We start from the raw sequence: 226005 nt of genomic DNA, 5'->3' as shown, positions 1-226005 counted from the left end.
CGGCGCATGAACGCGTACACGTTGTGTCCGTCGCCGACGGCGGTGACGGTGACCAGTTCCCAGCCGTAGTTCGACAGGTGCTCGACGGCCTGCATGAGCTGCGGTACGGCGCTACGCATGAAACCGGAGCTGGCCACCAGGGCGAGGTGCCGGTGCGGGTAGGCGCGCAGGTCCACCGCACCCTGCAGGAGCGAGTCGGCCCGGACGACGAGGGTCTGCGCCAGCTGCTGCGGCGACACGAAAGCCATGCCCGGCAGGGTAGGCCGTCCGAGCGAACCGAGCCCGCCACGGACGCCGGGCGGGAACGGTCCGGGCCGTGGCCGCGTCACACCGGCATGACGACTGTTTCCGCCGTACGGGGGGTGGCGGTCCTACCGCTGATCCTGCTGGTGACGGCGTGCGCCCCGCAGGATGACGGGGGCGCCGGCGACCGACCGGCCGCACCCGCGTACCCCGGCGATGCCGTGGTGCTCCGCATCGACCACATCGGTGGCTTCGTGACCCCGGCCGCGCTCGCCACCCGCCTGCCCAGGGTCACCGTGTACGGCGACGGCCGGATGATCACCGAGGGGCCGGTGGCCCTGCGGTACCCCGCACCGGCCCTGCCCAACGTCCAGGTGACGACGCTGGACGCCGGGGCGGTGGCGCGGCTCGTCGAGCGGGCCCGGGCGGCCGGGGTGGGCACCGCCGACGACCTGGGCACCCCGCCGGTCACGGACGTCCCGACGACCCGCTTCGCCCTGCTGGGGGCCACCGGTGTGGAGGAGACCACGGTCGAGGCCCTCGACATGGTCGAGGCGGAAGGCGGGTTGAGCGCCGACCAGCGGGCGGCCCGGGAGAAGCTGCGCGCCTTCGCCCGGTCGCTGACCGACGCGGCGACCGGGGGCGGGTCGGCCACACCGTCGCCGTACCGGCCGACCGCGGTGGCGGCCGTCGCCGAGCCGTGGGTCGCCAACGACGAGGCGGGTGAGCAGGTCGAGGTGGCCTGGCCCGGCCCGGACCTGCCCGGTGCCCCGCTCGGCACGGCCGGTGACCTGAGCTGCGTGACGGTCACCGGTGAGCGGGTGCGGCAGGTCCTCGACGCCGCCGCCACGGCGAACGCGGCGACCCCGTGGGCCTCGGGCGGAAAGCGGTGGACGGTCACCTTCCGGCCGCTGCTGCCCGACGAGGCCGACTGCGGCGATCTGGCCACCGCCCGCTGACCTGACCAGCCCACCCGCCCGGTGACGACCCGCCAATGCGCCGGGCCTGATCGGCCGTTCCGGCCCGGATCGGGCCGGATCGGGCCGGATCGGGCCGGATCGGCGGGCATGATCGCGCTCGAACATGGAAATAGTGGCCTCGATCGCGAAGGAGGCCACTATTTCCCTGTTTCTGCGCGATCAACGCGCGGGGTGTCAGTCGACGTGCGGGCGTCAGTCCACCTGTGGGTGTCAGTCGGCGTGCGGAGCGCGGGTGAGGGCGAGGAAGGAGCGCCAGGCGGTGGGGGTGAAGCGCAGCGTCGGGCCGGACCGGTCCTTGCTGTCCCGCACCAGCACCACCCCGGGCAGATTGTCGGCCACCTCGACACAGTTGCCGTCATTGTCCGAGCGCGTCGACTTACGCCAGAGGGGCACGGCAATGGTCATGGTGTCACCTTCAACTTGTTGATCAAATCGAGCGAGGCCCGCTCGCCGAGCGCCTCACCCAGGAGACGCTCCCACTTCCGCTGGACCAAGCCTATCCACTCCGGATAATCGGCGATCTGTCCTCGCGCCGCGTTGTCTAGACACACCAGACGGTGGTCGCCGGGAAGCTCCGCGATCACGAATCCACCTCCCATCGAAACGTGCGCGCCGACGTCGAGCGGTAGGACGTAAAGCCGAACGTTCGGCAGCTCTGCGACTTCCAGCAGCCGCCCGAGCTGTCGATCCATCACCGCAGGCCCGCCAACCGACCGGCGCAGGGCACTCTCGTCGATGACGAACACGCCCTCCGGGGGGTCGTCGCGCCGGAGCAGTGCCTGCCGGCTCATCCGGAGCATGAGCCGGTGCTCCACCTCCTAGCTCCGGTACAGCCCACCCGTCGAGAAGACGGTGCGCGCATACTCCTCGGTCTGCAGGAGCCCTGGCACCAGGCACGGCTCGAAGTTGCACAGCCGGATCGCCCGCTCCTCGTGCCCGGGCCACGACTCGAACCAGGTGGGTGAGCTGCTGCCCTCAGCAGGTTTGAGGAGGCTGGCGAGGAGGCCGCCGGTGTTCAGGGCCTCGTCGGCGGCGACGGCGAACTCCATGGTCGGCCGGCGGCGACCGGTCTCGATCGCGGCCACCGTGGACGGACTCCACCTGATCAGTGTCGCCAGGCCCTCCTGGGAAACCTCCGCGCCGGCCCGGGCCGCCTTGAGCGCCCGGATCCACATCTCGACCTTCATCCTTACGTCTCCCGTAAGTACGTGACCGCGCTGCGTAGTAAGCCCTGGCATCCTCCCGTGTCCGCGCTGTCGCGTCCAGGGTGGAGACACGCGGCCCGGCCGGTGGAGGCGACTACCCGGCGGCCGGTCCTGCGCGGGTCGCCCCGGCCGATCCCCCCTGGCCGGGGCGACCCCTGACACCGGGAGGAGAGCGGCATGTTCGGATTCCTGCGCGGCCGGCGGGATCGGCGCACTCGGGTGACACCGAGGCACCGGAGAACGGCCGGGCCAACGGCCCGGAGTCGGGCTGGACGGTTCCCGACGGGATCGGTGACCGGACGGTCGGCACCGGCACCGGCACCGGCACCGGCACCGGCGAGCTTTCCGCCGTACCCGGGGACGGTGGCACCGGCGGCCTTCCGGTCGTACCCGGGGATGGCGGGACCGGCGACCGGGGTGCCGGGCGTGGCGACGCCGCGGGCGACACGCCGGCCGAACCAGGCACCGGCGTGGTCGACCGAGCCGACCGTGGCCTTCCCCCGGCCCGGCTGCGCGGGCTGGCTGACCCCGGCACAGACCTGGCGCGCGAACGGGGGCCGCTGGTGATGCCGCCGCTCGTCCGGACCTCGGCCGGACGTGGCACGCGGAGCGGCCGGAGGCTGCCACCACCTCGACGGGTCGCGGCACGGTGAGGCGGAGCCATCTGCCGATGCGGCCGTTGTGGCGGTGCCGGGCCTGTGGGGCCCACTGGCCGTGCCAGCCGGCCCGGCTCGGGCTACTGGTCGAGTACCGGCAGGACCGGGCGGCGCTGCTGGTATACCTGGGCGGGCTGATGGTCGAGGCGGGTGACCAGCTCGCCCGGCTCCACCCGCAGGCACGCCCGGCCGACCTGCACGAACGCTTCCTGGGTTGGGCGCGGGCCCGGGGCGGCACAATGTTTCACGTGAATCATGAACCGGGTGCCGAGATCCACCACACCGACCCGTTCGCCGTGCCGGCCGGGCAGCGTTCGCCGGTACGCCGGCTGCGGGGCCGGCTCGCGGCCCCGGTGACGCTCTGGACGGCCCCCGGTCCGGCGGGGCTGACCGTGTCGTCCACGCTTGTCGCCGAGGGGGAGCCGGACCGGCTGCTCGGCCTGATCGACCCGGAGTCGGACGTGTGGGCGGCGATCGAGGAGGCCGGACGGTTCGCGGTGTCACCGTTGGGGCCACCGCACCGGCAGCTCGCCGACCGGTTCGCCGGCCTCTTCCCCTCCCCGGGCGGACTCTTCGCCACCGGCTCGTGGACCGACACCCCGTACGGCCCGGTGCCGTCCGACGCGGGCGGGTGGGCCGGCTGCCGGCTCGACGCCGCCCGGGAGTACGGCTGGGGCCTGCTGGTCGAGGCCACCATCGAGGCGGTCGACCTGGCCGAGGAGACCATGCCGCTGCTGCACTACCGGGGCCGCTACCACGAGCTGACCTGAGGGGTACGCCGACCGGGTGCGCCGACCACCGGCGGTCGGCGCACCGGGCGACCGCTCACCGGAGTGACCTGGGTCACTCGGCGCAGCGGGCGGACCGTTCGGCGCAGCCGGCGACCACCCTCGATCACAGCCTTCCCGGCCGGGGACCGCGCTCTCTACCGTGCGCGAAACTCCCGACACCTGTGAAGGTGGTGATCCACAAAATGTCCACGGACACGCCCGCGTCCGCCCCGACGGAGTCGGCGGCCGAGCGGTATCTGGCCGTACAACGGTCGGACGAGTTCGCCGGGTTGCGTCGCGCGCTGCGCGGCTTCGTCTTCCCGATGACCGTCGCCTTCTTCCTGTGGTACGCGCTCTACGTGATCCTCTCCGCGTACGCGCGGGGCTTCATGGGTACGAAGCTCTTCGGCAGCAACGTCAACGTGGCCCTCGTCTTCGGCCTGCTCCAGTTCGTCTCGACGTTCCTGATCGCCTGGCTCTACTCCCGGCACGCCGACCGGAAGCTCGACCCGATCGCCGACCGGATCCGCGCCGAGATCGGGGAGGTGAAGCATGAACACGGTCCTCGCGGCTGAGGCGGGTGGCGGCACCGCCCGCAACCTCACCATCACGCTCTTCCTGATCTTCGTGGCGGTGACCCTGGCCATCACCATCTGGGCCAGCCGGCAGACCAAGACCGCCACCGACTTCTACGCCGGCGGGCGCTCCTTCTCCGGCTTCCAGAACGGAATGGCGATCGGTGGCGACTACATGTCGGCCGCCTCGTTCCTCGGCATCGCCGGCATCATCGCCCTCTACGGCTACGACGGCTTCCTCTACTCGATCGGCTTCCTGGTCGCCTGGCTGGTGGCGCTGCTGCTCGTCGCCGAACTGCTGCGCAACTCGGGCCGGTACACGATGGCCGACGTGCTGGCCTTCCGGATGCGCCAGCGTCCGGTCCGCACCGCCGCGGCGGTCTCCACCATCACCGTGTCGATCTTCTACCTGCTGGCCCAGATGGTCGGCGCGGGCGCGCTGGTGGCGCTCCTGCTCGGCATCAAGCCGGGCACCACCTTCCTCGGCATGGACGCCGCGACCGCCAAGGTCGCCACGATCGTCATGGTCGGCGCCCTGATGATCATCTACGTCACGGTCGGCGGGATGAAGGGCACCACCTACGTCCAGATCGTCAAGGCGTTCCTGCTGATGGCCGGCGCGCTGGTGATGACCCTGCTGGTGCTGGCAAAGTACAAGTTCAACCTCTCCTCGCTGCTCGGCGACGCCGCGTCCGCCTCGGGCAAGGGCAGCGCGTTCCTGGAACCCGGGCTCCGGTACGGGGTCGACACACCCGGCGACGCGTTGAAGACCTTCTACAGCAAGATGGACCTGCTCTCGCTCGGCATCGCGCTGGTGCTCGGCACCGCCGGCCTGCCGCACATCCTGATCCGCTTCTACACCGTCCCGACGGCGAAGGCGGCCCGCAAGAGCGTGCTCTGGGCGATCGGCATCATCGGCACGTTCTACCTGCTCACCCTGGCTCTCGGCTTCGGCGCGGCGGCGCTGGTGGGTGGCGAGGCGATCACCGCCCAGGACAAGGCCGGCAACACCGCCGCCCCGCAGCTGGCCGAGGCGCTGGGCATGGACTTCCTCGGCGGGAACCTGGGCGGGGCGACCCTGCTGGCGATCATCGCGGCGGTGGCCTTCGCCACCATCCTGGCGGTGGTGGCCGGGCTGACCCTGGCCTCGTCGTCCAGCCTGGCGCACGACTTCTACGCCAACGTCATCAAGAACGGCAAGGCGTCGGAGCGGCAGGAGGTCACGGTTGCCCGAGTCTCCGCGCTGGTCATCGGCGCGGTCTCGATCGTCCTGTCCATCTTCGCGCAGAGCCTGAACGTGGCCTTCCTGGTGGCGCTGGCCTTCGCGGTCGCCGCGTCGGGCAACCTGCCGGCGATCCTCTACAGCCTGTTCTGGAAGCGGTTCAACACCTCCGGCGCGGTCTGGGCCATCTACGGTGGCCTGCTCTCGGCCGTGTTCCTGGTGTTCTTCTCCCCGGTGGTTTCCGGAGCGCCGACCGCGATGTTCCCGGACCAGGACTGGCAGTGGTTCCCGCTGTCCAACCCGGGCATCCTCTCCATCCCGTTCGGCTTCCTCTGCGGCTGGATCGGCACGGTGATCTCGAAGGAGCACGACGAGGAGAAGTACGCGGAACTGGAGGTGCGCGCGCTCACCGGCGCGGGCGCGCACTGACGGTCCACCACGGGCGGGGTCCCGGCGCGGCACGCGCCGGGACCCCGCCGCATGCCGCGCCCCTCCGGCCGGCACCGCTGAGTAGGCTGGCCGGCATGAACGTAGCCCCGCGCTTCGGAACCGGTCACCGCGTCCTCGTCACCGGTGGCGCCGGGTTCGTGCCGTCCCACCTGGTCGACCGGCTCGTCGAGCGCGGCTGCACGGTGGTGGCGCTGGACAACTTCGTCACCGGGTCCAAGGAGAACGTCGCCCACCTGTTGGACACGCCGACCTTCACCATGGTCGAGGCGGACATCTCCGACGGGCTGCCGGCCCACCCGACGCTGGCGGAGCGGTTCGACGCCATCCTGCACATGGCCTCGCCGGCCAGCCCGACCGACTTCGAGAAGCTGCCGGTGGAGATCCTCCGGGTCGGCTCGGTGGGCACCCTGCACCTGCTGGACCGCGCGCTCGCCGACGGCGCCCGCTTCCTGATGGCCTCCACCTCCGAGGCGTACGGGGACCCGAAGGAGCACCCGCAGCGCGAAACGTACTGGGGCAACGTCAACCCGATCGGGGTGCGGGCCGTCTACGACGAGGCGAAGCGCTTCTCCGAGGCGGCCACCATGGCGTACCACCGGAGCAGGGGGCTGGACGCCGCCATCGTCCGGATCTTCAACACGTACGGCCCGCGGATGCGTCCCGACGACGGCCGGGCCATCCCCACCTTCATCTCGCAGGCGCTGCGCGGTGAGCCGATCACCGTGCACGGCACCGGCAACCAGACCCGGTCGATCTGCTACGTCGACGACCTGGTGCGCGGCATCCTGCTGCTGCTCGACTCGACCGAGACCGGGCCGATCAACTGCGGCACCGAGCACGAGATGAGCATGCGGCAACTCGCCGAGACGATCGTGTCACTCTGCGCGAGCAGCTCTGAGGTGACGTACATCACTCGCAATGCGGACGACCCGGAGATGCGCCGGCCGGATCTCACGCTCGCCCGGGAGCTGCTGGGATACGAACCGACCGTCTCGCCCGAAGAGGGCCTGCGGCGCACCATCGCGTACTTCCGCAGCCGGCTAGGGTAGCGCCTCCGCGCCACGCGGGAGGCGGTCCGGCCTTCGCCTTCGGGCAACCCTCGACCGGGCTACGTACGCTGAAACACATGTCCGCGACATCGTCTGCCGGCGTCCCGCTCCCGCATCTGCACCGGAGCTCCGGACGCGCCCAGGTTCCCGGTCCCGGCCGGGGCGCCACCGGGCGCGCCCGACAGCCCGACGCGCAGTGGTACCCCTCGTACGACGAGGGGCAGCCGCGCTCCGGCGGGCCCGGCAGCCCGGGCGGGCCGGGCCTGCCCCCGGGTCCGGGCGACCCCGGGGGGCGCGGGCCGCGCCCGCGCTGGGGGCGGATCGGCCTGGTCGCCGGCGTGGCGGTGCTGGTGCTGGCGCTGCTGGGCGGCGCGGGCGCCTGGATGTACACCCGCAGCCTGAACAACGACCTGGCCCGGACCGACCCGTTCTCGGAGATCACCGGCGGCCGGCCGGCGAAGGCGGTCAACGGCGCGCTGAACATCCTGCTGGTGGGCTCGGACTCGCGTGACCCGGACGCGCCGGTGGACCAGCAGAGCCAGTGGCGGGCCGACACGATCATCGTCATGCACGTCCCGGCCGACCACAAGTCGGCCTACCTGGTCTCCATCCCGCGCGATTTGTACGTACCGATCCCGGAGAGCGCCGGCGCGGAGTGCGGCTCCGGCCGGCGCGCGAAGATCAACGCGGCCTTCGCGTTCGGCGGCCTGCCGCTGGCGGTACGGACCGTGGAATGCTTCACCGACGTCCGGATCGACCACGTCATGGCGATCGACTTCGGCGGCTTCAAGGAGGTCACCGACGCGCTCGGCGGCGTGGACCTGAAGGTGGAGCGGAGCGTCACCTCGATCCACAAGCCGTACCGGAAGTTCACCAAGGGCACCATGCACATGGACGGCGCGACCGCGCTGGACTGGATCCGGCAGCGCAAGCAGTTCCCGGACGGCGACTTCGCCCGGATGCGCCACCAGCAGGAGTTCCTCCGCGCGCTGATGGACAAGGCGGCGAGTTCGGGCACGCTGACCAGTCCGAAGAAGCTGAACGCGTTCCTCCAGTCGGTCACCGACGCGGTGACGGTGGACAAGGACTTCTCGCTGGCCGACATGGCGTTGCAGTTCCGGAGCCTGCGCGGCGAGAACCTGATCTTCCTGACCAGTCCGAACTCGGGCAGCGACACCATCAACGGCGAATCGGTGGTGGTGTCCGACCGGGAGAAGGCGCTGGCGATGTACAAGGCGATGTCGGCGGACACCATGGCCGACTGGGTCGCCGCCAACAAGGATCCGGACACCAAGGGCAACTGACGCCGCAATCCCCGGCGGCCGGGTCGCACGACCACCGCCGGGGGTCGGTCCGCCGGGCGGGTCGTTGCCGGCACATTTCGACGGACGTCATCAGAGGTACGCTCCGACATGGCTCGATCATCGATGACCAGCCACCGATCAGATGCAATGCCTCATCCGTTCGGATGAACCGTGGTCAGAACTGTCGGGATATCTGAGAATTGAGCAGGTGACGACCTCGCCTTGACAGGGAGCGGTACGTAAAGTGGTTCCGCCCCCCGATCAAGCGAGCTGGAGCACGCATGCCGGTTCAGACCAGCCCCCGCCCCACGTCGCCGGATTCCGACCCCTACCCACGGGCGTCCGCGAGCATCCCGGCCCAGGGGGGTCGGGGCGGGCAGCGCACCGGCGGCGCGAAGAAGCGCTCGAAGCGCAAGGACCCGCTCTGGGCCCGGCTCACCGTGGTCTTCGGCGCGGTGCTGATGATGACCAGCGGCATCGCCATCGTGGGCAGCAAGGCGCTGATCAGCCAGGCGACGGGCAACATCGCCCAGAAGAACCTGCTCGGCGGGGCGGGCAAGAGCGAGGCCGAGGGCGGCGCCGACCTTGAGGGCCCGATCGACATGCTGCTGCTGGGCGTGGACGCCCGCGAGCGCTGGGCGGCCGACGACGTGCGGGCGGACAGCATCATCGTGCTGCACATCCCGTCCAGCCACGACCAGGCGTACATGATCTCGATCCCGCGGGACACCGAGGCGCAGATCCCGGCCTTCAAGAAGAGCGGCTTCCGGGGCGGCACCGACAAGATCAACGCAGCGTTCCAGGCCGGCGCCCGCAACGGCGGCGGCTGGGAGGGCGGCGCCCAGTTGATGGCGCAGACCATCAAGAACATGACCGGGATCAGCTTCGACGGCGCCGCGATCATCAACTTCGGCGGTTTCAAGAACGTCATCGACACCCTGGGCAGCGTCCGGATCTGCGTGAAGCACGAGGTGAAGTCGATCCACACGGTGATGGTCGACGGCAAGCAGATGTGGAAGGCGGACGCCAAGAAGACCGGCCGGCCGATGACGCCGGTGGTCTACAAGAAGGGGTGCCGCCAGATGTCCGGCCTGGAGGCGCTGGACTACTCCCGGCAGCGCTACGGCCTGCCCGGCGGCGACTACGACCGGCAGCAGAACCAGCAGCAGCTGATCAAGGCGATGGCGAAGAAGGCCACCGACAAGGGCATGTTGACCAACCCGATCAAGGTCAACCAGCTGATCCGGGCGGCCGGCAAGGCGTTCGTCCTGGACACCGGCGGGGTGCCGGTCCCCGACTTCGTCTTCACCCTGCGCGGCATCAGCGCCAACGAACTGACCATGCTCCGCACCAACGGCGGCACGTTCCACGGCAACGCCAACAACCGTGAGGCGCTCAGCGAGCAGACGCTGGAGATGTTCAAGGCGGTCAAGAACGACAAGCTGGGCGAATTCGTGTACGCGAACCCGTCCGTGCTCTCCACCCGCAAGTGACCGGGTGACCGGCGGGTAGCTGTCCCGAAACCCGCCCGCCCGGCACCGACCGACCCGTAGCCTGACGTGAGAATGCCTCACGTAACGGCCACGGGGAGGGCGTCACGTCCAGGTCAGCGCGGGCCAACCGGAGACAGGGCGCACCGCCGCCCGGCCCCCGGGCCGCCCGCTGGCCACGCCTGCTGCTCGGCGCCGGCCTCGCGCTGGTGCTGCTGGCCGCACTCGCCGTCGTCGGCATGAAAGCGCTGACCTCCCGGTACGAGCGGACCGTCACCCGCGAGCAACTGCTCGCCCCGGACGCCCGACAGGCGCGCACCGACCTGGACGGAGGGCTGAACTACCTGCTCGTCGGCTCGGACCGGCGGGCCGGCTCGCAGCGCCCGGACCAGCGCTCCGACACCATCCTGATCGTGCACCTGCCACCCGGCATGCGGCAGGCGTACCTCATCTCCGTGCCGCGTGACCTGCTGGTGGCCATCCCGCCCGGCAACGGGTACCCGGGCGGACAGGACAAGATCAACGCCGCGTACGAGCACGGCGGCGGCGGCGAGAGCGGCACCCGGCTCCTCTCCACCACCCTCAGCCGGCTCACCGGAATCCGCTTCGACGGGGCAGCGCTGATCGACTTCTCCGGCTTCAAGCAGGTCATCGACCACCTCGGCGGGATCCGGATGTGCGTACGGACCGAGGTGCGCTCGATCCACACGAACCGGGTCTTCACCCCCGGCTGCCACCAGATGAACGGCGCGCAGGCGCTCGACTACGTCCGCCAGCGCTACGACCTGCCCGGCGGCGACTACGACCGGCAACGGCACCAGCAGCAACTGCTCCGGGCGGTGCTCGACCGGGCCGGCCAGACCGACCTGCGCGGCGACCCGGTCAAACTGGACCGGGTGCTGCGGGCGGTCGGCGGCTCGTTGACCGTGGACACCAACGGGGTCCCCCTGCAGGAGTTGGCCCTCGCCCTGCGGGCGCTGCCGACGGACGCGCTGAGCGGGGTGCAGGTGCCATCGTACCCGCAGACCATCGACCAGGTCTCCTACGTGGTGCTCGACAACGGCGGCGGTGGGCTCTTCGACGCCGTCCGCGCCGAACGGATGCCCGACTGGGCGACCGCCAACCCGCGCTGGGTCACCCGGTTGTGACACAACCACCGGACGGCCCGGTGCCGACCCGGCCGCCGAGGATCTAGGCTTTCACCCGTGTTCGGACCCCAGGTTCCCACCGTGCCCGTGACCGAGATCGACGACCGGACCTACCTGCTCGACGTCCGCGAGGACGACGAGTGGGCCGCGGGCCATGCCCCCGGCGCCCACCACCTGCCGATGACGGAGTTGCCGGCCCGGCTCGCCGAGGTGCCCACCGACCGGGACGTGGCGGTCATCTGCCGCTCCGGCGGGCGCTCCGCCCAGGTCGTCGGCTACCTGCTCAACAACGGGTGGGAGCAGGTGCGCAACGCCGACGGCGGGATGCGCCAGTGGGCCGCCGTCGGCAAGCCGGTGATCGGCGAGGACGGGCAGCCCGGCCAGGTCATCTGAGAGTCGGGGCATGGGCGATCCGCTGGTCTTCGCGCACCGCGGCGCGTCGGCCGACCTCCCGGAACACACCCTCGCGGCGTACCTGCGCGCCCTGGACGAGGGCGCGGACGGACTGGAGTGCGACGTCCGGCTGACCCGCGACGGGCACCTGGTCTGCGTGCACGACCGCCGACTGGACCGGACCAGTAACGGCCACGGGCTGGTCAGCGCCCGTACCCTCGCCGAGCTGGAGGCGCTGGACTTCGGGTCCTGGCACCCGGGCTGCGTACCGGCCGACGGGGACGAGGTGCTGGACGACGCACACACCCGACTGCTCACCCTGGACCGCCTGCTGGCCGCCGTGACGGCCGCCGGCCGGCCGGTCCGGCTGCTGGTGGAGACGAAGCACCCGTCCCGATACGGCGGGGACGTCGAGCGGAAGCTGGTCGCGACGCTGCGCCGGCACGGGCTGGCCGAGCCCCGCCCGGACGACCCGGTCCAGGTCACCGTCATGTCGTTCTCACCGCTGGCCGTACGCCGGATGCGGGAACTCGCCCCGGCGCTGCCCACGGTGCTGCTGCTGGAGGTGCTGCCGCGCTGGCTGCGGCTGGGCCGGCTGCCCTTCGGTGCCCGGATCGCCGGCCCTGGCATCGGGCTGGTCCGGGCCCGCCCGCAACTGGTGCCCGCGCTGCGCGCGGCCGGCAACCAGGTGTACGTCTGGACGGTCAACGAACCGGACGACCTGGAACTGGTCCTCGACGCCGGGGTGGACGGGGTGATCACCGACCGGCCGGCCCGGACGCTGGCCCGGCTGGGCCGGTGAGGGCCACCGAGCGGGGGTGCCCGGACTCCGGTCGGCGGGGCACACTCGGGACATGCCGGAGCGTACCGATCTCGCCGCCCTCATCACCGGCCACAACACGGTCATCGAGATGATCAATTCCGGTGACGCGGGGCTGCCCGTCCTCACCCAACTCCTCCAGGTGGCCCGTCCGGCGCTCGGCGCGGACAGCCTGGCCTTCGTCGAGCTGACCCCGACCGGCGGCCGGGTCATCGCCGCCAGCGGCAGCGCCGAGTGGACCATCGGGCGGCCGCTGCCCGCCACCGACCCGGCCACCGTCTGCCTGCTCGCCGGCCCCCGCGTCCGGCAGGTGCACCTCGACCGCCTCCCCGGCCCGCTCGCCGACGAACTGGCCGCGCGCGGACTGCGCCGGATGATCGCCGCCCGGGCCGAGATCGGCGGCCTGACCGTCGGCAGCCTGCACGCGCTCTACTCCGACATCGAGGGGGCCGAGGACGGCACCGCACACGCCGTGGTCGGCTACCTCGCCTCCTGCATCGCCCACATGTACGGCGACCAGAGCGGCCTGCCGGTGCACGGTGACGGCCCGGTGGTGGCGGCGCTCGCCGACGGACTGGCCGTGGTCGACCGGGACGGCCACGTCCGGCTCTGGAACCCGGCCGCCGCCCAGTTCACCGGGCGCTGCTCCACGGAGGCGCTGAACCGGCCGCTGCCGTTCCCGCTCCCGCCGTCGGGCCAGGTGCTCGACCACCGGATGCCGGACGGGCGTTGGCTGCGGATCACCTCCGGGGAGCTGGCCGGGCCGGGCTTGCTGCGGGTGGTCACCTTCCGCGACATCACCGACCAGCAGCGCCGCGACTCCGACCGCGACCTCTTCGTCGCGGTGACCAGCCACGAGCTGCGCACGCCGGTCACCGTGATCAAGGGGTACGCGGACACCCTCACCGACCACTGGGAGTCGCTGACCGAGGCGGACCGGCGGCAGGCCGCCCGGGTCATCGGGCAGCGCGCCAACGAGCTGACCCGGCTCGTCGACCGGCTGCTCTCCTCGGCCACCGACGTACGCCCCGACGGCGACCCGACCGTCCCGTTCGACCTCCCGGAGGCGCTCCGGGCCGCCGTGCCGGACCTCCCGGCCGACCTGCGCCACCGACTCGTCCTCAACCTGCCCGCCGACCTGCCCAAGGCGCTCGGGGACCGGCACAGCATCGCGACCGTGCTCACCGAGCTGAGCACCAACGCCGGGAAGTACTCGCCGCCGGGCTCGCCGATCGAGCTGACCGCCGGGGCGAACGGGCAGACGGTCTCCTTCCGGGTCAGCGACCGGGGCATCGGCATCCGCCCCGAGCACGTGGAGCGCGCCTTCGACCGGTTCTGGCAGGGGGAGTCCGGCGACCGCCGGGGCTACCCGGGCGCCGGGCTCGGCCTCTATCTCGTCCGTCGGATCGTTGAACAGCAGAATGGATGGGTATCCCTCCGCCCGAGGAACGGTGGCGGTACCGTCGCAGAGGTGCGGCTGCCCCGGGGATGACCTGGGGGCCGGCGGGGCGCGGGCGAGAAGGAGCGAGGGTGTCGGCGCGAACGGTCGAACGATCGTGGTGTGTGGTGGTGCCCCACCACGCCACCGGCGCGCGGCTGGCCCGGCACCGGCTCGCCGACGAACTCGCCGAGGTGGTGTCCCCGGCGCTGCTGGCCGACCTGGTGGCGGTCCTGGCCGAGCTGGTGGGCAACGCGGTCCGGCACGCCGACCCGCTGCCCGGCGGGGTGGTCCGGGTGGCCTGGCGGCTGCGGCCCACACCCACCGGCCCGCGCGTGTCGATCCGGGTGACCGACGGCGGCGCGGCGGCCGGTCCGTTGATGCGGGAGGCCAGCCCGGACGCGGTCGACGGCCGTGGCCTGCACATCGTCTCCGGCCTGTCCACCCGCTGGGGAGTCGACCGGGACGGCCTGGGCCAGAGCGTCTGGGCCGAGTTCGACCCGACCACCTCGTCCCGGCCCGACCTGGTCGCGGCCGGCTGACCGGCGCCAGCGGGCGGGTCCTCCCCACGCCGCCCGGCTCCGGCCTCTAGGCTGTGTCGCCGTGAGTAAGCGTCGAAAGAACCAGCGCGCCGTCGAAGCCGCCCCCCGCCGGGAGAAGGTCCGCGACATCTTCGTGCCCCGCCCGTTCGAGGGGCTGGCGGACGAGCCGGAGTGGATCGCCCTGCGCGAGCTCGTGCCGGCCGCCTCCGCGCCGCTGCGGCTCACCCCCGAACTCGTCGAGGAGTACGGCGACCGCCCGGTCACCCTCGCCACCGTGCTGCCGATGGCCGCCCCGGCCATGACCAAGCCGGACGGGCGGGTCTTCATCGGCCTCCAGCGGCACCAGCAGTCCGGTGACGTCTCCCGGGACCTGGCCGAGGCGCTGCTCTGCGCGCTGCGTACCGAGCCGGGCGGCCAGGTCTCCGTGCCGCCGCTGCCGGGCCCCGGCCCGCGCCTGCAGGACATCCTGGTGGACAGCCCGCTGGAGATCGCCATGCACGACGGCTTCGAGTTCTGGCTCGACCCGGGCGCGGCCGACGACCCGGCGGTGCAGGCGTCCCTGGAGCGGGCCAACGCCGCCGTCTACCCGACCGTGAAGCTCGCCGCCGCCGGGGCCGCCTACTGGTGCCGGGTGCCGGAGAAGGCGCATGTGCGCTGGGTGCTGCCGGAGGACGAGGACACCGCGCTGGACGCCCTCTCCCGCCTCTCCGCCGCCGGCTCGCTGACCCTCGGCGAGCAGACGAAGTTCGCCGGCATGTTCCGGGCGCACGGCCGGCTGGTGCCGGTCTGGGACCTGCCGGAGGACGTCCCGGCCGCCGACTGGGAGGCCCCGGTCGCCGAGTTCGCCAAGCGGTACGCCGAGGCGCTGGAGGAGAAGGAACCGCTGGACGCCGCAGGACGCCGGGCCCGCCAGGGTCTGCTCGGCCGCCAGCTCACCCTGCGCTGACCTTCGCCCGCCCCGCACCACCACGGCCCGCCGGCCCACCCGGCGGGCCGTACCGTTCGCCTCGCCGACGCCCGCCCGGCGGCGCATGGCCGACGCCCGCCCGGCGGCGCATGATCGACACCGTGGCGCCGGAACTGCGGAGTCGCGGTGGGCCGGACAGCACCGTTTCGGCGCCCTGGTGCCGATCATGGGGGCCGTCGCGGCCCGGCGCGGCCGAGCGGAGGCCGTCGCGGCGAGCGTGGTCCTGTCGCGGGCCGGCGGAGCCGGGCGCGGCCGACCGGTCAGCTCCCGGTCGGGTGCAGCGGCTCGCGGACCAGTGGGCACGACATGCAGCGCGGGCCGCCCCGGCCGGAGCCCAGCTCCGAGCCGGCGATCGGGATGACCTCGATGCCGGCCCGTTCGAGCTGTGCGTTGGTCTCCACGTTGCGCTCGTAGCCGACGCAGAGCCGGGGCGCCAGCGCGAGGGTGTTGTTGCCGTCGTCCCACTGTTCCCGCTCGGCGGTGACCGGATCCAGGCCGGTGTCGATCACCCGGAGCTGGTCGAGGTCCATCGCGTCGGCGGCGGCGCGTAGGAACGGCGCGGGACCGTCCACCCGCGGCTCGCCGTCCGGCCCGGCGATGACCGTGTACGCCGACAGCGAGCTGGCGACGTTCGGGTACATCAGCACCGCGTCGACGTCGACCATGGTGCAGACCGTGTCCAGGTGCATGGTGGCCCGCTCCTGGGCGATCGGCACCACCAGGATGGTGTGCGCCAGCCCGGCGGCGAACACCTGCCGGGCCAGCCGCTCGGCACCGGCCGGTGTGGTCCGCTCGCCCACCCCGACGGCGAGCACGCCGGGGGCGAGCAGGAGCACGTCGCCGCCCTCCAGGTGCTCCAGCCCCGGGTGGTAGACGGCCTCGGTGCCGACGAAACGTGGGTGGTACCGGTAGATGGCATCGGTCAGGGTGGTCTCCCGGCGGCGGGCGGGCATGGCGAGGCTGGTGACGCCGACCCGGTCGCCGATCCACAGTGACGAGTCGCGGGTGAACAGCAGGTTGGGCAGCGGGTCGATGACGAAGTCGTGTCGGTCCATCAGCGTCCACACCAGGCCGCCGGGGCGCTCCGGGGTGATCCGTACCTCCTCGTGGGCGAGCCCGGCGATGAGCACGTCGGCCAGGGCGGCCGGATCGAGGTAGGCGAGGTGGTCGGCGACCCGGCGGCGCAGGGTGTCGCCGAGCCGGGGCGAGCGGAGCACCTGCTCGGTGAGTTCGGCGCGCGCCTCGGGCACGGCGAGGGTCTCGGCGAGCAGCGTGGCGAGGTAGAGCACCTCGACCCCGTGTCCGCGCAACGCCGCGGCGAACGCGTCGTGCTCCTCCTGCGCGCGTCCCACCCATGGGATAGCGTCGAAGAGCAACGAGTCGTTGTTGCGAGGGGTGAGCCGGGCGAGTTCGGGCCCCGGTCGGTGCAGCAGCACCGTGCCGAGCCGACCGACCTCGCTGTCCACGTAGTGGGTCACCCTCGCAGCGTAGGACAGGTATGAGCAGTGTTCACGGGAAGAACTGTGGATGAATATGGCATTCATCCGCACTCATTCCGGCGCTCCAACTTGCCGAACCCCCGGGATGGCAACGTAGGGTAGTGAGGACATAACTTCGAGGGACCTTTTGCCGGAGGTCGCGATGACTGTCTTTCCCGCTCGCCGAGCCGTACCCACCCGGGCACTGCCGCCCGTGGCGGTGCCGCACCCCCGGACGGAAGCGCCCTCCGCGCTCCAGCCGGCCCGGCCGGGTCCGTTGGAGTGGGCCCGCCGCCGTCGGGCCGAGCGGGACGCCCGCCGCCTGGAGGCGGCCGGGGCCCGGGCGCTCGGCCAACTCGACCACCTCGGCCCCGCCTGGCACGTCATCGAGTGGCCGCGCACGGACGCCCCCGACGCGTTGCTCGACCGCGGGCAGGAGGACCGGGCCGGTTTCCTCGCCATCGGCCCGAGCGGGCTCTTCGCGGTGAGCATCGCCGACCACGGGCGGGCCCGCGTGCTGGTGGCCGGCGACGTGGTGCAGATCAACGGCAAGCGGCCGCCGTACGTGGCCGAGGCCCGCCGGGACGCCAAGCGGGCGAGCAAAGCGCTCTCTGAAGCCGTCGGCCTGCCGATCCCGGTGACGCCGGTGCTGACCTTCGTCGGCTCCGGCGTCATCAGCGTGTACGGCCTGCCCAAGGACTGCCTCATGGCGACCCATCGGGAGCTGGACCGGCTCCTCGTCGCCGGCGGCAACCGGATCAGCCCGGCGACCGCCGAGAAGCTGTCCCGGATCGCGCAGCAGCCGCAGACCTGGCTCAACGGCACGTACCGTCCGGCCGCCGACTACCGGTGGTACGAGGAGGGCCGAACGGCCGCTGACAAGCCGGCCGCCCGCCGGTAACGTCACCGGCGACGGCACGCGGCCAGGGCCGCCGAGAGGCACCCTCGGACCGCGCCGTCGCCGGCCGTCCGGTCGGTCCGGGCATCCGAACGTCAACGGCGGCCGGTGGCACGAGCGCGGTCGAGCGCCTGTCGAATCGACCGGCTAGCGTGGACGGACCGTCGGTGTACATAGGAGGCGCGGTGGCCCACGTCGAACTCTCGCTCTCGGAAGTGTTCGCACCAACCTCGCGGACACCGCCGGAGCAGGAGTCCGACAACGTCGGCCAGTGGTCCGCCACCGTCTCCCACGCCGACGAGCCCTGCCTGCTGATCGACGCGGAGACCCGGGTGGTGGCCATCTCGGCGTCCGGCTGCCGCCTGCTCTGCCTCGGCGCCCCGGAGGACGTGGTCGGCCTGCCGCTGCTGAAGGGCGGCCTGCGGCTGCTCGACTTCACCGCGGCCCGCGGCGAGCTCACCGAGCAGGAGACCGACAAGATCCCGCCGCTGCTCGCGCTGCACTCCGGCCGGCTCGCCCGGGGTCTGCTGCGGGTGCAGGCCGCCGGCGACGACAACGCGCCGGACGCCACCGTGGACGCCATCTCGACTCCGGTGCTCACCGACGGCGACGTTGCCGGCTCGCTCACCTTCTTCTCCCAGGTCTGAGCCGTCGTGTGGCGGCTGCCGCACGCCGCAGCACCAGGGCCCACCGACGCCGTAAGGTGCCCTCATGCTCGATCTCGCGCTGCTCCCGGGTGAGTACGCGGTGTGCCGGCTGCCGGCCGGGACACCGCTGCCGTCCGGACTGTGGGCCGAGCCGGGGCACGCCGACGTGGTGACCGTGAGTTGGACGGCCGACGGGATCTCGGTGATCTGCCCCGCCGACCGCACGCCCGGACAGGCGGTGGTGGAGACCGAGTGGCGGTGCCTGCGGATCGTCGGGCCGGTGGACGCGCCGGTCACCGGCACCCTGGCCGCCCTGGTGGGCCCGCTCGCCGCGGCCCGGGTCAACGTGGTGGCCTTCTCCACGTACGACACCGACCATGTGCTGGTTCCCGCGGTACGCCTCGGCGAGGCGACCGCCGCGCTGGAACGCGCCGGGCACCGCGTCCTGCGCTGACAGCCTTCCCGCCGCCGCCCGATCCTCCTACCATGGGCGCACCGGCCACCCGGCCGCAACGACCCGTCTCGATGCCGTTGAGGCTCGCCCCCTGAGGACCGGCCGTGCCGCCTGACCCACCGCACCACACCACCTCGCGCCGGCTGGCCGTGGCCGGCACCCTGCTCGCCGTCCTGCCGCTCGCCGGCTGCGGCGCCCCGCCGGCCGGGGGTGCCGCCGTCCCGGCCACCTCGCCGGGCGTCGGCGGGCCACCCACCCTCGGGGCGCTGCCGGGCGGCGTGCCCACGGCGGTTGCGCCGGTCACCGCCGCCCCCGGCTTCCCGCCCGCCGTGACGTCGCCCCCGACCACCCCGCTCACGCCGCCCGGTCCCACTCCGGCGGCGGTCGCCACCGCGTGCGCGGGGCGACCGTCGGCCGACCGCGTGGTGGGGCTGCTGCGCGGTCGGGTGCTGCCGGCCGATGTCCGGGTCCGGGCCACCACCGGTCCGCTCTGCGCCGACGGCTGGCAGTACACCGTGCTCGCCGTGACCGGCCACGAGGAGCTCCAGGTGGTCACCCGGGGCGAGCCGGGCGCGCTGCGCCTGGTCACCGCCGGCACGGACGTCTGCTCGATCGAGGTACGCGCCGCCGCGCCACCCGCCGTCCGGACGTTGGCCTGCGACGCCGGCCCGGGGGTGATGCCGGGTGCGTAGGCTGGGTGACATGCCCGGAACACCGCCGACCCGCTTCGTCTACCTCGGCCCCGAGGGGACCTTCGCCGAGCAGGCGCTGCGCACCGTCCCCGCCGCCGAGCACGGCAGTCGTACGCCGGCACGCAGCGTCGGTGAGGCGCTGGACTGCGTACGGGCGGGCGAGGCGGACGCCGCCCTGGTGCCGCTGGAGAACTCGATCGGCGGCGCGGTGGGGGTGACCCTGGACGAACTCGCCGAGGGGGACCCGTTGGTGATCACCCGCGAGGTGATCCTGCCCGTCGAGTTCGTGCTCGGTGCCCGCCCCGGCATCACCCTGGAGTCGGTGCGCGACGTCGCCGCCCACCCGCAGGCGTCCACCCAGTGCCGGAACTGGCTGCGCGAGCACCTGCCCGACGCCACCGTGGTCGACGTGCTCTCCAACGGCGCGGCGGCGGCCGGCGCGGCGGCCGGCGAGTACGACGCGGCGATCTGCGCGCCGATAGGGGCCGCCCGGCACCGGCTCGCAGTGCTCGCCGACAAGATCGCGGACCACCCGGACGCGGTGACCCGCTTCGCGCTGGTGTCCCGCCCCGGCCCGCCACCGCCCCCGACCGGGGACGACGTCACCTCGCTGGCGGTCTACATCGCCCACGACCGGGTGGGCGCGCTGCTCTCGGTGCTGATGGAGCTGGCCGTACGCGGGGTCAACCTGTCCCGGATCGAGTCCCGCCCCACGGGCGAGGCGCTGGGCCGGTACGTTTTCTTCCTCGACGGCACCGGGCATGTCGCGGACGTCCGGATGGGCGAGGCGTTGCAGGGGCTGCGCCGGGTCTGTGCCGACGTGCGTTTCCTCGGGTCGTACCCCCGGCACCGGTGGGTCGACGGGGCGGGTGAGCGGCCGGTCCCGGCTCCGGCCGGGCTCTCCGACGCCGACTACGCCGACGCGGCGGCCTGGCTGGCCCGACTGCGGCGCGGCGAGCTGACCTGAGCCGGCGGGGCGCCCGGGCCGGGCGCCCCGCCAACGCTCTCAGCTGAGCAGACCGCCGAGCAGACCGCCCTGTTGCTGCTGCTGCTGGGCGCCGCTGCCCATGACCGGCGGCTCCTCCGACGGCTGGACCACCACGAAGCCCTGGCCGGCGAAGCTCATCGTGAACGCCTCACCGGTGCTGCGGCCGAGCAGCGTGCCCAGGCCGAGCTGCTCCGCCCGGTGGTAGCCGGTCTGGAGGTTGGCCGACCAGCAGACCGCGGCCTGCGGGTCGACGTAGGTGGGGGCGTCGACGTTGAGCACCACCGGGGTGCCCTTGGTGGTGATGGCGATCCGGCCGTGACCGGTGAAGACGCAGTTGAACAGGCCGGACGAGGAGGCCATGCCCGCGCCGCCGACCATCTTGATGTCGTACGACAGGGTGGAGTCGAAGGCCAGCACGCTGGAGCCGTTGATGGAGAGGGCGTCGCCCGGCTCCAGGTCGATGATGTGCACGTCCTTGGCCAGCTCGGCGAGAAAGACGTCACCCTGGCCGCTCAGCTTCATCAGCGGCACGCCCTCACCGGTCAGCCGCTGCTTGATGAACTTGCCGATGCCGCCCGAGCCGAGTGCCTGGAACTGCACCTGACCCTGGTACGCCACCATCGATCCGACGCGGGCCATGGCCTCGCCGTTGAGTTCGATCTTCAGCATCTTGGAGTTCTGCAGCCGCATGCCGGGCTGGGCGGACTCCTTCTCGAGGTTCTCCGCGGAGAACAGCGCGCTGCGCATGGTCTTCCTCCTGATTCGGGGTGTGCTCCCCAACCGTAGGCTCCCGCCGCAACGGGCGGCATCCGCCGAGCGGGGCGTCAGCCCCAGCCCAGGGCGTGCAGCCGCTCGTCGTCGATGCCGAAGTGGTGGGCGATCTCGTGGACCACGGTCACCGCCACCTCGTCGACGACGTCGTCCTCGGTGTCGCAGATCCGCAGGATCGGGCGGCGGTAGATGAGGATCCGGTCGGGCAGCACCCCGGCGTAGTCCCAGCCGCGCTCGGTGAGGGCGTGCCCCTCGTAGAGGCCGAGCAGGTCCTCCCCGGGCGGCGGATCGTCCTCGACCAGGATCACCACGTTGCTCATCAGCCCGAGCAGCTCCTCGGGCACCTCGTCGAGTGCCTCGCCGACCAGTTCCTCGAAGCGCTCACGGCTCATCTCCACCGGCACGTCGTCCATTGTCCCCGAACTCGGGCCGGTCGGCCGCGTCAAGATCCGTGCACGGTGCCGGAAAGAGTGCCGACCGACACCGAAGTGCAGTCGGGCGGACGCGCGGACGCCGCCCACCCGGGAAGGGGCGGGCGGCGTCCGGGGTGGGTCAGGAGGCGAGTCGGGCGCTCAGGGTGATCCGGGCGCCCGGGGAGAGCAGCCGCGAGATCGGGCAGTTCTCCTTGGCGACCTCCGCCAGCTTGGTGAACTGCGCCTCGTCCATGCCCGGCACCTGACCGACCGTCTCCAGGTCGATCCGGGTCACGGTCATGCCCGCGTCGGTCTTGTCGAAGTGCACCTTCGCGGTGGTCTCCACCGAGGTGTCGGCGGCGCCCGCGTCGGCGAGCTGCTTGGAGAGGGCCATCGAGAAGCAGCCGGCGTGCGCGGCACCGATCAGCTCCTCGGGGTTGGTCCCCTCGCCCTCCTCGAAGCGGGACTTGAAGGAGTAGTCCCCGGTCAGGCCGCCCTTGCCGGTGCGGACGGTCCCGGAACCCTCGGTGAGGTTGCCCTGCCAACGTGCGGAAGCGGTACGGATAGACATGCTGCGACGCTAACCGAAACCGTTCCGGCCGGCGACCGTCCGTTCCGAGCCCCGGCTCACGCTCCCCGGGCGTCGCGGTCGGGCGTGACATGATGCGGGGCAGGCCCGGGACAGCGGAAGGTTATCCCCATGTCACAGGAACACCCGGTCCCGCGACAGGACGACCGTTCCGACGGGACGACCGTCGTGGAGTGGGGCGCGGCGGAGGACGCCCCGACCCGGCGGTTCGGGGGCGGACTGGCCGGCCTCCGGTCGGACGGCCGGCTGCCCCTGGTGGTGGCCGCCCTCGGCGCGGTGGCGGCGATGGCTTCCCTGCTGGGCGAGTGGCTGGTGCTGACGCTGCCGAACGGCGGGCCGGAGGGCGAGGCCACCATCCAGGTGCCGAACGGGGTGTCCGAGATCGGCGGCTTCGGGGTCGCGTACCTGGTGGGGCTGCTGTTGCTCGCCGTCGCCGTGGCGCTCGCCCTGCGGGGCGGTCCGGCCGTCCGACGGGAGGCCCGGGTGGCCGGCCTGGCCGTGGCCGGCGCACTGCTGGCGCTGCTGACCGCGACCGCCCTGTCGTTGGACGGCTCCGGGCAACGGGCGCTCTTCTACTCCACCGACGACGGTTTCCGGGTGACGTACGGGCGGGGCCTGGTGATGGCGTTCGTCGCGGCGGCGCTGCTCGGGGCGGCGCTCCAGGTCGCCGGCCGGCAGCCGGCCGGGTCCCCCGCGCCGGGCCCCGAAACGGAGGCCGATCCGGTCGACTTCCGCCGGCCGGGGCGCGGGGAGGAGTCCCGACCCCCGGCCCCCGCCGATCTGACGGTTGCTCCGACCGTCCCGTTCGCCCGCCGGGATCCGGAAGCCTGACCGACGTCTGCGGCGCAGCGCCGGGGGTGTGGAGCAGGCCACCGGGCGTTGGCACCCGGTTCGTCGGGAAGTCATGGTTGCGGCCGGTTCCGCGAGGTACGGTTGCTGCCCGCCGTCAACCCCGGTCGAGGCACCGACGACCGAGAACGGCTGGCTGCGACGGCGGCGGGCGAAGGAGGAGCCATGACCCGCCCGGGACTGCCCAAGCTGATCGCCACCGACCTCGACGGGACGCTCGTCCGCAGCGACGACACCGTCTCGGCGTACACGCACGAGGTGCTCGACCGGGTGCGGGCCGCCGGTATCCCGGTGGTCGGCGCCACCGGCCGCGGCCCCCGGCTGAAGGAGCTGACCCGCAACGACATCCGCGCCGCCGACTTCCTGGTGATGGCCGGAGGCGGCTGCGTGGTGGACCAGAGCGATCCGGCCGGCCCGCTGGTGCTCCGGGACGAGCGGCTGTCGGGTGAGGTGCTGGCCATGCTCCTGGCCGACCTGGAGGCGGCGGCGGGCCCGCTCACCGTGATGGTCGAGGCGTCCGACGAGCACGACGCGCCGCTCTGGGGCGACTACCACCCGAGCTGGCCGTACCAGGACCGGTTCGAGGCGCGCAGCCGCGCCGAGTGCCTCTCCGCCGACGTGATCAAGGCGTTCGCGCGTACCGCCGACCACCACGTCGACGAACTGCTGGCCGTGGCGCGCGAGATCATCCCGCCACAGGTCGCCACGCTGACCCAGGCCGGGTTGGGGTTCATCGAGATCTGCCCGCCGGGGGTGGACAAGGCCACCGGCCTGAGCGTGGTCGCCGAGCGGTTGGGCGTGGACCCGGCGGAGGTGCTGGTCTTCGGGGACATGCCGAACGACCTGCCGATGTTCGGCTGGGCCGGGTGGGCCCGGGTGGCGGTGTCGAACGCCCACCCGGAGGTCCGGGCCGCGGCCGACGAGGTGACCTTGCGCAACGACGACGACGGAGTCGCGGTCTACCTGGACCGACTACTGTCCCGATGATGGGAGTCCCACCCCGGCTCGTCGCCACCGACATCGACGGCACCCTGCTCGCCGACGACCGTACGCTCAGCGCCCGAACCGCCGCGGTGCTGGAGCGGATCTCCGCGCGGGGCACGCCGGTCGTGCTGGTCACCGGCCGTCCGATCCGTTGGCTCCAGCTCGTGTACGACCAGCTGCCCGCCCCGCTACCGGCGATCTGCGCCAACGGCGCGGTGGTCTACGACCCGGCCACCGACGAGGTGCTCCGGGCCGACCCGCTCGCCCCGGAACACCTCGCCGAGGTGGCCCGGCGACTGCGCGCGGCGGTGCCCGACGTGAGCTTCGCGGTGGAGATCGTGGACAGCCGGCAGATGCGGCACGAGGCGCACTACCCGCTGCGCTGGGACGCCGACCACGACGCGATCCGGGCCGTCGAGTCGCCGGAGGAGCTGCTCTCGGCCCCGGCGGTGAAGCTGCTGGCCCGCGCCGGCGAGCAGGACCCGGACGCCTTCGTCGAGCTGGTCGCCGGGGCGCTGCAGGGGCTGGCCGAGGCGACCCACTCGTCGTACAGCGGGCTGGTGGAGATCTCCGCCGCCGGGGTGACCAAGGCGGCCGGGCTCGCCTGGTACGCCGAACGGCTCGGCGTGACCGAGCAGGACGTGCTCGCCTTCGGTGACATGCCGAACGACGTGCCGATGCTGACCTGGGCCGGACGGGCGGTGGCGGTGGCCAACGCGCACCCCGCCGTCCTGGCGATCGCCGACGAGGTGACCGGGGCGAACACCGAGGACGGCGTGGCGGCGTACCTGGAGAAGGTCTTCGAGGTGGGCTGACCGGTCAGAGGTACTGGCCGGTGTTGTGCTCCCCGCCCTGCGGCTGGCCCATGCCCGGCATGCCGGGCATCATCCCGGCCGGGCCGCTGGGCAGCGCCTGCCGGCCGGAGCGCATCTGCTCCAGCTGCACCCGGGCCGCCATCTGCTGCGCGACCAGCGCCGCCTGGATGCCGTGGAACAGCCCCTCCAGCCAGCCGACCAGCTGCGCGTGGGCGATCCGCAGCTCGCCCTCACTGGGGGCCTTCTCCTCGGTGAAGGGCAGCGAGATCCGCTCCAGCTCCTCGCGCAACTCGGGGGCGAGGCCCTCCTTGAGCTCGACGATCGACCGCTCGTGGATCTCCCGCAGCCGGTGCCGGCTGGCGTCGTCCAGCGGAGCGGCCTTGACCTCTTCCAGCAGCTGCTTGATCATGCTGCCGATCCGCATCACCTTGGCGGGCTGCTCGACCAGGCGGGCCGGGTCCTCGCCCGCCTGGTCGTCGGTCTGCACGGTGCCGACCGGGCGGCCGTCCGGTCCGATCACCACCACGGTGCCGGAGTGCCCGGTGTCGTCGCGGCCCGGCTCGTCGTTCTGTCCAGCGGAGTGCGCTTCGGTCATGGCACCCATCTTTACCCACCCTCGAGAGCCGCACGCGGTGGGACCGGTCACCGCCGCCGGCCACCGGCGGGGCGCGCTACCGTCGCCGACATGTCCGCCGACCCGCGCGAAGTGCTCACCCGCCCCGCGCCACCGCCCGATGCGACCGTGGCCTACGGGGACCATCCGGACCAGATCGTCGACCTGCGCCACCCGACCGGCGACGGCCCGCTCCGGCCGCTGGTCGCGATCCTGCACGGCGGCTTCTGGCGGGCCGAGTACGACCGCACCCACACCGGCCCGCTGGCCGCGGCGCTGGCCGGGCTCGGCTGGCCGGTGGCCCAGGTCGAGTACCGGCGCACCGGGCAGCCGGGCGGCGGCTGGCCGGGCACCCTCACCGACGTGCTGGCCGGGGTGACGGCGCTGCCCGGGCTGGCGGGGCGGGCGCTGCCCGGCCGGGTGGCCGCCGGGCCGCCGCTGCTGCTCGGCCACTCGGCCGGCGGGCACCTCGCGCTCCACGTCGCGGCGCACGCCCCGGCCGCCGTACGCGGCGTGCTGGCGCTGGCCCCGATCGCCGACCTCGCCGAGGCGTACCGGCTGGACCTGGACGCCGGTGCGGTGGCCGCGCTGCTCGGCGGCGGCCCGAGCGAGCACCCCGACCGTTACGCGGCCGCCGATCCACGGGCACTGGTGCCCCCACCGACACGGACAGTGATTTGCCACGGTGTGCGGGATCGACAGGTGCCGGTGGCGATGAGCCGGGACTACGTCGCCGCCGCGCGGGCGGCGGGCGGTGACGTCATGCTGGTTGAACTGCCGGAATGTGAACACTTCGGCCTCATCGATCCCGATTCGGACGCCTGGCCGCAGGTCAGGGATGCGTTGCAGTCGCTCCAGGAAGATCAAGAGCCATTGACGCAGCGTCGCCGACCAGGTAGAACGCCGGAGGGGCGGTGACGCCCCGCAACGTTCCCGGAAGGATTTTCGGTGTCGCACATGAACCGCAGGCGCGCCCTCCAACTGCTGGCCGCGCTCGGTACCACCGGGCTGGTCGCCGGCTGCGGCACCGACGACGACGGCGGCGAGACGGTAGCGGACGGCTCCCCGATCAAGATCGGCCTCGTCGCGCCCGAGAGCGGCGCGGGCAAGGCCGTCGGCCAGGACATGGTCAACGGCTTCGAGCTCTACCTGGCGATGCACGACCAACGCCTGGGCGGGCACCCGGTGACCCTGGAGAAGCGGGACGAGGGCGACACCGCCAAGACCGGCCAGGCCGCCGTCAACGGCCTGCTCAAACAGGGTGTGCTCGCCCTCACCGGGGTGGCCAACCCGGTGGTGATGTCGGGCATCCGCGACATCGTGGAGAAGGCCCGGGTGCCCCTGATCGGGTCGAACGCCTCACCGGTCAGCCTGCAGAGCGTGGTCTACATCTGGCGCACCTCGTACGTGCTGGACGAGCCGGGCCGGGCGCTCGGCGGTTACCTGAAGGAGCGGATGCCGCCCGGCAGCAGGGTCGTCATCATCGCCCCCGAGGGTGGCGGCAGCCTCGACGTGGTGCAGGGCTTCCGCCAGGCATTCGGCATCGACGACCCGCGCATCGCCGGCGAACCGATCTGGGCCAAGGCCTCCGCCAACCCCGGCGAGAACACCTACGCCGGCGACATCCGCGCGGCACTCGACCGCGACCCCGACGCGCTCTTCTGCCACTTCACCGGCCAGGCCGCGATCCAGTTCATCCGGCAGCTGCGGCGCACCCGGCCGGCCTACACCGGGCCGCTCTACGCGCCCGGCTTCCTGACCGAGGGCAACGTCCTCAACGAGGTACGCGGGGTGCTGCTGGACGACGACGACAACCTGCTGCCCGGGACGATCCAGACCGCGTCGAACTACTCGGCCGACCTGAACAACGCCGCCAACCGGCTCTTCGCCTCGGCGTACCGCAAGACGTACAACGTCTCCCCCAGCACCTACGCGATGGCCTCGTACGACGCCGCGCAGGTGCTCGACAAGGCGATCCGCCTGGCCGGGCCGGACCCGACCCCGCAGCAGGTCAACCTGGCCCTCGGCAAGATCGGCCAGATCGACAGCCCGCGCGGCGTGTGGCAGTTCAACCAGCCACGCACCCCGCAACAGAAGTGGTACCTGCGCACCGTCCAGCTCGACGGACGGCTGCTCTCCAACGTGATGATCAGTGAGGTCGCCACGCTCGGCTGAGCACCCCCGGTACGCCGAAGGGCCGGCCCTGAGGGCCGGCCCTTCGCACGTCGTCGCGGACGGGTCAGTGGCGCAGCTCGGCGATGCAGCACTTCACGCTGCCGCCGCCCTTCTTCAGCTCGGCCAGCTCGACCGGGACCGGGTGGTAGCCGGCCGCCTTCAGCTTGCCGGCCAGCCGGGTGGCCTCGCTGTTGAGCACGACGTTGAGCCCGTCACTGACCAGGTTCAGGCCGAAGGCCAGCGCGTCGGAGTCGTCCGCGACCACCGCGTCCGGGAAGAGCTGGGCGAGCACGCGCTGGCTGGCCGCCGAGAAGGCCCCCGGGTAGTAGACGACGTTGCTGTCGTCGATCGAGGCGAGCGCCACGTCCAGGTGGTAGAAGCGCGGGTCGACCAGGCGCAGCGAGACCACCGGCCGGCCGAGCGCCTCCTGCGCCTCGGCGTGCGCCGGCAGCTCGGTGCGGAAGCCGTGGCCCGCGAGGATCAGGCCACCGTGCGCGTCCGGCAGGTAGGCGAAGTCGCCCTCACCCTCGTTGGTCTCGCTCGGCGCGATGAACCGCCAGCCCTGCGACTCGTAGAAGGCCCGGTGCGCGGCGGCCTCGGCGGTCCGCTGCTCGTGCTTGAACCGGGCGCCGTAGACCGTGCCGTCCACCACGAAGGCGCCGTTGGCCGCGAAGACCATGTCCGGCAACCCCGCCCCGGGGGTGAGCAGGTAGACGTCGTGACCGAGCCCGACCAGGGTCTCCCGCAGGCGGTCCCACTGCTTGACCGCCAGCTCCGCGTCGACGGGCGTCGTGACGTCCATCCACGGGTTGATCGCGTACTCGACGGCGAAGTGCTCGGGCGAGCACATGAGATATGTCCGCTTTCGCGGGACTCGCTGCTGGTTCACGGTGACCAAGGGTAGGTAGCGTAGAACTTTGGTAACAGCCAGAACTCTTGCTTCTTGAGGGCGGAACGTTGCAGATAGATGCGGTCGACCAGCGAATCATTGCGTTGCTCGTGGCAGATGCCCGCGCCTCGTACGCAGACATCGGGACCCGGGTGTCACTCTCCGCTCCGGCGGTGAAGAGACGGGTCGACCGGCTGCGCGCCACCGGGGTGATCCGCGGGTTCACGGCGGTGGTCGACCCGGCCGCCGTGGGGTGGACCACGGAGGCCTTCGTCGAACTCTTCTGCGCCGGCCGGACCACGCCCGCCCAGATCGGGGTGGCCGCCCGACGACACCCCGAGGTGGTCGGGGCGTACACCGTCTCCGGGGAGGCGGACGCCCTCGTGCACCTGCGCGCGGCCGACATCTCCCACCTGGAGGAGGCCCTGGAACGGCTGCGGGCGGAGTCGTTCGTGACCTCCACCCGGAGCACCATCGTGCTCTCCCGGCTCGTCGAGTCCCCCGGCGTCGGCCCGTCCACGACCTGACCCTCGACCCGAGGTCGGCCTCCGGCCGTCGACTGGCGGCCGTGCGGCCGCCGTGCCGTGCCGGCGGGACGGGGGTCAGAGATACATGCCGGTGCGGTGGTCGGACTCCGCCGCCGGGCGGCCCGGCTTGTCACCCTCGCCGAAGAACCGCTTACCGCCGAACTCCCCGTGCAGCCGGTCGTCCAACTCGTCGGCCAGCCCGGTCATCACCTGCACCGCGAGCATCAGGTGGGTGGCCTGGAAGTTCCGGCCGAAGACGGGGATGGACGCCCAGACGGTGTCGTCGGCGCAGTAGAGCCGGCCGATCGGCATCCGGTTGGTCAACTCCGAGAGCTTCACGTAGAGACGCTCGGTCGGCTCGACCTCGGTGAGCACCGGGGAGAAGACGTCGACCAGCGGCGGGTTGTCGCGTACCCGGACGAAGACCATGGCCGACCCGGCGCGGATGTTGATGTCGCCGTCGGAGTCGACCTGGAGCGCGTCGGACTTCGACTTCAGCATGGTCGACACGACCGTGCGGACCCGCTCCTCCAGGGCCAGGACGTCGTTGTCGCCGCCCTGCGCGGTCGCCGCGGCGGCCAGCGCCTCGTCCAGGTCGGCCTCCACGTCCCGGTCGGGGCCGAACTCGCTGCGCGCCGTGCCGAGCGGCTCGACCGGCAGCGACTCCCCCTCCGCGTCGTGCACCAGATAGACCAGGAACGCCGGGTGCGGGGCGCCGTAGACGTCGCGCAGGGTGCGGGAGAGCAGCGCGGCGAGCTTGCTCGCGTCCTCCGTCGAGCCCTCCAGGCCGAAGTCCTCGCCCGAGCCGGCCAGCACGCCGGGCGGCGACCAGCCCAGCGCGATCATGTCCGCCACGGCGGCCCGGTCCAGCCGGTAGCCCTGCGGCAGGGTGGCGTTGCCGACGGCCCGCGCGGCGACCCGGCCCTCGGCCACGTCCACGCTCACCGAGTAGACGGCGTCACCGGTGCCGGAGGCGGTGGGGTCGAGGGTCAGTTCGAGGTGCGCCCCGGCAGGCAGGTCGCGCAGCCGCTCGGCCAGTGCCCGGGCGAACTCCCGCCACGCCTCGGTGACCTTGGCCCGCAGGTCGGCCGTGGTCGGCTCGTCCAGCAGGACCGACTCGTGATGTTCCGGCGATGCGCCGGGCTGACCAGTCGCCGGCTTCGAGGGGTGCTCCGCCGTCATGATCGCCTCCGTCCGTCAAGGTCACCCTACCCACGCCGGCCCGGGGAACGAATCCACCGCGACCGGGATCGGACAACCCGGACGGGCCGGGGCTCACTCGGAGCGTTCGCCGCCCAGCTCGACCGGCCACGTCCCGGCCAGCGCGCTCAGCCGGGCCGCCGCCTCCACCGGGTCCGCGCCGCGCCCGACGACGATCCCGAGCAGGTACGCGCTGACCGGCGCACCCGGCCGCAGCACCTGGTGCGCCACGTCCTTGGCCAGCTCCAGCACCGTCGGCACCGGCACGTCGGCCGGGTCCAGCCCCAGCTCGGCGCAGGCCGCCGTCACCCAGTCGTCCATCACCGTCATCGTGTCCACTCCTCCGCCCGGCGTACGTCCGAGTCAGTGTCGCAGTCGAACCACGGCGGCGGGCCGCTGCCGGACCACGGCAGGTCGCGCACGGTCAGTTCGGCGAGCAGCTCCCGCATCGAGGCCCCGTCGATCGTCCCGCCCCGGCGGGCGGTGAGCCGGTCGAGCGCGGCCCGCAACGGCACCACCCGCCACATCCCGCAGAGCGGCTGCCGCCGCCCCCGGTCGTCGACGAGGCACACCCCGTCGGCGTCCCGGTCCGCGTCCAGCTCGGCGCGGAGGGTGGCGACCGCCTCCCGGGTGAGCAGGGGCAGGTCGGCAGCGAGCAGGGCGACGGTGGGCGTACCGGGGCGCAGCGGGGCGAGACCGGCCGCGGTGGCGGCCACCGGGCCACCGCCGGGCGGCTGCTCCCGGGTCACCAGGACGCCGTCGGGGACCGGGCCGCCCGGCCCGACCAGGACGCGCGGGGCCGCGTCGGCGACCGCCGCCAGCACCCGCTCCCGCATGGGCAGGCCGCCCACCGGTACGCCGGGCTTGTCCCGCCCGCCCATCCGCCGGGCCGCGCCACCCGCGAGCACCACCGCCGCGTACGCCGTCACCCGGCCACCGTATCCGCGCCCCCGACCCGGCCGACCCCCGGACCGCCTCCTGCCGCGTCCACCCGGCCACCCGGCACGAATCGCGGCAGGTGGCGGCACCGGCACACCCGGACCCCACGATCGACGACAACCGGCACGGCCGGATCCGGCGGACGTCGCCGCGCGGGCGGTCGCGGCGGCGGGGCAGGATGGCGGGATGGGACGGGCGACTGACCGGCGGGGTGTGCTCCGGATCGACCTCGACGCGGCGGTCGACGGGCGGGCGGTGCTGCGCCGGCCGGACACGCTGGCGGTGGAGGAGCCGTTGGAGATCCGGGTCGGTCCGGCCGGCCCGGGGCGGCGACGCCCGCTGACGGTGACCATGCGGACCCCCGGGGACGACCTCGACCTGGCGATCGGATTCCTGCTCACCGAAGGGCTGATCCGCTCGGACGAGGACGTGCGCACCGCTCAGCTCTGCGCCGGCGCGGAGACGCCGAACACGTACAACGTGGTGGACGTGGTGCTCGCCCCCGGCGTGCCGGCACCGGTCACCGACCCGACCCGGAACTTCCACACCACCAGTTCCTGTGGGGTCTGCGGCAAGGCCAGCATCGACGCCGTCCGGACCCGGTCCCGCTTCGCCGTCGCGGACGACCCGCTCACCGTGCCCGCCGGGCTCCTGGCCGAACTGCCCGACCGGCTGCGGGCGGCGCAGCGCACCTTCGACCGCACCGGCGGGCTGCACGCGGCCGGCCTGTTCGACCCCGACGGGGGACTCGTGGCGCTGCGCGAGGACGTCGGCCGGCACAACGCCGTGGACAAGGTGGTCGGCTGGGCGGTACGCCAGCGTCGGCTGCCACTGGCCGGACACCTCCTGCTGGTCTCCGGCCGGGCCAGCTTCGAGCTGACCCAGAAGGCGTGGATGGCCGGGCTGCCGCTGCTCGCGGCGGTCTCCGCCCCGAGCACCCTCGCGGCCGACCTGGCCGAGGAGGCGGGGATGACGCTCGTCGGGTTCCTCCGGGGACGGTCGATGAACATCTACACGGGAGCGCACCGGATCAAGCCCTGAAGGCACTTCGACGGCGGAACGGACGACCGCCCGGCCGACGGGCTGGCACCGGCGAAGGGCGTCAGGACCGGCGGCGGCGGGGACGACGGCCCCTGCGGCGGACCACCGTGGACGGCTCCCCCACCGCCGGCCAGCCGTCCAGCTCCGACGGGGGCACGCCACGGCGGAGCAGGTCGTCGAGGAGGTGGGCGAGCGAGTAGTCGGGGTGCACGGCCAGCGCCCGCTCCAGCGCCACCGCCGCCAACGCGCCCTGGCCGGCCCGCCACGCGGCGAAGGCGAGCAGGCTGGCCGGAGCGGCGATCAACTCGTCCTCGGCGCGGCGGAGCACGTCGCTCCAGAGGCTGATGTCCTCGTCCCGCCCGTCGGTGCGCTCCCAGGCGTGGTCGCGTACGGGCAGGTGGGTCAGGAGCAGGCTCAGCCAGGCCACCTCGTCGTCGGTCAGCTGCTCGCCCCGACGGTGCCGGCGCAGGGCGGCCCGTACGGCGTCCACCCCGGCGGCCCGGACCGACCGGCCACCGAGCAGGTCGGCGGCGGGTGCCTGCTCCAGCAGGGTGAGCAGCCGCCCCTCGGCGCGTCTCCCGGCCCGCCGCATCGCCGCCGGATCGTGCCCCTCGCCGGGCGCGACCAGGGCGGTGAGCGCCGCCCGGTCCGGCAGGGCGACCTGGCCGGCGAAGACCGCCGCCGCACTGACCCGGCTGCTGCCCGGGTCGTACGGGGTGCCGTCGGGCGGGCAGCAGTCCACCCCGTCGCAGAGGTACGACCAGTACCGCCCGTCGGTCACCCGCAGCGCCTCCAGCACGGGCAGGCCGGCGACGGCCAGCGCGTCGCGTACCGCGTCGACGGTGGGGGTGACCCGCCCGGGCGGGCCGTACCCGATCACGGTCGCCGCGTCGGCGTCCTGCCGGGCGAGGACGTCGCCGAGGTGCCCGGCGGGCAGCCGGGGGTCGGTGTCCCGGTCGGGCAGGTCGGCACGGGCGGCGAAGACGATCCGCCGACCCCGCATCGCCACCACGACCACGCTGTCGGCGGGATGGAATCCGAGCAGGTACGGCACGGCGGCGACGAGGTCGGCGGGGGAACGGACGGTGAGCCGGGGGCGGTCGATCGCGGTCATGGGGGCAGCGTGCGGCGCGGCGGACCGGCCCCGACAGGCCCTGTGGACGACACGCGGTCCATCCACAGACACGGAGAGTGTTCGGGCAGCTCACGACGTTCCGGCACGTCCCGGAAGGCGACAGCGGACACGCCCGGGCCACCGACCCGGCCGGAAGCGGATACCTTGCGCTGATGGACCTGGCGTACCTGCGGGCGCACCCGGAACACCTGCCCACCTTCCTCACCCACCAACGGATCCGGGAGACGCCGGTCTCCGGCGGGGACATCTGCGCCGCCTCCCGGCTCACCCTGGACGACGGGCACTCCGTCTTCGCCAAGACCTGGCCGGAGCGGGCCGGCCGCCCGGTGCCGGAGGGCTTCTTCGCCGCCGAGGCCGCCGGGCTGCGCTGGCTGCGCGCGACGGGCACGGTGGCCGTGCCGGAGGTGGTGGTGGCGCTGCCCGAGCTGCTGGCGCTGGACTGGGTCGAGCCGGGCGAGCCGTCGCCCGGGGCGGCCGAGCGGTTCGGCCGGGAGCTGGCCGGGATGCACCGGGCCGGCGCGGACGCGTTCGGGGCGGAGTGGACCGGCTTCATCGGCGCGCTGCCGCAGGACAACACCCCCGACGGGGGGCCGTGGTCGGACTGGTTCGCGCGGCGGCGGCTCCTTCCGTACCTGCGCAGGTCGGTGGACGACGGCGCGCTCGGCGCCCCGGAGGCCGCCCTGGTCGAGCAGGTCGTGGCGCGGATCGGGGAGTTCGGCGGCGACGAGCCGCCGGCCCGGGTGCACGGTGACCTGTGGCCGGGCAACGTGCTCTGGGGGGCGGACGACCGGGCCTGGCTGGTCGACCCGGCGGCGCACGGCGGTCACCGGGAGACCGACCTGGCCCAGCTCGCCCTCTTCGGCGGCCCGCCGCACCTGGACCGGGTCATGGCCGCGTACCAGGAGACGTGGCCGCTCACCGACGGCTGGCGGGAACGGGTGCCGCTGCACCAGCTGCACCTGCTGCTGGTGCACACCGCGCTCTTCGGCGCGACGTACCGGGACGCGGTCGTCCGGGCAGCCCGCGCGACGCTGGGTGGGCACGGTCGCGCTACGGTCGACGGGTGACCGCCGCCCCGACGACCGACGGCGTCCTCGTCGACCGGTACGGCCGTGTCGCCCGGGATCTCCGCGTCTCACTCACCGACAAGTGCAACCTGCGCTGCACGTACTGCATGCCGGCCGAGGGCCTGCCCTGGCTGGCCGGGCCGCAACTGCTCGACGACGACGAGATCGTCCGGCTGATCCGGGTGGCCGTGGAGCGGCTCGGCGTGACCGAGGTCCGGTTCACCGGCGGGGAGCCGCTGATCCGGCCGGGTCTGGCCGGCATCGTCGCCGCAGTGGCCGGACTCACACCCCGTCCCCGGATCTCGCTCACCACGAACGGCATCGGCCTGCACCGGCTCGCGCCCGCCCTGCGCGACGCCGGGCTGGACCGGGTGAACGTGTCGCTGGACACCCTCGACCCGGGCCGTTTCCGCACGCTGACCCGGCGGGACCGGCTGGCCGACGTGCTCGCCGGGCTGGCCGGCGCGGCCACGGCCGGGCTCACCCCGGTGAAGGTCAACTCGGTGCTGATGCGGGGCGTCAACTCCGACGAGGCGCCGGCGCTGCTGCGCTTCGCTCTCGACCACGGCTACGAGCTGCGCTTCATCGAGCAGATGCCGCTGGACGCCCAGCACGGTTGGGACCGGGCGACGATGGTCACCGCCGACGAGATCCTGGCCTCGCTGGCCGGCGGGTTCACGCTGACGCCCGACCCGGCCGGGCGGGGCGCCGCCCCGGCCGAGACGTGGCTGGTCGACGGCGGCCCGGCGAAGGTCGGCGTGATCGCGAGCGTGACCCGGCCGTTCTGCGGCGACTGCGACCGCACCCGGCTCACCGCCGACGGCCAGGTGCGCAACTGCCTCTTCGCCACCGAGGAGTCCGACCTGCGCGACGCGCTGCGCACCGGGGCCGACGACGCCGACCTGGCCCGCCGCTGGCAGGCCGCGACGCGGGGCAAGCGCGCGGGTCACGGGATCGACGATCCGACCTTCCTGCAACCGACCCGTCCGATGTCGGCGATCGGAGGCTGAGCCGTGGAGCTGACCATCCGCTACTTCGCCGGCGCGCGGGCCGCCGCCGGGCGTACCGAGGAGACCGCATCCGCGGGCCGCTGCCTGGACGAACTCGTCGGTGAACTGGTGCACCGCCACGGCGACCGGATGGCCGCCGTGCTGGCGGTGGCGAGTTTCCTGGTCGACGGCGTGGCCTGCCATGATCGGCGGGCTCCGCTGCCGGCCGGGGTCACGATCGACGTGCTGCCCCCCTTCGCGGGCGGCTGAGGAAGAGGCTGGCATGTTGGCGACCCTGGCGTTCGTGGCCACCCTGACCCTGATCACCGGGTTGATCCACTTCTACCTCTGGAAGCGGCTGGTCAAGGACACCACCCGGGCCGGCCGCTGGCGCCGCATCGGCAGCGTCGTCGCGCTGGTGCTGGCCCTGCTCGTGCCGGCGACGATGGTGGCCACCCGGGCCGCCGGGGCGTTCTGGCTCGCCTGGCCCGGCTACCTCTGGCTGGCGGTGATGTTCTACCTGCTGGTCGTCCTGGCGGTGCTGGAGGTGCCGATGGCGGTGGCGAAGCTGGTGCTGCGCCGCCGGGCGGTGCTCGCCGAGCCCACCGCCGCCGCGCCGGAGCCCGTCCTCGTGGGGGCCGCCGGCAACGCCGAGCCGCCCGCCGCCGCGGCCGTCGAGCCGGACCACGACCCCTCCCGCCGGTTGCTGCTCTCCCGGGGCGCGGCGATCTTCGCCGGTCTCACCGCCGCGGGCGTCACCGGGTACGGCGTCCGCACCGCGACGGGTCCGCCGCAGCTGGACCGGGTGCAGATCCCGCTGGCCCGGCTCCCGCGGAGCATGGACGGCCTGCGCATCGCCACCGTCTCCGACATCCACATCGGGCCGCTGCGCGGCCGGGAGCACACCGAGCGGATCGTCGCCGCGATCAACCGGCTCGACGCGGACCTCGTCGCGGTCGTCGGTGACCTGGTCGACGGTTCCGTCGCCGAGCTGGGCGGGGCGGCCGCGCCGCTGCGTGACCTCCGTTCCCGGTACGGCAGCTTCTTCGTCACCGGCAACCACGAGTACTACTCGGGGGTGGAGGAGTGGGTCCGGGAGGTGGACCGGCTCGGCCTGCGGGTGTTGCAGAACACCCGGCTGGAAATTCAGGCCCGGGGCGGCGTGCTCGACCTGGCCGGGGTGAACGACGTCACCGCCGCCGGCACCGGCCTGGCCGCCCCGCCGGACTACGCCGCCGCGCTGGCTGACCGGGACCCGACCCGGCCGGTGGTGCTGCTGGCCCACCAGCCGGTGGCCGCGCGGGAGGCGGCGAAGTTCGGCGTCGACCTCCAGCTCTCCGGGCACACGCACGGCGGGCAGATGGTCCCGTTCAACCTGGCCGTGAAGCTCCAGCAGCCGGTGGTCTCCGGTCTGGGCGAGGTGGACGGCACCAAGGTCTACGTCACCAACGGCGCCGGTTTCTGGGGTCCGCCCGTCCGGGTCGGGGCCCCGCCGCAGGTGACCCTCGTCGAGCTGCGCGCCCCATAGCGCGACCAGGGTGCGCAGTCCAGCACCGGATTGCTCAGGTCACGCGTACGCGTGGCGGCGGGCGGGTAGTGGACCGGCCGTGACAGGATGCGGCGTGCCTCCGTTCAGCGCCGCACCCCCCGGTGGCGTCCCGCCGTTCGTCGCGGACCTGCACATCCACTCGAAGTACTCGCGCGCGTGCAGCCGCGACCTCACCCTGCCCAACCTCGGCTGGTGGGCCCGGCGCAAGGGCATCGGTGTGCTCGGCACCGGGGACTTCACCCATCCCGCCTGGTACGACCACCTCCGGGAGTCCCTGCGCCCCGCCGAGCCCGGCCTGTACCGGCTCAGCCCCGAGGTGGAGCGGGACGTGGCTCGCCGACTGCCGCCGAGGCTGGCCGACGAGGCGGAGGCCGACCCGGTCCGGTTCATGCTGAGCGTGGAGATCTCCACGATCTACAAGCGGGACGACCGGACCCGCAAGGTGCACCACCTGATCTACCTGCCGGATCTGGACGCGGTGGCGCGGTTCAACGCGGCGCTGGGGCGGATCGGCAACCTGGGCTCGGACGGCCGGCCGATCCTCGGCCTGGACTCCCGGGACCTGCTGGAGATCACCCTGGAGGCCAGCCCGGACGGCTACCTGGTGCCGGCGCACATCTGGACACCCTGGTTCTCGGCGCTGGGCTCGAAGTCCGGCTTCGACGCGATCGCCGACTGCTACGCCGACCTGGCCGAGCACGTCTTCGCGGTGGAGACCGGCCTCTCCTCCGATCCGGAGATGAACTGGCGGGTCGGCAGCCTGGACCGCTACCGGCTGGTCTCCAACTCGGACGCGCACTCGCCGCCCGCGCTGGCCCGGGAGGCGACCGTCTTCGCGACCGGCCGGGACTACTTCGCCGTGCGGGAGGCGCTGCGCACCGGGGACGGGCTGGCCGGGACGATCGAGTTCTTCCCCGAGGAGGGCAAGTACCACGCGGACGGGCACCGGCTCTGCGGGGTGAACTGGTCGCCGGAACGGACCCGGGAAGCGGGTGGGCGCTGCCCGGAGTGCGGCAAGCCGCTCACCGTCGGGGTGCTGAGCCGGGTCGAGGAGCTGGCCGACCGGCCGGCGGGACACCGCCCGGCGCATGCCCGGGAGGTCACCCACCTGGTGCCGCTGGCCGAGATCCTCGGCGAGATCAACAAGGTGGGTGCCCGGTCGAAGAAGGTCGAGGGGAAGCTCAACGAGCTGGTCGCCGCGCTCGGCCCGGAGCTGGAGATCCTCACCCGTACCCCACTGGACGAGATCGGTCGGGTCGGCGGCGAGCTGCTCGCCGAGGGCGTCGGCCGGCTGCGGCGCGGGGACGTGCGCCGGGTGCCCGGCTACGACGGCGAGTACGGGGTGATCACCCTCTTCGACCCGGCGGAGCTGGGCGGCGCCGGTGCGTCGGCCGCGCAGGAGACGCTTTTCGACGTACCGGTGCCGGCGCAGCGCACTCCCGCGGAGCCGGCGCCCAGGCCGAAGGCGAAGCGCCCGGTGGCGGCGAAGGCCGAGCCGAAGCGGAAGGCCGCGCCGCCCCCACCGCCGCCGATCGCACCGGTGCCCTCCCCGCACGAGCCGTTCGAGCCGATGCTCGCCGGCATGGAGGAGGTCGGCACCGGGCTGCTGGATCGGCTGGACGCCATGCAGCGGGTGGCCGCGTCCGCGCCGGGCGGTCCGCTGCTGATCGTCGCCGGGCCGGGCACCGGCAAGACCCGGACGTTGACGCACCGCATCGCGTACCTCTGCGCGGAGCTGAACGTCTTCCCGGAGCAGTGCCTGGCGATCACCTTCACCCGGCGGGCCGCCGAGGAGCTGCGGCACCGCCTGGACGGGCTGCTCGGGCCGGTGGCCGAGGACGTCACCGTCGGTACGTTCCACTCGCTGGGGTTGACCATCCTGCGGGAGAACGCGCAGGCCGCCGGGCTGCCGGGCGACTTCCGGATCGCCGACGACGCGGAGCGGACGGCGGCCCGCACCGAGGCCGGCGACGACGACGCCCGGTACGCCGCGCTGCTGCGCAAGCAGGATCTGGTCGATCTGGACGAGCTGCTGACCCTGCCGGTCGCGCTGCTGAAGGCCGACAAGAAGCTGGTCCGTGACTACCGCGAGCGCTGGCGGTGGATTTTCGTCGACGAGTACCAGGACGTCGACGCGGTCCAGTACGAGCTGCTGCGACTGCTCAGCCCCGCCGACGGCAACCTCTGCGCGATCGGCGACCCGGACCAGGCGATCTACTCCTTCCGGGGCGCGGACGTCGGCTACTTCCTGCGCTTCTCGCAGGACTTCACGGACGCCCGGCTGGTCCGGCTGAACCGCAACTACCGCTCGTCGGCGCCGATCCTGGCCGCCGCAGTGCAGGCCATCGCGCCGTCGTCGCTGGTCCGGGGCCGCCGGCTGGACCCGGCCCGGCTCGATCCGGAGGCCCCGCTGGTCGGTCGCTACCCCGCGGCCTCCGTCTCCGACGAGGCCGATTTCGTGGTACGCACCGTCGACGAGCTGGTCGGCGGGCTGTCCCACCGGTCGCTGGACTCGGGGCGGATCGACGGCCGGTCGACCACCCTCTCCTTCTCCGACATCGCGGTGCTCTACCGCACCGACTCCCAGGCCGCGCCGATCGTGGACGCCCTCGCCCGGGCCAACATCCCGGTGCAGAAGCGCTCGCACGACCGGCTCCGGGACCGGCCCGGCGTGATGGCGATCGCCCGCGAGCTGCGGCACGCGGACGGTCTCGGCGGCGGCCTGCCCGCCCGGGTACGCCTCGCCGGCCAGGTGCTCGCCGAGCGCTTCGCCACCCCCACCCTGGACGGCTCCGCCGCGGTGCGCCCCGAGGATGTCCGGGTGGCGGTCGACCTGCTCACCCCGCTGGCCCGCCGCTGCGGCGACGACCTGGGGCTGTTCCTGTCCCAGCTCGCCACCGGCGCGGAGGTGGACTCCCTCGACCCGCGCGCCGAGGCGGTCACCCTGCTCACCCTGCACGCGGCGAAGGGGCTGGAGTTCCCGGTCGTCTTCCTGGTCGGCGCGGAGGACGGGCTGCTGCCGCTGCGCTGGCCGGGCACCGAACCGGACGACGACGCGGTCGCCGAGGAACGGCGGCTCTTCTTCGTCGGGCTGACCCGCGCCCAGGACCGGCTCTACGTCAGCCACGCCACCCGGCGGGTGCGGCACGGCGCGGAGCGCGACTGCCGGCCGTCGCCGTTCCTCGACGTGATCGACCCGGGCCTGTTCGAACGCTTCGGCGAGGCGGAACCCCGCCGCCCCAGGGACCGCCAACTCCGCCTCATCTGAGACCGGACTCACGCCCCATGATCGGGTAGCGGAATGTGACACGACACGCCGGCTGGAGTGTCGGGAAACGCTACCCGATCATGTCTGCCGGCCTGCGGCGCTTCAGGCGAGGAGGACGGCGAGCCAGGCTCCGGCGAGGATCGCCGGGCCGAACGGCAGGGGGGTGTCGCGGCGTACCCGGCGGGTGGCCAGCAGGACCAGCACCACGACTCCCTGGAGCAGGTGCGGCAGGAGCAGGCCGAGCCAGAGCGCCGGCCAGCCGAGCCAGCCCAGCGGCAGGCCGAGGGCGGCGGCGAGCTTCACGTCGCCGAAGCCGAGCCGGGACCCGGGCAGGAGGGCCAGCGTCACGTACCCGGCCAGGGCGAGCGCGGCCCCGGCGAGCGCGACCCCCAGCCGGCCCGGCGTACCGGCGACCAGCGCGGCCACGACGAGCCCGGCACCGCCCGCCACGGCGGTCGCGGCCACCAGCGGGTCGGGCAGTCGCAGGCAGCTCAGGTCGACTGCCGCCAGCACCAGCCCACCGGTCGCCACCAGCAGGAACGCCGGCAGGGCCGGGTCGGGGCCGAGCGCCACCGCCAGCCCGCCGAAGACCAGTGCCGCCACGACACTCGCCGGGCCCGTCACGACCGGCGCGTTGACGTCCAGCGGCACCGATGACGCCGGGCCGGCTGCGCCGCTGACCCGCCGGATCGGGGCGGCGCGGGCGGGCCGACCCGATCCGACCCGAGCGTCGGCATCGGCGTGGCCGGGTGCGGGCCCGCCGGGGTCGGCCGGTTCCCGGGCGTCGGCGGCAAACCGCCGGGCGAGCGCGGGCGCGGCCCGGGCGACCAGGGCCCCGACGACCGCGCCGAGCAGCGCGGCGGCGGTCACCAGGCCGACGGACACGGTCGGGACGTTACCGGCGGGCGGGCTCCCCGGCTGCCCCGGCAGCGGCCTCCCCGGCCGGGCGCCGGGGTCGCTCGGTGCTCACCACCAGCGCCACACCCGCCACGATCACCGCCCCGCCGAGCAGCACCTGCGCGGTGACCGGCTCGGCGACCAGCAGCGCGCCGAGCGCCACCGCCACCGCCGGGTTCACGTAGGCGTACGTCGCGACCAGCGAGATCGGCGCGTGGTGCAGCAGCCACACGTACGCGGTGAAGGCGACCAGCGAGCCGGCCACCATCAGGTACGCCAGCGCGGCCCAGGACCGGGTGCTCACCTCGGCGGGGGAGAACCCGCGCAGTTCGTCGCGGGCCAACGCGAGCACGGCCAGCGCGGCGGCCCCGGCGAACATCTCGTACACGGTGGCGACGAAGGGATCGGCGGGCATCCGCAGCCGGCCGGAGACGAACGAGCCGATCGACCAGCAGGTGGCGGCGGCGACCACGGTCAGCGCGCCGGCCAGCGGCACGGAGTCCGCTCCGCCGCTCGGCAGCACCAGCAGCACCAGGCCGAGGAAGCCGAGGGTCACCCCGCCGAAGGTCCAGCCGCGCGGCCGGTCGCCGGTGACCGTCCGCAGCAGCACCACCAGCAGCGGCACGATCGCCACCAGCAGGGCCGCGACGCCGGACGGCACGGCAACCCCGGGCGGGCCGGACTCGGCGAGCACCACCAGTCCGTTGCCGCCGGCCAGCAGCAGCACCCCGACCAGCGCGGCGGAGCCGAGCTGTCGGCGGTCCACCCGCAACGCGCCCGGCCCCCGGCGCAGCCGCAGCACGGCGGCGAGCACCGCTCCCGCCGCGGCGAACCGGAGCGCGGCCGAGGCGAGCGGTGGCAGCGACTCCACGGCGATCCGGATGCCGAGGTAGGTGGAGCCCCACAGCACGTAGACCAGCACCAGCGCGGTCCAGATCAGCGCAGGAGCGGCGGGTGTCGTTCGCGAGGAAGGTGAGCTCATCGGTCGACCACGCTACGGTGGCCAGGGTGTCGGCGTCCCGCAGTGGTGGCCGGGCTCTCAGCAGTGAGTACGCAGGAGGCGTGCATGGCGAACTACGGACCGCCCGACGGCCCGCCGCCGCCGTGGGCCGGGCGGCGCCCCGACGACGCGTACGACGTCGGGCCGGGTCCGCAGCGGCTGCCCGGGTGGGGTGAGCCGCACACCGGCCGGCAGGACCGGCACCCGGGTGGGTACGCCTCCACCGGGCCGCATCCGCCCGCCGTCCCGTACCAGCAGGGTGGGCCGGCCGCGTACCTGGGCGACCCGACGCCGCCCCGTCCGAGGCGCCGGGGTCCGCTGGTCGTGGTGCTGTCCGTGCTGGGGGTCCTCGTCCTCGGCGGGGCCGGCGTGCTGTGGTACCTGTCCGGGCAGGAGAAGACGACGACGCCGGTGGCGGGCAGCGCCGCGCCGGCCGTGACCGTCGATCCCGCCCGCCCCGGCCCGGCCCCCACCACGCCGGCGCCGGCCTCCTCCTCGGACCCCCGGTTCGTCAAGGCGGGGCAGTGTGTCCGCAACGACGGGCCGGCCGGCGGCAGGCCGAGGCTGCTGATCGCCGAGTGCGCCCCGAGCACGTACGAGGTGCTGCGCCGGTTCGACGGCGAGACCAGTGGCGAGCGGGACGCCGAGGCCAAGTGCGGCCAGGTGGCGGGCTACACCGACTGGTTCTTCTACGACAGCGAGCTGGATTCGCTCGACTTCGTACTCTGCCTCCGGAAGCGCTGACCGGCTCCGTAGCCGAATATCGGGCTGTCTAGCGTGGGTGCTAGACAGCCCTAGTTTTGTGTCGAGACCCGGAGACACGCCGATAGGCCCGTCTATCCATCTCTAGGCCGACGGCTAGACGGCCCGATACTGTGCGATACGTGGATCCGGTCCGCAACCCGTACGCTCCGGGCGCCGGCCAGCGCCCGCCCGAACTCGCCGGGCGGGGGCGGGAGCTGGACGTCTTCGACGTCGTGCTGGAGCGCATCGCCCGAGGCCGCCCCGAGCGCAGCCTGATGCTCACCGGACTGCGCGGCGTCGGCAAGACGGTGCTGCTCAACACGCTGCGCTCGCAGGCGATCAACCACCTCTGGGGCACCGGCAAGATCGAGGCCCGGCCCGACCAGTCGCTGCGCCGGCCGATCGCCGCCGCCCTGCACATGGCGGTCCGCGAGCTGGCGCCCCGGCACCGCGCCCCGGAGCGGATCGACGCCTTCCTCGGCGTGCTGAAGGCGTTCGCCCAGCGCAGCGCGCCGACCGGGCGGGCAGCCGCCGCCCCGAAGCTGCGCGACCGCTGGCAGCCCGGCATCGACGTGCCGGCGACCAGCGGCCGGGCCGACTCCGGCGACATCGAGATCGACCTGGTCGAGCTGCTCAGCGACGCGGCCGGGGTCGCCGCCGACGTGGGCACCGGGATCGCCGTCTTCATCGACGAGATGCAGGATCTCGGCGCGGAGGACGTCTCCGCGCTCTGCGCCGCCTGCCACGAACTCTCCCAGCTCGGTGCGCCGCTGATCGTGGTCGGCGCCGGCCTGCCGCACCTGCCGGCCGTGCTCAGCGCGGCCAAGTCGTACTCCGAACGCCTCTACCGCTACCAGCGCATCGACCGGCTCGACCGGCTCGCCGCCGACCAGGCGCTCTGCGCGCCCGCGGAACGGGAGGAGGTCGAGTACGAACAGAAGGCCCTCGACCTGCTCTACGAATCCTCCGGCGGCTATCCGTACTTCGTCCAGGCGTACGGGAAGGCCACCTGGGACCACGCGCCCCGGTCCCCGATCACCGCGGCGGACGTCCGGGTCGCCGCGCCCGAGGCGGAGGCCGAGCTGGCGGTCGGCTTCTTCGGCTCCCGCTTCGAGCGGGCCACCCCGGCCGAGCGCGAGTACATGCGGGCCATGGCGACGTTGTCCCTGGTGGAAGGGGAGACCGACGGCGGCGGTCGCGACGACATGGACGCCGCCGTACCGACCGCCGAGATCGCGCGGGCGCTCGACCGGAAGCCGGCCAGCCTCTCCCCGGCCCGGGACGCGCTGATCAAGAAAGGGCTGATCTACTCCGGTGAGCGGGGCACGGTCGCCTTCACCGTCCCGCACTTCGGCCGCTACCTGCGTACCCAGCCGGCCTGACCGGTCCGGTCAGACCCGCGCCCAGGGGGGCGGGAAGATCACCTCACCCGCCGGCGGTGACGACTGGCCGCTGACGTCCGGCGGCAGCACCAGCGCCTGCCACGGCTCGCCGAGCCCCGACCAGGGGCTGGTCAGCCCCAGCCGGTCCGCCGGGGTGAAGCCGAACCGCCGGTAGTAGGCCGGGTCGCCGAGCACCACGACGAGCCGCTCGCCCAACTCGGTCGCCGCCTCCAGCGCCGCCTGCACCACGGCGACGCCGTGGCCGACCCGCTGCCGGTGCGGGGCCACCCCGACCGGCCCGAGCGCCAGCGCCGGGTACCGGGCGGCGTCGGACTTCACGTGGACCCGGCTCAGCAGGGCACACCCGACCACCTCGCCGCCGTACTCGGCGACCATGGCCAACTCCGGGATCCAGGCGGGACTGCCACGCAGCTCGTCGACCAGCCCCACCTCGCCCGGTGTCGTGCCGTCCGGGCGGGCGAACGCGGCGGCCAGCACGCGACGGACCGGGCCGGTGTCGGCAGGTCCCTCGGGGCGTAACCGCAGGGTCGTCACCCGCGCGACGTTACCCGCCACGACCGGCCCATCAGCGACGGTCGCTCGAATCGGCGTGGCGCGGCGGGCGTGGCCACCGGTCCGGATCGGCCGTTGTCCGGATAACGGCCGCTCCGGCGGGGTATGACTGATCCATGAAACCCGTGCGCTCCCTCGCCCGCGTCATGTTGAGCGGCATCTTCGTGGTCAGCGGCGCCCGCAACCTCCAGCACCCCGAGCGCCTCGTGCCGGCCGCGAAGCCGGTCACCGACCGGATCGCCCCCCTGATCCAGCGGGCCGCCCCGCAGCTCCCCACCGACACCGAGACACTGATCCGTGCCAATGCCGTCGTGCAGCTCGCCGCCGGCCTGATGCTCGCCACCGGGAAGTTCACCCGGCCGGCGGCGCTGGTGCTCGCCGGCACGCTGGTGCCCACCACCGCCGCCGGACATCCGTTCTGGGACAACGACGACCCGGCGGCGCGGACCAGCAACCAGATCCACTTCCTGAAGAATCTCGGCCTCTTCGGCGGGCTGCTGCTCGCCGCCGCCGACACCGGGGGGAAGCCCGGTCTGCGCTGGCGGGCGGGCCACCGCATCGGTCACTCTCGACGCTCGGTCCGGCGTGTGGTCCGCACCGCCCGGCGGGAGGCGCGGATCGCCGCCCTCTCGGCGGCCACCGCCCGGCGACTTCCGGGCTGACCTGCATCAATACGGCCACCACCCCCGCAAGGCCGCGAATCACCTGAACCACCCCACTGGCGTTAACGCGGTGGAAATGTCAAAAACATGTGTGGGATCGGACACGGTCGCATAACGCGGGAGGCATCAACGTGAGGCGCCGTTCTAGGCTCCGTACCGGACCTGGACGGGTAGGACGACCTTGGTACGGGGGTGGCCAAGCCATGCCGACGATCGTCGGTAGAGGGCTGGACCGCCTCGCCCCGGGCCATCGCGCAGCGCGTGGGATCGATCGCAGGACAGTCGTACGGATCGGCATCGTGGCCGCCGTCGCCTATGCCGCATGGCTCGCCATCGGCGCGTTCGGGCGACCGTACAACTTCTTCGACATGAAGATCTACCACGGCGCGGTGGTGTGGTGGGCGAGCGGCCACGAGCTCTACGAGTTCATCGCGCCGACCACCACCCTCGGCTTCACCTACCCGCCCTTCGCCGCACTGGCGATGCTGCCGATGGCGCGTGTGCCCGTCGAGGCCGCCGGCTGGATCAACGCGGCGGGCAGCATCGGCGCCCTGGCCGTGGTGCTGGCCGCGCTGCTGCGCCCGATCGTCGACCGGCTCGGCTGGTCGCTCTGGTTCAACGTCGGGATCGCCACCTCGATGTCCGTCGCCCTCGAACCGGTCCGGGAAACCCTCGGCTACGGCCAGGTCAACGTGCTGCTCTTCGCACTGATCATGGCCGACCTGGTCGGGCTGCGCTGGCGCTCCCGGCGAGGCACCCACGGCCGGCCCACCGACGGCCCTTTCCTGCGCTTCCTCTACAGCGGAGCGTGGGCCGGCATGGGCATCGGCCTGGCCACCGCCGTGAAGCTGACCCCCGCGCTCTTCATCGTCTACCTGCTGGTCACCCGGCAGTGGCGCACCGCGGCCACCGCCGTCGGCACCACCATCGGCGTCACCCTGGCCACCTTCGGCATGGTCGGCACGGAGTCGCGGGCGTACTTCGCCGGAGTGCTCTGGCAGACCGAGCGGGTGGGCGCCGCCGACATGACCCCGAACCAGTCGCTGGCCGGCCTGCTGGCCCGGCTCTACGACTCGATCGAGACGCCCGGACTGCTCTGGCTGGCGTTCTCGGTGCTGGTCCTGGCGCTCGGCCTGTCCCGGGCCGCCACGGCACGCGCCGACGGCGACGAGCTCACCGCGTTCACCCTGGTCGGGATCACCGCCAACGTGATCAGCCCGATCTCCTGGACGCACCACCTGGTCTGGGTCATCCCGGCGATCGTGGTGCTCGCCGACGCCGCGGTACGCCGCCGCGAGGCGAGCCGGGGAATGGCCCTGCGGGCCGCCCAGTCGTCCGGGTACGGAGGACCGCCCGGGGTGACCGGGCTGCGCCCGCCGATCTGGTACCCGACGCTGACCGGCCTGCGGCACGCCGTCGCGGCGGTCGGGCTCTACCTGCTCTTCCTCGTGTCGCCCATCTGGCCGTACGAGCACCAACTCCCCGAGGTCTCGCACTACCAGGACGGCCTCTTCGGCGCGTTGATGGAGAACTCGCTGGCGCTGGCGCTGATCGTGCTGGTCGCCGCGCTGCCCTGGCGTCCCGGTGCCGAGCCGGCCTTCTACACCGACCGGTTGGCCCGCACCGCCCCCGCTGCCGCCCGCCGCTGACCCGTCCGGCCGAAGCCTGGGGTGGGAGCGGTCAGGGGCAGTTGACCCATTCCTCGGCGCCGTCGGCGAAGACCTGACGTTTCCAGATGGGCAGTCGCGCCTTGACCTCGTCGACGAGGCGGGCACAGGCCGCGAAGGCCGCCGCCCGGTGCGCGGTGCTGACCGCCGCGACCAGGGCCGCGTCGCCGATCTCCAGCCGGCCGATGCGGTGCGAGACCGCGACCGCGTACACGTCGGGGTCGGTCGCCACCTCGGCGGCGACCTCACGGAGCACCGCTTCGGCGCTCGGGTGACCCTCGTACTCCAGCAAGGTCACCGGGCGGCCGTGGTCGTGGTCACGGACGACGCCCTGGAAGGAGACCACCGCGCCGGCCCGCCGGTCCGCGACCGCCGCCTCGTGCGCGGCGAGGTCGAGCGGGTGGTCGGTGACGGCGAGGACGGTCACGGACGGATCGGCGGTCACCATGAGCGCTCCCCGGGCAGCAGCGGCAACGGTACGACCGGCACCCGTGCCCCGGCCTCGCCGGTGGTGCCGGGACGGATCACGGCGAAGCCGTCCGCGCCGGCCAGCCCACGCAGCATCGCCGAGCCGACGTGGCGCAGCGGGTGCGCGGTGCCGGCGGCCCGGTCCAGCCGGACCAACGCCAGGTGGGTGTACGCGCCACGGCCGGGCACCGGCTCGGCGAGCGTGGCGTACGGCAGCGCCGGCACCGGCCGGCCGGACAGCCCGGCGAGCAGCGGCGCGACCAGGGACACCAGGGCGACGATCGCGGACTGCGGATTGCCCGGCAGCCCGGCCACGAAGCGGACCCGGCCGTCGGCGCCGGCCAGTCGGGCCAGCAGCATCGGGAAGCCGGGACGGACCGCGACGGTGTTCACCACGTAGTCCGCGCCCAACGCCTCCAGTGCGGGGTGCAGGTGGTCCACCGGGCCGTGCATGGTGCCACCGGTGGTGCAGACCAGGTCGGCGTTGGCCAGCGCGCCGCGCAGGGCGGCCACGTGGGCGGGCAGGGTGTCCGCCACCGGCCCGACCACGTCGGACGGGCGCACCTGGCAGCCGTACCGGCGCAGCCAGGCCGGCACCGCGGGGCCGAGGGCGTCGCGGACCCGACCCGCGCCGGGCGGGCCGGCGGTCAGCAGCTCGTCGCCGAAGACCAGCAGCGCGGCCCGGGGCTGCCGGCGCACCCGCAGCTGGTCGTGGCCGCAGGAGGCGGCGAGGCCGATCAGCGCCGGGTCGACCGGGGTGCCGGCGGGCAGCAGCTCCTCACCGGCGTGCGCCTCCTCGCCCGGCTCCCGCCACTCCGGCTTCGGCCGGGGGGTGCCGGTGACCCGCCCGTCGGAGGTACGGCTCGACTCCTCGATCCGCAGCACGGCGGTCGTACCCTGCGGGACCATCGCCCCGGTGGCGATCTCGACGGTGGTGCCGTCGACGGTCAGCGGCGCCGGGGTGTTGCCGGCCAGCACCCGCCCGATGACGTCCCACGGGCCGGTGCCGCGCACCGCCCAGCCGTCCACGCTGGAGGTGGGGAAGGCGGGCAGGTCGGTCCGGGTGGTCAGCGGCTCGGCGAGGGTGTGCCCGTCGGTGTCGGCGAGTGGCCGGCTCACGGCCGGGAGCGCGGCGGCCAGGCCGACCGCGTACACCCGGGAGCGGGCCTCCTCCCAACCGGCCGGCGGGGGTACGGCGGCCTCTGCCGTCGCGGCGGCGGTTTCCGTGCTCACCGGGCTGGCCTCCGTTCGGTCCGGGGCGCGTGACCTCGCTCCGCGCTCCTCCCGGCGAGCCTATCGCCCGGCACCGGACACCCGCGCCCTCAGTGGTCGCCACCACGGAGCTGGTCCACGGCGTGGCTGAGGATCGGGCCGAGCACCGCGAGGCCGTCCTTCGCGCCGCCGGTCGACCCGGGCAGGTTGACCACCAGCATCCGGCCGGCCACCCCGGCGACCGCCCGGCTCAGGGCCGAGGCGGGGACGCGGTCACGGCTGTACGCCCGGATCGCCTCGGCGATGCCGGGGATCTCGTAGTCGAGCAGCGCCCGGGTCACGTCCGGCGTCCGGTCGGTCGGGGTGATCCCGGTGCCGCCACTGGTCAGCACCACGTCGACCCCGTCCGCCATTGCGGTCCGCAGCGCCTCGCCCACCGGCTCGCCGTCGGGCACCACCACCGGCTCGTCGACGGTGCAGCCCAGCTCCCGCAGGCCCGCCACGAGCAGCGGCCCGCTGGTGTCGGCGTAGACGCCGGCGGCGGCCCGGTTGGAGGCCACCACCACCCGCGCCCGGATCACGGCCGGCCCTCCGGGCGGACCCACTCGCCGGTCTTGCCGCCCTCCTTGCGCAGCACCCGGACCGCGTCCACCGAGGCGGCCGGGTCGACGGCCTTGACCATGTCCACCAGGGCGAGGCCGGCGACCGCCACCGCGGTCAGCGCCTCCATCTCCACCCCGGTGCGGTCGGCCGTACGTGCCGTGGCGGTGATCTCGACGGTGTCGTCGGTGAGTCGCAGGTCGACCGTGACGCCGTGCAGGGCGATCGGGTGGCAGAGCGGGATCAGATCAGGAGTGCGCTTGGCGCCCATGATGCCGGCGAGCCGACCGACCGCCAACGCGTCACCCTTGGGCAGGCCGTCGCGACGGAGCAGGTCGACCACCTCGGCGGTGGTACGCAGCCGGCCTGCGGCGACGGCGAGCCGCCCGGAGACCTGCTTGGCGGAGACGTCGACCATGCGGGCCTCGCCCGCCGCGTCGACATGGGTGAGCTGCGCGGGATCGGTCACGTCCGCGAGCCTATCGGCAGGCGTGGCCGGGGAGGGACGCCACCGGGCACCCCTCCCCGCCGTACCCGCCCGCCGACAGTCGCTGGGGGGACTTCTGACGGGCGGGGGCCTCGCCGGCCTGGTTCTGACCGTGGTCAGAACCTCCCCCGATCGCCGGCCTGCGCCACGCTAACGAGACCGGCGATAAGAAATCGATAGAAGCGGGAACGCCGTCTCATGGTCCGCGTCCGGTCCCGGCGAGCCGGTGAGCCGGCAACGCACCTGTACGCGCCGGCACGGGGGCGCGACTCTTCCGCACAGACTCGCGCTGCCAGGCCCCAATGTGCGAATCTCCCCGAGTGCGACGGCTCCCCACCGCTCAACGCTCACCGTTCGCAGGTTAGCGATCACACAAGATTTCACCCGGAGGCTGCCAGGCGGTCACCAAACGGCACGAGACATTCGAATTCGAGTGCGAGGGCAGCACACGTGGCCGGCCGGGGCATCGGCCGATCCGGGGGTTGGGAGATGGCATCCGCAGCGCCACACTGAACGCGACGCGAACTGTGGTGCACCCCAGGCCACAGCGTTGTGCAGCGAATCGGGTACACCATGAAGGCCAGTGACCGCTCTCCGCACAACCCATATGGACAGAACGTTATGAATCGCCACACTATTGGCTAATGTTGAATATAGTTACATTTATCCGCGCCAAGTAGCTGCTTCCTGACTTAGGCTGCCAATCATCACTCATACGGCTTAGCGCCACCCTTCGGGGCGGTGCCCGGGTGGAGAGAGGCAGCGACATGCGCGGCAACGACTGGAACTGAATTCGACCCTGGGGCGTGGATCCGTCCGGAGGTAGGCTGCTGACGGCAAATGGCGGCCACCGGGAGGGACATGACCCTTTCCCAGCGACGAGACAATGAGACCGATAGGCGGCTGACGCTGCTGGTCGGTCTCGTCGTCGTTGCGGCCACAGTGGTCGTGGCGGTCTCGCTGCGCGAGGCATTCCCCACCCCCCTGCTGACCAGCACCACCGGTGTGTCGACCCTGGTCATGCTCATCTTCACCATCGCGGTCGGCACCCTGTTCAAGGCGCGCATCCGGATCAGATCCACGACACATTCGATCAGTTGGAACGAGACGGCGCTGGTGATCGCCGTGGCGATCGCGCCGACCCCGTGGGCGGTCCTGTGCACGGCAGTCGGGGTTGCCCTGGCATCCCTCCAGCTACCGTCGATCAAGCTGGCCTTCGGCGTCGGGAAGAACGTCCTGATGGCAGCGGTCGCCGGGGTGGTCTTCTCGGTCGTCGGCTGGGATCGCCTGCCCGTCCAGCCGTGGGACATGATCCCGCCCCTGGCCGTCGTCTACCTGGTCGCCGTGGTCATGGACGAGGTACTCGGGATCCCGGTGATCGCCCTCGCCTCCGGAAACCGGATCTCCCACCAGTTCCGCAGCAACCTGGACCTGCGGATCGCCGGTTACGCCGTCCGCTTCGTCGTCGTGGTCTGCACAATGCTCATCCTGCGCGCCGATCCCCGGCTGCTGCTGGCCATGCCGCCCCTGGTGCTCAGCCTGCACCTGGCCTACTCGACCCGGATCCGCACCCGCACCGAGCAGCAGGCCTGGCAGCGGCTCGCCCGCACCACCGACGCGCTCAACGTGGTCGACCTGGGCAAGGTTCTCACCACCGCGGTCACCCAGGCCGCCGAACTGTTCTCCGCCGACGAGGTCGAGATCACGCTGCGCGACGACGGACGCACGGTCCGCGGCGCGGGGAGCACCATCACCTACGACGGGCCGGCCGGCGAGCCCAGCCCGGTCGACGGCGCGGTGGTCACCGCCCGTTTGGAAGGACACGACCGCACCGCCGACGTGGGCACCCTCCGGTTGTGCTTCCGCGGTCCGGTGCAGCTCTCCGAACGGGAGCAGTACACCCTGCGCACCTTCACCTCCGCGCTCTGCACCGCCGTGCGCAACGCCCAGGCGTACGCGGAGCTGGCGCGGGTGGCCGCCGAGCACGAGCACGCCGCCACCCACGACGCGCTGACCGGGCTGGCCAACCGTCGGCACCTGCTGGAGAACGGCACCGAACAGCTCGCCACCCGGCACGCCGTAGGCGTCACCGCCCTGGTGCTGATCGACCTCAACCACTTCAAGGAGGTCAACGACACGCTCGGCCACGCCGCGGGGGACCAGGTCCTCATCCAGGTCGCCGACCGGCTGCGGCGTGCCGCCCGCGACGAGGACCTGGTGGCCCGACTCGGCGGCGACGAGTTCGCGGTGCTGCTGCGTGCCCTGCCCGCCCCCGCGGTGGCCGCGCATCGGGCGGAGGCGCTGATCGGCGTCCTGCACGAGCCGTTCGACGTGGACGGTATGCGGATCAGCGTGGAGGCCAGCGGCGGCATCGCCGTCGCCCCGGCCAGCGGCGGCATGCCCGAGCTGCTGCGCCGCGCCGACGTGGCGATGTACCAGGCGAAGCGGGCCGGGCAGCGGGTCGCCACGTACGCCCCGGGCCGGGACACCGCCGACCTCGGCCGGCTCACCCTCGGCGGGGAACTGCCCAGGGCGGTGGCCGACCACGAGTTCACCGTCAACTTCCAGCCGATCGTGGACCTGGGCACCGGCGAGGTCACCGGAGCGGAGGCCCTGGCCCGCTGGCACCACCCCACCCACGGCATGATCGATCCGCTGCGCTTCCTGGAGGCCGTGGAACGCTCCGGCCTGCTCCCCGCGTTCGCCGAGGCGATCCTCGACCAGGCCCTGCTGGCCGCCGTCAGCTGGCGAACCGCCGGCTTCGACCTGCCGGTCTCGGTCAACGTCTCCCCGCGCAGCCTGCTCGACGCCCGCTTCCCGGGCGCGGTGCTCGCCCGGCTGCGGGCGCACGACCTCCCGCCGGACCGGCTGGTGCTGGAACTGACCGAGACGCTGACCCTCAGCCAGCTCGACGTCGTCGACCGGGTGCTCAGTCGGCTGCGCGACGCCGGCGTCCGGCTCGCCCTGGACGACTTCGGCACCGGCTACTCGTCGCTCTCCCTGCTCTCCCGCATCCCGGTGCACGAGCTGAAGATCGACCGGAGCTTCGTCACCGCCATGGAGGGGTCGGCGGAGGCCGCCGCCGTCATCCGTTCCACCCTCGACCTGGGCCGCAGCCTCGACCTGACCGTGGTCGCCGAAGGCGTGGAGAGCGAACCGCAGCGTCGGGCCCTCTGGGAGTTGGGCTGCGCCGCCGGACAGGGGCACCTCTTCGCCCGGCCACTGCCCGCCGGCACCCTCCTCGCCGCCCTTCAGCGCGGCTCGGGCGGGCGTCCGGGCACCCTCGTCCCGCCGCTGCACGACACCGGCGCGGTCATCCGTCTCGCCCCCGGTCGCCGCCAGCCCCGGCCGAAGGGCGCGACGGGCCTTCCCCATTTGCCGGCCTGACGCCGGCCCGGCCGGGCCCGCACGACCGGTCTGCCACACTTGCCGGCGTGACCGCCCCCGACCGAGCCGTCCGCACCTGGCGGGTGGTGGACTCCGCCGCCGGGGGCCTCGCCCTCGACCTGGGCCTCTACGCTGCCTCCGCCGCCTTCGCCGCGGTCACCGCCGCCACCTCCACCCTGCCGCCGCACCGGGCCTGGGGCAGCATCGCGGCGGTCGGGTACCTGCTCGCCACCCTCCTGGTCGCCGGCCAGTTCCTCGCCCGCCGATCCCGTCCGGCACTGGCCGCGACCCCGGTCCGCTGGGCGGTCACCGGGCTGACCTGGACCACCACCGCCCTGCTGCCGTTGGTGGCGCAGAGCGTGCAACGGGCGTCGGGGCGTACCGACCGGGCGCAGGAGGAGGTGGTGGTGGTCGAGCACGCCGGCATCCGGCTGGCGGAGACCGGCACCCCGTACCTCGGGCACGACGCCATCGCCGCGCTCCCCGCCGACGAGCGGCTGCTCGGCTACACGCCGTACCAGCCGGGGATGGCACTGTTCGGGCTGCCCCGGGCCGCCGTCGACGCCTGGTGGACCGATTCCCGGGTCTGGTTCGCGCTGGCCACCGCGCTGGCGCTGGCCCTGGCCGTGGCCGTCCTGCGCGACACGCGCCGCCCCCCGACCGACCGACCGGCCCCCGCGACGGTGCTGCGGGGCGTACAGGCGGCGACCGTGCTGCCGGTCTGCGCGCTCACCCTCGCCACCGGCGGCGACGACCTGCCCGTACTCGCGCTCTGCCTGCTCGCGCTGGCTCTCGCCGCCGCCGGCCGGGCGGGCGCGGCGGGCGTCGCGGTCGGGCTCGCCGGGGCGCTGAAGCTCTTCGCCTGGCCCGTCGCCCTGGTCCTGATCTTCTGGGGCGCCACCCGACGGGCCGGGCTCCGGGTCACCGCCGGCGCGCTCGGCCTGCCACTGCTCGCCCTGCTCCCGGCCCTGCTGGTCGACCGGGACGCCCTGGTGGAGAACGTGCTGCGCTTCCCGCTCGGCCACGGCCTCGTCACCAGCCCCGCCCAGTCACCCTTCCCGGGCCACCTCGTCGCGACCACGCTGCCGGCCGGCCGGGTGGTCGCCGGCGCACTGCTCGTCGCCGCCGGCCTGGCCATCGCCGTGCGGCTGCTGCGCCGCCCTCCCCGCACCGCCGCCGCCACCACGCTGATCTGCGGGTACGGCCTGCTCGCCGCGATCGGACTGATGCCATCCACCCGCTTCGGCTACCTGCTCTACCCGCTCGCCCTGCTGGTCTGGGCGCCCGCGCTCACCCCGACCGGAGTCCCGGTTTCGCCGACAGAGGCCGCTTCCAGGGCGTAGACCTGGAGACATGAGCACCTACCGCGATCGCGAGGACGCCGGCCGGCAGCTCGCCGAACGACTGACCGGCCTGGTCGGGCAACCCGACGTCGTCGTGCTGGGGCTGGTCCGGGGCGGCGTGCCGGTGGCCCGGGTCGTCGCCGACCGGATCGGCGCGCCGCTGGACGTGCTGGTGGTCCGGAAACTGGGCATGCCGTTCGCCCCCGAGGTCGCCTTCGGAGCGCTCGGCCCCGACGGCGTACGCGTGCTCAACGACCCCGTCGCCGCCCAGCTCGGCCCCGACGACGTCGCCGACGTGCAACACCGGGAGCAGGCCGAGCTGGAACGCCGGGAGGCCCGGTACCGGGCCGGCCGGCCACCACTGGACCTCACCGGCCGTACCGCCGTGATCGTCGACGACGGCCTGGCCACCGGCGCCACGGCCCGGGCCGCCGTCCAGGTCGCCCGCCACCTCGGGGCCCGCCGGGTCGTCGTGGCGGTGCCGGTCGGCTCCCAGGAGGCGTACGAGATGCTCGCCGCCGAGGCGGACCAGGTGATCTGTGCCCAGCGGCCCCCGGGCTTCGGGGCGGTCGGCGCCTACTACGACGACTTCCACGAGGTCTCCGACGACGAGGTCAGCGAGGCGCTCATCGCCACGGCTTGAATCTCGCTCCGACCGGGTACCGTCGAACGATGCAGCTCACCTGTCCCAAGTGTCACGGAGACATGCGCCAGTACGAGCGCAGCGGCGTCGTCATCGACCAGTGCGCGGAATGCCGAGGGATCTTCCTCGACCGCGGCGAGCTCGAGAAGCTCTTCGAGGCCGAGGCCCGCTGGAACCAGCAGCAGAGCCCCCCGCCGCCCGGGCAGCAGCCCCACGCTCCCGGCCAGCAGCACACCCACACCCAGGGCGGGTACGCCCCGCCGCCGCCCCCGCCCGCGCACCAGCCGGGCTACCCGGCCGTGCCGCCGCCCCCGCCGCCCGCCCCCGGCTACCCGCCGCAGCCGGCGTACGGCCACACCGGGCACCAGCAGCAGCACTACGGCTACCACGGGCACTACAAGCGCAAGAAGCACAAGAGCTTCCTCGACGAGATGTTCGGCTGAGTCGCCCGCCGTGGGCCGGGCCACCCGGCCCACGGCCCACGGCCCTCCCTAGTCGAGGGTGGGTTGTCCGCGCGCCCGAGCCCAGGCGAGGAAGCGTTCGTGCAGGTCCGGGGCCCGGTCCGGGTGGAGTTGGGCGAGTTGGTCACGGGCCTCGGCCATCAACGCGCCGAGGTAGAGCAGCAGCGCGGTGCGGTTGCCCCGGTACTCCACCAGCAGGTCGAGCCGGGCCGGCTGACACGGCCACTCGGCGCCGCAGTTGCGGCAGCGCCACAACGGACGCATCGGCATGTGCGGGATCACCCTGCCTGCCATCACCGCAGCCGCAGCGCGATCGCCCGCGCCTCGTCGTCACTCAACGGCAGGAACCACAGGAACCGCTTCACGATCTCCGGGGGCTGCGGCCCCTCCGCACGCCCCCGCAGATTCCGGATCGCACCGATGTGACCGCTGACCGCGACTACCCCCGCCGGCCCGGTCACCGCCGACCCCCGTTGGCGCGGAACTGCTGGGCCGGCGTCAGGCTGCCGGCGCGGCCGGGCTGGACGACGAGGAAGACCTCGGTCGGCTGGCGCATCCAGTCTGGCATGGTGGCTCCGCGCACCCGGCGAGGCAGCTTCGGAGGCTCCACCTTCCGGCACCGGAAAAACGGGATACGCACGTCGTCGACCTCCTCGATCAGGGGATTGGGAGGGCCGCCCCACCACGGGGGAGGCGGAGCGGCCCCGGACGAAACCCGCCCCAGCCCTCCCCGGCGTGGAGCGGGTCCGCATGGGTGACAGTCTGGTGAGGACACCGCTACTGTCGGAAGGCGTTCGCACCGGTCCGGGCGAGAGTCCGGCGACCATGCACTGTGGCTGGTGAGGCTCAGTGACCATGCACTGTCGCTGGCGAGGCTCGGCGACCATGCACGGTGGCTGGCGCGGCTCGGCGATCTTGGCGATTCACTGGAGGTCCGATGGAAGGTGAGCAGTCGTTCGACCTGCTCCGCGCGCAGCTCCGCAGGCAGCGGGCGCTGGCCGGCATGAACCAGGAGGAGTTCGGCAGGCGGGCCAACTACTCGGCGTCGACCGTGAGCGCCGTGGAGACCGGGACCAGGCCGGTCGACCTGCCCTACGCCCGGCGGGCCGACGAGATCCTGGAGACGGGCGGCCTCTTCGAGTCCCTACTGCGCGCGGCGCAGCGCGACGGCCAGCCCTCCTGGTTCAAGCCCTGGCTGGAGGCGGAGCGAGCCGCCCGGCAGCTCCGCTACTTCAACCCCAACCTGATTCCCGGCCTGCTCCAGACGGAGAACTACGCCCGCGCGGTGCTGCGCTTCGACGACACCCGGCCGGAGGCCGAGGTGGAACAGCAGGTCGCCGCCCGGTTGGAGCGGCAGAGCATCCTCACCCGCGAGCGTCCGCCCCAGGTCGTCGCTGTGATGGACGAGTCCGCCCTGCGCCGCCGCGACGCGATCATGGGTGAACAGCTCGCGCACCTGCTGCGCATGGCCGAGCTGCCGCACGTCCACATTCACGTCATCCCCGCCGACGCCGGCCTGCATGTCGGCCTGTCGGGTCCACTGGCCCTGGCCATGCTTCCGGACGGTGGCTGGGTCAGCCACCTGGAGAACCAGCTTGCCGGCTCAGTAGTCGACGCCGAGGATGCAGTGGCTACGCTTCAGGCGAGATGGGAGAGCGTGCGGGGCGTCGCTCTCCCACAAGCTCTGTCGGTCGCCCTGTTGAAGGAAGTCGAGAGCCAACATGGACCTCAGTAGCGCACAGTGGAGGAAGTCGACCCGCAGCGGTACGAGCGGTGGCGACTGCGTCGAGGTGGCCGACAACCTGCCCGGCGTGGTCGCCGTCCGTGACAGCAAGAACCGGGACGGCGGCACCCTCCAGTTCGACCCGCAGTCCTGGCAGGCATTCGTCAGCTTCGCCAAGCGACACTGACCGGCCACCCACGAAGGCCCGGCCCCCACCCCAGGGACTGGGCCTTCGTCGTGTCACCACGGGTGGCACACCCGGCCGGCTCCCGCGGCTCGGTCGGGCGACCGTCCGCCCAGCGCTCAGACGACCGCCATGTCGACGAATCGCGACAGGTGCAGTTGGGCGGCTACCGTGATCGAATCGGTAGGGCCATTCCGATGCTTGGCAACAATAAAATCCGCCTCGCCGGCCCGGGGCGATTCCTTGTCGTAGTAGTCGTCCCGATGCAGGAGGATTACTACGTCAGCATCTTGTTCAATTGAGTTGTGAGTGGCGATGCCGTTCGCGATGAAGTTGTGCGTACCGAGCACGGTCGCGTCGAAGACGTCCTGTTCGCCGAGGGACTCAATCGAAACGATCGCGTCCCAGAAAATGTCATTGGTGGCATGCAGATCGAGGTCTACGGCATCGAGTACGGCAGCGATCTTCGCGAGCCTCGATCGGCTCGGGGCGGACTTCCACAACGCGCTTCCGCAGAACTGCGTTCCGATCGCCGCCGCGAACTCCCGATGACTCATACCCTGGTCGGCGAGGATCTCACGCACCCTGCCCCACACCTCGCGCGGCACCGTGTCGACGTTGGTGTTGCTCTCGACCACTTCAAGCGCGGCGAGCACGTCCGCGCAATGCCGTTCCCGCTCTCCGTGCACTCCGATCTCGCGGAGAAACCGCAACTGGTCGTCCCGGCCTGAGATGTCGAGAGTGTACTGGGGCCGGTGACGAGTGACGGCAACGGTCCTGAGCCGCGTGGTGATCCCGTACCGCAGCAGCAGACGCGAGATACCATCCAGCATCGGACGACTCGTGGATGAGAAGTAGATCCGTCCACCTCGGCGGGATTTGTTCACGAAGACAGAGCCGTCGGTGGCCCACAAATGCCGAAGGAACAGTGTCACCTGCTCCTTGGGCATGCTGAAAACTCTCTCCGGAAGAAACTTTTCATGGGACCTCAGGCCGAAGAGCCCGAGGCCGTCCAGCCATTCGGCGATCGGATTACGGCGGCCACGCGCCAGACGGTACGGAGCGGGCAACCGGAGCGTTGTTACCCGCGCTTGCTCGTACTCGTCCCGCACCGCCGTGACGCCGAAGTGCTTCGCGGCTTCGGCAACCGCCCGCAGGTTCGCCTCGTCGCGACTGGCGTACCGGATCGGCTGGCGGCGGACGAACGAGCCGTCACCCAGCAAGTGCGCCAGCATCACCACCTCTGCCGGCTCCCACGGCCGGATGACCATAGGTGCCGGTACGTGCCGTGGCACCGCCAGACGCGCCCCGGGTGCCAACTCTCCCAGCGGAACCCAGCCGGCGAAGGTGAGGAACGGATGACTGGCCGTGGCGTTGATCCGCTTACCGGATGCCAGCGTCAGCCGGAAGACTTCCCGCCGTCCGCTCGGGAAGACGTGGGTCATCGTTCGCGGGGAATAGCGGAGATTCTCGTCCAACGCCCAGACCGGAATCTGCCTGGCGTCGGTCGCGAGCAGTTCTCCGAGGGTGACCTCCGTGTTGTCGTCGGCCCGCATCAGCCGGGTGTCGGCAGTCAGGCAACCCGATTCACGCAGGTCGGACAGCTGGGGTCGCTTGTCCGTACGCTGCTCCGGACCACGGTTCAGCTGACTCACCGCGATCACCGGGCACTCGACCTCCTTGGCCAGCAGCTTCAGGCCACGGGAGAGGTCCGCGACCTCCTGCTGCCGGCTCTCGGTCCGCTTCGGCGAGGTCATCAGCTGGAGATAGTCGACCACGATCATCTTCAGGTCGTGCTTCTGCTTGAGCCGCCGCGCCTTGGCCCGGATCTCCATCAGGTTCATGCTCGGCGTGTCGTCGACGAAGAGTGGGGCCTCACTGATCTCGCCCATGCAGCGGGCCAGCTTGGTCCAGTCGTCGTCGGAGAGCTGGCCGCTGCGCAGCACGTGCAGGGGGACGCGGGCCTCAGCCGAGAGGAGTCGCATGACGATCTCGACCTTGCTCATTTCCAGCGAGAAGATCGCCGCCGCCTGGTTGGCGCGGATAGCCGCGTTCCGGGCGAAGTCCATGCTCGCCGTGCTGTTGTGCGTCGGGATCATCGACCGACCCGCGAGGTAGAGGTGCTCCGCGTTGTCGACGGTCACGCAACGCACCGGCACGCTGGCCACGGGTCGGACGTCGACGACGTACCGGGAGGCGGTCCGGACGGTCGACGTCGTACGGCGGCGGGCCGCATGCGCGGACCGCTTCCGTTCCAACCGGAAGACGGTGTCCGGCGTGGAGAAGTTGAGGGTGTACGCCGTCGACGAGGCGGCGGTGCGCCCCCGCACGGCCTTCTCCGTGACGGTGCAGCGATAGCCGAGGCTCACGATCAGCTCTCGGACGTCCTCGGCCAGCCGCCGAGAGGTGGAGGTGTACTGGAGGTTCCCCGCCGGGGCGACCGTCCCGTCGGTGTCCATCAGGCCGGCGAGCAGGGTGCGGCGCTGGGCCTCCGACGCCCGGAGGTACTGCTGCGGGATGTGCTTCTCTCCCGACACGGCGAGCCCGCACACGTCGGCGCCGGTGTGCCCGTCACCGAGCCAGACACCCAGGGTGTACGGCGCGACGGGCAGCTCCCGCTCCGGCAGTTGCAGCGGGCCACAGTTCTGCACGGCGTGGTTGAGTCGACCGTCCGAGCCGGTACGCAGCGTCGCCGCGATCTCCGCGGTGGTCACGACGCCGTCGTGCCGGGTTCGGGCACCGGCGTTCACCTGGCGCTCGGCACGCTTCCGCAGCCCGTTCAGGAGCGGCCCTGCGGGGTAGCCCGGGGCGCTCCAGTTCCGCACCTTGCCCGCCCGCGTCACCGGACGACTGATCCTGCCGTTGGAGCCGACCTCCCGGGCCACGGTGTGCAGAACGTGCCTGAACTCGGGGCCGACCAGGTCGACGGCCTGTGCCAGGGTGACCGAGCCAGGGTCGGCGCCCACGGCCGTCTCCGCCGCACGGACCTTCGCCAGCGACGACTCCGACCAGTGGTGGCGCACCTTCTGCTCGTGCTGACGACGGCTGGCCCGGGTGGTGGTCTTCCACAGGTGCTCGGCGTCCGCCACGATCACGCTGCCGTCGGAGAACTCGACCTCGTAGCAGGGCCGGTCGTCCATGACGTCGAAGGCTGCCGTGACGGTTGTCGGCGTGCCGTCGGCGGCGAGCAGCCGGTCGCCCACGGCCACCTCGCCCATCGTGGTCCAGCCGTCGGGGGTGGGCAGCGGGGTGTCGAGGGCGAGCGCCTTACCCAGACCAGGGCGCCCCGCCACGATGATCAACTGACCCGGGTGCAGGCCGTTGAGCAGCCGGTCCAGATCGGTGAAGCCGGTCGGCACGCCGGTCATCACGCCGCCCTGGGCGCCGACCGCCTCGATCTCGTCCAGCGTCGGCTGGAGCATGTCGGCGAGGATCGCGAAGTCCTCGCTGACCCGCTTCTCGGTCACCTCGTAGACGGCCTGCTGGGCGAGGTCGACGATGTCGTCGACGTCCCGGCTGCCGCCGTTGGCGGTGCCGTAGCCGAGCTGGACGATCCGGGTGCCGGCCTCGACCAGCCGACGCAGCACGGCGCGCTCGCCCACGATGCGGGCGTAGTAGGCGGCGTTCGCCGCCGTCGGCACGCTGGCGATGAGGGTGTGCAGGTAGGGTGCGCCGCCGACCCGGGCCAGGTCACCGGAGTCGGCCAGGGCCGCCGCGACGGTGATCGCGTCGGCCGGCTCGCCCCGGCCGTAGATGTCGAGGATCGTGTCGAAGATGGTGGCGTGGATCGGCCGGTAGAAGTCGTTGGTCTTCAGGATCTCGACGACGTCGGCGATGGCGTCCTTGGAGAGCAGCATGCCGCCGAGGACGCACTGCTCGGCGGCGACGTCCTGCGGCGGGGTCTTGTCGAACTGCCCCTCACGCTGCGCGGGGGCGGACGCCTGCCCGCCGCCGGCCCGGGGCTCCGCCCGCATGTCGTCGGTGACCGACACGGATCCCCCTCCACTGCGTCGGGTCGAATTCAGCTCTACCCAGGGTGCGACAACTTCCGATCGGACCGTGCCGGTCGATCGGGGGGCATCGCACGACCGGTCGGTGCCCCACGATACGGAACCCGAGGTCAGCGCACCAAGAGCAGCGGTGGACGAGCCTCGGGACAACCTGTGGACGTGGGTGGACGAGCATGTGCGTAGCGTGTGCACAGCCTGTGGACAACGGATGGGGAATTCCGGGCCACACTGCTCTGGCCTGGGAAAACTCGATCCACAGCCTGTGGATGAAAATTTTCCGGTGAAGCTTTGGGGCCGGATTTCCCGTACTATCTCCTACGAACGGCTACACCTGGACAGCGGATTGCGCTTTCGGTTGAGAAGGGTCACGCTCCGGCCGTGAGTTACCGGGACTGGGAGCGCGGGGAGGGCAGCCCGCGCGAGGGCCGGCCGATCGCTCCGTGGGAGGGCCCCGGCGAGCCGGTCCCGGCCGACCCGTACACCTCCCGAGCGGACCGGCGCCGTACGCCGAGCCGACGTCGGGCCGTCGAACGTGGCCAGCAGGAGCCCGTCGACGCCTACCTGCCGCGATGGGCCGTGGAGTCCGGGATCGCGCACGCCGACGGCCGGGGCCGACACGCCGCGCCGGACGACGACGAGGATGACGACCGCCCCGTCTCCGGCTCCGGGCGACGCGCGGCACGGCGCCGCAGCGAGCGCAGCCGGGGTGAGCTGCGGGCGATCGGCGCGGCCCCCGAGCCGGACGACCACACCCGCGAGTGGACCTTCGACCGTCCGCAGGAGCAGGGGTACGTGGGCAGCCGCCGCGCCGACGACGATGACGCCCCGGTCTCCGCGCCGGCGCCGACAGCCCGCCCGCGCCGGTCCGCCACCCGACGTCCACAGGTGACCTGGTCCGGGCTGGAGGACACCGAGGGTGAGCCGGCCACGGACGACGGTGAGCCGGAGCGGCCGACCCGACGCAGCCGCCGGACGTCGGCCGACTCCTGGTCCCGCCCGACCACCGATCCGTGGAGCCGCCCGGAGCGGGCCGCCGAGCCGGAGCCGGAGTACCGGCCCGTGGTGGACCCGTGGGACGCCTCCGGGATGCACGTCTGGCAGCGCTCCGGTGGCGACGACCCATGGGAACGGACGGGTGGCGCGGCCGGGTGGGGGGACAGCACCGGCCAGTTCGACCGGTTCACCGACACCGCGCAGTGGGACCGTACCGACGCCGGGCTGCGGGACGCCGGAGCCGGGCGGCGGGCACGGTACGCCGACACGAGTCCATGGGACGAGGACCGGACCGGTGTCGGTCGCTGGGACCGTACGACTTCACCGCAGTCGGCGGAGCCGGGCACGGGTGAGGGCTGGCCGTGGGCGGAGCAGCCGGAGGGCTTCTGGTCGGGCACTCGCCTGGCCGGGGACGATCCCCGGTGGATGGATCCGCCGTCGTCGGCGCCGCGTTCTCCGGCGGTGACGTACAGTGCGCCGCGTCCGCGGCCGGCGCCCCGGCGGCGGCTGGAGCCGGTGGCCCCGATGGGCGCGCCGTCCTGGCGGGACCGGGTCGAGTCCGTGGGTGGCGGCGGGGTGTGGCACCGCCGGCTGGAGGACGACCTGCTCGACCCGGATCCGGGTGGTCCGCTGCGGCCGCTGGTCTACACGGCGGCGTGTTACCTGGTGCCGGCCGTGCTGGTCTTCCTGTGGCTGCTCACCCTGGACGGTCAGGCGCCGGCCGGCTGTGTGACGGACATCAGTGGCGGCGGTTGCGACTCGCCGCGGGCGCACGCCTTCGGCTCCCTGGTGGCGGGGGCACCGCGGTTCGGGCTGGCGTTCGTGAGCAGCCTGGTGGTCGCGGGTCTGCTGCGCCGGGTCGGTACGACCTGGCGGCCGGCGACGGTGGCGCTGGCGGCAGCCGTGGTCGGTGGTGGTCTCTCCACCGTGATGATCAGCGCGATCACCGGCCAGCCGATCGGGTGACCTGGTGGGTGCCCCGTCCGATTGCCGGGGCGGGTGTCCGGTCGTGGTGGTGCAGTGCGGAAGGGCCCGCACCGGCGTCCGGTGCGAGCCCTTCCGTCGTGCTGTCGAGTGTCAGCCCTGGACGACGGTGAGGTCGAACTTGGCGGTCACCTCGGGGTGCAGCTTGATGCGCACCGGGTAGGAGCCGGTCGACTTGATGTGACCGGGCAGTTCCAGCCGACGCCGGTCGAGGACCGGGCCGCCGGCGGCCTTGACGGCGTCGACGATCTCGGCCGGGGTGACCGAGCCGAAGAGCCGTCCACCGTCACCGGCGCGAGCCTTCAGGTTGACCTTCAGGCCCTCGAGCTGGCCCTTGACCTCGTTGGCGTGGCCGAGGTCGCGGATCTCGCGGGCCGAGCGGGCCCGCTTGATCAGCGTGACCTGCTTCTCCGCACCCTTGGTCCAGGCGATCGCGAAGCCCTGCGGCAGCAGGTAGTTACGGCCGTAGCCGTTCTTGACCTCGACGATGTCGCCGGGGGCACCGAGACCGGAAACTTCCTGGGTCAGGATGATCTTCATGTCGGTGCCTCCTCTCAGCGGGCCGTCGCCGTGTACGGCAGGAGCGCCATCTCACGGGCGTTCTTGACCGCACGGGCGATCTGGCGCTGCTGCTGCGAGGTGACGCCGGTCACCCGTCGAGCGCGGATCTTGCCGCGGTCGGAGATGAACTTGCGCAGCAGCGCGGTGTCCTTGTAGTCGATGTAGGTGATCCCGTCCTTGTCGAGCGGGTTCACCTTCTTCTTCGGCTTGCGAAGTGCCGCAGCCTTGGCCATTGCTCGTGCTCCTGGTTTGCGATCGCGGGCGCTCGGCGCCATTAGAACGGAGGCTCCTCGTCGAAGTTGCCGCCCGAACCACCGCGCGAGGGGGCGGGCGCGGCCGAGGCCCAGGGGTCGTCGAAGTTGCCTCCGCCGCCACCCTGACCACCACCGCCGCCGGAGCCGAAGCCACCGCCGCCGCCACCGGAGCGCGACATCTTCTGCACCTTCGCCGTGGCGTAGCGCAGCGACGGGCCGATCTCGTCGACCTCGAGCTCGATGACGGTGCGCTTCTCACCCTCGCGGGTCTCGTACGACCGCTGACGCAGCCGACCCGAGACGATCACGCGGGCGCCCCGCTGGAGCGACTCGGCGACGTGCTCCGCCGCCTGCCGCCACACGGTGCAGGCCAGGAAGAGCGGCTCGCCGTCCTTCCATTCGCCGGAGGCCTTGTCCATGAACCGGGGCGTCGAAGCGACCCGGAACTTGGCGACCGCCGCACCGGACGGGGTGAACCGCAACTCGGGGTCATCGGTCAGGTTGCCGATGACCGTGATGGTGGTGTCTCCTGCCATGACCATCTCCTCGCGCACTCATCGTTCTGCCGTACAGGCTCTCAGAACCCTCTGACAGCGCCGATGAGGCTGATCCGGGCGAACCGGGTTGAATGCTTAGCGCATCTCCGGCCGGATGACCTTGGTGCGCAGCACGGACTCGTTGAGCCGCAGCTGGCGGTCGAGTTCGGCCACCGCCTCCGGCGTCGCCTGAAGGTCAACGACGGCGTAGATGCCTTCGGCCTTCTTGTTGATCTCGTACGCGAGGCGCCGGCGGCCCCACACGTCGGTCTTCTCCACCGAGCCACCCGCGGTCCGGATCACGTTCAGGTACGTGTCGAGCGACGGGGCGACGGTGCGCTCCTCGAGACTGGGGTCGAGGATCACCATGACTTCGTAATGACGCAAGACGTACTCACCTCCTGTGGGCTGAGCGGCCACGGTCCTTCCGTGGCAGGAGGTCTGCGTCGTGGCCCGCCCCCGAGCCGGGGGGACCCGGCCGGACGCGGACAACCGCACCAGGATACCCGGTCCGGACGATCATGCCCGGGCAGGTGGTGAGGGCCGGTCGGACACGGCGACAGGGGCCCGCGTCGGCTCCCGAAGGCCGGCGGCGGACCCCTGTCCACGAGGCCGCGGGGCGTCCCGTCCGCATTCCTTGGGTGGGACCTGGGGAGGAACGACCACACCGATGAGGTTGGATCGAGGACGCCCCGCGGAGCTTCATCCTGTTGTTATCTGACGGTACAACAGCTCTCGTACCCAGATGGTGGAATTGCAACTATTCGTCCGAGATTCTGGCGTCGAGTGGTGCCTCGGCGGGACGGGCCCCGCCCCCGACGTGCCGGGCCGCACGACGGGGGTGACCCCGCACCGGATCGACCCGCCACGGCTCCGCCCGCAGGATCCGGGAGAGCCGACCGTCGATCCCACCCCGCTCAACGACCACCGGCCCGGACGGTGACGCGGCGGACGCCGAGACTCGGCCACGACCGTCACCCCAGGCGTCGGGGATGCGACGTAGGCTCCCCTGCATGCGTATCGGAGCCCATGTCGACCAGGCCGACCCGCTGGCGGAGGCGGCCTCCCGCTCCGCCGGGGCGGCGCAGTTCTTCCTCTCCGACCCGCAGGGCTGGAAGGCCCCGAAACCGCGGGAGGACGCCGACCGGCTGCGCGCCGCCGACGTGGACCTCTACGTCCACGCCCCGTACGTGATCAACGTGGCCACCCTGAACAACCGGATCCGGATCCCCAGCCGCAAGCTCCTGCTCGGCCACGCGGCCGCGGCGGCGGAGATCGGCGCGAAGGGGCTGATCGTGCACGGCGGCCACGTCAACGCCGGTGACGACCTGGCCGTGGGCTTCGACAACTGGCGCAAGACCTTCGCGTACGCGGCGGACTCCGGCGGCTTCCCGCTCCCGGTGCTGATCGAGAACACCGCCGGCGGCGAGAACGCCTGCGCCCGGCGGCTCGACGCGCTGGCCCGGCTCTGGGACGCCCTCGGCGACCACGAGGTCGGCTTCTGCCTGGACACCTGCCACGCCCACGCCGGGGGCGAGGAACTTCTCGACCTGGTCGACCGGGTCAAGGCCATCACCGGACGGATCGACCTGGTGCACGCCAACAATTCCAAGGGCGACTTCAACTCCGGCCAGGACCGGCACGACAACCTCGACGGCGGCACCATCGACCCGGACCTGGTGGTCGCCGTGATCCGGGCGGCCGGCGCGCCGGTGATCGTGGAGACCCCCGGCGGCGTGGCGGGACAGGCTGCGGACATCGCCTTCCTGCGGGAGCGGCTGGGAACGGGGGCCTGAGCCGGATGACCACCGACACGACCGACGGCGGCCAGCCGACCGGGCAGACCGACGGGCCCGACGGCCGGTCCTCCACCCCGGACACCGACACCACGAACACCGACCGGCCGCGCCCGGACGACACGACCGACGCCACGGACACCGCGCCACCCCCTCTCGCCCCGGAGAAGGCCACCACCACGGAGAAGGCCGCCGGAGGCAGCGGGACGGCCGCCGGAGGCAGCGCAGCCGGGGGCGGCAGCAAGGCCGGTGAGGACACGGACGGCGACAGGGCCAGCGAGTCCAGGGCCGCCGGGTCCAAGGCCGCCGAGGGTACGAAAGCCGACAAGGAGAAGAAGGACGAAGCCGGGCCGGCAGACCCCTGGTCGGCGTTCGCGCCCGCCCCGGAGCCGGTTCCCGGGCGTCCCCGTCGCGCCGCGCGGGCGATCGGTCGGCTGCTCGTGCACGAGTGGACGCTCGCCGCCCTGGCAGCGCTGGCGCTCGCCGCCGGACTGACCTGGCCGACGCTGCGCTACCCGCTCTACACGCTGCCGCAGGACTACTGGGACCCGAGCCTGCAGGCCTGGCAGATGGCCTGGTCCGGGCACGCCCTGCGGACCGACCCGGGCCAACTGTTCCAGTCGAACACGTTCTTCCCGGAGACGTGGAGCTTCGCCTTCTCCGACATGCTGCTCGGCTACGCGCCCGCCGGCATGATCGGCACCGGCCCGGAAGCGGCGGTGCTCCGCTACAACATCATCTTCGTGCTGGCCCACGCGCTCGCCACGTTCGGGGCGTACGTGCTGGCCCGTCAGTTGGGGGCGGGTCGGGCCGGCGCGGCGGTGGCCGGGGTGAGTTACACGTACGCCCCGTGGCTGCTCGCCCAGGCGGGCCACCTGCACATCGTCTCCAACGGCGGCATCCCGCTGGCGCTGGCCATGCTGGCCCGGGGGCACGGCTGGTCGCTGCGCCACGGCTACCGGCCGGAGCGCCGGCACACCGGCTGGACGTACGCCGGCTGGGTGGTGGCCGCCTGGCAGCTCAGCCTGGGCTTCGGGATCGGCCTCGTGTTCGGGTACGTCCTCGCGGGGATCGTGCTGGTCGCGGCGGTGACCTGGTTCCTGCGGCGGTACGTGGTCCGGCCGGTGAAGCGCCCGTTCGGGGCCCGCCTGCTCGTCGCGGACCTGGTCGGCGGCCTGCTCTTCGCCGGTGTGGGCGTACTGCTGGCGATCCCGTTCTTCAAGGTCGCCGAGCTGCACCCGAACGCCGAGCGCACGCTCGGCGACATCGGCGTCTACTCACCGCCGGTGATCGGTTTCCTCACCGCGCCGCCCGAGTCACGGATCTGGGGCGAGCTGCACGAAGGGGCCCGCGAGACGCTGCCCTGGCACCCGGAGATGACCCTGCTGCCGGGCTTCGTGCTCTACGCGCTGGCCGCGGGCGGGCTGTTCCTCTCGGTCTGGCGGCTGCGGCACCGGCTGCTGCTGCTCACCGGTGTGCTGGTCACCCTGGTGCTGGCGATGGGCACCCGGTTCTTCGACGGCACCTTCACCTACGCGCCGCTCTTCGAGTACCTGCCCGGCTGGAACGGCCTGCGCACCCCGGGCCGGTTGATGCTCTGGACCACCCTCCTGCTCGGCCTGCTCGCGGCCGGCGCGGTCACCGCCTTCTCCGAGCGGGTGCGCGAACTCACCGTCGAGCAGGCCCCCGCCCGCCCGTCGCCGTGGCTGCGGGCCGTCGCCCTGCTGCCACTGCTGCTGGTGACGGTCGAGGGGTTGAACGTCACGCCGCACCCGGCGGTGCCCGAGCAGCCGGTGGCCATGCGTACGGTGGACGGCCCGATGCTGGTGCTGCCGAGCAGCCAGAACCTGGACCAGCCGGTGATGCTCTGGACGACCAGCCGGTTCCAGGACGTGGTCAACGGCGGCAGCGGCTTCACCCCGACGCAGCTCGACGAGGTGCGCCGGGTGACGCTCGCCTTCCCCGACCGGACCAGCATCGACTACCTGCGCGTCCTCGGCGTCCGCAACGTGGTGCTGCTGCGCGACCAGATCGTCGGCACGCCGTGGGAGGTCACCGTGGACGCCCCGGTCGACCAGCTCGGGATCACCCGCGAGGAGATCGGCGACGCCGTCGTGTTCCGTCTCTGAGCCCCCGCCGGTGAGGTTATGCGGGGGCCGGTTCGGGGGCTGCGTCCCGGGCGCGACGGTCGGCGAGCCAGGGGACGTCGGGGGCGCCGTCCAGGACGCCGCCGTCCGGGTCGTCGGCGTACGTGCGGCGCACCGCGTCGCGTTCGGGTTGCAGGATGTCCCGGATCACCAGCACGCAGAGCAGCACGACGGTGCCGAGGCGGAGCGTCGCCGCGAGCACGAACACCCCCTCGGGGAAGACGGGCCGGCTGGTGGCCGCGCCGAGCAGTTCGCCGTAGAACGCGGTGAAGTAGCCGATCTCGGCGATCTGCCAGGCGATGAAGGCACCCCACCGGGGGCGGGCCAGCACGGCCAGCGGCAGCAGCCAGAGCACGAACTGCTGCGACCATACCTTGCTGAAGATCAGGAACGCGGCGACCACCAGGAAGGCGAGTTGGGCCAGCCGGGGGCGGCGGGGCGCCAGCAGCGCCAGCGCGGCCACGCCGAGGCAGGCCAGCGCGAAGAGGGCGTACGACAGGTAGTTCAACGTCGGGATGTTGGCGTTCAACCACTGGAACGGCCCCTGGTCGCCGGGCACGCCGGTGTTCACCTTGCCGTCCAGGTACCGCCCGATGTACCAGAGGGTGCCCCAGTCGATGGGCCGCTCGGTGTTCAACTCGAAGAACCGGTTCCAGTTCTCCCGGTACGGGATGGCCACCGGCAGGTTGACCGCGACGAGAGCCACCAGCGCGGTGCCGAGGGCGGTCAGCGCGGCACGGAGCCGGCCGGCACGCAGGGCGAGCACCAGGATCGGCCCGAGCAGGAACAGCGGCCACATCTTGGCCGCGCCGGCGAGACCGAGCAGCACGCCGGCCAGCGCGTGGTGGCGGCGGGCCCAGGCGGCCAGCCCGAAGGCGGCCAGCCCGATGGCGAGGAAGTCCCAGTTGACGGTGGCGGTGAGCAGCAGCGCGGGTGCCAACGCGAAGAGTGCGGCGTCCCACGGCCGTCGCCGGCGCAGGGCGAGGATCATCGCGACGGTGGCCACCGCCAGCGCGCTGAGCGTCAGCGCGTTCAGGTTGTAGAACCACCGGCCCTGGTTGATCTGCGGGTCGTCGACGCCGAGGGCGTGCACCGGCAGGCCCAGGGCGCCCATGAAGTAGCCGGTGAGCACCGGGTACTCGACGGGGTGGTCCCGGTAGGGGACCTTGCCCTCGTTGAGCCCTTCGGCGTAGTAGAGGGCGAGCACGTCGGTGTAGCAGAGCCGGGTGTACTGCACGTTGTTCTGCCAGGCGCCGTCCTGGCAGGGGGACTTCTGCACCCAGTGCAGCGCCAGGGTGAGGCAGACCAGCGCCAGCACGATCCGGGTCGCCGTCCAGAACCGCCGCTCACGGCCGGCGGGCCGGTCGAGTGCGACGGCGTGGTCGCCGAGCGGGCCACCGATGACCTCGGAGGCGCCGCGGACGAAGCCGTCGGACCGGGACGGGTGGTCGCTGCTCCCGGCGTCGTCGATGCCGGCCGTCGACTGGGTGCTCATGGAGAGGCATCCTGCCGTACGCCGGGGGTGTCCGTCCCCTCCCGGAGCGCAAGAAACCTGAAAATCAGGGCGCACGGGGAGCGGACCGCCGGGCTTGGCGGCCGGGAACGCCGACGGCGACCGGACAGTCGTCCGGTCGCCGTCGGCGTTGTCGCGCTACCTACTCGCGGGTGCGGGGTGTCAGGGTCGGCAGGATGCCGCCGCCGTCACCCCCGTCACCGTTCCCGCCACCGCCCGGACCTCGGGGGTCGGTGGGCGTGCCCGGGTTGGTCGGTCCCTGGTTGCCGCCGCCGTTCGGGTTCTGCGGGCAGAACAGACCGAGCGGTCCGCAGTCCTGCGGGACGGGGGGAGGTTCCGGCGTGGGGATGACCCCGTTGCCGGCGGTGTCGTCGCCGACGTTGGCCGGAGGCGGGAACTGGAGCTTCTCCGCGCCCTTGAGCGCGCCGTCCATGACCCGTTCCCAGATGTCGCCCGGCATCAGGGAGCCGCTGATGTTCCGGCCGTCCTTCATCTTGATGGCCTCCCGCTTGCCCTTGTTGCCCACCCAGACGGCGGTCGCGAGTTGCGGGGTGTAGCCGATCATCCAGGCGTCACCGTTCTCGTTGGTGCCTTCACGGAGCTCCCAGGTACCGGTCTTGGCGGTCGCCTCACGGCCGTCGTCCAGCCGGTGGTTGACCCTGGCCGGGTAGTCCTTGAGCACGTCGTTGACGTCGGCGACCACGTCCGGGTTGATCCGCTTCAGCGGCTTCAACTGCTCGCCGCCGAGCTTCTCCCACTTGCCGGTGTCCTTGTTCTGCTTCTCGACGGAGAGCAGGAAATGGGCCTTGTGGTAGACGCCCTTGTTGGCGAAGGTGGCGACGCCGTTGGCGTGGTCGAGCACAGTGATCGGGTACTGGCCGTACGAAATCACATGGTAGAAGGGGTCGGGTGCCAGGTCCTTCGGGTCGGCCTTGGTGAGGTCGTGCCCCTTCGGCGGGTTGACGTTGGTCTGCCACATCATGCTCACGCCGGCCTTCTTGGCCATCTCAACGATCTTGTCAGGCCCAATGTCGAGGCTGACGTGGTAGAAGGGCACGTTGAGCGACTTCAGTGTCGACTCACGCAGGGTGCACGAATCACCACAGCTCGGGTTGTCAGTGCCGGCGTTACTGACCCTGAACTTCACGCCGTCGGGGGTGAACGCCTTGCCCTTCCAGCGTGACTCGACCGACTTTCCGGCGTCGATCGCCGCAGCGAGGGTGTAGATCTTGAAGCTCGATCCGGGCGAGTGCCCGCCGGTGATGTTGCCCGCCGAGTCGGTGTTCTTACCGGCGTAGTCGGTGCCGGTGCCGTCGTCACCACCGTAGTAGCCGACCACCCGGCCGTTGCGCGGGTCGATCGAGACCACAGCCGCCATGATGTTCTTGCGCGCGCCGTCCAGCTCCGAGCCCTTGGTGCTGCGCTGGGCCGCCTTGAGGATCGCCCCCTGGACCTTCATGTCGATGGTGGTACGGATCCGGTAGCCGCCGCTCTTCAGCATGGTCGCGCAGAACGGCTTGCGGTCGGTGACCTGCGCCTCGTTGTCGGTGCAGAGCTTCTTCTCCCGCATCTCCGGCACCAGATAGTTGATGACGTTGCCGATCGGGTTGTTCACCCCGAACTTCTGCCCGGCCCGCGACTCCTTGGGCGTCTGCAACGTCTTCTCCGGGTACCCGGCAGGGCGCTTCGGGTGGTTCGGCGTGTCCAGCCACCCCTCCTCGACCATGGAGTTGATGACGTAGGTCCACCGCTCCTTGGCGGCAGTCGGGTTGACGGCCGGGTCGTAGCCCTGGTGGCCGCCGGGGGTGGGCTCCGGCTGCTTGATCAGGGAAGCCAGCACCGCCGCCTCGGCCACGTCGACCTTCGACACCGACTTGCCGAAATACGCCTGCGCGGCCGCCTCGATGCCGTACGCGTTGCGCCCGAAGTAGATCGTGTTGAGGTAGTGCTCCATGATCTGTTCCTTGGTGAACTGATCGTTGAGCTTGGAGGCGACGATCGCCTCCTTCACCTTGCGTGCGTACGAGTCGTCCTGGAGCTTCTCGTAGGCGTTGCGGGCGTACTGCTGGGTGATCGTCGAGGCGCCCTGCCTGTCGCCGCCGGTGAGGTTGTTCCACGCGGCGCGGGCGATGCCCTTGTAGTCGACACCCGAGTGCTCGTAGAAGTTCCGGTCCTCCGCTGCGGCCACCGCGTCCCGCATGTGCTTCGGGATCTGGGTGATCGAGACGAAGGTGCGGTTCTGCTCGCCGACCTTGGCAATCTGCGTCTTGTTGTCACTGGCATAGATGGTGGTCGCCAGCGGCAGGTCGATCTGGTTGGGGAGCACGACATTGGTCGAGTAGTAGGTGAAGCCGATCACCCCGATGCCGGCGATCATGATGAAGACGGCGAAGCTGGCGATCAGCATGTTGGCGCGCTTGCGCTTCTTCGCCCGCGCCGCCGCAGCCGGGTTGCCTGGACCGCGACCACCGCGACTTCCGAGCCCCGGGCCGCCGGGGCCGCCCGGCCCACCGCCGGAGACCGGCGCGACACCCGCCCTGGCCACCGCCGCCCGGCCACCGACCGAGGCCGAGCCGACGCTCGCCCGGCCGCCGACCGCCGCAGAGCCGACGCTCGCCCGCCCGGACGAGCCGGGGGCCGGGGAGACCGGGACCGAGGCGCGTCCGGTGCCGGCGCGTCCGCCGGGCGCCGGGGACACCGGCACGGAGGCCCGTCCCGAACCGGCCCGCCCCACCGAGGCTGTGCCGGCCGCGCCGGGCTGGCGCGGCGGCACCGACGCCGAGGCCCGGCCGGTGGGCGCGCCACCCGAGCCGACCGAGGCCCGGCCCGCCGGGGCCGGGCCGTCGTTCGAACCCGGTACCTGGGCCCGCGCACGCGGGGAACTGGGATCGCCGTACGAGTTCATTCCTCACACCCTGCCGGTCGCGGTGGGGCGCGGGGGCGCCGCCACCGGGTTGCCGTGAGTTGACACACGCGACGCCGCACCCCACAACGGCGGCGTCGCATCCGTACCAATCGGACCAATCGGGCCTTCGTGCTGTCGGTCCGAGCACCCGCCGTCGTCGACGCCGGGAGGGACCGGTACAGCCAGGTTCACCGTTGCGCCTCTCGCCTTCGCCCGTGGGCCGGGCCCGCACCGGGGGCGTTCACGCCCGCCGCACCCTGCTCCGACCCGTCCCCGGCCAGCCCGTCCCGGCCGAGCAGGAACTGCTCGACGAGATGGTTCCAGTCACAGCCGAGGCACACCTCCACCACGAAGACCTGGAACTCACGCAGCGTCATCGCCAACACGGGCAACTCGACCAGGTTCCGCGCCTGGCCGGCGGACTGCTTGAGTTCGTCCCCGTAAATGTAGTGGACGTGGGTGAGGTTCTCGCTGCGACAGATCGGGCAGCGCTCCTCGGTCGGCTCGCCGTGGAACCGAGCCGCGTTCTTCAGGTACGGCGAGGCGTCGCAGACGTCGTACGTGCCGACCCGACCGGCGAGGAGCTCACGCAGCACCGCCCGCTTCTGGAGCGAGTAGTCCACCACCTGGCGCTGCGTACGCATGCGGTGAAGGGTACGCGGTCCGGACGGGCGAGGCGACCGCCGTCACGATCCGTGATGACGACACTCGGACCGGGGGTTTGCCCTGATCGCAGATGAGGTACTAACGTGCGATGTATCGGTCCGATACATCGAGACGGTTAACGGCCCAGTGCCAGGGGCAGGAAGGATGGCCCGTGCTCGAGCTAGCCATCCTCGGCCTCCTGCAGGAGTCTCCGATGCACGGCTACGAACTCCGCAAGGAGCTCACCGCCAAGCTCGGAGCGATCCGGGCGGCGATCAGCTACGGCTCGCTCTACCCGACCCTTCGCCGGCTGCAGGCGGCGGGATGGATAACCGAAGCCGCCGAGACACCTGCGACCGCCGAAGAGGTTCCCGCGTTGACCAGCCGACGCGGTCGGGTGGTCTACAAGATCACCGCGGAGGGCAAGGAACGCTTCGCCGAGCTCATCGCGCAGGCGGGACCCGAGACGTACGACGACACGGGCTTCGGCGTGCACTTCGCGTTCTTCGCCCGGACCGACCAGGCGACCCGCCTGCGCATCCTGGAGGGTCGCCGCCGCACGATCGAGGAACGTCGCGAAGGACTTCGTGACGTGCTGGGCCGGGCAGCCGAGCGCCTCGACGCGTACACCCTGGAACTGCAACGCCATGGGCTCGACGCCTGTGAGCGCGAGGTCCGCTGGCTGGAGGAGCTCATCGCCAACGAGCGCTCCGGCCGTGCCCCGACAGTCCCGCAGCCCGGGACGGCCGGCGGCCGACGAGACAACAACAGCCCGCCCCCGCCTGGAGAGTCCAGGACAGAGCGGCCGTGATGAAGAAGAAGGAGGCAGACGCTATGGGCTCCGTCCGCGTCGCCATCGTCGGTGTGGGTAACTGCGCCTCGTCCCTCGTGCAGGGCGTGGAGTACTACCGGAACGCCGACCCGAACGACCGCGTCCCGGGTCTCATGCACGTCACCTTCGGCGACTACCACGTCTCGGACGTGGAGTTCGTCGCGGCGTTCGACGTGGACGCCAAGAAGGTGGGCATGGACCTCGCGGAGGCGATCGTCGCCAGCGAGAACAACACCATCAAGCTCTGCGACGTGCCGCCCACCGGCGTCAGCGTGCAGCGCGGCCCGACCTTCGACGGTCTGGGCCAGTACTACCGCGAGATCGTCGAGGAGTCGGACGCCGAGCCGGTCGACGTGGCCAAGGCGCTGCGCGACGCCCGGGTCGACGTCGTCGTCTCCTACCTCCCGGTGGGCTCCGAGCAGGCCGACAAGTTCTACGCGCAGGCCGCGATCGACGCCGGCTGCGCGTTCGTGAACGCCCTGCCGGTCTTCATCGCCTCCGACCCCGAGTGGGCGAAGAAGTTCGAGGACGCGGGCCTGCCGATCGTCGGTGACGACATCAAGAGCCAGGTCGGCGCGACCATCGTGCACCGTGCGCTGGCGAAGCTCTTCGAGGACCGCGGTGTCGAGCTGCTGCGCACCTACCAGCTCAACTTCGGCGGCAACATGGACTTCATGAACATGCTGGAGCGCAACCGCCTGGTCTCGAAGAAGATCTCGAAGACCCAGTCGGTGACCTCCCAGATCCCGCACGAGATGAGCAAGAGCGACGTGCACATCGGCCCGTCGGACCACGTGCCGTGGCTCGACGACCGCAAGTGGGCGTACATCCGCCTGGAGGGCCGCTCCTTCGGCGACACCCCGCTCAACGCCGAGCTCAAGCTCGAGGTGTGGGACTCGCCGAACTCGGCCGGCGTCATCATCGACGCCGTCCGGGCCGCGAAGATCGCCCTGGACCGGAAGATCGGTGGCCCGATCCTCTCCGCCTCGTCGTACTTCATGAAGTCCCCGCCGGTGCAGTACGCCGACCACGACGCGCACGCCGCCGTCGAGTCCTTCATCGCCGGCGAGGTCGAGCGCTGACGCGCTGATCCACCAGCACGGCCGAGGGCCGGGTCCGCGTGGACCCGGCCCTCGCTCGTCGTACGGATCGGTCACCTGGCCCAGGAGGGCTTGGCCAGCTTGGCGAGCCGGGCGCGGCGGTCCTCCTCGGTCAGGCCCGCTGCGCCCGAGAGGAACCTCGGGTTGACCTGGCCCATGGAGATCACGAAGGCCACCATGTCGAGGATCACGTGGGTGGTCCTCTGCGCGTAGATGGAGACGCGGTCGTAACCGGAACCCAGACCGCTGAGGAAGGCGTTCGACAGGGTCTGGCCGGCCTGGAAGTTGATCGTCGAGAACGACGTCGGCCGGGGCACGCCGTACGGGAAGACCTGCAGGAAGCCGGCGGCGAGCGGGCCGGTCACCGTCACGTTGCCGTGCACGGCGTCGCCGAAGTTGACGAAGTCCTCCAGGTTGAGGTGGATCGTCCTGCCGGCCAGCAGCCGGCCCGAGCTGTCGAAGTTCCCTTCCTCGTTGAGGACCCGGTTCCGCCCGCCGGACGTCCGGGTGTCCAGGGCGCGCTGCGGGACGATCGGCACGGTGGTGTTCGAGTTGAAGCTGGTGCGGACGTAGTCCCGGTACTTGAAGCCGTCGTCGGCCTCGCCGGTGACCGCCCAGATGGTGCCGCCCTGGTCCATCGCGATCGAGCCGACCTCGGCCTGGTTGGAGATGATGTCGCCGGACGGGGTCAGCCGCAGGGCCGGACCGGCCATGGTGTTGCCGTACTCGTCGGCGGTGGCGGTGTTCGCCAGCCGCAGCGTGGCGCTCTCCATCGAGGAGGCGCTCAGCGTGGTCGCCGAGCCCGCATTGTTGGCCTCCCCCTGAAGGACCGGGTCGCCCGGGGCGGCCTGGGCCGGGCCGGCGGTGGCGGCGCCGACGGCCGCGGTGCCGGCGAGGCCGGCGGCGACGGTGCTCGCCCGGCGCAGCAGGCGACGGCGGTCGACGGTCTTGGACTGCTCTTCGCTCATAGTCTGTCCCCGTGGAGAGATAGTGACGAACGTAGTGCCATCTTCAGGGAAGCAACTTCCGGACACATCGACCGAACGGCGCGGTTGCCGTCACGACCAGGCACGGCGCAACGCGACGCCGGCCTCCAACTCCAGCAGCTTCACCTTGCGTTCCACGCCACCGCCGAAGCCGACGAGCTTCCCGCCGGCCCCCACGATCCGGTGGCACGGCACGAGCACCGGGACCGGGTTGCGGTTGCAGGCCACCCCGACCGCCCGGGCGGCCCCGGGGTCGCCGACCCGGCGGGCCACCTCGCCGTAGGTGAGCGTCTCCCCGTACGGGATGTGGGTCATCTCCCGCCACACCGCGCGCTCGAAGTCGGAGCCACGCCGCGCCGCCACCGGCACACCGAACTCGGTCAGCTCGCCGGCGAAGTACGCCCGCAGCTCGTCGACCGCCCGCCCGGCCAGCGCGTCGCCGGGCTCCTCGACGGCCGACTCCACCCGGCCGAAGTGCGCGCCGCACACCGCCTCGTCGTCGGTGGCCACGGAGAACTCCCCGATCGGCGAGTCGAGCACGGTCCAGCGCATGGACCGATTCTTCCTCCGCCCGAGGCGGACCACCAGCACGGGCCGGCACAGTGCCGCGGTCACCGCAGGCCTGCCCCGGGCCAGGGGGGTGAACAGGGTCAGGCCGCCCTACGGGGACGTACACGGCGGGTTGTTCCGGCGAGGCAAAGTTCCACCGCCCCCAGACGTCAGTGATACGGAGGTGGGCGGTGACCGAGGTGACCGACGGGGAGTTCACCGCGTTCGTGACCGAGCGGGGTGACGCACTGCTGCGCGTTGCGTACGCGCTCGCCGGCAGCCAGCACGCCGCCGAGGACCTGCTGCAGAACGCGCTGGCCAAGGCGTACGCCCGCTGGCCACGGATCCGGGGCGACGCCGAGCCGTACGTGCGGCGGATCCTCTACCACGATCAGGTCTCCGGCTGGCGGAGGTTGGCCCGGCGGCGGGAGGTACCGGTGGCCGAGTTGCCGGAGCGGGCCGGCCAGCGGGACAGCGGCCACGACACCGACCTGCGGCTACTGCTGCGGGACGCGCTGCGGACGCTGCCGCCCCGGCAACGCGCGGTGCTGACCCTGCGCTATCTGGAGGACATGAGCGTGGAGGAGACCGCCGCGGTGCTGGGCTGTCGGGCGGGCACGGTCGCCAGCCAGGCCTCCCGCGCACTGGCCCGCCTCCGGCAACTGGTCCCGGCCTTCGACGACCTCGTCACCCGTCCGGAGGTGAACCGATGAGCAGGCCGGTGGAGGACGCGCTGCGGGCGGCCGTACGCGAACTGTCCGGCCAGGTCCGGCCGGTGCCGGACCTGGCCGGGTCGGCCCTGCGTCGTGGACGGCGGCTACGGGCCCGGCGGCGCGCCACCGCGACCGGTGCGGCGCTGGTCGCGGTGATCGCGGTGGCCGCGCCGTTCGTACTGCTCCGGCCCGCACCCGCCATCCGGGTCGCGGTGCCGGAACCGCAACCGCAACCGCAACCGACCACTGTCCTGCATCCGGTGCCGGACGCGCGGTGGAAGGACGCGCCGCTGGTGCTGCCCGGCGGCTGGGTGGTCACCGGTGGGGTCCTCGGCGGCTCCGGCCACCTCCTGGACCGCACCCGCGACCGCTACGTCCGCACCGAGGGGTACGACGAGGTCTGGCCGGCCCCGACCGGCACCGTCACCGCGGTGGCCGACGAGGACCGCCCCGGGCAGATCGGGCTGATTGACGCGCGGAAGGCGACCGTGCGCTGGTACCGCGCCCCGGGGTCGCATCCCCAGTGGTCACCGGACGGACGCCGGCTGCTCCTGACCGGACTCCGTCGGGGCACCCGTCAGTTCGGCCTCCTTGACCTGACCGGCGCATTCCGGGAGTACTCGGTGGACGCGACGAAGTTCTTCTGCACCGACTACTGCGCCTTCACCTGGACGCGGGACGGCCGGGAGGTGACCCTCCCGCTGACCGACGCTTTCCAGGATCGGTCGGAGAGCGAACGGCACCCCCGCTGGGGGGTGCAGTTCTTCTCCGCCGAGGACGGCCGGCCGACCCGGTTCGTGAAGATCCCCGGCGACCCGGCCGGACCGTGGGCCTGGTCGCCGGACGGGCAGCGGGTGGTGGTGCAGGGGCAGCAGGACCCGGTGCTCGTCGACGCGGTCACCGGGGCCGTCGTACGCAAACTGCCGTCGGCGGACGTCGCCTGGGTCACCGACGACCGGCTGCTCTACCGGCGGCCGTACGGCAGCCGGGACGTCGTGCTCGCCGACACCGAGGGCCGTGAGCGGGAACGGCAGCCGCTGCCCCGTGAACTGGTCGACCTGCACGTGACGGTGGCGCCACGCTGACCGCCCGGAGATGTTGCACGACGTCGATACCGTGCAGGTCGTGGCCACGGGGACCTTAATCTTCCTGATCATCGGCGGGGCGGGCGTCGCCGTGCTGGCGCTCTCGCTGCTCGGCGCCGAGCTGTTCCACTTCGGTCACGCCGACGTCGACGGGCCGGTCTCCGTCGAGGCGGTGGCCGGGTTCCTCGGCGCGTTCGGCTTCGGCGCCGCGATCGTCAACGAACTGCTCGGTGGTCGTACCGCCGGGATGGTCGCGGCGGCGGTGGCCGGCGGCGCGCTCGCGGCCGTGCCCACCGCCTGGCTGGCGGTCCGCTTCAGCCGGGCCGCGCGGGACATGCGCACCGACCCCACCCCCACCCGCGACGACCTGGTCGGGGCGCTCGGCCTGGTGGTCACGCCGGTGCCCGCCGCCGGTTACGGCGAGGTCCGGGTACGCGTCGCCGGCCAACCGGTGAAGCTCAACGCCCGTGCGGACCATCCGATCCCGGTCGGCGCGCAGATCTTCGTCGTGCAGGCGCTGAGTGAGACCAGCGTCCACGTCGAGACCTACTGACCCCCTCTCCTCCTCGCAGAGACGGAACCTGCCCATGCCCCTTGTCATCGCCGTCGGCGGCGCGGTCCTCCTCGTCCTCGTCCTCGTGCTCTTCGTGCTCTCCCGGATCAAGGTCGCCGGGCCGAACGAGGCGTTCATCGTCACCGGACGCAAGGGCCGGACGACGCAGACCGCCGACGGCGGCCGGTCCACCGACATGTCCGGGCAGAAGGTCGTGCTCGGCGCGTCCGTCTTCGTGCTGCCGGTGGTGCAGAAGCTCCAGTCGCTCGACCTGTCCAGCCGCCGCATCGACGTCGGCATCCGGGGCGCGGTCAGCAAGCAGGGCATCCGGGCGGACCTGCACGGCGTCGCCATCGTCAAGGTCGGTGGCACCGAGGACGCGATCCGCGCCGCCGCCCAGCGTTTCCTGCACCAGCAGGACGAGATCGACAACTTCACCCGGGAGGTGCTGGCCGGCGCGCTGCGCTCGATCGTCGGCCGGCTCACCGTCGAGGAGGTCATCCGGGACCGGGCGGCGTTCGCCAACGCGGTGGCCGAGGAGGCCGAGCACTCGATGACCAACCAGGGCCTGGTGCTGGACACCTTCCAGCTCCAGGACATCCTGGCGGAGGGCTCCTACCTGCAGGACCTGGGCCGGCCGGAGGCCGCCCGGGTGCTCAAGGACGCGGCCATCGCCGAAGCCCGGGCCCGGCAGCAGGCCGAGCAGGAGCGGCTGCTCGCCGAGGAGGCGATCGCCGAGGCCAACCGGAACCTGTCGCTCAAGCAGGCCGGCATCCAGGCGGAGATCGACGCGGCGAAGGCGAAGTCCGCGGCGGCCGGGCCGCTCGCCCAGGCCGAACGGGACCAGGCGATCCTCTCCGAGCAGCAGAAGGTGGCCGAGCGCAACGCCGAGCTCAAGCAGCGCCAGCTCGACACCGAGGTGCGCAAGCCCGCCGACGCGGCCCGGTACAAGGTGGAACAGGAGGCCGAGGCGGCCCGCAACGCGGCGGTGCTGAACGCCGACGCGCAGCGGCAGGCCGTCATCGCCGCCGCCCAGGCCGCCGCCGAGCAGGCCCGGCTCACCGGTGAGGGCGAGCGGGCCCGCCGGGCCGCGCTGGCCGAGGCGAACGCGATCGAGGGCGCCAAGGAGGGTGAGGCGGAGCAGCGCCGACGCTCGGCGATCGCCGAGGCGGTCGAGCGGGAGGGCCAGGCCGAGGCCGCGGCGATCCTGGCCAGGGGGCAGGCCGAGGCGGACGCGATGGCGCGCAAGGCCGAGGCGTTCGCCGCGTACGGCGAGGCGGCCGTGCTGGACCTGCTGGTCAAGGTGCTGCCGCAGGTGGTCGAGGCGGCCAGCGCCCCGATCGGCGCGATCGACAAGATGACCGTGATCTCCACCGACGGCGCGTCGTCGCTGACGAAGTCGGTGGCCGGCAACGTCGCCCAGGGGCTCCAGCTCGGCAGCGACCTGACCGGCATCGACCTGGCCGGCCTGCTCGCCAAGCTGGGCTCGGCGTCTTCGACCGGTACGGCCGGCAACGGCAAGCCGCCCGTCGAGGGCAGCGCGGTGGAGACCCGCTGACGGTACGACGACGAAGGGGCCGCCCGGCGAACCGGGCGGCCCCTTCCGCAGTCAGGCCAGGCCCTGCTCGCGGGCCCAGCGCAGCAGCTCCGCCTCCGCCTCCGCGCGGTCCAGCGGGCCACGCTCCAGGCGCAGCTCCTTGAGGTGCTGCCAGGCCCGGCCGACCAGCGGCCCCGGCGGCACGCCGAGCAGCTCCATGATGGCGTTGCCGTCCAGGTCGGGGCGGACCCGGGCCAGGTCCTCCTCGGCCGCGATCCGGGCGATCCGCTCCTCCAGCGCGTCGTAGTCCGCGGCGAGTTGGGCGGCCTTGCGGCGGTTGCGGGTGGTGCAGTCCGAGCGGGTCAGCTTGTGCAGCCGGGGCAGCAGGTCGTCGGCGTCGGTGACGTACCGCCGCACCGCCGAGTCGGTCCACTCGCCGCGGCCGTACCCGTAGAAGCGCAGGTGCAGCCCGACCAGCCTGGTCACCTGGGAGGTGACGTCCTTGGGGTAGCGCATGGCCTTCATCCGGGCCTTGGTGAGCCGGGCGCCGACCACCTCGTGGTGGTGGAAGCTGACCCGGCCGTCCGACCCGACCGCCTTGGTCGCCGGCTTGCCGACGTCGTGCATCAGCGCGGCCATCCGCAGGATGAAGTCCGGCCCGTCGGTCTCGTAGGAGACCGCGTTGCTCACCACGGTCAGGGTGTGCTCGTAGACGTCCTTGTGCTGGGCGTGCTCGTCGATCTCCAGCTTGAGCCCGGTCAGTTCGGGCAGGAAACGCTCGGCCAGCCCGGTGTCGACCAGCAGTCGCAGCCCGGTGATCGGATCGGCGCCACTGAGCAGCTTGGTGAACTCGTCCCGGATCCGCTCGGCGGTGATCCGGTCGAGGTCGGCCGCCATCCGGGTCATCGCCTCCCGTACCTGCGGGTGGACGGCGAAGCGGAGCTGGGCGGCGAACCGGGCCGCGCGCAGCATCCGCAGCGGATCGTCGCCGAACGACTCCCGGGGCGTGCCGGGGGTACGAATCACCTTGGCGGCGAGGTCGTCGAGGCCGCCGTGCGGGTCGGTGAAGCGGTGATCGGGGAGGCTGACCGCCATCGCGTTGATGGTGAAGTCGCGCCGCCGCAGATCCTCGGTGAGACTGGTCCCGTACTCGACGATCGGGTTGCGGCTGACCTGGTCGTACGCCTCGGCCCGGTAGGTGGTGACCTCCAGCCGGAGCCCGTCGCGCTGGCAGCCGATGGTGCCGAACTCCCGGCCGGTCTCCCAGATCGACTCGGCCCAGCCCTTGACGATCCGCAGCGTCTGGTCGGGGTGGGCGTCGGTGCAGAAGTCCAGGTCGTCGCCGAGCCGACCGAGCAGGGCGTCGCGGACGGATCCGCCCACCAGGTGCAGCTCGTGGCCGGCGCGCGCGAACCGGCGGCCGAGCTCGTCGGCGACCGGGGAGACGCGGAGCAGTTCGGCGACGGCGTTGCGCTGCGCGGCGGTGAGTTCGCGGCGGTCGGCGGCGTGGGGAGCGAAGGCTTCGGACATGGGAGCGCCAGCCTATCGGGCCGGGTCGTGATCTGATCCGCCGGGCGCGGGTATGCCACCCGGGTTGACTATGGTCATGGCGTGCGGGCCGACGCCGGTTCCGACGTACCCCTTGGAGGCTGGAGATGAGCGGCGGGCTCTACCGCAGCGCGAACGCCGCGCAGGGAGGCGGGCCGCCGCCGGGCGACGACGCCACCTTCATCTCCGCCGACCCGCTGAACCAGCCCGGCGTGGAGGCCACCGCGCCCCCGCAGGAGGTGGTCGCGGAGACCAGCGCCGCCGCGAACAGCGCGGTGATGGCGGCCGGCAGCCTGGTCAGCCGGGGCACCGGCTTCATCCGCAACCTGATGATCGGCGCGGCGCTCGGCAGCCTGGTCGGTGACGCGTTCACCACGGCCCTGTTCCTGCCCAACCAGGTGTACGAGTTCCTGCTCGGCGGCGTGCTCACCAGCGTCCTGATCCCGGTGCTGGTACGCCGCCGCAAGGCCGACCCGGACCGGGGCGAGGCGTACGCGCAGCGGCTGCTCACCCTGGCGGTGCTCGCACTGGCCACGGCGGTGCTGATCGCGGTGATCCTGGCCCCGGTGCTGACCGCCATCTACGCCGGCGGCAAGGACGAGAACTACACCGACCTGGTCACGAACCTGTCGTACCTGATGCTGCCGATGCTGTTCTTCACCGGCGTGAGCGCGCTGATCGCCGCGGTGCTGAACACCCGGGGGCACTTCGCCGCGCCGATGTGGGCGCCGATCCTGAACAACCTCGTGGTGATCGGCATCTTCGGCCTCTACATCGTGGTCTACGGCGCGAAGGCGCTGGGTCCGGCGGACATCGGGTGGGACCGGATCCTGCTGGTCGGCGGGGGCACCCTGCTCGGCGTGGCGGTGCAGGCCGCGGGGCTGCTGCCGGCGCTGCGCAAGGTGGGTTTCCGCTGGAAGTGGCGTTTCGACTTCCGTGAGCTGGGGCTGCGCGAGCTGGCCCGGCTCGGTGCGTGGATGTTCTGCTACGTCGCGGTCAACCAGCTCGGTCTCTTCGTGGTGGTCAACCTGCTCACCCGCGCGGCGGGCGAGAACAGCGCCGGCCTGCTGATCTACAACAACGTCTTCCTGCTGCTGATGATGGCGCACGGCATCATCGCTGTCTCGATCATCACCGCGTTGATGCCCCGGATGAGCGGCGCCGCCGCCGACGGCCGGTTCCGCGACCTCACCGCCGACCTGTCCCGGGGCACCCGGATGGTCACCGCGGTGCTCGCCCCGATCGCGGTCTGCTACGCGGTGCTGGCCGCGCCGATCTCGGTGGTGGTCTTCCGGTACGGGGCCTTCACCGGCGACAACGCGGTGGCCACCTCGACGGTGCTGCTGGTCGCCGCGGTGGGGCTGGTGCCGTTCGCGATCAGCCAGCTCTTCACCTTCGCCTTCTACGCCCTGCCGGACACCCGCACCCCGGCGCTGGTCAACATCCCGGTGGTGGCGCTGCGGGTGCTGGTCCAGGTGGGCCTCTTCGTCCTCTTCTCGCCGACCTTCGCGGCGGCGGGCATGATGCTCGGCAACGCGTTCTCGTACCTGGCCGCGGCGGTGATCTCCGCGGTGCTGCTCCGGCCCCGGGTGGGGCGGATCGGCCTGGGCCTGATCGCGCGGACGACGGGCAAGGTGCTGGTGGCCGCGCTCGGGGCGGCCCTGGTCGGGCTGCTGGTGGTGACCCTGCTCCCCGGCGACCCGGAGGACCTGAGCTGGTTGGCGGCGGCGGTCCAGCTCGTGGTCGGCGGGGCGGTGATCGGCGGGACGTACCTCGGGCTGGCGATGGTGCTGCGGATCGGCGAGATCACCGAGGTGGTCGGGATGGTGCGGCGGCGGCTCGGCCGCTGAGGCGGACCGGCGCGGCCCGCTCCGGGCGGCGGACACGGAGTGTCAACGAGGATCACCAGCCTGGGGACACGGCTGTGGATAACTCTGCGATTCCCGGGCCAGCCACCGAAAAGCCCTGTGGATAACCAACCGTAAGGTGGAGCATGGCAGGCCGTTCGACGGGAACCCGTCCGACGTCGCCGGACCGGCACACCCAGGTCGGCCCCTGCGGCGGCCACTTGCGGTCAACCCGTAGATTGGCTAGTACATGTGCCAGCAACGTGGCTGACAACGGTCGCAACCGGACGAGGTCGGTCACACCAGGCACGTCGCCGCGGGCGGCGGGAAGATGACATGTCGGTATGACGGGCAGTCCGGGTAAGGTCGCTCTGGACGGACACGGCAGGTGGCCGACGGCTCGCGTCGACGCGCCGACCGGTTCCATCGAAGGCAGAGCGGGAAGCCACATGCCCAGCAGCGCGGGTCCATCGATCGGCACGATCACCGAGGGAGGACGGGTGACCCAGGTCGGCGAGGGTCAGGAGGCGGAGGAATCCGCTCCTCCGGTCATGACCTTCGGTGCTCCCACGGCCGGTGAGATCCTCGCCGAGCGGTACGAACTGGTCGAGCACATCAACAACGACAGCGCCGGGCGACTCGTGTGGCGAGGGGTCGACGTGGTGCTGCGCCGACCGGTCGCGGTCGTGCTGCGCTACCCGGGCGGCGACTCGGCCACCGAGATGCTCCAGGCTGCGGTGGCCGCCAGTCGGGTCATCCACCCCAACCTGGTCGGTGTCTACGACGCGATCGACGAGGGTGAGCGGGCGTACGTCGTCCGCGAGTGGGTCGACGGGCGGTCGCTGCGCGAGTTGGTCGCCGACGGCCCGCTGGATCCGGCCCGCGCCACCGCCATCGGCAACGCCGTCGCCAGCGCGCTCGCCTCCGTGCACGCCACCGGCATGGTGCACGGCAACGTGCACCCGGGCACCGTGATGATCAGTGACGACGGCCGGGTGGTGCTGGCCGACGCGCGTACGGACGGCGAGGACAGCCAGGAGAACGACGTCCGGGCGGTCGGCGGCATCCTCTACTTCGCCCTCACCGGGCACTGGCCGCACGCCGAGGCCCCGCTGCGGGGCGCGACGGCCGGGCACGGCCGGGCCGCCATCGTGGACGCCGTCCGCGACGCCAGCGGCTCCATCGCGGCACCCCGGCAGGTCCGGGCCGGCGTGCCGGCGTACCTCGACGACCTGACCATGGACCTCCTCGACCCGGAGATCGCGTCGCCCTCGTCGGACGTGCTCGCCGCCGAGCTGGGTCGGCTCGACATCCCGGCCGAGGACCACTTCCTCGACCAGACCGGCACGATCCGGTTCAGCGCGGACCCGGGCGACGACCCGTCGCCGCTGGCCGCCGCCGGTGGCCGCAAGGTGGCGATCGGCATCGCCGGCCTGTTGGCGGTCGCCCTGGTCGGCCTCCTCATCGGCATCAGCGCCTTCGGTGGGGACGACTCCCCCGACACCCAGCCGGTCGCCCGCCCGTCGACCAGCGGCGCACCTGCGGGCGGGACCGCGCCGGCCCCCGCCCCGGCCGTCCGCAACCTCACCATCCAGGACGTGCGGATCATCGACCCGGACAGCAGCGACCGCGCCGAGGTACGCAACGCCGAAAAGGTCATCGACGGCGACGAGGACGAGGGCTGGGAGACCGCCAGCTACCGGAACCACGGCAAGTTCGGCGGTCTCAAGAAGGGCATGGGGATCTGGATCGACCTGGGCGCGCCGCGCACGGTCAAGTCGCTGCAGGCCACCCTGTCGTCCACCGGCGCCTCAGCCGAGCTGCGCGCGGGTACGGCCGACTTCCCGTCCAGTTCCTCCGGTGACCGGCAGCTCGTCGCCAGCTACTCCACCACCATCGGGCGGCCGTTCGAGGAGCACGACGGCACCAAGATGACCTTCAACGGGTTCGACGCCGACCAGAAGTACCAGTACCTGCTCTTCTGGATCACCGAGCTGCCGGAGAAGGACAGCGGGGACGGCTGGAAGCTCGGCGTCCAGGAGATCAAGGTCCAGGGTTCGTGAGCCGTCCGCCGCGATATCGGCGCCACCCTCGTCGGGTGTGGTGATGACGGGTCGCGGCGGGCGTACGCCCGACCCGGCGACCGGCTCCTTCCCGCCGGTGGCGCTGTCGGCCGCCGAGGCCTCCGATCTGGACCTGCTCCGCGCCCACGCCACCGGTGACCGGGACGCCTTCACCGAACTATTCCACCGGCACCGGGATCGTCTGTGGGCGGTGGCGCTGCGTACTCTCGGCGACCGCGAGGAGGCCGCCGACGCGTTGCAGGACGCGCTGCTCTCCGCCCACCGGGCAGCCGCCCGGTTCCGGGGCGACTCCGCCGTCACCACCTGGCTGCACCGCATCGTGGTGAACGCCTGCCTGGACCGGATCCGCCGCCGTCAGGCCCACCCGACCGTCCCGCTGCCCGACGGCACCCGCACGGAGGAAGGCACCGGCGGGGTCGAACCCGCCGCCCCGGCCACCGACCACGACACCGCGCTGGTGGTCCGGCAGGCCCTGGCCGCGCTGCCGGTCGAGCAGCGGGCCGCGCTCGTCCTGGTGGACGTGCAGGGCTACCCGGTCGCCGAGGTCGCCCGGATCCTCGGCGTCGCCGAAGGCACGGTCAAGAGCCGCTGCGCCCGGGGCCGGGCCCGGCTCGCCATGCAGCTGGGGCACCTGCGGACCGGCGACGACCCGACCCCGTCCGGCCCGGACCCCGCCGGCCGGGACGTGCCCGGCGTCACCATCGGGAACCCACGGACCTCGGACGGCGTCCGATCGGGGTCGGGGCGCTCCCGGCGGGACGCCAACCAGGAGGACACGTGACGACCGGGGAGTTCAGCGAGGTCGACCACGACCTGCTCGCCGACTACCTGGGCGGGGCGCTGGACGGCACCCCGGAGGAGGCGACGGTCGCGCGGCTGGTCGAGGAGGACCCGGCCTGGGCGGACGCGTACGCCACCCTGGCCCCCGCCGTCGCCCGGGTCAGCGCCGACCTGGGCGCGCTCGCCACGCCGGCCCCGGAGATGCCGACCGCCGTCGTGCAGCGGCTCACCGCCGCGCTGGCCGGTGCGGGGCCGGGCGGGACCGGGCAGCTGCCGGACGTCGCCCCGGCCGACCGGTCGGGTACCACCCACCGGCCCGGGTCCCCGGTGCTGCCCACGCAGGGCGGCGGCGCGGCCCCGCGTACCCCGGGATCCCGGCGGGACGACGTCGGCGGGCCGGGCCGGCGACGCCGGCGCTGGGCCCGCCTCGCCGCTCCGACCGCGCTCGCCGCGGCCTCCGTCGTCGCCGTCGGGTTCGGCGTCGGGCACCTGCTCGACAGCGCGGGCCACACCGAGAGCGCCGACTCGACGGCCGCCGGCCCCGCCGCGGCCGCCGACCAGGGCTCGTTCCGGGTGACCGTGGCCCCACAGCGCAGCGGCATCGACTGGACGCCGGAGTCGTTGTCCGGCGGCACCGCCGCGAGCGTGCGGCCCCGGCTGGCCACCGAGGCGCCCGGGCTGGTGCCCGGCGAGGTCCCCGGGGAGATCCGGCAGGCGGGCCCGGGTGGGTTGGACCGGCTCGGCGCCCCCGACGCCCTGGACGACTGCCTCGCCGAGGTCTCCGCCGCACACGGACGCGGTCCGATCACCGTGGAACTCCTCGACTACGCCGCGTTCCGGGGTGAGCCGGCACTGGTGCTCCGGTTCGCCGACCCGTCCGGTGAACGCTGGGCCTGGGTGAGCGGGGCGGAGTGCGGCGTGCCGGGGTCCGGCGCGGACACCCGCCATCAGGCGCGGGTAGGGTGAGGTCGCGGTCAACGGTCGGCCGTCGCCGCGTGACGTGACCCACCGGATGACCGGTTCGGGAATCCCCGGTTCGTACGATGACGTTCTGCAAGTCAGTCGCCGACGTCGCTGAGCCGTCGGTACTCGGGATCGACGTCGTCCCGGCGGCAGGTCAGCCGGAACAGGTGTCGAACACACACATCGGGAGACGGCAGTGGACGAGGTCCGCAACCTGATCATCATCGGCTCCGGGCCGGCCGGTTACACGGCCGCGGTCTACGCCGCGCGTGCCAACCTGAAGCCCCTCGTCATCGAGGGCGTGCAGTCCGGCGGCGCGCTGATGACCACGACCGAGGTGGAGAACTTCCCCGGCTTCGCGGACGGCATCCTCGGCCCCGAGCTGATGGACAACATGCGCAAGCAGGCCGAGCGGTTCGGCGCGGAGTTCCTCACCGACGACGTCACCCGGGTCGAGCTCAAGGACACCGGCATGATCGGGTCGGACGCGGTGAGCACCGTCTGGGTCGGGCAGACCGCCTACCGGGCGAGGGCCGTCATCCTCTCCACCGGTTCGGCGTGGCGTCCGCTGGGTGTCCCGGGGGAGCAGGAGTACCTGGGTCACGGCGTGTCGTCCTGCGCCACCTGCGACGGGTTCTTCTTCCGCGGCCAGCACATCGTGGTGGTGGGCGGCGGCGACTCCGCGATGGAGGAGGCCAGCTTCCTCACCCGGTTCGCCGAGTCCGTCACCATCATCCACCGGCGCGACTCGTTCCGGGCCAGCAAGATCATGGCGGAGCGGGCGCTCGGCAACGACAAGATCAAGGTCGAGTGGAACACCACCGTCGAGGAGATCCTCGGCGACGACGGCAAGGTCAACGGGGTCCGGGTCCGCAACGTGCACAGCGGCGAGACCAAGGTGCTGGACGTGACCGGCGTCTTCGTGGCGATCGGCCACGATCCGCGCAGCGAGCTCTTCCGGGGGCAGGTCGAGCTGGACGACGAGGGGTACGTGAAGGTCCAGGCCCCGAGCACCCGGACCAGCGTGCCGGGCGTCTTCGCCGCCGGCGACGTGGTGGACCACACCTACCGGCAGGCCATCACGGCCGCCGGCACCGGCTGCGCCGCCGCCCTCGACGCCGAACGCTTCATCGCCACGCTGCAGGGCTGAACAACCGAAGAGAACGCCTGAGGAGGAGGGTCCCAGTGGGAGCAACAAAGGTCGTCACCGACGCGAACTTCGCCACCGACGTGCTGAAGTCCGCCAAGCCGGTGCTGGTGGACTTCTGGGCCGAGTGGTGCGGGCCGTGCCGCAAGGTCTCCCCGCTGCTGGAGGAGATCGCGGGCGAGATGGGTGACCAGGTCACCATCGTCAAGCTCAACATCGACGAGAACCCGGAGACCGCCCGCGCCTACCGGGTGATGTCCGTGCCGACCCTGACCATCTTCAAGGACGGCGAGCCGGTGCAGTCGATCGCCGGCGCGAAGCCCAAGGGCGAACTGGTCCGGCTCATCGAGTCGGCGCTCTGAGCCGACGTACCACCGCGACCCCCGCGCCCGTCCGGGTGCGGGGGTCGCGTCTTTCCGGCTCCTGACCTGGGCGAACCCCCGACCCGAGGAGGACCGGCCACGATACGCTCCGTAAGCGTCCACTGGGCGGAGCGTGCCGATCGCCAGGAACCACGTGACCGTGGCACCCGGCCAGCCAGCAGCAGAGGGGGTCGAACGTGCGTCCGATCCGACCCGGTGACCGTGGGCCCGCGGTGACGGAGATCCGCACGGTCCTCACCGGCCTCGACCTGCTCCCACCGTCGACCGACGACGAGTTCGACGGGGCCACCGAGCGCGCCGTGCGGGCCTTTCAGCAGTCCCGTGGGCTCAGTATCGACGGGCGGGTCGGCGCGGAGACCTGGCGTGCCCTGGACGCCGCCCGCTGGCGACTGGGCGCCCGCACGCTGTACCACGCGGTGCCCGACCCCCTCACCGGCGAGGACGTCCGCTCACTCCAGGAGCGACTGCTGGAGATGGGGTACGACGTGGGCCACGCCGACACCATCTACGGCATCCGCACCTCCCGTGCGGTGGCCCAGTTCCAGCGGGAGGTGGGGCTGAAGCCGGACGGGTCCTGCGGGCCGCACACCATGGGCGCGCTGCGCCGCCTCGGGCGCAAGGTCGTCGGCGGCCGCCCCCAGTGGCTGCGCGAGTCGGACGCGATCCGGCAGTCCGGGCCGACCCTCGTGGGGCGGACCGTGGTGATCGACCCCGGCCACGGCGGCACCGACCCCGGGGTGGTGGTGCCGGACGGCCCGCTGCGCTGGACCGAGGCGGACCTGGTGCACGACCTGGCCAGCCGGCTGGAGGGGCGGCTCGCCGCCGCGGGCGTACGGGTCCAGCTCACCCGGGGCCCGGCACCGGAGACCTGCCTGCCCGACGCCGACCGGGCGCAGTTGGCCAACGCGCTCGGCGCGGACGTGTTCATCTCGCTGCACACCGACGAACACGCCAACCCGGAGGCGGAGGGGGTGGCCACCTACCACTACGGCACGGACAACGGCGTCACCTCGGCGACCGGGGAACGACTGGCCGGACTGGTGCAGCGGGAGATCGTCGCCCGGACCGGACTGCGGGACTGCCGTACCCACGCCAAGGCGTGGGACCTGCTGCGGCTGACGAAGATGCCGGCGGTCCGCGTCGAGGTCGGCTACCTCACCTCCCCCCGGGACCGGGAACGGCTCATCGACCCCCGCTTCCGGGACCGGGTCGTGGAAGCGATCGTGGCCGCCGTGCAGCGGATGTTCTTCCCCGTCGAACGGGACGTGCCGACCGGCTCGATCGACGTCAGCGAGCTGCGGGCGGTGGTGGCCGCCGGTGCGGTGGTCGACTGAGCCGGCGCTCAGCCCGACGTGCTGCGGGTCGCCGGCGCGGGGCGGACCGGGCGGAGCAGCGTCTCGGGGCTCATCGAGCCGAGCAGCTTCTCCAGCGCGTACTCGACGTCCGACTTCCAGCTCAGCGCGGTCCGCAGCTCCAGGCGCAGCCGGGGGTAGCGGGGGTGCGGGCGGACCGTCTTGAAGCCCACCGAGAGGAAGAAGTCGGCCGGGGCGACACAGGCCCGGGTGGCGTCCCCCGCGTCGTCGCCGAACTTCGCGTCGCCGAACGCCTCGATCGCCTTGATGCCCCGCTTGGTGAGATCCCGGGCCACGCCCTGCACGAGCATCCGGCCCAGCCCGCCGCCGGCGAACGCGGGGACCACGTTCGCGGTCATCAGCAGCGCCGCGTCGGCGGAGACCGGGGAGGTGGGGAAGGCCATCGAGCGGGGGACGTAGGCGGGCGGGGCGTACATGACGAACCCGGCGGGCATCCCGTCGACGTACGCCAGCTTGCCGCAGGAGCCCCACTCCAGCAGGGTCTGGGAGACCCAGGCCTCCTTCTCCAGCCCGGGGTCACCGGCGGCACACGCCCGTTCGGCCGAGACCGGGTCGAGCTCCCAGTACACGCACTCCCGGCACGGGCGAGGCAGGTCTTCCAAGGTGTCCAGGGTCAGACTGACCAGACGTCGCGACATCGGTGGGCCCCCACAATAGGCTCGGAGGTGGACAGCGCGGACCACCGCCGCCTCTCCGGCCCCCGACGAGCGATCGTACGCCCCCCGCAGACCGTACGGGAGGGGACGCGCGAACGCCCACCCGAGCCGGGTACGACCGGTCCGGGATGTGGACGTACCCGAAGTCACCGGTCCGGACGCAGCTCAGGCGGACTACGATCGAGCGACCGGCGTCCCGCGCCGCCATGGTCGCCGGCACCGCGGGTACCCCACCGGGCGGCAGCCCGACCGACACCCGATCGAGGTGATGTCATGACCGGCACGACGCTCGACGACTACACCGACCGGTACGCCCGGCGGGTCCGGGGCATGACCGCCTCCGAGATCCGGGCACTCTTCGCGGTGGCCAGCCGGCCGGAGGTCGTGTCGCTCGCCGGTGGGGCCCCCTACATCGCCGCGCTGCCGCTCGACGCGGTCGGCGAGATGCTCGGCAAGCTGGGCTCGGAGCACGGCGTCACCACCCTGCAGTACGGCATCGGCCAGGGCACCCTGGAGCTGCGCGAGCGGATCTGCGAAGTGATGGCACTCTCCGGCATCGACGCGTCCTGCGGCGCCTCACCGGACGACGTGGTGGTCACCGTGGGCGGGCAGCAGGCCCTCGACCTGGTGTCCCGCCTCTTCCTGGACCCGGGGGACGTGGTGCTCGCCGAGGGCCCGACGTACGTCGGCGCGCTCGGGGTGTTCCAGGCCGCCCAGGCCCAGGTCGTGCACGTGCCCATGGACGACGAGGGACTGGTGCCGGAGGCGCTGGAGGTGGCGATCGCCGACCTGGCCCGCGCCGGCCGGCGGGTGAAGTTCCTCTACACCATCCCGACGTACCAGAACCCGACCGGCGTGACGCTGAGCGAGGAGCGCCGCGAGCGGGTCCTCGACATCTGCGAGCGCGCCAGGCTGCTGGTGGTCGAGGACGACCCGTACGGCCAGCTCGGCTTCGAGGGGGAGGCGCCCGCGCCGCTGCGCGCCCGCCGCCGGGAGGGGGTCTTCTACCTGAGCACCTTTTCCAAGACCTTCGCCCCCGGCCTGCGGGTGGGCTGGATCCTGGCCCCGCACGCGGTCCGCGACAAGCTGGTGATCGCGAGCGAGGCGCAGATCCTCTGCCCGAGCGGGTACGCGCAGGCCGCCGTCGCGACGTACCTGTCGACCATGCCCTGGCGGGAGCAGCTGAAGGTCTACCGCGAGGTCTACCGGGAGCGGCGGGACGCCATGCTCGCCGCGCTGGAGGACCTGATGCCGGAGGGCACCACCTGGACCAACCCGGCCGGCGGCCTGTTCGTCTGGACGAACCTGCCCGACGGGCTCGACGCGAAGGCGATGATGCCGCGCGCCATCGCCGCCCGGGTCGCCTACGTGCCGGGCACCGGCTTCTACGCCGACGGATCCGGCACGGGCAACATGCGCCTCAACTTCTCGTTCCCGCCGCCGGAGCGGATCCGGGAGGGCGTCCGCCGGCTGGCCGGCGTCATGGAGCAGGACATCGCCATGCGCAAGGTCTTCGGCACGGTCACCCCGGCCGGCCGTCGTCGGCAGGGCGGCGCGGACGCGCCGGGCCCCGACTTGGCATGATTCCGGCATGGCTGTCACCTCTGCCGACCGAGTTCCCGTGACCGAACCCGCCACCACCGACCTGCATGTGCTGGTGCTCGCCGGTGGCCTCTCGTACGAGCGCGACGTCTCGCTGCGGTCCGGCCGCCGCGTGCTGGACGCGCTGAAGACGGTCGGCGTCGAGGCGGAGCTGCGGGACGCCGACGTGGCGCTGCTGCCCGCGTTGACCGCCGACCCGCCGGACGCGGTGGTGATCGCGCTGCACGGCGCCACCGGCGAGGACGGTTCGCTGCGCGGTGTGCTCGACCTCTGCGGCGTGCCGTACGTCGGCTGCGACGCCCGCGCCTCCCGGCTCGCCTGGGACAAGCCCTCCGCGAAGGCGGTGCTGCGCGAGTTCGGCATCCCCACCCCCGACTGGGTGGCCCTGCCGCACGACCGCTTCTCCGAGCTGGGCGCGGTGGCGGTGCTGGACCGGATCGTCGACCGGTTGGGCCTGCCGCTGATGGTGAAGCCGGCCCAGGGCGGGTCCGGCCTGGGCGCCGCCGTGGTCCGGGACGCCCCGGCCCTCCCGGCCGCGATGGTGGGTTGCTTCGCGTACGACTCGACGGCGCTGGTCGAGCGGTTCGTGCCCGGCATGGACGTGGCGGTCTCCGTGGTCGACCTGGGCGACGGGCCGCGCGCACTGCCGCCGGTGGAGATCGTGCCGCGCAACGGCGTGTACGACTACGCCGCCCGCTACACCGCCGGCCGGACCACCTGGCACGCCCCGGCCCGGCTGGACAAGGCCGTCGCCGAGACGGTCACCGAGGTGGCCCTCGCCGCGCACACCGCGCTGGGCCTGCGGGACCTTTCCCGGGTCGACCTGATCGTCGACGCCGACGGACGGCCGCACGTGCTGGAGGTCAACGTCTCGCCCGGCATGACGGAGACGTCGCTGCTGCCACTCGCCGTCCAGGCGGCGGGGCTGGACTTCGGGCGGGTGCTCGGGTCGCTGGTGGCGCGGGCCGCCGCCCGACGGTCCTGACGCGCACGGGCCTCGCCGCCTGATCCCTGGGCGCTCGGGTCCGGTCCGGGATCGGGCGGCGTCTCGTCTCGTACCCGCGCCCCGGTTGTCGTCTCCCGTGCCGGTGGTCTCCTGCCCGCCGATGGCGACGGCGTGAGCCTGGCTCCGCTGATCGCCGGTGGCAGCCGCTGCCGAGTCCCGGTCGTCAGCGGCCGTCACTCGCCCGGGAGTCGCCCGTTCTCGCGTCGCCGCTCGCTGCCGCATCCGTCCGGGGACTGCCGCTCGCTGTCTCCGACCGCAGGTCCGCCGCCGACACGTCGGTACCGCTGCCGGCGGCGTCGTAGCTGCCTGCGTCGGAGCCGCTTGCAGAGCGGCCGGTGGTGGCCTCGTCGGCGGCCTGTCCGACGTCGTGCGCATCGGCGGCCTTACCGTCCGCCGGCAGCGGGATCTCCTCCTCGGCCTCGATCACCGACACGGCCTCCTCCTCCGCAGACCTCTGCGCCGCGTCGGACTGGTCGGCGAGGCTGGACGGCGCCTGCCACTGGATGCGCGACGGTTCGGCGAGCGGGCGTCCACCGAACTCGGCGAGCCAGGCGGCCACCAGGGCCAGGTTCTCCCGCCACTGCGCCTCGGAGATGGGCGGGAGGATCGAGTCCCACAGGGAGAGGAAGGTGCCCCGCAACTGGAGCCGTCCGTACGGTCGGGCCAGGAACCACATGTGCAGGTGCGCCGAGCCGTCGCCCCAACGGTTCACGTGCACGCGGGCGACGCCGTCCAGCGACCGGATGGCGCGTTCCAGCCGTACCGTCATCACCCCGAGTTCGGCGGCGAGCAGGTTGGGCAGGTCCCCGAGGTCGAGGTGGGAACGGGACTCCAGGATCAGCACCATGGGCAGACCGGTGGGACGGTCCATGGCACGCACCCGCCATCGCTCGCCCACCCAGATGTACGCGTCGTCGGGAGCGTTGCAGGCGGTGCATTCCCGATGTGCCTCGCCCTTGCGGGGCGGCTCGACCGGGACCGGGTCGTCGAGCTGCTTGAGACGGATCTCGCCCTCGAAGGGGAACGAAGGCCACTGGGTGAAGTCCGGAAGTGCGGGAGGGGTGTCGTGCACGAGGCTGACCCTAACCGAGTCGAGCACCCCTGTCCCTACTCCGAACGACGCCGATCATGAGGCGGTCTCACGCCGCCGGACACGGTGACCGAGGGCGGTCGAGGGCCGCCGGAGAGCAGTTGTCCACAGGCTGATGAGATCACCACCACTCCACGTCATCCACAGGTCAGAGCGCTGCGCTGAGCGCTGTTTCACGTGAAACGGCGGGCGCCTGTGGAAAACCGCTGTGGATAACTATCGGCTCATCCACAACCTCAGTCACAGGGTTGGCGGGACCCCTCCGTCCAACGATCGAGGGCGTCGATCGGCTGCTGTTCGGGCCCGTGATTTCCCCGCGCCCCGACCGACCCTCCGTGTGCACCGCCGCCCTCGCAGCGGCAGCCGGATCGACGGCGCGGACCCTCCTCGCGATCCTGGGTCGGCCCACCGACCCCAAGGCCGGTCGACACCGGTCCGGTCGGATCTGCCATCCGATGCAGGGCAGGTCCGGCGTTCGAGGGCTCACCCTGTCGAGGGCTCAGACGGGTGTGGCGAGGCCGGGGGTGGTTTCACGTGAAACGCGCTGCCAACTCCGAGCGTTGCCCGGAGGCGCCGTTTCACGTGAAACGCTCGTCGACGGCTCGGACCCCGTCCGGCTGAGTCGACCGCCCACCCCGCCTTGTCCGTTGCCGGAGCCTCGGCACATCTGCGGCCCTGAGCCGGCACGCCGAGCCGCCCACCGGCCCCGCCGACGGCCACGCGGCAGCGTTGCCCCCTGGAGCAACCCCCTCGCCCGTCGGCCCGCCACGGCAGCGCAGTCCGCCGACAAGAGCGGCGACCAGGATGGCCGCCGCCGACCCGACCGACCGCCGGGACGCGCGTCCCGGCGGTCGGTCGACGTGACCCTCGGCGGGGCGGTCGACGTCGGGGAGCCAGTCGACTGCCGGCGAGAGTCACGACCGGCGGGCGGACCGGTGGATCGGCCACCGCAGAGCGTGCTGGCTCCCACGCTCAGGTCGTCGGGTGTCACCCCTCGGCCGATGTGCTGCCGTCGCCGGCCTGCGCGGTCAGCCTGCCGCCTCTGCTCCCAGAGCTTGTCGCAGTCGGCAACCCTCGTCGGCCGCCGGACAGCCGGGGCGCTGCGGCCGGGCGGCGGCGCGACGCTGGTTCCACGTGAAACCGGGCCGCGCCTCCGCCGTACCCGGCGGCGAGGTCTCGGCTCGTTCTCGAAGCCACCCACGACGGAATGTCGCACGTCTCGCTCGGAGTGCCCTGTCTGCGGACCGCCGATGCCGACCCGACCGCCACCGCCCTGCTCCGCCACCGCCCTGCTCCGCCACCGCCCTCTTCGTGATCGAGGCGAGCCGGGAACTGGTACGCCGGGACCTGTGACTGACCGACTTCCGTGACGAGCGGTAGATCAGGCCGACCGAGCACGAGCTGCCGGCCGGGCACCTGAACCGATGTGCGACCGACGTGGGCGGGACCAGCCACGTCGTCCGGCCGTCCGGTGAACTTCCAGCGCGCCGTCGACGCCGGCCCTTGCCGTCAACGAAGCCGACGAGTGCCCCGCCGATCCCGCTGAGCGGGCCGCACACAGGTCAACGGCCGCACCTCCCGGGTAGGGGGAGGCATGGCCGCTCATGCCGTCAGATCGCCGCTCAGCCCTCCTCGGGCTCCTCCTGGCCGACGCCGATGAGGCCGACGATCCGTTCCAGGTCGTCCACCGTGGCGAACTCGATGGTGATCTTCCCCTTGCTCCGGCCGATGTCCACCTTGACCCGGGTGTCGAAGCGGTCGGAGAGACGATCAGCCAGATCGGTGAGCGCGGGCGCGTGGGGCTTGGTCCGTCGCTTGGCGGCCGGGGTCTTCGCCGGCCCCTCGGAGAGGGCGAGCGCCACGATCTCCTCAGTCGCGCGTACGGAGAGGCCCTCGGCCACGATCCGCAGCGCGAGCTGTTCCTGCGCCTCGGGCTCCTCCAGGCTCAGCAGTGCCCGGGCGTGACCGGCGGAGAGCACCCCGGCGGCGACCCGCCGCTGCACCTGGGCCGGCAGGTTCAGCAGCCGGATCGTGTTGGAGATCTGCGGCCGGCTCCGGCCGATCCGCCGGGCCAGCTCCTCGTGGGTGGCACCGAACTCCTCCAGCAACTGCTGGTACGCGGCGGCCTCTTCGAGCGGGTTGAGGTTGGCCCGGTGGATGTTCTCCAGGAGCGCGTCCCGGAGCATCGCGTCGTCCTTGGTGTCCCGGACGATCGCGGGGATGTTCTCCCGGCCGACCGCCTGGGCGGCCCGCCACCGACGCTCACCCATGACGAGTTCGTACTTCTCGCCGTCGAGCGCGCGGACGACGATGGGCTGGAGGAAGCCGACCTCCCGGATCGAGGTCTTCAGCTCCTCCAGCGCCTCCTCATCGAAGACCTGCCGGGGCTGCTTGGGGTTGGGCACGATCGCGTCGACCGGGATCTCGGCGAAGCGGGCCCCAGGCACCGGGCTCAGGTGCGGCTGCGGCTCCGGCTCGGGCAGCGCGGGCGGGGTGGCCGGCACCGGCGCCGCGGCCGCCTCGACGGGCGCCTCGATCGCCGTACGACCGGCGTCCGGCTCGGCCGGAGCGACGACAGTGCCCGGCACGCCCGCCACCGGGCCGGTCGGGATCAGCGCCCCGAGTCCTCGACCCAGACCGCCACGGGGTCGGTTCTTCATGCGACGCCTCCCAGCGACTCGTCCGCACTACGCATTCCGGATCACCGGCTCCTTGATGCCACGCTCGGCGATTTCCTGGGCGGCCTCGAAGTAGCTCGTCGCCCCCCGCGATCCGGGATCGTAGGTCATGACGGACTGGCCGTAGCTGGGCGCCTCGGAGACGCGCACGTTGCGGGGGATGACCGCCTGGAGCACCTTGTCGCCGAAGTGGTTCCGGACGTCCTGCTCCACCGCGTCGGCCAGCCGGGTGCGGCGGTCGTACATGGTGAGCAGGATCGTGGAGACCTCCAGCTTCGGGTTGAGATGCTGACGGACCAGGTTGATGTTGTTGATGAGCTGGTTCAACCCTTCGAGCGCGTAGTACTCGCACTGGATGGGGATCAGCACCTCCTGCGCGGCCACGAGGGCGTTGACCGTCAGCAGGCCGAGCGAGGGTGGGCAGTCGATGAAGACGTAGTCGAAGTGCCCCGGGTACGCGGCGATGGCCCGGGCCAGGCGGGACTCCCGAGCCACGACCGACACCAGTTCGATCTCCGCGCCGGCGAGGTCGATGGTGGCCGGCACGCACCAGAGGTTGGGGATGCCCTCGACCTCCTGCGCCACCTCCTCCAGCGGCACAGTGTTGATCAGGCAGTCGTAGACGTCCGGCACGCCGGTGTGGTGCGGGACGTTCAGCCCGGTCGAGGCGTTGCCCTGCGGGTCGAGGTCGACCACCAGGACCCGGTTGCCGTGCAGGGCCAGCGCCACCGCCAGGTTGACCGTGGTCGTGGTCTTGCCCACGCCACCCTTCTGGTTCGCGACGCACATCACCCGCGTCCGCTCGGGACGAGGCATTGTCACCTCGCCACTCGGGTTAAGGATCTGCACGGCGCGCATCGCCTCCATAGCCAACGGTGGGTCATCCTCTTCGCGCGTCGGGGTTTCACGTGAAACGTACGCGGCAGCGGCCGGGTCGGCAGCGACGACCCCGGACACCGCAGCCGGCGTGTCGATGATGACGGACACCGAGTCCGGCACCACGCCCGGATGCGGCTGCTGCGGTACGGTCGGCGGCACGTTCCCGCCGACCGGGGGCTCGAACCGGGAGGGCACTCCGGCGTTACGCCGGACCGGCGCGGCCCGGCCACTCGCGGCGGTGGAGGGTCGACCATCCGCTGCGGACGGTGGCGGCACGTACGACTCGGGCGACGGCCGCGCCGCACCCACGGCGGGCGCGTCCCGCCGTGGCACCGGATCGCAGTCCGGCGGAGGCGCGGCGGGACCGGGCTGTCCACCCGAGGGCCAGGACTGCTGCTCGGTTTCACGTGAAACAGGCTCCGCACCGGAGGGAAGGCCCTCAGGGCGATTCACCCGTGGATCGTCGTACCTGCCGTCGTCATGCACCTGTCATCCCTGCCCGCTCCGGATGGTCGGTCCGCACCCCGTCAACTGACCGCACGCGCGCTCGCACCGCGGAGCGTACGGCCCGGCGGGAGCGGTCGGGATTCGGTGCGCCCGGCACCCGCCCGCTCCACACTATCGACGCGCGGCCAGCCTACGGGGGACGGGCGCGGCGGGTCCATCTCAGTTCTGCACGCCACCTCGCGCCGAGGCCGGACACCCGGACGGGCCAGCGGTACGGGCGTGACCCAAGGGAAGCGAACAGGACTCCGAGGCGTCAGCGCGCCTTCTTGCGCCCACCGCGCGACCGCTTGGGGGCCTTCTTGGCGGCCGGTGGACGGACCACCCGCTCCCGGACGACCTCCACCACGGTGGTGGCGGGATCGATCACTCCCACGCCGCACAGATGCACCGTGGGCTCGCCACCGCCGAGCCGGTCCACCGTGGCGGCGTGCTCGGCGATCTCGTCGGCGGCGGAGGAACCCTTCAGGGCGACCAGCCGCCCGCCGGGCACCGCCAACGGCAGGCACCAGCCGGCGAGCCGGTCGAGCGGGGCGACCGCACGGGCGGTGACGACGTCCGCGCTCAGCGGGCCGACGCCGGTCTCGCCCGAGGCCGCCTCGTCGGCCCGTCCTCGGAACACCCGGACCATCTTCGCGAGCCCCAACTGCTGGACCGCCTCGATCAGGAAGGAGGTGCGCCGGGCGAGCGGCTCGACCAGGGTCACCTGTAGATCGGGACGGGCGATCGCCAGCACCAGGCCGGGAAGGCCGGCCCCGGAGCCGACGTCGATCACCGTCGCGCCCTCCGGGATCCGTTCCGCCACGGCCGCGCAGTTGAGCAGGTGCCGGTCCCAGATCCGGGGAGCCTCGCGTGGGCCGATCAGGCCGCGGACCACACCGTCGGTGGCGAGCAGTTCGGCGTACGCGGCAGCCAGGTCGAGCCGGTCGCCGAAGAGCGTCCGGGCGGCGTCGGCCAACTCCGCCGGGAGGACGGCGTCGGCCGGGGACGGTTCGGGGCGGACAGCCGACGGCCCGGGCGGCGTGCCACCCGGGCCGGTCACGGCGTCCGCCGTGTCGTCGTAGGCCACCCGGTCAGTCCGCCGGCCGGACGATGATGCGCCGGTTCGGCTCGACACCCTCGGACTCGCTCTCCACGCCGCTCATCGCGTTGACCACGTCGTGCACGCCCTTGCGCTCGAAGGCGGACATCGGCTCGAGCCGGACCGGCTCGCCGTGCTCCTTGACCTTCTCCACCGCGTTCTTGGCCACGGCGGCGAGTTCCTTGCGCCGGGTGGCGCGGTAACCCCCGACGTCCAGCAGCAGCCGGCTCGGCGTGCCGGTCTGCCGGAACACCGCCAGCCGGGCCAGCTCCTGGAGCGCCTCCAGGGTGGCGCCGCGCTGGCCGACCAGGTTCTGCAGCCGGCCGCCGACCACCTCGACGACGGGACGGCCACCGGACACCAGCTCGTCGATGTCGCCGTCGTAGTCGAGGATGTCGAGCAGTCCCTCGATGTAGTCGGCGGCGATCTCGCTCTGCGCGAACAGCTCACTCTCGCTGGCCGCCTTCTTCGAGGTGCCCGCCCCGGTCTCCGCGGCTTCGCCCTCACCCGTGGCGGCGGTCGGCTCGATCTCCTCGTCCACGGACTGCTCCACGCTGGGGATGCTGGTCTCGGTCACGGTCTCATCTCCGTACTCGCTCGGCCGGACCGTCGGGTCCGCTGGTCTCCCGGGGTGCCGGCGGGAGATGGCCGGTGCCCACGGGCAGGTCTGTACGGGCAGTGTCGCCCGTGATCGCGCGATGCGCGGCGGGTTCCGGCCCGGCGCCGGCCGTACGGCGGCTGCGCGGTACCGGAAGGCCGCCGTCGGTTGTCCCGACGGCGGCCCGGTGGGTCAGCCCTGCCGCTTGGCGGGCCGGCCCCCCTTCTTCGGGTTGGTCGGCTTGGCACCCGGCTTCGGCCCGGCGACCTTCGGCGCGGCGGGCTTGGCCGGGGCCTGCGGGGCCGGCTTGCTGCGGTTGAGGAAGCCGCCGGTCTTGGTCGGCTGCACCGGGTTGCGGGCGGCCGTGGCACCCGGCTTGGTGTTGGTCACCAGCGGCGGGAACTTGCGCAGCACCCACTGCTGCTGGGCCAGGGTGAACAGGTTGTTGGTGACCCAGTAGATGATCACACCGATCGGGAAGATCGCGCCGGAGATCAGCAGCGACAACGGGATGCCGTAGAGCATGAGTCGCTGGATCATCCGCTGCTGCGGGTCCTCCGCCCAACCGGTCTTGAGGATCATCTGGCGGCTGGTCAGGTAGGTGGTGCCCATCATGACCAGGACCAGGATGCCGGCCATGATCTTGACGGTGGTGCCATTGGCGCCGAGCTGGGCCAGCTCCTCGACGGTGGAGCCGAACTTGCTGGCGATCGGCGCGGTGAAGAGGGTGGCCTCGGATGCGCTGTTGAACTGGTCGACCGTCCAGCCGTAGGAATCCTTGTTGGCCTTGTCCGGATCCGGGTTGAGTCGGCGCAGCACGTGGAAGAGGCCGAGGAAGACCGGGATCTGGAGGAACATCGGAAGGCAGCCCATGAGCGGGTTGGCCTTTTCCTTCCGATAGAGCTCCATCATCTCCTTCTGGAGCGTCTCCCGGTCACCCTTGTGCTTCTCCTGAAGCTCCTTGACCTTGGGCTGGAGCGCCTGCATCGCCCGCTGCGACTTGATCTGCTTGACGAAGACCGGGAAGAGAATCACCCGGACGGTGACCACCAGGAAGATGATGGCCAGGATCCAGGCCCAGTTCGTGCCGATGACCGTGCCGACCGGCACCCCGATGGCGTCCCAGGCCGAGTGCCAGGCCAGCAGGATCCACGAGATCGCGTAGTAGATCCAGTCGAGACTCAATTCTCAGGCTCCAGTCAGGTCGGCACGGCGGCGGCCGCCCGGCTCCGGCACCGGGTCATGTCCACCTGGGTGGAAGGGGTGGCAGCGCGACAACCGCAGGACCGTCAGGCCGGCTCCCCGGAGCGCGCCGTGCCGGGCCACCGCCTCCAGGGCGTACGCACTGCACGACGGGTAGAACCGACAACGGGCCGGCAGCGCCGGGCTTATCCAACGACGGTACGCGATGATGGGGCCACTCAGCATTCGGGCACCCCAGGTGGTGGGCCGCGCCGCGGCGGATTCGTCGTTCACCGCGACCGCCGTCCCCGAGGTGCCCGCGCGGCGGCGATCGCCGCGTCCAGGTCGACCCCGAGTCGTTGGTACGACGCCTCGGCCGCGGCGGGCAGCGCGCGTACCACCAGGGTGGTTCCCCCGGGCAGCGCGGCGAGCCGCTCGCGGACCAGATGCCGCAGCCGGCGCCGGACCTTGTTGCGGACCACGGCGGGCCCGACCGCCTTGGACACGACGAAGCCGGCGCGGGTCGACACGGAGCTGATCTCCGTGTCGGCGTCCCGCGCCGGCTCCGGCGAGGTTGTCGCGGCGGTTTCGGTGGTCGGCAGGCTCAGGTGGACTACGACGGCGCCACGGCCGGCTCGTCGGCCACCCCGGACCGCTGCGGCGAAGTCGGTGCTGCGCCGCAGTCGCTGTGCGGCCGCCAGCACGACTGACCACGTCCCCCGGATCGGGCCCGGTCGGCTCAGGCCGACAGGCGGGCGCGGCCCTTGGCGCGGCGGGTCGAGATGATGGCGCGGCCGGCACGGGTGCGCATGCGCAGCCGGAAGCCGTGGGTCTTCGCGCGCCGGCGGTTGTTCGGCTGGTAGGTGCGCTTGCTCACGTCAGGCTCTCCGTTTTCGTACGTCCACGGCGCGGGATCGCCGGGGTCGTGTGGTGGTCCAGGCCACCTCGGCGGTGGCCCCCGATCGGTGCTGCCCGGCGACGCGGGACCTCGGCGGTGCGGGGATCCGACCGCGGACAGCAAGCACCCATCACCCTAGCAGAGGGCGGCAGAGCAGCCGCTCCAGCCTACGCAGGGGGGCAATGACCGTCAAACACCTCATGACGGGGCACGAGCAGGGCGGGGAGGCGACCGAACCGACGCTTTTCACTGATGTCGACAACCGGTGCCGGGCGGCGGCGGTTGATGGTCGCCCTTCGTCGCTGTTACCGTGCCCGATTGCGGTCATCGTCGGGTCCGGGTTGTCGCTGACGGGCAAGACCGGACAAGGCAGTGAATCGTTCGGCACGGTGAACCCGCTTCAACGCCCCTCGGGACAAGGGGGGCCACGGTCCGGCCCGCGCCCGGCGGGCGGCACAATCGGTCGGTACACACAGGCTGTGGATAACTTGTGGATGCCGGTCGTTGATCCGCCCGGTGGAGTGCGGAACCACCCGCTCGAACGCGGTGGCGGGCCCGGAACGGTCGACTGGACCACAGCGGCGGCCGGGAGCAGAGGCGAGGGGGTGGCACGACGGTGGCCGGTACGACCGACCTTGCTGCGGTGTGGACCGCGGCGACGGACGAACTCGCCGACGAGATCATCTCCGCACAGCAGCGCGCGTACCTGCGGCTCACCCAGCTGCGGGCGATCGTCGAGGACACCGCCCTGCTCTCCGTTCCGGACGCCTTCACCCGGGACGTGATCGAGTCCCGGCTGCGCCCGGCGATCACCGAGGCGCTGACCCGCCGGCTGGGTCGGCCCATCCAGGTCGCGGTCACCGTACGGGTCGCCGAGGACGCCTCCGGCCGCCCCGCCGGCACCGTCTACCGCAGCTCCCCCGAGACCGAGCCGGAGGCCCCCGGGGACGACTTCGCCGCCGGCCGGCAGCCCGCCTTCCCCGAGCCCGAGGCCACCTACCCCGGGCCGGGCTATCCGGAGGAGGCGTACGGCGAACGGCCGACGCAGCCCGAGTCGTCGACCGGGCCGACGCACCAGGACGGGCACCGCCCGGTGGGCCGCATCCCGGCGAGTCGGGACGGCGGCCAGGACACCCTCTTCGGCGCCGCCTTCACCGAGCCGATTCGGGTGAGCCGTCCCACACCGGAGCGACGCGGCTTCGAGGAGCGTTCCGCCCCGGACGGGCCGGAGACCGACGGGCGCGGTTTCGAGCCGGCGTACCGCGGCGAGGCCCGCCCGCCGCGCGACGGGGGTACGGACAGCGGCCCCGGCCGGACCGGCGTCGACCGCCGCCCCGGTGGCGGTGCCGACCGGCGACCGGGCGGCGCGGAGAGCGGCGGCAACCGGCTCAACCCGAAGTACATGTTCGAGACGTTCGTCATCGGCTCGTCCAACCGGTTCGCGCACGCGGCGAGCGTCGCGGTGGCCGAGTCGCCGGCGAAGGCGTACAACCCACTGTTCATCTACGGCAGCTCGGGGCTGGGCAAGACCCACCTGCTGCACGCCATCGGGCACTACGCCACGACGTTGGGCAACGCCCGCTCGGTCCGGTACGTCTCGACCGAGGAGTTCACCAACGACTTCATCAACTCGCTGCGGGACGACAAGACCAGCGCGTTCCAGCGCCGCTACCGCGACGTCGACATCCTCCTGATCGACGACATCCAGTTCCTGGAGAACCGCGAGCGGACGCAGGAGGAGTTCTTCCACACCTTCAACACGCTGCACAACGCCAACAAGCAGATCGTGATCACCTCCGACCGCTCGCCGAAGCAGCTGGCGACGCTGGAGGACCGGCTGCGGACCCGGTTCGAGTGGGGCCTGCTCGCCGACATCCAGCCGCCGGACCTGGAGACCCGGATCGCGATCCTGCAGAAGAAGGCGGCCCAGGAGCGGCTCTTCGCGCCGCCGGACGTGCTGGAGTTCATCGCCTCCCGGGTGTCGAACTCGATCCGGGAACTGGAGGGGGCGCTGATCCGGGTCACCGCCTTCGCCAGCCTGACCCGCTCCAACGTCGAGCTGTCGCTGGCCGAGGAGGTGCTGCGGGACTTCATCCCGGACGGCGCCGGGCCGGAGATCAACGCCGACCAGATCATGGTCTCCACGGCGGACTACTTCGGGGTGAGCCTGGAGGACCTGCGCGGCCACTCCCGTTCCCGGGTGCTGGTCAACGCCCGCCAGGTCGCCATGTACCTGTGCCGGGAGCTGACCGACCTGTCGCTGCCCCGGATCGGGCAGGCGTTCGGCGGTCGGGACCACACCACGGTGATGCACGCCGACCGCAAGATCCGTCAGCAGATGGCCGAACGCCGCTCGCTGTACAACCAGATCGCCGAGCTGACCAACCGGATCAAGCAGACCACCTGAGCGACGGCCTCGGGTCGCAGCGCGGCGTCCGACGCGCTGGACCGGATTCGTCGTTGCGTACGTCACGCCCCCGCACCCGCAGCGCCCGGCCGAGCCACACCGGCCGGGCGCTCTTTCGTCCCTGTGCACAGCTGTGGCTTGACCCTCGACCGGGTCGAGGGCCCAGGATCGGCGTCATGTTTGTCCACAGGACGGCCCGGTTGTCCACACCCCCTGTTCCACAGGCGGTGGACAACCACACGCCGTCCCGGGCCGGTTACCCACAGACTGTGGACAAACCCTGGGGACGAGCCTGTGGACGCCTGTGGACGACGGCGCCGTCGTCCACAGGCGATGGTCGACCTGTGGGCGGGCTGTTGAAGGTTCTGGGGACAACCCCGGTCGGAGCCGCCGGCGATGTCCACAGCTCTGGGGAGAAATCCGGTGGATAACCGGTGGATAACCGGTGGACAACGGTGGACAACTCGGCGCGACGAACGGCCTGTGGATCCACACCAGGGTTTACCCCCGGGTTCTCCACAGCCAAACCACCGGTGGATAACCTGTCTGAGCTGCGCAGACGCGAGTTCTCCACAGTTTGCACAGGTGCGATGAAGACGATGAGTTATCTCTTCTAAAGAATCAAAAACCAATCATCACCGTTGGACTTCCTGTGGATCGGGTCGGAACGCTGCCGTCGGCAGTCGCTCCGGCACCTGGATCCACGGGGTCGGGCGCACAGCCGATGCCCGCGCGCCCTAAGGTGCGATGGGTACCCGCACGGTCGGGCGGGACGGTGGGCAGCGGTCGGCATGAGAGAGTTGTCGCTGACGTCGACGCGGAGGCATTGATGAAGTTCCGAGTGGAGCGCGACGCGCTCGCCGAAGCGGTGGCGTGGACCGCGAAGAGCCTGCCCAACCGGCCGTCCGTACCGGTGCTCGCCGGGGTGATGCTCCGGGTCACCGACGGCAACCTGCAGGTCTCCGGCTTCGACTACGAGGTATCCAGCCAGGTGACCGTCGAGGTGCAGGGAGACGCCGACGGCGCCGCCCTGGTCTCCGGCCGCCTGCTCGCCGAGATCACCAAGGCACTGCCGGCCAAGCCGGTGGACATCGCCGCGGTCGGCGCCCACCTGGAGCTGGTCTGCGGCAGCGCGCGGTTCACCCTGCCCACCATGCCGGTGGAGGACTACCCGACCCTGCCGGAGATGCCGGAGAGCACCGGCACCGTCGACGCGGCCGCCTTCGCCGCCGCCGTCGCCCAGGTCGCCGTGGCGGCCGGCCGGGACGAGACGCTGCCGATGATGACCGGCGTACGGATCGAACTCTCCGGCGGCACACTGGCCATGCTCGCCACCGACCGCTACCGGCTCGCCCTGCGCGAAATGGAGTGGAACCCGGACGACCCGGAGATCAGCATCAACGCCCTCGTGCCGGCGCGCACCCTGCACGACACCGCCAAGGCGCTCGGCCCGCTCGGCGGCCAGGTCGTCATGGCGCTCTCCCAGGGCTCCGCCGGCGAGGGCATGATCGGTTTCGCGGGCGGCACCCGGCGTACCACCAGCCGACTGCTCGACGGGGCGAACTACCCGCCGGTGCGCTCGCTCTTCCCGGCCACCCACAACGCCGAGGCCCGGGTGCCGGTCAGCACGCTGATCGAGGTCGTCAAGCGCGTCGCGCTGGTCGCCGAGCGGACCACCCCGGTGCTGCTGAGCTTCAGCTCCGACGGGCTGGTGGTCGAGGCCGGCGGCACCGAGGAGGCACGGGCCAGCGAGGCCATGGAGGCCACCTTCACCGGTGAGCCACTGACCATCGGCTTCAACCCGCAGTACCTGATCGACGGCCTGGCCAACCTGGGTGCCCAGTTCGCGCAGCTGGCGTTCGTCGACGCCTTCAAGCCCGCGGTGATTTCCCCCGCCGGCGAGGATGGCGAGGTCATCCCGGGGTACCGGTACCTCATCATGCCGATCCGCGTCTCACGCTGATCGCAGCCCCGCACGACCAGACGCACGGAGGTAGGAGCAGATGCAGCTCGGCCTGGTAGGACTCGGCCGGATGGGCGGCAACATGCGCGAGCGGTTGCGTGCCGCCGGGCACGAGGTGGTCGGCTTCGACCACAACGCGGAGCTGAGCGACGTCGCCAGCCTCGCCGAGCTGGCCGGAAAGCTGGAGTCGCCGCGCGCCGTCTGGGTGATGGTCCCGGCCGGAGTCACCGACGTCACCATCGACGAACTCGCCGGCGTGCTGGGTGAGGGCGACATCATCATCGACGGCGGCAACTCGCGGTTCAGCGACGACGCCCCCCGCGCCGAGCGCCTCGCCGAGCAGGGCATCGGCTACGTCGACGTGGGCGTCTCCGGCGGCGTCTGGGGCAGGCAGAACGGGTACGGCCTGATGGTCGGCGGCGCGCAGGAGCACGTCGACCGGCTCATGCCGGTCTTCGAGGCGCTCAAGCCGGAGGGCGAGTTCGGCTTCGTGCACGCCGGCCCGGTCGGCGCCGGCCACTACGCCAAGATGGTGCACAACGGCATCGAGTACGGCCTGATGCACGCCTACGCCGAGGGCTTCGAGCTGCTCTCCAAGTCCGAGATCGTCACCAACGTGCCGGGCGTCTTCAAGTCCTGGCGCGAGGGCACCGTGGTCCGTTCCTGGCTGCTCGACCTGCTCGACCGTGCGCTCGACGAGGACCCGGAGCTGGCCGAGCTGAGCGGCTACACCGAGGACACCGGCGAGGGCCGCTGGACGGTCGACGAGGCGGTCCGGCTCGCCGTGCCGCTGAACGTCATCACCGCCTCGCTCTTCGCCCGGTTCGCCTCGCGGCAGGACGACTCACCCGCGATGAAGGCCGTCGCCGCGCTGCGCCAGCAGTTCGGCGGGCACGCCGTGCGCAAGCGCTGACCCGGTAGCCACGCACCTGTGTACGTCCGCCGGCTCGAACTGGTCGACTTCCGCTCGTACGAGCGCGTCGGCGTCGACCTGGAGCCGGGGCCGAACGTCCTGACCGGCCCCAACGGCGTCGGCAAGACCAACCTGGTCGAGGCGCTGGGCTACCTGGCGACCCTGGACTCGCACCGGGTCGCCACGGACGCTCCGCTGGTCCGGATGGGCGCCACCTCGGCAGTGCTCCGCTGCGCGGTGGTGCACGACGGCCGGGAACTCCTGATCGAGCTGGAGATCGTCCCGGGCAGGGCCAACCGGGCCCGGCTGGGACGCTCACCGGCCCGGCGGGCCCGTGACGTGCTCGGCGCGCTGCGGCTGGTGCTCTTCGCCCCGGAGGACCTGGAACTCGTCCGGGGCGACCCGGCCGAGCGCCGCCGCTACCTGGACGACCTGCTGGTGCTCCGGCAGCCCCGGTACGCCGGGGTGCGCGCCGACTACGACCGGGTGGTCAAGCAGCGCAACGCCCTGCTCCGGACGGCGTACCTGGCCCGCAAGACGGGCGGGTCGCGGGGTGGGGACCTGTCGACCCTGGCCGTCTGGGACACCCACCTGGCTCGGCACGGGGCGGAGCTGCTGGCCGGCCGGTTGGAACTGGTGGCCGCGCTGGCCCCGCACGTGGCCAAGGCGTACGACGCGGTGGCAGCCGGGAAGGGCGCGGCGGGGATCACGTACCGGCCGTCGGTGGAGCTGACCGAGCCGACCACCGACCGGGCGGTGCTCGCCGAGGCGCTGACCGCCGCACTGGCCGAGTCCCGGTCGGCCGAGATCGAGCGGGGCACCACGCTGGTCGGTCCGCACCGCGACGAGCTCAGCCTCACCCTCGGGCCGCTGCCCGCCAAGGGGTACGCCAGCCACGGCGAGTCCTGGTCGTACGCGCTGGCCCTGCGCCTGGCCGGGTACGACCTGCTGCGCGCCGACGGCATCGAGCCGGTGCTGGTGCTGGACGACGTCTTCGCCGAGCTGGACGCCGGCCGGCGGGAGCGGCTGGCGGAGCTGGTGGGCGGGGCCGGTCAGCTCCTGGTCACCTGCGCCGTCGACGACGACGTGCCGGTGGCCCTGCGGGGTGCCCGGTACGCGGTGGGCGAGGGGACGGTACGACGTGTCGACTGAACCGGGGCGCGACAGCGAGGGGGACACACCGGCCCGCCGGACGGGGGGACCGGGGCGCGCCGCCGAAGGCGGCCCACCTGCCGGCGCGGCGGGTTCGGGCCGCGTGGCCGGGGGCGGCCGCCGTGGTACGCGTACCCCCGGGGGAGCCGGCGGCGACCGGGCCGGCGCGGCGCGACCGGCCGACGGCGGCGCGGACGCCGCGCGGGGCGGCCGGGGAGCCGGCGCGGACGCCGCAGGCCGGCCGACGGGCGACGGGCCGGTCACGGGTGACGCGGCCGGTGCGCCGGGCCCGGCCGACGCGTCGGGGCCGCAGCTCGCGCGGGCGGTGCTGGACGCCGCGAGGTCCCGCCGGGAGGCCACCGCGAAGACCCGCCGCCGCAGCGCGGTCTCCGGTGACGGCGGCGAACGGCGGCTGCGTGGCTACTCCGGGCCGGGCCCGGACCCGCGTGACCCGCAGCCGCTCGGCGTGGTGCTGGAGCGGCTGATGAAGGCGCGCGGCTGGCAGCAGCCGGCCGCCGAGGCGACCGTCTTCGGTGCCTGGGAAAAGGTGGTCGGGTCGGAGATCGCCCAGCACAGCCGCCCGGTCAAGCTGGAGGACGGCGAGCTGACCGTGGAGGCGCGCTCCACCGCCTGGGCCACCCAGCTCCGGCTGCTCGCCGGGTCGCTGCTGAAGCGGATCGCCGGCGAGGTCGGCCACAACGTGGTCCGCAAGCTGCACATCCACGGCCCGGCGGCGCCGTCCTGGTCACGGGGCCCGCGACGGGTCCGGGGCCGGGGCCCCCGCGACACCTACGGCTGAGCGCCGGGGCGGCGGCCGGGTGCGGCGTCGGCGTAGACGGCGAAGCCGCGGTCGGCACAGCGCCGGTAGAAGGCGGCGAGCACGCCGAGTTCGGCGCAGGTGAAGTCCCACTGCGGCGGGTCGCCGTTCTCGTCGCGCAGCCGGTCGAGCCGGCTGTCCAGCCAGCGCAGCTGCTGCTCGGCCAGCCGCCCGTCGGCCAGCAGCGAGCGGAGCACGTCGCTGACCGACTCGAAGGTGACCACCTCGCCGTGCGGCCGGTGCTGGGCGACGAACTTCTCCACCCCGCCGGCGATCCAGGAGCAGCCGTCCGGGTCGATCACCGGATCCTCGTCCTCGGCGGCGGCCTCTGTGGCGTAGAGCACATTCTCCAGGCCGAGGATCAGGTCCACCAGTTCGGTGTACGCGGTGGCCCGGATCGTGCCGGTCTTGGCGATGTGTTCGGCGAGCGCCGCGGTGGGCGCGGAGATCCTGGGAATTTCCACGATCTCGCCGAAGTCCACGAACTCGGCCGGCGCGACCGGGTCGTAGAAGCGGCCGGTCCGCGGCCAGTGCACCGCGACGTTGTCCAGCCCCATCTGGCGTCACCCCTTGTGAGCACGTGTCGGATCGATCGGGTCGATCGTCCCGGTTGTCGACGGTAAAGATCAAGACATGCACCGGTCGGCGCCGCAAAGGTACGGTACGGCCGCTCCGCGCGCGACCCCCGGCCCACCGCCTGCCGCACCCGATTCCCGGGCGACGCCGCCGGAGATCGGGCCCTGGCGCGTAGGGGGAGTCGCGGGCAGCACGGTTCGGCCCGCTACGGAGGTCTCAGACGCCGCGCAGGGGGTGCCGAGTGGCGTCTTCGTCGGTTGCGCACAGTAGGATTGGGGGCGAGACGAAGACCCGACGCGGAGCGACGGACAGGGGCCCGGGTGGCCCTTGATCAAAGTCCTGTGTCGGGTCGAGCCGATCGCGATCCGCGGGCAACCGCGGCGACCGGCGCACACGATCCGCGACCTGGCGATCCCCGGAGGCCGGTCCGTGCGCCGACGTCGCGTCCTGTCCGCCGAACCCGCTCCTGTCGCGCCCCTGGCGCGGTCGGTGCGAGAAAGTGGCCGAGGGTGGCAGCGCAGGACAAGCAGGAGTACGGCGCCGAGTCGATCACCGTCCTCGAGGGGCTTGAGGCGGTCCGCAAGCGGCCCGGCATGTACATCGGGTCGACCGGTGAGCGCGGTCTGCACCACCTCGTGTGGGAGGTCGTGGACAACGCGGTGGACGAGGCGCTGGCCGGCCACTGCGACACCATCGACGTGGTGCTGCTGGCCGACGGCGGCGTCCGGGTCACCGACAACGGCCGTGGCTTCCCGGTCGACCTGCACCCGAAGCTCAAGAAGCCGGGTGTCGAGGTCGCGCTGACCGTGCTGCACGCGGGCGGCAAGTTCGACGGCAAGGCGTACGCGGTCTCCGGCGGTCTGCACGGCGTCGGCGTCTCCGTGGTGAACGCCCTCTCCACGAAGATGGCGGTGGAGATCCACAAGTCCGGCTTCGTCTGGCGGCAGCAGTACCACCACTCCAAGCCCACCGCGCTGGAGAAGGGCGAGAGCACCGACCGCACCGGCTCGGCGGTCTCCTTCTGGCCGGACCCGGACGTCTTCGAGACGGTCGACTTCGACTTCCAGACCATCTACCGCCGGCTGCAGGAGATGGCCTTCCTCACCCGCGGCCTCACCATCCACCTGCTCGACGAGCGGGTCCCGGAGGGCGAGGAGGGCAAGCTCCGCGAGGTCACCTTCCGCTACGACGGCGGCATCGCCGACTTCGTCCGGCACCTCAACGCGTCGAAGAACCCGATCCACAAGACGGTGGTCGAGTTCGGCGCCGAGGAGGAGGGCATGTCGCTCGAGATCGCCATGCAGTGGAACGAGTCGTACGGCGAGTCGGTCTACACCTTCGCCAACAACATCAACACCCACGAGGGCGGCACCCACGAGGAGGGCTTCCGGTCCGCGTTGACCAGCGTCGTCAACCGGTACGGCGCGGAGAAGAAGCTGCTCAAGGGCGACGAGAAGCTCTCCGGTGAGGACATCCGGGAGGGCCTGGCCGCGATCATCTCGGTGAAGCTGACCAACCCGCAGTTCGAGGGCCAGACCAAGACCAAGCTGGGCAACACCCCGGTGAAGAGCTTCGTGCAGCGGGTCTGCAACGACCGGCTGGTCGACTGGTTCGACCGGAACCCGGCCGAAGCCAAGATGATCATCCAGAAGGCGTCCCAGGCGGCCCGGGCCCGGATCGCCGCGCAGCAGGCGCGCAAGCTGGCCCGCCGCAAGTCGCTGCTGGAGTCCGGCTCGATGCCGGGCAAGCTGGCCGACTGCCAGTCCACCGACCCGCGCGAGTCCGAGGTCTTCATCGTCGAGGGCGACTCGGCCGGCGGCTCGGCCAAGCAGGGTCGGGACCCGCGTACCCAGGCCATCCTGCCGATCCGCGGCAAGATCCTGAACGTGGAGAAGGCCCGGATCGACCGGGTGCTGAAGAACAACGAGGTCCAGGCGCTGATCACCGCGTTGGGCACCGGCATCCACGACGACTTCGACATCGAGAAGCTGCGCTACCACAAGATCGTGCTGATGGCCGACGCGGACGTTGACGGCCAGCACATCCAGACGCTGCTGCTGACCCTGCTCTTCCGCTTCATGCGGCCACTGGTCGAGCTGGGCCACGTCTACCTGGCCGCCCCGCCGCTCTACAAGATCAAGTGGAACAAGAAGGGCGACGACGCCCAGTACGCGTACTCGGACCGGGAGCGGGACGGGCTGATCGCGCTGCGCCAGCAGAAGAAGCCCAACGCCAAGCCGGACGACATCCAGCGGTTCAAGGGTCTCGGCGAGATGAACTACCCCGAGCTGTGGGAGACCACGATGAACCCGGCCACCCGTACGCTGCGCCAGGTCACGCTCGACGACGCCGCCACCGCCGACGAACTCTTCAGCGTGCTGATGGGCGAGGACGTCGAGGCGCGCCGTTCGTTCATCCAGCGCAACGCCAAGGACGTGCGCTTCCTCGACATCTGACGGCTCGGGCGGGTCGGCCGGCGTTCACCGGCCGGCCTACCGGTCCACAGAGTTATCCACAGCTTGGCCGGTTTCCACAGCCGTTATCCACAGCACGAAAACGACTCTGAGTCTGATAAGGGTTAACAGTGACCGATACTCCCGAGTCCACCCCGAACGAGCCGGAGACCCCGGAGACACCCGCCGCGGTCGTGGCGCAGCACGACCGGATCGAGCCGGTCGGCCTCGAGGTCGAGATGCAGCGTTCGTACCTCGACTACGCGATGAGCGTCATCGTCGGGCGGGCGCTGCCGGACGTCCGGGACGGGCTCAAGCCGGTCCACCGCAAGATCCTTTACGCCATGTTCGACTCCGGTTACCGGCCGGACCGCGGCTACGTGAAGTGCTCCCGCGTCGTCGGCGACGTGATGGGTCAGTTCCACCCGCACGGCGACTCGGCGATCTACGACGCGCTGGTCCGGATGGCCCAGCCCTGGTCGCTGCGCTACCCGCTGGTCGACGGTAACGGCAACTTCGGCTCGCCGGGTAATGATCCGGCTGCGGCGATGCGTTATTGTCTGACAGCGGATGTCCGGATTCGTACCGCCGAGGGCAGCGTCCGGATCGGCGACGTCGTGCCGGACGCCGCGCCGAGCAGCGAGACGGACGTCGAGCTGAAGGTCCGCGACCGCAACGGCGATCTGGTCCGCGCCAGCAAGTTCTTCCACTCCGGCGAGCACCCGACGCTGCGGCTGCGCACCCGCGAGGGGTACGACCTGACCGGCACCCACAACCACCCGGTGCTCTGCCTGGTGGACATGGCCGGCGTGCCGACCCTGCTGTGGAAGCTGCTCGCCGAGATCTCGCCGGGCGACCGGGTGGTCCTCCAGCGCACCGTGCCGGACGAGATCGGCTACCCGATGCTCGAGCACGTCGAGGCGGCCGTGCTGGCCGGCGCGTTCGTCAGTGAGGGCTGGGTGTCCGAGGGACGGGCCGGCTTCAACAACGTGGACCGGGAGTTCTTCGTCCGGGTCCTCGCCGCCTACGACCTGGCTGTCGGCGGTCCGCGCTACGTCAGCGAGCGGGTGATCGCTTCCGGCAGCGTCCTGCACGAGCTCGACGTCCAGGATCTCACCGCGTTGCGGAAGAGCGTGCTCGGCGAGATGGTCGGTGCGCGTAGCGCCGCCAAGTTCGTACCCGAGTTCGTCTGGCAGGGGCCGGCGGCGGTCAAGCGGGCCTTCCTCCAGGCCCTGTTCGAGGGTGACGGCTCCTCCTCGCTGCTGCCGCGCAACACCATCCAGGTGTCCTACTCGACCCGCAGCGACCGGCTCGCCCGCGAGGTGCAGCAGCTCCTGCTGGAGTTCGGCGTGGTCAGCCGGCAGTGCCGCTACGACAACGGCGAGATCAAGGTCGTGGTGACCAACCGGCGTGACGCCCGGATCTTCGCCGCCCAGGTCGGCTTCCTCGGCCGCAAGCAGGCCAAGCTGGAGTCGGAGCTGGCGTCCGTCCCGGCGAGCAGCACGGCGCTCTCCAGCGACCACGTGCCGCTGGTGGGTGACTTCATCCGCGAGCACGGGGCGACCCGCTGGACCGAGCGGGACTGGCTGCGCCGGCACAACGTCGATCGGATCGAGCGCTGGGAGCGGGACCGGGACGAGATCGCCGCCCGGATCACCGAGGCCGAGGTGCTGGACGTGGTCGAGCCTCTCGTCGACGGCCGCTTCTACTACGCCGAGGTGGCAGGCGTCACGGACGCCGGGGTGCAGCCGGTCTACAGCATCCGGGTCGACACCGACGACCACTCCTTCGTCTCCGACGGTTTCGTCAGCCACAACACCGAGTGCAAGCTCGACCCGCTGGCGATGGAGATGCTGCGGGACATCGACGAGGACACCGTCGACCTGCAGGACAACTACGACGGTCGGGCCAAGGAGCCCACCATCCTGCCGTCCCGCATCCCCAACCTGCTGATCAACGGCTCCGAGGGCATCGCGGTCGGCATGGCCACCAAGATCCCGCCGCACAACCTGCGCGAGATCGGCGCGGCCGTGCAGTGGTGCCTGGAGAATCCGGAGGTCGACGAGGCGACCACCCTCGAAGCGCTGCTGGAGATCGTCAAGGGCCCCGACTTCCCGACCTACGGCCTGATCGTCGGCCAGTCCGGGATCCAGGACGCGTACCGGACCGGGCGCGGTTCGATCCGGATGCGGGCCGTGGTGGAGGTCGAGGAGGACAAGCGCGGCCGTCCCGCGCTCGTGGTCAGCGAGCTGCCGTACCAGGTCAACCCGGACAACCTGGCCGAGCGGATCGCCGAGCTGATCAAGGAGGGCAAGCTCGGCGGCATCGCCGACATCCGGGACGAGTCCTCCGGGCGTACCGGGATGCGGATCGTGCTCGTGCTCAAGCGCGACGCGGTCGCCAAGGTGGTGCTGAACAACCTCTACAAGCACACCCAGCTCCAGGAGACCTTCGGCGCCAACATGCTGGCGCTGGTCGACGGCGTGCCGCGCACGCTCAACCTGGCCCAGTTCATCCGCTACTACGTCGAGCACCAGATCGAGGTCATCCGCCGGCGGACCGCGTTCCGGCTGCGCAAGGCCGAGGAGCGGGCGCACATCCTGCGCGGTCTGGCCAAGGCGCTCGACGCCCTCGACGAGGTGATCGCCCTGATCCGGCGGTCACCCACCGTCGACGACGCCCGGCAGGGCCTGATCCGGCTGCTGGAGATCGACGAGATCCAGGCGACCGCGATCCTGGACATGCAGCTGCGCCGCCTGGCCGCCCTGGAGCGGCAGCGGATCCTCGACGACCTGGCCAAGCTCGAGATCGAGATCGCCGACCTCAAGGACATCCTCGCCAAGCCGGAGCGGCAGCGGCGGATCGTCTCCGAGGAGCTCGGCGAGATCGTCGCGAAGTGGGGCGACGACCGGCGGACGAAGATCGTGCCGTTCGACGGCGAGGTCTCGATGGAGGACCTCATCGCCCGCGAGGACGTGGTCGTCACCATCACCCGCACCGGGTACGCCAAGCGGACCAAGGTCGACCTCTACCGCTCCCAGCGGCGCGGCGGCAAGGGCGTCAGCGGCGCCACGCTGCGGCAGGACGACATCGTCAGCCACTTCTTCGTGTGCTCCACGCACGACTGGATGCTGTTCTTCACGAACAAGGGGCGGGTCTACCGGGCCAAGGCGTACGAGTTGCCGGAAGCCAGTAGGGTGGCCAAGGGCCAGCACGTGGCCAACCTGCTCGCCTTCCAGCCGGACGAGCAGATCGCGCAGATCATCGAAATCCCGAACTACCAGGTGGCGCCCTATCTGGTACTGGCCACGAAGAACGGCCTGGTGAAGAAGACCCGTCTCGAGGAGTTCGACTCCAACCGGTCCGGCGGCATCATCGCGATCAACCTGCGTGATGAGGACGAGCTCGTCGGTGCCGCCCTCGTGGCACCCACCGACGATCTGCTGATGGTCTCGAAGAACGCGCAGGCCATCCGGTTCAACGCCACGGACGAGGCGCTGCGGCCGATGGGGCGGGCCACCACGGGCGTGATCGGCATGCGATTCTCCGACGACGACGTCCTCCTCGCCATGGAGGTGGTTCGGGAGGGGATGGACGTTCTGGTGGCCACGAACGGGGGATACGCGAAACGCACCCCGATCGAGGAATACCCGGTCCAGGGCCGGGGAGGTAAGGGTGTGCTGACTGCGAAGATCACCGAGCGACGCGGTGGTCTGGTCGGCGCGGTCGTGATCGACCCGGAGGACGAGCTGTTCGCCATCACCAGCAACGGTGGCGTCATCCGGACTCCGGTGAAGCCTGTACGCCGTACGCGTGACCGGAACACAATGGGGGTCAAGCTGATGGACCTCCCGGACGGCGTGACTATCGTGGCGATTGCTCGCAATGCCGACGAGCCTGACGAACAGGACTAGTTGATGACGGAGACACAGGCGAAGTCGGGGAACAAGGGGACCTCGGCCACCCCGGTCGACGAGGAGGCCGCGAAGAGCGGCACAGCTGCGGCCGGCCGCGCTGCTGTGGGCCGGGCGACCGTCCCCGCCGATGCGCCTGCCCCGAAGTTCACCCGGGCCCCGGGCATGGCTCCGCCTCCGGACAAGCCCGGCGACGACGCGGCTGCGAGCGAGAAGACCGAGACATCGGCGGTCGAGGCGCCCACTTCCGCCGCCGCGCCGGTGGTGACCTCGGCGAGGTCGAGCAACACCACCCAGCCGATCAAGACCGGTGCCGCCACGTCGCCGTCCAGCACCGGCACCCAGCCGAGGGTGGGCGGAGCCGCCAAGCCGTCGCCGGACGGTGCCCGTCCGACCGGCACGGCCCGTCCCAACGGGGGCGGCCTGCCGCCGGGGATCGGCAACGCGGCCGCCGTCGGTGCCGCCCGGGTGGGTGACGCGGTACGCGCCGCGCGTACCTCGGTCAGTTCGGCCGCCTCGCGCGGGCCGCGTCGGGCCCGGCTGAACCTCAAGCGGATCGACCCGTGGTCCGTGATGAAGTTCGCCTTCGCCGTCTCCGTGGTGCTCTTCATCGTGGTGGTCGTCGCCACCTCGGTGCTCTACCTCGCCCTGGACGCCATGGGCGTGTTCCAGAGCGTCAACGACAGCCTGACCGACCTGGTCAACGCCGGCGGGCAGAGCGGCGGTGGCTTCCAGATCACCGCGAAGGGCGTGATCCTCAGCTCGGCGCTGATCGGCCTGGTCAACGTCGTCCTGTTCACCGCGCTCGCCACGCTCGGCGCGTTCGTCTACAACGTCTGCGCCGACCTGGTCGGCGGGATCGAGCTGACGCTCGCCGAGCGCGACTGATCTTCCGTACGTCCTACGCCGGGGCACCGCTTCCGCGGTGCCCCGGCGTTCGCGTGTCGTCGGCTTTTCGGCTCCGACCGGCCCTGGGGCTCGGCTGGTCCGCCCCCCGGGCGATCCGGGCGTCCGTGATCCGGCTTGATCGACTCCGTTGCGCCAACATGGCGGTGTCGTGGCGCCCTGGATACCGCCATGTCGCCGCAACGGAGTCGATCTCCACGGTCGACGCACCGGAAAAGCGGTCCCCGTCGAGCGGCCGGCCCGGGTACGGTCGAGGTGGCACGAGCGCCACGAGGACCCCGATTTGGGGCCGGACGCGGCAATGGGTTAACCTTGCTCGTCGCCACGCGGGGCTATAGCTCAGTCGGTTAGAGCGCAGAGCTGATAACTCTGAGGTCGCTGGTTCGATTCCAGCTAGCCCCACCGCACACCCGTTCCGACGGCAGTCGAGCGCGAAGGGGCGCCCCATGTTCAAGAAGCTTCTGATCCTGGCCGGCGTCGTCGCCGTGGCTGCCGTCGTCGCTCAGAAGATCAAGGCTTCGAACGACGAGCGCGCTCTGTGGCACGAGGCCACCACCTCGCCCGACCTGCGCTGACCTGCTCGTCACCGGCAGCACCGGCGGTTCTGACCGCCATCCGGGGCCCTAGCTCAACTGGCAGAGCACTGCCTTTGCAAGGCAGGGGTTAGGGGTTCGAGTCCCCTGGGCTCCACCAGCACGAACACCGGTTGATCTCGGTTGCGAGTACAGCCATCCGTACAGCCAAGCGGTCCGTTGATGCCTACAGCCACCGCATGTCACCGTCTTCGAACTCGTAGACGTAGGCGGTCCGGTAGCTGGGACGATCGAACAGCTCAGCTTCTCCGGTGAAGACCGCGACGAGGGCATCGCTGCCACGCCACCAGGCGTCCGCTAGGCCAGCTGTCTCGGGTACGGGCTCCATGCTTCTGAGGTCGATTTCAGCGACGGAATCGCCGGACAGCTTCGTGATCCTGCTTGCCAGACTCGCGGCAGAGTAGGCCAAGGCGAGCGACTCGATCCAACCCTCAACCGTGGCGTGCAGGGCAACCCACTTTTCGGAAGCAAGGCCGAAGTGGCCACCAGGATCGTTCGGGAGTCAGTGCACGCCGCTCAGCCCGACCGCGGGCCGGAGGCTTGGCCGCCCTTGGCGACGTTGCGTGGGACCAGATCCATTCGCTCAGCATCGGCCAGGGCGATGCGCAGCACGGCGTGAACCTTGATGATGCTGGCCGGCGCGAGCCTGCCTCGCAGCCCGGTAAGGAACCGCTGTACCTCCCGAGGCGTCAGCCGATCGAGCTTTACCCGGCCCAGCCCCGGCACCGGATGCTTGGTCACCGCCAGGCGGTAACGCACCAGCGTTGACGGCCGCGTGCCGTCGTGCGCCTTCACGTCCTGCAGCCACTCGGTCAACCAGGCTTCCACCGTCCGAGGCTGCGCGGTGAGGTCGACACCAAGCTGGAGTTGGTGCCGCAGCTCGTCGCGCTTCCGGACCGCCTCAGCCTCGCTCTTGGCGTAGACGCACATTCGCTTCCGCTTCCCGTCGATCCACCCTAGGTCGACTACGGCCGCCCAGACTTCCGGGCGCTGCATGGGCGCGACGACGCCGGCCGGTCATGCAGCGAACTCCTCAGTTGCCGAAAGGAACTCACCAATCGCGGACAGCGGAATGAGCCGAGCGCGACCCGCCTTGATCGACCGCAGCCGACCCGACCGCATCAGCACGTACACGGTGTCCCGGCACACGCCCAGCAGCGCGGCGGCCTCAGCCGACGAACGCTCTTCCAGAACCACGTCCTACTCAATGGCTTGGCCTGTAGCGAGCGGCAGGCCGCAGCCATCGTCAACGCATGGGACCAAGTGATCGCAACGTTGCCCGACGAGGAGGATCCCAGCATGGAGTAGTGGGGCGCTGCGTCGGAATGATCGGTGCCCGTCGTCGCTTTGTCGGGCAATCCTGAGACCGCCCCTGAAGCTTGGCTAGCACCCGCGACAGCCCGGCCTTCAAGTCGCCGCCGTCTCACCGCACGAACTTCGCGCCCCAGCGGGCTGCTTGACACCAGGTCGATGTTTAGATTACCGCGCGTCGCGCGAAAAGGTTCAACTTTACGGATTCGCAGGGTTTCTGTCGGGACTCTCTTATCGCGGCTCGGAGACGCCTGCGGGTGGAACCGGTGGGGCTGGGTCGACGTTGTCGCGATCGCCAGGCCCGTCGTGAGCTGGGGCACCTGGAACGGCACGAGTCTGCCCGTCGCGGTTCCTGATGTTTATAGCCACCCCAGTCACGTCGGCGAGCTTGACTGGGCCGATGGATCGGGAGTCATTTGCCTGCGGTCGGTTGTCGCCGAGGACGAAGATCATATGAGCCGGCACGGTGCTGGTGGGGAATGGGTCGGTGACGGTCGTCCCGAGGTAGTCCTCGGGCATAGTCACCCCGTTGACGGCAATTGCCTCACACCGGCCGGTAGCATCGGCGGGGCAACCGATGGTGTCACCGGCGAGGGCGACCACCCGCATGATGGAGTCGTACTCGTGACCGTTGTCGACGAGGCGCACGACGACAACGTCGCCTCGGGCAGGCGACAGGTTCTTACTAAAAACGACGCGTTCACCCATGCGCACCGTGGATTCCATGTTCGTGCTGGGCTGAGTGAGAGTGAAGTACTCAGCCTGACCGAGCAGGGTAGCCGCCGCTAGCGTGGCCAGGACCACGAAGCCGCCGCCCACGCTGGCCGCAGCAGTGCCCAATCGCCGTGTGCGCCGGTGACTGCGGGCGAGGTCCAGGATCGACCGGGCCAGGCCGGGGCGGGCGTGTATAGCCGGCTCAGCCGCTGTTGCCAGCCTTCGCAATTCCTCGGCTGCATCGTCGAGGCTAGGAAGAATCTTGTTCATCGCGCCGTCTCCTCTACAGAGGTGGGGGTGGGCACCAGAGCGGCGCGGACCTTTTGCAGTCCGCGGGCGAGATTGCTCTTGACAGTCCCCAGCGAACACTTCATGACCGCGGCCGTCTCAGCCTCGCTCAATCCATCGATGACGCGCAGCACCACCGTGACGCGCTGTCTCGGGGGAAGCACAGCAAGGATCTGGTCGAGATGTGTTCGGGCCGCAATCGCCTCAGCATGATCTGACCCGATCTTCGATAGGTCCGGGTTGGTCCTCGTCGGGACGGGAACGAGATGCCGACGCCGACCACGATCCTTTGCAAGATTGACGAGCGCGGCGCGAACATATGCCTCCGGGGCGTCCAGCTGCCTCGACCAGTGTCTGGTAAGCCGGAGCAGGGCCGTCTGCAGGACATCCTCGGCCTCACCGGCGTCTGGCACGAGCAGCCGCGCGAACCGCAGCAGTCGATCACCGTGGACTTGCACGAACTCAGTGAAGGCCTGCTCTTCTGAGGGAGTCACACCTACCAGAACGCGATCAGTTCCACAGGCGTTGCATGCCCTGGCTCTCGATCTTTCCCCAGATCACTACCGATGCCAAGCCATGCACCGATCAGGGGTTGTACAGCCATCCGTATAGCCAAGCCAGCCGACCGGCCCCGGTCATGAGCGGACGCGAGCCGACAGGACGAGCAGGTCATCGGCAGGAGCCGACGCCGGCCGACAAACCGCGCGATCTGGGCCTTGGTCGGCTTGGAGCGTGGCGATGCCGAGATGGCGGTGCGGTCGAGGACGCCGCCGATCAGCGGTAGCCACTTGCCGAGCGTCATGAGGCCGTCACAGGCACCTGATCACGGATTCGACCACGGTGAATAGATCGATGAAGCCGAGCCGGCTTGGACACGCAACGCCGAACGTTGCGCGCCCAAGCCGAGCCGGGCACGATCGGTGCCGGCGGAAGGTGGCACGGATGAGGTCTCGGCGGATCACCCGTACCTCGGTGGTGTGCGCCGGCCTGCTGACGGTCCTGGTCACCGGCTTCTTCTGGATGGGTGCGGTCGAGGCGTACCGGAAGGCCGTCGGCCTGCGTGACCACGGCCTGGTGGTGACCGCCACCGTGCGCGAGGTGCACCGGCTCGGGGACGACAGCTACGTCCGGGTGTGGTTCACGACGACCGACGGCACGGTCGTGGAGGCCGACGTGCACGACTTCCGGGTTGATCCGGAGCCCGTCGAGGGGCAGACGATGCGGGTCCGCTACGCCGCCACCGACCCCGTGGACCATGTCCAGGACGCCCGCCAGCGCCCCGACTTCGTGGACGTCTGGCTGCGGGCGATCGGCGGTGCGGCCCTGCTGACCTTCGGGACCGTCGTGGTGACGTGGTCATGGGCGATGGTCGGCGAGGTCTGGCCGTGACGGCGCTGCGGCCGAGCCGCGTCCCCCGGCTGGCCGGGCTGGGCGCGCTGTTCGCGGGGTCGCCCGGGCAGCGGTGGCGCGCGGCGGGACCGGCATCCCGGGATCGCCCGGCCGACGACCGGGGGACGTCGGAGGCACGTTAGCGTCGGGGCGTGAGCACCGGATCCCCACGCGTCCTGCCCGCCGAGACCGGCATCGCCGAGGCCGCCGCCGTCCTGCGCGACGGCGGGCTGGTGGCGTTCCCCACCGAGACCGTCTACGGGCTCGGCGCGAACGCGCTCGACGCGCGGGCCGCCGCGCGGATCTTCGAGGCGAAGGCCAGGCCCAGCTTCGACCCGCTGATCACCCACCTGGCCGACGCCGCCGACCTGGAGAAGCTGGTCGGGCCGGTGCCGCCGGCGGTCGCCGCGCTGGCCGAGCGGTTCTGGCCGGGGCCGTTGACGCTGATCGTGGACCGGCCGGCGGAGATTCCGCCGATCGTCACCTCGGGGCTGGACACCATGGCGGTGCGGGTGCCGGACGAGCCGTGGGCGCGGGCGCTGATCCGGACCGCCGGGGTGCCGGTGGCCGCGCCCAGCGCCAACCGGTTCGGGCAGCTCAGCCCGACCCGGGCCGAGCATGTGGTGAGAGGGCTCGGCGGGGCGGTCGACGTGGTCCTCGACGGTGGGCCCACCCGGTGCGGCATCGAGTCGACCATCGTGGACGCGCGCGGCGCCCAGCCGGTGGTGCTGCGGCTCGGTGCGCTCGCCCTGGAGGACCTGGTGGAGGCGGTGGGGCCGGTGACCGTACGCCCGGGTAGTTCGGGGCAGCCGGTGGCGCCGGGCACGCTGGCGGCGCACTACGCGCCGCGTACCCCTTTGCGGGTGGTGGCGGGCGCGCGGCCGGCGGTCGGCGACGGTGTCCGGCGCGGCTTCCTGGCCTTCCGGGAGTCGCCGGCCGACGGGTACGTGGCGGTGGAGGTGCTCTCGCCCGCCGGGGACGTGACGGAGGCCGCGGCCCGGCTCTTCGACGCCCTGCACCGGCTCGACGCGGCGGGGGTGACCGAGATCCTCGCCGAGGCGGCCCCGGAGGAGGGTGTGGGGCGGGCGATCAACGACCGGCTGCGCCGCGCCGCCGCCACCTGGGACGCCGCCGGCTGACGGTCACGTGCATGGCCCGACGACCCGGGGGTACGGATTCAGACAACGACCCCCCGGAAAGTGAGGTGTGATCATGCCGAACGCACGCGACATCATGACCGCCGACGTGACCTGCGTCCGCGAACACGACGACCTGCGCGCCGCCGCCAGGCGGATGGCCGAGCTGGGTGTGGGTTCGCTGCCCATCTGCGGCGACGACAACCGCCTCAAGGGCATGCTGACCGACCGCGACATCGTGGTGAAGGTCCTGGCCCAGGGGAAGGACCCGGCAAACGTGACCGCCGGTGAGCTGGCCCAGGGCGAGGCCGTGACCATCGGCGCGGACGACGACGCCACCGAGATCCTGCGCACCATGGGCGAGCACCAGGTACGCCGGCTGCCGGTGATCGACGGGCACGAGCTCGTCGGGATCGTGGCGGTGGCCGACGTGGCCCGGTCGTTGCCGGAGCGCCCGGTGGGCGACCTGATCGAGGCCATCTCCGAGCGGGCCTGACCCCGTCGCACCGTCGATCGCCGCCCTCCGGTTCCGGCCGGAGGGCGGCGACGTCACCTCAGCCCGTTCCGTCTCCGTCCTCGGTCCGTACCCCCGGATCGGCGTGCGGACCCGCCGGTGGGGCGACTCCCGGCGGCGGCGGGAGACGGTCGACGAGCCGGGTCAGCGCGCCGTTGGCGAAGGTCGCGCCGAGCGCCGACCCGGTGGCGATGCCCCAGCCGACCGGACCGAGTGGGGTGCAGCCGAAGAACTGGCTCACCCCGGGGGTCTGCACCACGGCGGCCAGCACGCCGAGCGACACGGCGGTGGAGGCGAGCACCGTCGGACTGGTCCCGCCGGCCAGCACCGTCTGGCCGAGCTGGGTGCCGACCAGCGACACCAGCGCCACCGTGCCGGCCCGGCGCTCCCGCCCGCCGGTGTAGCGGGACAGCGTCCAGCCGGCCGTCGCGCCGAGCGTGGTGGCCGCCGCGCGCAGGCCGATCTCCCTGGTCATTGTTCCACCGAGCGAGGTGTCCGGGCCTTCCCGGAGCAGCCCGTCGGCATGGTCGCCGCCGGGCGGCCGGACCGCGATGGCCAGCGCCGGTGCCAGGTCGGTGAGCAGATTGACCAGGAGGAGTTGGCGACCGTTCAGCGCGGAACGACCGGTCGTCGCGGCGGTCAGCACGCTGAACGCGATCTCGCCGAGGTTGCCGCCGACCAGGATGCTCAGCGCGTGGCGTACCGAGGACCACATCGCCCGCCCCTCGACCAGGGTGGCGATGATGGTCTCCAGCCGGTCGTCGGTGACCACCAGGTCGGCGGCGGCCCGCGCGGCGGGGGTGCCCCGTTGGCCGAGGGCGATGCCGACGTCGGCCAGCCGGATCGCCGGCGCGTCGTTGGCGCCGTCCCCGGTCATCGCCACGGTCCGGCCGCACTTCTGCAACGCCTGGATGAGTCGGACCTTGTGCGCCGGGGTGCAGCGGGCCACCACGTCCGTGCAGGCCAGCCGGTCGGCCAGTGCCTCGTCGTCGAGCTGGTCCAGTTCGGTGGCGGTGACCACCCGCTGTCCCTCGTGGTCAGGGCTGATGATCGAGGCGATCGCCTCGGCGGTGGCCGGATGGTCCCCGGTGATCATGATGGTGTGCACGCCGGCCTGCCGGATCCGGTGTACCGCGGGGGCGGCGGACTCGCGTACCCCGTCGGCGAGCGCGACGAAGCCGACGAAGACCAGGCCGTGCACCTCCTCGTCGGTCACCTGCTCGGCGTCCACCCGGCACTCGGCGACGGCGAGGATCCGGTGTCCCGCCCCGGCCCGGTCGGCGAGCATGGCGTGCAGCCCGTCCCGGCCCTCGTCGTCGAGCGGCTCGTCCGGCCCGTCCGGCGTACGCCACGCGCTGCACCGGGGCAGCACGGTCTCCGGCGCCCCCTTCACGCTCAGCAGTAGCCGCTTCCCGGCCCGCCCGATGGTCGCGTGGTAGCCCCGGGACGGCTCGAACGGCAGCCCACCGACCGCCTGCCAGCCGTCCGCGCCGGTCTGCTCGGTCACGCCGGCGTCCCGGGCGCCGTACCGGACGGCCCGGTCGGTGTGCTGCGGCAGCTCCTCCGGATCCTGCGCGTACGGGGTGGCGCGCAGCGCGACCGCGAGGGTGCGGCGCAGCCCGTCGTCGAGCTGGTCCACCGGGGCGTACCGGTCGTCGTCGCCGACCCCGGCCAGCATCAGTTTTCCCTCGGTGAGGGTGCCGGTCTTGTCGAAGCAGAGCACGTCCACCCGGCCCAGGGCCTCGATGGTGCGCGGGTTGCGGACCAGCGCGCCGTGCTCGGCGAGCCGCCGGGCCGCCGCCAGCTGGGCGGCGCTGACCAGGAACGGCAGCCCTTCCGGCACCGACGCCACGGCCAGGTTCGCGGCGGTCGCCGCCGTCTCCGCCAGCGGTACGCCCCGCAGCAGCCCCGCCCCGGCGACCGCGATCGCCGAGCCCGCCGCCAGTGGCACGGCCGCGCTGGTCAGCCGGCCGAGCCGGGCCTCCACCCCGCTGGCGGGGGGCGCCTGCCGGGCCAGGGCCAGACTGCGACCGGACTCGGTGTCGGCGCCGACCGCCACCACCACGGCGGTGCCGTGACCGGCCGCCACGGTGGTGCCCTCGTAGAGCATCGAGTGCCGGTCGGCGACGGCGGCGGCGACCACCGGCTCGGCGGACTTCGCCACCGGCAGTGACTCCCCGGTCAGCGACGACTCGTCGGTCTCCAGCCCGTCGGCGGTCAGCACCCGGCAGTCGGCCGGCACCGCGTCGCCCGGCCCGAGGACGATCACGTCGCCGGGCACCAGTTCCTCGGCGGCGATCACCTGTTCGCCGCCGTCCCGGCGCACCTGGGCGGTGACCGCCGAGCGGGACAGCAGTTCGGCCAGGGCCCGTTCGGTGTTGCGCTGGTGTACCGCCCCGGCCAGCGCCGACCCGCCCACCACCCCGCCCACCAGGGCGGCGTCGACCAGGGATCCGAACGCGGCGGAGAGTACGGCCCCGGCGGCCAGCACCGGGGTGAGCGGGTTGGCCAGTTCGTCGACGAAGGCGCGCAGCAGGCCGCCTGTGCGGGGCGTACCGGTGACGTCGTCGCCCCGCCGGCGGCGGGCCTCGGTGTCGGTGAGCCCTTCCGGGGTGCTGTCGAGCTGGCGCAGCACCGTCTCTGCCGGCATCAGGTGCCAGGCGGTGCTGACCGGGGCGGGGGTGCCGGTCGGGTCGGGCAGCCGGTGCGCCCGCCACACGCCGTGCGCGAAGGCGAGCGCCGCCGCGCCGTTCACCGCGGCGAGGGTACGGGCGGGCAGCCGTTCGGGGTCGGCGGTGAACGCGCCGAGCGCGCCGAGGCCGGTGCCGGCCATGGCGATACGGAGGTTCTGCCGGGTCATCCGCCGGGCCGTGCCGACCGCCTCGATCATCAGCGCCGGGATCCGCAGGTCGGTGCCGACCAGCAGGTGGGCCCCCCAGGGCGGCAGATCTTCCGGGGCGGCCATGCCGAGGCCGCAGTCGGACGCGGCGAGCGCCGCCCGGTCCCCGGAGACCAGCATCACCACCGCGCCGTCGCGTTGCAGGACGCGCACCGAGTCGGCCAGGTGTGCCCCGCCGGGCAGGACGGCGTCGGCGAAGCCGTACCGCTGCGGGTCGTCGTCGGCCACCACCAGCCGCAGGCCGGCCTGCCGGGCGGCGGTGGGAAGCGCGTCGACGCCGGGCGCGGGTTCCGGCTCCACCCGGATGACCGCGGCCAGGGTGCCGTGGTGGGCCAGGCCGAGGAGCAGGCCGCCGCCGTCGCGCAACCGGCGGCTGTCCGGGGTGTCGCCCGGATCGTCGGCGTCGAGTCCGGGTAGCGGCCCGAGCCGCCAGCCGTCGGAGTCCCGGGCGGCGTCCGGGTGGTCGGGGTCGAAGAGCGCGAACGCCCGGGCGGCCACCTCACCGGTGTCCTGGTCGACCAGCGGGGCCAGGTCCGCCAGCACGCCTCGCTCCGAGCCGAGCACGGCGGAGTCCAGCACGACCGTGTCGATCCGGTCGAGTTCCCGCAGCACACTGCGGTCCATCGCGATCACGCCGCGCCGGGCCAGGATCCGGCCGAGTTGCGCGGCGTAGCCCTCCCGGCCGCTGCCGGGGGCCTTGGGCAGCGAGGCCAGGCCCAGCGCGGCGGCTCGCTTGCGGCCGACGACCGGGAGCGCCGCTGCGGCGGCGGCCGCGCCGGTGCCGAGTGCCGAGGTGACGTACCGCTCGGCCGGGCCGTCCGGCTTGGGGCGGGGCCGTTCGGTCGTGGGGGAGCGCGCGGCGGCCCGTTCCGGGTCCCCGGTCAGCCTCGGCTCGGCCTTGTTCCAGGTCGAGAGCTGGGCCCGGGCCTCGCCCCACTGGACGATCCGCTGCGCGCCGTCCAGCGCGATCCCCGCCCAGCCTCCGGTGAGGCCCTGCACGACCGCCTCGGCGAGCGGGAACAGCACGTCGGCGCGCGGGTCGGCGCGCAGCCCCCGGTCGGCGAGGGCGTGCAGCTTCGGGTGCAGGTCGATGGCGGCGAGCAGGCCGGACACTTCGCCGGGGACCGGGGTGAAGGGCAGGATCCGGGTGGCCGCCGAGATGGTCAGGCCGAGCGCGTCCGAGACGAGCGCGCCGAGGGTCCGGGGCGTCCGCGGACCCTCCTCGGGCGGGTGCGGTGGCGGGACGTCCGGGTCCGGCTCGTGCGGGCAGACCCGCTCGGTGCGGGCCACCGTGGCGATCAGGTCGCGCAGGTTCGGCCGCGGCTCCTCGACGGCCACCACCACCCGGCCGGAGGGGGCGTTCACCCGGGCCCAGGCCACCCCGGGCATCCGTTCCAGCGCCTGTTCGACCTGGTAGGCCAGCCGGTCGCCGCCGTCCTGGCAGACGCCGTGCACCTCGATGTGGTGCCGTCCGTCGCGGGACCACACCCGGCGCTTGGTCAGACCGGCCGCGCGGACCAGCCGGGAGGCGGCCGCGCCGACGGTACGGGACGCGTCGGCGACCAGCGGTGGCACGGGCGGTGCCGGCACCGGCGGGAGCACCCGGCCGGCGAGCCGGCCCAGCGTCGTCATCGAGCGGTACGGCCGAGTCGCCGGCCCCGCTCCTCGCCGCCCACGCCGCCGCTCCTGCCGTACGCCATCTCGCCTCCCGCGCTCGTCAGGCGGCCTGGCTTCCCGTACCGACGCCCCTTATGCCGCCGGTACGGGGGAAGTTTTCCGCCGCTGATGGGCGTCCGGTGTCCGTCACACGTTCTACCGCCTCCCGAGGTCCGGGCAAGATGCCCTGACAGAGAGTGACCGGCGTGCGGGGTCCGTTGCATTGGTTCGTACGCTTTGCTCTGCACCCATGGACGCGCCGGCAACGATGCGTGATGGTGACGCTCGTCCGTAATCGGGTTGCCTCCGCCGATCGTGCTGGTCAGAGCGCTGTCGCGTCCATGGGTGCAGAGCAAAGGGCGGATCGAGGGTGGCTGGGGTCAGCTCACTTGACCACCCGGGGTGACCATGAGCTCCGCTCACCATGAGTGACGGGCGACGTGAGGGAGCGACGGCCGGGCCGGCTGGTGAGTTGACCTCAACCCGGATTGAGGTCGCAGGCTGAGCCAATGCTGATCGAACTGCTCCGGTCCGAGGCAGGCCGGGCCACGAAGCCCCGCCACCGGTTCGAGTTGGGCCCGGCCAGGACGCCCCGCCACCTGCCCCGGCCGGCAGGATCGGCGACGCAGACCCGTACCGGCCGGTGGGGTGCCCCGGCGGCCGGTCGATGACGGCGACGGTCGAGGCGGCCACCCCGGTCGCCCGCCTGTACGACCCGCGCCTGCGCGCGATGACCGTGGGCATCGTCGCCCTGGTGTCCCTGCTGGCCTTCGAGGCGCTGGCCGTGGGCACCGCGATGCCCACGGTCGCCCGGGCGCTCGACGGCCTCTCCCTCTACGCGCTCGCCTTCGGCGGGCCGTTCGCCGTCGGGGTGCTCGCCATGGTGCTCTCCGGCATCTGGTCCGACGCCCGAGGGCCGCGCGCACCGATGTGGGCCGGCGTCGGACTGTTCGTGGTCGGGCTGCTGCTGGCCGGCAGCGCCACCGCGATGGGGCAGCTCGTCGTCGGGCGGGCGGTGCAGGGCCTCGGCTCGGGGCTGCTCTCGGTCGCCCTCTACGTCGTGGTGGGCCAGGCGTACCCGGAGGAGCTGCGTCGGAAGGTGTTCGCCGCGTTCGCCGCCGCCTGGGTCGTACCGTCACTTGTCGGTCCGGCGGTGGCCGGGCTGATCGTCGAGCACCTGGGCTGGCGGTGGGTCTTCCTCGCCGTACCGGCGGTGGCGGTGCCGGCGGCGCTGCTGGTCCAGCCCGGCCTGCGGTCGCTGCGCGCGCCGGGGGCCGCCGGGTTGCCCGCCGGGGCGCTGACCCGGATCGGCTGGGCGGCCGGGGCGGGGGTGAGCGCCGCACTGCTGCACCACGGGGGGCAGCAGCGCGGCGCGTCCGCCGTACCGTTGGTGTTGGTCGCGCTGGTCGGCCTGGCAGTCTGCGCACCCCGGCTGCTGCCGGCCGGTTTCCTGCGCGCGGCCCGCGGCCTGCCCACGGTGATCGGGCTGCGCGGGCTCGCCTCGGCAGCGTTCGTCGGGGCCGAGGTGGTGATCCCGCTGATGCTCTCCCGGGAACGGGGCTTCACGCCGACCGCCGCCGGTCTGGTGCTCACCGTCGGTGCGCTGGCCTGGTCGGCAGGTTCCTGGTTGCAGGGTCGGCTGCCGGCGCCGCGCTCGTCCGCGACATTGCCCCGCGCCGGGCTGGCCTGCATCACCCTCGGCACGACCACGGTCGCCCTGACGGTGTGGCCGGCGGTGCCGGTGGCGGTCGGGGTGCTCGGCTGGGCGGTGGCCGGCGCCGGGATGGGTCTGCTCTACCCGTCGTTGTCGGTGCTGACCCTGGAGCTGTCCGCCCCCGACGAGCAGGGGCGCAACAGTTCGTCGCTGCAACTGGGCGACTCGCTCTTCGCCGCCACCGTGCTGGCGCTCACCGGTGCGGTACTCGCGGCCGGCGCCGCCCCCGGGCCGGCGGACTACGCGGGGACACTCGGCGTCGCCGCGGCCTGCGCGCTGCTCGGCCTCCTCCTGGCCCACCGGGTCACCCCCTCCCGCTGACCCGTCCGGGCGGGATCGGCGATCGGGCGTGGCGGGGTGGGTCGGGCGGCCAGGATGGGGAGGCGATGGGCTTCCCTGGCGATCCTGCCGGCGGCCGTGGTCGTTCCGGTCGCCGTGGCCGCGCGGGCCGCCCCGGTCCGGGTGTGCGGATCGGCGGCCGACCTGCCGACGTGACGTCACGATCGGGCCGGCCGTCCCGTCGACCCGGCGACAGGGAGGAGTCGACATGAAGGTTCTGGTCACCGGAGCGGGCGGCACTCTGGGGCGGGCGGTGCTGCCCCGGCTGCGCGCCGACGGGTTCGACGTGCGGGCGACGAGCCGGCGTCCCCGGCACGACCCGGGAGCGGACTGGGCGGTGGTGGACCTGGCCAGCGGGGCCGGGCTGGACGAGGCGGTGGCCGGCGTGGACGCCGTGCTGCACCTGGCGTCGTTGCCGAACAGCCGGCACACCCACCGGGTGGATGTGCTCGGCACCCGCCGGCTGGCGCTCGCCGCCGGCCGGGCCGGCGTCGGTCACCTGGTGTACGTCTCGATCGTCGGCGTCGACCGGGTTTCACTTCCCTACTACCGGCACAAGCTGGCGGCGGAGCAGGTGGTGAGCGCCGGCCCGGTGCCGTGGACGGTGCTGCGGGCCACCCAGTTCCCGCCGTTCCTGGACCGGCTGCTGCGGGCGTCGAGCCGGCTCGGGCCGGTGATCGGCGACCCGGCGGTGCTCGCTCAGCCCGTCGACCAGCACGAGGTGGCGGGCCGGCTCGCCGAACGGCTCGCCGTCGGCCCGCTGAGCGGCATCGAGGAGTACGCCGGTCCGCAGGTGCTCCGCTTCGACGAGGCGGTACGCGCCTGGCAGTCGGCGCGTGGCTCGCGCCGCCCGCTGCTGCCGGTCCGGTTCCCCGGCCGGCTCGGCCGGGCGCTGCGGGAGGGCGGGCTCACCACCACCGCCTCCCCGACCGGTACGCGCACCTGGGCGGATCACCTCGATGACACGTACGGGCGAATCGGCGCAAGATGAGGCCGCCACTCGTTCACGTTCGTCCTACCGTGACGCCATGTTCACCCTCGTCGCCACCGTGATCCTGTACGTCTTCGGTTTCGTCTTCCTCTACGGCGTGATCCGGCTCGCCGTCCGGCACGGCATGGAGGACCTGGAGGCGCGGCGCCCACAGGTGCTCCGGACCGCGCAGAGCACCTCCGACGACGACGCCGCCTTCATGCGGCAGAACGCCTTCCTCGGCGGCAACTGACCCCGTCACCGCCCGCGTGCTGGCCACCAGCCGCGCCGACGTCAACGGCGCCGTCCGTGGGACGCTGCGTTTCATGTGAAACAGTCCCGACATCGGTCCTTACCGCCAGGGGGTCAGGCCGCCTCGCGGCGGTCCGCCTCCTGAAGCGCGGCGAGCAGCGTCTCCGGTTCCTGCGCGCCGGTCACCGCGTACCTGCCGGCCAGCACGAAGGTCGGCACGCTGCGCACGCCGAGCTGGTGGGCGGTGGCCAGGTCGGCGGCGACCTCACGTCGGCCGAGGTTCGACTCCAGGTGCTCCCGGGTCTCGGTCTCGTCGAGGCCGACGGAGACGGCGAGCGCGACCAGGGTGTCCCGCGAGCCGACGTCCACGCCATCGGTGAAGTGCGCCCGGTAGAGCGCCTCGACGACCTCCCCGGACCGGCCGCGCTCGGTGGCGAACCGGACCAGGCGGTGCGCCTCGAACGTGTTGGCCTGCACCGCACGGTCGAAGCGCATCTCCAGCCCCACACCGGCCGCGACCTGCGTCACCTGGGCGGCCATCGCCTCGGCACGCTCCCGACCGCCGAACTTGTCGGCCAGCGCGTCGACCAGCGGACGCGGCTCGCTGACCGGCGTCGGGTCGAGCTGGAACGGCCGGTACGTGACGGTCACGTCTCCGTCGTACGACGCAAGCGCCTGCTCCAGCCGGCGCTTGCCGATCCAGCACCAGGGGCAGACCACGTCGGCGTAGATCTCGATCTCCATGATCGAGGTGAACGCCCAGCTCAGGACGCTTGTTCCCGAACCTGGCGCTTGAGTCGGGCGAGGATCGCGGTGCCACCGCGTACGCGCAGCGGGCTGATCGCCTGGGCCAGCCCCATCCGCTGGTAGAGGTCGTCCGGCACGGCCAGCACCTCGTCGGCGCTCGCCCCGGTCAGCCCTTCGGCGAGGATGCCGGCGAAGGCGCGGGTGGTCGGCGCCTCCGGTGGGCAGTCGAAGACGGTGCTCACCGTGCGGTCCGGCTCGACGGTCGCGCGGAGGAAGAAGGCGGTCTGGCATTCGGGGACCTGCTCCAGGTCCTCCCGGTCCGTGCCGGCCGGCAGTGGCGGGATGACGTCGGCGTACTCGAGCAGCAGCTCGAGTACCAGGTCCTTCGGCGCGGCGGCGAACTCCTCGACGATCTCGGCCAGCTTCGTCGGCATCTCGGGCATCCCGCCAGGCTACCGCCGTCCGCGCCGACCACCGACCCGGTCCGTCCCGCCACCGACCGCGACGCCGGCCGGCACGCCGGCAAGTCGGCCCACCACCGACGGGACGCCGGCCGGCCACCGGGCCCGGAGTACGCGGACGAGTCGGCCCGGCATCCCACCGAGGAGGGGTGCCGGGCCGTTGTCGTGGTCCCCGCCGGATCGGCGGGGGCGGCGCAGGTCTCAGGCGCTCGGGGACGCCTCGCTGATGTCGGCGAGGGCCGAGGTGGGATCGAGCTGCATGGCCAGGTCGCCCAGGGAGACGATGCCGACCAGCTTGCGGTCGTTGTCGCAGACCAGCACCCGCCGGATGTTGCGTTCACGCATCAGCGAGGCGGCCTCGGCGGCGGTGCAGTGCTGCTCGATCATCACCACCTCGCGGGTGATGATCGAGCCGATGGTGGTGGTGCCCGGGTCGCTCCGCTCGGCCACCGCGCGTACCACGATGTCGCGGTCGGTCAGCATGCCCGCGAGGGTGGCGCCGTCGGTGACCACCACGTCGCCGATGTCCGCCTCCTTCATCACCCGGGCCGCCTCGTCCAGGGGCGTCTCCGCCGGCAGGTAGACCACCTGTTTCGTCATCACGTCGCTGACCCGGTACATGAGAGCCTCCACAACACCTCGGTCGATCCTGCTGCGGTACCCCGCGCTGCGATTGCTACACCCCGTCGTACAGCGCTGCGCGTACCTGCTCCAGCAGTCGTTCGGTCAACCCGTCGAGCGGCAGTTCGACGCGCTCGTCGGTGGCCCGGTCGCGCAGTTCGACGTACCCGTCGGCGAGCCGGCGGCCGACCACGACGGCGCGCGGGATGCCGATCAGCTCGGCGTCAGTGAACTTCACCCCGGCGGAGACGTTGACCCGGTCGTCGACCAGCACCCGCAGGCCCGCGTCGGCCAGGCGTCCGCCCAGGTCGAGCGCCGCGTCGAGCTGCGGCCCCTTCCCGGCGGCGATCAGGTGTACGTCGCACGGCGCGACCGCCGCCGGCCACACCAGACCCCGCTCGTCGTGGTGCTGTTCGGCGATCGCGGCGACCGCCCGGGAGACCCCGATGCCGTAGCAGCCCATGGTGGGCCGGACCGGCTTGCCCTGCGCGCCGAGCACGTCGAGCGCGAAGGCGTCGGTGAACCGGCGGCCGAGCTGGAAGATGTGCCCGACCTCGATGCCCCGCCGCATGGTCAGCTTGCCGTCGGCGCAGGCCGGGCAGGGGTCGCCGGGGCGTACCTCGGCCGCCTCGATCGTGCCGTCCGGGGTGAAGTCCCGGCCGCAGACCACGTTCGTGGCGTGCCGGCCCGGCTCGTTCGCCCCGGTCAGCCAGGCGGTGCCGGGGACCACCCGCGGATCGACCAGGTAGCGGACGCCGAGCTTGCCGAGCAGCTGCGGACCGAGGTAGCCGCGGACCAGTTCCGGGTGGGCGTCCCAGTCGTCGAAGACCGCCACGGCGGCCGGGTGCAGCGTCGCCCCGATCCGCTTGAGGTCCACCTCCCGGTCGCCCGGCAACCCGACCACCAGCAGCTCGGCCGTCTCCGCGCCCGGCCGGCGTACGGTCAGCACCACGTTCTTCAGGGTGTCGGTGGCGGCCCAGTCGTCCCGGCCGGCGAGGCGGCGCGTGTTGGCCAGCTCGACCAGGGAGGCGATGGTCGGCGTCTCCGGGGTGTCGTGCACCTCGGAGAACGGACGCGCATCCGGGTCGGTGGCGGCCGGCGCGCGGGTGGTCACCGCTTCGGTGTTCGCCGCGTAGTCGCAGGTGGTGCAGCCGACGAAGGTGTCCTCGCCGACCGGCGTGGCGGCCAGGAACTCCTCCGACGCCGAGCCGCCCATCGCCCCGGACATCGCCCGCACCGTCGTGTAGTCCAGCCTCAACCGGTCGAAGACCCGCTGGTACGCCGCCCGGTGCCGGTCGTACGAGGCCTGCAGACCCGCCTCGTCCAGGTCGAACGAGTAGGCGTCCTTCATCAGGAACTCACGCCCGCGCAGCAGCCCGGCCCGGGGGCGGGCCTCGTCGCGGAACTTCGTCTGGATCTGGAACAGCGTCACCGGGAAGTCCCGGTACGACGAGAAGAGGTCCTTCACCAGCAGGGTGGCCATCTCCTCGTGGGTCGGGGCGAGCAGGTGCTCCGCACCCTTGCGGTCGGCGAGGGTGAAGATGTCGTCGCCGTACTCCGCCCACCGGCCGCTGGTCCGGTACGGCTCCGCCGGCAGCAGCGCCGGGAAGTGCACCTCCTGGTCACCGATGGCGGTCATCTCCCGCCGGACGATCTCGGTCACCCGGTCCAGCACCAGCTTGCCCAGCGGCAGCCAGGTGTACCCGCCCGGTGCGGCGCGACGGATGTAGCCGGCTCGGACGAGGAGCCGGTGGCTCGGCACCTCCGCGTCCGCCGGGTCCTCCCGCAGGGTCCGCAGCAGCGCAGTCGACGTACGAAGCAACATCCGCGCAGCGTACGACCATTGTGGCCGGGCGGACGACCCGTTTCGGCGCACGGCGCGCCGGGTGGCGTTTCCGCGGCGGCAGCCCGGAGCGACGCCTGACCGGCCCGGACGACGCAGTGCACCTGCTCCGCCGATGCAGGACAGTGGCAGTCGTCGACGGCAACCTCCCGGCCGCCGAACCCGTCAAGGGGGTGACGAGCACGTCCGACCCCGGGGGCGACACATGACCATCGACCTGGCCGACCACACCGACCGCGCCACCCGGCCCCGGCGGGGCCGGCAGGCGATGACGGGCACGGTCGCGCTGCTGGTGCTCGCCGTCGGCCTGTCCGACCTGTCCGGGGTACGCCGACCCGCCGCCACCTCGACCGCCGGCGTGGGCACGGTGCCCGCGAGCAGCCCCGCCCCACCCCCGCCGGCCCTCGCCCCGCCCGTTCCCTCCACGGCCCCGCTCCGGGCGACCGCGTCGGCCGTCACCCCGGTCGGACCACCGGGGGCGCTCGGCCGGCTCTTCTACGCACCCGGTGGGCCGGTCGCCGGCCGGGAGCGGTTCAGGTTGCGGTCGTGGCGGCCCGGGGAGCGTCCCCGAATCCTGGCCGCGCTGCCGCCGGTCGCCGCGCTCGCCAACGTCAGCGTCTCCCCGGACGGCCGCCGGGTGGCCTGGGTGGACCCCGTGCGGGCGGCCACCCTCTACGTCGCGGACGTGGACGGCTCACGCAGGCGGGCGCTGGCCCGACACGTGGACGCGTACTGCGTGACCCCGACCTGGGCGCCCGACTCCCGGCGGCTGCTGTTCCGGGAGGCCGACCCGCTGGGCAACCCCGGCCGGTACGGGGTGCTGGACACCGTCGGGCGCGGTGCGTCGGTGACCTGGTGGGACGTCGAGCCGCAGGGCTGCCACGCGCTCTGGTCCGCCGACGGCCGGACGGTTGCCATGAACAGCGCCACCGGGGTGACGTTGTACTCGGCCGACGGTCGCCGCCCGCGTCCGGTGCCGCACCTGTCAGGGCCCTCTCCTTGGCGCAGCGCGCATGTTGCCAGCCTTTCCCCGGACGGCTCCCGGATCGCGCTGACCCGGACCCGGCCGGATGAGCAGACGGGCGATGTCGGCCGGATGCTCACGGCCAATGCGGTGCTCCGGACGCGGGACGGGCGGGAGGTGGCGCTGCCGACGGGTGGTCGCGAGCTGCGGCAGGTGTTCTTCCGGGCGGACGGGTCGACGGTGGTGCGGGTACGCGCGGGCGGCGGGCACGCGCTGCTGCTGGTCGGACGGGACGGCCGGAAGGTCAGCGAGGTCGCGGAGCCGGCGGAGCTGCGCGACATGCAGATCCTGTCGGCCTGACCCGAATTCGTTCGACAGAACGACCGCTCAAAACGATCGTCGGCCGCATGCAGGCCAAGCTCTGGGACGCCGACACCGGAGCCGAAGAGGTGATCTTGAAGCTGCGGAAAGTCGGGCTTCCGGTCGGCATCCCGGATGCTGCCTGCTGAAGGTGCTTACGCGGGCATCGGGTTTCCCGCAGAGGGCTGGGGCGGTCCGTCAGCCGGAGGTTCCGCTGCGTCGGGCATAGGCGCGGGCGGCGCGGACGCGGTCGCCGCAGCGGGTGGAGCACCAGTGGCGCCGGCCGTGGGTGCGCAGGAGGAACCGGTCGCAGGGGGCGGAGCCGCAGGCGGCGAGGAGGCCGGCGTCGGGACCGGTGAGCAGGTCGGCGGCGTCGGCGGCCAGGGTCGCGAGCGCATGGTTGACAGCCTGGTCGGTGGGGTGGGCCTGGATGCGGCGCAGTCCCTGGGCACCGTCCCAGGCGAGCAGGGGTGCGGTGGGTACGGAGGTCAGGGCCTCGTTCACCGCGTGCAGGGATTCCTCGGGCGGGGTGGTGCCGTTGACGCACGCGGTGAAGAGGGCTCGCACATGTCCACGAAGGGTGCGCATCCGCTGGGCACACACCTCGTACAGCTGCACGTCCGGGGTGGTCAGGTTGTGTGCGGCGAGCCAGCGCATGGCCGATTCGGGTGCGGCGAGCAGGTCGTAGCCCTGGCCCGCGGGCAGGGTTGCGGTGGTGTCGGCGAAGTCCAGGGAGCGGTACCGGTCGGTACCCGGTGCTGGGGGCAGGGCGGTCTTCGCGATGTCGGTGGCCAGGTTCTCATCCACACCTCTCATGGTAGCGCTTGCTTTTTTCCGTGAGGTGTGCCTACCGTGTGACTCACGGATAGCCAGCAAAGTTTGCGTGAGAAAAGAGAAGATGTCATGTCCCGGCACGACGCCCAGCAGTTCCCGGTCCGCGTCTTCGGCGGCCCGACCGCCCTGTTCGAGTACGGCGGCCTGCGCTTTCTGACCGACCCGACCTTCGACGGCCCCGGCGACTACGCCACCCCCGGTGCCCCGACCCTGACCAAGACCGTCGGCTCCGCCATCGCGCCCACCGAGGTCGGTCCCGTCGATGTGGTGCTGCTGTCGCACGACGAGCACGCCGACAACCTCGACATCTCCGGCCGTGCCCTGCTCGCGGACGTCCCCCTCACCCTCACCACCCCCGGCGGCGGTGAGCGCCTTGGGGAGAAAGCCAAAGGGCTGGCCGACTGGGAGTCGGTCGAGCTGGAGCGTCCGGGCGGCGGCACCGTCACTGTCACCGGCGTGCCCGCCATCCACGGCCCCGGGCCGCGTGAGGAGGTCGAGCCGTTCTCCGGTCAGGTCGTCGGCTTCGTTCTGACGGGCGAGGGTCTGCCGTCGGTCTACGTCAGCGGCGACAACGCCTCGCTGGACGCGGTCAAGGAGATCGCCGAGCACTTCGGCCCGGTGAACACCGCCCTGCTGTTCGCCGGAGCTCCCCGCCTCCCCGGGGTCTTCAACGGCCTACCGGTCGTCCTGGACAGCGCCCAGGCCGCCGAGGCCGCCCAGATCCTCGGTGCCCGTCGCGTCGTCCCTGTCCACCACGACAGCTGGGCCCACTTCACCGAGGACCGCGACGACCTCAAGGCCGCCTTCGCCACCGCCGGCCTGACCGACCGCTTGGACCAGGACTGGCTCAAGAGCGCCTGAGCCCGAGCCCTCGCTGACGAACCGCAACCGCACACCGGTCGGGGCCCATCACGCCCCGGAGCCCCGACCGGTGCGCGCCCACCTTCGCGGCCTCTCACGGCGGGGGGACTACGACACGGTCACCGGCATGTCGGCCACCTCGACGCACTCGCCCTGCCCGCCGCGGGTGGACTTACGCCAGACAGCGAGGGTCGGATTCATGACGTCGTCACTTCCTTGATCAGCACTGATTTTGCGACGATGGTCGTGCAGTCGGCAAGGAGAGCCAAGATGCAACCAGCGTTCCGCTTCCTGCTGATCACCTCTCTGCAAGTTGCTGGGGTGGTCGTCGCCTTCGCTTTCCTCATGACGCTTGTGTTCGAGTCAGGGGAATGGAGGAAGTCGGACTGGGTGACCGACCTGCTGCCCTTGCTGGCGATGATCCTGGTGATCAATGCACTGGTTCAGATCTTCCGGCTACGACGGCGAGCGAGAGGGAGATAGCAGCTCGCCTCGACGGCAGGGCCGCGATGGTCACAGCGGGCCATCGCGTCATCGTCAGGGTCAGTGGCGCTTGGTGTACGCGACGAACGCCCGCCAGGTCTGGGGCGTGAAGGTGAGGACCGGGCCCATGGGGTCCTTGCTGTCGCGTACGCCGACGACGCAGGGCAGGTTGTCGGCCACCTCAACGCACTCGCTGTTGCCGCTACGGGAGGACTTGCGCCAGGTCGCACCGGTCAGGTCCATGAGGTCATCACTTCCTTCATCAGCAGCGTCGACTGCCGTTGCGGTAGAGCCTCGCTGCGGACACTCTCCCATCGGGCGATCAGAGTAGCGACGTCCTGGTCCTTGTCGATCGTGGAGCCACCGAGCTGGTTTTCCAGGTAGCCGACCCATCCGCCGTCGTTGCCCCGTGCGAGGGTGAACGGACCGGCGAGTCCGACGTGCGTGCTGACCTCGGACGGAATGACGTGGACGCTGACGTGCGGACGCTCGGTGCGCTCGATGAGGTACACGAGTTGCTGGGCCATCACGCCCCGGAACTCCTCGCCGGCACGGCGGAGGACGGCTTCTTCGATCACCGCGACGAGCTTGGGAGGCTGAGGTCGGTCGAGGACTGCCTGTCGATCAAGCCGGATGGCGACCCGCTTGTCCACCTCCTCGTCGCTGAGCATGTCGTCGCCTCGGATGACCGTGCGGGCGTAGTTCTCTGTCTGTAGCAGGCCGGGAACGAGTGTCGGGTGGTAGCACCAGAGCTGCTGAGCGTTGCGCTCGGCCTCCAGCCACGGCCGGAACCAGCTCGGCTGCCCGTCCCGTTCCGCCAGCTTGAGCAGCGACGTCAGCAGCCCGCCCGTCCCCAGCACCTCGTCGGCCCGCCTGAGGAAGAACCGGTCGAGCGGCCGTTGCCCCAGCTCGACCGCCGACACCTGGGAGCCGGAGAAGTGCACCAGCTTCCCGAACTCCTCCTGACTCAACTCGGCGTTCGTCCGCAGCCGCCGGAGCTGCGCGCGGATCAACTCCGCGGTCGGCTCACCTTCCACCCGTCCTCCACGTTTTTCCTGGTGTCTCCCCGGCGTCGCCGCACGGCTGCCACGGCTGACCGGGCCCTGCCCTGAGCGGCGTCTATGCCTTCCGACAGTAGTGCCGTCCTCAGCAGACTGTCACGCAGCGACCACGCAACGGTCGCGGTGGGGCCGCCCGCGAATCCCCCCGGTGCAGGGGCGGCCCCTTCCCACGTCTGGAGGAGGTCGACGATGCGCAACCCGCTCCGCTGGTTCCGGTGCCGGACGGCGGTCCCACCACCACCGCTGCCGCAGCGGGTGAGGGGCACCCACCTGCCCGACTGGATGCGTGAGCCGACCCGGATCCTGCCGACGATGCGGCCGGGCAGTCCGGGCCGGCTGACCCGGGCGCAGGAGTGGCGCGCGAACGGGGGCCGCTGGTGAGCCTGCCGGTGCCCCGCCTCGGCCCGTACCCCGACCGGCCTCGCGCCTACCCGCCGGGGCAGCGACCGCACCTGCCGATCCGGCCGCTGTGGGTGTGCCGGGCCTGCGGGTCCCCATGGCCGTGCGCCGAGGCCCGGCTGCTGTTGAGAGTCGAGTACGACGACAAGCCCGTCGACCTGGCCGTCTACCTGTCCGGGCTGTACCACGAGGCGTGCCACGACCTGTTCCGGCTCAACCCGTACGACGGCCCGACCCCGCGTGAGTTGTTCGAGCGGTTCGTGGGCTGGGGTCCGTACCGGAGATCGATCGTCGATCGATGACCTCCGCCACGTTCGCCCGCCGGGTGGCAGCGCGCGGCACCCGGCCGGTGACAGACTGGTCGCCGCAGGCAACGACTGAGGGAGGCGGCGTGCGCTGGCGCAGCTTCGTGGCGGTGGGGGACAGCTTCACCGAGGGCATGGACGACGCGTACCCGGACGGCACCTACCGTGGGTGGGCCGACCTGGTCGCGACCCGGCTGGCCGCCGACGCCGGCCCCGCCTTCGGGTACGCCAACCTGGCGATCCGGGGTCGCCTCTTCCCCGCCGTGGTGGCCGAGCAGGTGCCCGCCGCCCTGGCCATGCAGCCCGACCTGATCAGCTTCGCGGCCGGCGGCAACGACGTGCTGCGCCGCAACTTCGACCCGAACGCCCTGGTCAGCCGCTTCGACGAGGTGGTCGGTGAGCTGCGCTCCGGCGGTGCCGACGTGATCCTGTTCCGGTTCGCCGACGTGATGGCCCGGCTGCCCGGCCAACGCCTGGTCGCCCCGCGCATCGAACTGCTCAACCGGGCCGTCGGCGAGACCGCCGAGCGGCACGGCGCGATCCTGGTCGACCTGTACGCCGACGACACCTTCCTCAACCCGATGCTCTGGAGCACCGACCGGCTGCACCTGTCGGCCACCGGTCACCGGCGGGTCGCCGCCCAGGTGCTGAATGCGCTCGGCGTCGGCTGCGACGAGGAGTGGCTGCTGGTCCCCGAGAACCCGGCCCCGACGCCGTGGCTCGCCGCCCGCGCCGCCGACCTGCGCTGGGCCGGCCGGCACCTCGCCCCGTGGGTCAAGCGGCGGCTGACCGGCCGCTCGTCCGGCGACTCGGTCACCGCGAAGCGCCCGCTGCTCAGCCCGATCACCGACTGACATGCGGACCATCCACGCGGCCACCCTGGTCAGGAGGGCTCCTGGCGACGATCCGGCGCCCGGCCTGGCTGTCCTCGTCACCGGCGACCGGATCGAGCAGATCGCGCCGCTGGACGAGTTGACGGAGGCGTACCCACAGGTGCGGGTCCGGCGGTGGGCCGGCACCCTCGGGCCGGCGCTGGTGCACGACGGGCCGTTGCCGCCCGCGCCCAGCCCGCGCGAGCGGGTGCACGCCCTGTTCCGGGCCGGTGTCGGCGCGGTGGCCGCCGCTCATCTGGCCGACCCGGAGCTGCGGGCCGCCGCCGCCCGCAACGACGTCGTCGTGCTCGACACCGCGCGTCCACCGACGTTGGCCGCCGGCGGGCGCGCGGACCTGGCCGTCTTCGCCGAGGACGGGTCCTGCCTGGCCACGGTGGTCGCCGGCCGGTTGGTGCACCGCCGGGCCTGACCGGCTCGTTTGTGGCCGGGGTTTCGCCGCTTGCGCCCGATCCCCGGTGACCGGCCGCCGATCCGGCGTACCTTGGGGATCATGCCGGTGCCGAGCGATCCGAATCCCCGCCTGAAGTCGTACGCCGACCCGCAGCGCCTGGTCACCACCGAGTGGCTGGCCGAGCACCTGGGCGACGAGGGTCTCGTCGTGGTGGAGTCCGACGAGGACGTGCTGCTCTACGACACCGGCCACATCCCGGGCGCCGTCAAGGTCGACTGGCACACCGAGCTGAACGACCAGGTCACCCGGGACTACCTCGACGCGGCCAGCTTCGCCGAGCTGTGCGCCGCGAAGGGCATCGGCCGGCACGACACGGTCGTCTTCTACGGCGACAACTTCAACTGGTGGGCCGCGTACGCCCTGTGGGTCTTCTCCCTCTTCGGCCACGTCGACGTGCGGCTGCTCGACGGCGGCCGGCAGAAGTGGGTCGCCGAGGGGCGCGAGCTGACCCGGGAGAAGGTGACCCGCCCGCGCGCCGGGTACCCGGTGCCGCAGCGCGACGACGCGCCGATCCGGGCGTACCGGGAGCAGGTGATGGCGCACATCGCCGCCGGTCGGCCGCTGGTCGACGTGCGGTCGCCGGGTGAGTACACCGGGGAGATGCTGCACATGCCGGACTACCCGCAGGAGGGCGCGCTGCGCGGCGGGCACATCCCGGGTGCGGTGAACAAGCCGTGGAAGTCCGCCGCGAACGACGACGGCACCTTCCGGTCCGCCGACGAGTTGCGTGCCATCTACGCCGACCAGCTCGGGCTCAGCCCGTCGGACGACGTGGTGGCGTACTGCCGGATCGGGGAGCGGTCCAGCCACACCTGGTTCGTGCTGCGGCACCTGCTGGGCTACCCGCAGGTGCGTAACTACGACGGCTCGTGGACTGAGTGGGGCAACCTGGTCCGGGCCCCCGTCGTGAAGGGCGACCAGCCGGGCGGGCTCACCGGCTGATCGGGCGGGTGCGGCCGGCTCGGTGCGGCTTTCCGTGGGCGACCCCGGATGAGGCGTCGCCCACGGAGCCCGGCAGGTGCCGGAGGTGCGCCGGGTGCCGGGGCGAGGTCAGGGACCGCAGTAGAGCAGCCGGTTCGGCGTACCCGAGATCACCCCGGTGACCACGTTGAGAGTCGCCCTGCCGATCAGGTGGTTCGCCACCTGGGCCGGAGACCACGTCGGGTTGGCGGAGAGCGTGAGCGCCGCGCAACCGGCCACGTGCGCGGCCGCCATCGAACTGCCGCTGAGGGTGGCGGTTGCGGTGTTGCCGGTGTGCCAGGTGGAGGTGATGCCGGCGCCGGGGGCGTAGAGGTCCAGGCAACTGCCGTAGTTGTTGCTCGTCGACCGGGCGTCGGTGGACGTGGTGCCGGCTGCGGTCAGCGCCGCGGGAACCCGGGCCGGGGAATAGTTGCAGGCGTTGCCGTTCGCGCTGCCCGCCGCCACGGCGTAGGTGACGCCCGAGGCGATCGAGTTGGCCACCGCCGCGTCCAGGGTCGAACTGGCGGAGCCGCCGAGGCCCATCAGCGCCACCGCTGGCCGGATGGCGTTCCGGGTGACCCAGTCCACCCCGGCGATCACGGTGGCGTAGGTGCCGCTGCCGGTGCAGTTGAGCACCCGGACCGGGTGGAGCCGGACCTCCTTGGCCACCCCGTGCGCGGTGCCGCCGACGGTGCCGGCGAGATGCGTGCCGTGGCCGTTGCAGTCGTCCGCCGGGAGTGCGCCGTCGACCAGGTCGACCCCACCGGTCACCCGGAGGCCGAAGTCCAGATGTGTGCCCCGGATCCCGGTGTCGATGACGTACGCGTGCACGTTGTGCGCGGTGTTCGGGTAGGCGTAACGCCTGTCCAGCGGCAGGCGGCGCTGGTCGATCCGGTCCAGGCCCCAGGAGGGCGGGTTGAGCTGCACGCCGGGGCCGATCAGTGGGAGCACCCGGTTCTGCTCCACGTGGGCCACCGCCGGATCAGCGGCGAGGCGGCGGGCGGCCCGTTCGGTCAGTCGTACCTCGAATCCGGTCAGGGCGCTGCCGTAGACGTGGCCGACGGTTCCGCCGTAGCGGGCCCTCAACCGGTCTGCGAGCCGGCTGACCTCGGCAGTGGCGTCGGCGTCCCGGCGGACCCGGTCGTCGTGCAGCACGACGAGGTAGCTGCCCGGCACTGCGTCTGCGGCACCGGCGTGGCGGACGCTGCCCTCGGTGGCGGTTCCGGTGGCGGCGGTGGCCTGGCCGCCGGTGAACAGCGTGGCGGCGGTCAGGGCGGTCGTCAGGGCGAGCGCGAGCGCCCGGCCCCGCACGCGTGATGTCGTCATCTCTTCTCCTCGTCGCAAGGGGCCGGCCCCGGGGCGGTTCGCCTCGGGGCCGGTGACTCGACGGTGCCGGTCAGAACGTGGGCGCCAGGCGGAGCAGCCGGTTCGGCGACCCGGTGCCCGGGTTGGTGATCACGCCGACGGTGGCCTGGTTGATGATGTAGGAGTGCACCTGGGCCGGGCTCCAGGTCGGGTAGACCTCCAGGACCCGTGCGGCTGCGCCCGCCACGTGCGGGGCGGCCATCGAGGTGCCGCTGATCGAGTTGGTGGCGGTGTTGCTGGTGTGCCAGGCCGACAGGACGCCCACGCCCGGGGCGAAGAGGTCGGTGCAGCTACCCCAGTTGGAGAACGAGGCCCGCGCGTCGTTGCTCTGCGACGCGTTGACGGTCAGTGCGGTCGGGACCGAGGCCGGCGAGTAGTTGCAGGCGTTGGCGTTCGAGTTGCCGGAGGCCACTGCGTACGTGACGCCGTCGGCGATGGAGTTGGCGACGGCGGTGTTGAGGGAGCTGTTCTTGCTGCCGCCGAGGCTCATGTTCGCCACCGCCGGCCGGCCGGGCTGGTGGTGCGAGGTCACCCAGTTGATGCCGGCGATGACCTGCGCCCAGGTGCCGCTGCCGGAGCAGTTGAGCACCCGTACGGCGACCAGTCGGACGTCCTTGGCGACACCGTAGGTGTTGCCGCCGACGGTGCCGGCGACGTGGGTGCCGTGACCGTTGCAGTCGGCCGCGGGCAGGGCGCCGTCGACCGCGTCGTAGCCGTCGACGGCCTGGCCGCCGAAGTCGACGTGGCTGGTCCGGATGCCGGTGTCGATGATGTACGCGGTGACGCCGGTGCCGTCGCTGTTCCAGGTGTAGCTCCTGCTCAGCGGCAGGTACGGCTGGTCGATGCGGTCCAGGCCCCACGGCGGGTTGGTCTGGGTGCCCTGGATCGAGACGGTGTGGTTCTGCTCGACGTAGTCGACCGCCGGGTGCGCCGCCAGGCGCTTTGCGGCCTGCGCCGAGAGCTTCACCTCGAAGCCGTTGAGCGCGTCGCCGTAGACGTGACCCACGGTGCCGCCGAACCGCTCGGCCAGGTTGCCGGCGGTGCTTCGGACCGCGGCCTGTCGGGTGCCGGCACGTCCGCCGACCTCGCTGTCCTTCAGTACCACGATGTAGCTGTCGGCTACGGCCGTCGCGCCGCCGGCGCTCCGGATCTCGCCGGTGGCTGCGGCAGCCGTGGCCGGAGCGGCGGCCATGGCGGTGACCATGGCGGCGCTGGCGAGCACGCTGACCGCGGCGAGGGTACGCCGGTGGGTGCGAGGGAGTGTCATCTCCCGGTCCTCCTACTGTGGTGGCCCCTCGGGGTGGCTTTTGGCCCGTCGAGAGGCGCTGGACGTTGGGGAGAATCCTAGCCTTTACATTCATGACAATGAATCTCTTCGATGTGCGCGATGTGAGAACGATATTGACGAACGTCAACCTGAACGGGTTGTAAGGAGTGTTGCCGGTGGGGTAACCTCCCGGCCCGCCGTCGGGTGGGCGGGCGGTGTCGGCCCGCCGGGAAGGTGGTCGATCCTCGCCGGCGGTGACGCGCCTCGCCGCCCCGCCGGTGCCGCTACGCTGCCCCGATGGGGCAGGTGTGGCGGGACTGGGGCGACGTGCTGCTCGCCACGCTGGTCGCGGTGCCGGTGACGGTGCTGCTCACCGTGCTGATGGCCCGCCGCCGGCAAGACGTGTCCACCCGCGACGAGGCGTGGTGGCGCAGCGCCGCCGAGATCGGCATGGTCGCCGGGACGCTGCCCTGGCTCTGGATGATCCTCACCCCTCGCGATGCTCCCGGCGACGTCAACCTCGTCCCGGTGCGCGACCTCGTCGACCTGGTCGAGGCCGGCCCCCCGGCCACCGTCGTGGTCCAGGTCGTCGGCAACCTGCTGGTCTTCGCCGCGCTGGGCTTCCTCGCCCCGGTACGCTCCGCAGCCCTCGCCGGCGTCGGCCGGCTCTTCCTGCTCGGGGCCGCCGGCTCCGTGCTGGTCGAGTCGTTGCAGTACGCGCTCGACCTCGGCCGGGTCACCTCGGTCGACGACGTGCTGCTCAACGCGACCGGCGCGGCCCTGGCCGGGCTGCTGTCCCGGCGCTGGTGGGCGGGACGTCGACCGGCGCCGCAGCCACCGGTCGCAGTCCCCACCACGCCGCGAGCGTGACCAGCCCGAACCGGGGAGGAGACGGTGGCCGGCAGGCGCAGCCGGTAGGCACGGCACCCGGGCCGACGGTGTGGTGCCGGCACGGGCAGAGATGTGAGGCGACCGGTGGGTAACCGAGCCTCCACCACGGTGCGGACGCGGTCTAGGCTTGCCCGGTGGCGGTGGAACAGCAGGCGCGGATCGGGGCGAACGGCGTGGCGGGTACGGGTCGACGGCGGTCCCGCCGGGACGAGATCCTGGAGATCGCGGTCGGCCTCTTCGCCGCGCGCGGCTACCACGGGGTGTCGATGGACGACATCGGTGCCGCGGCGGGGGTGACCGGTCCGGCCCTCTACCACCACTTCGCCGGCAAGGAGGCGATGCTGGTCGCCGCGCTGATCCCGGTCAGCGAAGGGTTGCTCGACGGCGGCCGGGACCGGGCCGTCGGCCGACCGGGCGACCCGCGCGCCGCACTGGAGTCGCTGATCGACTTCCACGTCGAATTTGCCCTGGCCAATCCGGCCGTCATCGCGCTGCACCTGCACGAGTTGGACCGGCTTCCCGACGAGCCGCGCCGCCGTATCCGCCGGCTCCAGCGGCTCTACGTCGAGGAGTGGGTGACGGTGCTGACCGCGCTGCACCCCGATCTGCCCGACGGGGAGGCGCGGGTGCTCGCCCACGCCGCGTTCGGCCTGATGAACTCGACGCCGTTCCTCGGCGGCGAGGTGGACCGCCGTCGCCGCGCCGAGCTGCTCCGCGCCGCCACCCTGACCGCCCTCCTCGCCCCCACCACCCCCGCCTGACCCACCCCCCCGAGCCCTCCCCCAGGAGCCCCCGCCAGCCCTCGTCGATCTTGCACTTGGGGCCGTCGATATGCGTGTCTCGCCCCCTTTTGTCGCGGCCGGAACTGCAAGATCGCGCGCCGGAACGGGGTGGGCGGGGGAGGGGGTTCGGGGTGGGGTGGGGCGGGGTGGTGACTCGTCAGTAACCGGGGGGCCGTGGTTACCTGGCAGCCGTCCCCACCCCTGGACGTCGGGAGGAAAAATGATCGAGTCGCTGCTGGTCGCCAACCGGGGCGAGATCGCCCGCCGGATCATCCGTACCGCCAGGCGGCTCGGCATCCGTGCGATCGCGGTGCACTCGGAGGCCGACGCCGGCCTGCCGTTCGTCGCCGAGGCGGACGAGGCCGTCTGCGTCGGTCCGGCCAACCCGGCGCAGAGCTACCGGAACGTGGAGGCGATCCTCGCCGCCGCGAAGTCCACCGGCGCGCAGGCGATCCACCCCGGCTACGGCTTCCTCTCCGAGAATGCGGACTTCGCCCGTACCGTCGAGGCCAGCGGGCTGATCTGGGTCGGGCCCGGCGCGGACGCGATCACCGCGATGGGCGACAAGATCAACGCGCGGAACCTGATGGCGGCGGCCGGGGTCCCGGTCGCGCCCGGCACCACCGACCCGGCGGCCGACCTGGACGCGGCGGTGGCCGCCGCGGCGGAGATCGGTTACCCGGTGATGGTCAAGGCCGCGGCCGGTGGCGGCGGCATGGGCATGGGCGTGGCCAACGACGAGGACGCGTTGCGCACCGAGTACGACAAGGTGCGCTCGTTCGCCGAGCGGATGTTCGGCGACGGCTCGGTGCTGATCGAGCGGTACTTCCCCCGGGTACGCCACGTCGAGGTGCAGATCCTCGGCCTGGCCGACGGTCGGGTGGTGGCGCTCGGTGAGCGGGAGTGCTCGGTGCAGCGGCGCAACCAGAAGCTGGTCGAGGAGTCGCCCTCCCCGGCGGTCTCCCCGGAGCTGCGGGAGCGTTTCCTGGCTGCGGCGGTACGCGCCGGCGAGGCGGTCGGCTACCGCAACGCCGGCACGGTCGAGTGCCTGTTGGTCCCGCGTCAGCGGGACTTCCAGGGTGATGGCCCCGGCTCCGAAGAATTCTTCTTCCTGGAGATGAACACCCGCCTGCAGGTGGAGCACCCGGTGACCGAGCTGGTGTACGGCGTCGACCTGGTCGAGGAGCAGCTGCGGGTGGCCGCCGGCCTCGCGCCGACCTTCGACCCGGACGCGCTCGCCCCGCGCGGGCACGCCATCGAGCTGCGGGTCAACGCCGAGGACCCGAAGCGCTTCCTGCCCGGCCCCGGCGTGATCAAGACCTGGGTGGAGCCGACCGGCGAGGGTGTCCGGGTGGACTCCGGCTACGTCGAGGGCAACACGGTCACCCCGTTCTACGACAGCCTGATGGCCAAGCTCATCGTCAGCGGCGCCACCCGGGCCGAGGCGATCGACCGCGCGAGGACGGCGGTCGCCGCGTTCGAGCTGGCCGGCCCGAAGAACAACCTCCCCTTCTTCGCCGAGCTGCTGGAGAACGCCGAGTTCATCTCGGGCGACTACGACACCGGCATCGTCACCCGCATGCGCTGACCCCCTTCCTCCCCCAACGCCCCGGTGATCATGAAGTTATTGCTGCTGCACGCCGGTGTGGCGGGTGACAACTTGATGATCAACCTAGGTGGGCAGGGGCGGCCGGACCGGGGTGGTGGGTGCGGAGGGGTGGGGTGGGGTGGGAGGGTGGGGTATCCATCGCGTACCACCGTCACAGTGAGGTGACCCCTTATGGCGGAACTGCCGGACTTCGTCTCCATCCGGGAGGTCGGGCCACGGGACGGGCTCCAGAACGAGGAGCCGATCCCCACCGACTCCAAGGTGCGACTGCTCGACGCCCTGTCCCGCACCGGCGTACGGCGGATCGAGGCGGTGTCGTTCGTCCACCCGAAGGCGATCCCGCAGATGGCCGACGCCGACGAGGTGTGGCAGCGGGCCACGAAGGCGGACGGGGTGCGCTACTCGGCCCTGGTGCCCAACACCCGGGGTGCGCAGCGCGCCCTGGCCGCCGGCTTCACCGAGATCGAGGTCGTCGTCTCGGCCAGTGACACCCACAACCGGCGCAACGTCAACCGCTGCACCGAAGAGTCGCTGGACGACATCGCCGAACTGATCGACCTGCTGCACGGCGCGGGAGCCCGGGCCGAGGTGATCGTGGCGACCAGCTTCGGCTGCCCGTACGAGGGGGACGTGGACCCGCTCCGGGTCGCCGGCATCGTCGACCGGGTGGTCCGGGACGGTGCCGACCGGGTGGCGTTCGGCGACACCACCGGCATGGGTACGCCCCGCCGGGTCCGCGAACTGCTCACCGCCGTACGCGACCGCAACGCCCACGTTCCGGTGCTGCTGCACTTCCACAACACCCGGGGCACCGCGCTGGCGAACATGCTCACCGCCCTGGAACTCGGCGTCACCGAGTTCGACGCCAGCGTCGGCGGCCTCGGCGGCTGCCCGTACGCGCCCGGGGCCAGCGGCAACCTGGCCACCGAGGAGGCGGTGCACATGCTGCACGACATGGGGATCGACACCGGCATCGACCTGGACGCCCTGATCGAGGCTGCCGAGTTGGCCGAGGAGTTGACCGGCAAACGCCTGCCCTCCGGGGTCCTGCGTGCCGGACCCCGTACCCGCCTCACGCCCCTGCCCTCCTGACTTCCTGCCGGCCTGGCGCCTCCCGCGCCCGCCTCGCTCGTCCACAGGTGGGAGTGGAGCGTCCGCCACGGCGGCCGGGCTGCGCCGGTCCCTCGGCGGTCCTGCGCATGATCGACTCCATGTCGGCGGTGTGGTGGTGTCCGATCGGCCGGACATCGCCAGTCATGCGACATGGAGTCGATCACGCTCGCTGGATCGGCAACGTCCCACGGGGACGGGCACCGGGGGACGGGCGGCGTGCGCGGATCGACGGGAGGGTGCGGCGGGTCGCCGGGGCAGGGCCGGATGCGCTAGCCTAACGATCGTTCAGGTCAGGCGGGTCTGCTCACGAGGCGGGCGGCGCAGGGGACGAGGGAGTCGGCGTGACGCTCGACGGTGAGGCACTGGAGCAGCTGCGCAAGCGCGCCCGGGCCGGCGGTGCGGACAAGTACCACGCGGCGAACGCCGCCAAGGGAAAGCTCTTCGCCCGGGAGCGGGTCGCGCTCCTGGTGGACGAGGGGTCGTTCGTCGAGGACGGCCTCTACGCCAACGCGATGGCCGAAGGGTTGCCCGCCGACGGTGTGGTCACCGGCACCGCCACCATCGACGGCCGGCAGGTCTGCCTGATGGCGAACGACTCGACGGTCAAGGCCGGCAGTTGGGGCGCGCGTACCGTCGAGAAGATCATTCGGATCATCGAGCGGGCGTACACCACGAGCGTCCCGATGGTCTACCTGGTCGACTCGGCCGGCGCCCGGATCACCGACCAGGTCGAGCTCTTCCCCGGTCGGCGTGGCGCCGGGAAGATCTTCTGGAACCAGGTTCGCGCGTCCGGCTCGATCCCGCAGGTCTGCGCGCTCTTCGGGCCCAGTGCGGCCGGCGGGGCGTACATCCCGGCGTTCTGCGACGTGGTGGCCATGGTGGACGGCAACGCCAGCATGTACCTCGGCTCGGACCGCATGGTCGAGATGGTCACCGGTGAGAAGACCACGCTGGAGGCGATGGGCGGGGCCAAGGTGCACTGCGCCGAGTCCGGCGTCGGGCACTTCCTCTGCAAGACCGAGGCCGACGCGCTCGACGTGGTGAAGCGGTACCTGTCGTACCTGCCGGCGAACTGGACGCAGCAGCCGCCGGCCGTGGAGCCGGTGCCGGCGTCGGAGAAGGTCGAACTGGCCGCGCTGGTGCCGGCCAGCGAGCGGCAGGCGTTCGACATGCGCCGGTACGTCAAGGGCCTGCTCGACGACGGCAGCTTCTTCGAGATCCAGGCGCTCTGGGCCAAGGAGCTGACCATCGGCTTCGGCCGGCTGAACGGCGAGGTCGTCGGTGTGGTCGGCAACAACTCGATGTTCAAGGGTGGGGTGCTCTTCGTCGACTCGGCCGACAAGGCGACCCGGTTCGTGCAGCTCTGCGACGCGTTCAACGTGCCGCTGCTGTTCCTGAGCGACGTGCCCGGGTTCATGGTCGGCAGCGCGGTGGAGAAGCAGGGCATCATCCGGCACGGGGCCAAGATGATCACCGCGATCTCGGAGGCGACCGTGCCGAAGATCTGCGTGGTGGTCCGCAAGGCGTACGGCGCGGGCCTCTACGCGATGGCCGGCCCCGGCTTCGAGCCGGACGCCACGATCGCGCTCCCCACCGCCAAGATCGCGGTGATGGGCGCGGAGGCCGCGGTCAACGCCGTCTACGCCAACAAGATCGCCGCGATCGCCGACGAGGCCGAGCGGGCCGCCTTCGTCGCCGCGAAGCGCGAGGAGTACGAGCGGGACATCGACGTCGTCCGGCTCGCCAGTGAGCTGGTGGTCGACGCGATCGTCGAGCCGCACGAGCTCCGCGCCGAGCTGGTCCGCCGGTTCGCCGCCGCCCGTACCAAGGACCGGCACTTCTCCCGGCGTCGGCACGGCGTCACCCCGGTCTGACCCGCACCGGCGGCCCGGCCACCGCGCCGGCGCCGCCGGTCCCGTGGACCGTGCAGGAGCGCCAGCCGGCACGCAACACCCGAAGCGCAACACCCGAGCAGCAAGAACCCGGCGGCAACGACCGGCAGGCAAGGCCCGGACCGCACCGGCCAGTACGACCCGTCCCGGCGTCACGAGCGCCCGGCGGACCGTCCACACAGGAGGATGAGATGGACTTCCGGCTCAGTGAGGAACAAGAGGCGCTGCGGTCCAGCGTGCGGGAGTTCGCCCGCGAGGTGATCGCCCCGGTGATCGGGGAGCACTACGAGAAGCACACCTTCCCGTACGAGATCATCCGGCAGATGGGCAAGATGGGCCTGTTCGGCCTGCCCTTCGGCGAGGAGCACGGCGGCATGGGCGGCGACTACTTCGCGCTCTGCCTGGCCCTGGAGGAGCTGGCCCGGGTCGACTCCAGCGTGGCGATCACCCTGGAGGCGGCGGTCTCGCTCGGCGCGATGCCCATCTACCGCTTCGGCACCGACGAGCAGAAGGCGCAGTGGCTGCCGAAGCTGCTCAGCGGCGAGGCCCTGGCGGCCTTCGGGCTGACCGAGCCGGGCACCGGCTCCGACGCCGGTGGCACCCAGACCCGGGCGGTGCTGGACGAGACGACGAACGAATGGGTGATCAACGGCTCGAAGGCGTTCATCACCAACTCGGGCACCGACATCACCGCGCTGGTCACCGTCACCGCGGTCACCGGCACCCGGCCGGACGGTGCCAAGGAACTGTCCACCATCATCGTGCCGTCGGGCACCCCCGGCTTCACGGTCGCGCCGGGCTACTCCAAGGTCGGCTGGACCGCCTCGGACACCCACGAGCTGACCTTCGACGACTGCCGGGTGCCGGCGGCCAACCTGCTCGGTGAGCGGGGCCGCGGGTTCGCCCAGTTCCTGCGCATCCTCGACGAGGGCCGGATCGCCATCGCCGCGCTCGCCGTCGGCCTCGCCCAGGGCTGCGTCGACGAGTCGATCAAGTACGCGAAGGAGCGCCACGCGTTCGGCCAGCCGATCGGCAACTACCAGGCGATCCAGTTCAAGATCGCCGACATGGAGATGAAGGCGCACACCGCCCGGCTCGCGTACTACGACGCCGCCGCCCGGATGCTGGCCGGCGAGCCGTTCAAGCGGCAGGCCGCGATCGCCAAGCTGCACGCCAGCACGGTCGCCGTCGACAACGCCCGCGAGGCCACCCAGATCCACGGCGGCTACGGCTTCATGAACGAGTACCCGGTGGCGCGCTTCTGGCGGGACTCCAAGATCCTGGAGATCGGTGAGGGCACCTCCGAGGTGCAGCGGATGATCATCGCCCGCGACCTGGGCGTCTGAGGCGTCGACGGGTCCCCGCCGCACCGACCGGGTGGCGGGGACCCGTCGCATTCCGGGGCGTCGGCGATACGACGTACCGGTGTCCGCCGTCGTATCCCATCCGTACCCTTCCTGCCCATGACTCCGGCTCATGATCACCAGTTGGGCCCGGATGGTCGTACCCCCCTCGGGGAGCTGTTGCGGGGGCACCGGTCGGCCGCCGGTCTCACCCAGGCCGAGCTGGCCCAGCGGGCCGGGATCGGCGTGCGGACGGTCCGCGACCTGGAGCGCGGCCGGGCCAGCCGGCCGCAGCGCAGCACCGTCGAACTGCTCGCCGACGCGCTCGGCCTCGCCGACGGCCCCCGGGCCGCCTTCCTGTCCGCCGCCCGGGGCCGGACCGCAGCCGGAAGCGGGGAGCGCACCGCCGCCGCCTCCGCTTCCGCCGCCACTCCGGGTACGCCGTTCGCGCTCCCGCCCCCGGTCGAGCTGATCGGCCGGGAGCGGGACCGGGCCGACCTCGCCGCGCTGCTCACCGACGAGGCGGGACCACCGGTGGTGAGCCTGGTCGGGCTCGCCGGCGTCGGCAAGACCGCGCTGGCCCTGGCGGTGGCGCACGAGGTGGTCGACGCGCACCCGGGCGGGGTGGCCGGGGTGCTGGTCGGCGAGGGCTCCGACCCGGCCGACGTGCTCGCCGCGGTCGGCGCGGTCCTCGGCGCGTCCCGGCTGCCCGACCTCGCCGTACGGCTGCGGGGCCGTGCGGCGTTGATCCTGGTGGACGCGGTGGAACGCGCGCCGGACCCGGTCGCCGAGGCGTTGCGGCGGCTCACCGACGCGGTGCCCACCCTGCGGGTGCTGGTGACCGGCCGGCACCCGGTGGGCGTACCGGGGGAACTGGTCCGGCCGGTCGCCCCGCTGGACGTTCCCCCGCCCGACGTGGTCGACGCCGCCGAGCTGGCCCGGTACCCGGCGGCGGCGCTCTTCACGGCCCGGCTCGCCCGGGTCCGTCGGGAACCGCCCGACCAGCGGGAACTGCCGGCCCTGGCCGCGCTCGTGCGCCGGCTCGGCGGGCTGCCGCTCGCGATCGAGCTGATGGCCGCCCGGGGTCGGATCCTCGACCTCGGCGAACTGCTCGACCGGTACGGCGACCGCGTCCTCGACCTGGCCAGCGCCGACCTGGGCCGGCGGGGGTGGGAGCCGGCCGGCTCCGCCGTCCGGGCCGCCGTGGCGGTGACCCTGCGGGAGGCCGTGGCGACCAGCTACCGCCTGCTCGCTTGCCCCGAGCGCGCGGCGTTGCGGCGGCTCTCGGTCTTCGCCAACCGGTGGTCGGTGGAGCTGGCCGAGGAACTGCTGGCCGACGGCGGTGGCACCGTCACCGACCCGGTTCCGCTGCTGGACCGGCTGGTCGAGCTGGGCCTGCTCAGCGTCCGTGGCACCGGGCCGTTCCGGTTCCGGCTGCTCGACGCGGTACGCGACTTCGCCGGTGAGCGGGCGGCCGGCCGTGGCGAGCTGACCCCGATCCGCCGCCGGCACGCGGTGGTGGTGACCCGGCTGGTGGTGCGTACCGCACCGGACCTGGTCGGCCCGGAGCTGACCCGGGCGGTACGCCAGTTGGACGAGGTGACCAGCGACATCAGCGCCGCACTGGCCCACGCCGCCAACGACGACCCGCTCACCGCCCTGCGGCTGGCGGCGTCGTTGACCCGCTGGTGGCGGCTGCGCGGCCGGGACGTCACCGGCCGGCAGTGGCTGCGGCGGCTGCTGGCGGATCCGCGTACCGCCGATGCCGACCCGGTGCTGCGGGCGTGGGCGCTGCTCGGGGTGGCCCGGCTGGCCGCCGAGCACGGTGCCGGGGCGCAGGAGTTGCCGGCGGCCCGGGCGGCGCTCGACGCGTTCACCGCGCATGTCGACGTCACCGGTGAGCTGGAGGCGCGTACGGTGCTCTGCGCGCTGCTCATCGCCACCGGCGGGTACGACGAGGCGCGCGACCAGGCGCGGGCGGTGCTCGCCCTGGCCACCCGGCACGGCCGGGTACGCGACATGGCGGTCGCCCAGAACAACCTCACCTGGCACGAGATCCGCCTCGGCGACCTGGCCGGCGCCCGACGCCGACTCGCCAGGGTGGACCGGCTGGCGGCCCAGTGCGGTGAGCGGCGACTGCGCCTGCTGGCCCGGGCCAACCTCGCCGAGGTGGCCCGCCACCAGGGCCGGTACGCCGAGGCGGTGGAGCTGGGCCGGCGGGTGGCCGCGGCGCTGGCCGAGCTCGGCGATCCGGGGCACCGCCGCCGGGTGCTCGGCACGGTGGGGCTGGCGCTCGCCCGGGACGGTCGGGCCGACGAGGCCGCCGAGGTCCTCACCGAACTGTGCGCGGACGCGGGCCGGGCCGACGGTGTGGTGTCCGGGCCGGGACGCTCCGGGCCGGTGGCGGCCGACCGGCCGGCGACGACGCTCGGGGGCCGGGCGGTGTCCGGGCTCGCTGTGTCGGTGACGTCGCCGGCCGTGGCCTCCGCGCCCGGGGGCGTCCCGTCGGGGGGCTCCCCGCCCGGGGTGGCGGCGTCCGCGGTCGTCCGGCCGGAGGAGGGGATCTGCGCCCTGATCGAGGGGACGGTGGCGCTGCACCGGGGTGACCGGGAGTTGGCGGCGGAGTGGTTCGGCGTGGCGGTGGAGGCCGGTGCCGATGGTCAGGACGGGCGGGACGTGGTCGAGGCGCTGGTGGGCCTGGCGGCGAGCACCGGCGACCCGGCCGTCCGGAACCGTCTGGACCGGGCCTGCCGGGAGAGCGGGATCCGGCTCCTGCCGTACGAGGTGGGGCTGCTCCGCGACTCCCGTACGGGCACCTGAGAGCGCTGCGACTTCCGGCGGGCACCTGAGCCGGCGTGTTTTCCGGCGGGCGGGGAGGCGCGAGCGAGGAAGCCCCCTGACACCCCTCGCCGCATCGCTCGCGCCCTGCACCCCCCGGTGCTCCCCCGCGCGAGTCGAAGGTTAGCCAGCCGAGTCGTCCGCTTTGCGCGTCTTCCCGGGGTTGTCCTGACCGGGCGCCGCAGTTCTGCCGGTGGTTCTGCCGGTGGCTCCCGCGACTCAGGCGAGCGGCGAGGGAGGCTCGTCCGACGGGGCCGGGTCGGTGCTGCCGGCGGTCGCGCCCGGGTGGACGGCGTCGCGTACCCGGCGCAGCCCGTCGAGCATCGCCGTGAGGGCCTCCGGTTCGAGTTGGCCGGTGAACCACTGCTCGATGATCCGCAAGTGGCCGGGGAGGGTCTCGTCCAGCCGGCGCAGCCCGGACGGGGTGACCACCGCGTACGAGCTGCGCCGGTCGGACGGGCAGGCCCGCCGGCAGAGCAGTCCGTCGCGTTCCATCCGGTCGACGACCCGGGTGACACCGCTGGTGGAGAGGGAGGTCTGAGCGGCGAGGTCGGTCATCCGCAGCTGGTTGCCGGGCGAGCGGGCGAGACGCATCAGCACCTCGAACTCGACGGCCGAGAGGCCGTGCTCCTCGTACTGCACGGCGAAGCGGGCCGACAGCCCGGCGTGTGCCTCGACGAGCAGGCCGACGGCGGTGATCCGGGGGTCGTCGAACACGTTCTTTTCCACCTGGTCATCCTATCAATGGTTGACACGAGGAATATTGCTGTGGCTATAGTTGCTCGGTCAGTCGTTGGGCTACTAAACATTCTCTCCTGGAGGGCAGCTTCATGACCAGCACCGAGTCGGTTACCCGCGACTGGGAAGGCCTTACCATCCCCACCGCCGGCACCTACCTGCTGGACGCCGCGCACAAGCGGGTCGGCTTCGTGGCGCGGCACATGATGGTCAGCAAGGTGCGTGGCGAGTTCGGCGACGCCTCCGCCACCATCACCGTCGCCGAGGACCCGATGCAGTCCTCGGTCACCGCCACCATCCAGGCGGCCAGCATCGACACCAAGCAGGCCGACCGGGACGCCCACCTGCGCAACCCCGAGTTCCTCGACGTCGAGACCTTCCCGACGCTGGAGTACCGCAGCACCGCCGTGAAGTCCCGCGACGGCAACGATTTCGTCCTGCTCGGTGACCTGACCATCCGGGGCGTCACCCGCCAGGTCGAGCTGGAGGTCGAGTTCGAGGGCGTCGGCCGTACCCCGTTCGGCGCCGACGTCTTCGGATTCACCGCCACCACCGAGATCGACCGGGAGGACTTCGGCCTGACCTGGAACGTGGCCCTGGAGACGGGCGGCGTCCTGGTCGGCAAGAAGATCAAGATCGAGATCGAGGGCGAGGCCGTCCGCCAGGCCTGAGGCACCTCCGCGCGAACGCCCCGCCCCCTCCCGGCCGGGGCGTTCGCCACATCCGGGTGCGAATCGTCACGTGAGGGTGGCAACCTGTACCGGTGCCGACGGGGGCAGGTGGGTAGAGAGGCCCGGAGCGCCGCCGACCCAAGGCTCTGGCCCTGGCGAGATGTCGCTCTTACCGTGGTTGTTCACAACGCGCGGCGGAACGACACGGTTCCGCGCGCCTCGCGCCTGGAGGGCACATGGGTAGAGACGTCGAGCAGGGCGCCTTCTCCCGGGAGGACCGGGTCCGCTATCGGCAGAAGGTCCGGCGCTGCCTGGACGTCTTCGCATTGATGCTGGACGACTTCGGCTTCGACGCGGACCGACCGATGACCGGCCTGGAGATCGAACTCAACCTGATGGACCCGGCGGCCGAGCCGGCGATGCGCAACGAGGAGATCCTGGCCGCCATCGCCGACCCGCTGTTTCAGACCGAGCTGGGCCAGTTCAACCTGGAACTCAACGCCAAGCCCCGACTGATCGAGGGCACCGGCTTCACCGACTACGAGCAGGACCTGCACAGCAGCCTGACCAGGGCCGACGAACGGGCGGCGAAGTCCGATGCCCGGATCGTCCTGGTCGGCATCCTGCCCACCCTCACCGAGCGCCACCTGGTGGCGGACAACCTCTCCACCAACGAGCGCTACCGGGTGCTCAACGACCAGATCGTCGGTGCCCGGGGCGAGGACATCGAACTCGACATCCGGGGCGTCGAACGGCTCCAGACCCACACCGACTCGATCGCCCCGGAGGCCGCCTGCACCAGCCTCCAGTTCCACCTCCAGGTCGCGCCGGACAGCTTCGCCGACTACTGGAACGCCTCCCAGGCCATCGCGGGAGTCCAGGTCGCGGTCGGTGCCAACTCCCCTTTCCTGTACGGGCGACAGCTCTGGGCGGAGACCCGGATCGCCCTGTTCCAGCAGGCCACCGACACCCGCCCCGACGAGCTGAAGGCCCAGGGCGTCCGCCCCCGGGTGTGGTTCGGCGAGCGGTGGATCACCTCGATCTTCGACCTGTTCGAGGAGAACGTCCGCTACTTCCCGCCGCTGCTGCCGATCTGCGAGGACGAGGACCCGGTCGAGGTGCTGCACGCCGGCGGCGTACCGCAGCTGGCCGAGCTGCGACTGCACAACGGCACCGTCTACCGCTGGAACCGCCCGGTCTACGACATCATGGACGGCCGCCCGCACCTGCGGGTGGAGAACCGGGTGCTGCCCGCCGGCCCGACCGTGGTCGACATGCTGGCCAACGCCGCCTTCTACTTCGGCCTGGCCCGAGGGCTCGCCGAGGCGGACCGGCCGATCTGGAGCCAGCTCACCTTCAGCTCCGCCGAGGAGAACTTCCACGCCGCCGCGCGCCGGGGCATGGACGCCGTCCTGCACTGGCCCCGCCTCGGTGACGTACCGGTGACCAGGCTGGTCCTGGACACCCTGCTGCCGACGGCCGCGACCGGCCTGGACCGGTTCGGCGTCGCCCCGGCCGAGCGGGACCGGCTGCTCGGCATCATCGAGCAGCGCTGTCGTACCGGCCGCAACGGCGCGGTGTGGCAGACCGAGGCGGTCTGGGCGGCCGAGCGGCGGCACGGCCTGGACCGGGACGCCGCATTGCACCACATGGCCGGCCGCTACGCGCAGCTTCAGCGCAGCAACGAGCCCGTGCACACCTGGCCGGTCGACTGACCCCGACGCCGTGCCTGATCGGTCGCCGTTGCTCGAGTCAGCGGGCGCGGCGACCGGGCCGAGGCTTCGGGCCGGTGCCGGGGGCCGCCTCGTCTGACTTCGCGGCCGTGGCCGTGCCGCCGGTCGGCGGCACGGCGGCGGAGGCGTCGCCCGTCGACGCCGGGACCGACGGGTCGGCTCCGGCCGGGTCGGGTGCGGTGGTGCGGCCACGCCGGGCCGAGGTGCCGCGCGGCCGGGCGCCGGTGGCCGGGCCGGTCGCCGCCGGCCCGGCGGGCTCGGCCGCCCGGCCCGCCTCGGCCGGTTCCGCGGCGGCGAGCGTCGGGCCCACCGCCGGGCCGGTCGTCGCGGCACCCGTTCCAGGCGTACGGCCGGTGCGTCGGGCACCGGTGAGCGCGGGCGTCTCGGCCCGGGTCGGGTCGTCGGTGGCGTGCTCGTCGTCGGTCGTGGGTTCGCCGGTGCGCTGCCGGGGCACGGTCACCTGCTGCCGGACGGCGGCGCGACGTTCGGCGCGCTGGGCGAGCGCCGCCATCAGCACCGAGCCGGCCGCGCCGACGACCACCGCGTACGGGGCGAAGAGCTGGGCCGACACCTGCGCCGGGGTGATCGAGGCGAGCCGGGGTACGGCGAGGAAGTAGGCCACCGCGACCAGCAGCGGTCCGGCCGCCCCGGAGACGGCCGCGCCGAGGCGACGCTCCGCCACCCGGGCGGTACGCCGTGCGGCCAGCGCGCCGATCACCAGCGCCGAGCCGGCGGCGAGGAGGACCCCCGGCCAGTACACGTAGTCGCGGAGCCAGTAGCCGGGCCGGTCGCCGCTGATCTGCCAGATGCCGAGCTGGGCGGTGGCCAGGCCGCGGCCGGCGAGCACGCCGTCCACCACCGAGACCACGGCGAGCAGCCAGAGCCAGCCGACCGTGGCGACCACGTTGGTCGCGGCGGCCCGCGACGAGAGCGCCCAGAGGGCGGCCAGCAGCCCGAGCAGGACACCGACGGCCGCGTACCCGGCGGCGACGGTCTGCGGGGCGAAGATGTCCGGCACGGTGGCCGCCCGGGCCGGCACGGCGACCAGCAGCACGGTCAACGACGCGCCCACCGCCCCGGCGACTGCCAGCGTCACCCGGCGCAGCGTGCCGCCCGACGGTGCGTCGGCGTCGCCCCGGTCGTCGAGCCGCTGCGCGCAGACGGCGCCGAGCACCCCGGAGACGGCCGCGATCCAGGTCGCCCACGCGAGGCTGGCGAACCACGCCGCCTCGGTACGCGCGGCCTCGGCCGGCGCCCAGTCGATGATGCCCAGCCCGTAGGCGAAGCCCAGTTGTGCCGCGCCCACGCCGGCAGCCACGCCGACCGCGGTGGCGCCCGATGCTCCCCAGCCTCGTCTGGCCATGCGGGGCAGCGTAGCGTCCCCTGGTCGGCCCGGCGAGTCGTGGCGATGCCCGCTCGACGTGCGGTGACGGGTTGGCGGCACCCGGTACGGTCGCCGGTGACGAGGCGGGAGCGCGATGAGCGACGGACACACCCTTCCGGACGGTGCGGAGCCCGGGCGTCCGGGCCGGGCGTCCCTGGTTCTCGGCGGCGCGTTGGCGCTCGTCCTGCTGTCTTCCGTCGGGGCGACCGCCGGGTGGCTGCTGGCCGACCCGGGTCGGTCGTCGCCGACCGTGCCGTCGGCCGCCGCGTCGGCCAGCGGCTCCCCGTCCCGGTCGACCCTGCCGGCTCCGGCGGCGCCGCCCACCACCGCCCGGCCGACCACCCCGCCGGCCCCGTCGCGCAGTTCGTACGACCTGACGGTGCCCGAGCTCCTCGGCACGGACTTCGAGAAGGCCCGCAAGGAGCTACGGGACCGGAAGCTGAGCTGGCGGCTGGTTTTCGGCAGCGGGTCGGGACGGGACGTGGTGCGGACCTACCCGGCTCCCGGCACCCCGGTCTCCCGGGGCACCACCGTCCGGGTGTACGTGGCCGGACCGGCCCCGGAGGTCGAGGTCCCCGACCTGGTCGACGACGACTGCGCCGACGTCGCCGAGCAGCTCGGCGAGCGGGGCCTCTACCCGCGCTACCCGACGGGCCGTGCCGGCACGGTGACCGCCCAGGTCCCGGCGGCCGGTGCGACCGCCCGTTGGAACGACAAGGTCGCCGTCTCCTGCGCCGAGGAGGAGGGCGACTGATCCAGGGCCCGGCGGGCGGGTCGGGGCGCTGATCCCGGTGGCTGGTGACCGTGCCCGTTACCGTGGATGGGCGAGGGCCACGACGCCTGCCCGGTGGGAGAGGACGTGCGATGAGCGACGACCGCCAGGAGCCCGCCGACGACGCGACACGCCCGCTGCCCCCGCCCGAGGACCGCACCGCCGCGCCACCACCGCTGGACGCGACGGCCCGACAGGAGCCGCTGGACGCGACGGCTCCTCAGGAGCCGATCGACCGGACCCGGCCGCTGCCGCCGGCGGGTGCCGGGCCCTCGGCGGAGCAGCCCGCCCCGGCCGTCTGGTCCGGGCGGGCGGGAGTGCCGCCACCCCGTCCGGCCGACTACCGCGAACCGGCCGAGTGGTACGGCGAGGAGCAGCGCCCCGGCCACTGGTGGATGCCGATCCTGCTCGGGATCCTGGCGCTGCTCCTGCTCGGTGCCCTCGGTGCGGGAATCTGGCTGGCGCTGCGGGCGGCGGACGAGCGGGACGAGGACCCCACCCCGCCCCCGTCGCCGACCAGCGCTCCGGCGACCACGGCCGCCCCGACGAGCGCCGCGCCCACCACGGAGTCGCCCAGCACGCCACCGACCACGGCGGCGGCCCGGGTGCCGATGCCGCCCCTCGTGGGGCAGTCCAGGGCGACTGCGGAACGGATCCTGGACCGGATCGGCCTGTCGTACCGGGTGGAGACCCGGGAGTCGTCGGAGCAGGCGCCGGGCACCGTGATCGAGACCGATCCGGACGCGGGTGAGCTGGTCCGCCCCGGTGAGGACGAGGTGACGCTGGTAGTGGCCACCGCTCCGTCGCCCTCCCCGTCACCCACCGGCTCCGACGAGCCCACGCCCGAGGCGAGCCCGACCCCCTGAGTCACCACATCCCCGGGTCACCACATCCCCCGGGTCACCACATCCGGCGTCTGGTCCCCACCAGGCCCAGCCCGGCGAGTGAGATCGCCAGCCCGAGCAGCCCCGACCAGAAGAGCGACTGGCTGAGCGCCTGCCGTTGGTCGGTCGACGACCGGCCGGCCGGTGCGCCGGCGAGCGCCCCCTCGCCGCCGCCGGCGCCCGGACCGGTGCCGGTCGTCGGGTCGGTGCCGGAGGGTGGGTCGCCCGCGGCACCCGTCTCCGTTCCGGCGTCGAGGCCCCGCCCGGCACCGGCGGGGAGACTCCAGTCGTCCGGGTCACCGGGCTCACCCAGGTTCCCGTCGCCGGCTGGGGCCTCGACGACGGTGATCTCGGGGGCCGGCACCGGCTCGGCCAGCCGGGTCGCCGACTCGGCCGGGTACCGCACCACCACGACGAGCGTGAGGGCGGCGCCGACCAGCGCCATCAGCCCGAAGGCGTAACCGGTACGGGACCTGTGGTGCCGCCGCGCGGCGGGCATAGGAAGCATGGCCATCCCAGGTTCAGGGTCCGGGACGCGCGGGGTGGAGACGTTCGCCGGGGTGGGCGTACCGAGTCTATGGCGACGGAACGGCCCCCGACCGGGTAATGGCGCAGCTCAGCCCACCGGAACGGGCGCCCGGTTGAGCGGCCGCCGGGGCCGCACGGTGTGTGGGCGCGGCGCGGGCGCGGCCTGGAGCGTCCGGAGGCCGGCCTGCTGGACGAAGATCGACCGCCGGTTGACCGCGTCCCCCGAAGCGTTCAACTCGTAACCGTCGAGCCAGAGCCAACCGTCGTAGGTGGGCCAGTCGAGTACCCGGATGACCCGGAACGTGATGGGCCTGAGGAACTGGACACTCGCCGCGCGAGTCACGTGCAGTACGTCACCAGAGCGGGGAAGCACATGGGCTCCTGTCGAGACATGGCCGGCGTGGCACCGGCCGGAGGCGATCGGGGGGAAGTGCTCGGCCTCGTGGGCGGGTCGTGCCACATGGACCGATGGATAGGTCGGTGCTGGTCGGGCCGTACCCGCTGGTGGCGGACCGCCACCCGACCATCACCCGGCTGCTCCCGGGTACCGCTCCCGCCGCCGCAGCCGTCCGGCGTGCAGCGGCGGGGTCCTCACCCCGGGGCAGGTCTCGTCGTCGCAGCCGGCGCGGGCCGCCCGACCGTCGTCCGGCTGCCGGTGGGTTCGCCACGGCGGGAAAGCGTCCGGGAACGGTGAGTGATCCGAGCCATACGGACAGACTGCATCAGCCTCGTGCGACATGCAAGTTGCATGTCGACTTTTGCCGATACGTGAGTGCGACATGTGATCCAGGCGCTTGAAGACGCCGACCCCGGGACGGCACACTGGACGCCGGTTTCGCCCGCCGCGGCCGGTCGACGACCGGCACCACCCCTGCCGCGAACGATCGCCCGCCATCCGGTCGCGCCCTCGGCGGGTGTGGAGGCCAGGCGCGTGCGACCGGAGGTAACCGGGTGAGCGCGAGGCACGGCCGATGCGGTGCAGCGACCTGCGGGGTGACGCGGTGAGCGAGCGGCGCAGCCCCACCATCCGGCGCCGCCGGCTGGGGGCGGAACTCCGCCGCCAGCGGGAGGCGGCCGGAATCACCATCGAGGTGGTCGCCGAACAGTTGGAGTGCTCCGCGTCGAAGATCTCCCGGATCGAGACCGGCCACACCTCGGCGACCCCGCGCGACGTCCGTGACATGCTGCGGATCTACGGCGTGGTGGGCACCGAGAGCGACGAACTGGTGCAGATCGCGCGGGAGGCCCGGCAGAAGGGGTGGTGGCATCCGTACAGCACGGTGCTGGTCGGGGCGTACGTCGGACTGGAGGCGGCGGCCAGTTCGATAAGGGCGTACGAACAGCAGGTGGTGCCGGGACTGCTGGAGACCGAGGAGTACGCCAGTGCCATGATCCGGGCGGCCCGCCCGGACTTCACCGTCGACCAGGTGCAACAACGGGTGCGTGTCCGGCTGGGGCGTCAGTCGTTGTTGACCCAGGACGATCCGGTCGATCTGTGGGTGGTGCTCGACGAGGCGGTGCTGAGCCGGCCGGTTGGTGGCGACGACGTGATGCGTGGCCAGCTCAAGCGGTTGGTGGAGGTGGCCGAACTGCCGAACGTGACGTTGCAGGTCCTGCCCTTCGAGGTGGGCGCGCACGCGGGCATGGACGGCACGTTCACCATCCTCAGCTTCCCCGAACCGAGTGATCCCGATGTCGTGTACGCGGAGAACGCCACGGGTGGGCTCTTCCTGGAGAAGAGCGACGAACTGCAGAAGTACAGCTTCATCTTCGATCACATTCGAGCAGCGGCCATTCGCCCGGACGAATCCATAGCTCACATCGCAAAACTGGTAGAGGAGCCGCTGTGGAAATGGCGACCAAGGAGTACCCCGTGGACCTGACGCGGGCGACGTGGTTCAAGAGCTCGAAGAGCGGGCCGAACTGCGACAACTGCGTCGAGGTGGCGTACGTGACGGGGGCGGTCGGGGTTCGGGACTCGAAGGACAAGACAGGCCCGGCCCTGATCTTCGCTCCGGGCGACTGGCACGCCTTCGTCGCCGGCGCGCGGAGTGGCGCGTTCATGCAGCACTGAGCAACGCGACGTGGCGTTGACAGCGGGTCGGCCGGGATCTCCCGGTCGGCCCGTCGCCACATCCGTCCCGTCTCGTTGAACCCTCGGTACGGCGCTGGTAGACGACCCGCCGCACGGATCGACGACCGAGCGAGGCAGGCGAGACGGATGACGACGATCGGTTCAGACAACCTCACGAACGGGCCGGGCAAGGCGGAACGGTTCGGCGGCAAGTACCGGGGCGCGCGCCGGGACACCGTGCTGACCGAGGTCGTGTCCACCGACACCGAGATCGGCGGGCGGGACTCCGGCCCGGCCAACCAGGAGCAGGCCACACCGCTGTCGTTGCCCTCGCTCGACCCGAACCCGCTCACCGAGCCGTCGTTCCCACCCGCCGGCTGGCCGGTCGGGCCGACCGACTCGCTGGTCGACCATCCGCTGCTGCGCGGCCTGCTGCTGGAGTTGCCGCCGAAGGGGAGCGTGCCGCCCCCGGGCTGGCTGGACCGGTGGTTCGAGGCGACCCGGGCCATCCTCGAACTGCTATACGTGCAGGGGCCCGGCCGCTCGCGCTGAGATCGGTGACGCGGCGAGCACCGGTGCCGCCGGCAGCGCCCGCTCGGCGAGCCGGCTGTGCCGGAGCGCGTGGCGTACCCCGATCGCGATGACCACGAGACCGCCCACCGTGACGGCCGGGCCGGTGCCGGCGGCGAGGTCGAGCCCGGCGGCCGAGAGCACGGGTGGCAGGGTGGCCAGGGCGGTCACCTGCACCGGTAGACCGATCAGCGGGTGCGCCGCGGCGGCCCGCAGGCCGTGCGGCGCGGGAGTCCCGGGCGCGGTGGCGAACGCGCGTGCGCCGGCCCGGAGCCGGCGCACGCGGCGTACCGTGCAGGCTGCCACGACGAGAGTGGGGGCGGCCGCCAGCGTCAGGCCGGCCGCCGCCCGGTCGGCCGGCGTGGCCCCGGCGCTGGTCAGGCCGGCGGCCAGCACCGCCGCCGTGAGGCCGAGGCCGGTCAGGGTCAGGGCGAGCAACCATCCGGTACGCCGGCGCAGCGCGCGGGCGCGGTCCAGCCGGGGCAGCCCGTCCGCCACGATCCCGACGGCCAGCCAGACCACGGCGATCGGGGCCAGGGCGGCGAGCTCACTCTCCATGCCGGACAGCCTCGCCCCTCTCCGGCGTCGACGAATCCAGGGTCGACCCGGGGCCGCCCCTTCATTGCACCCGTAGGGGTGACAGCCGCTGATGCGCCGGGTGCTCCCGGTGACATCCGACGGGGTGCGCGCCGGACGTCGCGCCGTGGTGGCGGGAGTGCTCGAAGGAGGCCCTCAACGCGGCACGGTCCATCCCTCCGGTGTTATGGGTAAGTCGGCATGTTATCCGGCCGCGATCCCGGACCTACCCTTGATCGATCGGTGGTCGTCGATCTGCCCGTCGTGGGTGGGCGGACGCCGCCCACCGGGTCGAGGGAGGTAGAGGATGGCACTTCCGCACAGGTCCCTATTCGTCGGGCTGGCCACGCTGGCCATGGTCGCGACCGCCACGCCGGCGATGGCGGCCGAGCCCGTCGGAACGATCCGCGCCGCAGGCGGCCCCACCGCCGTGGCGGACAGCTACATCGTCGTCTTCAAGGACAGCGCCGTCGCCCGCACCCGGGTCGGCGACGACGCGCAGCGGCTGGTCGGCCGGCACGGCGGCTCGGTCGCCCGCACCTACGGCGCCGCGCTGCGCGGCTTCGAGGCCCGGGTCGACGCGCGGGCCGCCGCCCGGATCGCCGCCGACCCCGCCGTGGCGTACGTGGAGCAGAACCACACCGTCTCGATCTCCGGCACCCAGACCAACCCGCCGTCCTGGGGCCTGGACCGGATCGACCAGCGCAGCCTGCCGCTGGACAACTCCTACACGTACCCGAACACGGCGAGCAACGTGCACGCCTACATCATCGACACCGGCATCCGGTTCAGCCACAGCGACTTCGGCGGGCGGGCCGTCTCCGGCTACGACGCGGTCGACGGCGGCTCCGCCGACGACTGCAACGGCCACGGCACGCACGTCGCCGGCACCGTGGGCGGCAACGCGTACGGGGTGGCGAAGGGCGTCCGGCTCGTCGGCGTCCGGGTGCTGAACTGCCAGGGCAGCGGCACGAACGCCGGCGTCATCGGCGGCGTCGACTGGGTGACCCAGAACGCCGTCAAGCCGGCCGTGGCGAACATGAGCCTCGGCGGCGGCGCCAACAGCACGCTCGACACCGCCGTGCGCAACTCCATCAACTCGGGCATCACCTACGGCCTGGCGGCCGGGAACGACTCCGGCGGCAACGCCTGCAACACCTCGCCCGCCCGTACCGCCGAGGGCATCACGGTCGGCTCGACGACCAACACCGACGCCCGGTCGTCGTTCTCCAACATCGGCACCTGCCTGGACATCTTCGCCCCGGGCTCGTCGATCACCTCGGCCTGGTACAACAGCGACACCGCGACCAACACCATCAGCGGCACCTCGATGGCGACCCCGCACGTCGTGGGCGCCGCGGCCCTGGTCGCCTCGGCCAACCCGTCCTGGACCGCGCAGCAGGTCCGGGACTACCTGGTCACCAACGCCACCAGCAACGCGGTCGGCAACCCCGGCACCGGCTCGCCGAACAAGCTGCTGTACGTGGTGAACGACGGCACCCCGCCGCCGCCCAACGACTTCTCCGTGTCGGTGTCGCCGACCTCCGGCTCCACCGCGCCGGGCGGCTCCGTCACCGCCACCGTGGCGACCGCCACCACCAACGGCGCCGCCCAGTCGGTGAGCCTCTCCGCCAGCGGGCTGCCCTCCGGGGCGACCGCCTCGTTCAACCCGGCCACGGTCACCTCGGGTGGTTCGTCGACGCTCACCATCGCGACCTCGGCGAGCACGCCGTCCGGCACGTACACGGTGACCGTCAGGGGCACCGCGACCTCCGGCTCGAAGACCGCGACGTACTCGCTGACCGTGACCGGTGGCAGCGGTGGCGGCTGCTCCGGCACCAACGGCACCGACGTGGCGATCCCGGACGGCGCCACGGTGAGCAGCTCGATCTCGATCGCGGACTGCAACCGGAACGCCTCGTCCACCTCGAAGGTCGCGGTGAACATCGTGCACACCTACCGCGGTGACCTGGTGGTCGACCTGGTCGCCCCGGACGGCTCGACCTACCGGCTGAAGAACAGCAGCTTCTGGGACGGCACCGACAACATCAACACCACCTACACCGTCAACCTGTCGAGTGAGGCGGCGAACGGCACCTGGCGGCTGCAGGTGCGGGACGTCTACTACGGCGACACCGGCTACATCAACACCTGGACGCTGACCCTCTAGCGCCCGCGTGACGGCCGAGGCCCTTCCCACCGGTGGGTGGGAAGGGCCTCGTACGCGTCGGGTCAGACGGCGAAGGTCGGCGGGCGCTCGGTGGCCGGGGCCGGCGGCCGGGCCTTCCACAGGCCGGTCTTCTGACCGGTGAGCCGGGCCAGGTAGGCGGGATTGAGGATGACGTACCGGCGCCAGAGCCGCTTCGGCTCCAGGCCGAGCCGCCAGAACCACTCCAGCCCGGCCCGCTGCATCCACGGCGGCGGCTGCCTGAGCAGGCCGGCGTGGTAGTCGAAGGCCGCGCCGACCGCCATCAGCGGCATGTCCAGCAGTGGCCGCATGGCGTACGCGAAGACCTCCTGGCGCGGGCAGCCCAGCCCGACCAGCACGAGCCGCGCGCCGCTGGCCCTGATCCGGTCGGCGATCTCGGCGTCCTCGCCCGGTCGGACCTCGCGGAACTTGGACGGCTCCACCCCGGCGATCTTGAGGGCGGGGAACATCCGCTCCAGCGCCGGGATCAGCTTCGCCAGGGTCTCCTCGGTCGAACCGTAGAGGTAGACCGGCAGCCCTTCGTCGGCGAAGCGGCGCAGCACGTGCAGGGTCAGCGTCGGGCCGTAGACCCGGTCCGACAGACCGGCGTGGTGCAGCAGGTTGAGCGCCCAGCGGACCGGCTGCCCGTCCGGGGTGACCACGTCGAAGGAGTTGAGCCGGGCGTTGTGCGCCGGGTCGAGCACCCCGGTCATCACGCCGTGCACGGCCAGCGCGGTCAGCGCCAGCGGCCGCCGCTCCCGGGCCGCGGCCACGACCTGCTCGGTCGCCGAGGCGTAGTCGGTGGCGTCGACCAGGACACCGAGGACGTTGCGCTTGCCCGTGGCGGTCATGCTCCCGGCACCCACTTGTCGACGTTGGCCTCGTGGATCTCCCGCATGATCATCGGTACGTCGTAGACCTGCTTCCAGTCCGGGTAGTCGGCCTGGAACGCCTCGTTCGAGCCGATCCACCACTTGTGGTCGCCGACCCGGTTCGCCTCGACGTACTCGGAGATCATCTCCTGGCCGGTGATCTGCTCGGCCAGGCTGATCGCCTCCCGCATCGAGGTGTTGGAGTGTCGGCCACCGCCCAGGTTGTAGACCGCCGCCGAGCGCGGGTTGCGGAAGAACGCCTCGAAGGCCGAGACCACGTCCGAGCTGTGGATGGCGTCCCGGACCTGCTTGCCCTGCCAGCCGTAGATCTTGTACGTGCGGCGCTCCATGTTGGCGCGCATCACGTACCCCAGGAAGCCGTGCAGCTCGGTGGCGGAGTGCGCCGGGCCGGTCAGTGTGCCGCCCCGGAAGCAGGCGGTGCGCATGTCGAAGTAGCGCCCGTACTCCTGCACCATCACGTCCGCGGCGACCTTGGAGGCGCCGAAGATCGAGTGCAGGGACGAGTCGATCGACATGTCCTCCCGGATGCCCCGCTCGTACGGGTGGCCCGGCTCGATCTCCCAGCGGGTCTCCAGCTCCACGTAGGGGAGGCTGTTGGGCCGGTCGCCGTAGACCTTGTTCGTCGAGCAGTGGATCACCGGCGCCTCGATGCAGTGCTCCCGCACGTTCTGCAGGACGTTGAGGGTGCCGACGGCGTTCACGTCGAAGTCGGTGAACGGATCACGGACCGCCCAGTCGTGCGAGGGCTGCGCGGCGGTGTGGATCACCACGGCGATGTCCCGGCCGTACCGGGCGAAGAGCTTCGCCAGCGTGTCCCGGTCGCGGATGTCGATGCTGTGGTGCGAGTACGCCGACCCCAGCTCGTCGGTCAGCCGCCGGACGTTCCACGCGGTCGACGCCTCGGCGCCGAAGAACTCCTGCCGCATGTCGTTGTCGATACCGACCACGTCCAGGCCGAGACCGGCGAAGTGCCGGACCGCCTCGGAGCCGATCAGACCGCCCGACCCGGTCACCAACGCGACACTCACACGCCACTCCTGGTCAATAGGAGGCTGGAAACCATCGGAGCATAGCGTGACGTCCGGCACGCCCCGATCCGTCCGGCCCGCTCCCGACACGAAGCGAGGGCCCCGCGATCGCGGAGCCCTCGTCATCTGGTGGGGATGGGGGGAGTTGAACCCCCACGTCCTTTCGGACACACGGACCTGAACCGTGCGCGTCTGCCATTCCGCCACATCCCCGTGGCTTCGACCTCGAACACTCTAGCCTGTGCCGCCGGTCGCTGTCGCCAGCGGCCCGGGACGATCTGGGTGTCCTCTGTCGTGCCCCGACCGGTTACGCTCTGTTGAGCGGTCACCGTTCGCGGCGGACGAAACAGTAGCACGCCCGACGCGCCCCCGAGGAACGGGCCGCCGCCAGGCCGCCGAGCGGCGCGCGAGCTGCATGCGCCCCGGCCGGATACCATCATGTCCTCGGGACCCGAGGAGGAGCCGGTGAGCGTGCTGCAACGCTTCGAGAAGCGTCTGGAAGGCCTGGTCGAAGGGGCTTTCGCCAAGGTCTTCAAAGGGGTGGTCCACCCCGTGGAGATCCTCAACGCCATGCAGCGGGAGGCCGAGGCGCACAAGGCCATCCTTGCTGGTGGCCGCACGTTGGTGCCCAACCGCTACGTGATCGATCTCTCGCCGTACGACCACAGTCGGCTGGCGCCGTACGCTGCCGCGCTGGCCCAGGAGCTGGCCCAGTCGCAGGCGGAGTTCATCGGCGAGCAGGCCTGGACGGTCTACGGCGACGTGATCGTCGAGATCGAGCGCGGCGAAGGGCTGGACACCGGCATGTTCCGGGTCACCGCCGAGGTCTACACCGGTGGCGAGGTCGCCCCGGTCTCCGCGCCCGGCGGCTACGACGCCGGCCCGCCCGCGTACCCGGCGTACGACCAGGGAGGCGGCTACGGCCCGCCGCCGGGGCACGGCGCCGGCCGCAACGTCCGGCTGGTCTCCGGCGACGGCCGCACCTACCCGCTCCAGATGGGCTCGACCGTGATCGGCCGCGGCGACCAGGCCAACCTGCGCCTGCCCGACGTCGGCATCTCCCGGCGACACGCCCGGCTGGACTTCGACGGCGGCCAGGTGGTGCTGACCGACCTCGGGTCGACCAACGGCACGATGGTCAACGGCCAGCGCGTCTCCGCGGTCGCCCTCAACCCCGGCGACATGATCCAGCTCGGCACCACCACCCTGACCTTCCGCGTGGACGGCTGATCCGCCTTGCCGGAGCTCGTGATCACCGTCGCCCGGTTCGGGTTCCTCATCCTGCTGTGGATCTTCGTGTTCACGGTGGTGGGCGTGATCCGCCGTGACCTCTTCGCAGGAGCCCGGTCAGGCCGGCTGGTGGCCGCGCCACGCGGGGTCGGCGCGTCGACCCAGCAGGCGGGGAAGCCGGCGAAGGTGAAGCGGGGCAGGGCCGCACACCAGCTGGTGGTCACCGCCGGCCAGCTCGCCGGCACCCGGATCACCCTCGGCGAAGCGCAGATCACCATCGGTCGGGCCGAGGACTCCACCCTCGTGATCACCGACGACTACGCCTCCGCGCGGCACGCCCGGCTCGTGCCCCGCGACGGGCAGTGGTTCGTCGAGGACCTCGGTTCGACTAACGGCACGTACCTGGATCGCGCTAAGGTCACCGGACCGACCCCCGTCCCCCTCGGCGTGCCGATCCGTATCGGCCGCACTTCCCTCGAATTACGGCCATGACTTTGACCCTGCGCTATGCGGCCCACAGCGACCGCGGTCTGATCCGAGACGGAAACCAGGATTCCGTCTACGCCGGGCCGCGGCTCCTCGCCGTCGCCGACGGCATGGGCGGCATGGCCGCCGGTGACGTCGCCAGCAACATCGTCATCGGTGCCATGGCACCGCTCGACGAGGACGTCCCGGGGGACGCTCTCGTCGACGCGCTGCGCTCCGCCGTGGGCACCGCCAACCAGCAGCTCCGCGACACCGTGGACGCCAACCCGCAGCTGGAGGGGATGGGCACCACGCTCACCGCCACCCTCTTCTCGGGCAGCAAGATCGGCATGGTCCACATCGGTGACTCGCGGGCCTACCTCCTGCGCAACGGCGAGTTCGCGCAGATCACCAAGGACGACACCTACGTCCAGATGCTCGTCGACGAGGGACGGATCAGCGCGGAGGAGGCGAGCAGCCACCCCCAGCGCTCGCTGCTCACCCGCGCCCTCGACGGCCGGGACATCGACCCGGAGTACAGCGTCCGGCAGGTGCTCCCCGGCGACCGCTACCTGATCTGCTCCGACGGCCTCTCCGGCGTGGTCAGCGCGGACACCATCGCCGACACCATGCGCGAGTACACCGACCCGCAGCAGTGCGTCGAGCGCCTGGTGCAGCTCGCGCTGCGTGGCGGCGGGCCGGACAACATCACCGTGATCATCGCGGACGCGACCGACCAGGACATCGTCGAAGCCAGCCCGATCGTCGGCGGCGCCGCCGCACGCGATCGCGGCATGGCCACCTCCGCCGACGTCTCCACCCCGGCGGCCCGGGCCTCGGCGCTCTCGGCCCCGCGCCCGGCGGCCCCCGAGGACGACCCGGCCGCCAACCGGGACGACGAGCCGGAGCGGTCCCGCCGCCGGCCGCTGCGCACCATCGCGATGCTGGTGGCGCTGCTGATCATCCTCGGTGGTGGCCTCTTCGCCGGGTGGAGCTACACCCAACGGCAGTACTACGTCGGGGCGACCGAACAGGGGGAACTCGCGGTCTTCCGCGGGGTGCCCGGCCAGGTCGCCGGGCTCGACCTCTCCCAGGTCCACTCGACCAGCCCGGCCAAGCTCGACGACCTCACCCTCGCCGCGCAGGAGCAGGTCAAGCAGGGCATCCAGGCCAAGAGCGAGTCGGACGCGCTGCGTCGGCTGTCCGAGCTGACCAGCGACGACCCGGCCAACCCCAACCTCAAGCCGATCTGCCCGCCGAGCCCGACCGTGGCAGTCACCGCCTCCCCGGTCGCGCCCACCGGCAGCCCGGCGGTGGGGGCCACGCCGACGGGCACCCGTGCCCCGCTCGCCACCGCCACCCCGGTGCCCGCCACCACGCCCGACGCCTCGGCCTCCGACGCGGTCCCGCCGGTCGTGGACCCGGCGGGCTGCCGGTCGCCCGAGTGAACGCCGGCTGAGAGTCCGAGGACCGATCCGTGACCGCAGCCGCCACACCGGCAGCCTCGCCCGCCACGACGGGCGAGCAGCCCGGCGTACGCCTGGCGCGGTCCCGGCGCAACGCTGAGCTCTCCCTGCTGCTGCTGGCCATGGTGCTGGTGGCGGCCTACGGGGCGATCGTCGAGGCGAACATGCTCGACACGGTCACCCCGGACTTCTGGATGCCGGCCGCCGCGCTGACTCTGGTCTTCGTCGGCATGCACCTGGTGATCCGCTGGCTGGCGCCCTTCGCCGATCCGGCGCTGCTGCCCGCGGTGGCGCTGCTCAACGGCATCGGGGTGGGCTTCCTGCGCCGGCTCGACCTGGGTAAGGCCGCCCCGGCCGACCGGGAGACGCTGGCCATCTTCGCCGGCACCGGTGGCCGCCAGCTCGCCTGGACGCTCGCCTCGGTGATGCTCGCCGCCGGGCTGCTCGCCCTGATGCGCGACCACCGTTCGGTCTCCCGGTACGCGTACACCCTGGGCCTGGCCGGCATCGTGCTGGTGATGATCCCGGCGGTGCTGCCCGGACGGTTCTCCGAGATCAACGGCGCGAAGCTCTGGATCCGGGTCGGCGGCTTCAGCATCCAGCCCGGTGAGTTCGCCAAGCTGGCCCTGCTGGTCTTCTTCGCCTACTACCTGGTCCGCAAGCGTGAGGTGCTCTCGCTGGCCAGCCGCCGGATCCTCGGCATCGACTTCCCGCGCGGCCGTGACCTCGGCCCGGTGGTCGTGGTCTGGCTGATCAGTCTGCTGGTGCTGGTCTTCGAGAAGGACCTGGGCACCTCGCTGCTCTACTTCGGCATGTTCGTGGTGACGCTCTACATCGCCACCGAGCGGGTCAGTTGGCTGCTGATCGGTCTGGTGCTCTTCTTCGGCGGCGCGTACCTCGCGTACGTGCTGGGTGGGTCGGTAGGCGGGCCGTTCCTGAACTTCTACACCCGCGCGGAGATCTGGCTGGACCCGTTCGCCGAGCCGTACGACCGGGGTTACCAGCTGGTGCAGGGGCTGCTCGGCCTCGGCAGCGGTGGCCTCTTCGGGACCGGGCCGGGCGCCGGTGAGCCGCTGGAGATCCCCGAGGTGCAGAACGACTTCATCTTCGCCGGCATCGGCGAGGAGATCGGCCTGTTCGGCCTGACCGCACTGCTCGTGGTCTACCTGCTCATCGTCGAGCGGGGCCTGCGGGCCGGGCTTGCCGTCCGCGACTCGTTCGGCAAGCTGGTCGCCGGTGGCCTGGCCTTCACCCTCGGGCTCCAGGTCTTCGTGATCATCGGCGGGATCAGCAAGCTCATTCCGCTGACCGGCCAGACCACGCCGTTCCTCTCCGCCGGCGGTTCGTCGTTGATGGCCAACTGGCTGCTCGTCGCGGTGCTGCTCCGGGTCTCCGACGCCGCCCGTCGGCCGGTCACCCAGGGCGGTGGCCCGGCGGCCAGGCCCGCCGGGGGCCCGCCGGAGCAGCTGCACGGTGCCCCCACGGAGGTGATCCGCCCGTGAACGCACCCCTGCGCCGCGTCGGCGTCGTCGTCATGGTCCTGTTCGGCCTGCTCTTCGCCAACCTGAACTGGATCCAGTTCTACAAGGCCGACGAATACCGCAACAGCGACTACAACGGCCGGGTCCAGGTGGCCGAGTACGAGAACCGGCGCGGCAACATCGAGGCCGGTGGCACCGCCGTCGCCACCAGCAAGGAGACCGGCGGCAAGCTGAAGTACCTGCGTACCTACCCCGGCGGGGCGAAGTACGCGCACATGCTCGGCTACAAGCCGGTCAACCTCGCCGAGACCGGCATCGAGCGGGCCGAGGACGACTTCCTGGCCGGCACCAGCGACGTGCTCTTCGCCAACCGGGTCAAGGACATGTTCACCGGGGACGAGTCGGGCGGCGGCAACGTGCTGCTCACCATCTCCAAGCGCGCCCAGGACACCGCGTACGACCAGCTGCGCAACAACAACAACGGGGTGAAGAAGGGCGCGGCGATCGCCATCGACCCGCGTACCGGGGCGGTGCAGGCGCTCGTCTCGATGCCCAGCTTCGACCCGAATCCGCTGGCCAGCCACGACACCGACAAGGCCACGGCGGCGTACAACGAGCTGGAGCGCAACCCGGACGGCCCGCTGAAGAACCGGGCGCTGTCGGAGGTCCTGCCGCCCGGCTCCACCTTCAAGATCGTCATCGCCGCGGCGGCCCTGGAGAACGGGGTCACCAAGGAGACCCAGATCCCGGCCGGGGCGAGCTGGACCCCGCCGACCTCCGGCACCCCGATCCGTAACGCCGCCCCGTCGATCTGCCCCGAGGCGCAGGTCACCCTGATGAACGCGGTCACCGAGTCGTGCAACACCGGCTTCGCCCAGCTCGGCGTGAAGCTCGGGGCGGACACGGTGAAGGAGAAGGCCCGCCAGTTCGGCTTCGAGCAGGACGACCTCACCGTCGGCCGGCTCGGCGAGGGGGGCCTGACCGTGGCGCCCAGCCGGACCGGCGCGATGGAGGCCCCCGGCGGAGCGACCGACCCGGCCGCGCTGGCCCAGTCCTCGATCGGCCAGCGGGACGTCAAGATGACCCCGCTGGAAGGCGCGATGATCGCTGCGGCGGTGGCCCACGGCGGCAAGCAGATGCGGCCGTACCTGGTGAAGCAGCTGCTCGGCCCGGACCGCACCACCAGCTACGACAACGCCGACCCGCGTGTGCTGCGCCGGCCGGTCGACGACCGGGTCGCCGCCGACCTACGGGACATGATGGTCAGCGTGGTGCGCAACGGCACCGGCCGTAACGCCCAGTTCAACGGCTACACCGTCGGCGGCAAGACCGGCACCGCGCAGTCCGGCCCGGGCACCCCCGACCACGGCTGGTTCATCGGCTTCGCCCTCGACAAGGACGACAAGCCGGTCTCCGCCGTCTGCGTGGTGCTGGAGGAGGCGGGCAGCGGCGGCAGCGCCGAGGCGGCCCGGATCGGTGGCCGGATCATGCAGGCGGCCGCCGCCGACTCCGGGAGTCGCTGATGCTCTCTCCCGGCGTCCAGCTCGGCAACCGCTACCGCCTCGACGAGCGGATCGCCAGCGGTGGCATGGGCGACGTCTGGCGCGGCACCGACCAGGTGCTCGGCCGTACGGTGGCGGTGAAGAGCCTGCTCCCGGCGCTGCTGGACGAGCCCGGCTTCGCCGAGCGGTTCCGTGGTGAGGCGCGGACGATGGCCACCATCAACCATCCGGGCGTGGTCGACGTCTACGACTTCGGCAGCGACCAGCACATCGCCTTCCTGGTGATGGAGTACGTCGAGGGCGACGCCCTCTCGTCGACGCTGAGCCGGGTCGGGCGGCTCACCCCGGCCCGGACCATGGCGCTCGTCGCGCAGGCCGCCGACGCGCTGCACGCCGCCCACGAGAAGGGCATCGTGCACCGCGACGTCAAGCCCGGCAACCTCCTTGTCCGGCCGAACGGGACGCTGGTGCTGACCGACTTCGGCATCGCCCGCTCCGACCTCGTCGGCCAGCTCACCGCCGCCGGCTCGGTGCTCGGCACCGCCTCGTACATCTCCCCGGAGCAGGCCAGCGGAGCGGTCGCCACGCCCGCCTCCGACGTGTACGCCCTCGGCGTGGTCGCGTACCAGTGCCTCGCCGGCCGCCGCCCGTTCGAGGGGGACAACCCGCTGGAGATCGCCATGAAGCACGTCCGGGAGACTCCCCGGCCGCTGCCCGGCGACATCCCGCCGCAGGTGAAGGTGCTCGTCGAGCGGGCGCTGGCGAAGGACCCGAACCACCGCTGGCCGAGCGCCGCCGCGCTGGCCTCGGTCGCCCGGCAGACGAAGGCCGCCCTCTCCCACCAGGCGCGTGCCGGTGGGCACGCCGGCCCGGTGTCGGCGGCGCCGGCCTCACCCGCCGGCCCGGCCGCGCGGGCCCAGGTCTCCGCCGCGCCGGCGTCGCCGGCCGCCCCGATGGCCCGGGCCCAGGTCCCGGCCACGTCCCGGCAGCATCCGCCGCCCCAGCAGGCCCGGCCGGCGGCGTCCGGTCAGGCCCGCCCGCCGGTCACCGCACGTCAGCCGCAGCCGCCCGTGGTGGCGCAGCGGCCGCCCGTTCCGGCCCCGCCGCAGGCCCGGCCGCCGATGGGTCCCCGGGGCGCCGCGGCGGTGCCGTCGGCCCCCACCCGCTCCGACCGCCCCGTCGGGTACGCCCGGCAGCCGGTCCCGGCCTCCGTTCCGGTGCGCCGTTCCAGGTCAGGCATGGTGACGGTCGCCATCCTGCTGGCCGTACTGGTTCTGGTCTGCTCCGGCGTGATTTCCTACATGGCGCGGGTGGGCAGCTTCGGCGCGCCCGTTCCGCCGAACGTGACGGCCGGCGCGCTGAGCGCCGACGGACGCGACGATCCGGCCCGGACGTCGTACCGTCGGATGGTGTGGCTCCGACCTGGTGGCGGCGAGACGACGACGAGCGAAGGACGACGAACGCGATGACAGCCCAGGCCCGCCTGCTCGGTGGCAGGTACCAGGTCGGCGAGCTGCTCGGCTATGGCGGCATGGCGGAGGTGCACCGCGGACGTGACCTCCGGCTGGGCCGGGACGTCGCGATCAAGATGCTCCGCGCCGACCTGGCCCGGGACGCCACCTTCCAGATGCGGTTCCGCCGCGAGGCGCAGAACGCCGCGTCACTGAACCATCCGGCGATCGTCGCCGTCTACGACACGGGCGAGGAGACCGCGCCGACCGGCGAGACGCTCCCGTTCATCGTGATGGAGTTCGTGAACGGGCGGACGCTGAAGGAGGTCCTCGGCGTCGAGGGGCGGCTCCAGCCGCGCCGGGCGCTGGAGATCTGCGCCGACATGTGCGCGGCGCTGGAGTTCAGCCACCGGCACGGCATCATCCACCGGGACATCAAGCCCGGCAACGTGATGCTCACCCAGACCGGCCAGGTCAAGGTGATGGACTTCGGCATCGCCCGGGCGCTGGCCAGCGGCGCCACCACGATGACCCAGACCAGCGCGGTCATCGGCACCGCGCAGTACCTCTCCCCGGAGCAGGCGCGCGGTGAGGCCGTGGACGCCCGCTCCGACGTGTACGCCGGCGGCTGCGTGCTCTTCGAGCTGCTCTGCGGGCACCCGCCGTTCGTCGGCGACAGCCCGGTCAGCGTCGCCTACCAGCACGTCCGGGAGGCCCCGCCGACGCCGAGCGACATCAACCCGGACGCCACCCCGGCGATCGACGCGATCGTGCTGAAGGCGCTGTCCAAGAACCCGCTGAACCGCTACCAGAGCGCCGGCGAGATGCGCGCCGACCTGCTCCGGGCCGCCGCCGGCCGGCCGGTGCTGGCCACCCCGGTGCTGCCGCAGGACGAGACGGCGCAGATGGGACCGGCCGCCGCCGCGGCCGGGTACCCGACCCAGGTGGTCGGCGCGCCCGCCACCCGGCAGATCCCCGCCCGGGTCGGTGACCCGCAGCGGCGCAAGAGCTCGTCCTGGGTGATCGCCGCGTTCGCGGCGCTCGGCGTGCTCGCGGTGATCGCCCTGGTGGCGGCGCTGCTGCTGCAGCCCGACGACCCGGAGAAGGTCCAGGTCCCGAACCTCGCGGGCCGGGACCAGGCCGCCGCGTTCGCGGAGATCCGGAAGGTCGGCCTGGAGCCGGTGGCGGGTGAGCAGGTCTTCGACAGCGACTGCAAGAAGGGCACGGTCGCCAAGCAGAGCCCGGGCCCGGGCAGCACCCTCGAACAGAACCGCCAGGTGATCGTCAACATCTGCGGCGGCAAGCCGGAGGTGAAGATCCCGTCTGGCCTTGTCAATTCACAGTACGAGAACGTCAAGGAACAGCTTGAGGATTTGAACCTCAGGGTCGATCAGAAGCCGGTCGACAGCGGTCAACCCGAGGGAACGGTGACCAAGGTGACTCCGGGGTCGGGCGAGACCGTGGCCGAGGGGACCCTCGTGGTGGTGGAGGTCTCCCGGGGCAACATCCGGGAGGTTCCCCGGGTGACCGGCCTCTCCGAGGACCAGGCCAAGGCGGAGCTCGAGCGGGCCGGCTACGACGTCCGAGTGCGTGACGGCGACCAGGTGCCGGCTTCCGAGGTGGGCAAGGTGACCAGCCAAAACCCCAGCCCCGGTACCAGACTGGCCAAGGGTAGGACGGTCACCATCGAGGTCGGCGTCCCGGAGCCCACCCAATCGCCGAGCGTGCCGCCGACCGGCACGCCTACCGCCACCCCGACGACGCCGGGCGAGGGCGGCGGCTTCCCGTTCCCCACGCCCCCGGCCCGCCTCACCGAGGACTGAGCCGGCTCCGGCACTGACGAGCAGAGGCCCGGTCCAGGCGGACCGGGCCTCTGCTCGTCGAGCGACGTGGGTCAGGCGTCGGCGAAGGCGGCCCGCCGCCGCGCGTCCACCTCGGCGGCCAGCTCCGGGGCACGGTCCAGCGCCTCGGTGTGGCCGCAGGCGGCCAGCCAGTTCGCCAGCATCAGGTGGCCGCCCTCGGTGAGCACCGACTCCGGGTGGAACTGGACGCCCTCGATCGGCAGCGTCCGGTGCCGCATCGCCATCACCACGCCGGACGCGGTCCAGCCGGTGACCTCCAGCTCCTCCGGCAGCGTCTCGGGGAGCACGGCGAGCGAGTGGTAGCGGGTGGCGGTGAACGGGTCGGGCAGGCCGGCCAGCACCCCGACGTCGTGGTGGCGCACCTCGGAGGTCTTGCCGTGCAGCAGTTCGGGGGCGCGGGCCACGGTGGCGCCGAACGCCTCGCCGATGGCCTGGTGACCGAGGCAGACGCCGAAGATCGGCAGCTCACCGGCGTACCGCCGGATCACGTCGAGGCAGATGCCGGCGCGGTCCGGGCTGCCCGGGCCGGGCGAGAGCAGGACGCCCGCCGCGCCGAACCGGCCGACCTCGGCGACGTCGATCTCGTCGTTGCGGCGTACCTCGCAGTCGACGCCGAGCTGGCCGAGGTACTGCACGAGGTTGAACACGAACGAGTCGTAGTTGTCGATGACCAGGACACGCATGGGGCTCACTCGTCCGGAGAGGGGGGTGGGGTGTTGTTCTGTTCGGTGTCGTACGGCAGGTCGTGCTCGTCGCCGGCCGGCTCGTCCCCGGCCGGGCCGGGAGCGCCGCCGTCGTCACCGGGTACGTGGTCGTTCTGGGTGACCTGTACGTCGTCGAAGGGGGTGACCATGGGCTCCGCCCAGGGGAAGACGACGTACCAGAGCAGGGCGACCGTGGCGGCGACGATCAGTACCGAGCCGGTGAGCTTGCCGGCCAGGCCGAACGGCAGCTTGCGCCAGATCCACGCGTACATCGTCAGCCTCCCAGCGCCCTGGGACGGCCCTGGGACTTGGGCAGGGTCTCGGTCAGCTCGGCGTGGACGATCAGCCGCTGGTAGTTGTCGAACTTCGGGTTGCAGGTGGTCAGGGTGAGCAGCTTCCTGCCCTTCTGACCGGCCTTGAGCGGGAGCGGCTGCGGCGACACCACCTCGACCTGGTCCGGCCGGACGATGTGGTTCTTGACGACCTTGTAGACGTACCAGGTCTCCTTGGTCTCGGCCACGATCTCGTCGCCGTCCTTCAGCTCGTCCAGCCGCCAGAAGGTGGCCCGGTTGCGGTGCCCGGCGACGGAGAAGTTGCCGACCTGGCCCGGCATCGCGCTCTTCGGGTAGTGACCGGGGGCGTACCGGATGTCCTTCTGGCTGACGCCCTCGACCACGATCCAGTTCTTGTCGAGCTTGGGGATGTAGAGCCCGGCGATCGGCCTGCCCTGCACCGGTGGCTTCGGCTTGGCGGTGGGGCCGCTGCTCGGACCGGCGCTGGGGGCGACGGTCGGGTCGCCGCTCGGCCCCCACTCCTGGGCGAGCTGGCTGCTCAGGTCGCCCTGGTGGGCGTCGACGATGGCCGACTTGCCCCAGATCTCGTACCCGGCGAAGAGGAGCACCACCAGGCCGAAGGTGATCAGGAGTTCGCCGCTGATCCGGACGCCGGTGCGCAGCCGGGAGGCGAGGGAGGGTCGGGTCAGCTCGGAGTAGACGCTCTTGTAGCCCTCGCCGGTCTGCTCCGGGCGGAGCTGCACCACCCGCTCGCCCCGGCGGGGCTGCGGCGGCTCGGCGGCGGGGGTGTCGTCGGCCGCGCGGACATGCTCGGAGACCGGGGGGACCGCGCCCATCAGGGCCGTCGAGTCCAGGGCCGGCCGGCCGGTGACCGCCGGGATGATCGCGGTGGCGGCCGGGTCGGCGGGCCGCTGCGGGCCGCCGACGCGGGCGGTCGGGTCGGGCAGTCCCGGCCCGCGCGGGCCGATCTCCGCCGACGGTACGCCGGGCTGCGCCGGCCCGACCGAGGTCGGGTACCCGTCACCGGGCCGGCCGTCGACCGGTGGGTACCCGGCGGGGCTGGCGCCGCCCGGGGGCTGCCCGGTGGCACCCCCGTCGGTCGTCGACTGCCGGGCGGTGCGCCCGCCGGTGGGGGCGGCGTCGGCCGGGGGCTGCCCGGTGGCAGCGTCGGCGGTGGCGGACTGTCGGGTGGTGCGCCCGTCGGCGGAGGGCTGTGCGGTGGCAGCCCCGACGGGCCGCTCCGGCGGCCGGTGGGCGACGGTGGGGAGGATCGCGGTCGGCGCCTCCGTGGGAGCCGGTGGGCGTACCCCTGCCGGTGGCTGGGGTGCGGCGGCGCGGGCCGGACCGGAGGGCGTTCCGGCGGGCCGCTGCGGTTCGGCGGGCGGCGGTCGGTGGGCGACGGGCGGCGCGGCCGGCGGCGGGCCGACCCGCTGGGCGTCGCTGCTGCCGGGCCAGGCGGGCGGGGCCGACCGGGCGGGACCGGCAGCCGGGAGCGTCGGGGCGTCGATCGGCGGGCGGGCCGGCGGTGGGTCGTCGACGGGCGGGGGTGGCCCGGGACGGGCGGGCTCGACCGGTCGGGTCACCGGCCGGTTGGCGGGGCCGGCGGGCGGCCCGGTGTGCGCCGGGGGCCGGTTGGTCGACGAGCGCGGCGGCAGGACCGGGTCGGGCCACGGAACGGGTCGTGCCGGTGCCTGTGGCGCGGAGCGGTCGACCTTGGGGATGAAGGCGGTCGGGTCGTCGCTCCGGTCGCGGTGGCGCGGGTCCCGTCCGTCGGACGTCATCGCGGTACCGTCGCCGACTGCAGCGCGGTCGAGTCCTCGAAGGCGGGCACGCTGACGGTGGAGACCTGCTCGGAGTACCCGAGCTGGTAGTGCTCGACCGCCTGCCTGAACAACCGGACTCCCTCAGAATCGGCGAGGGCCTGCTGAAGGGCAGCCGGATCGCCGATTGCTACGATCTTGAACGGTGGGGAGTACACCCGGCCGTGCAGCAGCAGGGTGTTACCCACGCAGCGTACCGCGCTGGTGGTGAGCACACGGACGTTCATGATTGACATGGCCTCCGCGCCACCGGCCCAGAGCGCGTTCACGACCGCCTGGACGTCCCCCTGGTGAACGACCAGGTCGTCGTTGGTGGCACCTTTGGGCAGTGTCCCGTCGCTACGTCGGGCCGCGTCGTCCAGCTCGACGGTCACCCCGGGGCCGGTGAGGGCGGTGAAGCCCGCGGACAGCTCGCTGGCCTGGGCCCGGTCCCGTTGCTCGGAGATCGGGCCGTCGGTGTCGGCCAGCGCGGCGGTCCGGCTCTCGACCTCGGCGCGCAGCCGGGCGGCGCGCAGCTCGCTGGCCGCGACGCGCTCGCGGCGGTCCTCGATGAGCTGGGTCAGCTCGGGACGGCGGTCCTCCCGCAGGGCGGTGCCGCCGGCGGTGGTGGCGGTGGTGGTGAAGAGCAGCCCGGCCGCGGCGGCGATCAGCGGCACACCGATCGACCAACCGGGTCGCCGCTGCCGTGGCCGCCGTGGCAGGAGCGCGGCGACGGCGCGTCGCATGGCCTTCTGCCAGGACGCCGCGCCGGATGTGTACTCCACCGAGCGTTCCTTCCGCCTCGTCTGGTTCGCCCCGTCGCGGCGCGGGCCGGCGGGCCCGTCCCGGGGCGGTTCCCCATTTTTCGGTCACTGCGCGCACCGGTCTGACCCATTCGTGGATCAGACGGCCCGTCCGGACTACGCTAGCTGTCGAACATTATTGGCCATGGACCGTCGCCCCCGCGCCCGGTTGTCAGGCCGGACGAGGTCGTCACCCCCTCTGGAGAGCGTCGTGCCCAAGTCTCAGGTCCGTAAGAAGAAGGTGTACACCCCGCCGACGGACGTGCGTCCGACGGCGACGGCGGCGACGCGCAAGCCTAGCCCGGTGTGGCTGCCCGTCACGGCGGTCACGCTGATCGTGGCCGGCATCGGCTGGCTGGTGGTCTACTACCTCTCCGAGCAGGAGTACCCGGTCGCCTCCTGGGGCTACTGGAACCTGGCGGTCGGCTTCGGCGCGATGGTCGCCTCGCTGATCGTGCTCTCCCGCTGGCGCTGAGCGGGCCGCCCCGGCGGTAGCGCACCTCACGATCAGGCCACCTTCGCGGAGCCCTGCCCGGCGCTTCGGCGCCGGGCACCCTATGGTGTGCGCAGGGCGGCGTGGCCTGGTGCGAGAAGACTCACGTTACTGCTGGGTAACCTTGCGCGTAGGCTGCACTGCATGACCGAGCGGAGCGAGGTCATCGACCGGTCCGGTCGAGGGTGCGGCAACGGCGTCACGCCGGGCGTGTCCTGATCCGGTCCCCGGTCGCCGAGCCGCTCGACAGGCAGCAGACCCCGGGAGGCCAACTCGATGGGCAGCGTCCAGATCGTCACCACGATCCTCGCGGCCGCCATCACCGCCGTGGCGGTGTGGCTTGCGGCGCGCGCGGTCATGAAGATGGTGGCAGTCATCCGGCTGGGTCAACCGGCGCCCGAGCGGTTCACCGACAAGGGCGCCCGTGCGACCAAGATGCTGGTGGAGACCGCCGGTCACACCCGCATGCTCAAGTGGAGCGTGGTGGGTGCCGCGCACTGGCTCGTGATGGTCGCGTTCGTCGTGCTGTCGCTGCTGGTGCTCGAGGCGTACTTCGAGGTCGTCAGCACCACCGGCGGGCTGCCGGTGGTCGGGCACTGGGTGGTCTTCGGCCTGGTCACCGAGATCATCGGGGTCCTGGGCGCGGTCGGCATCCTGGTGCTGATGGCGATCCGGCTGCGCAACCGGCCCACCCGCCCGGGCGGCCGGTCCCGGTTCACCGGCTCCACCATGTGGCAGGGCTATTTCGTTGAGTGGGTCGTCCTGCTCGTCCTGATCTTCGGCTTCCTGATCCGGGGCTTCAAGGTCGCCACCGACCACTTCGAGTACCCGCTCTGGGCCACCCCGGTCAGCCACGCGGTCGGCAGCGCCCTCCCGGACTGGGAGGCCGGCGTCAGCGTCGCCGCGCTCATCAAGATCGTCATCTCGATGACCTGGCTGATCGTCATCTCGCTGAACGTGACCATGGGTGTCGCCTGGCACCGCTTCCTGGCGTTCCCCAACATCTTCTTCAAGCGGGACCCGGCCAAGCCGGCCGGCTCCGGCCTCGGCGCGCTGCGCCCGATGATGAGCGGCGGCAAGCCCCTCGACTTCGAGGAGGCCGATCCGGAGAAGGACCAGTTCGGCGTCGCCCAGGTCGAGCAGTTCACCTGGAAGGGCCTGCTGGACTTCAGCACCTGCACCGAGTGCGGCCGCTGCCAGTCGCAGTGCCCCGCCTGGAACACCGGCAAGCCGCTGTCGCCGAAGCTGCTCGTGCTCAGCCTCCGCGACCACGCGTACGCCAAGGCGCCGTACCTGCTGGCCGGGGGCGGCAAGGACCTGACCGGTGAGGAGAAGGCCACCGAGGCCCAGCTCGCCCACATGGACGTGCTGGCCCTCGCCGAGGCCGACAAGCCGCTGATCGGCACCGCCGAGGAAGGCGGCGTCATCGACCCGGACGTGCTCTGGTCCTGCACCACCTGCGGCGCCTGCGTCGAGCAGTGCCCGGTCGACATCGAGCACGTCGACCACATCGTCGACATGCGTCGTTACCAGGTGCTGATCGAGTCGAGCTTCCCGTCCGAGGCCGGCGTCATGCTGCGCAACCTGGAGAACAAGGGCAACCCGTGGGGCGCCCCGCAGAACACCCGCGAGGACTGGACCAAGGGCCTCGACTTCGAGGTGCCGCGGGTCGGCGAGGTCGACGACTTCGAGTACCTGTTCTGGGTCGGCTGCGCCGGCGCGTTCGAGGACCGGGCCAAGAAGACCACCCGGGCGGTCGCCACGCTGCTCAACGAGGCCGGCGTCTCCTTCGCCATCCTCGGCGAGGGCGAGACCTGCTCGGGCGACCCGGCCCGCCGGATCGGCAACGAGTTCGTCTACCAGATGCTCGCCCAGCAGAACGTCGAGACCCTCAACGAGGCGTTCGAGGGCCGGGAGAAGGCCAAGCGCAAGATCGTGGCCACCTGCCCGCACTGCTTCAACACGCTGGGCAACGAGTACGGCGAACTCGGTGGCGAGTTCGAGGTCGTCCACCACACCCAGCTCCTGGCCCACCTGGTCGCCACCGGCAAGCTGACCCCGGTGCAGCCGGTCGACGGCGGCGTGACGTACCACGACCCCTGCTACCTGGGTCGGCACAACCGGGTCTTCGCCGCTCCCCGTGAGGTGCTCGGGGACGCGATCAAGGGTGAGATCACCGAGATGCCGCGCAACAGCGAGCGCTCCTTCTGCTGCGGCGCCGGCGGCGCCCGGATGTGGATGGAGGAGAAGATCGGCAAGCGGATCAACGTGGACCGGGTCGAGGAGGCCATGGCCACCGGGGCCAGGACGGTCGCCGTCGGCTGCCCGTTCTGCTCGACGATGCTCAACGACGGGGTCAACGGCAAGGGTGCCGGCGAGCAGGTCGAGGTCGTCGACGTGGCGAGCGTGCTGCTCCGCTCCGTCAAGCCGGACGCCGCGCCGGGCGCCCAGGAGACCGAGCCGGTCGCCGGCTGAGGTCGTACCACCGGAACCACGACGGCGGCGGCACCGACGAGGTGCCGCCGCCGTCGCCGTGTGGTGGGGAGGCTGGTGGTCATGATGACGGCCGTGGCGGCCTGAGCAACTCGCGCTCTCGTGCCCGGGGCGGGCCCGTGGAACAATCACGCCCATCGACGGCCTTCTGGTTACCACGCTGCTGCCCCTGGTCGGCTTCGTCCTGCTGACCGCGGGCAACGCGTTCTTCGTCGCGGCCGAGTTCGCCCTGGTGACGGTCGACCGGGCGGAGATCGACCGGCGGGCCGACGCCGGGGACGGCGGGGCCGCCACGGTACGCCGCGCGCTGCGTGAGCTCTCCTTCCAGCTCTCCGGGGCGCAGCTCGGCATCACCCTCACCGCGCTGCTCACCGGCTACCTCGCCGAGCCGGCGCTGGCCCGGCTCTTCGCCCCGCTGCTGCGCCCGGTGGGTGGCACCGAGCGGTTCGGCCCGCTGCTCGCGCTGTCCCTGGCCACCCTGATCTCGATGCTCTTCGGCGAGCTGGTGCCGAAGAACCTGGCGCTGGCCCGGCCGATGCCCGCCGCGCTGGCCACCGCCGGGCCGATGCGCGCCTTCTCAAGCACCTTCGGCTGGCTGATCGACGGGCTGAACAACTCGGCGAACCGGCTGGTCCGCCGGCTCGGCGTCGAACCGCAGGAGGAGCTGGCCAGCGCCCGTTCCCCGGAGGAGCTGGGGTTGCTGGCCGCGATCTCGGCCCGGGCGGGCGCGCTGCCGCCGGACACCGCGATGCTGCTGCGCCGCACCATCCGCTTCGGCGACAAGCGGGCCGCCGAGGCGATGACGCCGCGGGTCGACGTGGTCGCGTTGCGGGCCACCACCACCGTGGCCGAGCTGCTTGATCTCTCCCGCGCCACCGGCCGCACCCGCTTTCCCGTCTACGAGGAGACACTCGACCTGGTCACCGGGGTCGCCGGGGTGCCGGACGCGCTCGGCGTGCCGTTGGCCCGCCGTGCCTCGACCACGGTCGCGGCGGTCGCCCGGGAGCCGGTGTACGTCCCGGAGAGCCTGGACCTCGACGGCGTCCTCGCCGCGCTGAAGGACGCCGGCGCCGACCTCGCCATCGTGGTCGACGAGTACGGCGGCACCGACGGTGTGGTGACCATCGAGGACCTGGTCGAGGAACTGGTCGGGGAGATCGCCGACGAGTTCGACCCGGCCACCGTCCACGACGCGCACGCGGCGGAGCTGACCGTGCCGGGCGGCGAGCGTACGGCCCTGGTCGACGGGGTGCTCCGCTTCGACGAACTGGTCGAGCAGACCGGTTTCCGGCTGCCCGAGGGCCCGTACGAGACCCTCGCCGGGTTCCTCCTGGCGCGGCTGGGCCACATCCCGGTGCCCGGCGAGACGGTCGAGGAGTCCGGGTACGAGTTCACCGTGGTCGAGGTGGAGCGGCACCGGATCGAGCAGGTGCGGGTGCTGCGCCCCGAGGAGCCGGACGGCGATGACTGAACTGCTCGTCGCCGCGGCGCTGCTGCTCGGCAACGCGTTCTTCGTGGGCACCGAGTTCGCGCTCATCGCGTCCCGCCGTACGGTGGTCGAACCGCTCGCCGCGACCTCCCGGCGGGCCCGCTGGGCGCTGTCGGCGATGAACCAGATCCCGCTGATGATCGCCGGGGCGCAGCTCGGCATCACGGTCTGCTCGCTGGGGCTGGGTGCGATCGCCGAGCCGGCCCTGGCCCACCTGCTGGAGCCGCTGTTCCACGCGGCAGGGCTGCCGGACGGGGTGGTCCACCCGGTCTCCTTCCTGATCGCCCTGGCCGTCGTGGTGTTCCTGCACACCGTCGTCGGTGAGATGGTGCCGAAGAACATCACCCTGGCCGGGCCGGAGCCGTCCGCGCTCTGGCTGGGGCCGGCCATGCTGGCCTTCTGCGTGGCCACCAAGCCGCTGCTGCTGGCGATGAAGTGGTCGGCGCGGCAGGTGCTGCGGCTCTGGGGGGTCGAGGCCACCGAGGCGGTGAAGACGGTGTTCACCGCGGAGGAACTGGCCGGGCTGGTGGCGCAGGCGCGTACCGAGGGGCTGCTGGACGCCGACGAGCACGCCCGGATCACCGGGGCGTTGGCCCTGCACGCCCGGACCGCCGCGGACGCCCTGCAACCCTGGTCGACGGTGACCACGGTGGCCGAGGACGTCTCGCCGGCCTCGCTGGAGGTGCTGGCCACCCGGACGGGTCGCTCGCGATTTCCGGTGGTGCAGCGCGCCACCCGGCGGGTGCTCGGTTTCGTGCACGTCAAGGACGTCCTCGGGTACGCCGGCGCGTCCCGTCGCGCGCCCGTGCCCGCCGAGGTCCACCGGCCGCTGGCCGTGGTGCCGCCGGACCGTACGCTGGCCGACCTGCTGCTGGCGATGCGGCGCGAGCGACGGCACATGGTGCTGGTGAGCGACGGCCGTCGACCGCTCGGCGTGGTGACATTGGACGACGTATTGACAGCCATTGTTGGGAAATGAATCAACACCCTTTGTGTGCAACTGGTCGCCACGCAGTGAAAAGAGGAAAGGTCACCTTGATATCGCTGCCCGGCTTACCTAATGTTGCACCGGCCGCTGTGGGTCGTCTGCCTCCGTCTTCCCCTCTGCGAGGCGCCCGGCGGTCGGTTGCAAAGGAGTCGGTGCCGGTGGCAACCATGCCCCTTCATCGTCACGCCCAGGGCCAGCCGCCCACTCGTCCGGCCGCTCTGCGCCGGGCCGCCCGCCGCCTGATCACCCTCGTCGCCGCCGTGGTCGTCGGTGCCGGGATGCTCGCCGTGCCGGCGCACGCCGCGCCCACGCCGGAGGAGATCGAAGCGGCCATCGACAAGCAGTGGGAGCAGCTCGAACCGACCATCGAGCAGTACAACAAGGTCCGGGCGCAGCTCAAGAAGGACCGTAAGAAGGCCGCGGAGCTGCAGAAGAAGATCGAGCCGCTCGCGCTGCAGACCGAGCTGGCCCTCAACCGGGTCGGCGCCATGGCCTCCCGCTACTACATGACCGGCCCCTCGCAGGACATCGGCGCGCTGCTGGTCAGCGCCAAGCCGGACGTCCTGACCGAGCAGCTGACCTACCTGGACCGGCTCGCCGCGCAGGAGCGCAAGGACCTCCAGGTCGTCATCGACGCCAAGCAGAAGCTCGACGACGAGAAGGGGAAACTCGACGCGCTGATCGCCGCGGAGGTCAAGCAGGAGAAGGAACTGGCCGCCAAGAAGACGCAGATCAACGCGGAGATCAAGCGGCTGCAGGCGTCGATGCCGAAGACCACGGTGAAGGTGGCCGGGTGCCCGACCATCAACGGCGTGGTGAGCTCCGCCGCGCAGACCGCGATCCGGGTGGCCTGCCAGCAGGTCGGTGACCCGTACGTCTGGGGCGCCGACGGGCCCGACTCGTTCGACTGCTCCGGCCTCACCCAGTACGCCTACAAGGCCGCCGGCATCTCGCTGACCCACCACACCGGCGACCAGTGGAACGAGGGCAGGGCGATCCCGCGTTCCGAGGCGCGCCCCGGTGACCTGGTCTTCTTCTTCAGCGACCTGCACCACATGGGTCTCTACCTGGGCAACGACATCATGGTCCACGCCCCACGGACCGGCAAGCCGGTCCAGGTCACCAGCATCAACTACATGCCGGTCGCCGGTTTCCGTCGGCCGTACTGATCCGTCCGACCCCGCCGAACCCCCGGTCGTCGACCGGGGGTTCCGCGTATCCGCCCCGGCGTGTCCGGTCACGGATGGTTGCGGTCCGGTCACGCGCGTCCCTACGCTGAGGAACCGTCGGTCGCCGACAGCTCCGTCCCACCAGGGCGGCGACGGCCGGCACCGCCGAGTCGCCTCCGGGCGAGCCGGGGACCCAGGTACGCCGGGGTGAATCCGCAGCCAGTGCGGTAGGGCGCTCCCTTCCCGCCCGAACCCGTCAGCTAACCCGGTAGGCGGTCGCGGAAGAAGGAGTACGGAGCCCGGTGGCACACCATGCCCCGTGGCCACCGGCACACCGGTCGACCCAGGTCGCCGGGCGTGCCGCTGCGCCGCGCCCACGCTGGTCCCGCTTCACCACCGTCCTCGCCGTCCTCGCCGGCACCGCCGTCGTCCTGACCGGTGGCACCACGGCGGCGCACGCCGAACCCACGATCCCCGAGATCGAACGGCAGATCGACCGGGACTGGAACAGACTCGAACCCCTGATCGAACAGCACAACGCGATCCGTCAGGACCTCGCCGTGAAGCGCCGTCGGGCCGACGCGCTCAGCCGGCGGATCGGCCCGCTGCAACTCCAGGTCGACCTGGCCATGAACCAGGTGTCCGGGCTCGCCGCCGAGGCGTACAAGGGGGAGAGCATCTCCGTCGTCAACGCCCTGCTCGGCAGCAGGTCCCCCGGCGAGCTGGTCGGCCAGCTCGAACTGCTCGACCGCTTCGCCAGCCGGCAGCAACGCGAGGTGCAGGCCGTCAAGGCCCTGCGCGACGAACTCGCCGCGAAGAAGGCCCCGCTGGACGAGATGGTGGCCCAGCTCAGCCGTACCGAGGCGCAGCTCGCCGCCCGGAAGAAGCAGATCGACGCCGAGATCGACCGGCTGCAACGGCTGCGCCTCAGGCTCCACGACGCTGGTGCTGGCGGCCCGCTGCGCCCCGCGCCCTGCCCGGCGGCGTACCCGGGCGGCCCGGCCGGCGCGGCGGTGAAGTTCGTCTGCGCCCAGATCGGCAAGCCGTACGTCTGGGGCGCGGCGGGGCCGAACGCGTACGACTGCTCGGGGCTGATGCTCGCGGCCTGGGCGAAGGGCGGCGTACGGCTGCCGCACAACGCCCGCCAGCAGCGCCAGGTGACGGCCCGGATCGGCCGGGCCGACCTGCGCCCCGGCGACCTGGTGTTCTACTACGCTGACCTGCACCACGTCGGCATGTACGTCGGCGGCGGCTGGGTGGTGCACGCCTCCCGCGCCGGGGTGCCGGTGAAGATGAAGCGGGTCGACGACGGGCCGGTCAACAGTTACGGCCGGCCGGGCTGACGCGGTTGCCGGGCCGGGCCGGTCGGGGGCCCGGTGTCAGCGGGTCGGCCAGGTGCGCCAGTGCTGCCAGGAGCGGCTCGGCGTCGGCCCGCGCTGCCCCTGGTAGCGTGACCCGTAGACGGCCGAACCGTACGGGTGTTCGGCCGGGGACGACAGCCGGAAGATGCAGAGCTGGCCGATCTTCATGCCCGGCCAGAGGGTGATCGGCAGGTTCGCCACGTTCGACAGCTCCAGCGTCACATGGCCGGAGAAGCCCGGATCGATGAAGCCGGCGGTCGAGTGGGTGAGCAGACCCAGCCGGCCCAGGCTGGACTTACCCTCCAGCCGGCCCGCGAGCTGCTCGCCCAGCGAGATCACCTCGAGCGTGGACGCGAGCACGAACTCGCCCGGGTGCAGCACGAAGGGCTCGCCCTCCGGGACCTCGACCATCGAGGTCAGGTCGTCCTGCTGCACCGCCGGGTCGATGTGCGTGTACAGATGGTTGTTGAAGACCCGGAAGAGCTTGTCGAGGCGGACGTCGATGCTGGACGGTTGCACCAGCGTGGGCTCGAACGGCTCCAGCGCGAGCGTGCCCGCCTTGATCTCGGAGACCAGGTCGCGGTCGGAGAGCAGCATCGGCACACCATATCGAGCGGGTCGGGTGACCTGCGTGTCGGACTACAGGTTCGTACACATGTTCGATAGGATGTCCGTATGGCTTCCTGGTCCGAATTCACCGCCGACGAGCCCCGACTCGCCGACGGGATCCGCCTTCTCCTGCAGCAGTACGGGCCGGGCTTCGGCTACCTGGCCACCGTCCGCGCCGACGGCGGCCCCCGGGTGCACCCGGTCTGCCCCGTGATCACCGACGAGGGGCTGTTCTGCTTCGTCGTCGACTCGCCGAAGCGGCGCGACCTCGAACGCGACGGGCGCTATGCGTTGCACTCCTTCCCGGCGGAGGAGAGCGACGACGAGGCGTACGTCGCCGGCCGGGCGCACCCGGTCGCCGACCCGGCCCAGGCGGCCCGGATCGCCCGCGTCGGCCGCGCCGCGCCGCAGGTGGACTGGCGGCTCTTCGAGTTCAGCGTGGACGTGGCGATGCTGACCCGCCGCGGCCCGGGTGGGCTGGTCCAGCCCGGCGACGGCCCGGGGCGACCCGCCGTGCAGGTCTGGCTCGATCCCCGGGCGGCCCACCGCGGCTCCGACGCCGTGGGCGTACCCGATCAGCGGCCGGCCCGGCGCGGACGGCACGGCTTCGACACCCGCCGCACCGCCGCCTGACCCGGAAATGACCGGTGCCGGCCCCGTCGCGAGACGGAGCCGGCACCGGATGCCGAGGCGGTGATCAGGGCGCGCGGTAGGCGTTCCACGCGGTCAGCATGCGGCTCGCCTGCCCAGCGGTGAACTGGTACATGCACGAGTCGTAGGTGTAGTCCATGAAGTTGGTGATCGGGTCCAGGCCGGCGGTGGCGCAGGTGTCCCGGCCGGTCGGGCACTGGTAGGCCGGCGAGGCCTCGGCCGGGGTGTCGGAGACGCCGTCGCCCGAGCCGGAGCAGCCACCCTGGAAGGTGTGGTAGAGGTTCAGCCAGTGGCCGACCTCGTGGGTGCCGGTGTCGCCCTGGTTGTAGTTGGCGGCGGTGCCGCTGGGCAGCGACTCGCTCAGCACGACCACGCCGTCCATGCTGTCGAGCTTGCGCTTCGGGAAGGTCGCCCAGCCGAGCAGGCCGTTGCTCAGCTCACCCAGGTACATGTTCAGGGTGTTCTTGCCGCCCTCGCGGAGCTGGTTCTTCATCTGCCGCTCGGCGCTGGAGCCCTGGACGATCGGGTACCAGGACGGGTTGGTCACCCGGTTGATCTTCTGGAGCTGGAAGCTGAACGCGGTGGCCGCGCCACCGGTGGCGCCACTGTAGGACTGGTTGAGCACGTTGATCTGCGACGTGATCATCGAGTCCGGGATGTTGCCGCCGGCCCGGGTGCTGTTCTCCTGGATGACGTGCACGACGACCGGGATGGTCACGCTGGCCAGCGGGGCGGCGGCCTGGGCGCCGGCGCGGAAGCGGGTCCGCTCGCGCAGCGCCATGGCCAGGTCGGCCTCGCGCTCGCGGACCTGGGCGGCGGTCAGCTCGTTGGGCTCGTGGTCGGCGATCGCGCCCTTCTTGATCCGGGCGTCCACGTGGACGTCGGCCGGCTCCTCACAGGACGCGTCGGTGCCGGGGGCGGCGGAGAAGGCGGAAGCAGCGGGGACGACACCCACGGCGGCGGTGCTGAGCAGCAGCGCGAGGGTCGTCGACGCGACACCGGCGGCACGCCGGGTCAGCAGGTTGGGACGGAGTCCCATGGGCCCACCTCTTTCTCGCGGCACGACAGGGGGTGTGTCGGCCGTGGTCGAAAACGTGGGGGTGACGTTACAACCGATCGACAGATTTGAGAACGGCCGCATGTTACTGCTGAGCAACTTTTGGACTGTCGTCTATACGATCCGTCGCGGGATGATCACCTTGGGGCGGGGTCGGGCGCGTCGGGGGTACCCGGATGCACGGAGGTGGTGACCTCAGGTACAGTGATGCCGCCTGCGGGTGTAGTTCAATGGCAGAACATCAGCTTCCCAAGCTGACAGTGCGGGTTCGATTCCCGTCACCCGCTCCAACGCGAAGGCCCTGGTCAGGACGCTAGTCCCGGTCAGGTCCTTCGACGTAACCGCGGCCCGACGGTCGTCAGCACTGCCCGCAGCACGACTGCGCCGCCGTCACGCCCGGTCGGTTCCACTGCGCCGTCGGGCGGCCGTCGACACGCCACGGGTGCCCGCTGACCTTCGGCCAGCCGTCGGGCGCGTCCTCCCAGGGCTCCTGCCGGCCGTACACGGTGAGATCGAGGGCGTGGTAGCTGGTCATCAACGCCTCCACGCCCCGTCCGGTGGTCCAGTACGTCTCGTAGACCTGGTCGCCGTCGCGCAGGTAGCACGCGATCAGCCCGAATCCGCGTCCGTCCACCAGGGCCGGGTCGGAGTCCTTCGCCGAGTACCAGGGGAACGGGTAGCCCATGAACTCCGCGAACGGGGCGCTCTCGTCGTAGGAGCCCTGGCAGAACACGGCGTAGGTGACGTCGCGGGCGTGCAGGTAGTCGAGCATCTGCATGTGGCAGGTGGAGAAGGTGCACCCCTCGCACTGGTCCTCGTACGGCTTGCCGTCGTGCCACATGTGGAAGTAGGCCATGAGCATCCGGCGGCCCTCGAACACGTCCACCAACGGGGTCTCCCCGCCGGGGCCCCGCACCGTCACCGGCGGCATCAGGGTCATCGGCAGTCGACGACGCGCGGCGGCGATGGCGTCTCCCTCCCGGGTGTGGGCCTTTTCCCGGGCCAGCAGTTCGTCGCGCTCGCGCAGCCAGGTCTGCCGGTCGACGACCGCGGGCATGGCGGCGCTGCGGGCTGAGGTGACCGTCAAGGCTGTCTCCATTCATGGAGTCGGAGTCCGTCACAGGTATGGACGCGCGGGCCGGGCAATCGTCATCGGTCGGCGCCTCCGGGTGCCGGACCTGGGGGACGGTCGGTGCCCGTCACGTCGACATGCCCGCCACGGGAGCGCCGGCCCGGTGACGGCCGCGCGGTCGCCGCGCCGGCCGGCGCATGAGCCAGTGGGCACGGGCCGCGGTGGCGACGGTGATCTCAGGTGCTGTCCCGGCCTCCGACGCTGTCGCCGGAGAGCGAGGGCCCCGGCCAGGAAGAGTTCCCTGGCCGGGGCCCGACGTTCGGTCGACCGGAAGCGGTCGAGGCGTTCACCCGGTGCTGGACCGGTTCGACGAGCACGCCACGGTTTGTGATCCGGCACGGCTGCGAAGCAGGCACTCGCTGCCGTTGAGCCGTACGCTCCCCGAACCGGTGAGCGCCGCGCCCTCACCATCGGCCGGGGTGACGCTCAGCGCCCAGCTGTAGACGCCGTCGGACACCAGGCCGCCGGAGCCGTCGCGACCGTTCCACGCCGGGGCCACCACGCCGCGCGCCACACCGCCGGAGAGGGTACGGACCGTCGTGCCGGTCGCCTGGTTCCTGATCACGAGGGTCCAGGACGCGGTCGGCTTGTTCAGCCACCACTTCGGGGTCCACTGCCCGGCGCCGCCCTTGACGTACGTGGCGGCGACCGTGGCGTCGAGCTGCACGAGGGGCGGGACCGGCACACCGCTCGGGACGATGTGGATGCTGTGGTCCGGGGCGAGATGGGCGATGACACCGGTGTAGGGGTCGAGGTCCCACGGGCCCGCGACCGGAGACTGCCCCACGGTGCGGGTCACCGGCGTACCGCTGCGGAAGTCGGTCACCGTCAGCCGCCCGTCCCGGGGGAACACGACGAAGCCGTCACCGAGCTTCGCGTCGGTTCCGACGGAGCCGGCATCGAAGGTGATGGTCTTCCGGGTGACGGTGTCGAAGACGCCGTGGGTCCCGGCCAGGGCGCAGAACCACCGCAGCCACCGTCCGACCGCCTCCACGTTCTCCAGCAGACACCCGCGTCCGAACCACACCTGGGTGCCCCGCCGGCCGGTCAGCACGTCGACCGGTGTCACCGCGTCGTTGCCGTCCGCCAGCCACGCGGTGGTGCCCCACATCGCCTGGACGTGGTCCGTCGTGGTGTACACCGTCTGGCCGGTGTCGAGATCGACGATCCGGGTCTGCGCGGCGGTGCCGTCGTGCGGCGTCCGCAGGGCCGCGAGCCGGCCGCTGACGGCTCCCACCTGCTCGTACGCGCGGGATCCGTCGATCCTGGCGCCGGGCAGGGACTGGGCCGGCCCCAGGAGGTGGGGCTGTGGATCGAGGGTCGCCCCGACGGCCCTGCCCGCCACGACAGTCCGACCGTCACCGGTGTCGTCGAGGCTCAGGCAGTATCCGCCCGCGCAGGTGCCGGGCGCGGCACCGCGTGGCAGGCGTGACCCGACGGTCGGGGAGCCGGAGACGCCGACGTCCCGGGTCCACAGCCGGCGCCGCTCGTGCAGCGGGTCGTACTCCACGGTGCTGAGTCGCCCCTGGGTGTAGGTCAGTCGCTCCACCGTCTGGATCTTCTGCGGGTACGCGTCGGCGATGCTGCGGACCGTCGGCTCGCCGCCGTCGGTGGCCTCGACGAGCGAGACGCCCCACTGCTCCCAGCCGGGACCGGGACCACCCTGCACCAGGAGCCCACCGCGTGGGGTCGGTACGCCGAATGATGACGACCTGGCCAGCAGCGTCCTGGCCGGGGAGCCGTCGAGGGCGACGGCTTCGACCCGCCAGACCGGTTTGCCGTAGTTCAACTCTCCCAGCGAGGAGTCGTACCGGGACACGACGAGCCGGTCGCCGACCATGCCCAGCACCAGTGCGTCGCCGGTGAGTGGCATCGTGCGCGGGGTGGCGGACAGGTCGGCGCGGGAGTGGACGAAGACCGTCCCGTCCTGCCGCCAGAGCAGGTGGGTGGGGGTGACCACGATGTGACCCGGGTTCGTCTCCGCCCGGTACGGCAGTGGGCTGAACCGGCCCTGGTCGACGTCGAGCCAGCCGGTGTGGCTCGTGGTGCCGATCCGGTACTGCACGACCTGGCCGTGCGCGTCGCCCAGCGGGGCGTTGGCCGTGAAGGTCCCGGCGATGCCGTCGGGCACTCCCTCCACCGCGCGGTGCACGACCGACCCGTCGTCGCGGACTTCGAGCAGCCGCCAGGTGAGGTTCGCGTCGAAGGAGCTGCCCGTCCTCGTCACGATCGTCGATCCGAGCGTGCTGACGTAGCTGTGACCGACGGGAAGCGTCACCTGCTGGGACCGGCCGGTCGACATGTCCCGCAGTGTGACGTTCCCCGGGTGGTCGTAGACGGCGACCACGTCCGAGCCCGCACCGAAGTGCGGAACGATCGGGACGCTCGTTTCGGCGGGCCCGACCTTCGTGTCGTTGCCGTCGTAGCCGGTCCACAGGAGATCGTGCCCCGATTCCCAGCGGAGGAAGCCGGAGGGGCCGGCGCTCAGCAGGGCCGTCTGCGGGCGTAGGGCGATGGAGGCGGGGACGACCACCTCACCCGTGACCGTCTGGCGCTGCGTGGTGCCGGTCGTCACGGGGCCCTGGCCGATGACGAGTGTGGTGGAGACGGTGGCGGCGATGGCGGCGCCGACGAATGCACCAGAGGCCACGCGCGTCCTCCTCGGGATCAGAAGGTGGAGGTTCCGGAGAGAGCTGTGCGCGGCGCGGCCGCGCGGACCGGTCGGTGGAGCGGAGCGGCGACCTACGGCGCTCCCACGCCCGACAGGTGGCTGGAGCGTAGCAGTCCGAGCCGGGCAAGATCAGCCGGCCGATTCCCGCGTCCTCCCTGTTCGCGTGGGGCTGCCGACGGGATGTTCCCGCGCCTCGGCGGGCGGACGTCGGTACGGCCGGGGCGGCGCCCCGTGGTGTCCCGGTCCCACTCGTCCAGCGACTCTGAGCCGGATCCGCTTCGCCGACCGTTACGGCCCCGGCAGAGGGCTACCCGATGTCCTGCGGGTACCAGCGCAACTCCACCACGTTGCCGTCCGGGTCGCGTACGTAGACCGAGCTGGCCGAGCCCCGCGCGCCGAACCGGCCCACCGGTCCCTGCACCACGTCCAGGTCGCCGGCGGCGATCACCTCCGCCCACTCGAGCGGGGCCACCACCAGGCAGAAGTGGTCGACGTTCGACTCGCCCCGCTCACCGCGGACCAGGTCGACGATGGTGTGCGGGTCGATCCGCACCGAGGGGAAGGGCACCCGGCCGGCCCGCCACTCGTCGACGCGGACCGGGGCGAGGCCGAGCGGGCCGCAGTAGAAGGCCAGGGAGCGTTCGACGTCGGCGACGGTGAGCACGAGGTGGTCGAAGCCGGTGACGCGCACGGTGGTCACGCCGCCTCCCGTCCGGCGCCCGCGTACGCCTGGCGCAGCCAGTCGCCGAAGAGCACCGGGTCGACCTCGTCGACGGTACGCAGCTTCACCGAGGCCATCGACCGCGCGCCGGGCGCCAGCCGTCCGGACGGGTCGTCCACCTCCTGCCCCTGCCACAGCCCGAAGGTCAGGTACGACGGGTACGCCTTCACCAGGCAGACCGGGTCCCGGCCGGGACGGTCACCCCGTCCCCAGACCGGGTGGCCGTGCCACATCGCGCCGGTCGCCCCGGGCAGCGCGTCCTCGATGACGGGGCGCAGTCGCGCGCCGATCTCCCGCAGTGGTTCGTCCAGCCCGTCGAGGTATTCGGTGACGGTGGTCATCGGCGCTCCTTCGAATCCGAAGTGATCGGTACGCCATCCACCCTGGTCGTGGCGGTGACCCGGACCAAGCCATGATCGGACTACGATCGTTGAGCCGGATTCAACGACGGGAGCGTGGGTTGCTGGAACGGCACGAGGTCGAGACCTTCCTGACCCTCGCCGAGGAGTTGCACTTCGGGCGGACCGCCGAGCGGCTGGGGGTCACCACCGGACGGATCAGTCATGTGGTGAAGAAGCTGGAACGGCGGATCGGCGCGCCGCTGTTCGAGCGCACCAGCCGGGTCGTCCGCCTCACCCCGATCGGTCACCGGCTCGCCGACGACCTGCGGCCGCTGGTCGCCGGCATGGAGGACGCGGTACGGCGGGCCGTCGAGGCGGGGCGCGGCGTCACCGGCGAGCTGCGGGTGGCCTTCCTCGGCGAGTGGACCGCGCCGGTGCTGCCGCGCGCGGTCGCCCTGTTCCGCCAGCGGCACCCCGACTGCGAGGTGCACGTGCACGAGGCGCAGCTCGCCACCACCCGGTCGAGCCTGAACGACGGCTCGATCGACGTGCTCCTCGCGTCGTACCCGTTCGACGGGATGGCGAACGGCCCGGCGCTGCTGTCGGAGGCCCGGGTGCTGGCGGTGCCGGCGGGGCATCCGCTGGCCGGGCGGGAGTCCGTCTCCCTGGAGGTGCTGGCCGACCACCCGGTGGTGCAGTACCCGGCGGTGACCTCGGCGGCGTTCAAGCGCGACCGCACCCCCGAGCGGACGCCGTCCGGCCGGCCGGTGCCGAAGGGCCCGGCGGGTGCCACCTTCTCGGAGATGCTCTCCCTGGTGGCGATGGGGCGGGGCGTGCTGCCGGTGGGCGAGCACACCCGCCGCTGCTACCCGCGTCCCGACGTGGCGTACGTGCCCATCCACGACGCGCCGCCGATCCGGCGCGGCCCGGTCTGGCGGGAGACCAACACCACCGAGCGGGTACGCGAGTTCGTCCGCGCCGCCGCCGATGTCGCACGCTCCTGACAGGATGCGCGGATGCGGGTGGAGGCGGAGATCCGGGCGCTGGTCGAGTCGATCACGCCGCTGGACGGGCTGGAGGCGGCGCACCGCGCGAGGTGCCTGGACTGGCTGGCCGGCACCGACGACATCTTCCGCCGGGCGAAACCCCGCACCCCGCCGACGCATCTCGTCGCGTACTTCCTGCTCCGCGACGCCGAGGACGGCAGTGTCCTGCTGGTCGACCACCGAAACGCCGGGCTGTGGCTGCCGACCGGCGGTCACGTCGAGCCCGGCGAGCACCCGGCGGAGACGGTGCGCCGCGAGGTGGTCGAGGAGTTGGGCGTGCCGGCGGAGCCGGACGGGCCGCCGTTCTTCCTCACCGTCACGCCGACCGTCGGCCCGCCGGAGCAGCGGCACGTCGACGTGAGCCTCTGGTACCTGATCGACGGCCGGCGGGGCCAGCCGCTCACGCCCGACCCGGGGGAGTTCCGGGCGGCCCGTTGGTGGACGCCGGCCGAGGTGGCCGCGGCGGGTCCGGGCACCCTCGACCCGCACCTGCCCCGGGCGCTGGCCAAGCTCGCTGCCGGTTGACTCGCTGCCAGCCGCCCGGACGGCCGAGGGCCGTACGCTGGTGATCATGCGGATTGGCATCGTGATCCTGCCCGACCAGCGCTGGGCGGAGTCGCAGCGGCGGTGGCGGCAGGTGGAGGAGTGGGGCTTCGACCACGCCTGGACGTACGACCACCTGGGCTGGCGTGACCTGGTCGACGGCCCCTGGTTCGACTCCATGGCCACGCTGACCGCTGCCGCGACGGTGACCTCGCGGATCCGGCTCGGCACGCTGGTCGCCTCGCCGAACTTCCGGCACCCGGCGGCTTTCGCCCGGCAGGTCACCGCCCTCGACGACATCTCCGCCGGCCGGGTGCTGCTCGGGCTCGGGGCCGGCGGCATCGGCTTCGACTCCGCCGTGCTCGGCGGCGAGACCCTGCCGCCCCGGCAGCGGGTGGACCGGTTCGCCGAGTTCGCCGAGCTGCTCGACCTGATCCTGCGCCAGGACGGAGCCACCTGGCGGGGCGAGTGGTTCAGCGCGGTGGACGCCCGCAACAACCCCGGCTGCGTGCAGCAGCCCCGGGTGCCGTTCGTGATGGCGGCGAACGGCCCGCGCTCGATGCGTCTGGTCGCCCGCTTCGGTCAGGGCTGGGTCACCACCGGCACCGGCGAGGAAGACCTGACGAGCTGGTGGGACGGGGTCGCGGCGGTGTGCGCCCGGCTCGACGACACCCTGGCGGCGGCCGGCCGGGACCCGGCCACCCTGGACCGGTACCTGTCGCTGGACTCGGCACCGGTCTTCTCACTGAGCAGCGCCGACTTCTTCGCCGAGCAGGTCGCCCGGGCGGCGGCCCTCGGCTTCACCGACGTGATCACGCACTGGCCCCGGGCCAGCAGCTGGTACGCGGGCGACGAGGCGGTGCTGGTCGACGTGGCGACGCGGCTGCTGCCGGAGCTGCGCTCCGCCTGAGCAGGGCGCCGAACGTAGCTCAGGTGCCGAGGTCTCCGGTGGTGATGCCGCCGTCGCCGGCGGAGACCAGCCGGAAGCGGAGGCAGACGATCTCGCTGTCGTCGGTGACCGGGGTGCCGACGCGCGCCCAGTAGGCGGCGTGCCCCTCCCGCCACTGTTCGATCGAGCGGTCCCCCTCCCCTTCGGAGCGGGCGAATTCCCACCCGACGTCGGCGAAGCGCACGGTCTCGACGGCGGTGACCTCGACGACCCCGACCAGCCGGTCGTCGTCGTCGACCAGGGCCAGCCGCTCGCCGACGTGCTCCCGCTCCTCGCCTTCCTCGGCGTACTCGGTGACCAGTCCGGCGGTGGCGGTCTTCACCCCGGCCAGCACCAGCGTGTTGAGTCTGGTGCGCAGGTCGCCCGGGGTGCCGAGGGCGAGCGTGCGGAGTCCACCGATCCGGGGCCACATCCTGCCGAGGCTACCCACCGGGCGATTCCCGGTCGTCGGGTTTGCGCCCACCCGCCTGCGAACGGTGGCGGAAGGAGCCGACCTGGCGGACCGGTCCGCGGTGCTCACCCCGGCCTGGAGGAGCTCGTTCAGCGCAGCTGACCGGCGTCGAGCAGGCCGCGTACGCCCAGCTCGTGGGCCACCTCGGGCGGGCAGTCGACGACCATGGCGGCGACGCCGACCCAGTTCGCGCCGCGCGCCGCGCAGATCTCTCGTACGGCGTGCGCCTGTGCGCCGGTGGCCACCCAGTCGTCCACCATGAGCACCCGGTCGTCGGGCCCGAGCAGGTGCTCCCGGACCGCCAGGTCGATCCGGCGGCCCCGGAAGTCCGGCGGGCTCTGCGCCCAGGTCAGTGGACCGGTCGGGAGTCGCCCGTCGCCCGGCTTGTGGGCCGGGACGAAGCCCACCCCGAGGGCGGTGGCGGCGAGCGGCCCGAGCATCAGCCCGGTGACCGCCGGCGCGATCACCACTGTCGGCCGGGTGTCGAGGAACGGTGCGACCAGGGCCGGCCCGAGCGCGGCCAGCACCTGCGGATCCCGCCACCAGCCGGAGGTGTCGCTGACCAGGTGGCTGCTGCCGGGCCCCGGGTCGACCCAGCGGAAGAGTTCGGTCAGGCGTCCACGCAGCTCACCGGGCATCCACCCATCCTCGCCGGTGAATGCCGGCGGTGGAACCATGGCCCGTCCGGTGGGGGCGGGCATCGCATGATCGGCCACACGTACCACCGCAATTCCGGCCATACCATCATGATCACGTTGACTTCGGAAGTGCTTCTCTCGTTACGGTCCGACCCGGTTTGTTCAGCTGACGAAAGGATCGGGCCGGTGGCTGGTAGGCACTCCCGTACCCGCATGTTCTCCTCGCCGGCCGGCATCGCGGCCACTGCGGCCGTGGGCGTCGCGCTCGTCGTCGGGGGCACGGTGGGCGCCGTCCAGCTGACCTCCGGCGAGGCCCCCGCCCCCGCCGTCGCGGACGCCGCACCCGGCGCCGCGAGCCCCAGCGCGACCACCGCCCCGCCGAGCCCGACCGCGAGCGCCTCCCCGACCGCCGGCCCTTCGCCGACCGTGACCGCGAGCCCGAAGGCGACCCGGTCGCAGGCCGCCTCCCGGAGCAGGCCCCGCACCGCCACGCCCGGGCCGAGCGCGACGACGAAGAAGGCCGCCCCGAAGAGCACCGTGGTCGAAACCGGCTCCTGCGGCGCCTCCTTCTACGCCGAGGGCCAGCTGACGGCCAACGGCGAGACCTTCGACCCGGGCGCGCTCACCGCCGCGCACAAGACCCTGCCGTTCGACACGAAGGTCCGGGTCACCAACCCGGCCAACGGCACGTCGGTGACCGTGCGGATCAACGACCGCGGCCCGTTCATCGAGGGACGCTGCATCGACCTGTCCCGGGCGGCCTTCGCGGCGATCGCCTCGCTCGACCTCGGCGAGCTGACCGTGAGGTACGAGGTGCTCGGCTGACGGCGATCGGCTCGCCGAAGCCGTCCGGCCGGTCGGAACACCCTCGAACGAGGGGCCAGGTTCATTCACGGGTTCACGTCCATCAGGCATGCTGTCTGTCGTACGCATGCATGCCTTCCAGTCGGGCCGCGGCCCGCTGAGTCCCGGGTCCCGCGCCGGTGTCGGCGCGGCCCTCGCCCTGCTCGCGATCATCTCCGCCGTGGAGGTGGCCGACGGCCGGAAGGTGCACTACGCCGCGCTGATGACTGCCGCGCCCGTGCTGGCCGCCGTGTTCGCCTCGTGGCGGGCGGTGCTCGGGGTGGCCCTGGTCGCGCTGCTGCTCGGTGGCGGATTCGCGCTGATCGAGCCGGGCGCGTCGATGACCACCGGGGTCGGTCTCGTCGGGGTCGCCCTGTCTGGGGTGGTGGCGGCGGCCGTGGCGGCGGTACGGCAACGTCAGGCCGAGCAGATCGCCGAGCTGTCCAAGCTGGCGTCGGTGGCCCAGCAGGCGGTGCTGCGCCCGCTCGGCCCGCAGGTCGGCACCCTGGCGGTGGCGGCGCGCTACATCTCGTCGACCGCCACCGCCGAGATCGGCGGCGACCTGTACGAGGCGATCGACACCCCGTACGGCGTCCGCATGATCATCGGTGACGTCCGGGGCAAGGGGCTGGACGCGGTCCGCCTGGCGAGCATCGTGCTGGGCTCCTACCGGCACGTCGCGTACGAGCGGGCGGACCTGCGCGCGGTGGTGGCCGACCTGGACCGGGCGGTGGCCCGCAACGTCGGCGACGAGGACTTCGTCACCGCGGCCGTGGTCGAGGAGCGGGGCGGCACGCTGACCATCGTCAACTGCGGCCATCCGTCGCCGCTGCTGCTGCGCCGGGGCGCGGTGATCCCGCTGGAGCCGCCCGCGCCGGCCCCGCCGCTCGGCTTCATGCCCGTGGTTCGGCCCCGGGTGGAGCGGCTGGAGCCCGGCGACCGGCTGCTGCTGTTCACCGACGGGCTCGGGGAGGCGCGCCGGGACGGCGAGTTCTTCCCGACCGCCGACCGGGCCTGGCGGCTGCTCGGTCACGGCACGGTCGGGGACGGCCTGGCCTCGCTGGAGACCGCGCTCGTGGAATGGGTGCACGGCCGGTTGGACGACGACATCGCCCTGGTGCTGATGGAGTACACCGGCCAGCGCAGCGGCGCGTCGGTGCCCGTGCCCAGTTGGGAGGTGGGTGCGGCGGAGGCCTGACCCCTCCGCGCGCACCCGGGTGCGAACCTGAACGGGAAGTGTGTAATTGCTGTCACTTCCGAGATCGGCTTGTCGTTGCCTACCGGTGAGTAATACAGTCGGGGTTACTGATCGGTAACACCTGTCCGGAAGCGGGGCCAGCGAGCATGACCCACTACAAGAGCAACCTTCGGGACCTCGAGTTCAACCTGTTCGAGGTCTTCGGGGCGGACCGGACGTTCGGCCAGGCGCCGTACACGGACCTGGACGTCGACACCGCCCGCAGCTTCCTCTCCGAGGTCGACCGCCTGGCCCGCGAGGACCTCGCGGCCAGCTACACGGACAGCGACCGTAACCCGCCGGTCTTCGACCCGGCCACGCACACCGCGCCGCTGCCGGAGTCGTTCAAGAAGTCGTACCAGGCGTTCATGGACTCCGAGTTCTGGCGGCTGGACCTGCCCGAGACGCTCGGTGGCACGAACGCCCCGCGCGCCCTGTGGTGGTCGCTCGCCGAGATGGTGCTCGGCGCCAACGCCCCGGTCTGGATGTACGCCTCCGGCCCGTCCTTCGCGCACGTGCTGCACGTCGAGGGCAACGACGAGCAGAAGAAGTGGGCCAAGCTCTTCATCGACAAGCAGTGGGGCTCCACCATGGTGCTCACCGAGCCGGACGCCGGCTCGGACGTGGGCGCCGGTCGTACCCGCGCCGTGCAGCAGCCGGACGGCTCGTGGCACATCGAGGGCGTCAAGCGCTTCATCACCTCCGGTGAGCACGACCTGAGCGACAACATCGTGCACTACGTGCTGGCCCGTCCGGTCGGCGTCGAGGGCGTCGGCGGTCCGGGCACCAAGGGCCTCTCCCTCTTCGTCGTGCCGAAGTTCCACTTCGACTCCGAGACCGGCGAGCTGGGCGAGCGCAACGGCGTCTACGCCACCAACGTCGAGCACAAGATGGGCCTGAAGGTCTCCAACACCTGCGAGGTGACCTTCGGCGAGCACGGCGTACCGGCCAAGGGCTGGCTGCTGGGCGACAAGCACGACGGCATCCGCCAGATGTTCATGATCATCGAGTACGCCCGGATGATGGTCGGCACCAAGGCGATCGCCACCCTCTCCACCGGCTACCTGAACGCCCTGGAGTACGCCAAGAACCGGGTGCAGGGCGCCGACCTGCTCCAGATGAGCGACAAGACCGCCCCGCGGGTGACCATCACCCACCACCCGGACGTGCGCCGCTCGCTGATGCTGCAGAAGTCGTACGCCGAGGGTCTGCGCGCGCTGGTCTGCTACACCGCGAGCTGGCAGGACAAGGTCGCCATCGCCGAGGCGGCCGGCGACGAGTCAGCCATCAAGCTGGCCAAGCGGGTCAACGACCTGCTCCTGCCGCTGGTCAAGGGCGTCGGCTCGGAGCGAGCGTACGAGCTGCTGGGCCACGAGTCGCTGCAGACCTTCGGCGGCTCCGGCTTCCTCCAGGACTACCCGCTGGAGCAGTACGTCCGGGACGCCAAGATCGACACCCTGTACGAGGGCACCACCGCGATCCAGAGTATCGACCTGATCTTCCGGAAGATCGTCCGGGACAACGGCAAGGCCCTGATGGCGGTCGCCGGCGAGATCCAGGAGTTCATCGCCACCGAGGGCGGCAACGGCCAGCTCAAGGACGAGCGGCAGGCGCTGGGCAAGGCGCTCGCCGAGATCCAGAACATGATCGGCGTGATGACCGGCTGGCTGGGCGAGGCCCAGGGCGGCGAGGTCCGCAGCCTGTACAAGGTGGGCCTGAGCAGCCGTCGCTTCCTGCTGGCCGTCGGTGACCTGGTCGTCGGCTGGCTGCTGCAGAAGCAGGCCGACGTGGCGCTGAAGGCGCTGGCCGGTGAGGTCTCCGCGTCGGACAAGGCGTTCTACACCGGCAAGGTGGCCGCCGCGAAGTTCTTCGCCCGCGAGGTGCTGCCCCGCATCGGCGCCGACCGGCGGATCATCGAGGGCACCGACCTGGACCTGATGGACCTCCCGGAGGAGGCCTTCTGAGCCCCGACGGGGTGTAGGTCCGGATCGACCGTGACACCGGCGGCCGGCGAGCTCACGCTCGCCGGCCGCCGTCGTTTTCCGGTGCCTGGGCCGGTAGGTGCGCCGTCAGGCGGGTAACCGTCGCGGACCACGTCAGGGCACGCCCAGAGGCCACCGCACGGGGGAGTGCAGCGCACATGGGCATTGGCAGCGCAATCTTTCTCATCGCGCTCGGCGCGATCATGACCTTCGCCATCCGGGCCAACGTCTGGTGGATCGACCTGCGCGCGGTCGGCTGGGTGTTCATCCTGGCCGGGCTGGGCGTCCTGCTCACCACGCTCTGGTTCTGGCAGGACCGGCGCAAGCGGGCCCGCACGCTCATCGTGGAGGAGAACCGGCTCTCCCACCCGACCGCGATGATGCCCCCGCCGCCCGACCCGCCCCCACCCACCGCCCCACCCTCCTGACCGGTCCCGGCCGGAGCGGCGGCCGGCGCAGGTCAGCCGCGGGCGGTGTGGCGGTGGGTGATGACGGTGCTGCCGGGGGTCAGGTCGGACCACGGGCCCGCCGTGCGGTGGACCACCAGGTCGGTGGTGCGCAGCCCGTCCGGGTCGGCCCGTTCCGGGTCGAGCAGCGCGGAGAGCAGCGAGATGCCGGGATTGTGGGCGACCAGCAGCACCGTGCCGGCCCCCGGGTCGACCGTCCGGAGCAGGCCGAGCAGGTCCCTGGGGTGCGCCTCGTACGCGGCCGCCTCGTGACGCACGACCGGAGACGTCCCTGCCGGCCCACCCTCCGGCGGGGGCCCGGTCATGCCCAGCGCCACGTCGTGCCAGGTCTGTCGGGTACGCCGGGCCGCCGAGCAGAGCACCACGTCCGGCAGCAGGCGGTGCCGGGCCAACCAGGCCCCGGCGGCGGCCGCGTCAACGTGTCCGCGCGCGGTCAGCCGGCGGTCGACGTCCGGGCCGGTGCCCGGCTGTTCGGCCTTGGCGTGCCGGAGCAGCACGAGTGTCCGCTCTCTGGCCCGGATGTCCGTCATGGCCACAGCTTGCCTGATTGGCGCTCGGAGCGCCTGGGTAAGTCGATGGATGCCGCTCGCTCGTCGATGGCCGCGGCGGGTAGGAAACGCCAGGGACAGCCAAGGAGGCGACGTCATGGGCATCGGGGTCGGGATCTTCCTCATCGCGGTGGGCGCGATCTTCGCGTTCGCCATCGACGCCAACCTCGGTTGGCTCAACGTCAACGTGGTCGGCTGGGTGCTGATGCTGGTCGGCGTCGTCTCGCTGCTGCTCACCCTCCACTTCTGGAACACCCGCCGCCGTGCCGTCGTGGCCGCTCCCGTCCGCACCGACCGGGTGGTGGCCGACCGGGTCGTGCCGGTCCAGGACGACCGGGTGGTGCGCGAGGAGTACCGCGAGGTCCGTCGACCGGGCCACCCGGCCTGACCGCAGCCGACTTCGGGGGTCCCGCGCCGTTGCGGGACCCCCGAAGCACGTCCGACCCCGGCCGGACGGCGGGCGGTCAGGCGAAGATCGCGAAGTAGATCGCGATGTGGTGGCAGATCGCGGCGACCAGGGTGCAGGCGTGGAAGAACTCGTGGTGGCCGAAGACGGTGGGCCACGGGTTCGGCCTGCGCAGCGCGTAGAAGATCGCGCCGACGCTGTAGATCGCCCCGCCGACCGCGAGCAGGACCAGGGCGGTGACCCCGCCCTCGCGCAGGATCTGCGGCAGCATGGCCACCGACACCCAGCCGAGCGCCAGGTAGAGCGGGGCGGAGACCCAGCGCGGCGCGTGCGGCCAGACCAGCTTCAGTGCCACGCCGGCCAGCGCGCCGCCCCAGACCAGGGCGAGCATGAGGGTGGCCATCGCGCGATCGAGCAGCAGGACGCAGAACGGGGTGTAGGTGCCGGCGATGAACACGAAGATCATCGAATGGTCCACCCGGCGCATGATCTGGTAGCCCCGCTCCGTCCACACCCGGCGGTGGTAGAGGGCGCTGGTGCCGAAGAGACCGCAGACGGTCAGGCTGTAGATCAGGCAGCTGACCAGGGGGGCCCAGCCGGGGCGGGTGGCCGCGATCGAGCAGAGCACGACGCCGCAGACGAGCGCGACGAAGAACGCGTACGTGTGCAGCCAGCCGCGCATCCGGGGCTTACCGATGTCGACCGGCTTGAGACGGATACGTGCGGAGGTGGTCACGGCCCTAAGGTTACGACACCGTAGGTTACTTGCAGGTAGTGCCGCCGGTCACCATCCGAACCGGGTCCACCGGCCCTGGCCGTCGCATCGATCGGAGAGTATGGCGGCATGCGGATCCGACCCGTCGGCCGGCACGCTCTGCTGCTGGACTGCGACAACCCCGGCCAGGTGGAGGCGTGGCGGGCCGAACTGTGGCGCCGCCGGGACGACGGCGAGCTGACCGCCGCCGAGATCGTCCCGGCCGCCGCGACCGTGCTGCTCGACGGGGTGCCCGACCCCGCCACCACCGCCGCCCGGATCGCCGGCTGGACACCGGGACCGACCGCCACCACGGCCGCCGTCCGCCACGTCGAGGTCCCCGTGGCGTACGACGGCGAGGACCTGCCCGCCGTCGCCCGGCACTGGGGGGTGGACGTGCCCGAGGTCGTCCGGCGGCTGGCGGACACCACGTTCCGGGTGGCGTTCTGCGGGTTCGCCCCCGGATTCGCCTACCTGACCGGGCTGCCGGAGCGCTGGGCGGTGCCCCGGCTGCCCAGCCCCCGCCCCCGGGTGCCCGCCGGGTCGGTGGCGCTCGCCGGGCCGTACGCCGGGATCTACCCCACCGCCTCCCCCGGCGGCTGGCTGCTCGTCGGTCGTACCGGGCTGACCCTCTTCGACGTCCACGCCGACCCGCCCGCCACGCTCACCCCCGGCACCCGCGTCCGGCTGGCAACGGCGTGATCGAGGTGCTCCGGGCCGGACCGGCCACCACCGTCCAGGACCTCGGCCGACCCGGGTACGCGCACCTCGGCGTACCCCGGTCGGGAGCGCTTGACCCGGCGGCGCTGGCGCTGGCCAACCGCCTGGTCGGCAACCCGCCCACCGCCGCCGGCCTGGAGATCACCCTGACCGGCTGCACACTACGACCGACCCGGGCCGTCACCGTCGCGCTCACCGGGGCCGACGCGGATGTCCGGGTGGGCCGGCGGCCCGGCGACGTCGGCCGTCCGCTGTCGGTGCCCGCCGGTGCCGTGCTGCGGATCGGCCCGCCCCGCGCCGGACTGCGCAGCTGGCTCGCCGTCGACGGCGGGATCGCGGTGGAGCCGGTCCTCGGCAGCCGCGCCACCGACACCCTCTCCGGCCTCGGCCCACCCCCGGTACGCGACGGCGACCGGCTGCCGATCGGCCCCTGGCCGGGTCACCCGGCCCCGGTGGACTGGACCGTCGTCCCGGCCGTGCCGGATCAGCTGAGGCTGACCCTGCGCCCCGGACCACGCGACGACTGGTTCACCGCCGACGCCCTCGACCGGCTCCTGCGCACCCCGTACACGATCAGCCCGGTGGGCGACCGGGTCGGCGCGCGACTCCTCGGCGCGCCGCTGCCCCGCGCGGTGGCCGGGGAACTGCCCAGCGAGGGGGTCGTGCTCGGCGCGGTGCAGGTGCCGGCCGACGGCCAGCCGCTGGTCTTCCTGGCCGACCACCCCACCACCGGCGGGTACCCGGTCATCGGGGTGGTGGACGACGTGACCGGGCTCGCACAGGCCCGTCCAGGGACTACGGTGACGTTCCATGGACCTCAACGCTGACCTCGGCGAGGGATTCGGGATCTGGCGGCTCGGCGACGACGAGGCGTTGCTGGACCTGGTCACCTCCGCCAACGTCGCCTGCGGCTTCCACGGCGGCGACCCGCCGACCATGCGCCGGGTCTGCGGCGCCGCCGCCGAACGAGGCGTGGCCGTCGGCGCCCAGGTCGGGTACCGCGACCTCGCCGGCTTCGGCCGCCGCCACATCGAGTACGCCTTCACCGACCTGCGCGACGAGGTGACCTACCAGCTCGGCGCCCTCGACGCCTTCTGCCGGCTGTTCCGCACCCGGGTCCGCTACCTGAAGCCGCACGGCGCGCTCTACCACGCCGCCGCCGTCGACGAGTCCCAGGCCGCCGCCCTGGTCGCCGCCGTCAACGAGTACGACCACGAACTGCCGATCCTCTGCGCGCCCGGCTCGACGCTCGCCCAACTCGCCGCCGGCGCGGGCCTACGGGTGGTCGCCGAGGGCTTCGCCGACCGGGGCTACCTGCCCAACGGCTCGCTGGTGCCCCGCACCGCGCCCGGCGCGCTGATCACCGACCCGGACGAGGTCGCCACCCGGGCCGTCCGGATGGCCACCGAGCACACCGTGGTCGCGGTCGACGGCACCGAGATCCCCTGCCACGTCGCCTCGATCTGCCTGCACGGCGACACCCCCGGCGCGGTCGCCGCGGCGGCACTCGTCCGCGCCGCGCTGATCGATGCGGGTGTCACCCCGCGGCCGTTCGCCTGACCGGGTGAACGGCTGCCCGCGCGCCGGCCCGGCGGTGACCGGGAGCACCGCCTCTCCGCGGTGACCGGGGCCGCCGGCGGTCAGGCGTCCAGGCCGCGCAGCACCAGCGGCACCCGCGCCGCACCGCCCTCGGTCACCCGCACCGGCACGCCCCAGTCCTGCCGGGTCAGGTGGCAGGCGGCGTGCTCGGCGTCCGCGTCGCAGGTGGCCGCCTGGGCGGTCACCTGGAGCACACCCTGCGCCACCTCACCGTTGACCACCAGCCGGCGGGACAGGCAGGTGGTCGTCCCGGCCCCTTCCAGCAGCAGCTCCGGCGGCGAGGCCGAGACCACCAGGCGGGTGGACGGGCCGTACGTGTCGTCGAGCTTCTGCCCCGGCGCGGGGGTGAAGACCACGTCGAGGGTGACCTCGCCGGCCGCCACCTCGGTCGGCTTGCGCTCCAGCTTGTGCCGGGGGCCGTCCACGGTGACCGCACCGGCGGCCGAGAGCACCCCCGGGGCCAACCGGGTCAGCCGGTGCGCGGCGGACTCGACCACCAGCACGTCGCCCCCGGCGGTGAGCACCAGGTCGCTCGGCTCGGCGAGACCGTCGGCCACGGTGGAGACCTGGCCGGTCTCCGGGTCGAACCGACGCACCGCGCCGTTGTACGTGTCCGCGATCAGCACCGAGCCGTCCGGCAGCGCACACACCCCGAGCGGGTGCTGCAACAGCGCCCGCCCGGCCGGGCCGTCCACATGGCCGAAGTCGAACAGCCCCTGCCCGACGGCGGTGCCCAGCACGCCGTCCTGCACGTACCGGACGGCGCTGGTCTCACTGTCGGCGACCCAGAGCCGGGCACCGTCGGCCGAGACCGAGAGCCCGGACGGCTGGGCCAGCCACGCCTCGGCCAGCGGACCGTCGCGCAGCGCCTCGACCGTGGTGCCGGCGTACATTTCGGCGGTCCGCTTGATCGGGTCGAACCACCAGAGCTGGTGGATCCCGGCCATCGCAATCACGACCCTGCCGTCGTACCAGGCCAGGTCCCAGGGGGAGGAGAGGTCGACGGAGAGCGCGTCGTGGGCGTGGTCGTCGGGCGTGGAGCGCCACTGCCGGCCGGTGCCGGCCACGGTCACCACCTCACCGGTCGTCAGCTTCACCCCGCGCAGCAGGTGGTTGACGGTGTCGGCGACCACCAGGTCGTACCCGGCCACCTCGGCGGCGTGCGCGGGGAGCAGGCAGAGCCCCTGCGGCTCGGAGAAGCCGGCCGTCCCGGCCGGCCCGTCCGCGCGGCCCCGGACGCCGGAGCCGATCCGGCGCACCGGCGTCTCGCCGTCGGGGGCCAGCTCCACCAGGGAGTGCCGGGCCGAGTCGGAGACCAGCAGGTTGCCGCCGTCGAGCACCACGGCCTTGCCGGGGAAGCGCAGCGCCGTCTCCGGCTCCGCCGCCGGGACGTACGGCCCGTCGCCCCGGTGCAGGGTGCCCTTCGCCTCGTGGGTGGCGATCAGGTCGTCGATCAGCCGGGCCAGCCCTTCGGCGTGTCCCTCGCCGGCCATGGTGGCCACCACGTAGCCCTCCGGGTCGACCACCGCGAGCGTCGGCCAGGCCTTGGCCGCGTACTGCTGCCACATGTGCAGCTCGGGGTCGTCCAGCACCGGGTGGTGCACCCCGTACCGCTCGACGGCGGCGGCCAGCGCGTCCGGGTCCTTCTCGTGCTCGAACTTGGGCGAGTGCACGCCGATCACGACGAGCACGTCCGCGTACTTCTCCTCCAGCGGGCGCAACTCGTCGAGCACGTGCAGGCAGTTGATGCAGCAGAAGGTCCAGAAGTCCAGGACGGTCACCCGACCTCGGAGGTCGGCCAGACCGAGGGTCTTCCCGCCCGTGTTCAGCCAGGCTCGGCCCCTTAGCTCGGGTGCCCGTACTCGTGCGCTCATCACCCCAGTCTGCCGGACGTCACACCGCCGACCAGGGCTGAGCCGGAGCGGGGTCGATCACACCGGTACGGACGACGGCGGGGCCACGGACACCGTGACCCCGCCGTCGGCAACTCTGACTACTGGTCGGCCTTCTTGAGGCAGAGCACCCGGTCCGCCCCGCTGCCCGGCAGCACCACGTGCGGCTGGCTCGGGTCGCCGCACTTGTCCTTGGCGTCGACCTTCGACACCACGGTGAAGGCGTTCTGCTCGCCGCACTCCGCCGCGACCGCGCCGCTGCCGGACTGCTTGACGCAGGAGCCGACCGCCGGGTTGAACGGCTTGGCCGCGTTGTCATCCCTGCCGATCTTGCCGAGCAGGTGGAGCAGGCCGAGCGGGACGGCGAGGATCAGCACCGCCGCGATCAGCACCATCGCCAGCACCCGGCCGTTGCGGACCTTCGGCGTGGGCTGCTCGGCCTTCGGCTCCGCTTCGGGCTTGAACGCGTCGAAGCGCCCCTGCTCCGGCTCCGGGTCGTTGGGCCAGGCCCCCGGACCGGGCTGCCCGGCCGACGGGAAGGGCTGCTGTCCCGCGGGCGGGAACGGCTGTCCCGCGGGCGGGAACGGCTGCCCCGCAGGGGGGAACGGCGACGGGAGGCCGCCGTGCGCCGGGTCGTGGGCCGGGTGGCCGTACCCGGGCACGCCCCCGGAGGGCGGCCCGTCGGCGGTCGGGGTGCCGAACGGCTCCGCCGGACGCTCGGCCGACTCGTGCGGGCGGGTGCCGTTCATCGGCCGGTTGTGGCTGGTCGGGTCCGAGAACGCCGGGATGCCGCCCGGGTACGCCTGCGGCGCGGCCGGCGAGGTGGGTGGGGCCGACGAGGGGGCGTCGCCACCGAACCCGTGCGGGCCGGCCGGCCGCTCGGGCTCGTCGAAGCGGGTGCGGTCCTGGTCGTCGAAGCGGGGCTGGTCGTCGAAGTGCGGGTGCGGGTCGTGCCCGGGCTGGTGGGCGCCGTGCTCCTCGACCGGCTCCTCGGACTGCTCCGGCCGGGCCGGCCGGCCGTACACGCGAGGCTGCGGCGCGGGGGTGCCACCCGGGTGCAGCGCCTGGTCGGTCGGGGGCATCACCCTGCTGGCCAGCGGCACCGAGGCGCTCGCCGACGCACGACCGACGGCACCGGCCTCCGCGCCCTCGGCACCCGGCACGGAGGCCCGTCCGGCTCCGTCCGCCTCCGGCGAGGTACGCGGACCGGGCACCACCGGTCCGGCCGGCGACTGCGGCTCGTCCGCCGGGCCCCAGCCGGAGGGCGTGCCCTCCCGGCCGTTCGGCTCGAAGGCCGGCTGCTCGGTGGCCCCGCCGAACGGGGCCGGCGGGGCGTAGTCGGCCGGCGGTGCGGCGGCCAGGCTCGCGCCGGGGACGCGCTGCTCCTGCGGGGGCAGCGGCACCATGTTGGCCGGGGAGATGCCCGGTGCCGGGGCCGGCTGGTAGATCGGGGCGTCGTCGGCGCGCTTGGGCTCCCAGGCGTCCCCGCTCGGCTGCTGCGTGGGCTCCGGCTCGTTACGGCCCCAGGCCTCGCCCGGCGCCCACGGCTCGGCGTCCGGCACGACCGGCCGGTCGGCGCCCCAGGCGGGCGGGCCGTCCGGCTTCGGGACCGAGGCGGACGCCCGGGCGGGCTGCTCCGGGGGCGTCCAGCCGTCCGGCTCGGGGCGGTCCTCCTGCTGCGGCGCGGCGGCGGCCCGCCACGAGCCGGTACGCGCCGGCTCGTCCGGGGTGGGCCCGTCGTCCGGCCGCTGGTTGTCCTGGCTGCTGGGGGCACCCCAGCTGTCGGCGGCCGGCGGGGTCTCGCGGGCGTCCCACCGGGCCGTCGCCGGCTCTTCCGCGGCGGTCGCCCAGGGTTGCGGTGCCCGCTCGTCCTGCTGGGGTACGGCGTTCCAGCCGTTGCCGGCCTGCGCGGCCGGTGCAGACCAGCCGCCGGAGCGGGCCGGGTCGCCCTCGGGGGACCAGCCGTTGGCGTCCGGCGCGTCGGCCGGCGGCACCTGGGCCGCGCCTCGGACGCCCGGCTCGGGCTGCGCCCAGGTGGGGGCGGCCTGCTCGGGCTGCGGGGGCGCGGGCACCGAGGCGCGGCCGGTGCTGCGGGGCACCTCGTCCGGAGTGGACGGTGCGTTCCAGCCGCCCGATCGAGCCGGGTCGTCCTGCTGCTGCGTGGCCTGCCAACCGGTGCCGGGCTGCTCCTGCGGCGCGGGGCCCTGGTTCCAGGTGGGCTCGGTGCGGGGGGCGGCGGCCCAGCCGGCCTGGCCGGTCTGCTCCTGGCCGACCACGCCGCCGCCCCAGCCGTTGGTGTCGGCGGAGCCGTCCGGCTCCTGGCCGGCGGGGCGCCAGCCGCCGGAGCGGGCGGGATCGTCCTGGGTGGAGGGTGCGTCCCAGCCGCCGGAGCGGGTGGCGTCATCCTGCTGCTGCGCGGCAGGCCAGCCGTTGGCGTCCTGCTCCTGCGGGGCCGGGGTGGCGTTCCAACCGGCGGCGCCGTGGGGATCGGCCTGCTGCGGCCAGGCGTCGTGCGGCTGCCCGGCCGGCTGCGGTACGCGGGCGGCGCCCCGGGCGCCGGTCTCGGGCTGGGCCCACGCGGGGGCAGCGGCCTGCTCGGCCGGTGCCCAGGCGGGCTGCGCGGGCTCGCTCTGGCCGGGCGCGGTGGCCCAGGCGGCGGGCGGCTGCTCGGCCGGGGTGGCCCAGGAGGGTTGCGGCGCGGCGGCGGGCGGCGTCCAGCCACCCGGCTGCGCGGGCTCGCCCTGCGGCGGCTGTGGTGCGCCCCAGGCCGGTGGCTGGTCGGCCGGTGCGGCCCAGGCCGGCGGCTGCTCGGGGCGGCCGGTCGGGGGTGGCGGGGCCCAGCCCAGGTCGGGGGTGGCGGGGCTGCCGTATCCCTGCTGCGTCTGTCGGTCGCCGTACGGCGCCGGTCCACCGGCGCCCGGCGGCACCTCGTCCGGCTCCTGGCCGGGGCGGTGCTGGCCCTCGGACGTCATGGGTGCGCCTCCTCCATCACATGTCGGCCGCCGATGCCGTCCGGTTCCGGTCGGCTGGCTCGCCGGTGTCGCCGGCGGGTCGGCCGTGCGGGCTCCCCGCACGGTATCCGGTAGCCGCGCGGAGCGTCCGGGGAGCACTGGTCGTCACCCACCGTCGCCGGACGATGGCGGCCGGCTCTCATCCGGTTCGATCTCGTCGCGGGTCGTCGGGTGGCGACCGTGCCCCACCGTACCGGGCGTCCGGTCGAGGTGGAATCCCGGTCTCGGGGGCCCGGAACGCCGACGACCCGCCCGGTGCCCCGGGCGGGTCGTCGATCTGGAGGAGGTGAGGAAAGTCTGTGCCGGGGCGTCAGCTCATGTGACGCTGGGCGATCGCCAGGATCTCGTCGCGGACGGCGGGCGAGTTGGCGGAACGCAGCGCGTGCTCGATCGCGCGGGCGCGGCGGTGGGCGTCGCGGCGGGTGCGGATGCGCTCGATCATGCTCATGGTGACTCTCTCCTCCGGCTATTCGGTTGTCAGCCCCTGATGTATCCATTGAAGCGCAAGTCGCTGGCAAATTCCAACGATTGTTAGGTGAGCTGAACCACGGACCTAAGGATCGTAGGTCAACGTACGAGTTAACCGAAGGTTTCTTCTGTAGATACGATCACGGCCGGTGTGCCGGGCGTTCACCCTGCGCACACCGGCCGTGGCCGGAACGGTGGAACCGTCAGGTCCAGGCGAGCAGCGCCGCCTCCGGGTCGGACAGGAAGTCCCCGATGTCACGGAGGAACTTCGAGCCCAGCTCACCGTCGATGATCCGGTGGTCGAAGGAGAGGCCGAGCGTGGTCACCTGGCGCGGCTTGACCTTGCCCTTGTGGACCCACGGCATCTCGCGGACCGCGCCGAAGGCGAGGATCGCCGACTCGCCCGGAGGCAGGATCGGCGTACCGGTGTCCACCCCGAACACCCCGACGTTGGTGATCGTCAACGTGCCGCCCGACATGTCGGCCGGCGAGGTCTTCCCCGTCTTCGCCGTCTGCACCAGGTCGGTCATCGCGTCCGCCAGCTCGCGCAGCGAGAGCCGGCCGGCGTCCTTGATGTTCGGCACGATCAGCCCACGCTCGGTGGCCGCCGCGATGCCGAGGTTGACGTAGTTCTTGACCACGATCTCGTCGCCGGCCCAGGTCGAGTTGACCATCGGGTGGCGCTTGACCGCCAGCAGCACCGCCTTGGCGACCAGCAGCAGCGGCGAGACCCGCACGTCGCGCCACTCCCGCCGGCCGCGCAGCCGGTCCAGCGCCTTCATCGCCCGGGTCACGTCGACGGTCAGGAACTCCGTCACGTGCGGGGCGGTGAACGCCGAGCGGGACACGTTCTCGGCGGTGAGCCTGCGTACCCCCTTGACCGGGATGCGCTGCTCGCGGTCCGCGCCGAAGCTCGCGGCCGTCGCAGTCGGGGCCGCCGTCGTCAGCGGCTCGGCCGCCGCCGGGGCCGCCGCCGCCCGCTGTACGTCCTCCCGGGTGATCGAGCCCAGCGGACCCGACCCGGTCAGCGTGCCCAGGTCGACGCCGAGGTCCTTGGCGAGCTTGCGCACCGGCGGCTTGGCCAGCACCGGCCCACCGGCGCGACCGTTGCCGTCCGACGGGGCGGCCACCGGCGCGACCGGGGTCGGCGGGGCGACCGGGACGGCCGGGGCCCGGACCACCGGCGCGGCCGGGGCCGACGCCTGGGCCGGGACGCCGCCCTTGCGTGGACGCCGCTTGGCCGCCGTGGTGCGCGGGCCGTAGCCGACCAGCACGGCGGTCCGCCCACCCGGGGCGGGACCGCCGATCAGACCCGGCTCGACCGCGCCCTCGGCCGGGGCCACCTCGACCGCGGCCAGCGAGGCCGCCGACGGGGTCGGGAGGTCTGCGGCCGGCGTACCGGTCGTCGACTCCTCGATCGGGCCGGCGCCCGGGTCGGTGTCGATCGAGATGATCGGCGTGCCGACCTCGATCGTGCTCCCCTCCGGGTGGAAGATCGCCCGGACCTGGCCGGCCCACTTCGCCGGGATCTCCACGGCCGCCTTGGCCGTCTCCACCTCGACGATCGGCTGGTTCAGCTCGATGACGTCACCGACCTTGACCAGCCAGGCGAGGATCTCGCCCTCGGTCAGGCCCTCGCCCAGGTCGGGGAGGTTGAACTCCTTGATCCGCGACATGCCGCTCACCAGCCGAAGGTGCGGTCGACGGCGTCGAGCACCCGGTCGAGGTCGGGCAGGTACTCCTCCTCCACCCGGGAGGCCGGGTAGGGGGTGTCGAAGCCGGTGACCCGCAGCACCGGGGACTCCAGGGAGTAGAAGCACTCCTCGGTGATCCGGGCGGCGATCTCCGAGCCCAGGCCCAGGTTGCCCGGGGCCTCGTGGACGACCACGCAGCGGCCGGTGCGCTTCACCGACTCGTACGCGGCGGTCAGGTCCAGCGGGGAGAGCGTGCGCAGGTCGATGACCTCCAGCTCCCGGCCGTCCTCGGCGGCGGCGGTCGCCGCGTCCAGGCAGGTCCGCACCATCGGCCCGTACGCCAGCACGGTGGCGTCGGTGCCGGCGCGGGCGACCCGGGCCGAGTGCAGCGGATACGCCGCGTCCAGCGGGGCGTCCAGCTCGACCGGGCCCTTCTCCCAGTAGCGCCGCTTCGGCTCCAGGAAGACGATCGGGTCGTCCGAGGCGATGGCCTGCTGGATCATCGAGTACGCGTCCTGCGGGTTGGCGCAGGACACCACCTTCAGGCCGGCGGTGTGGGCGAAGTACGCCTCCGGCGACTCCGAGTGGTGCTCGACCGCGCCGATGCCGCCGCCGAAGGGGATCCGGATGACCATCGGGATCTTGACCTTGCCCTGCGAGCGGTAGTGCATCTTCGCCACCTGCGACACGATCTGGTCGTACGCCGGGTAGACGAAGCCGTCGAACTGGATCTCGCAGACCGGGCGGTAGCCGCGGATGGCGAGGCCGACCGCGGTGCCGATGATGCCGGACTCGGCCAGCGGGGTGTCGATCACCCGCTGGTCGCCGAAGTCCTTCTGGAGCCCGTCGGTGATCCGGAAGACGCCGCCGAGCTTGCCGACGTCCTCGCCCATGACGACGACCTTCGGGTCGTTCTCCAGGGCTTTGCGCAGACCGGTGTTGAGGGCCTTGCCGAGGGTGAGCGTCTCCGTGGCCATCAGTGCGCGCTCCCCTCGAACGACTCCATGTACTTCGTGAACTGCGCCCGCTGCTGGTCGAGCTCGGCGGACCCGTGGGGGTAGACGTGGTCGAACATCGACACCGGCTCCGGGTTGGGCATCTCGAGCACCCGCTCGCGCAGGTGCACCGACTCGGTGCGGGCCTGCTCGTCGACGGCGGCGAAGAAGTCCGCGTCGGCGATCTGCTGCTTCTCCAGGAACGCCTTCATCCGGGCGATCGGGTCCTTGGCCTGCCAGGCCTCGACCTCGCTGGCGATCCGGTAGCGGGTCGGGTCGTCGGAGGTGGTGTGCGCCCCCATCCGGTAGGTGTACGCCTCGATCAGGCTGGGGCCCTGGCCGAGCCGGGCGTTGTCCAGCGCGTGCCGGGTCACCGCGTACGACGCGAGCACGTCGTTGCCGTCCACCCGTACGCCGGGGAAGCCGAAGCCGGCCGCGCGCTGGTACAGCGGGACGCGGGTCTGCCGCTCCAGCGGCTCGGAGATGGCGTACTGGTTGTTCTGGCAGAAGAAGACCATCGGCGCGTTGAAGACGCTGGCCCAGACGAACGCCTCGTTGACGTCGCCCTGGCTGGTGGCGCCGTCGCCGAAGTACGCGATCACCGCCTCGCCGTCCTCGGTGCCGGTCTTGCCGTCCATGGCGACGCCCATGGCGTACCCGGTCGCGTGCAGGGTCTGCGCCCCGATCACGATCGTGTACATGTTGAACTTGAACTCGTTCGGGTCCCAGCCGCCCTGGTCGACGCCGCGGAACAGGCCGAGCGGCATGATCGGGTCGATGCCCCGGCAGTAGAGGACGCCGTGCTCCCGGTAGGTCGGGAAGGCCATGTCCTGGGTGCGCAGCGCGCGTCCGGAACCGACCTGCGCGGCCTCCTGGCCGAGCAGGCTGGCCCAGAGGCCGAGTTCGCCCTGCCGCTGGAGCGCGGTGGCCTCGGCGTCGAGCTTGCGGACCAGGACGAGGTCGCGGTACAGCCCGCGGTACTCCTCGTCGGTGAAGTCGACGCGGTACTCGGTCCCGTCCGGACCGGTCGCGCTCTCGATCCGCTCACCCTCGGGGGTGAGCAGCTGTACGAGTTCCGGCCCGTTGGCCGCAGCGGCTCGCTTGGAGCGGGGTGCGGCCCGCCGGCCGCGGGTGGTGACCCCGGGGTCGCCCTTTGCCATCCGTCTCTCCCTGTCGTGTCTGCGCCGGCGCCGGGGGTGACCCGTCCGCGCAAATCGTGCGCCGGCCCGGCCGGTGCCGGGCTGGTTCCTGGCGGCCGCGCCTAGCCCCGGTGAGGGTTGCCGCGCGGCGGTGAGCCGGATTCGGGAAGGAACCCGGTTCGGGAGCGCCGGCGCCGGGCCGCGCCTGCCGCGGGGTGCGCGGAGGTCGCGGCTGCGTTGCCGTCGTGCCTGAATGATTGCAGAGGAGGTGAGCGGGCCCACAGTACGGTCCTTCCTGCCGGCCCTGTTTTGTCCGCTTCACGACGCATGGACATGTTTTTCGCTTGGAAGATTCACGCCGACGGACATTTTGTGTGTCGACACGCTGTGGTGGCTGGTGAACTGAGGGTCACTGGTTCAAGCTGACTGGTGCCGGATGGGCGTTTAAAGCACTTTGTCCGATTGGCGAGCCCTCCGTGTTCCCTGCCCGTGGTCGACGAAGGAGTGCGTGGTGTCCGACCCGGTCGACGATCCTCCCGCCCCCTTCCTCGGCCGCCACCGTGCCGGCGGCTACCGCCGGATGATCGGCGCCCACCGGGCCCCCGCCTCCGGCGGCCCCGGCCGGGGCTACCTCTTCACGGTGGCCCTGCTCGCCGGCACCGCGTCGATGCCGATCCTCGCCGCGCTCAGCGCCGGCTCCGCGACCGTGGGCAGCGGCGCGCTGCCGGACGGCAGCACCCCGTTCCTGCCCACCCCGTCCGACGGGCCGGTGGTCGTCCCGTTGCCCGCCACCGGCCGACCCGCGCCGCCGCCCGCCGGGCCGGACGCGGTCACCACGACCGCTCCCGATCCGGACCTGGTCGGCCTGATCCCGCTCGGCCCACCGATGCCCCGGCTGCCGGGCGCCACCCCCGGGTCGGGGTCTTCCGGGCGGGCCCGTGCCCCCCTGCCGGGAAGCAGCACCACGTCGCCGCCGCCGAGCCGTCCGACCGACCCGACGACCGGGCCGAGCCGCACACCGACCGGCCCGCCCACCGCCGAGCCGACCGGCACCTCACCGGCACCGGGCCCGTTACCCACCCACATCCCACTGCCCACCCACATCCCGCTGCCGACGGTCATTCCGCTGCCCACGGTCATCCCGCTGCCGACCGTCATTCCGCTGCCCACGGTCATCGTCGGCCCGACCGCGGCCCCCACGACGACCGGGACGGTCATGCCGACGGCCGGGCCGACCGCGCTGCCCACCCGGGCCCGGCGGCCGGTGCCCGCCCCCACGGTGCGGCCACGGGTCACGCCCCGCCCCGCCCCGGCCGCCGACCGGCCCCGGCGGCGGGTGGCCGCCGACCGGCCGAACCGGGCGCCGTCGCCCCCGTCCCGGCCGCCGGCCGCCCCGGCGGCCACCCCGGGCCCCGCGCCGCAGCGCGCGGCCGAACCCACACCGACCAGCCACGACACCCCCGTCCCGGACGGTACGGTGACGGGCGACGCGAGCTGACCGGCTCGTACGCCCAAGAGGCGGGGCCGGTCGGGACGGATCGGGGACGGGGCGCTGAGCGGGGTCGACGGAAGCGGTGACGGCGGTGGGCCGCCCGCGGTCGTCGTACCGCCCGGACGGGCGACCCGGCTGGCCCGGCTGGTCACCGAGCTGACCGCCCCGGCCGTGCTGGTGAGCGTGCTGACCCTGGTGGTCGGCTGGCAGGCCGCCGGCGGCGCGTACGGGCTGGCCTGGGGACTGCTCGCCACCCTCTTCGCCAGCGGCATCCCGTTCGCGTACATCCTCGGCGGGGTGCGGCGCGGGCGGCTCACCGACCACCATGTGGGGGTACGCGAGCAGCGGCGGGTACCTCTGCTCTTCGGTCTGGCCTCGGCGGCGGCCGGCCTGGCGCTGCTCGCGGCGCTCGGCGCGCCGCGCCCGGTCCTGGCCCTGGTCGCGGCCGGGGTGGTCGGCCTGGTGGTGGCGGTTGCCGTCAGTCACTGGTGGAAGATGTCGATCCACACCGCGGTGGCGGCCGGCGTGGTGGTGGTGCTGGTGCTCACCTTCGGCCCCCGGCTGCTGGCCGTCGCGCCGCTGCCGGCCCTGGCCGGCTGGTCCCGGGTACGGCTGCGCGACCACACAGCGCCGCAGGTCGTGGTCGGCGGGGTCGTCGGCGCCGCCGTGGCTGGTCTGGTCTTCGCGGCTCTCTCCTGAGAGGGGGCGGGTCAGCGGTCGGGGCGGAGCATCGGCGGGTGCAGGAGGGTGGCGGGGCCCCGGCCGAACAGCTGGGCCGGCCGGCCTCGCTCGCCCTCGGTGGAGCGGCCGACCGGCTCGACGAAGCCGGGGGTGCCGGTGACCTTGCGGTGGAAGTTGCGGGGGTCCAGTCGGGTGCCCCAGACCGTCTCGTAGACCGCGCGCAGCTGCGCCACGGTGAACTCGGCCGGGCAGAACGCGGCGGCCAGCGGGGTGTACTCCAGCTTCGCCCGGGCCCGTTCGAGGCCGTCGGCGACGATCCGGTCGTGGTCGAAGGCGAGCTGGCCGGGGGTGAGCCGGGAGACCGGCACCCAGTCGGCCGAGGCGGCGTCGGAGCCGGCCACCGGGGTGGGCAGGTCGGGCAGCAGTGCCAGCCAGGCCACGGTGACCACCCGCCCGCGCGGGTCCCGGTCCGGCCGGCCGTACGTGCCGAGCTGTTCCAGGTGCCCGACCGGCTCGGGTAGCCCGGTCTCCTCGGCCAGCTCGCGTACGGCGGCGTCGGGCAGGTCTTCGTCGATGCCGACGAATCCGCCGGGCAGCGCCCAGCACCCCTCGTACGGCGGCACGCCCCGACGGACGAGCAGCAGGTGCAGCGCGTCGGCGCGGACGGTCAGCACCACCAGGTCGACGGTCACCGCGAAGGACGGGTATTCGGCCACGTTTTTATCACCACCTTGACGATAACCTAGCAGAGTGTTTATCGTCGTGGCGACGAAAAAATGGGGAGGAACACCATGGCCGACGTGACGAAGCGACTCTTCCTGCGCCACCTGCGCGGCACCCCGACGAGCTGGGTGCGGCTGACCGTGGGCGGCCGGGTCCGCCGGGAGGGCGTCGGGCTCTCCTTCTGGTACCGCCCGCTCAACGCGGTCCTCAGCGAGGTGCCGGTCGACGACCGGGAGCTGCCGTTGCTGTTCCACGCCCGCACCGGCGACTTCGCCGACATCACCGTCCAGGCCACCGTCACCTACCGGGTGGCCGATCCGGCGCTGGCCGCCGGCCGGCTCGACTTCTCCGTCGACCCGCGCACCGGGCGGGCCCGGTCGCGGCCCCTCGACCAGGTCGCCACGCTCCTCGCCGAGCTGGCCCAGCAGCCCGCCCTCGACCTGCTCGCCCGGGTGCCGCTGGCCGAGGCGCTCACCACCATCGCGCCGGTCCGCGAGGCGGTCTCCGCCGCGCTGCGTGACGAGCCCCGCCTCGCCGACGTCGGGGTGACCGTGGTCAGCGCCCGGGTGGTGGCCGTGCGTCCCGAGCCCGAGCTGGAACGGGCGCTCCAGACGCCCACCCGGGAGGCGGTACAGGTGCAGGCCGACCGGGCCACCTACGCCCGGCGCGCCCAGGCGGTCGAGCAGGAACGCTCCATCGCCGAGAACGAACTCCAGAACAAGATCGAGCTGGCCCGCCGCGAACAGCAGCTCGTCGAGCAGCACGGTGCGAACACCCGCCGCCGGGCCGAGCTGGACGCCGCCGCCGAACTGGCCACCGCGCACGGCAAGGCCGACCGCGAGAAGGTCGCCAACGCGGCGGCCGCCGAGCGGGCCCGGGTGCTCGCCACCGCCGAGGCCGAGAAGGAGCGCCTGCTGGCCGCCGGCGCCGCCGACAAGGAGCGGGCGCTGGCCGCCGCCAAGGCCGACACCGTACGCGCCGTCGGCGCGGCCGAGGCCGAGGCGGAGGCGGCGAAGCTGGCCGCGTACGCCGAACTGCCGCCGGAGGTGCTGCGCGCGCTGACCATGCGGGAGCTGGCCGGCCGGCTCCCGCAGATCGGTCAACTCACGGTGACCCCCGACCTGCTCTCCGACCTGCTCGGCCGGCTCGCCGGCCCGGCCCCGTCGGCGGGCCGGTGAGCGCGACGCTGACCCCCCGGGTCGTCGTGGTGCGCCGCCGCAGCGAGCTGGAGGAGCTGCTGGCGCTGCACGGCACCCGGGCCGCCGCCGAGTGGTACCTGCGCGAACGGGGGCGGGACCTCGCCGAGGTGGTCGACCGGCACGAGGCGCTCCAGGCGGCACTGACCACGGTGGCCGCCGCCGTTCCGGCCGACTGGCGGCGCGGCGCGGTGGACCGGGACGACCTGCCCCGCTTCCTCTTCGGCCCGGAGGACGTCGTGGTCGCCGTCGGCCCCGACGGGCTGGTCGCCAACGTCGCGAAGTACCTCGCCGGCCAGCCGGTGATCGGAGTCGACCCGGAGCCGGGCCGCAACGCGGGCGTGCTGGTCCGGTGCGCCGCCGCCCAGGTCCCGGCCCTGCTCCCGGCGGTCGCCGCCGGGGCGGCACCGGTCCGGCGGCGGTGCATGGTCCGCGCCGCGCTCGACGACGGGCAGGAACTGGTCGGCCTCAACGAGGTGTACGTCGGACACACCTCGCACCAGTCCGCCCGCTACCTGATCAGCGTCGGCGAGGGCGGGCGGGCCCGGCGGGAACGGCACTCCTCCTCCGGGGTCGTCGTGGGCAGCGGTACGGGGGCGACCGGCTGGTGTGCGTCGATCGCCCGCGACCGTCCGGGTGCGCCGCGCCCACCCGCCCCGGAGGAGGCGGCGCTCTGCTGGTTCGTCCGGGAGGCGTGGCCCTCCCCGGTCACCGGGGTGGAGCTGGTCTCCGGCCGGCTCGACGGCGCGGCCCGGCTGGAGCTGACCGCCGAGTCCGACGGCCTGGTGGTCTTCGCCGACGGTCTGGAGGCCGACCGCCTGGCCCTGCGCTGGGGGCAGCGGGTGCACGTCGGCGTCGCCCCGGGCCGGCTCACCCTGGTCGAGCCGTGACACCCATCGGCCCCGGCCCGGGCTGACCGCCGGGCCCGGGCCGGGGCCGGCGGTCAGGGGGTGTCGTCGGTCAGGTGCCGGCGGTTGGCCTGGAACCAGGCGTCCAGGGCGGCCGGGTCGTCCGGGTCGACACCGTCGGCCATCAGCTGGGCCACGGCGGCCGTGGCCGGGCTGCGCCGCTCGCCCGTGGAGTAGAGCCGGGCGAACTCCGGCACCAGCTCCTCGATCGCCTCGTCGGTCCGGGTGGCCGCCTGCTCCGGCAGTCCTCGCCGCCGGGCCGCGTACGCCGCCCAGGCCCGCAGCACCCGGGGCAGCATCGCCGCGTCGTCCATGTCCAGCACGGCCCGCCGGTGCACCCAGTCCAGCAGGAACAGGCCGGCCACGGCCGGGCTCCAGCGCAGCGGATCGGCGTCGGGGAAGCTCGCCGCGTGGTCGAAGAGCAGGCCCAGGCAGAAGTGCAGCGAGGCCAGCTCGGCGTCACCGTCCAGCGCGTCCAGCC

Annotated in this window: 213 protein-coding genes, 4 tRNA genes, 1 pseudogene and 1 riboswitch (2 of these 219 only partly in view); of the genes and pseudogenes, 129 read left to right on the top strand and 89 right to left on the bottom strand. The window is 72.6% G+C overall.

What is annotated here, in order from left to right:
• Window positions 1-248: the 5' portion of a hypothetical protein gene (locus GA0070560_RS10475; RefSeq protein ID WP_091294288.1), read on the bottom strand. The gene continues 10 nt to the left of window position 1, outside the view; 248 of the gene's 258 nt are visible here — the first part of the coding sequence; its start codon is at window positions 246-248; the stop codon falls past the left edge of the window.
• Window positions 249-335: 87 nt separating this feature from the next.
• On the opposite strand from GA0070560_RS10475, the gene GA0070560_RS10470 reads away from it, so the two are divergent.
• On the top strand, window positions 336-1202 hold the full coding sequence (locus GA0070560_RS10470) for a hypothetical protein (RefSeq protein ID WP_091294285.1): 867 nt from the start codon (window positions 336-338) through the stop codon (window positions 1200-1202).
• Between the two features lie 231 nt (window positions 1203-1433).
• On the opposite strand, the gene GA0070560_RS10465 is transcribed toward GA0070560_RS10470, so the two are convergent.
• Window positions 1434-1628 carry a DUF397 domain-containing protein gene (locus tag GA0070560_RS10465; RefSeq protein ID WP_091294283.1) on the bottom strand — a complete coding sequence of 65 codons (195 nt, stop codon included), beginning with the start codon at window positions 1626-1628 and terminating at the stop codon, window positions 1434-1436.
• Window positions 1625-2398, bottom strand: a pseudogene (locus GA0070560_RS10460) (helix-turn-helix domain-containing protein). The gene GA0070560_RS10465 and the pseudogene GA0070560_RS10460 overlap by 4 nt, the downstream one beginning before the upstream one ends.
• Before the next feature lie 700 nt (window positions 2399-3098).
• Between GA0070560_RS10460 and GA0070560_RS10450 the strand changes: the two are divergent.
• The 12 genes from GA0070560_RS10450 (at window position 3099) to GA0070560_RS10395 (ending at window position 15231) form a co-directional block, all read left to right on the top strand.
• Window positions 3099-3854, top strand: a complete 756-nt coding sequence (locus GA0070560_RS10450; protein WP_091294279.1) for a flavin reductase family protein — start codon at window positions 3099-3101, stop codon at window positions 3852-3854.
• A gap of 203 nt (window positions 3855-4057) precedes the next feature.
• A complete protein-coding gene (locus GA0070560_RS10445) occupies window positions 4058-4429 on the top strand; it encodes a DUF485 domain-containing protein (protein ID WP_091294276.1) in 372 nt (123 codons plus the stop codon).
• Window positions 4407-6080, top strand: coding sequence for a solute symporter family protein (locus GA0070560_RS10440; RefSeq protein ID WP_091294273.1), 1674 nt, complete (start codon window positions 4407-4409; stop codon window positions 6078-6080). The genes GA0070560_RS10445 and GA0070560_RS10440 overlap by 23 nt, the downstream gene beginning before the upstream one ends.
• A gap of 95 nt (window positions 6081-6175) precedes the next feature.
• Entirely contained in the window at window positions 6176-7150 is a 975-nt protein-coding gene (locus GA0070560_RS10435) for an NAD-dependent epimerase/dehydratase family protein (protein WP_091294271.1), read from the top strand.
• 77 nt (window positions 7151-7227) lie between these two features.
• Entirely contained in the window at window positions 7228-8454 is a 1227-nt protein-coding gene (locus GA0070560_RS10430; protein ID WP_091294269.1) for an LCP family protein, read from the top strand.
• A gap of 281 nt (window positions 8455-8735) precedes the next feature.
• Window positions 8736-9947 (top strand): LCP family protein, encoded by a 1212-nt coding sequence (locus GA0070560_RS10425; protein WP_091294266.1) that lies wholly within the window; start codon window positions 8736-8738, stop codon window positions 9945-9947.
• Window positions 9948-10153: 206 nt separating this feature from the next.
• Window positions 10154-11092, top strand: coding sequence for an LCP family protein (locus GA0070560_RS10420; protein WP_170839351.1), 939 nt, complete (start codon window positions 10154-10156; stop codon window positions 11090-11092).
• 57 nt (window positions 11093-11149) lie between these two features.
• Window positions 11150-11485: a rhodanese-like domain-containing protein gene (locus GA0070560_RS10415; RefSeq protein WP_091294264.1), complete on the top strand. Its 336-nt coding sequence runs from the start codon at window positions 11150-11152 to the stop codon at window positions 11483-11485.
• A 10-nt stretch (window positions 11486-11495) separates the two neighbouring features.
• Window positions 11496-12287 carry a glycerophosphodiester phosphodiesterase gene (locus GA0070560_RS10410; RefSeq protein WP_091294261.1) on the top strand — a complete coding sequence of 264 codons (792 nt, stop codon included), beginning with the start codon at window positions 11496-11498 and terminating at the stop codon, window positions 12285-12287.
• Between the two features lie 52 nt (window positions 12288-12339).
• Window positions 12340-13797, top strand: a complete 1458-nt coding sequence (locus GA0070560_RS10405; RefSeq protein ID WP_091294258.1) for a sensor histidine kinase — start codon at window positions 12340-12342, stop codon at window positions 13795-13797.
• Between the two features lie 71 nt (window positions 13798-13868).
• A complete protein-coding gene (locus GA0070560_RS10400) occupies window positions 13869-14285 on the top strand; it encodes an ATP-binding protein (RefSeq protein WP_245675465.1) in 417 nt (138 codons plus the stop codon).
• Between the two features lie 61 nt (window positions 14286-14346).
• Entirely contained in the window at window positions 14347-15231 is an 885-nt protein-coding gene (locus GA0070560_RS10395) for a DUF5926 family protein (protein ID WP_091294252.1), read from the top strand.
• A gap of 281 nt (window positions 15232-15512) precedes the next feature.
• Here GA0070560_RS10395 and GA0070560_RS10390 read toward each other — a convergent pair whose 3' ends face one another.
• Window positions 15513-16730 carry an arginine deiminase gene (locus GA0070560_RS10390; protein WP_091294249.1) on the bottom strand — a complete coding sequence of 406 codons (1218 nt, stop codon included), beginning with the start codon at window positions 16728-16730 and terminating at the stop codon, window positions 15513-15515.
• Between the two features lie 163 nt (window positions 16731-16893).
• On the opposite strand from GA0070560_RS10390, the gene GA0070560_RS10385 reads away from it, so the two are divergent.
• The 5 genes from GA0070560_RS10385 (at window position 16894) to pheA (ending at window position 20388) form a co-directional block, all read left to right on the top strand.
• A complete protein-coding gene (locus tag GA0070560_RS10385; protein ID WP_091294247.1) occupies window positions 16894-17631 on the top strand; it encodes a hypothetical protein in 738 nt (245 codons plus the stop codon).
• A gap of 182 nt (window positions 17632-17813) precedes the next feature.
• Window positions 17814-18275 (top strand): hypothetical protein, encoded by a 462-nt coding sequence (locus tag GA0070560_RS10380; RefSeq protein WP_091294244.1) that lies wholly within the window; start codon window positions 17814-17816, stop codon window positions 18273-18275.
• A gap of 64 nt (window positions 18276-18339) precedes the next feature.
• Window positions 18340-18729 carry an ACT domain-containing protein gene (locus GA0070560_RS10375; protein WP_091294242.1) on the top strand — a complete coding sequence of 130 codons (390 nt, stop codon included), beginning with the start codon at window positions 18340-18342 and terminating at the stop codon, window positions 18727-18729.
• 104 nt (window positions 18730-18833) lie between these two features.
• The gene (locus tag GA0070560_RS10370) at window positions 18834-19421 is read left to right on the top strand and encodes a hypothetical protein (RefSeq protein ID WP_245675453.1); all 588 of its coding nucleotides are present in this window, start codon (window positions 18834-18836) and stop codon (window positions 19419-19421) included.
• A 10-nt stretch (window positions 19422-19431) separates the two neighbouring features.
• The gene (gene pheA / locus GA0070560_RS10365; protein WP_091294477.1) at window positions 19432-20388 is read left to right on the top strand and encodes a prephenate dehydratase; all 957 of its coding nucleotides are present in this window, start codon (window positions 19432-19434) and stop codon (window positions 20386-20388) included.
• Window positions 20389-20427: 39 nt separating this feature from the next.
• Here pheA and GA0070560_RS10360 read toward each other — a convergent pair whose 3' ends face one another.
• The 3 genes from GA0070560_RS10360 to GA0070560_RS10350 form a co-directional block, all read right to left on the bottom strand.
• The gene (locus tag GA0070560_RS10360) at window positions 20428-21156 is read right to left on the bottom strand and encodes an AIM24 family protein (RefSeq protein ID WP_091294240.1); all 729 of its coding nucleotides are present in this window, start codon (window positions 21154-21156) and stop codon (window positions 20428-20430) included.
• Between the two features lie 77 nt (window positions 21157-21233).
• Window positions 21234-21578, bottom strand: coding sequence for a metallopeptidase family protein (locus GA0070560_RS10355; RefSeq protein WP_170839359.1), 345 nt, complete (start codon window positions 21576-21578; stop codon window positions 21234-21236).
• 154 nt (window positions 21579-21732) lie between these two features.
• On the bottom strand, window positions 21733-22164 hold the full coding sequence (locus tag GA0070560_RS10350) for an OsmC family protein (RefSeq protein ID WP_091294238.1): 432 nt from the start codon (window positions 22162-22164) through the stop codon (window positions 21733-21735).
• A gap of 129 nt (window positions 22165-22293) precedes the next feature.
• On the opposite strand from GA0070560_RS10350, the gene GA0070560_RS10345 reads away from it, so the two are divergent.
• The 3 genes from GA0070560_RS10345 (at window position 22294) to GA0070560_RS10335 (ending at window position 24830) form a co-directional block, all read left to right on the top strand.
• Window positions 22294-23013 carry a hypothetical protein gene (locus GA0070560_RS10345; RefSeq protein ID WP_091294235.1) on the top strand — a complete coding sequence of 240 codons (720 nt, stop codon included), beginning with the start codon at window positions 22294-22296 and terminating at the stop codon, window positions 23011-23013.
• A gap of 183 nt (window positions 23014-23196) precedes the next feature.
• Window positions 23197-24018, top strand: coding sequence for an HAD family hydrolase (locus tag GA0070560_RS10340; protein ID WP_091294232.1), 822 nt, complete (start codon window positions 23197-23199; stop codon window positions 24016-24018).
• Window positions 24015-24830 carry an HAD family hydrolase gene (locus GA0070560_RS10335; protein ID WP_425412618.1) on the top strand — a complete coding sequence of 272 codons (816 nt, stop codon included), beginning with the start codon at window positions 24015-24017 and terminating at the stop codon, window positions 24828-24830. Before GA0070560_RS10340 ends, GA0070560_RS10335 begins: the two co-directional genes overlap by 4 nt.
• Window positions 24831-24834: 4 nt before the next feature.
• Here the strand turns inward: GA0070560_RS10335 and GA0070560_RS10330 are convergent, their stop codons facing one another.
• The gene (locus GA0070560_RS10330) at window positions 24835-25434 is read right to left on the bottom strand and encodes a bacterial proteasome activator family protein (RefSeq protein ID WP_091294226.1); all 600 of its coding nucleotides are present in this window, start codon (window positions 25432-25434) and stop codon (window positions 24835-24837) included.
• Window positions 25435-25515: 81 nt separating this feature from the next.
• Here GA0070560_RS10330 and GA0070560_RS10325 point away from each other — a divergent pair, with 81 nt between their 5' ends.
• Window positions 25516-26361 (top strand): alpha/beta hydrolase family protein, encoded by an 846-nt coding sequence (locus GA0070560_RS10325; protein ID WP_091294223.1) that lies wholly within the window; start codon window positions 25516-25518, stop codon window positions 26359-26361.
• A gap of 30 nt (window positions 26362-26391) precedes the next feature.
• Complete coding sequence (locus GA0070560_RS10320; protein WP_091294221.1) at window positions 26392-27618, top strand: ABC transporter substrate-binding protein; 1227 nt, start codon at window positions 26392-26394, stop codon at window positions 27616-27618.
• 64 nt (window positions 27619-27682) lie between these two features.
• Here GA0070560_RS10320 and ddaH read toward each other — a convergent pair whose 3' ends face one another.
• A complete protein-coding gene (gene ddaH / locus GA0070560_RS10315; protein WP_342670420.1) occupies window positions 27683-28516 on the bottom strand; it encodes a dimethylargininase in 834 nt (277 codons plus the stop codon).
• 59 nt (window positions 28517-28575) lie between these two features.
• On the opposite strand from ddaH, the gene GA0070560_RS10310 reads away from it, so the two are divergent.
• Entirely contained in the window at window positions 28576-29034 is a 459-nt protein-coding gene (locus GA0070560_RS10310; RefSeq protein ID WP_091294217.1) for an Lrp/AsnC family transcriptional regulator, read from the top strand.
• A gap of 75 nt (window positions 29035-29109) precedes the next feature.
• On the opposite strand, the gene GA0070560_RS10305 is transcribed toward GA0070560_RS10310, so the two are convergent.
• The 3 genes from GA0070560_RS10305 to mobA form a co-directional block, all read right to left on the bottom strand.
• A complete protein-coding gene (locus tag GA0070560_RS10305) occupies window positions 29110-30216 on the bottom strand; it encodes a T3SS (YopN, CesT) and YbjN peptide-binding chaperone 1 (RefSeq protein ID WP_091294215.1) in 1107 nt (368 codons plus the stop codon).
• Window positions 30217-30309: 93 nt separating this feature from the next.
• Window positions 30310-30564 (bottom strand): DUF6457 domain-containing protein, encoded by a 255-nt coding sequence (locus GA0070560_RS10300; RefSeq protein WP_091294213.1) that lies wholly within the window; start codon window positions 30562-30564, stop codon window positions 30310-30312.
• Window positions 30561-31163: a molybdenum cofactor guanylyltransferase gene (gene mobA, locus GA0070560_RS10295; RefSeq protein ID WP_091294211.1), complete on the bottom strand. Its 603-nt coding sequence runs from the start codon at window positions 31161-31163 to the stop codon at window positions 30561-30563. Before mobA ends, GA0070560_RS10300 begins: the two co-directional genes overlap by 4 nt.
• A gap of 196 nt (window positions 31164-31359) precedes the next feature.
• Between mobA and fdhD the strand changes: the two genes are divergently transcribed.
• Window positions 31360-32214, top strand: a complete 855-nt coding sequence (gene fdhD / locus GA0070560_RS10290; RefSeq protein WP_091294209.1) for a formate dehydrogenase accessory sulfurtransferase FdhD — start codon at window positions 31360-31362, stop codon at window positions 32212-32214.
• A gap of 61 nt (window positions 32215-32275) precedes the next feature.
• Here the strand turns inward: fdhD and GA0070560_RS10285 are convergent, their stop codons facing one another.
• Window positions 32276-33328: a DUF4192 domain-containing protein gene (locus GA0070560_RS10285; RefSeq protein WP_091294207.1), complete on the bottom strand. Its 1053-nt coding sequence runs from the start codon at window positions 33326-33328 to the stop codon at window positions 32276-32278.
• 173 nt (window positions 33329-33501) lie between these two features.
• On the opposite strand from GA0070560_RS10285, the gene GA0070560_RS10280 reads away from it, so the two are divergent.
• The 5 genes from GA0070560_RS10280 (at window position 33502) to GA0070560_RS10260 (ending at window position 40222) form a co-directional block, all read left to right on the top strand.
• On the top strand, window positions 33502-34416 hold the full coding sequence (locus GA0070560_RS10280) for a fructosamine kinase family protein (RefSeq protein ID WP_091294475.1): 915 nt from the start codon (window positions 33502-33504) through the stop codon (window positions 34414-34416).
• Window positions 34413-35426 (top strand): GTP 3',8-cyclase MoaA, encoded by a 1014-nt coding sequence (moaA, locus tag GA0070560_RS10275; RefSeq protein ID WP_091294204.1) that lies wholly within the window; start codon window positions 34413-34415, stop codon window positions 35424-35426. Before GA0070560_RS10280 ends, moaA begins: the two co-directional genes overlap by 4 nt.
• Window positions 35427-35429: 3 nt before the next feature.
• Window positions 35430-35675: a MoaD/ThiS family protein gene (locus tag GA0070560_RS10270; protein ID WP_091294202.1), complete on the top strand. Its 246-nt coding sequence runs from the start codon at window positions 35430-35432 to the stop codon at window positions 35673-35675.
• Window positions 35676-35688: 13 nt separating this feature from the next.
• A complete protein-coding gene (locus GA0070560_RS10265; RefSeq protein WP_091294200.1) occupies window positions 35689-36933 on the top strand; it encodes a metallophosphoesterase in 1245 nt (414 codons plus the stop codon).
• 94 nt (window positions 36934-37027) lie between these two features.
• A complete protein-coding gene (locus tag GA0070560_RS10260; RefSeq protein ID WP_091294197.1) occupies window positions 37028-40222 on the top strand; it encodes a UvrD-helicase domain-containing protein in 3195 nt (1064 codons plus the stop codon).
• Window positions 40223-40324: 102 nt separating this feature from the next.
• Here the strand turns inward: GA0070560_RS10260 and GA0070560_RS10255 are convergent, their stop codons facing one another.
• Complete coding sequence (locus tag GA0070560_RS10255; RefSeq protein ID WP_245675452.1) at window positions 40325-41107, bottom strand: prepilin peptidase; 783 nt, start codon at window positions 41105-41107, stop codon at window positions 40325-40327.
• 10 nt (window positions 41108-41117) lie between these two features.
• On the bottom strand, window positions 41118-42101 hold the full coding sequence (locus GA0070560_RS10250) for an EamA family transporter (RefSeq protein WP_170839350.1): 984 nt from the start codon (window positions 42099-42101) through the stop codon (window positions 41118-41120).
• 294 nt (window positions 42102-42395) lie between these two features.
• Here GA0070560_RS10250 and GA0070560_RS10245 point away from each other — a divergent pair, with 294 nt between their 5' ends.
• The gene (locus GA0070560_RS10245) at window positions 42396-42863 is read left to right on the top strand and encodes an LppU/SCO3897 family protein (protein WP_170839358.1); all 468 of its coding nucleotides are present in this window, start codon (window positions 42396-42398) and stop codon (window positions 42861-42863) included.
• Between the two features lie 140 nt (window positions 42864-43003).
• Window positions 43004-44245 (top strand): ATP-binding protein, encoded by a 1242-nt coding sequence (locus GA0070560_RS10240; protein ID WP_091294188.1) that lies wholly within the window; start codon window positions 43004-43006, stop codon window positions 44243-44245.
• A gap of 9 nt (window positions 44246-44254) precedes the next feature.
• On the opposite strand, the gene GA0070560_RS10235 is transcribed toward GA0070560_RS10240, so the two are convergent.
• Window positions 44255-44800 carry a GNAT family N-acetyltransferase gene (locus GA0070560_RS10235; protein ID WP_091294185.1) on the bottom strand — a complete coding sequence of 182 codons (546 nt, stop codon included), beginning with the start codon at window positions 44798-44800 and terminating at the stop codon, window positions 44255-44257.
• A 134-nt stretch (window positions 44801-44934) separates the two neighbouring features.
• Here GA0070560_RS10235 and GA0070560_RS10230 point away from each other — a divergent pair, with 134 nt between their 5' ends.
• Both GA0070560_RS10230 and GA0070560_RS10225 read left to right on the top strand, forming a co-directional pair.
• Window positions 44935-45480: a DoxX family protein gene (locus GA0070560_RS10230; protein ID WP_091294183.1), complete on the top strand. Its 546-nt coding sequence runs from the start codon at window positions 44935-44937 to the stop codon at window positions 45478-45480.
• A gap of 203 nt (window positions 45481-45683) precedes the next feature.
• Complete coding sequence (locus GA0070560_RS10225) at window positions 45684-47129, top strand: glycosyltransferase 87 family protein (RefSeq protein ID WP_091294181.1); 1446 nt, start codon at window positions 45684-45686, stop codon at window positions 47127-47129.
• A 31-nt stretch (window positions 47130-47160) separates the two neighbouring features.
• On the opposite strand, the gene GA0070560_RS10220 is transcribed toward GA0070560_RS10225, so the two are convergent.
• From GA0070560_RS10220 to moaC, 4 genes are all read right to left on the bottom strand, one after another.
• Complete coding sequence (locus tag GA0070560_RS10220) at window positions 47161-47595, bottom strand: molybdenum cofactor biosynthesis protein MoaE (protein ID WP_091294178.1); 435 nt, start codon at window positions 47593-47595, stop codon at window positions 47161-47163.
• Window positions 47589-48848: a molybdopterin molybdotransferase MoeA gene (locus tag GA0070560_RS10215; protein WP_091294175.1), complete on the bottom strand. Its 1260-nt coding sequence runs from the start codon at window positions 48846-48848 to the stop codon at window positions 47589-47591. Before GA0070560_RS10215 ends, GA0070560_RS10220 begins: the two co-directional genes overlap by 7 nt.
• Window positions 48849-48937: 89 nt before the next feature.
• Window positions 48938-49408 (bottom strand): MogA/MoaB family molybdenum cofactor biosynthesis protein, encoded by a 471-nt coding sequence (locus tag GA0070560_RS10210; protein WP_091294469.1) that lies wholly within the window; start codon window positions 49406-49408, stop codon window positions 48938-48940.
• Window positions 49405-49896 (bottom strand): cyclic pyranopterin monophosphate synthase MoaC, encoded by a 492-nt coding sequence (gene moaC / locus GA0070560_RS10205; RefSeq protein ID WP_091294172.1) that lies wholly within the window; start codon window positions 49894-49896, stop codon window positions 49405-49407. Before moaC ends, GA0070560_RS10210 begins: the two co-directional genes overlap by 4 nt.
• A gap of 879 nt (window positions 49897-50775) precedes the next feature.
• Here moaC and GA0070560_RS10200 point away from each other — a divergent pair.
• From GA0070560_RS10200 to GA0070560_RS10185, 4 genes are read left to right on the top strand one after another with little or no spacing between them, the layout of a single operon-like run.
• Window positions 50776-53301, top strand: coding sequence for a putative bifunctional diguanylate cyclase/phosphodiesterase (locus GA0070560_RS10200; RefSeq protein ID WP_091294466.1), 2526 nt, complete (start codon window positions 50776-50778; stop codon window positions 53299-53301).
• Between the two features lie 47 nt (window positions 53302-53348).
• The gene (locus GA0070560_RS10195; RefSeq protein ID WP_091294169.1) at window positions 53349-54644 is read left to right on the top strand and encodes a glycosyltransferase 87 family protein; all 1296 of its coding nucleotides are present in this window, start codon (window positions 53349-53351) and stop codon (window positions 54642-54644) included.
• A gap of 10 nt (window positions 54645-54654) precedes the next feature.
• A complete protein-coding gene (locus GA0070560_RS10190; protein WP_091294167.1) occupies window positions 54655-55287 on the top strand; it encodes a phosphoribosyltransferase in 633 nt (210 codons plus the stop codon).
• 29 nt (window positions 55288-55316) lie between these two features.
• The gene (locus tag GA0070560_RS10185) at window positions 55317-55730 is read left to right on the top strand and encodes a TFIIB-type zinc ribbon-containing protein (RefSeq protein ID WP_091294164.1); all 414 of its coding nucleotides are present in this window, start codon (window positions 55317-55319) and stop codon (window positions 55728-55730) included.
• A 48-nt stretch (window positions 55731-55778) separates the two neighbouring features.
• Here GA0070560_RS10185 and GA0070560_RS10180 read toward each other — a convergent pair whose 3' ends face one another.
• Window positions 55779-56018, bottom strand: a complete 240-nt coding sequence (locus tag GA0070560_RS10180) for a flavin reductase (protein WP_245675451.1) — start codon at window positions 56016-56018, stop codon at window positions 55779-55781.
• Between the two features lie 23 nt (window positions 56019-56041).
• Window positions 56042-56209 (bottom strand): hypothetical protein, encoded by a 168-nt coding sequence (locus GA0070560_RS28645; RefSeq protein ID WP_170839340.1) that lies wholly within the window; start codon window positions 56207-56209, stop codon window positions 56042-56044.
• Between the two features lie 476 nt (window positions 56210-56685).
• Between GA0070560_RS28645 and GA0070560_RS10170 the strand changes: the two genes are divergently transcribed.
• Together GA0070560_RS10170 and GA0070560_RS10165 are read left to right on the top strand one after the other, a co-directional pair.
• Window positions 56686-57483 (top strand): helix-turn-helix domain-containing protein, encoded by a 798-nt coding sequence (locus GA0070560_RS10170; protein ID WP_091294155.1) that lies wholly within the window; start codon window positions 56686-56688, stop codon window positions 57481-57483.
• Window positions 57470-57658 carry a DUF397 domain-containing protein gene (locus GA0070560_RS10165; protein ID WP_091294152.1) on the top strand — a complete coding sequence of 63 codons (189 nt, stop codon included), beginning with the start codon at window positions 57470-57472 and terminating at the stop codon, window positions 57656-57658. Before GA0070560_RS10170 ends, GA0070560_RS10165 begins: the two co-directional genes overlap by 14 nt.
• Window positions 57659-57774: 116 nt before the next feature.
• On the opposite strand, the gene GA0070560_RS10160 is transcribed toward GA0070560_RS10165, so the two are convergent.
• Window positions 57775-61512 (bottom strand): replicative DNA helicase, encoded by a 3738-nt coding sequence (locus GA0070560_RS10160; protein ID WP_425412624.1) that lies wholly within the window; start codon window positions 61510-61512, stop codon window positions 57775-57777.
• Window positions 61513-62043: 531 nt separating this feature from the next.
• Between GA0070560_RS10160 and GA0070560_RS10155 the strand changes: the two genes are divergently transcribed.
• Window positions 62044-63624, top strand: coding sequence for a hypothetical protein (locus GA0070560_RS10155; protein ID WP_091294146.1), 1581 nt, complete (start codon window positions 62044-62046; stop codon window positions 63622-63624).
• 111 nt (window positions 63625-63735) lie between these two features.
• Here the strand turns inward: GA0070560_RS10155 and rplI are convergent, their stop codons facing one another.
• From rplI to rpsF, 4 genes are all read right to left on the bottom strand, one after another.
• Window positions 63736-64182 carry a 50S ribosomal protein L9 gene (gene rplI, locus GA0070560_RS10150; RefSeq protein ID WP_091294143.1) on the bottom strand — a complete coding sequence of 149 codons (447 nt, stop codon included), beginning with the start codon at window positions 64180-64182 and terminating at the stop codon, window positions 63736-63738.
• Between the two features lie 14 nt (window positions 64183-64196).
• Window positions 64197-64436 carry a 30S ribosomal protein S18 gene (gene rpsR, locus GA0070560_RS10145; RefSeq protein ID WP_007073789.1) on the bottom strand — a complete coding sequence of 80 codons (240 nt, stop codon included), beginning with the start codon at window positions 64434-64436 and terminating at the stop codon, window positions 64197-64199.
• A gap of 41 nt (window positions 64437-64477) precedes the next feature.
• A complete protein-coding gene (locus GA0070560_RS10140; RefSeq protein ID WP_170839349.1) occupies window positions 64478-65011 on the bottom strand; it encodes a single-stranded DNA-binding protein in 534 nt (177 codons plus the stop codon).
• A 78-nt stretch (window positions 65012-65089) separates the two neighbouring features.
• A complete protein-coding gene (gene rpsF, locus GA0070560_RS10135; protein WP_088643630.1) occupies window positions 65090-65380 on the bottom strand; it encodes a 30S ribosomal protein S6 in 291 nt (96 codons plus the stop codon).
• A 626-nt stretch (window positions 65381-66006) separates the two neighbouring features.
• On the opposite strand from rpsF, the gene GA0070560_RS10130 reads away from it, so the two are divergent.
• Window positions 66007-66789 carry a deoxyribonuclease IV gene (locus GA0070560_RS10130; protein WP_091294140.1) on the top strand — a complete coding sequence of 261 codons (783 nt, stop codon included), beginning with the start codon at window positions 66007-66009 and terminating at the stop codon, window positions 66787-66789.
• Between the two features lie 5 nt (window positions 66790-66794).
• Window positions 66795-68918 (top strand): hypothetical protein, encoded by a 2124-nt coding sequence (locus tag GA0070560_RS10125; protein ID WP_245675450.1) that lies wholly within the window; start codon window positions 66795-66797, stop codon window positions 68916-68918.
• A gap of 16 nt (window positions 68919-68934) precedes the next feature.
• Here the strand turns inward: GA0070560_RS10125 and GA0070560_RS10120 are convergent, their stop codons facing one another.
• Both GA0070560_RS10120 and GA0070560_RS10115 read right to left on the bottom strand, forming a co-directional pair.
• Window positions 68935-70431, bottom strand: a complete 1497-nt coding sequence (locus GA0070560_RS10120; RefSeq protein ID WP_091294138.1) for a glycosyltransferase family 87 protein — start codon at window positions 70429-70431, stop codon at window positions 68935-68937.
• Between the two features lie 160 nt (window positions 70432-70591).
• Window positions 70592-72856 carry a transglycosylase domain-containing protein gene (locus GA0070560_RS10115; RefSeq protein WP_245675449.1) on the bottom strand — a complete coding sequence of 755 codons (2265 nt, stop codon included), beginning with the start codon at window positions 72854-72856 and terminating at the stop codon, window positions 70592-70594.
• Here GA0070560_RS10115 and GA0070560_RS29400 point away from each other — a divergent pair.
• Window positions 72855-73412 (top strand): hypothetical protein, encoded by a 558-nt coding sequence (locus GA0070560_RS29400; protein ID WP_425412617.1) that lies wholly within the window; start codon window positions 72855-72857, stop codon window positions 73410-73412. The two genes, GA0070560_RS10115 and GA0070560_RS29400, sit on opposite strands and share 2 nt — an antisense overlap.
• Before the next feature lie 130 nt (window positions 73413-73542).
• Here the strand turns inward: GA0070560_RS29400 and GA0070560_RS10110 are convergent, their stop codons facing one another.
• Window positions 73543-73998, bottom strand: a complete 456-nt coding sequence (locus GA0070560_RS10110; RefSeq protein WP_091294133.1) for a DUF5318 domain-containing protein — start codon at window positions 73996-73998, stop codon at window positions 73543-73545.
• Window positions 73999-74171: 173 nt separating this feature from the next.
• On the opposite strand from GA0070560_RS10110, the gene GA0070560_RS10105 reads away from it, so the two are divergent.
• Window positions 74172-74810 (top strand): PadR family transcriptional regulator, encoded by a 639-nt coding sequence (locus GA0070560_RS10105; protein ID WP_091294129.1) that lies wholly within the window; start codon window positions 74172-74174, stop codon window positions 74808-74810.
• Window positions 74811-74833: 23 nt separating this feature from the next.
• Window positions 74834-75913, top strand: coding sequence for an inositol-3-phosphate synthase (locus tag GA0070560_RS10100; protein ID WP_091294127.1), 1080 nt, complete (start codon window positions 74834-74836; stop codon window positions 75911-75913).
• Between the two features lie 71 nt (window positions 75914-75984).
• On the opposite strand, the gene GA0070560_RS10095 is transcribed toward GA0070560_RS10100, so the two are convergent.
• The gene (locus tag GA0070560_RS10095; RefSeq protein ID WP_091294124.1) at window positions 75985-76899 is read right to left on the bottom strand and encodes a hypothetical protein; all 915 of its coding nucleotides are present in this window, start codon (window positions 76897-76899) and stop codon (window positions 75985-75987) included.
• 90 nt (window positions 76900-76989) lie between these two features.
• Window positions 76990-77469 (bottom strand): methylated-DNA--[protein]-cysteine S-methyltransferase, encoded by a 480-nt coding sequence (locus GA0070560_RS10090; protein ID WP_091294121.1) that lies wholly within the window; start codon window positions 77467-77469, stop codon window positions 76990-76992.
• Between the two features lie 188 nt (window positions 77470-77657).
• Between GA0070560_RS10090 and GA0070560_RS10085 the strand changes: the two genes are divergently transcribed.
• From GA0070560_RS10085 to GA0070560_RS10070, 4 genes are read left to right on the top strand one after another with little or no spacing between them, the layout of a single operon-like run.
• Window positions 77658-78179, top strand: coding sequence for a SigE family RNA polymerase sigma factor (locus GA0070560_RS10085; RefSeq protein WP_091294118.1), 522 nt, complete (start codon window positions 77658-77660; stop codon window positions 78177-78179).
• A complete protein-coding gene (locus GA0070560_RS10080) occupies window positions 78176-79264 on the top strand; it encodes a TolB-like translocation protein (protein WP_091294115.1) in 1089 nt (362 codons plus the stop codon). The genes GA0070560_RS10085 and GA0070560_RS10080 overlap by 4 nt, the downstream gene beginning before the upstream one ends.
• 10 nt (window positions 79265-79274) lie before the next feature.
• Window positions 79275-79817, top strand: coding sequence for a hypothetical protein (locus GA0070560_RS10075; RefSeq protein ID WP_091294112.1), 543 nt, complete (start codon window positions 79275-79277; stop codon window positions 79815-79817).
• A 34-nt stretch (window positions 79818-79851) separates the two neighbouring features.
• Entirely contained in the window at window positions 79852-81375 is a 1524-nt protein-coding gene (locus GA0070560_RS10070) for a flotillin family protein (protein ID WP_091294108.1), read from the top strand.
• 51 nt (window positions 81376-81426) lie between these two features.
• On the opposite strand, the gene GA0070560_RS10065 is transcribed toward GA0070560_RS10070, so the two are convergent.
• Window positions 81427-82884: a CCA tRNA nucleotidyltransferase gene (locus GA0070560_RS10065; protein WP_091294105.1), complete on the bottom strand. Its 1458-nt coding sequence runs from the start codon at window positions 82882-82884 to the stop codon at window positions 81427-81429.
• Window positions 82885-83009: 125 nt separating this feature from the next.
• On the opposite strand from GA0070560_RS10065, the gene murJ reads away from it, so the two are divergent.
• The 7 genes from murJ to GA0070560_RS10030 all read left to right on the top strand — a co-directional run bounded on the left by murJ (window position 83010) and on the right by GA0070560_RS10030 (window position 91440).
• The gene (gene murJ, locus GA0070560_RS10060; protein WP_091294103.1) at window positions 83010-84752 is read left to right on the top strand and encodes a murein biosynthesis integral membrane protein MurJ; all 1743 of its coding nucleotides are present in this window, start codon (window positions 83010-83012) and stop codon (window positions 84750-84752) included.
• Between the two features lie 446 nt (window positions 84753-85198).
• Entirely contained in the window at window positions 85199-86812 is a 1614-nt protein-coding gene (locus GA0070560_RS10055) for a protein kinase domain-containing protein (protein ID WP_091294100.1), read from the top strand.
• A gap of 40 nt (window positions 86813-86852) precedes the next feature.
• Window positions 86853-87614 carry an RNA polymerase sigma factor SigM gene (sigM, locus tag GA0070560_RS10050; RefSeq protein ID WP_425412623.1) on the top strand — a complete coding sequence of 254 codons (762 nt, stop codon included), beginning with the start codon at window positions 86853-86855 and terminating at the stop codon, window positions 87612-87614.
• Entirely contained in the window at window positions 87611-88579 is a 969-nt protein-coding gene (locus GA0070560_RS10045) for a hypothetical protein (protein ID WP_091294097.1), read from the top strand. The genes sigM and GA0070560_RS10045 overlap by 4 nt, the downstream gene beginning before the upstream one ends.
• A gap of 193 nt (window positions 88580-88772) precedes the next feature.
• Entirely contained in the window at window positions 88773-89726 is a 954-nt protein-coding gene (trxB, locus tag GA0070560_RS10040; protein ID WP_091294095.1) for a thioredoxin-disulfide reductase, read from the top strand.
• 35 nt (window positions 89727-89761) lie between these two features.
• Entirely contained in the window at window positions 89762-90085 is a 324-nt protein-coding gene (gene trxA / locus GA0070560_RS10035; protein ID WP_091294093.1) for a thioredoxin, read from the top strand.
• 197 nt (window positions 90086-90282) lie between these two features.
• The gene (locus GA0070560_RS10030) at window positions 90283-91440 is read left to right on the top strand and encodes an N-acetylmuramoyl-L-alanine amidase (protein ID WP_091294091.1); all 1158 of its coding nucleotides are present in this window, start codon (window positions 90283-90285) and stop codon (window positions 91438-91440) included.
• An 8-nt stretch (window positions 91441-91448) separates the two neighbouring features.
• Here GA0070560_RS10030 and GA0070560_RS10025 read toward each other — a convergent pair whose 3' ends face one another.
• On the bottom strand, window positions 91449-92117 hold the full coding sequence (locus tag GA0070560_RS10025) for a GNAT family N-acetyltransferase (protein WP_088976688.1): 669 nt from the start codon (window positions 92115-92117) through the stop codon (window positions 91449-91451).
• Between the two features lie 291 nt (window positions 92118-92408).
• On the opposite strand from GA0070560_RS10025, the gene GA0070560_RS10020 reads away from it, so the two are divergent.
• Together GA0070560_RS10020 and GA0070560_RS10015 are read left to right on the top strand one after the other, a co-directional pair.
• Window positions 92409-93719, top strand: a complete 1311-nt coding sequence (locus GA0070560_RS10020) for an aminotransferase-like domain-containing protein (RefSeq protein WP_091294089.1) — start codon at window positions 92409-92411, stop codon at window positions 93717-93719.
• Window positions 93720-93726: 7 nt separating this feature from the next.
• Window positions 93727-94722, top strand: coding sequence for a D-alanine--D-alanine ligase family protein (locus GA0070560_RS10015; RefSeq protein ID WP_091294087.1), 996 nt, complete (start codon window positions 93727-93729; stop codon window positions 94720-94722).
• A 184-nt stretch (window positions 94723-94906) separates the two neighbouring features.
• On the opposite strand, the gene GA0070560_RS10010 is transcribed toward GA0070560_RS10015, so the two are convergent.
• The 9 genes from GA0070560_RS10010 to rpmH form a co-directional block, all read right to left on the bottom strand.
• Window positions 94907-95815: a hypothetical protein gene (locus tag GA0070560_RS10010; protein ID WP_342670419.1), complete on the bottom strand. Its 909-nt coding sequence runs from the start codon at window positions 95813-95815 to the stop codon at window positions 94907-94909.
• Window positions 95816-97455: 1640 nt separating this feature from the next.
• Entirely contained in the window at window positions 97456-98493 is a 1038-nt protein-coding gene (locus tag GA0070560_RS10005; RefSeq protein ID WP_091294085.1) for a ParB/RepB/Spo0J family partition protein, read from the bottom strand.
• Window positions 98494-98520: 27 nt separating this feature from the next.
• A complete protein-coding gene (locus tag GA0070560_RS10000) occupies window positions 98521-99876 on the bottom strand; it encodes a ParA family protein (protein ID WP_425412616.1) in 1356 nt (451 codons plus the stop codon).
• Between the two features lie 274 nt (window positions 99877-100150).
• Complete coding sequence (gene rsmG / locus GA0070560_RS09995) at window positions 100151-100852, bottom strand: 16S rRNA (guanine(527)-N(7))-methyltransferase RsmG (protein WP_245675462.1); 702 nt, start codon at window positions 100850-100852, stop codon at window positions 100151-100153.
• Between the two features lie 115 nt (window positions 100853-100967).
• Window positions 100968-101552, bottom strand: a complete 585-nt coding sequence (locus tag GA0070560_RS09990; protein WP_091294079.1) for a Jag family protein — start codon at window positions 101550-101552, stop codon at window positions 100968-100970.
• A gap of 213 nt (window positions 101553-101765) precedes the next feature.
• A complete protein-coding gene (gene yidC / locus GA0070560_RS09985) occupies window positions 101766-102758 on the bottom strand; it encodes a membrane protein insertase YidC (protein ID WP_091294076.1) in 993 nt (330 codons plus the stop codon).
• A gap of 3 nt (window positions 102759-102761) precedes the next feature.
• The gene (gene yidD / locus GA0070560_RS09980) at window positions 102762-103001 is read right to left on the bottom strand and encodes a membrane protein insertion efficiency factor YidD (RefSeq protein ID WP_211565798.1); all 240 of its coding nucleotides are present in this window, start codon (window positions 102999-103001) and stop codon (window positions 102762-102764) included.
• A gap of 44 nt (window positions 103002-103045) precedes the next feature.
• Window positions 103046-103459 carry a ribonuclease P protein component gene (gene rnpA / locus GA0070560_RS09975; RefSeq protein WP_091294071.1) on the bottom strand — a complete coding sequence of 138 codons (414 nt, stop codon included), beginning with the start codon at window positions 103457-103459 and terminating at the stop codon, window positions 103046-103048.
• Window positions 103460-103494: 35 nt separating this feature from the next.
• Window positions 103495-103632: a 50S ribosomal protein L34 gene (rpmH, locus tag GA0070560_RS09970; RefSeq protein WP_013736606.1), complete on the bottom strand. Its 138-nt coding sequence runs from the start codon at window positions 103630-103632 to the stop codon at window positions 103495-103497.
• A 637-nt stretch (window positions 103633-104269) separates the two neighbouring features.
• Between rpmH and dnaA the strand changes: the two genes are divergently transcribed.
• The 5 genes from dnaA to GA0070560_RS09945 all read left to right on the top strand — a co-directional run bounded on the left by dnaA (window position 104270) and on the right by GA0070560_RS09945 (window position 110887).
• On the top strand, window positions 104270-106060 hold the full coding sequence (gene dnaA / locus GA0070560_RS09965) for a chromosomal replication initiator protein DnaA (RefSeq protein WP_091294068.1): 1791 nt from the start codon (window positions 104270-104272) through the stop codon (window positions 106058-106060).
• A gap of 829 nt (window positions 106061-106889) precedes the next feature.
• Entirely contained in the window at window positions 106890-108023 is a 1134-nt protein-coding gene (gene dnaN, locus GA0070560_RS09960) for a DNA polymerase III subunit beta (RefSeq protein ID WP_091294066.1), read from the top strand.
• Window positions 108024-108063: 40 nt separating this feature from the next.
• Window positions 108064-108936: a phosphogluconate dehydrogenase (NAD(+)-dependent, decarboxylating) gene (gene gnd / locus GA0070560_RS09955; protein ID WP_091294063.1), complete on the top strand. Its 873-nt coding sequence runs from the start codon at window positions 108064-108066 to the stop codon at window positions 108934-108936.
• An 18-nt stretch (window positions 108937-108954) separates the two neighbouring features.
• On the top strand, window positions 108955-110088 hold the full coding sequence (gene recF / locus GA0070560_RS09950) for a DNA replication/repair protein RecF (RefSeq protein WP_091294060.1): 1134 nt from the start codon (window positions 108955-108957) through the stop codon (window positions 110086-110088).
• A 103-nt stretch (window positions 110089-110191) separates the two neighbouring features.
• A complete protein-coding gene (locus GA0070560_RS09945) occupies window positions 110192-110887 on the top strand; it encodes a DciA family protein (RefSeq protein ID WP_245675448.1) in 696 nt (231 codons plus the stop codon).
• On the opposite strand, the gene GA0070560_RS09940 is transcribed toward GA0070560_RS09945, so the two are convergent.
• Window positions 110878-111462, bottom strand: coding sequence for a hypothetical protein (locus GA0070560_RS09940; protein ID WP_091294058.1), 585 nt, complete (start codon window positions 111460-111462; stop codon window positions 110878-110880). The two genes, GA0070560_RS09945 and GA0070560_RS09940, sit on opposite strands and share 10 nt — an antisense overlap.
• A gap of 528 nt (window positions 111463-111990) precedes the next feature.
• Here GA0070560_RS09940 and gyrB point away from each other — a divergent pair.
• The 6 genes from gyrB to GA0070560_RS09915 all read left to right on the top strand — a co-directional run bounded on the left by gyrB (window position 111991) and on the right by GA0070560_RS09915 (window position 119447).
• Window positions 111991-113937, top strand: coding sequence for a DNA topoisomerase (ATP-hydrolyzing) subunit B (gyrB, locus tag GA0070560_RS09935; RefSeq protein ID WP_091294056.1), 1947 nt, complete (start codon window positions 111991-111993; stop codon window positions 113935-113937).
• A gap of 128 nt (window positions 113938-114065) precedes the next feature.
• The gene (gene gyrA / locus GA0070560_RS09930; RefSeq protein ID WP_091294054.1) at window positions 114066-117848 is read left to right on the top strand and encodes an intein-containing DNA gyrase subunit A; all 3783 of its coding nucleotides are present in this window, start codon (window positions 114066-114068) and stop codon (window positions 117846-117848) included.
• Between the two features lie 3 nt (window positions 117849-117851).
• Window positions 117852-118736, top strand: coding sequence for a DUF3566 domain-containing protein (locus GA0070560_RS09925; RefSeq protein WP_091294051.1), 885 nt, complete (start codon window positions 117852-117854; stop codon window positions 118734-118736).
• Between the two features lie 346 nt (window positions 118737-119082).
• Window positions 119083-119156: transfer RNA gene (locus GA0070560_RS09920), tRNA-Ile, on the top strand.
• A 44-nt stretch (window positions 119157-119200) separates the two neighbouring features.
• Window positions 119201-119329 carry a DLW-39 family protein gene (locus GA0070560_RS29035; RefSeq protein ID WP_211565796.1) on the top strand — a complete coding sequence of 43 codons (129 nt, stop codon included), beginning with the start codon at window positions 119201-119203 and terminating at the stop codon, window positions 119327-119329.
• A 42-nt stretch (window positions 119330-119371) separates the two neighbouring features.
• Window positions 119372-119447: transfer RNA gene (locus GA0070560_RS09915), tRNA-Ala, on the top strand.
• 416 nt (window positions 119448-119863) lie between these two features.
• On the opposite strand, the gene GA0070560_RS09905 is transcribed toward GA0070560_RS09915, so the two are convergent.
• From GA0070560_RS09905 to GA0070560_RS09890, 4 genes are all read right to left on the bottom strand, one after another.
• The gene (locus GA0070560_RS09905) at window positions 119864-120277 is read right to left on the bottom strand and encodes a tyrosine-type recombinase/integrase (RefSeq protein ID WP_170839348.1); all 414 of its coding nucleotides are present in this window, start codon (window positions 120275-120277) and stop codon (window positions 119864-119866) included.
• 87 nt (window positions 120278-120364) lie between these two features.
• Window positions 120365-120544, bottom strand: coding sequence for a helix-turn-helix domain-containing protein (locus tag GA0070560_RS09900; protein ID WP_091294046.1), 180 nt, complete (start codon window positions 120542-120544; stop codon window positions 120365-120367).
• Window positions 120545-120889: 345 nt separating this feature from the next.
• Complete coding sequence (lepB, locus tag GA0070560_RS09895; RefSeq protein ID WP_091294044.1) at window positions 120890-121642, bottom strand: signal peptidase I; 753 nt, start codon at window positions 121640-121642, stop codon at window positions 120890-120892.
• Entirely contained in the window at window positions 121639-122154 is a 516-nt protein-coding gene (locus GA0070560_RS09890) for a SigE family RNA polymerase sigma factor (RefSeq protein ID WP_091294041.1), read from the bottom strand. The genes lepB and GA0070560_RS09890 overlap by 4 nt, the downstream gene beginning before the upstream one ends.
• A 448-nt stretch (window positions 122155-122602) precedes the next feature.
• Here GA0070560_RS09890 and GA0070560_RS09885 point away from each other — a divergent pair, with 448 nt between their 5' ends.
• From GA0070560_RS09885 to GA0070560_RS09875, 3 genes are all read left to right on the top strand, one after another.
• Window positions 122603-123049, top strand: a complete 447-nt coding sequence (locus GA0070560_RS09885) for a hypothetical protein (RefSeq protein ID WP_091294039.1) — start codon at window positions 122603-122605, stop codon at window positions 123047-123049.
• A 176-nt stretch (window positions 123050-123225) separates the two neighbouring features.
• Entirely contained in the window at window positions 123226-124188 is a 963-nt protein-coding gene (locus GA0070560_RS09880; RefSeq protein ID WP_091294459.1) for an L-threonylcarbamoyladenylate synthase, read from the top strand.
• 73 nt (window positions 124189-124261) lie between these two features.
• Window positions 124262-124681 (top strand): CBS domain-containing protein, encoded by a 420-nt coding sequence (locus GA0070560_RS09875; protein WP_091294458.1) that lies wholly within the window; start codon window positions 124262-124264, stop codon window positions 124679-124681.
• 58 nt (window positions 124682-124739) lie between these two features.
• Here GA0070560_RS09875 and GA0070560_RS09870 read toward each other — a convergent pair whose 3' ends face one another.
• Complete coding sequence (locus GA0070560_RS09870; protein WP_091294035.1) at window positions 124740-129230, bottom strand: cation-translocating P-type ATPase; 4491 nt, start codon at window positions 129228-129230, stop codon at window positions 124740-124742.
• Between the two features lie 691 nt (window positions 129231-129921).
• Here GA0070560_RS09870 and GA0070560_RS09865 point away from each other — a divergent pair.
• The 3 genes from GA0070560_RS09865 (at window position 129922) to GA0070560_RS09855 (ending at window position 132530) form a co-directional block, all read left to right on the top strand.
• A complete protein-coding gene (locus tag GA0070560_RS09865; protein ID WP_091294456.1) occupies window positions 129922-131289 on the top strand; it encodes an MFS transporter in 1368 nt (455 codons plus the stop codon).
• 226 nt (window positions 131290-131515) lie between these two features.
• On the top strand, window positions 131516-132298 hold the full coding sequence (locus GA0070560_RS09860) for an SDR family oxidoreductase (protein ID WP_091294032.1): 783 nt from the start codon (window positions 131516-131518) through the stop codon (window positions 132296-132298).
• Between the two features lie 37 nt (window positions 132299-132335).
• Window positions 132336-132530, top strand: coding sequence for a hypothetical protein (locus GA0070560_RS09855; RefSeq protein WP_091294030.1), 195 nt, complete (start codon window positions 132336-132338; stop codon window positions 132528-132530).
• A gap of 113 nt (window positions 132531-132643) precedes the next feature.
• Here the strand turns inward: GA0070560_RS09855 and GA0070560_RS09850 are convergent, their stop codons facing one another.
• The 4 genes from GA0070560_RS09850 to GA0070560_RS09835 form a co-directional block, all read right to left on the bottom strand.
• The gene (locus tag GA0070560_RS09850; protein ID WP_091294027.1) at window positions 132644-133273 is read right to left on the bottom strand and encodes a DsbA family oxidoreductase; all 630 of its coding nucleotides are present in this window, start codon (window positions 133271-133273) and stop codon (window positions 132644-132646) included.
• A gap of 20 nt (window positions 133274-133293) precedes the next feature.
• Window positions 133294-133719 carry a SufE family protein gene (locus GA0070560_RS09845; RefSeq protein ID WP_091294025.1) on the bottom strand — a complete coding sequence of 142 codons (426 nt, stop codon included), beginning with the start codon at window positions 133717-133719 and terminating at the stop codon, window positions 133294-133296.
• Window positions 133720-133938: 219 nt separating this feature from the next.
• Complete coding sequence (locus GA0070560_RS09840; protein ID WP_091294023.1) at window positions 133939-134358, bottom strand: CBS domain-containing protein; 420 nt, start codon at window positions 134356-134358, stop codon at window positions 133939-133941.
• Between the two features lie 55 nt (window positions 134359-134413).
• Window positions 134414-136183: a proline--tRNA ligase gene (locus tag GA0070560_RS09835; RefSeq protein WP_091294020.1), complete on the bottom strand. Its 1770-nt coding sequence runs from the start codon at window positions 136181-136183 to the stop codon at window positions 134414-134416.
• A 223-nt stretch (window positions 136184-136406) separates the two neighbouring features.
• Here GA0070560_RS09835 and GA0070560_RS28110 point away from each other — a divergent pair, with 223 nt between their 5' ends.
• Complete coding sequence (locus GA0070560_RS28110; RefSeq protein ID WP_139131469.1) at window positions 136407-137525, top strand: TolB-like translocation protein; 1119 nt, start codon at window positions 136407-136409, stop codon at window positions 137523-137525.
• Between the two features lie 198 nt (window positions 137526-137723).
• Here GA0070560_RS28110 and GA0070560_RS09825 read toward each other — a convergent pair whose 3' ends face one another.
• Window positions 137724-138341: a CGNR zinc finger domain-containing protein gene (locus GA0070560_RS09825; protein WP_091294018.1), complete on the bottom strand. Its 618-nt coding sequence runs from the start codon at window positions 138339-138341 to the stop codon at window positions 137724-137726.
• A gap of 87 nt (window positions 138342-138428) precedes the next feature.
• Here GA0070560_RS09825 and GA0070560_RS09820 point away from each other — a divergent pair, with 87 nt between their 5' ends.
• Window positions 138429-139220, top strand: coding sequence for an MBL fold metallo-hydrolase (locus GA0070560_RS09820; RefSeq protein WP_091294015.1), 792 nt, complete (start codon window positions 138429-138431; stop codon window positions 139218-139220).
• Between the two features lie 108 nt (window positions 139221-139328).
• On the opposite strand, the gene GA0070560_RS28105 is transcribed toward GA0070560_RS09820, so the two are convergent.
• Complete coding sequence (locus tag GA0070560_RS28105) at window positions 139329-139421, bottom strand: DUF397 domain-containing protein (RefSeq protein ID WP_139131468.1); 93 nt, start codon at window positions 139419-139421, stop codon at window positions 139329-139331.
• Between the two features lie 69 nt (window positions 139422-139490).
• Here GA0070560_RS28105 and GA0070560_RS09815 point away from each other — a divergent pair, with 69 nt between their 5' ends.
• Window positions 139491-139703: a hypothetical protein gene (locus GA0070560_RS09815; RefSeq protein ID WP_170839339.1), complete on the top strand. Its 213-nt coding sequence runs from the start codon at window positions 139491-139493 to the stop codon at window positions 139701-139703.
• 60 nt (window positions 139704-139763) lie between these two features.
• Here GA0070560_RS09815 and GA0070560_RS09810 read toward each other — a convergent pair whose 3' ends face one another.
• Window positions 139764-139946, bottom strand: coding sequence for a DUF397 domain-containing protein (locus GA0070560_RS09810; protein ID WP_091294011.1), 183 nt, complete (start codon window positions 139944-139946; stop codon window positions 139764-139766).
• Window positions 139937-140740: a helix-turn-helix domain-containing protein gene (locus GA0070560_RS09805; protein ID WP_091294008.1), complete on the bottom strand. Its 804-nt coding sequence runs from the start codon at window positions 140738-140740 to the stop codon at window positions 139937-139939. Before GA0070560_RS09805 ends, GA0070560_RS09810 begins: the two co-directional genes overlap by 10 nt.
• Before the next feature lie 213 nt (window positions 140741-140953).
• Between GA0070560_RS09805 and GA0070560_RS09800 the strand changes: the two genes are divergently transcribed.
• The 5 genes from GA0070560_RS09800 (at window position 140954) to GA0070560_RS09780 (ending at window position 143754) form a co-directional block, all read left to right on the top strand.
• Complete coding sequence (locus GA0070560_RS09800; protein WP_091294005.1) at window positions 140954-141145, top strand: hypothetical protein; 192 nt, start codon at window positions 140954-140956, stop codon at window positions 141143-141145.
• Complete coding sequence (locus GA0070560_RS09795; protein WP_091294453.1) at window positions 141142-141465, top strand: hypothetical protein; 324 nt, start codon at window positions 141142-141144, stop codon at window positions 141463-141465. The genes GA0070560_RS09800 and GA0070560_RS09795 overlap by 4 nt, the downstream gene beginning before the upstream one ends.
• A gap of 89 nt (window positions 141466-141554) precedes the next feature.
• On the top strand, window positions 141555-142322 hold the full coding sequence (locus tag GA0070560_RS09790) for an SGNH/GDSL hydrolase family protein (RefSeq protein ID WP_091294003.1): 768 nt from the start codon (window positions 141555-141557) through the stop codon (window positions 142320-142322).
• 1 nt (window position 142323) lies between these two features.
• Window positions 142324-142770, top strand: a complete 447-nt coding sequence (locus GA0070560_RS09785; protein ID WP_091294000.1) for an imidazolonepropionase-like domain-containing protein — start codon at window positions 142324-142326, stop codon at window positions 142768-142770.
• Between the two features lie 81 nt (window positions 142771-142851).
• Window positions 142852-143754, top strand: a complete 903-nt coding sequence (locus GA0070560_RS09780; RefSeq protein ID WP_091293998.1) for a sulfurtransferase — start codon at window positions 142852-142854, stop codon at window positions 143752-143754.
• Window positions 143755-143862: 108 nt separating this feature from the next.
• Here GA0070560_RS09780 and GA0070560_RS09775 read toward each other — a convergent pair whose 3' ends face one another.
• Together GA0070560_RS09775 and GA0070560_RS09770 are read right to left on the bottom strand one after the other, a co-directional pair.
• Window positions 143863-145098 (bottom strand): S8 family peptidase, encoded by a 1236-nt coding sequence (locus tag GA0070560_RS09775; RefSeq protein WP_091293996.1) that lies wholly within the window; start codon window positions 145096-145098, stop codon window positions 143863-143865.
• 70 nt (window positions 145099-145168) lie between these two features.
• On the bottom strand, window positions 145169-146404 hold the full coding sequence (locus GA0070560_RS09770) for a S8 family peptidase (RefSeq protein WP_091293993.1): 1236 nt from the start codon (window positions 146402-146404) through the stop codon (window positions 145169-145171).
• Window positions 146405-146701: 297 nt separating this feature from the next.
• Between GA0070560_RS09770 and GA0070560_RS09765 the strand changes: the two genes are divergently transcribed.
• The 7 genes from GA0070560_RS09765 to GA0070560_RS09735 all read left to right on the top strand — a co-directional run bounded on the left by GA0070560_RS09765 (window position 146702) and on the right by GA0070560_RS09735 (window position 156854).
• A complete protein-coding gene (locus GA0070560_RS09765; RefSeq protein WP_091293990.1) occupies window positions 146702-147274 on the top strand; it encodes a VanZ family protein in 573 nt (190 codons plus the stop codon).
• Between the two features lie 155 nt (window positions 147275-147429).
• Window positions 147430-148056 (top strand): TetR/AcrR family transcriptional regulator, encoded by a 627-nt coding sequence (locus GA0070560_RS09760; protein WP_091293988.1) that lies wholly within the window; start codon window positions 147430-147432, stop codon window positions 148054-148056.
• Window positions 148057-148297: 241 nt separating this feature from the next.
• Entirely contained in the window at window positions 148298-149665 is a 1368-nt protein-coding gene (locus GA0070560_RS09755; protein ID WP_091293986.1) for an acetyl-CoA carboxylase biotin carboxylase subunit, read from the top strand.
• Between the two features lie 201 nt (window positions 149666-149866).
• Entirely contained in the window at window positions 149867-150778 is a 912-nt protein-coding gene (locus GA0070560_RS09750; RefSeq protein WP_170839357.1) for a hydroxymethylglutaryl-CoA lyase, read from the top strand.
• Between the two features lie 362 nt (window positions 150779-151140).
• On the top strand, window positions 151141-152673 hold the full coding sequence (locus GA0070560_RS09745) for an acyl-CoA carboxylase subunit beta (RefSeq protein WP_091293981.1): 1533 nt from the start codon (window positions 151141-151143) through the stop codon (window positions 152671-152673).
• 209 nt (window positions 152674-152882) lie between these two features.
• On the top strand, window positions 152883-154037 hold the full coding sequence (locus tag GA0070560_RS09740; protein WP_091293978.1) for an acyl-CoA dehydrogenase family protein: 1155 nt from the start codon (window positions 152883-152885) through the stop codon (window positions 154035-154037).
• A 117-nt stretch (window positions 154038-154154) separates the two neighbouring features.
• The gene (locus GA0070560_RS09735; protein WP_091293976.1) at window positions 154155-156854 is read left to right on the top strand and encodes an ATP-binding protein; all 2700 of its coding nucleotides are present in this window, start codon (window positions 154155-154157) and stop codon (window positions 156852-156854) included.
• Window positions 156855-157091: 237 nt separating this feature from the next.
• Here GA0070560_RS09735 and GA0070560_RS09730 read toward each other — a convergent pair whose 3' ends face one another.
• Window positions 157092-157601 (bottom strand): MarR family winged helix-turn-helix transcriptional regulator, encoded by a 510-nt coding sequence (locus GA0070560_RS09730; protein WP_091293973.1) that lies wholly within the window; start codon window positions 157599-157601, stop codon window positions 157092-157094.
• Between the two features lie 101 nt (window positions 157602-157702).
• Here GA0070560_RS09730 and GA0070560_RS09725 point away from each other — a divergent pair, with 101 nt between their 5' ends.
• Together GA0070560_RS09725 and GA0070560_RS09720 are read left to right on the top strand one after the other, a co-directional pair.
• Window positions 157703-158281 (top strand): YceI family protein, encoded by a 579-nt coding sequence (locus tag GA0070560_RS09725; RefSeq protein WP_091293970.1) that lies wholly within the window; start codon window positions 157703-157705, stop codon window positions 158279-158281.
• Between the two features lie 236 nt (window positions 158282-158517).
• Window positions 158518-159996 carry a glutamate-cysteine ligase family protein gene (locus tag GA0070560_RS09720; protein WP_091293967.1) on the top strand — a complete coding sequence of 493 codons (1479 nt, stop codon included), beginning with the start codon at window positions 158518-158520 and terminating at the stop codon, window positions 159994-159996.
• Window positions 159997-160033: 37 nt separating this feature from the next.
• Here GA0070560_RS09720 and GA0070560_RS09715 read toward each other — a convergent pair whose 3' ends face one another.
• On the bottom strand, window positions 160034-161377 hold the full coding sequence (locus GA0070560_RS09715) for a hypothetical protein (protein WP_245675446.1): 1344 nt from the start codon (window positions 161375-161377) through the stop codon (window positions 160034-160036).
• Between the two features lie 115 nt (window positions 161378-161492).
• Here GA0070560_RS09715 and GA0070560_RS09710 point away from each other — a divergent pair, with 115 nt between their 5' ends.
• Entirely contained in the window at window positions 161493-162152 is a 660-nt protein-coding gene (locus tag GA0070560_RS09710; RefSeq protein WP_091293964.1) for a PASTA domain-containing protein, read from the top strand.
• A 110-nt stretch (window positions 162153-162262) separates the two neighbouring features.
• The gene (locus tag GA0070560_RS09705) at window positions 162263-163036 is read left to right on the top strand and encodes a PASTA domain-containing protein (protein WP_091293961.1); all 774 of its coding nucleotides are present in this window, start codon (window positions 162263-162265) and stop codon (window positions 163034-163036) included.
• A gap of 34 nt (window positions 163037-163070) precedes the next feature.
• Here the strand turns inward: GA0070560_RS09705 and GA0070560_RS09700 are convergent, their stop codons facing one another.
• Together GA0070560_RS09700 and GA0070560_RS09695 are read right to left on the bottom strand one after the other, a co-directional pair.
• Window positions 163071-163568, bottom strand: a complete 498-nt coding sequence (locus tag GA0070560_RS09700; protein WP_091293958.1) for a hypothetical protein — start codon at window positions 163566-163568, stop codon at window positions 163071-163073.
• 102 nt (window positions 163569-163670) lie between these two features.
• Entirely contained in the window at window positions 163671-163955 is a 285-nt protein-coding gene (locus GA0070560_RS09695; RefSeq protein WP_091293956.1) for a hypothetical protein, read from the bottom strand.
• Window positions 163956-164583: 628 nt separating this feature from the next.
• On the opposite strand from GA0070560_RS09695, the gene GA0070560_RS09690 reads away from it, so the two are divergent.
• From GA0070560_RS09690 to GA0070560_RS09680, 3 genes are all read left to right on the top strand, one after another.
• Complete coding sequence (locus GA0070560_RS09690) at window positions 164584-165465, top strand: helix-turn-helix domain-containing protein (RefSeq protein ID WP_091294452.1); 882 nt, start codon at window positions 164584-164586, stop codon at window positions 165463-165465.
• Entirely contained in the window at window positions 165435-165656 is a 222-nt protein-coding gene (locus GA0070560_RS09685) for a DUF397 domain-containing protein (protein WP_091293953.1), read from the top strand. The genes GA0070560_RS09690 and GA0070560_RS09685 overlap by 31 nt, the downstream gene beginning before the upstream one ends.
• Window positions 165657-165803: 147 nt before the next feature.
• Window positions 165804-166208 carry a hypothetical protein gene (locus GA0070560_RS09680; RefSeq protein ID WP_091293950.1) on the top strand — a complete coding sequence of 135 codons (405 nt, stop codon included), beginning with the start codon at window positions 165804-165806 and terminating at the stop codon, window positions 166206-166208.
• On the opposite strand, the gene GA0070560_RS09675 is transcribed toward GA0070560_RS09680, so the two are convergent.
• On the bottom strand, window positions 166176-166784 hold the full coding sequence (locus tag GA0070560_RS09675) for a hypothetical protein (protein WP_091293947.1): 609 nt from the start codon (window positions 166782-166784) through the stop codon (window positions 166176-166178). The genes GA0070560_RS09680 and GA0070560_RS09675 overlap by 33 nt on opposite strands.
• A 325-nt stretch (window positions 166785-167109) precedes the next feature.
• Between GA0070560_RS09675 and GA0070560_RS09670 the strand changes: the two genes are divergently transcribed.
• A complete protein-coding gene (locus tag GA0070560_RS09670; RefSeq protein ID WP_091293944.1) occupies window positions 167110-168972 on the top strand; it encodes a S8 family peptidase in 1863 nt (620 codons plus the stop codon).
• Window positions 168973-169034: 62 nt separating this feature from the next.
• Here the strand turns inward: GA0070560_RS09670 and GA0070560_RS09665 are convergent, their stop codons facing one another.
• The 3 genes from GA0070560_RS09665 to GA0070560_RS09655 all read right to left on the bottom strand — a co-directional run bounded on the left by GA0070560_RS09665 (window position 169035) and on the right by GA0070560_RS09655 (window position 171124).
• Window positions 169035-169841, bottom strand: coding sequence for a WecB/TagA/CpsF family glycosyltransferase (locus GA0070560_RS09665; protein WP_091294450.1), 807 nt, complete (start codon window positions 169839-169841; stop codon window positions 169035-169037).
• Entirely contained in the window at window positions 169838-170911 is a 1074-nt protein-coding gene (locus GA0070560_RS09660; protein ID WP_091293942.1) for an NAD-dependent epimerase/dehydratase family protein, read from the bottom strand. Before GA0070560_RS09660 ends, GA0070560_RS09665 begins: the two co-directional genes overlap by 4 nt.
• A gap of 127 nt (window positions 170912-171038) precedes the next feature.
• A tRNA-Leu gene (locus tag GA0070560_RS09655) sits at window positions 171039-171124 on the bottom strand.
• Between the two features lie 225 nt (window positions 171125-171349).
• Between GA0070560_RS09655 and GA0070560_RS09650 the strand changes: the two genes are divergently transcribed.
• From GA0070560_RS09650 to pknB, 7 genes are read left to right on the top strand one after another with little or no spacing between them, the layout of a single operon-like run.
• Window positions 171350-172141 (top strand): FHA domain-containing protein, encoded by a 792-nt coding sequence (locus tag GA0070560_RS09650; protein ID WP_091293939.1) that lies wholly within the window; start codon window positions 171350-171352, stop codon window positions 172139-172141.
• Window positions 172142-172147: 6 nt separating this feature from the next.
• The gene (locus GA0070560_RS09645) at window positions 172148-172633 is read left to right on the top strand and encodes an FHA domain-containing protein FhaB/FipA (protein ID WP_091293936.1); all 486 of its coding nucleotides are present in this window, start codon (window positions 172148-172150) and stop codon (window positions 172631-172633) included.
• The gene (locus GA0070560_RS09640; protein ID WP_091293934.1) at window positions 172630-174054 is read left to right on the top strand and encodes a protein phosphatase 2C domain-containing protein; all 1425 of its coding nucleotides are present in this window, start codon (window positions 172630-172632) and stop codon (window positions 174052-174054) included. Before GA0070560_RS09645 ends, GA0070560_RS09640 begins: the two co-directional genes overlap by 4 nt.
• Window positions 174055-174083: 29 nt before the next feature.
• Window positions 174084-175574, top strand: a complete 1491-nt coding sequence (locus GA0070560_RS09635) for an FtsW/RodA/SpoVE family cell cycle protein (RefSeq protein ID WP_091293932.1) — start codon at window positions 174084-174086, stop codon at window positions 175572-175574.
• Window positions 175571-177076, top strand: coding sequence for a peptidoglycan D,D-transpeptidase FtsI family protein (locus GA0070560_RS09630; RefSeq protein ID WP_091293930.1), 1506 nt, complete (start codon window positions 175571-175573; stop codon window positions 177074-177076). Before GA0070560_RS09635 ends, GA0070560_RS09630 begins: the two co-directional genes overlap by 4 nt.
• A complete protein-coding gene (locus GA0070560_RS09625; RefSeq protein WP_091293927.1) occupies window positions 177076-178524 on the top strand; it encodes a serine/threonine-protein kinase in 1449 nt (482 codons plus the stop codon). Before GA0070560_RS09630 ends, GA0070560_RS09625 begins: the two co-directional genes overlap by 1 nt.
• Window positions 178521-180329 (top strand): Stk1 family PASTA domain-containing Ser/Thr kinase, encoded by a 1809-nt coding sequence (gene pknB, locus GA0070560_RS09620; protein WP_091293925.1) that lies wholly within the window; start codon window positions 178521-178523, stop codon window positions 180327-180329. The genes GA0070560_RS09625 and pknB overlap by 4 nt, the downstream gene beginning before the upstream one ends.
• Before the next feature lie 71 nt (window positions 180330-180400).
• On the opposite strand, the gene GA0070560_RS09615 is transcribed toward pknB, so the two are convergent.
• Genes GA0070560_RS09615 through GA0070560_RS09600 form a run of 4 tightly spaced genes read right to left on the bottom strand, consistent with a single transcriptional unit; the run spans window position 180401 to window position 183949 of the window.
• Window positions 180401-181051, bottom strand: a complete 651-nt coding sequence (locus tag GA0070560_RS09615; protein ID WP_091293922.1) for an aminodeoxychorismate/anthranilate synthase component II — start codon at window positions 181049-181051, stop codon at window positions 180401-180403.
• 5 nt (window positions 181052-181056) lie between these two features.
• Window positions 181057-181344: a hypothetical protein gene (locus GA0070560_RS09610; protein ID WP_091293919.1), complete on the bottom strand. Its 288-nt coding sequence runs from the start codon at window positions 181342-181344 to the stop codon at window positions 181057-181059.
• 2 nt (window positions 181345-181346) lie between these two features.
• Complete coding sequence (locus GA0070560_RS09605) at window positions 181347-183146, bottom strand: class E sortase (protein ID WP_139131466.1); 1800 nt, start codon at window positions 183144-183146, stop codon at window positions 181347-181349.
• Entirely contained in the window at window positions 183143-183949 is an 807-nt protein-coding gene (locus GA0070560_RS09600; RefSeq protein ID WP_091293916.1) for a DUF881 domain-containing protein, read from the bottom strand. Before GA0070560_RS09600 ends, GA0070560_RS09605 begins: the two co-directional genes overlap by 4 nt.
• Before the next feature lie 229 nt (window positions 183950-184178).
• Here GA0070560_RS09600 and GA0070560_RS09595 point away from each other — a divergent pair, with 229 nt between their 5' ends.
• The 6 genes from GA0070560_RS09595 (at window position 184179) to GA0070560_RS09570 (ending at window position 191942) form a co-directional block, all read left to right on the top strand.
• Window positions 184179-184442, top strand: coding sequence for a cell division protein CrgA (locus tag GA0070560_RS09595; protein ID WP_088976769.1), 264 nt, complete (start codon window positions 184179-184181; stop codon window positions 184440-184442).
• A gap of 294 nt (window positions 184443-184736) precedes the next feature.
• A complete protein-coding gene (locus GA0070560_RS09590) occupies window positions 184737-186935 on the top strand; it encodes a (Fe-S)-binding protein (RefSeq protein WP_091293914.1) in 2199 nt (732 codons plus the stop codon).
• Window positions 186936-187116: 181 nt separating this feature from the next.
• Entirely contained in the window at window positions 187117-188424 is a 1308-nt protein-coding gene (locus GA0070560_RS09585; protein ID WP_091293912.1) for a hemolysin family protein, read from the top strand.
• Window positions 188417-189421, top strand: coding sequence for a hemolysin family protein (locus tag GA0070560_RS09580; protein WP_091293910.1), 1005 nt, complete (start codon window positions 188417-188419; stop codon window positions 189419-189421). Before GA0070560_RS09585 ends, GA0070560_RS09580 begins: the two co-directional genes overlap by 8 nt.
• Window positions 189422-189582: 161 nt before the next feature.
• Window positions 189583-190599 carry a C40 family peptidase gene (locus GA0070560_RS09575; RefSeq protein WP_425412615.1) on the top strand — a complete coding sequence of 339 codons (1017 nt, stop codon included), beginning with the start codon at window positions 189583-189585 and terminating at the stop codon, window positions 190597-190599.
• Window positions 190600-190752: 153 nt separating this feature from the next.
• A riboswitch (cyclic di-AMP (ydaO/yuaA leader) is annotated at window positions 190753-190889 on the top strand.
• A 12-nt stretch (window positions 190890-190901) separates the two neighbouring features.
• Complete coding sequence (locus GA0070560_RS09570) at window positions 190902-191942, top strand: C40 family peptidase (protein WP_091293907.1); 1041 nt, start codon at window positions 190902-190904, stop codon at window positions 191940-191942.
• Between the two features lie 36 nt (window positions 191943-191978).
• On the opposite strand, the gene dcd is transcribed toward GA0070560_RS09570, so the two are convergent.
• Window positions 191979-192557 carry a dCTP deaminase gene (gene dcd / locus GA0070560_RS09565; protein WP_091294447.1) on the bottom strand — a complete coding sequence of 193 codons (579 nt, stop codon included), beginning with the start codon at window positions 192555-192557 and terminating at the stop codon, window positions 191979-191981.
• Window positions 192558-192635: 78 nt separating this feature from the next.
• Here dcd and GA0070560_RS09560 point away from each other — a divergent pair, with 78 nt between their 5' ends.
• Window positions 192636-193202, top strand: a complete 567-nt coding sequence (locus tag GA0070560_RS09560) for a pyridoxamine 5'-phosphate oxidase family protein (RefSeq protein WP_091293906.1) — start codon at window positions 192636-192638, stop codon at window positions 193200-193202.
• A gap of 64 nt (window positions 193203-193266) precedes the next feature.
• Here the strand turns inward: GA0070560_RS09560 and GA0070560_RS09555 are convergent, their stop codons facing one another.
• Window positions 193267-194259 carry a zinc metalloprotease gene (locus GA0070560_RS09555; protein ID WP_091293905.1) on the bottom strand — a complete coding sequence of 331 codons (993 nt, stop codon included), beginning with the start codon at window positions 194257-194259 and terminating at the stop codon, window positions 193267-193269.
• Window positions 194260-194493: 234 nt separating this feature from the next.
• Here GA0070560_RS09555 and GA0070560_RS09550 point away from each other — a divergent pair.
• Window positions 194494-194567: transfer RNA gene (locus GA0070560_RS09550), tRNA-Gly, on the top strand.
• A gap of 68 nt (window positions 194568-194635) precedes the next feature.
• Here the strand turns inward: GA0070560_RS09550 and GA0070560_RS09545 are convergent.
• From GA0070560_RS09545 to GA0070560_RS09530, 4 genes are all read right to left on the bottom strand, one after another.
• Entirely contained in the window at window positions 194636-195376 is a 741-nt protein-coding gene (locus GA0070560_RS09545) for a DUF899 family protein (RefSeq protein ID WP_091293898.1), read from the bottom strand.
• Between the two features lie 319 nt (window positions 195377-195695).
• On the bottom strand, window positions 195696-198059 hold the full coding sequence (locus tag GA0070560_RS09540; protein WP_091293896.1) for a FlgD immunoglobulin-like domain containing protein: 2364 nt from the start codon (window positions 198057-198059) through the stop codon (window positions 195696-195698).
• A gap of 328 nt (window positions 198060-198387) precedes the next feature.
• Window positions 198388-198780 (bottom strand): VOC family protein, encoded by a 393-nt coding sequence (locus tag GA0070560_RS09535; protein ID WP_091293894.1) that lies wholly within the window; start codon window positions 198778-198780, stop codon window positions 198388-198390.
• Entirely contained in the window at window positions 198777-199142 is a 366-nt protein-coding gene (locus GA0070560_RS09530; protein ID WP_091293892.1) for a DUF1801 domain-containing protein, read from the bottom strand. The genes GA0070560_RS09535 and GA0070560_RS09530 overlap by 4 nt, the downstream gene beginning before the upstream one ends.
• A gap of 119 nt (window positions 199143-199261) precedes the next feature.
• On the opposite strand from GA0070560_RS09530, the gene GA0070560_RS09525 reads away from it, so the two are divergent.
• Genes GA0070560_RS09525 through GA0070560_RS09515 form a run of 3 tightly spaced genes read left to right on the top strand, consistent with a single transcriptional unit; the run spans window position 199262 to window position 201641 of the window.
• The gene (locus GA0070560_RS09525) at window positions 199262-200146 is read left to right on the top strand and encodes a LysR family transcriptional regulator (RefSeq protein WP_091293890.1); all 885 of its coding nucleotides are present in this window, start codon (window positions 199262-199264) and stop codon (window positions 200144-200146) included.
• 12 nt (window positions 200147-200158) lie between these two features.
• Complete coding sequence (locus GA0070560_RS09520) at window positions 200159-200713, top strand: NUDIX hydrolase (RefSeq protein ID WP_245675444.1); 555 nt, start codon at window positions 200159-200161, stop codon at window positions 200711-200713.
• A 46-nt stretch (window positions 200714-200759) separates the two neighbouring features.
• Window positions 200760-201641, top strand: a complete 882-nt coding sequence (locus GA0070560_RS09515) for an LLM class flavin-dependent oxidoreductase (protein ID WP_091294442.1) — start codon at window positions 200760-200762, stop codon at window positions 201639-201641.
• A 19-nt stretch (window positions 201642-201660) separates the two neighbouring features.
• Here the strand turns inward: GA0070560_RS09515 and GA0070560_RS09510 are convergent, their stop codons facing one another.
• Both GA0070560_RS09510 and GA0070560_RS09505 read right to left on the bottom strand, forming a co-directional pair.
• Window positions 201661-202092, bottom strand: coding sequence for an ASCH domain-containing protein (locus tag GA0070560_RS09510; RefSeq protein WP_091293889.1), 432 nt, complete (start codon window positions 202090-202092; stop codon window positions 201661-201663).
• A gap of 128 nt (window positions 202093-202220) precedes the next feature.
• The gene (locus GA0070560_RS09505; protein WP_091293888.1) at window positions 202221-202769 is read right to left on the bottom strand and encodes a phosphoribosyltransferase; all 549 of its coding nucleotides are present in this window, start codon (window positions 202767-202769) and stop codon (window positions 202221-202223) included.
• A gap of 186 nt (window positions 202770-202955) precedes the next feature.
• On the opposite strand from GA0070560_RS09505, the gene GA0070560_RS09500 reads away from it, so the two are divergent.
• The 4 genes from GA0070560_RS09500 to GA0070560_RS09485 all read left to right on the top strand — a co-directional run bounded on the left by GA0070560_RS09500 (window position 202956) and on the right by GA0070560_RS09485 (window position 207259).
• Window positions 202956-203594, top strand: coding sequence for a septal ring lytic transglycosylase RlpA family protein (locus tag GA0070560_RS09500; RefSeq protein ID WP_170839347.1), 639 nt, complete (start codon window positions 202956-202958; stop codon window positions 203592-203594).
• Between the two features lie 88 nt (window positions 203595-203682).
• Window positions 203683-204810 (top strand): PP2C family protein-serine/threonine phosphatase, encoded by a 1128-nt coding sequence (locus tag GA0070560_RS09495; protein WP_091293886.1) that lies wholly within the window; start codon window positions 203683-203685, stop codon window positions 204808-204810.
• 146 nt (window positions 204811-204956) lie between these two features.
• Window positions 204957-206813 carry an acyl-CoA dehydrogenase gene (locus tag GA0070560_RS09490; RefSeq protein ID WP_091293885.1) on the top strand — a complete coding sequence of 619 codons (1857 nt, stop codon included), beginning with the start codon at window positions 204957-204959 and terminating at the stop codon, window positions 206811-206813.
• A gap of 176 nt (window positions 206814-206989) precedes the next feature.
• Window positions 206990-207259, top strand: a complete 270-nt coding sequence (locus tag GA0070560_RS09485; protein WP_013283345.1) for a DUF6458 family protein — start codon at window positions 206990-206992, stop codon at window positions 207257-207259.
• A 32-nt stretch (window positions 207260-207291) separates the two neighbouring features.
• On the opposite strand, the gene GA0070560_RS09480 is transcribed toward GA0070560_RS09485, so the two are convergent.
• Window positions 207292-207828, bottom strand: a complete 537-nt coding sequence (locus GA0070560_RS09480; protein ID WP_091293883.1) for a SixA phosphatase family protein — start codon at window positions 207826-207828, stop codon at window positions 207292-207294.
• A gap of 115 nt (window positions 207829-207943) precedes the next feature.
• Here GA0070560_RS09480 and GA0070560_RS09475 point away from each other — a divergent pair, with 115 nt between their 5' ends.
• Window positions 207944-208234 carry a DUF6458 family protein gene (locus GA0070560_RS09475; RefSeq protein WP_091293881.1) on the top strand — a complete coding sequence of 97 codons (291 nt, stop codon included), beginning with the start codon at window positions 207944-207946 and terminating at the stop codon, window positions 208232-208234.
• Between the two features lie 76 nt (window positions 208235-208310).
• Here GA0070560_RS09475 and trhA read toward each other — a convergent pair whose 3' ends face one another.
• A complete protein-coding gene (gene trhA, locus GA0070560_RS09470) occupies window positions 208311-208988 on the bottom strand; it encodes a PAQR family membrane homeostasis protein TrhA (RefSeq protein ID WP_091293879.1) in 678 nt (225 codons plus the stop codon).
• 108 nt (window positions 208989-209096) lie between these two features.
• Between trhA and GA0070560_RS09465 the strand changes: the two genes are divergently transcribed.
• The 3 genes from GA0070560_RS09465 to GA0070560_RS09455 are packed head-to-tail and all read left to right on the top strand — an operon-like array spanning window position 209097 to window position 211286.
• Window positions 209097-209708, top strand: a complete 612-nt coding sequence (locus GA0070560_RS09465) for a 5-oxoprolinase subunit B family protein (protein WP_091293877.1) — start codon at window positions 209097-209099, stop codon at window positions 209706-209708.
• On the top strand, window positions 209705-210553 hold the full coding sequence (locus GA0070560_RS09460; RefSeq protein WP_091293875.1) for a 5-oxoprolinase subunit C family protein: 849 nt from the start codon (window positions 209705-209707) through the stop codon (window positions 210551-210553). The genes GA0070560_RS09465 and GA0070560_RS09460 overlap by 4 nt, the downstream gene beginning before the upstream one ends.
• Window positions 210537-211286 (top strand): LamB/YcsF family protein, encoded by a 750-nt coding sequence (locus GA0070560_RS09455; protein ID WP_091293873.1) that lies wholly within the window; start codon window positions 210537-210539, stop codon window positions 211284-211286. Before GA0070560_RS09460 ends, GA0070560_RS09455 begins: the two co-directional genes overlap by 17 nt.
• Before the next feature lie 80 nt (window positions 211287-211366).
• On the opposite strand, the gene GA0070560_RS09450 is transcribed toward GA0070560_RS09455, so the two are convergent.
• From GA0070560_RS09450 to pdhA, 6 genes are all read right to left on the bottom strand, one after another.
• The gene (locus GA0070560_RS09450; protein WP_091293870.1) at window positions 211367-213199 is read right to left on the bottom strand and encodes an NHL domain-containing thioredoxin family protein; all 1833 of its coding nucleotides are present in this window, start codon (window positions 213197-213199) and stop codon (window positions 211367-211369) included.
• Window positions 213200-213318: 119 nt separating this feature from the next.
• A complete protein-coding gene (locus tag GA0070560_RS09445) occupies window positions 213319-216189 on the bottom strand; it encodes an LppU/SCO3897 family protein (protein ID WP_091293868.1) in 2871 nt (956 codons plus the stop codon).
• A gap of 349 nt (window positions 216190-216538) precedes the next feature.
• Complete coding sequence (locus GA0070560_RS28640; protein ID WP_170839346.1) at window positions 216539-216676, bottom strand: hypothetical protein; 138 nt, start codon at window positions 216674-216676, stop codon at window positions 216539-216541.
• Window positions 216677-216899: 223 nt separating this feature from the next.
• Window positions 216900-218372, bottom strand: coding sequence for a dihydrolipoamide acetyltransferase family protein (locus tag GA0070560_RS09440; protein WP_091293867.1), 1473 nt, complete (start codon window positions 218370-218372; stop codon window positions 216900-216902).
• A gap of 5 nt (window positions 218373-218377) precedes the next feature.
• Window positions 218378-219367 (bottom strand): alpha-ketoacid dehydrogenase subunit beta, encoded by a 990-nt coding sequence (locus GA0070560_RS09435; protein ID WP_091293864.1) that lies wholly within the window; start codon window positions 219365-219367, stop codon window positions 218378-218380.
• Window positions 219367-220545: a pyruvate dehydrogenase (acetyl-transferring) E1 component subunit alpha gene (gene pdhA / locus GA0070560_RS09430; RefSeq protein WP_091293862.1), complete on the bottom strand. Its 1179-nt coding sequence runs from the start codon at window positions 220543-220545 to the stop codon at window positions 219367-219369. The genes GA0070560_RS09435 and pdhA overlap by 1 nt, the downstream gene beginning before the upstream one ends.
• A 490-nt stretch (window positions 220546-221035) precedes the next feature.
• Here pdhA and GA0070560_RS09425 point away from each other — a divergent pair, with 490 nt between their 5' ends.
• Both GA0070560_RS09425 and GA0070560_RS09420 read left to right on the top strand, forming a co-directional pair.
• Window positions 221036-222022 (top strand): hypothetical protein, encoded by a 987-nt coding sequence (locus GA0070560_RS09425; protein ID WP_091293860.1) that lies wholly within the window; start codon window positions 221036-221038, stop codon window positions 222020-222022.
• A 39-nt stretch (window positions 222023-222061) separates the two neighbouring features.
• Window positions 222062-222715, top strand: coding sequence for a phosphoesterase PA-phosphatase (locus GA0070560_RS09420; protein WP_425412622.1), 654 nt, complete (start codon window positions 222062-222064; stop codon window positions 222713-222715).
• 11 nt (window positions 222716-222726) lie between these two features.
• On the opposite strand, the gene GA0070560_RS09415 is transcribed toward GA0070560_RS09420, so the two are convergent.
• A complete protein-coding gene (locus GA0070560_RS09415; protein ID WP_170839345.1) occupies window positions 222727-223413 on the bottom strand; it encodes an NUDIX hydrolase in 687 nt (228 codons plus the stop codon).
• A gap of 75 nt (window positions 223414-223488) precedes the next feature.
• Between GA0070560_RS09415 and GA0070560_RS09410 the strand changes: the two genes are divergently transcribed.
• Window positions 223489-224598: an SPFH domain-containing protein gene (locus tag GA0070560_RS09410; RefSeq protein ID WP_091293856.1), complete on the top strand. Its 1110-nt coding sequence runs from the start codon at window positions 223489-223491 to the stop codon at window positions 224596-224598.
• Window positions 224595-225506, top strand: coding sequence for a hypothetical protein (locus GA0070560_RS09405; protein ID WP_091293854.1), 912 nt, complete (start codon window positions 224595-224597; stop codon window positions 225504-225506). The genes GA0070560_RS09410 and GA0070560_RS09405 overlap by 4 nt, the downstream gene beginning before the upstream one ends.
• A 53-nt stretch (window positions 225507-225559) precedes the next feature.
• Here GA0070560_RS09405 and GA0070560_RS09400 read toward each other — a convergent pair whose 3' ends face one another.
• Window positions 225560-226005: the end of a hypothetical protein gene (locus GA0070560_RS09400; protein ID WP_091293851.1), read on the bottom strand. The gene runs 781 nt beyond the window's last position; 446 of the gene's 1227 nt are visible here — the last part of the coding sequence; its start codon lies beyond the right edge, outside the window; the stop codon is at window positions 225560-225562.

The organism is Micromonospora halophytica (genome assembly GCF_900090245.1).
GTDB classification, from domain to species: Bacteria; Actinomycetota; Actinomycetes; order Mycobacteriales; family Micromonosporaceae; genus Micromonospora; species Micromonospora halophytica.
The sequence above is the reverse complement of the archived record's forward strand: the minus strand, read 5'-3'. Positions and strand labels throughout refer to the sequence as shown.

Excerpts from the sequence above, each read along its gene's own strand:
- GA0070560_RS10470 (WP_091294285.1), top strand. The coding sequence starts at position 336 with ATGACGACTGTTTCCGCCGTACGGGGGGTGGCGGTCCTACCGCTGATC.
- GA0070560_RS10465 (WP_091294283.1), bottom strand. The coding sequence starts at position 1,628 with ATGACCATTGCCGTGCCCCTCTGGCGTAAGTCGACGCGCTCGGACAAT.
- GA0070560_RS10450 (WP_091294279.1), top strand. The coding sequence starts at position 3,099 with ATGCGGCCGTTGTGGCGGTGCCGGGCCTGTGGGGCCCACTGGCCGTGC.
- GA0070560_RS10445 (WP_091294276.1), top strand. The coding sequence starts at position 4,058 with ATGTCCACGGACACGCCCGCGTCCGCCCCGACGGAGTCGGCGGCCGAG.
- GA0070560_RS10440 (WP_091294273.1), top strand. The coding sequence starts at position 4,407 with ATGAACACGGTCCTCGCGGCTGAGGCGGGTGGCGGCACCGCCCGCAAC.
- GA0070560_RS10435 (WP_091294271.1), top strand. The coding sequence starts at position 6,176 with ATGAACGTAGCCCCGCGCTTCGGAACCGGTCACCGCGTCCTCGTCACC.
- GA0070560_RS10430 (WP_091294269.1), top strand. The coding sequence starts at position 7,228 with ATGTCCGCGACATCGTCTGCCGGCGTCCCGCTCCCGCATCTGCACCGG.
- GA0070560_RS10425 (WP_091294266.1), top strand. The coding sequence starts at position 8,736 with ATGCCGGTTCAGACCAGCCCCCGCCCCACGTCGCCGGATTCCGACCCC.
- GA0070560_RS10410 (WP_091294261.1), top strand. The coding sequence starts at position 11,496 with ATGGGCGATCCGCTGGTCTTCGCGCACCGCGGCGCGTCGGCCGACCTC.
- GA0070560_RS10405 (WP_091294258.1), top strand. The coding sequence starts at position 12,340 with ATGCCGGAGCGTACCGATCTCGCCGCCCTCATCACCGGCCACAACACG.
- GA0070560_RS10385 (WP_091294247.1), top strand. The coding sequence starts at position 16,894 with ATGACTGTCTTTCCCGCTCGCCGAGCCGTACCCACCCGGGCACTGCCG.
- GA0070560_RS10375 (WP_091294242.1), top strand. The coding sequence starts at position 18,340 with ATGCTCGATCTCGCGCTGCTCCCGGGTGAGTACGCGGTGTGCCGGCTG.
- pheA (WP_091294477.1), top strand. The coding sequence starts at position 19,432 with ATGCCCGGAACACCGCCGACCCGCTTCGTCTACCTCGGCCCCGAGGGG.
- GA0070560_RS10360 (WP_091294240.1), bottom strand. The coding sequence starts at position 21,156 with ATGCGCAGCGCGCTGTTCTCCGCGGAGAACCTCGAGAAGGAGTCCGCC.
- GA0070560_RS10350 (WP_091294238.1), bottom strand. The coding sequence starts at position 22,164 with ATGTCTATCCGTACCGCTTCCGCACGTTGGCAGGGCAACCTCACCGAG.
- GA0070560_RS10345 (WP_091294235.1), top strand. The coding sequence starts at position 22,294 with ATGTCACAGGAACACCCGGTCCCGCGACAGGACGACCGTTCCGACGGG.
- GA0070560_RS10340 (WP_091294232.1), top strand. The coding sequence starts at position 23,197 with ATGACCCGCCCGGGACTGCCCAAGCTGATCGCCACCGACCTCGACGGG.
- GA0070560_RS10335 (WP_425412618.1), top strand. The coding sequence starts at position 24,015 with ATGATGGGAGTCCCACCCCGGCTCGTCGCCACCGACATCGACGGCACC.
- GA0070560_RS10330 (WP_091294226.1), bottom strand. The coding sequence starts at position 25,434 with ATGGGTGCCATGACCGAAGCGCACTCCGCTGGACAGAACGACGAGCCG.
- GA0070560_RS10325 (WP_091294223.1), top strand. The coding sequence starts at position 25,516 with ATGTCCGCCGACCCGCGCGAAGTGCTCACCCGCCCCGCGCCACCGCCC.
- GA0070560_RS10305 (WP_091294215.1), bottom strand. The coding sequence starts at position 30,216 with ATGACGGCGGAGCACCCCTCGAAGCCGGCGACTGGTCAGCCCGGCGCA.
- GA0070560_RS10300 (WP_091294213.1), bottom strand. The coding sequence starts at position 30,564 with ATGACGGTGATGGACGACTGGGTGACGGCGGCCTGCGCCGAGCTGGGG.
- fdhD (WP_091294209.1), top strand. The coding sequence starts at position 31,360 with ATGGGACGGGCGACTGACCGGCGGGGTGTGCTCCGGATCGACCTCGAC.
- GA0070560_RS10285 (WP_091294207.1), bottom strand. The coding sequence starts at position 33,328 with ATGACCGCGATCGACCGCCCCCGGCTCACCGTCCGTTCCCCCGCCGAC.
- GA0070560_RS10280 (WP_091294475.1), top strand. The coding sequence starts at position 33,502 with ATGGACCTGGCGTACCTGCGGGCGCACCCGGAACACCTGCCCACCTTC.
- GA0070560_RS10265 (WP_091294200.1), top strand. The coding sequence starts at position 35,689 with ATGTTGGCGACCCTGGCGTTCGTGGCCACCCTGACCCTGATCACCGGG.
- GA0070560_RS10250 (WP_170839350.1), bottom strand. The coding sequence starts at position 42,101 with ATGAGCTCACCTTCCTCGCGAACGACACCCGCCGCTCCTGCGCTGATC.
- GA0070560_RS10230 (WP_091294183.1), top strand. The coding sequence starts at position 44,935 with ATGAAACCCGTGCGCTCCCTCGCCCGCGTCATGTTGAGCGGCATCTTC.
- GA0070560_RS10225 (WP_091294181.1), top strand. The coding sequence starts at position 45,684 with ATGCCGACGATCGTCGGTAGAGGGCTGGACCGCCTCGCCCCGGGCCAT.
- GA0070560_RS10220 (WP_091294178.1), bottom strand. The coding sequence starts at position 47,595 with ATGGTGACCGCCGATCCGTCCGTGACCGTCCTCGCCGTCACCGACCAC.
- GA0070560_RS10200 (WP_091294466.1), top strand. The coding sequence starts at position 50,776 with ATGACCCTTTCCCAGCGACGAGACAATGAGACCGATAGGCGGCTGACG.
- GA0070560_RS10190 (WP_091294167.1), top strand. The coding sequence starts at position 54,655 with ATGAGCACCTACCGCGATCGCGAGGACGCCGGCCGGCAGCTCGCCGAA.
- GA0070560_RS10185 (WP_091294164.1), top strand. The coding sequence starts at position 55,317 with ATGCAGCTCACCTGTCCCAAGTGTCACGGAGACATGCGCCAGTACGAG.
- GA0070560_RS10180 (WP_245675451.1), bottom strand. The coding sequence starts at position 56,018 with ATGCCGATGCGTCCGTTGTGGCGCTGCCGCAACTGCGGCGCCGAGTGG.
- GA0070560_RS10170 (WP_091294155.1), top strand. The coding sequence starts at position 56,686 with ATGGAAGGTGAGCAGTCGTTCGACCTGCTCCGCGCGCAGCTCCGCAGG.
- GA0070560_RS10165 (WP_091294152.1), top strand. The coding sequence starts at position 57,470 with ATGGACCTCAGTAGCGCACAGTGGAGGAAGTCGACCCGCAGCGGTACG.
- GA0070560_RS10160 (WP_425412624.1), bottom strand. The coding sequence starts at position 61,512 with ATGCTGCTCTCCAAGGACGCCATCGCCGACGTCGTCGAGATCCTGAAG.
- rplI (WP_091294143.1), bottom strand. The coding sequence starts at position 64,182 with ATGAAGATCATCCTGACCCAGGAAGTTTCCGGTCTCGGTGCCCCCGGC.
- rpsR (WP_007073789.1), bottom strand. The coding sequence starts at position 64,436 with ATGGCCAAGGCTGCGGCACTTCGCAAGCCGAAGAAGAAGGTGAACCCG.
- GA0070560_RS10130 (WP_091294140.1), top strand. The coding sequence starts at position 66,007 with ATGCGTATCGGAGCCCATGTCGACCAGGCCGACCCGCTGGCGGAGGCG.
- GA0070560_RS10125 (WP_245675450.1), top strand. The coding sequence starts at position 66,795 with ATGACCACCGACACGACCGACGGCGGCCAGCCGACCGGGCAGACCGAC.
- GA0070560_RS10120 (WP_091294138.1), bottom strand. The coding sequence starts at position 70,431 with ATGAGCACCCAGTCGACGGCCGGCATCGACGACGCCGGGAGCAGCGAC.
- GA0070560_RS29400 (WP_425412617.1), top strand. The coding sequence starts at position 72,855 with ATGTTGGCGCGCTTGCGCTTCTTCGCCCGCGCCGCCGCAGCCGGGTTG.
- GA0070560_RS10115 (WP_245675449.1), bottom strand. The coding sequence starts at position 72,856 with ATGCTGATCGCCAGCTTCGCCGTCTTCATCATGATCGCCGGCATCGGG.
- GA0070560_RS10110 (WP_091294133.1), bottom strand. The coding sequence starts at position 73,998 with ATGCGTACGCAGCGCCAGGTGGTGGACTACTCGCTCCAGAAGCGGGCG.
- GA0070560_RS10100 (WP_091294127.1), top strand. The coding sequence starts at position 74,834 with ATGGGCTCCGTCCGCGTCGCCATCGTCGGTGTGGGTAACTGCGCCTCG.
- GA0070560_RS10095 (WP_091294124.1), bottom strand. The coding sequence starts at position 76,899 with ATGAGCGAAGAGCAGTCCAAGACCGTCGACCGCCGTCGCCTGCTGCGC.
- GA0070560_RS10090 (WP_091294121.1), bottom strand. The coding sequence starts at position 77,469 with ATGCGCTGGACCGTGCTCGACTCGCCGATCGGGGAGTTCTCCGTGGCC.
- GA0070560_RS10080 (WP_091294115.1), top strand. The coding sequence starts at position 78,176 with ATGAGCAGGCCGGTGGAGGACGCGCTGCGGGCGGCCGTACGCGAACTG.
- GA0070560_RS10075 (WP_091294112.1), top strand. The coding sequence starts at position 79,275 with ATGTTGCACGACGTCGATACCGTGCAGGTCGTGGCCACGGGGACCTTA.
- GA0070560_RS10070 (WP_091294108.1), top strand. The coding sequence starts at position 79,852 with ATGCCCCTTGTCATCGCCGTCGGCGGCGCGGTCCTCCTCGTCCTCGTC.
- GA0070560_RS10065 (WP_091294105.1), bottom strand. The coding sequence starts at position 82,884 with ATGTCCGAAGCCTTCGCTCCCCACGCCGCCGACCGCCGCGAACTCACC.
- murJ (WP_091294103.1), top strand. The coding sequence starts at position 83,010 with ATGAGCGGCGGGCTCTACCGCAGCGCGAACGCCGCGCAGGGAGGCGGG.
- GA0070560_RS10055 (WP_091294100.1), top strand. The coding sequence starts at position 85,199 with ATGCCCAGCAGCGCGGGTCCATCGATCGGCACGATCACCGAGGGAGGA.
- GA0070560_RS10025 (WP_088976688.1), bottom strand. The coding sequence starts at position 92,117 with ATGTCGCGACGTCTGGTCAGTCTGACCCTGGACACCTTGGAAGACCTG.
- GA0070560_RS10020 (WP_091294089.1), top strand. The coding sequence starts at position 92,409 with ATGACCGGCACGACGCTCGACGACTACACCGACCGGTACGCCCGGCGG.
- GA0070560_RS10015 (WP_091294087.1), top strand. The coding sequence starts at position 93,727 with ATGGCTGTCACCTCTGCCGACCGAGTTCCCGTGACCGAACCCGCCACC.
- GA0070560_RS10005 (WP_091294085.1), bottom strand. The coding sequence starts at position 98,493 with ATGAAGAACCGACCCCGTGGCGGTCTGGGTCGAGGACTCGGGGCGCTG.
- yidD (WP_211565798.1), bottom strand. The coding sequence starts at position 103,001 with ATGCTGAGTGGCCCCATCATCGCGTACCGTCGTTGGATAAGCCCGGCG.
- dnaN (WP_091294066.1), top strand. The coding sequence starts at position 106,890 with ATGAAGTTCCGAGTGGAGCGCGACGCGCTCGCCGAAGCGGTGGCGTGG.
- gnd (WP_091294063.1), top strand. The coding sequence starts at position 108,064 with ATGCAGCTCGGCCTGGTAGGACTCGGCCGGATGGGCGGCAACATGCGC.
- GA0070560_RS09940 (WP_091294058.1), bottom strand. The coding sequence starts at position 111,462 with ATGGGGCTGGACAACGTCGCGGTGCACTGGCCGCGGACCGGCCGCTTC.
- GA0070560_RS09925 (WP_091294051.1), top strand. The coding sequence starts at position 117,852 with ATGACGGAGACACAGGCGAAGTCGGGGAACAAGGGGACCTCGGCCACC.
- GA0070560_RS29035 (WP_211565796.1), top strand. The coding sequence starts at position 119,201 with ATGTTCAAGAAGCTTCTGATCCTGGCCGGCGTCGTCGCCGTGGCTGCC.
- GA0070560_RS09905 (WP_170839348.1), bottom strand. The coding sequence starts at position 120,277 with ATGTGCGTCTACGCCAAGAGCGAGGCTGAGGCGGTCCGGAAGCGCGAC.
- lepB (WP_091294044.1), bottom strand. The coding sequence starts at position 121,642 with ATGAACAAGATTCTTCCTAGCCTCGACGATGCAGCCGAGGAATTGCGA.
- GA0070560_RS09885 (WP_091294039.1), top strand. The coding sequence starts at position 122,603 with ATGAGGTCTCGGCGGATCACCCGTACCTCGGTGGTGTGCGCCGGCCTG.
- GA0070560_RS09875 (WP_091294458.1), top strand. The coding sequence starts at position 124,262 with ATGCCGAACGCACGCGACATCATGACCGCCGACGTGACCTGCGTCCGC.
- GA0070560_RS09870 (WP_091294035.1), bottom strand. The coding sequence starts at position 129,230 with ATGACGACGCTGGGCCGGCTCGCCGGCCGGGTGCTCCCGCCGGTGCCG.
- GA0070560_RS09865 (WP_091294456.1), top strand. The coding sequence starts at position 129,922 with ATGACGGCGACGGTCGAGGCGGCCACCCCGGTCGCCCGCCTGTACGAC.
- GA0070560_RS09860 (WP_091294032.1), top strand. The coding sequence starts at position 131,516 with ATGAAGGTTCTGGTCACCGGAGCGGGCGGCACTCTGGGGCGGGCGGTG.
- GA0070560_RS09855 (WP_091294030.1), top strand. The coding sequence starts at position 132,336 with ATGTTCACCCTCGTCGCCACCGTGATCCTGTACGTCTTCGGTTTCGTC.
- GA0070560_RS09850 (WP_091294027.1), bottom strand. The coding sequence starts at position 133,273 with ATGGAGATCGAGATCTACGCCGACGTGGTCTGCCCCTGGTGCTGGATC.
- GA0070560_RS09845 (WP_091294025.1), bottom strand. The coding sequence starts at position 133,719 with ATGCCCGAGATGCCGACGAAGCTGGCCGAGATCGTCGAGGAGTTCGCC.
- GA0070560_RS09840 (WP_091294023.1), bottom strand. The coding sequence starts at position 134,358 with ATGTACCGGGTCAGCGACGTGATGACGAAACAGGTGGTCTACCTGCCG.
- GA0070560_RS09835 (WP_091294020.1), bottom strand. The coding sequence starts at position 136,183 with ATGTTGCTTCGTACGTCGACTGCGCTGCTGCGGACCCTGCGGGAGGAC.
- GA0070560_RS28110 (WP_139131469.1), top strand. The coding sequence starts at position 136,407 with ATGACCATCGACCTGGCCGACCACACCGACCGCGCCACCCGGCCCCGG.
- GA0070560_RS09825 (WP_091294018.1), bottom strand. The coding sequence starts at position 138,341 with ATGAGAGGTGTGGATGAGAACCTGGCCACCGACATCGCGAAGACCGCC.
- GA0070560_RS09820 (WP_091294015.1), top strand. The coding sequence starts at position 138,429 with ATGTCCCGGCACGACGCCCAGCAGTTCCCGGTCCGCGTCTTCGGCGGC.
- GA0070560_RS28105 (WP_139131468.1), bottom strand. The coding sequence starts at position 139,421 with ATGAATCCGACCCTCGCTGTCTGGCGTAAGTCCACCCGCGGCGGGCAG.
- GA0070560_RS09815 (WP_170839339.1), top strand. The coding sequence starts at position 139,491 with ATGCAACCAGCGTTCCGCTTCCTGCTGATCACCTCTCTGCAAGTTGCT.
- GA0070560_RS09810 (WP_091294011.1), bottom strand. The coding sequence starts at position 139,946 with ATGGACCTGACCGGTGCGACCTGGCGCAAGTCCTCCCGTAGCGGCAAC.
- GA0070560_RS09800 (WP_091294005.1), top strand. The coding sequence starts at position 140,954 with ATGCGCAACCCGCTCCGCTGGTTCCGGTGCCGGACGGCGGTCCCACCA.
- GA0070560_RS09785 (WP_091294000.1), top strand. The coding sequence starts at position 142,324 with ATGCGGACCATCCACGCGGCCACCCTGGTCAGGAGGGCTCCTGGCGAC.
- GA0070560_RS09780 (WP_091293998.1), top strand. The coding sequence starts at position 142,852 with ATGCCGGTGCCGAGCGATCCGAATCCCCGCCTGAAGTCGTACGCCGAC.
- GA0070560_RS09775 (WP_091293996.1), bottom strand. The coding sequence starts at position 145,098 with ATGACGACATCACGCGTGCGGGGCCGGGCGCTCGCGCTCGCCCTGACG.
- GA0070560_RS09770 (WP_091293993.1), bottom strand. The coding sequence starts at position 146,404 with ATGACACTCCCTCGCACCCACCGGCGTACCCTCGCCGCGGTCAGCGTG.
- GA0070560_RS09765 (WP_091293990.1), top strand. The coding sequence starts at position 146,702 with ATGGGGCAGGTGTGGCGGGACTGGGGCGACGTGCTGCTCGCCACGCTG.
- GA0070560_RS09755 (WP_091293986.1), top strand. The coding sequence starts at position 148,298 with ATGATCGAGTCGCTGCTGGTCGCCAACCGGGGCGAGATCGCCCGCCGG.
- GA0070560_RS09740 (WP_091293978.1), top strand. The coding sequence starts at position 152,883 with ATGGACTTCCGGCTCAGTGAGGAACAAGAGGCGCTGCGGTCCAGCGTG.
- GA0070560_RS09735 (WP_091293976.1), top strand. The coding sequence starts at position 154,155 with ATGACTCCGGCTCATGATCACCAGTTGGGCCCGGATGGTCGTACCCCC.
- GA0070560_RS09725 (WP_091293970.1), top strand. The coding sequence starts at position 157,703 with ATGACCAGCACCGAGTCGGTTACCCGCGACTGGGAAGGCCTTACCATC.
- GA0070560_RS09720 (WP_091293967.1), top strand. The coding sequence starts at position 158,518 with ATGGGTAGAGACGTCGAGCAGGGCGCCTTCTCCCGGGAGGACCGGGTC.
- GA0070560_RS09715 (WP_245675446.1), bottom strand. The coding sequence starts at position 161,377 with ATGGCCAGACGAGGCTGGGGAGCATCGGGCGCCACCGCGGTCGGCGTG.
- GA0070560_RS09710 (WP_091293964.1), top strand. The coding sequence starts at position 161,493 with ATGAGCGACGGACACACCCTTCCGGACGGTGCGGAGCCCGGGCGTCCG.
- GA0070560_RS09705 (WP_091293961.1), top strand. The coding sequence starts at position 162,263 with ATGAGCGACGACCGCCAGGAGCCCGCCGACGACGCGACACGCCCGCTG.
- GA0070560_RS09700 (WP_091293958.1), bottom strand. The coding sequence starts at position 163,568 with ATGGCCATGCTTCCTATGCCCGCCGCGCGGCGGCACCACAGGTCCCGT.
- GA0070560_RS09685 (WP_091293953.1), top strand. The coding sequence starts at position 165,435 with ATGGCGACCAAGGAGTACCCCGTGGACCTGACGCGGGCGACGTGGTTC.
- GA0070560_RS09680 (WP_091293950.1), top strand. The coding sequence starts at position 165,804 with ATGACGACGATCGGTTCAGACAACCTCACGAACGGGCCGGGCAAGGCG.
- GA0070560_RS09675 (WP_091293947.1), bottom strand. The coding sequence starts at position 166,784 with ATGGAGAGTGAGCTCGCCGCCCTGGCCCCGATCGCCGTGGTCTGGCTG.
- GA0070560_RS09670 (WP_091293944.1), top strand. The coding sequence starts at position 167,110 with ATGGCACTTCCGCACAGGTCCCTATTCGTCGGGCTGGCCACGCTGGCC.
- GA0070560_RS09665 (WP_091294450.1), bottom strand. The coding sequence starts at position 169,841 with ATGACCGCCACGGGCAAGCGCAACGTCCTCGGTGTCCTGGTCGACGCC.
- GA0070560_RS09650 (WP_091293939.1), top strand. The coding sequence starts at position 171,350 with ATGTCCTCGGGACCCGAGGAGGAGCCGGTGAGCGTGCTGCAACGCTTC.
- GA0070560_RS09640 (WP_091293934.1), top strand. The coding sequence starts at position 172,630 with ATGACTTTGACCCTGCGCTATGCGGCCCACAGCGACCGCGGTCTGATC.
- GA0070560_RS09625 (WP_091293927.1), top strand. The coding sequence starts at position 177,076 with ATGCTCTCTCCCGGCGTCCAGCTCGGCAACCGCTACCGCCTCGACGAG.
- pknB (WP_091293925.1), top strand. The coding sequence starts at position 178,521 with ATGACAGCCCAGGCCCGCCTGCTCGGTGGCAGGTACCAGGTCGGCGAG.
- GA0070560_RS09615 (WP_091293922.1), bottom strand. The coding sequence starts at position 181,051 with ATGCGTGTCCTGGTCATCGACAACTACGACTCGTTCGTGTTCAACCTC.
- GA0070560_RS09610 (WP_091293919.1), bottom strand. The coding sequence starts at position 181,344 with ATGTACGCGTGGATCTGGCGCAAGCTGCCGTTCGGCCTGGCCGGCAAG.
- GA0070560_RS09605 (WP_139131466.1), bottom strand. The coding sequence starts at position 183,146 with ATGACGTCCGACGGACGGGACCCGCGCCACCGCGACCGGAGCGACGAC.
- GA0070560_RS09590 (WP_091293914.1), top strand. The coding sequence starts at position 184,737 with ATGGGCAGCGTCCAGATCGTCACCACGATCCTCGCGGCCGCCATCACC.
- GA0070560_RS09580 (WP_091293910.1), top strand. The coding sequence starts at position 188,417 with ATGACTGAACTGCTCGTCGCCGCGGCGCTGCTGCTCGGCAACGCGTTC.
- dcd (WP_091294447.1), bottom strand. The coding sequence starts at position 192,557 with ATGCTGCTCTCCGACCGCGACCTGGTCTCCGAGATCAAGGCGGGCACG.
- GA0070560_RS09560 (WP_091293906.1), top strand. The coding sequence starts at position 192,636 with ATGGCTTCCTGGTCCGAATTCACCGCCGACGAGCCCCGACTCGCCGAC.
- GA0070560_RS09555 (WP_091293905.1), bottom strand. The coding sequence starts at position 194,259 with ATGGGACTCCGTCCCAACCTGCTGACCCGGCGTGCCGCCGGTGTCGCG.
- GA0070560_RS09545 (WP_091293898.1), bottom strand. The coding sequence starts at position 195,376 with ATGGAGACAGCCTTGACGGTCACCTCAGCCCGCAGCGCCGCCATGCCC.
- GA0070560_RS09530 (WP_091293892.1), bottom strand. The coding sequence starts at position 199,142 with ATGACCACCGTCACCGAATACCTCGACGGGCTGGACGAACCACTGCGG.
- GA0070560_RS09520 (WP_245675444.1), top strand. The coding sequence starts at position 200,159 with ATGCGGGTGGAGGCGGAGATCCGGGCGCTGGTCGAGTCGATCACGCCG.
- GA0070560_RS09515 (WP_091294442.1), top strand. The coding sequence starts at position 200,760 with ATGCGGATTGGCATCGTGATCCTGCCCGACCAGCGCTGGGCGGAGTCG.
- GA0070560_RS09510 (WP_091293889.1), bottom strand. The coding sequence starts at position 202,092 with ATGTGGCCCCGGATCGGTGGACTCCGCACGCTCGCCCTCGGCACCCCG.
- GA0070560_RS09505 (WP_091293888.1), bottom strand. The coding sequence starts at position 202,769 with ATGCCCGGTGAGCTGCGTGGACGCCTGACCGAACTCTTCCGCTGGGTC.
- GA0070560_RS09495 (WP_091293886.1), top strand. The coding sequence starts at position 203,683 with ATGCTGTCTGTCGTACGCATGCATGCCTTCCAGTCGGGCCGCGGCCCG.
- GA0070560_RS09490 (WP_091293885.1), top strand. The coding sequence starts at position 204,957 with ATGACCCACTACAAGAGCAACCTTCGGGACCTCGAGTTCAACCTGTTC.
- GA0070560_RS09485 (WP_013283345.1), top strand. The coding sequence starts at position 206,990 with ATGGGCATTGGCAGCGCAATCTTTCTCATCGCGCTCGGCGCGATCATG.
- GA0070560_RS09480 (WP_091293883.1), bottom strand. The coding sequence starts at position 207,828 with ATGACGGACATCCGGGCCAGAGAGCGGACACTCGTGCTGCTCCGGCAC.
- GA0070560_RS09475 (WP_091293881.1), top strand. The coding sequence starts at position 207,944 with ATGGGCATCGGGGTCGGGATCTTCCTCATCGCGGTGGGCGCGATCTTC.
- GA0070560_RS09465 (WP_091293877.1), top strand. The coding sequence starts at position 209,097 with ATGCGGATCCGACCCGTCGGCCGGCACGCTCTGCTGCTGGACTGCGAC.
- GA0070560_RS09455 (WP_091293873.1), top strand. The coding sequence starts at position 210,537 with ATGGACCTCAACGCTGACCTCGGCGAGGGATTCGGGATCTGGCGGCTC.
- GA0070560_RS09450 (WP_091293870.1), bottom strand. The coding sequence starts at position 213,199 with ATGAGCGCACGAGTACGGGCACCCGAGCTAAGGGGCCGAGCCTGGCTG.
- GA0070560_RS09445 (WP_091293868.1), bottom strand. The coding sequence starts at position 216,189 with ATGACGTCCGAGGGCCAGCACCGCCCCGGCCAGGAGCCGGACGAGGTG.
- GA0070560_RS28640 (WP_170839346.1), bottom strand. The coding sequence starts at position 216,676 with ATGAGCATGATCGAGCGCATCCGCACCCGCCGCGACGCCCACCGCCGC.
- GA0070560_RS09440 (WP_091293867.1), bottom strand. The coding sequence starts at position 218,372 with ATGTCGCGGATCAAGGAGTTCAACCTCCCCGACCTGGGCGAGGGCCTG.
- GA0070560_RS09435 (WP_091293864.1), bottom strand. The coding sequence starts at position 219,367 with ATGGCCACGGAGACGCTCACCCTCGGCAAGGCCCTCAACACCGGTCTG.
- pdhA (WP_091293862.1), bottom strand. The coding sequence starts at position 220,545 with ATGGCAAAGGGCGACCCCGGGGTCACCACCCGCGGCCGGCGGGCCGCA.
- GA0070560_RS09410 (WP_091293856.1), top strand. The coding sequence starts at position 223,489 with ATGGCCGACGTGACGAAGCGACTCTTCCTGCGCCACCTGCGCGGCACC.